The 230686-nt window shown below is 40.2% G+C and carries 243 protein-coding genes, 2 other RNA genes, 10 pseudogenes and 2 riboswitches (2 of these 257 running past the window's edge); of the genes and pseudogenes, 59 read left to right on the forward strand and 196 right to left on the reverse strand.

Annotation, left to right across the window (positions count from 1 at the left end; all coding sequences use genetic code 11):
- Positions 1 to 182: pseudogene (locus tag AAHT65_RS17405) on the forward strand (T7SS effector LXG polymorphic toxin); its annotated part reaches 130 nt to the left of the window's first position; the annotation flags it as partial.
- 104 nt (positions 183 to 286) lie between these two features.
- On the opposite strand, the gene AAHT65_RS17410 reads toward AAHT65_RS17405, so the two are convergent.
- The 9 genes and pseudogenes from AAHT65_RS17410 to AAHT65_RS17450 form a co-directional block, all read right to left on the reverse strand.
- A complete protein-coding gene (locus tag AAHT65_RS17410; protein ID WP_343310589.1) occupies positions 287 to 820 on the reverse strand; it encodes an SMI1/KNR4 family protein in 534 nt (177 codons plus the stop codon).
- 77 nt (positions 821 to 897) lie between these two features.
- Positions 898 to 1157: pseudogene (locus tag AAHT65_RS17415) on the reverse strand (hypothetical protein).
- Between the two features lie 694 nt (positions 1158 to 1851).
- The gene (locus AAHT65_RS17420; protein WP_343310590.1) at positions 1852 to 2331 is read right to left on the reverse strand and encodes a hypothetical protein; all 480 of its coding nucleotides are present in this window, start codon (positions 2329 to 2331) and stop codon (positions 1852 to 1854) included.
- A gap of 173 nt (positions 2332 to 2504) precedes the next feature.
- The gene (locus AAHT65_RS17425) at positions 2505 to 2741 is read right to left on the reverse strand and encodes a hypothetical protein (RefSeq protein WP_311187114.1); all 237 of its coding nucleotides are present in this window, start codon (positions 2739 to 2741) and stop codon (positions 2505 to 2507) included.
- 1741 nt (positions 2742 to 4482) lie between these two features.
- Positions 4483 to 4698 (reverse strand): hypothetical protein, encoded by a 216-nt coding sequence (locus AAHT65_RS17430; RefSeq protein WP_343310591.1) that lies wholly within the window; start codon positions 4696 to 4698, stop codon positions 4483 to 4485.
- Positions 4699 to 5145: 447 nt separating this feature from the next.
- Positions 5146 to 6147 (reverse strand): hypothetical protein, encoded by a 1002-nt coding sequence (locus AAHT65_RS17435; RefSeq protein WP_343310592.1) that lies wholly within the window; start codon positions 6145 to 6147, stop codon positions 5146 to 5148.
- A 37-nt stretch (positions 6148 to 6184) separates the two neighbouring features.
- The gene (locus tag AAHT65_RS17440; protein ID WP_311187117.1) at positions 6185 to 6385 is read right to left on the reverse strand and encodes a hypothetical protein; all 201 of its coding nucleotides are present in this window, start codon (positions 6383 to 6385) and stop codon (positions 6185 to 6187) included.
- 273 nt (positions 6386 to 6658) lie between these two features.
- Positions 6659 to 6895 (reverse strand): hypothetical protein, encoded by a 237-nt coding sequence (locus tag AAHT65_RS17445; RefSeq protein WP_311187118.1) that lies wholly within the window; start codon positions 6893 to 6895, stop codon positions 6659 to 6661.
- Positions 6896 to 7026: 131 nt separating this feature from the next.
- Positions 7027 to 7242 carry a helix-turn-helix domain-containing protein gene (locus tag AAHT65_RS17450; RefSeq protein ID WP_268536900.1) on the reverse strand — a complete coding sequence of 72 codons (216 nt, stop codon included), beginning with the start codon at positions 7240 to 7242 and terminating at the stop codon, positions 7027 to 7029.
- Positions 7243 to 7433: 191 nt separating this feature from the next.
- On the opposite strand from AAHT65_RS17450, the gene AAHT65_RS17455 reads away from it, so the two are divergent.
- Together AAHT65_RS17455 and AAHT65_RS17460 are read left to right on the forward strand one after the other, a co-directional pair.
- The gene (locus AAHT65_RS17455; protein ID WP_088117361.1) at positions 7434 to 8048 is read left to right on the forward strand and encodes a helix-turn-helix domain-containing protein; all 615 of its coding nucleotides are present in this window, start codon (positions 7434 to 7436) and stop codon (positions 8046 to 8048) included.
- Entirely contained in the window at positions 8029 to 9168 is a 1140-nt protein-coding gene (locus AAHT65_RS17460; RefSeq protein WP_088117362.1) for a tyrosine-type recombinase/integrase, read from the forward strand. Before AAHT65_RS17455 ends, AAHT65_RS17460 begins: the two co-directional genes overlap by 20 nt.
- A gap of 202 nt (positions 9169 to 9370) precedes the next feature.
- On the opposite strand, the gene AAHT65_RS17465 is transcribed toward AAHT65_RS17460, so the two are convergent.
- Positions 9371 to 10372 (reverse strand): 2-hydroxyacid dehydrogenase, encoded by a 1002-nt coding sequence (locus tag AAHT65_RS17465; RefSeq protein ID WP_088117363.1) that lies wholly within the window; start codon positions 10370 to 10372, stop codon positions 9371 to 9373.
- Positions 10373 to 10495: 123 nt separating this feature from the next.
- Positions 10496 to 10587: riboswitch (SAM riboswitch) on the reverse strand.
- A gap of 149 nt (positions 10588 to 10736) precedes the next feature.
- Between AAHT65_RS17465 and AAHT65_RS17470 the strand changes: the two genes are divergently transcribed.
- Entirely contained in the window at positions 10737 to 12794 is a 2058-nt protein-coding gene (locus AAHT65_RS17470) for a molybdopterin oxidoreductase family protein (protein ID WP_088117364.1), read from the forward strand.
- A gap of 55 nt (positions 12795 to 12849) precedes the next feature.
- Here the strand turns inward: AAHT65_RS17470 and AAHT65_RS17475 are convergent.
- Both AAHT65_RS17475 and AAHT65_RS17485 read right to left on the reverse strand, forming a co-directional pair.
- Positions 12850 to 12996 (reverse strand): annotated as a pseudogene (locus AAHT65_RS17475) (cyclase family protein); the annotation flags it as partial.
- A 290-nt stretch (positions 12997 to 13286) separates the two neighbouring features.
- Positions 13287 to 13490: a bacteriocin-like WGxF protein gene (locus tag AAHT65_RS17485; RefSeq protein WP_061670209.1), complete on the reverse strand. Its 204-nt coding sequence runs from the start codon at positions 13488 to 13490 to the stop codon at positions 13287 to 13289.
- A gap of 541 nt (positions 13491 to 14031) precedes the next feature.
- Between AAHT65_RS17485 and AAHT65_RS17490 the strand changes: the two genes are divergently transcribed.
- Positions 14032 to 14781, forward strand: coding sequence for an alpha/beta hydrolase (locus tag AAHT65_RS17490; RefSeq protein ID WP_343310593.1), 750 nt, complete (start codon positions 14032 to 14034; stop codon positions 14779 to 14781).
- An 8-nt stretch (positions 14782 to 14789) separates the two neighbouring features.
- A complete protein-coding gene (locus tag AAHT65_RS17495) occupies positions 14790 to 15386 on the forward strand; it encodes a TetR/AcrR family transcriptional regulator (RefSeq protein WP_343310594.1) in 597 nt (198 codons plus the stop codon).
- Between the two features lie 545 nt (positions 15387 to 15931).
- Here AAHT65_RS17495 and csaA read toward each other — a convergent pair.
- The 7 genes from csaA to AAHT65_RS17530 form a co-directional block, all read right to left on the reverse strand.
- Positions 15932 to 16264: a chaperone CsaA gene (gene csaA / locus AAHT65_RS17500; RefSeq protein WP_010788900.1), complete on the reverse strand. Its 333-nt coding sequence runs from the start codon at positions 16262 to 16264 to the stop codon at positions 15932 to 15934.
- A gap of 62 nt (positions 16265 to 16326) precedes the next feature.
- Positions 16327 to 17049: an AraC family transcriptional regulator gene (locus tag AAHT65_RS17505; protein ID WP_088117366.1), complete on the reverse strand. Its 723-nt coding sequence runs from the start codon at positions 17047 to 17049 to the stop codon at positions 16327 to 16329.
- Positions 17050 to 17188: 139 nt separating this feature from the next.
- Positions 17189 to 17356, reverse strand: coding sequence for a hypothetical protein (locus AAHT65_RS17510; protein WP_167375104.1), 168 nt, complete (start codon positions 17354 to 17356; stop codon positions 17189 to 17191).
- A 120-nt stretch (positions 17357 to 17476) separates the two neighbouring features.
- The gene (locus tag AAHT65_RS17515) at positions 17477 to 18037 is read right to left on the reverse strand and encodes a TetR/AcrR family transcriptional regulator (RefSeq protein ID WP_343310595.1); all 561 of its coding nucleotides are present in this window, start codon (positions 18035 to 18037) and stop codon (positions 17477 to 17479) included.
- A gap of 3 nt (positions 18038 to 18040) precedes the next feature.
- A complete protein-coding gene (locus tag AAHT65_RS17520) occupies positions 18041 to 18757 on the reverse strand; it encodes an MBL fold metallo-hydrolase (RefSeq protein WP_106046631.1) in 717 nt (238 codons plus the stop codon).
- Between the two features lie 72 nt (positions 18758 to 18829).
- Positions 18830 to 19315: a GyrI-like domain-containing protein gene (locus tag AAHT65_RS17525; protein ID WP_343310596.1), complete on the reverse strand. Its 486-nt coding sequence runs from the start codon at positions 19313 to 19315 to the stop codon at positions 18830 to 18832.
- 62 nt (positions 19316 to 19377) lie between these two features.
- Positions 19378 to 20316, reverse strand: a complete 939-nt coding sequence (locus AAHT65_RS17530; RefSeq protein WP_343310597.1) for a YafY family protein — start codon at positions 20314 to 20316, stop codon at positions 19378 to 19380.
- A 171-nt stretch (positions 20317 to 20487) separates the two neighbouring features.
- On the opposite strand from AAHT65_RS17530, the gene AAHT65_RS17535 reads away from it, so the two are divergent.
- On the forward strand, positions 20488 to 21018 hold the full coding sequence (locus AAHT65_RS17535; protein WP_063638412.1) for a hypothetical protein: 531 nt from the start codon (positions 20488 to 20490) through the stop codon (positions 21016 to 21018).
- A gap of 45 nt (positions 21019 to 21063) precedes the next feature.
- On the opposite strand, the gene czrA is transcribed toward AAHT65_RS17535, so the two are convergent.
- Positions 21064 to 21396: a Zn(II)-responsive metalloregulatory transcriptional repressor CzrA gene (gene czrA, locus AAHT65_RS17540; RefSeq protein ID WP_010788908.1), complete on the reverse strand. Its 333-nt coding sequence runs from the start codon at positions 21394 to 21396 to the stop codon at positions 21064 to 21066.
- Positions 21397 to 21588: 192 nt separating this feature from the next.
- On the opposite strand from czrA, the gene AAHT65_RS17545 reads away from it, so the two are divergent.
- Entirely contained in the window at positions 21589 to 22251 is a 663-nt protein-coding gene (locus tag AAHT65_RS17545) for a lysozyme family protein (RefSeq protein ID WP_003325818.1), read from the forward strand.
- A gap of 66 nt (positions 22252 to 22317) precedes the next feature.
- Here the strand turns inward: AAHT65_RS17545 and AAHT65_RS17550 are convergent, their stop codons facing one another.
- On the reverse strand, positions 22318 to 22854 hold the full coding sequence (locus AAHT65_RS17550; protein ID WP_003325817.1) for a DUF420 domain-containing protein: 537 nt from the start codon (positions 22852 to 22854) through the stop codon (positions 22318 to 22320).
- 135 nt (positions 22855 to 22989) lie between these two features.
- Entirely contained in the window at positions 22990 to 23778 is a 789-nt protein-coding gene (locus tag AAHT65_RS17555; RefSeq protein ID WP_061670197.1) for a VLRF1 family aeRF1-type release factor, read from the reverse strand.
- A 211-nt stretch (positions 23779 to 23989) separates the two neighbouring features.
- On the opposite strand from AAHT65_RS17555, the gene AAHT65_RS17560 reads away from it, so the two are divergent.
- The 4 genes from AAHT65_RS17560 (at position 23990) to AAHT65_RS17575 (ending at position 27754) form a co-directional block, all read left to right on the forward strand.
- Positions 23990 to 24490, forward strand: coding sequence for an N-acetyltransferase (locus AAHT65_RS17560; protein WP_003325814.1), 501 nt, complete (start codon positions 23990 to 23992; stop codon positions 24488 to 24490).
- A gap of 346 nt (positions 24491 to 24836) precedes the next feature.
- Positions 24837 to 25895, forward strand: a complete 1059-nt coding sequence (desE, locus tag AAHT65_RS17565; RefSeq protein WP_010788911.1) for a fatty acid desaturase DesE — start codon at positions 24837 to 24839, stop codon at positions 25893 to 25895.
- 126 nt (positions 25896 to 26021) lie between these two features.
- Positions 26022 to 27158 (forward strand): sensor histidine kinase, encoded by a 1137-nt coding sequence (locus tag AAHT65_RS17570; protein ID WP_151290591.1) that lies wholly within the window; start codon positions 26022 to 26024, stop codon positions 27156 to 27158.
- Positions 27155 to 27754 carry a response regulator transcription factor gene (locus tag AAHT65_RS17575; RefSeq protein ID WP_003325811.1) on the forward strand — a complete coding sequence of 200 codons (600 nt, stop codon included), beginning with the start codon at positions 27155 to 27157 and terminating at the stop codon, positions 27752 to 27754. The genes AAHT65_RS17570 and AAHT65_RS17575 overlap by 4 nt, the downstream gene beginning before the upstream one ends.
- Before the next feature lie 338 nt (positions 27755 to 28092).
- Here AAHT65_RS17575 and AAHT65_RS17580 read toward each other — a convergent pair whose 3' ends face one another.
- The 9 genes from AAHT65_RS17580 to AAHT65_RS17620 form a co-directional block, all read right to left on the reverse strand.
- Complete coding sequence (locus AAHT65_RS17580; RefSeq protein WP_277713495.1) at positions 28093 to 29682, reverse strand: solute:sodium symporter family transporter; 1590 nt, start codon at positions 29680 to 29682, stop codon at positions 28093 to 28095.
- A gap of 179 nt (positions 29683 to 29861) precedes the next feature.
- Positions 29862 to 30740, reverse strand: a complete 879-nt coding sequence (locus tag AAHT65_RS17585; RefSeq protein WP_094232177.1) for a 3D domain-containing protein — start codon at positions 30738 to 30740, stop codon at positions 29862 to 29864.
- Positions 30741 to 30986: 246 nt separating this feature from the next.
- Positions 30987 to 32765: a DNA helicase RecQ gene (gene recQ / locus AAHT65_RS17590; protein WP_106034991.1), complete on the reverse strand. Its 1779-nt coding sequence runs from the start codon at positions 32763 to 32765 to the stop codon at positions 30987 to 30989.
- A gap of 131 nt (positions 32766 to 32896) precedes the next feature.
- Positions 32897 to 33083: non-coding RNA, 6S RNA (gene ssrS, locus AAHT65_RS17595), on the reverse strand.
- Positions 33084 to 33287: 204 nt separating this feature from the next.
- Positions 33288 to 33914, reverse strand: coding sequence for an FMN-dependent NADH-azoreductase (locus AAHT65_RS17600; RefSeq protein ID WP_003325805.1), 627 nt, complete (start codon positions 33912 to 33914; stop codon positions 33288 to 33290).
- Positions 33915 to 34068: 154 nt separating this feature from the next.
- Entirely contained in the window at positions 34069 to 34560 is a 492-nt protein-coding gene (locus AAHT65_RS17605; protein ID WP_258729325.1) for a TraR/DksA family transcriptional regulator, read from the reverse strand.
- A 143-nt stretch (positions 34561 to 34703) separates the two neighbouring features.
- Entirely contained in the window at positions 34704 to 35048 is a 345-nt protein-coding gene (locus AAHT65_RS17610; RefSeq protein ID WP_088117378.1) for a PH domain-containing protein, read from the reverse strand.
- Positions 35049 to 35380: 332 nt separating this feature from the next.
- On the reverse strand, positions 35381 to 35524 hold the full coding sequence (locus tag AAHT65_RS17615; RefSeq protein ID WP_010788920.1) for a DUF4025 domain-containing protein: 144 nt from the start codon (positions 35522 to 35524) through the stop codon (positions 35381 to 35383).
- Positions 35525 to 35593: 69 nt separating this feature from the next.
- Positions 35594 to 35797, reverse strand: coding sequence for a DUF6501 family protein (locus AAHT65_RS17620; protein WP_003325801.1), 204 nt, complete (start codon positions 35795 to 35797; stop codon positions 35594 to 35596).
- 231 nt (positions 35798 to 36028) lie between these two features.
- Between AAHT65_RS17620 and AAHT65_RS17625 the strand changes: the two genes are divergently transcribed.
- From AAHT65_RS17625 to AAHT65_RS17635, 3 genes are all read left to right on the forward strand, one after another.
- A complete protein-coding gene (locus AAHT65_RS17625) occupies positions 36029 to 37516 on the forward strand; it encodes an aldehyde dehydrogenase family protein (RefSeq protein ID WP_003325800.1) in 1488 nt (495 codons plus the stop codon).
- Positions 37517 to 37625: 109 nt separating this feature from the next.
- Entirely contained in the window at positions 37626 to 39515 is a 1890-nt protein-coding gene (locus AAHT65_RS17630; protein ID WP_343310598.1) for a terpene cyclase/mutase family protein, read from the forward strand.
- On the forward strand, positions 39512 to 40357 hold the full coding sequence (locus AAHT65_RS17635; protein WP_063638419.1) for a superoxide dismutase: 846 nt from the start codon (positions 39512 to 39514) through the stop codon (positions 40355 to 40357). The genes AAHT65_RS17630 and AAHT65_RS17635 overlap by 4 nt, the downstream gene beginning before the upstream one ends.
- Before the next feature lie 34 nt (positions 40358 to 40391).
- Here the strand turns inward: AAHT65_RS17635 and AAHT65_RS17640 are convergent, their stop codons facing one another.
- Positions 40392 to 41729 carry a sodium-dependent transporter gene (locus tag AAHT65_RS17640; RefSeq protein ID WP_258729327.1) on the reverse strand — a complete coding sequence of 446 codons (1338 nt, stop codon included), beginning with the start codon at positions 41727 to 41729 and terminating at the stop codon, positions 40392 to 40394.
- A gap of 260 nt (positions 41730 to 41989) precedes the next feature.
- Between AAHT65_RS17640 and AAHT65_RS17645 the strand changes: the two genes are divergently transcribed.
- Positions 41990 to 42955, forward strand: a complete 966-nt coding sequence (locus AAHT65_RS17645) for a bile acid:sodium symporter family transporter (RefSeq protein WP_010788926.1) — start codon at positions 41990 to 41992, stop codon at positions 42953 to 42955.
- Between the two features lie 42 nt (positions 42956 to 42997).
- Here AAHT65_RS17645 and odhB read toward each other — a convergent pair whose 3' ends face one another.
- The 8 genes from odhB to cdaS all read right to left on the reverse strand — a co-directional run bounded on the left by odhB (position 42998) and on the right by cdaS (position 54668).
- On the reverse strand, positions 42998 to 44251 hold the full coding sequence (gene odhB, locus AAHT65_RS17650; RefSeq protein ID WP_003325794.1) for a 2-oxoglutarate dehydrogenase complex dihydrolipoyllysine-residue succinyltransferase: 1254 nt from the start codon (positions 44249 to 44251) through the stop codon (positions 42998 to 43000).
- Between the two features lie 15 nt (positions 44252 to 44266).
- On the reverse strand, positions 44267 to 47101 hold the full coding sequence (gene sucA / locus AAHT65_RS17655; RefSeq protein ID WP_258729328.1) for a 2-oxoglutarate dehydrogenase E1 component: 2835 nt from the start codon (positions 47099 to 47101) through the stop codon (positions 44267 to 44269).
- A 227-nt stretch (positions 47102 to 47328) separates the two neighbouring features.
- A complete protein-coding gene (locus AAHT65_RS17660; protein WP_343310599.1) occupies positions 47329 to 49245 on the reverse strand; it encodes a vWA domain-containing protein in 1917 nt (638 codons plus the stop codon).
- A 10-nt stretch (positions 49246 to 49255) separates the two neighbouring features.
- Positions 49256 to 50170, reverse strand: coding sequence for an AAA family ATPase (locus AAHT65_RS17665; protein WP_106034987.1), 915 nt, complete (start codon positions 50168 to 50170; stop codon positions 49256 to 49258).
- Positions 50171 to 50231: 61 nt separating this feature from the next.
- On the reverse strand, positions 50232 to 50822 hold the full coding sequence (locus tag AAHT65_RS17670) for a superoxide dismutase family protein (RefSeq protein ID WP_010788931.1): 591 nt from the start codon (positions 50820 to 50822) through the stop codon (positions 50232 to 50234).
- Positions 50823 to 50902: 80 nt separating this feature from the next.
- Positions 50903 to 52165 carry a LysM peptidoglycan-binding domain-containing protein gene (locus AAHT65_RS17675; protein ID WP_277713501.1) on the reverse strand — a complete coding sequence of 421 codons (1263 nt, stop codon included), beginning with the start codon at positions 52163 to 52165 and terminating at the stop codon, positions 50903 to 50905.
- 428 nt (positions 52166 to 52593) lie between these two features.
- Positions 52594 to 53811, reverse strand: a complete 1218-nt coding sequence (locus AAHT65_RS17680; protein WP_343310600.1) for a macrolide family glycosyltransferase — start codon at positions 53809 to 53811, stop codon at positions 52594 to 52596.
- Between the two features lie 245 nt (positions 53812 to 54056).
- Positions 54057 to 54668 carry a sporulation-specific diadenylate cyclase CdaS gene (gene cdaS, locus AAHT65_RS17685; RefSeq protein WP_035175490.1) on the reverse strand — a complete coding sequence of 204 codons (612 nt, stop codon included), beginning with the start codon at positions 54666 to 54668 and terminating at the stop codon, positions 54057 to 54059.
- A 279-nt stretch (positions 54669 to 54947) separates the two neighbouring features.
- Here cdaS and AAHT65_RS17690 point away from each other — a divergent pair, with 279 nt between their 5' ends.
- Positions 54948 to 56306 (forward strand): MATE family efflux transporter, encoded by a 1359-nt coding sequence (locus AAHT65_RS17690; protein ID WP_343310601.1) that lies wholly within the window; start codon positions 54948 to 54950, stop codon positions 56304 to 56306.
- 25 nt (positions 56307 to 56331) lie between these two features.
- Positions 56332 to 57174, forward strand: a complete 843-nt coding sequence (locus AAHT65_RS17695; protein WP_343310602.1) for an STAS domain-containing protein — start codon at positions 56332 to 56334, stop codon at positions 57172 to 57174.
- 29 nt (positions 57175 to 57203) lie between these two features.
- Here the strand turns inward: AAHT65_RS17695 and bshB2 are convergent, their stop codons facing one another.
- The 4 genes from bshB2 to rarD all read right to left on the reverse strand — a co-directional run bounded on the left by bshB2 (position 57204) and on the right by rarD (position 59485).
- On the reverse strand, positions 57204 to 57869 hold the full coding sequence (bshB2, locus tag AAHT65_RS17700) for a bacillithiol biosynthesis deacetylase BshB2 (protein WP_003325781.1): 666 nt from the start codon (positions 57867 to 57869) through the stop codon (positions 57204 to 57206).
- Between the two features lie 19 nt (positions 57870 to 57888).
- On the reverse strand, positions 57889 to 58239 hold the full coding sequence (locus AAHT65_RS17705) for a YojF family protein (protein WP_010788939.1): 351 nt from the start codon (positions 58237 to 58239) through the stop codon (positions 57889 to 57891).
- On the reverse strand, positions 58236 to 58514 hold the full coding sequence (locus tag AAHT65_RS17710) for a hypothetical protein (protein ID WP_061670171.1): 279 nt from the start codon (positions 58512 to 58514) through the stop codon (positions 58236 to 58238). The genes AAHT65_RS17705 and AAHT65_RS17710 overlap by 4 nt, the downstream gene beginning before the upstream one ends.
- 74 nt (positions 58515 to 58588) lie before the next feature.
- Complete coding sequence (gene rarD, locus AAHT65_RS17715) at positions 58589 to 59485, reverse strand: EamA family transporter RarD (protein ID WP_258729353.1); 897 nt, start codon at positions 59483 to 59485, stop codon at positions 58589 to 58591.
- A 98-nt stretch (positions 59486 to 59583) separates the two neighbouring features.
- On the opposite strand from rarD, the gene AAHT65_RS17720 reads away from it, so the two are divergent.
- Entirely contained in the window at positions 59584 to 60039 is a 456-nt protein-coding gene (locus AAHT65_RS17720) for a spore gernimation protein GerT (RefSeq protein WP_326252897.1), read from the forward strand.
- A 33-nt stretch (positions 60040 to 60072) separates the two neighbouring features.
- Here AAHT65_RS17720 and AAHT65_RS17725 read toward each other — a convergent pair whose 3' ends face one another.
- On the reverse strand, positions 60073 to 60318 hold the full coding sequence (locus tag AAHT65_RS17725) for a hypothetical protein (protein WP_343310603.1): 246 nt from the start codon (positions 60316 to 60318) through the stop codon (positions 60073 to 60075).
- Positions 60319 to 60465: 147 nt separating this feature from the next.
- A pseudogene (locus AAHT65_RS17730) lies at positions 60466 to 60872 on the reverse strand (gluconate permease); the annotation flags it as partial.
- Between the two features lie 299 nt (positions 60873 to 61171).
- Here AAHT65_RS17730 and AAHT65_RS17735 point away from each other — a divergent pair.
- Entirely contained in the window at positions 61172 to 61561 is a 390-nt protein-coding gene (locus AAHT65_RS17735) for a tautomerase family protein (protein WP_343310604.1), read from the forward strand.
- Between the two features lie 340 nt (positions 61562 to 61901).
- Here the strand turns inward: AAHT65_RS17735 and AAHT65_RS17740 are convergent, their stop codons facing one another.
- Positions 61902 to 62237, reverse strand: a complete 336-nt coding sequence (locus AAHT65_RS17740) for a winged helix-turn-helix transcriptional regulator (protein ID WP_010788946.1) — start codon at positions 62235 to 62237, stop codon at positions 61902 to 61904.
- Between the two features lie 125 nt (positions 62238 to 62362).
- On the opposite strand from AAHT65_RS17740, the gene AAHT65_RS17745 reads away from it, so the two are divergent.
- Positions 62363 to 62971 (forward strand): nitroreductase family protein, encoded by a 609-nt coding sequence (locus tag AAHT65_RS17745; protein WP_010788947.1) that lies wholly within the window; start codon positions 62363 to 62365, stop codon positions 62969 to 62971.
- Between the two features lie 46 nt (positions 62972 to 63017).
- On the opposite strand, the gene AAHT65_RS17750 is transcribed toward AAHT65_RS17745, so the two are convergent.
- The 31 genes and pseudogenes from AAHT65_RS17750 to AAHT65_RS17900 form a co-directional block, all read right to left on the reverse strand.
- Positions 63018 to 63620, reverse strand: coding sequence for an alpha/beta hydrolase (locus AAHT65_RS17750; RefSeq protein ID WP_343310605.1), 603 nt, complete (start codon positions 63618 to 63620; stop codon positions 63018 to 63020).
- A gap of 510 nt (positions 63621 to 64130) precedes the next feature.
- Positions 64131 to 64880: pseudogene (locus tag AAHT65_RS17755) on the reverse strand (D-serine ammonia-lyase); the annotation flags it as partial.
- A 564-nt stretch (positions 64881 to 65444) separates the two neighbouring features.
- Positions 65445 to 66161, reverse strand: coding sequence for a sugar phosphate nucleotidyltransferase (locus AAHT65_RS17760; RefSeq protein WP_343310606.1), 717 nt, complete (start codon positions 66159 to 66161; stop codon positions 65445 to 65447).
- A 9-nt stretch (positions 66162 to 66170) separates the two neighbouring features.
- Positions 66171 to 67007 carry a hypothetical protein gene (locus tag AAHT65_RS17765; RefSeq protein ID WP_214918978.1) on the reverse strand — a complete coding sequence of 279 codons (837 nt, stop codon included), beginning with the start codon at positions 67005 to 67007 and terminating at the stop codon, positions 66171 to 66173.
- Positions 67008 to 67019: 12 nt separating this feature from the next.
- Positions 67020 to 68315, reverse strand: coding sequence for a glycosyltransferase family 2 protein (locus tag AAHT65_RS17770; RefSeq protein WP_214918976.1), 1296 nt, complete (start codon positions 68313 to 68315; stop codon positions 67020 to 67022).
- A 226-nt stretch (positions 68316 to 68541) separates the two neighbouring features.
- Positions 68542 to 69678 (reverse strand): nucleotidyltransferase family protein, encoded by a 1137-nt coding sequence (locus tag AAHT65_RS17775; protein ID WP_343310607.1) that lies wholly within the window; start codon positions 69676 to 69678, stop codon positions 68542 to 68544.
- An 18-nt stretch (positions 69679 to 69696) separates the two neighbouring features.
- Positions 69697 to 70509, reverse strand: a complete 813-nt coding sequence (locus AAHT65_RS17780; protein WP_187294106.1) for an aminoglycoside phosphotransferase family protein — start codon at positions 70507 to 70509, stop codon at positions 69697 to 69699.
- A 1-nt stretch (position 70510) separates the two neighbouring features.
- Positions 70511 to 71503 carry an ADP-ribosylglycohydrolase family protein gene (locus AAHT65_RS17785; RefSeq protein WP_214918971.1) on the reverse strand — a complete coding sequence of 331 codons (993 nt, stop codon included), beginning with the start codon at positions 71501 to 71503 and terminating at the stop codon, positions 70511 to 70513.
- Positions 71504 to 71522: 19 nt separating this feature from the next.
- Complete coding sequence (locus AAHT65_RS17790; protein ID WP_044796688.1) at positions 71523 to 72314, reverse strand: HAD-IIB family hydrolase; 792 nt, start codon at positions 72312 to 72314, stop codon at positions 71523 to 71525.
- A 45-nt stretch (positions 72315 to 72359) separates the two neighbouring features.
- Positions 72360 to 73097, reverse strand: a complete 738-nt coding sequence (locus AAHT65_RS17795; RefSeq protein ID WP_214918969.1) for an SDR family oxidoreductase — start codon at positions 73095 to 73097, stop codon at positions 72360 to 72362.
- A gap of 2 nt (positions 73098 to 73099) precedes the next feature.
- A complete protein-coding gene (locus AAHT65_RS17800; RefSeq protein WP_214918968.1) occupies positions 73100 to 74149 on the reverse strand; it encodes a Gfo/Idh/MocA family protein in 1050 nt (349 codons plus the stop codon).
- 21 nt (positions 74150 to 74170) lie between these two features.
- On the reverse strand, positions 74171 to 75616 hold the full coding sequence (locus AAHT65_RS17805) for a hypothetical protein (protein ID WP_343310608.1): 1446 nt from the start codon (positions 75614 to 75616) through the stop codon (positions 74171 to 74173).
- 136 nt (positions 75617 to 75752) lie between these two features.
- Positions 75753 to 76952 (reverse strand): hypothetical protein, encoded by a 1200-nt coding sequence (locus AAHT65_RS17810; RefSeq protein ID WP_214918964.1) that lies wholly within the window; start codon positions 76950 to 76952, stop codon positions 75753 to 75755.
- Positions 76949 to 77323 carry an HAD hydrolase family protein gene (locus AAHT65_RS17815; RefSeq protein WP_214918962.1) on the reverse strand — a complete coding sequence of 125 codons (375 nt, stop codon included), beginning with the start codon at positions 77321 to 77323 and terminating at the stop codon, positions 76949 to 76951. The genes AAHT65_RS17810 and AAHT65_RS17815 overlap by 4 nt, the downstream gene beginning before the upstream one ends.
- A 167-nt stretch (positions 77324 to 77490) precedes the next feature.
- Complete coding sequence (locus AAHT65_RS17820; RefSeq protein WP_343310609.1) at positions 77491 to 78357, reverse strand: HAD family hydrolase; 867 nt, start codon at positions 78355 to 78357, stop codon at positions 77491 to 77493.
- A 135-nt stretch (positions 78358 to 78492) separates the two neighbouring features.
- Complete coding sequence (locus AAHT65_RS17825; RefSeq protein WP_214918957.1) at positions 78493 to 79251, reverse strand: hypothetical protein; 759 nt, start codon at positions 79249 to 79251, stop codon at positions 78493 to 78495.
- A gap of 235 nt (positions 79252 to 79486) precedes the next feature.
- Positions 79487 to 80629 carry an acyl-CoA dehydrogenase family protein gene (locus AAHT65_RS17830; protein WP_343310610.1) on the reverse strand — a complete coding sequence of 381 codons (1143 nt, stop codon included), beginning with the start codon at positions 80627 to 80629 and terminating at the stop codon, positions 79487 to 79489.
- Between the two features lie 5 nt (positions 80630 to 80634).
- Positions 80635 to 80871, reverse strand: coding sequence for a phosphopantetheine-binding protein (locus AAHT65_RS17835; RefSeq protein WP_343310611.1), 237 nt, complete (start codon positions 80869 to 80871; stop codon positions 80635 to 80637).
- Between the two features lie 804 nt (positions 80872 to 81675).
- Entirely contained in the window at positions 81676 to 82905 is a 1230-nt protein-coding gene (locus AAHT65_RS17845) for a decarboxylase (RefSeq protein ID WP_343310612.1), read from the reverse strand.
- Positions 82892 to 84388, reverse strand: coding sequence for a class I adenylate-forming enzyme family protein (locus tag AAHT65_RS17850; RefSeq protein WP_343310613.1), 1497 nt, complete (start codon positions 84386 to 84388; stop codon positions 82892 to 82894). The genes AAHT65_RS17845 and AAHT65_RS17850 overlap by 14 nt, the downstream gene beginning before the upstream one ends.
- A 73-nt stretch (positions 84389 to 84461) precedes the next feature.
- Positions 84462 to 84575: an IS3 family transposase gene (locus AAHT65_RS21710; RefSeq protein WP_214919000.1), complete on the reverse strand. Its 114-nt coding sequence runs from the start codon at positions 84573 to 84575 to the stop codon at positions 84462 to 84464.
- Between the two features lie 596 nt (positions 84576 to 85171).
- Positions 85172 to 86167, reverse strand: a complete 996-nt coding sequence (locus AAHT65_RS17855; protein WP_153599093.1) for a hypothetical protein — start codon at positions 86165 to 86167, stop codon at positions 85172 to 85174.
- Positions 86168 to 86171: 4 nt separating this feature from the next.
- On the reverse strand, positions 86172 to 86720 hold the full coding sequence (locus AAHT65_RS17860) for a hypothetical protein (RefSeq protein ID WP_214918944.1): 549 nt from the start codon (positions 86718 to 86720) through the stop codon (positions 86172 to 86174).
- A gap of 184 nt (positions 86721 to 86904) precedes the next feature.
- On the reverse strand, positions 86905 to 87795 hold the full coding sequence (locus AAHT65_RS17865; RefSeq protein WP_214918942.1) for an isochorismatase family protein: 891 nt from the start codon (positions 87793 to 87795) through the stop codon (positions 86905 to 86907).
- Positions 87796 to 87823: 28 nt separating this feature from the next.
- Positions 87824 to 89455, reverse strand: coding sequence for a (2,3-dihydroxybenzoyl)adenylate synthase (locus tag AAHT65_RS17870; RefSeq protein ID WP_214918940.1), 1632 nt, complete (start codon positions 89453 to 89455; stop codon positions 87824 to 87826).
- Complete coding sequence (dhbC, locus tag AAHT65_RS17875; protein WP_343311557.1) at positions 89448 to 90611, reverse strand: isochorismate synthase DhbC; 1164 nt, start codon at positions 90609 to 90611, stop codon at positions 89448 to 89450. Before dhbC ends, AAHT65_RS17870 begins: the two co-directional genes overlap by 8 nt.
- Before the next feature lie 73 nt (positions 90612 to 90684).
- Positions 90685 to 91461, reverse strand: coding sequence for a 2,3-dihydro-2,3-dihydroxybenzoate dehydrogenase (locus AAHT65_RS17880; protein WP_343310615.1), 777 nt, complete (start codon positions 91459 to 91461; stop codon positions 90685 to 90687).
- 55 nt (positions 91462 to 91516) lie between these two features.
- Entirely contained in the window at positions 91517 to 95974 is a 4458-nt protein-coding gene (locus AAHT65_RS17885; RefSeq protein WP_343310616.1) for an amino acid adenylation domain-containing protein, read from the reverse strand.
- A gap of 111 nt (positions 95975 to 96085) precedes the next feature.
- Complete coding sequence (locus AAHT65_RS17890; protein ID WP_343310617.1) at positions 96086 to 96334, reverse strand: hypothetical protein; 249 nt, start codon at positions 96332 to 96334, stop codon at positions 96086 to 96088.
- Between the two features lie 124 nt (positions 96335 to 96458).
- A complete protein-coding gene (locus tag AAHT65_RS17895; protein ID WP_343310618.1) occupies positions 96459 to 98192 on the reverse strand; it encodes an ABC transporter ATP-binding protein in 1734 nt (577 codons plus the stop codon).
- Complete coding sequence (locus AAHT65_RS17900; protein WP_214918927.1) at positions 98189 to 99988, reverse strand: ABC transporter ATP-binding protein; 1800 nt, start codon at positions 99986 to 99988, stop codon at positions 98189 to 98191. Before AAHT65_RS17900 ends, AAHT65_RS17895 begins: the two co-directional genes overlap by 4 nt.
- 545 nt (positions 99989 to 100533) lie before the next feature.
- Here AAHT65_RS17900 and AAHT65_RS17905 point away from each other — a divergent pair.
- The gene (locus AAHT65_RS17905) at positions 100534 to 100770 is read left to right on the forward strand and encodes a hypothetical protein (RefSeq protein WP_343310619.1); all 237 of its coding nucleotides are present in this window, start codon (positions 100534 to 100536) and stop codon (positions 100768 to 100770) included.
- Between the two features lie 953 nt (positions 100771 to 101723).
- Here AAHT65_RS17905 and cspC read toward each other — a convergent pair.
- Both cspC and AAHT65_RS21715 read right to left on the reverse strand, forming a co-directional pair.
- Positions 101724 to 101924 (reverse strand): cold shock protein CspC, encoded by a 201-nt coding sequence (cspC, locus tag AAHT65_RS17910; RefSeq protein WP_148963072.1) that lies wholly within the window; start codon positions 101922 to 101924, stop codon positions 101724 to 101726.
- Positions 101925 to 102500: 576 nt separating this feature from the next.
- On the reverse strand, positions 102501 to 102623 hold the full coding sequence (locus AAHT65_RS21715) for a molecular chaperone TorD family protein (RefSeq protein WP_214918998.1): 123 nt from the start codon (positions 102621 to 102623) through the stop codon (positions 102501 to 102503).
- A gap of 149 nt (positions 102624 to 102772) precedes the next feature.
- On the opposite strand from AAHT65_RS21715, the pseudogene AAHT65_RS17915 reads away from it, so the two are divergent.
- Positions 102773 to 103732 (forward strand): annotated as a pseudogene (locus tag AAHT65_RS17915) (fatty acid desaturase); the annotation flags it as partial.
- On the opposite strand, the gene AAHT65_RS17920 reads toward AAHT65_RS17915, so the two are convergent.
- Positions 103615 to 104532, reverse strand: coding sequence for a VOC family protein (locus tag AAHT65_RS17920; protein ID WP_425524832.1), 918 nt, complete (start codon positions 104530 to 104532; stop codon positions 103615 to 103617). The pseudogene AAHT65_RS17915 and the gene AAHT65_RS17920 overlap by 118 nt on opposite strands.
- Positions 104533 to 104715: 183 nt before the next feature.
- Here AAHT65_RS17920 and AAHT65_RS17925 point away from each other — a divergent pair, with 183 nt between their 5' ends.
- Positions 104716 to 104916, forward strand: a complete 201-nt coding sequence (locus tag AAHT65_RS17925) for a DUF3311 domain-containing protein (RefSeq protein ID WP_088117396.1) — start codon at positions 104716 to 104718, stop codon at positions 104914 to 104916.
- Positions 104916 to 106406, forward strand: coding sequence for a sodium:solute symporter family protein (locus tag AAHT65_RS17930; protein ID WP_010788951.1), 1491 nt, complete (start codon positions 104916 to 104918; stop codon positions 106404 to 106406). Before AAHT65_RS17925 ends, AAHT65_RS17930 begins: the two co-directional genes overlap by 1 nt.
- Before the next feature lie 36 nt (positions 106407 to 106442).
- Here AAHT65_RS17930 and AAHT65_RS17935 read toward each other — a convergent pair whose 3' ends face one another.
- A complete protein-coding gene (locus AAHT65_RS17935; RefSeq protein WP_343310621.1) occupies positions 106443 to 107843 on the reverse strand; it encodes a S41 family peptidase in 1401 nt (466 codons plus the stop codon).
- A 156-nt stretch (positions 107844 to 107999) separates the two neighbouring features.
- On the opposite strand from AAHT65_RS17935, the gene AAHT65_RS17940 reads away from it, so the two are divergent.
- The gene (locus AAHT65_RS17940) at positions 108000 to 108701 is read left to right on the forward strand and encodes a class I SAM-dependent methyltransferase (protein WP_343310623.1); all 702 of its coding nucleotides are present in this window, start codon (positions 108000 to 108002) and stop codon (positions 108699 to 108701) included.
- Positions 108702 to 108787: 86 nt separating this feature from the next.
- A complete protein-coding gene (locus AAHT65_RS17945; protein ID WP_088117399.1) occupies positions 108788 to 109054 on the forward strand; it encodes a hypothetical protein in 267 nt (88 codons plus the stop codon).
- 42 nt (positions 109055 to 109096) lie between these two features.
- Here AAHT65_RS17945 and AAHT65_RS17950 read toward each other — a convergent pair whose 3' ends face one another.
- Together AAHT65_RS17950 and deoD are read right to left on the reverse strand one after the other, a co-directional pair.
- Positions 109097 to 109921, reverse strand: coding sequence for a M15 family metallopeptidase (locus AAHT65_RS17950; protein ID WP_010788955.1), 825 nt, complete (start codon positions 109919 to 109921; stop codon positions 109097 to 109099).
- 83 nt (positions 109922 to 110004) lie between these two features.
- The gene (deoD, locus tag AAHT65_RS17955) at positions 110005 to 110703 is read right to left on the reverse strand and encodes a purine-nucleoside phosphorylase (RefSeq protein WP_094232201.1); all 699 of its coding nucleotides are present in this window, start codon (positions 110701 to 110703) and stop codon (positions 110005 to 110007) included.
- A 191-nt stretch (positions 110704 to 110894) separates the two neighbouring features.
- Between deoD and AAHT65_RS17960 the strand changes: the two genes are divergently transcribed.
- Positions 110895 to 111020 (forward strand): hypothetical protein, encoded by a 126-nt coding sequence (locus AAHT65_RS17960; RefSeq protein ID WP_343310624.1) that lies wholly within the window; start codon positions 110895 to 110897, stop codon positions 111018 to 111020.
- A gap of 38 nt (positions 111021 to 111058) precedes the next feature.
- On the opposite strand, the gene AAHT65_RS17965 is transcribed toward AAHT65_RS17960, so the two are convergent.
- The 3 genes from AAHT65_RS17965 to AAHT65_RS17975 form a co-directional block, all read right to left on the reverse strand.
- Entirely contained in the window at positions 111059 to 111379 is a 321-nt protein-coding gene (locus AAHT65_RS17965; protein WP_003325757.1) for a YodL domain-containing protein, read from the reverse strand.
- 31 nt (positions 111380 to 111410) lie between these two features.
- Positions 111411 to 112049 carry a phosphatase PAP2 family protein gene (locus AAHT65_RS17970; protein ID WP_343310625.1) on the reverse strand — a complete coding sequence of 213 codons (639 nt, stop codon included), beginning with the start codon at positions 112047 to 112049 and terminating at the stop codon, positions 111411 to 111413.
- 66 nt (positions 112050 to 112115) lie between these two features.
- Positions 112116 to 112292: a YozD family protein gene (locus AAHT65_RS17975; RefSeq protein WP_003325755.1), complete on the reverse strand. Its 177-nt coding sequence runs from the start codon at positions 112290 to 112292 to the stop codon at positions 112116 to 112118.
- 119 nt (positions 112293 to 112411) lie between these two features.
- Here AAHT65_RS17975 and AAHT65_RS17980 point away from each other — a divergent pair, with 119 nt between their 5' ends.
- A complete protein-coding gene (locus AAHT65_RS17980) occupies positions 112412 to 112555 on the forward strand; it encodes a hypothetical protein (protein WP_088117402.1) in 144 nt (47 codons plus the stop codon).
- On the opposite strand, the gene AAHT65_RS17985 is transcribed toward AAHT65_RS17980, so the two are convergent.
- The 13 genes from AAHT65_RS17985 to cgeC form a co-directional block, all read right to left on the reverse strand.
- Positions 112552 to 113232 carry a hypothetical protein gene (locus AAHT65_RS17985; protein WP_003325753.1) on the reverse strand — a complete coding sequence of 227 codons (681 nt, stop codon included), beginning with the start codon at positions 113230 to 113232 and terminating at the stop codon, positions 112552 to 112554. The two genes, AAHT65_RS17980 and AAHT65_RS17985, sit on opposite strands and share 4 nt — an antisense overlap.
- Before the next feature lie 163 nt (positions 113233 to 113395).
- Positions 113396 to 113620: a YozE family protein gene (locus tag AAHT65_RS17990; protein ID WP_003325751.1), complete on the reverse strand. Its 225-nt coding sequence runs from the start codon at positions 113618 to 113620 to the stop codon at positions 113396 to 113398.
- A gap of 85 nt (positions 113621 to 113705) precedes the next feature.
- The gene (locus AAHT65_RS17995; RefSeq protein ID WP_094232204.1) at positions 113706 to 113984 is read right to left on the reverse strand and encodes a YokU family protein; all 279 of its coding nucleotides are present in this window, start codon (positions 113982 to 113984) and stop codon (positions 113706 to 113708) included.
- Positions 113981 to 115399 (reverse strand): lysine 2,3-aminomutase, encoded by a 1419-nt coding sequence (gene ablA / locus AAHT65_RS18000; protein WP_343310626.1) that lies wholly within the window; start codon positions 115397 to 115399, stop codon positions 113981 to 113983. The genes AAHT65_RS17995 and ablA overlap by 4 nt, the downstream gene beginning before the upstream one ends.
- A 58-nt stretch (positions 115400 to 115457) precedes the next feature.
- A complete protein-coding gene (ablB, locus tag AAHT65_RS18005; protein ID WP_151290527.1) occupies positions 115458 to 116285 on the reverse strand; it encodes a putative beta-lysine N-acetyltransferase in 828 nt (275 codons plus the stop codon).
- On the reverse strand, positions 116263 to 117573 hold the full coding sequence (locus AAHT65_RS18010; protein ID WP_088117405.1) for a peptidase: 1311 nt from the start codon (positions 117571 to 117573) through the stop codon (positions 116263 to 116265). Before AAHT65_RS18010 ends, ablB begins: the two co-directional genes overlap by 23 nt.
- Positions 117574 to 117580: 7 nt before the next feature.
- The gene (locus AAHT65_RS18015) at positions 117581 to 118234 is read right to left on the reverse strand and encodes a 3-oxoacid CoA-transferase subunit B (RefSeq protein ID WP_094232208.1); all 654 of its coding nucleotides are present in this window, start codon (positions 118232 to 118234) and stop codon (positions 117581 to 117583) included.
- Positions 118219 to 118908 (reverse strand): CoA transferase subunit A, encoded by a 690-nt coding sequence (locus AAHT65_RS18020; protein ID WP_106360667.1) that lies wholly within the window; start codon positions 118906 to 118908, stop codon positions 118219 to 118221. The genes AAHT65_RS18015 and AAHT65_RS18020 overlap by 16 nt, the downstream gene beginning before the upstream one ends.
- Positions 118892 to 120253: an aspartate aminotransferase family protein gene (locus AAHT65_RS18025; RefSeq protein WP_151290525.1), complete on the reverse strand. Its 1362-nt coding sequence runs from the start codon at positions 120251 to 120253 to the stop codon at positions 118892 to 118894. The genes AAHT65_RS18020 and AAHT65_RS18025 overlap by 17 nt, the downstream gene beginning before the upstream one ends.
- Before the next feature lie 143 nt (positions 120254 to 120396).
- Positions 120397 to 120525, reverse strand: coding sequence for a YjcZ family sporulation protein (locus tag AAHT65_RS18030; RefSeq protein WP_003325741.1), 129 nt, complete (start codon positions 120523 to 120525; stop codon positions 120397 to 120399).
- A gap of 78 nt (positions 120526 to 120603) precedes the next feature.
- Positions 120604 to 121383, reverse strand: a complete 780-nt coding sequence (locus tag AAHT65_RS18035) for a GNAT family N-acetyltransferase (protein ID WP_343310627.1) — start codon at positions 121381 to 121383, stop codon at positions 120604 to 120606.
- A gap of 37 nt (positions 121384 to 121420) precedes the next feature.
- Entirely contained in the window at positions 121421 to 122701 is a 1281-nt protein-coding gene (locus AAHT65_RS18040; protein WP_343310628.1) for a glycosyltransferase family 2 protein, read from the reverse strand.
- Between the two features lie 54 nt (positions 122702 to 122755).
- Positions 122756 to 123061, reverse strand: a complete 306-nt coding sequence (gene cgeC / locus AAHT65_RS18045; RefSeq protein WP_148666381.1) for a spore maturation protein CgeC — start codon at positions 123059 to 123061, stop codon at positions 122756 to 122758.
- Positions 123062 to 123270: 209 nt separating this feature from the next.
- On the opposite strand from cgeC, the gene AAHT65_RS18050 reads away from it, so the two are divergent.
- The gene (locus tag AAHT65_RS18050; RefSeq protein ID WP_010788967.1) at positions 123271 to 123690 is read left to right on the forward strand and encodes a hypothetical protein; all 420 of its coding nucleotides are present in this window, start codon (positions 123271 to 123273) and stop codon (positions 123688 to 123690) included.
- 8 nt (positions 123691 to 123698) lie between these two features.
- Positions 123699 to 124649: a CgeB family protein gene (locus tag AAHT65_RS18055; protein WP_343310629.1), complete on the forward strand. Its 951-nt coding sequence runs from the start codon at positions 123699 to 123701 to the stop codon at positions 124647 to 124649.
- Positions 124650 to 124734: 85 nt separating this feature from the next.
- Here the strand turns inward: AAHT65_RS18055 and AAHT65_RS18060 are convergent, their stop codons facing one another.
- Positions 124735 to 125892, reverse strand: a complete 1158-nt coding sequence (locus AAHT65_RS18060) for a phytase (protein ID WP_343310630.1) — start codon at positions 125890 to 125892, stop codon at positions 124735 to 124737.
- Positions 125893 to 126075: 183 nt separating this feature from the next.
- Between AAHT65_RS18060 and AAHT65_RS18065 the strand changes: the two are divergent.
- Together AAHT65_RS18065 and alr are read left to right on the forward strand one after the other, a co-directional pair.
- Positions 126076 to 126373: pseudogene (locus AAHT65_RS18065) on the forward strand (tyrosine-type recombinase/integrase); the annotation flags it as partial.
- 199 nt (positions 126374 to 126572) lie between these two features.
- Positions 126573 to 127754, forward strand: a complete 1182-nt coding sequence (gene alr, locus AAHT65_RS18070; protein ID WP_343311558.1) for an alanine racemase — start codon at positions 126573 to 126575, stop codon at positions 127752 to 127754.
- A gap of 147 nt (positions 127755 to 127901) precedes the next feature.
- On the opposite strand, the pseudogene AAHT65_RS18075 reads toward alr, so the two are convergent.
- Positions 127902 to 128060 (reverse strand): annotated as a pseudogene (locus AAHT65_RS18075) (hypothetical protein); the annotation flags it as partial.
- A gap of 59 nt (positions 128061 to 128119) precedes the next feature.
- Positions 128120 to 128283 (reverse strand): annotated as a pseudogene (locus AAHT65_RS18080) (hypothetical protein).
- Positions 128284 to 128847: 564 nt separating this feature from the next.
- Between AAHT65_RS18080 and AAHT65_RS21720 the strand changes: the two are divergent.
- Both AAHT65_RS21720 and amyE read left to right on the forward strand, forming a co-directional pair.
- Positions 128848 to 129009 (forward strand): phage holin, encoded by a 162-nt coding sequence (locus AAHT65_RS21720; protein ID WP_425524833.1) that lies wholly within the window; start codon positions 128848 to 128850, stop codon positions 129007 to 129009.
- A 221-nt stretch (positions 129010 to 129230) separates the two neighbouring features.
- On the forward strand, positions 129231 to 131231 hold the full coding sequence (gene amyE, locus AAHT65_RS18085) for an alpha-amylase (protein WP_343310631.1): 2001 nt from the start codon (positions 129231 to 129233) through the stop codon (positions 131229 to 131231).
- An 815-nt stretch (positions 131232 to 132046) separates the two neighbouring features.
- Here the strand turns inward: amyE and AAHT65_RS18090 are convergent.
- Complete coding sequence (locus AAHT65_RS18090; RefSeq protein WP_003325728.1) at positions 132047 to 132664, reverse strand: lytic polysaccharide monooxygenase auxiliary activity family 9 protein; 618 nt, start codon at positions 132662 to 132664, stop codon at positions 132047 to 132049.
- Positions 132665 to 133340: 676 nt separating this feature from the next.
- Here AAHT65_RS18090 and AAHT65_RS18095 point away from each other — a divergent pair.
- From AAHT65_RS18095 to AAHT65_RS18105, 3 genes are all read left to right on the forward strand, one after another.
- Positions 133341 to 133823, forward strand: coding sequence for a DUF2975 domain-containing protein (locus AAHT65_RS18095; protein ID WP_343310632.1), 483 nt, complete (start codon positions 133341 to 133343; stop codon positions 133821 to 133823).
- A gap of 10 nt (positions 133824 to 133833) precedes the next feature.
- A complete protein-coding gene (locus tag AAHT65_RS18100) occupies positions 133834 to 134055 on the forward strand; it encodes a helix-turn-helix transcriptional regulator (RefSeq protein ID WP_328190537.1) in 222 nt (73 codons plus the stop codon).
- Between the two features lie 138 nt (positions 134056 to 134193).
- Positions 134194 to 134985: a DUF817 domain-containing protein gene (locus AAHT65_RS18105; RefSeq protein WP_088117415.1), complete on the forward strand. Its 792-nt coding sequence runs from the start codon at positions 134194 to 134196 to the stop codon at positions 134983 to 134985.
- 236 nt (positions 134986 to 135221) lie between these two features.
- Here the strand turns inward: AAHT65_RS18105 and AAHT65_RS21725 are convergent.
- Positions 135222 to 135388 (reverse strand): annotated as a pseudogene (locus tag AAHT65_RS21725) (hypothetical protein); the annotation flags it as partial.
- A gap of 76 nt (positions 135389 to 135464) precedes the next feature.
- Here AAHT65_RS21725 and AAHT65_RS18110 point away from each other — a divergent pair.
- Positions 135465 to 136337, forward strand: coding sequence for an AraC family transcriptional regulator (locus AAHT65_RS18110; protein ID WP_343310633.1), 873 nt, complete (start codon positions 135465 to 135467; stop codon positions 136335 to 136337).
- 796 nt (positions 136338 to 137133) lie between these two features.
- Complete coding sequence (locus tag AAHT65_RS18115) at positions 137134 to 137253, forward strand: YjcZ family sporulation protein (RefSeq protein WP_343310634.1); 120 nt, start codon at positions 137134 to 137136, stop codon at positions 137251 to 137253.
- Between the two features lie 274 nt (positions 137254 to 137527).
- Here AAHT65_RS18115 and AAHT65_RS18120 read toward each other — a convergent pair whose 3' ends face one another.
- From AAHT65_RS18120 to msrA, 3 genes are all read right to left on the reverse strand, one after another.
- The gene (locus tag AAHT65_RS18120) at positions 137528 to 137791 is read right to left on the reverse strand and encodes a hypothetical protein (RefSeq protein ID WP_088117418.1); all 264 of its coding nucleotides are present in this window, start codon (positions 137789 to 137791) and stop codon (positions 137528 to 137530) included.
- Between the two features lie 112 nt (positions 137792 to 137903).
- On the reverse strand, positions 137904 to 138338 hold the full coding sequence (gene msrB / locus AAHT65_RS18125) for a peptide-methionine (R)-S-oxide reductase MsrB (protein ID WP_003325720.1): 435 nt from the start codon (positions 138336 to 138338) through the stop codon (positions 137904 to 137906).
- Positions 138339 to 138872 (reverse strand): peptide-methionine (S)-S-oxide reductase MsrA, encoded by a 534-nt coding sequence (gene msrA, locus AAHT65_RS18130; RefSeq protein WP_106360656.1) that lies wholly within the window; start codon positions 138870 to 138872, stop codon positions 138339 to 138341.
- A gap of 133 nt (positions 138873 to 139005) precedes the next feature.
- Here msrA and AAHT65_RS18135 point away from each other — a divergent pair, with 133 nt between their 5' ends.
- The gene (locus AAHT65_RS18135) at positions 139006 to 139431 is read left to right on the forward strand and encodes a MarR family transcriptional regulator (RefSeq protein ID WP_003325718.1); all 426 of its coding nucleotides are present in this window, start codon (positions 139006 to 139008) and stop codon (positions 139429 to 139431) included.
- Between the two features lie 20 nt (positions 139432 to 139451).
- On the opposite strand, the gene AAHT65_RS18140 is transcribed toward AAHT65_RS18135, so the two are convergent.
- The 7 genes from AAHT65_RS18140 to ilvA form a co-directional block, all read right to left on the reverse strand.
- Positions 139452 to 140804: an MATE family efflux transporter gene (locus AAHT65_RS18140; RefSeq protein WP_343310636.1), complete on the reverse strand. Its 1353-nt coding sequence runs from the start codon at positions 140802 to 140804 to the stop codon at positions 139452 to 139454.
- Between the two features lie 79 nt (positions 140805 to 140883).
- Positions 140884 to 141078 carry a protein YpmT gene (gene ypmT, locus AAHT65_RS18145; RefSeq protein ID WP_010788982.1) on the reverse strand — a complete coding sequence of 65 codons (195 nt, stop codon included), beginning with the start codon at positions 141076 to 141078 and terminating at the stop codon, positions 140884 to 140886.
- 21 nt (positions 141079 to 141099) lie between these two features.
- The gene (locus AAHT65_RS18150; RefSeq protein WP_340639450.1) at positions 141100 to 141663 is read right to left on the reverse strand and encodes a YpmS family protein; all 564 of its coding nucleotides are present in this window, start codon (positions 141661 to 141663) and stop codon (positions 141100 to 141102) included.
- 9 nt (positions 141664 to 141672) lie between these two features.
- On the reverse strand, positions 141673 to 142443 hold the full coding sequence (locus AAHT65_RS18155; protein WP_094232236.1) for an SGNH/GDSL hydrolase family protein: 771 nt from the start codon (positions 142441 to 142443) through the stop codon (positions 141673 to 141675).
- A gap of 78 nt (positions 142444 to 142521) precedes the next feature.
- Entirely contained in the window at positions 142522 to 143103 is a 582-nt protein-coding gene (locus AAHT65_RS18160; protein WP_003325711.1) for an SCO family protein, read from the reverse strand.
- A 190-nt stretch (positions 143104 to 143293) separates the two neighbouring features.
- Positions 143294 to 143545 (reverse strand): DUF2535 family protein, encoded by a 252-nt coding sequence (locus AAHT65_RS18165; RefSeq protein WP_003325710.1) that lies wholly within the window; start codon positions 143543 to 143545, stop codon positions 143294 to 143296.
- A gap of 90 nt (positions 143546 to 143635) precedes the next feature.
- Positions 143636 to 144904: a threonine ammonia-lyase IlvA gene (gene ilvA / locus AAHT65_RS18170; protein WP_010788984.1), complete on the reverse strand. Its 1269-nt coding sequence runs from the start codon at positions 144902 to 144904 to the stop codon at positions 143636 to 143638.
- Between the two features lie 180 nt (positions 144905 to 145084).
- Here ilvA and AAHT65_RS18175 point away from each other — a divergent pair, with 180 nt between their 5' ends.
- Both AAHT65_RS18175 and trhA read left to right on the forward strand, forming a co-directional pair.
- Positions 145085 to 146095, forward strand: a complete 1011-nt coding sequence (locus AAHT65_RS18175) for a sigma 54-interacting transcriptional regulator (RefSeq protein ID WP_343310637.1) — start codon at positions 145085 to 145087, stop codon at positions 146093 to 146095.
- A gap of 16 nt (positions 146096 to 146111) precedes the next feature.
- Positions 146112 to 146750 carry a PAQR family membrane homeostasis protein TrhA gene (trhA, locus tag AAHT65_RS18180; RefSeq protein ID WP_343310638.1) on the forward strand — a complete coding sequence of 213 codons (639 nt, stop codon included), beginning with the start codon at positions 146112 to 146114 and terminating at the stop codon, positions 146748 to 146750.
- 43 nt (positions 146751 to 146793) lie between these two features.
- Here the strand turns inward: trhA and AAHT65_RS18185 are convergent, their stop codons facing one another.
- The 11 genes from AAHT65_RS18185 to AAHT65_RS18235 all read right to left on the reverse strand — a co-directional run bounded on the left by AAHT65_RS18185 (position 146794) and on the right by AAHT65_RS18235 (position 155850).
- Entirely contained in the window at positions 146794 to 147417 is a 624-nt protein-coding gene (locus tag AAHT65_RS18185; protein ID WP_343310639.1) for a lysophospholipid acyltransferase family protein, read from the reverse strand.
- A complete protein-coding gene (locus AAHT65_RS18190) occupies positions 147418 to 147924 on the reverse strand; it encodes a dihydrofolate reductase (RefSeq protein ID WP_094232241.1) in 507 nt (168 codons plus the stop codon).
- Entirely contained in the window at positions 147921 to 148715 is a 795-nt protein-coding gene (locus tag AAHT65_RS18195) for a thymidylate synthase (protein ID WP_088117426.1), read from the reverse strand. The genes AAHT65_RS18190 and AAHT65_RS18195 overlap by 4 nt, the downstream gene beginning before the upstream one ends.
- A gap of 87 nt (positions 148716 to 148802) precedes the next feature.
- Complete coding sequence (locus tag AAHT65_RS18200) at positions 148803 to 149339, reverse strand: phosphatidylglycerophosphatase A family protein (protein ID WP_010788989.1); 537 nt, start codon at positions 149337 to 149339, stop codon at positions 148803 to 148805.
- An 18-nt stretch (positions 149340 to 149357) separates the two neighbouring features.
- Positions 149358 to 149972 (reverse strand): YpjP family protein, encoded by a 615-nt coding sequence (locus AAHT65_RS18205; RefSeq protein ID WP_003325702.1) that lies wholly within the window; start codon positions 149970 to 149972, stop codon positions 149358 to 149360.
- A 255-nt stretch (positions 149973 to 150227) separates the two neighbouring features.
- A complete protein-coding gene (locus AAHT65_RS18210) occupies positions 150228 to 151001 on the reverse strand; it encodes a class I SAM-dependent methyltransferase (protein WP_088117427.1) in 774 nt (257 codons plus the stop codon).
- A gap of 41 nt (positions 151002 to 151042) precedes the next feature.
- A complete protein-coding gene (locus AAHT65_RS18215) occupies positions 151043 to 151477 on the reverse strand; it encodes a BrxA/BrxB family bacilliredoxin (RefSeq protein WP_088117428.1) in 435 nt (144 codons plus the stop codon).
- Between the two features lie 85 nt (positions 151478 to 151562).
- Positions 151563 to 153239 (reverse strand): dihydroxy-acid dehydratase, encoded by a 1677-nt coding sequence (gene ilvD, locus AAHT65_RS18220; RefSeq protein WP_003325699.1) that lies wholly within the window; start codon positions 153237 to 153239, stop codon positions 151563 to 151565.
- Positions 153240 to 153542: 303 nt separating this feature from the next.
- Positions 153543 to 154673, reverse strand: a complete 1131-nt coding sequence (locus AAHT65_RS18225) for a conserved virulence factor C family protein (protein WP_010788994.1) — start codon at positions 154671 to 154673, stop codon at positions 153543 to 153545.
- Positions 154674 to 154732: 59 nt separating this feature from the next.
- Positions 154733 to 155356, reverse strand: coding sequence for an HD domain-containing protein (locus AAHT65_RS18230; RefSeq protein ID WP_106271227.1), 624 nt, complete (start codon positions 155354 to 155356; stop codon positions 154733 to 154735).
- An 11-nt stretch (positions 155357 to 155367) separates the two neighbouring features.
- On the reverse strand, positions 155368 to 155850 hold the full coding sequence (locus tag AAHT65_RS18235; RefSeq protein ID WP_106271225.1) for a glutathione peroxidase: 483 nt from the start codon (positions 155848 to 155850) through the stop codon (positions 155368 to 155370).
- A gap of 343 nt (positions 155851 to 156193) precedes the next feature.
- Here AAHT65_RS18235 and metA point away from each other — a divergent pair, with 343 nt between their 5' ends.
- The 3 genes from metA to cspD all read left to right on the forward strand — a co-directional run bounded on the left by metA (position 156194) and on the right by cspD (position 158965).
- Entirely contained in the window at positions 156194 to 157099 is a 906-nt protein-coding gene (gene metA, locus AAHT65_RS18240; protein WP_003325694.1) for a homoserine O-acetyltransferase MetA, read from the forward strand.
- Positions 157100 to 157329: 230 nt separating this feature from the next.
- Positions 157330 to 158478: a diglucosyl diacylglycerol synthase gene (locus AAHT65_RS18245; RefSeq protein ID WP_010788997.1), complete on the forward strand. Its 1149-nt coding sequence runs from the start codon at positions 157330 to 157332 to the stop codon at positions 158476 to 158478.
- 286 nt (positions 158479 to 158764) lie between these two features.
- Positions 158765 to 158965 (forward strand): cold-shock protein CspD, encoded by a 201-nt coding sequence (gene cspD, locus AAHT65_RS18250; protein ID WP_003153604.1) that lies wholly within the window; start codon positions 158765 to 158767, stop codon positions 158963 to 158965.
- Between the two features lie 51 nt (positions 158966 to 159016).
- On the opposite strand, the gene degR is transcribed toward cspD, so the two are convergent.
- Complete coding sequence (gene degR / locus AAHT65_RS18255; protein WP_003325692.1) at positions 159017 to 159199, reverse strand: transcriptional regulator DegR; 183 nt, start codon at positions 159197 to 159199, stop codon at positions 159017 to 159019.
- 154 nt (positions 159200 to 159353) lie between these two features.
- Between degR and AAHT65_RS18260 the strand changes: the two genes are divergently transcribed.
- Positions 159354 to 159611 (forward strand): DUF2564 family protein, encoded by a 258-nt coding sequence (locus AAHT65_RS18260; protein WP_343310641.1) that lies wholly within the window; start codon positions 159354 to 159356, stop codon positions 159609 to 159611.
- A gap of 28 nt (positions 159612 to 159639) precedes the next feature.
- Here the strand turns inward: AAHT65_RS18260 and AAHT65_RS18265 are convergent, their stop codons facing one another.
- On the reverse strand, positions 159640 to 159822 hold the full coding sequence (locus tag AAHT65_RS18265) for a zinc-finger domain-containing protein (RefSeq protein WP_003325690.1): 183 nt from the start codon (positions 159820 to 159822) through the stop codon (positions 159640 to 159642).
- 2 nt (positions 159823 to 159824) lie between these two features.
- Positions 159825 to 160496 (reverse strand): ribonuclease H family protein, encoded by a 672-nt coding sequence (locus AAHT65_RS18270; protein WP_343310642.1) that lies wholly within the window; start codon positions 160494 to 160496, stop codon positions 159825 to 159827.
- An 89-nt stretch (positions 160497 to 160585) separates the two neighbouring features.
- On the opposite strand from AAHT65_RS18270, the gene AAHT65_RS18275 reads away from it, so the two are divergent.
- Genes AAHT65_RS18275 through sspL form a run of 3 tightly spaced genes read left to right on the forward strand, consistent with a single transcriptional unit; the run spans position 160586 to position 161843 of the window.
- Positions 160586 to 161272: a queuosine precursor transporter gene (locus AAHT65_RS18275; protein WP_003325688.1), complete on the forward strand. Its 687-nt coding sequence runs from the start codon at positions 160586 to 160588 to the stop codon at positions 161270 to 161272.
- Positions 161273 to 161274: 2 nt separating this feature from the next.
- Complete coding sequence (locus AAHT65_RS18280; RefSeq protein WP_003325687.1) at positions 161275 to 161673, forward strand: reverse transcriptase-like protein; 399 nt, start codon at positions 161275 to 161277, stop codon at positions 161671 to 161673.
- A 41-nt stretch (positions 161674 to 161714) separates the two neighbouring features.
- Positions 161715 to 161843 (forward strand): small, acid-soluble spore protein L, encoded by a 129-nt coding sequence (gene sspL / locus AAHT65_RS18285; RefSeq protein WP_003325686.1) that lies wholly within the window; start codon positions 161715 to 161717, stop codon positions 161841 to 161843.
- A gap of 6 nt (positions 161844 to 161849) precedes the next feature.
- Here the strand turns inward: sspL and AAHT65_RS18290 are convergent, their stop codons facing one another.
- From AAHT65_RS18290 to AAHT65_RS18355, 14 genes are all read right to left on the reverse strand, one after another.
- Positions 161850 to 162740 (reverse strand): 5'-3' exonuclease, encoded by an 891-nt coding sequence (locus AAHT65_RS18290; protein WP_003325685.1) that lies wholly within the window; start codon positions 162738 to 162740, stop codon positions 161850 to 161852.
- A gap of 98 nt (positions 162741 to 162838) precedes the next feature.
- Positions 162839 to 162985 carry a hypothetical protein gene (locus AAHT65_RS18295; RefSeq protein ID WP_106271219.1) on the reverse strand — a complete coding sequence of 49 codons (147 nt, stop codon included), beginning with the start codon at positions 162983 to 162985 and terminating at the stop codon, positions 162839 to 162841.
- Between the two features lie 75 nt (positions 162986 to 163060).
- Positions 163061 to 163318 carry a YpbS family protein gene (locus AAHT65_RS18300; protein WP_003325682.1) on the reverse strand — a complete coding sequence of 86 codons (258 nt, stop codon included), beginning with the start codon at positions 163316 to 163318 and terminating at the stop codon, positions 163061 to 163063.
- 64 nt (positions 163319 to 163382) lie between these two features.
- Entirely contained in the window at positions 163383 to 166967 is a 3585-nt protein-coding gene (locus AAHT65_RS18305) for a dynamin family protein (RefSeq protein ID WP_343310643.1), read from the reverse strand.
- A gap of 161 nt (positions 166968 to 167128) precedes the next feature.
- Positions 167129 to 167218 (reverse strand): Fur-regulated basic protein FbpC, encoded by a 90-nt coding sequence (fbpC, locus tag AAHT65_RS18310; RefSeq protein ID WP_100198805.1) that lies wholly within the window; start codon positions 167216 to 167218, stop codon positions 167129 to 167131.
- Positions 167219 to 167287: 69 nt separating this feature from the next.
- Positions 167288 to 167794, reverse strand: coding sequence for an isoprenylcysteine carboxyl methyltransferase family protein (locus AAHT65_RS18315; protein WP_088117432.1), 507 nt, complete (start codon positions 167792 to 167794; stop codon positions 167288 to 167290).
- A 2-nt stretch (positions 167795 to 167796) separates the two neighbouring features.
- Complete coding sequence (locus tag AAHT65_RS18320; protein WP_343310645.1) at positions 167797 to 168894, reverse strand: type III polyketide synthase; 1098 nt, start codon at positions 168892 to 168894, stop codon at positions 167797 to 167799.
- Between the two features lie 72 nt (positions 168895 to 168966).
- On the reverse strand, positions 168967 to 170280 hold the full coding sequence (pbuX, locus tag AAHT65_RS18325) for a xanthine permease PbuX (protein ID WP_327853816.1): 1314 nt from the start codon (positions 170278 to 170280) through the stop codon (positions 168967 to 168969).
- Entirely contained in the window at positions 170277 to 170861 is a 585-nt protein-coding gene (gene xpt, locus AAHT65_RS18330) for a xanthine phosphoribosyltransferase (RefSeq protein WP_106271214.1), read from the reverse strand. The genes pbuX and xpt overlap by 4 nt, the downstream gene beginning before the upstream one ends.
- Before the next feature lie 89 nt (positions 170862 to 170950).
- Positions 170951 to 171050: riboswitch (purine riboswitch) on the reverse strand.
- Between the two features lie 152 nt (positions 171051 to 171202).
- Positions 171203 to 172708 (reverse strand): carboxypeptidase M32, encoded by a 1506-nt coding sequence (locus AAHT65_RS18335; RefSeq protein ID WP_343310646.1) that lies wholly within the window; start codon positions 172706 to 172708, stop codon positions 171203 to 171205.
- A gap of 145 nt (positions 172709 to 172853) precedes the next feature.
- Positions 172854 to 173846 carry a 2-keto-3-deoxygluconate transporter gene (kdgT, locus tag AAHT65_RS18340; protein WP_343311560.1) on the reverse strand — a complete coding sequence of 331 codons (993 nt, stop codon included), beginning with the start codon at positions 173844 to 173846 and terminating at the stop codon, positions 172854 to 172856.
- Positions 173847 to 173897: 51 nt separating this feature from the next.
- Positions 173898 to 174488, reverse strand: a complete 591-nt coding sequence (eda, locus tag AAHT65_RS18345) for a bifunctional 4-hydroxy-2-oxoglutarate aldolase/2-dehydro-3-deoxy-phosphogluconate aldolase (RefSeq protein ID WP_094232256.1) — start codon at positions 174486 to 174488, stop codon at positions 173898 to 173900.
- A 1-nt stretch (position 174489) separates the two neighbouring features.
- The gene (locus tag AAHT65_RS18350; RefSeq protein ID WP_343310647.1) at positions 174490 to 175464 is read right to left on the reverse strand and encodes a sugar kinase; all 975 of its coding nucleotides are present in this window, start codon (positions 175462 to 175464) and stop codon (positions 174490 to 174492) included.
- Between the two features lie 53 nt (positions 175465 to 175517).
- Entirely contained in the window at positions 175518 to 176534 is a 1017-nt protein-coding gene (locus tag AAHT65_RS18355; protein ID WP_343310648.1) for a LacI family DNA-binding transcriptional regulator, read from the reverse strand.
- 220 nt (positions 176535 to 176754) lie between these two features.
- Here AAHT65_RS18355 and kduI point away from each other — a divergent pair, with 220 nt between their 5' ends.
- Together kduI and kduD are read left to right on the forward strand one after the other, a co-directional pair.
- A complete protein-coding gene (gene kduI, locus AAHT65_RS18360) occupies positions 176755 to 177582 on the forward strand; it encodes a 5-dehydro-4-deoxy-D-glucuronate isomerase (RefSeq protein WP_343310649.1) in 828 nt (275 codons plus the stop codon).
- Complete coding sequence (gene kduD / locus AAHT65_RS18365) at positions 177583 to 178347, forward strand: 2-dehydro-3-deoxy-D-gluconate 5-dehydrogenase KduD (protein WP_343310650.1); 765 nt, start codon at positions 177583 to 177585, stop codon at positions 178345 to 178347.
- Between the two features lie 43 nt (positions 178348 to 178390).
- Here the strand turns inward: kduD and AAHT65_RS18370 are convergent, their stop codons facing one another.
- Together AAHT65_RS18370 and AAHT65_RS18375 are read right to left on the reverse strand one after the other, a co-directional pair.
- Complete coding sequence (locus AAHT65_RS18370) at positions 178391 to 180322, reverse strand: ATP-dependent DNA helicase (RefSeq protein ID WP_088117442.1); 1932 nt, start codon at positions 180320 to 180322, stop codon at positions 178391 to 178393.
- 103 nt (positions 180323 to 180425) lie between these two features.
- The gene (locus AAHT65_RS18375) at positions 180426 to 180617 is read right to left on the reverse strand and encodes a hypothetical protein (RefSeq protein ID WP_010789018.1); all 192 of its coding nucleotides are present in this window, start codon (positions 180615 to 180617) and stop codon (positions 180426 to 180428) included.
- Between the two features lie 162 nt (positions 180618 to 180779).
- Between AAHT65_RS18375 and AAHT65_RS18380 the strand changes: the two genes are divergently transcribed.
- Positions 180780 to 180932, forward strand: coding sequence for a YpzG family protein (locus AAHT65_RS18380; protein WP_003153548.1), 153 nt, complete (start codon positions 180780 to 180782; stop codon positions 180930 to 180932).
- Positions 180933 to 180986: 54 nt separating this feature from the next.
- Here the strand turns inward: AAHT65_RS18380 and AAHT65_RS18385 are convergent, their stop codons facing one another.
- From AAHT65_RS18385 to AAHT65_RS18425, 9 genes are all read right to left on the reverse strand, one after another.
- Positions 180987 to 182144: a class I SAM-dependent RNA methyltransferase gene (locus AAHT65_RS18385; protein ID WP_343310651.1), complete on the reverse strand. Its 1158-nt coding sequence runs from the start codon at positions 182142 to 182144 to the stop codon at positions 180987 to 180989.
- A 91-nt stretch (positions 182145 to 182235) separates the two neighbouring features.
- Positions 182236 to 182619: RNase P RNA component class B (rnpB, locus tag AAHT65_RS18390), an RNA gene on the reverse strand.
- 51 nt (positions 182620 to 182670) lie between these two features.
- Positions 182671 to 182967 (reverse strand): cell division regulator GpsB, encoded by a 297-nt coding sequence (gene gpsB / locus AAHT65_RS18395; protein ID WP_003325664.1) that lies wholly within the window; start codon positions 182965 to 182967, stop codon positions 182671 to 182673.
- A 71-nt stretch (positions 182968 to 183038) separates the two neighbouring features.
- On the reverse strand, positions 183039 to 183593 hold the full coding sequence (locus AAHT65_RS18400) for a DUF1273 domain-containing protein (RefSeq protein ID WP_003325662.1): 555 nt from the start codon (positions 183591 to 183593) through the stop codon (positions 183039 to 183041).
- An 86-nt stretch (positions 183594 to 183679) separates the two neighbouring features.
- Positions 183680 to 183904, reverse strand: a complete 225-nt coding sequence (cotD, locus tag AAHT65_RS18405) for a spore coat protein CotD (RefSeq protein WP_003325661.1) — start codon at positions 183902 to 183904, stop codon at positions 183680 to 183682.
- A gap of 84 nt (positions 183905 to 183988) precedes the next feature.
- Positions 183989 to 184117, reverse strand: coding sequence for a hypothetical protein (locus tag AAHT65_RS18410; RefSeq protein WP_003230707.1), 129 nt, complete (start codon positions 184115 to 184117; stop codon positions 183989 to 183991).
- A gap of 101 nt (positions 184118 to 184218) precedes the next feature.
- Positions 184219 to 185460 (reverse strand): ribonuclease H-like domain-containing protein, encoded by a 1242-nt coding sequence (locus tag AAHT65_RS18415; RefSeq protein WP_003325659.1) that lies wholly within the window; start codon positions 185458 to 185460, stop codon positions 184219 to 184221.
- 15 nt (positions 185461 to 185475) lie between these two features.
- Positions 185476 to 187725, reverse strand: a complete 2250-nt coding sequence (locus AAHT65_RS18420; protein ID WP_343310652.1) for a DEAD/DEAH box helicase — start codon at positions 187723 to 187725, stop codon at positions 185476 to 185478.
- Positions 187726 to 187829: 104 nt separating this feature from the next.
- Positions 187830 to 188336 (reverse strand): PTS sugar transporter subunit IIA, encoded by a 507-nt coding sequence (locus AAHT65_RS18425; protein ID WP_003325657.1) that lies wholly within the window; start codon positions 188334 to 188336, stop codon positions 187830 to 187832.
- A gap of 149 nt (positions 188337 to 188485) precedes the next feature.
- On the opposite strand from AAHT65_RS18425, the gene AAHT65_RS18430 reads away from it, so the two are divergent.
- A complete protein-coding gene (locus AAHT65_RS18430) occupies positions 188486 to 188905 on the forward strand; it encodes an Hsp20/alpha crystallin family protein (RefSeq protein WP_343310653.1) in 420 nt (139 codons plus the stop codon).
- 19 nt (positions 188906 to 188924) lie between these two features.
- Here the strand turns inward: AAHT65_RS18430 and AAHT65_RS18435 are convergent, their stop codons facing one another.
- Positions 188925 to 189314: a YppG family protein gene (locus AAHT65_RS18435; protein WP_094232263.1), complete on the reverse strand. Its 390-nt coding sequence runs from the start codon at positions 189312 to 189314 to the stop codon at positions 188925 to 188927.
- A gap of 189 nt (positions 189315 to 189503) precedes the next feature.
- On the opposite strand from AAHT65_RS18435, the gene AAHT65_RS18440 reads away from it, so the two are divergent.
- Positions 189504 to 189692 carry a YppF family protein gene (locus AAHT65_RS18440; RefSeq protein ID WP_035175493.1) on the forward strand — a complete coding sequence of 63 codons (189 nt, stop codon included), beginning with the start codon at positions 189504 to 189506 and terminating at the stop codon, positions 189690 to 189692.
- Between the two features lie 33 nt (positions 189693 to 189725).
- Here the strand turns inward: AAHT65_RS18440 and AAHT65_RS18445 are convergent, their stop codons facing one another.
- Entirely contained in the window at positions 189726 to 190100 is a 375-nt protein-coding gene (locus AAHT65_RS18445; protein ID WP_003325652.1) for a YppE family protein, read from the reverse strand.
- Positions 190101 to 190141: 41 nt separating this feature from the next.
- Positions 190142 to 190387 carry a DUF5446 family protein gene (locus AAHT65_RS18450; protein ID WP_003325651.1) on the reverse strand — a complete coding sequence of 82 codons (246 nt, stop codon included), beginning with the start codon at positions 190385 to 190387 and terminating at the stop codon, positions 190142 to 190144.
- A gap of 200 nt (positions 190388 to 190587) precedes the next feature.
- Here AAHT65_RS18450 and sspM point away from each other — a divergent pair, with 200 nt between their 5' ends.
- Positions 190588 to 190692, forward strand: coding sequence for an acid-soluble spore protein SspM (gene sspM / locus AAHT65_RS18455; protein WP_003325650.1), 105 nt, complete (start codon positions 190588 to 190590; stop codon positions 190690 to 190692).
- 26 nt (positions 190693 to 190718) lie between these two features.
- Here sspM and AAHT65_RS18460 read toward each other — a convergent pair whose 3' ends face one another.
- Positions 190719 to 191681, reverse strand: a complete 963-nt coding sequence (locus AAHT65_RS18460; protein WP_315915067.1) for a DUF2515 domain-containing protein — start codon at positions 191679 to 191681, stop codon at positions 190719 to 190721.
- Positions 191682 to 191723: 42 nt separating this feature from the next.
- Here AAHT65_RS18460 and recU point away from each other — a divergent pair, with 42 nt between their 5' ends.
- Both recU and AAHT65_RS18470 read left to right on the forward strand, forming a co-directional pair.
- A complete protein-coding gene (gene recU, locus AAHT65_RS18465; protein ID WP_010789030.1) occupies positions 191724 to 192332 on the forward strand; it encodes a Holliday junction resolvase RecU in 609 nt (202 codons plus the stop codon).
- Positions 192333 to 192369: 37 nt separating this feature from the next.
- Positions 192370 to 195123, forward strand: coding sequence for a PBP1A family penicillin-binding protein (locus AAHT65_RS18470; protein WP_343310654.1), 2754 nt, complete (start codon positions 192370 to 192372; stop codon positions 195121 to 195123).
- A gap of 91 nt (positions 195124 to 195214) precedes the next feature.
- On the opposite strand, the gene AAHT65_RS18475 is transcribed toward AAHT65_RS18470, so the two are convergent.
- From AAHT65_RS18475 to AAHT65_RS18560, 18 genes are all read right to left on the reverse strand, one after another.
- On the reverse strand, positions 195215 to 195706 hold the full coding sequence (locus AAHT65_RS18475; protein ID WP_343310655.1) for a YpoC family protein: 492 nt from the start codon (positions 195704 to 195706) through the stop codon (positions 195215 to 195217).
- Positions 195703 to 196362, reverse strand: a complete 660-nt coding sequence (gene nth / locus AAHT65_RS18480; RefSeq protein WP_343310656.1) for an endonuclease III — start codon at positions 196360 to 196362, stop codon at positions 195703 to 195705. Before nth ends, AAHT65_RS18475 begins: the two co-directional genes overlap by 4 nt.
- A gap of 18 nt (positions 196363 to 196380) precedes the next feature.
- Positions 196381 to 197079 (reverse strand): DNA replication protein DnaD, encoded by a 699-nt coding sequence (gene dnaD, locus AAHT65_RS18485; protein WP_035175190.1) that lies wholly within the window; start codon positions 197077 to 197079, stop codon positions 196381 to 196383.
- A gap of 94 nt (positions 197080 to 197173) precedes the next feature.
- Positions 197174 to 198466, reverse strand: coding sequence for an asparagine--tRNA ligase (gene asnS / locus AAHT65_RS18490; protein WP_010789033.1), 1293 nt, complete (start codon positions 198464 to 198466; stop codon positions 197174 to 197176).
- Positions 198467 to 198605: 139 nt separating this feature from the next.
- Entirely contained in the window at positions 198606 to 199787 is a 1182-nt protein-coding gene (locus tag AAHT65_RS18495) for a pyridoxal phosphate-dependent aminotransferase (RefSeq protein ID WP_088117455.1), read from the reverse strand.
- 22 nt (positions 199788 to 199809) lie between these two features.
- Entirely contained in the window at positions 199810 to 200295 is a 486-nt protein-coding gene (gene tseB / locus AAHT65_RS18500; RefSeq protein WP_088117456.1) for a cell wall elongation/penicillin-binding protein regulator TseB, read from the reverse strand.
- A gap of 9 nt (positions 200296 to 200304) precedes the next feature.
- Positions 200305 to 200475, reverse strand: coding sequence for a YpmA family protein (locus AAHT65_RS18505; RefSeq protein ID WP_003325639.1), 171 nt, complete (start codon positions 200473 to 200475; stop codon positions 200305 to 200307).
- Between the two features lie 150 nt (positions 200476 to 200625).
- Positions 200626 to 203418, reverse strand: coding sequence for an ATP-dependent DNA helicase DinG (gene dinG, locus AAHT65_RS18510; protein ID WP_343310657.1), 2793 nt, complete (start codon positions 203416 to 203418; stop codon positions 200626 to 200628).
- A 128-nt stretch (positions 203419 to 203546) separates the two neighbouring features.
- Entirely contained in the window at positions 203547 to 203930 is a 384-nt protein-coding gene (gene panD / locus AAHT65_RS18515; RefSeq protein WP_088117458.1) for an aspartate 1-decarboxylase, read from the reverse strand.
- A 2-nt stretch (positions 203931 to 203932) separates the two neighbouring features.
- The gene (gene panC / locus AAHT65_RS18520; protein ID WP_010789037.1) at positions 203933 to 204793 is read right to left on the reverse strand and encodes a pantoate--beta-alanine ligase; all 861 of its coding nucleotides are present in this window, start codon (positions 204791 to 204793) and stop codon (positions 203933 to 203935) included.
- Complete coding sequence (gene panB, locus AAHT65_RS18525) at positions 204794 to 205627, reverse strand: 3-methyl-2-oxobutanoate hydroxymethyltransferase (protein WP_088117459.1); 834 nt, start codon at positions 205625 to 205627, stop codon at positions 204794 to 204796.
- A 240-nt stretch (positions 205628 to 205867) separates the two neighbouring features.
- Complete coding sequence (locus AAHT65_RS18530) at positions 205868 to 206851, reverse strand: bifunctional biotin--[acetyl-CoA-carboxylase] synthetase/biotin operon repressor (RefSeq protein WP_010789039.1); 984 nt, start codon at positions 206849 to 206851, stop codon at positions 205868 to 205870.
- Positions 206836 to 208029, reverse strand: coding sequence for a CCA tRNA nucleotidyltransferase (locus AAHT65_RS18535; RefSeq protein WP_010789040.1), 1194 nt, complete (start codon positions 208027 to 208029; stop codon positions 206836 to 206838). Before AAHT65_RS18535 ends, AAHT65_RS18530 begins: the two co-directional genes overlap by 16 nt.
- Before the next feature lie 4 nt (positions 208030 to 208033).
- Entirely contained in the window at positions 208034 to 209167 is a 1134-nt protein-coding gene (bshA, locus tag AAHT65_RS18540) for an N-acetyl-alpha-D-glucosaminyl L-malate synthase BshA (RefSeq protein ID WP_343310658.1), read from the reverse strand.
- Entirely contained in the window at positions 209164 to 209874 is a 711-nt protein-coding gene (gene bshB1 / locus AAHT65_RS18545) for a bacillithiol biosynthesis deacetylase BshB1 (protein WP_088117464.1), read from the reverse strand. Before bshB1 ends, bshA begins: the two co-directional genes overlap by 4 nt.
- Entirely contained in the window at positions 209867 to 210280 is a 414-nt protein-coding gene (gene mgsA, locus AAHT65_RS18550; RefSeq protein ID WP_003325628.1) for a methylglyoxal synthase, read from the reverse strand. Before mgsA ends, bshB1 begins: the two co-directional genes overlap by 8 nt.
- A 13-nt stretch (positions 210281 to 210293) precedes the next feature.
- Positions 210294 to 211097, reverse strand: a complete 804-nt coding sequence (gene dapB / locus AAHT65_RS18555) for a 4-hydroxy-tetrahydrodipicolinate reductase (protein WP_343310659.1) — start codon at positions 211095 to 211097, stop codon at positions 210294 to 210296.
- Between the two features lie 11 nt (positions 211098 to 211108).
- A complete protein-coding gene (locus AAHT65_RS18560) occupies positions 211109 to 211444 on the reverse strand; it encodes a nucleotide pyrophosphohydrolase (RefSeq protein WP_003325626.1) in 336 nt (111 codons plus the stop codon).
- A gap of 140 nt (positions 211445 to 211584) precedes the next feature.
- On the opposite strand from AAHT65_RS18560, the gene AAHT65_RS18565 reads away from it, so the two are divergent.
- A complete protein-coding gene (locus AAHT65_RS18565) occupies positions 211585 to 212457 on the forward strand; it encodes a YitT family protein (protein WP_003325624.1) in 873 nt (290 codons plus the stop codon).
- A 36-nt stretch (positions 212458 to 212493) separates the two neighbouring features.
- Here the strand turns inward: AAHT65_RS18565 and AAHT65_RS18570 are convergent, their stop codons facing one another.
- From AAHT65_RS18570 to aroB, 20 genes are all read right to left on the reverse strand, one after another.
- Entirely contained in the window at positions 212494 to 213666 is a 1173-nt protein-coding gene (locus AAHT65_RS18570; protein ID WP_343310660.1) for an oxalate decarboxylase family bicupin, read from the reverse strand.
- A gap of 31 nt (positions 213667 to 213697) precedes the next feature.
- The gene (ypjB, locus tag AAHT65_RS18575) at positions 213698 to 214492 is read right to left on the reverse strand and encodes a sporulation protein YpjB (protein ID WP_268478175.1); all 795 of its coding nucleotides are present in this window, start codon (positions 214490 to 214492) and stop codon (positions 213698 to 213700) included.
- Between the two features lie 67 nt (positions 214493 to 214559).
- The gene (locus AAHT65_RS18580; protein WP_343310661.1) at positions 214560 to 215153 is read right to left on the reverse strand and encodes a DUF1405 domain-containing protein; all 594 of its coding nucleotides are present in this window, start codon (positions 215151 to 215153) and stop codon (positions 214560 to 214562) included.
- A gap of 112 nt (positions 215154 to 215265) precedes the next feature.
- The gene (locus AAHT65_RS18585; protein ID WP_004429786.1) at positions 215266 to 216033 is read right to left on the reverse strand and encodes a menaquinol-cytochrome c reductase cytochrome b/c subunit; all 768 of its coding nucleotides are present in this window, start codon (positions 216031 to 216033) and stop codon (positions 215266 to 215268) included.
- 32 nt (positions 216034 to 216065) lie between these two features.
- On the reverse strand, positions 216066 to 216740 hold the full coding sequence (qcrB, locus tag AAHT65_RS18590; RefSeq protein WP_003225560.1) for a menaquinol-cytochrome c reductase cytochrome b subunit: 675 nt from the start codon (positions 216738 to 216740) through the stop codon (positions 216066 to 216068).
- 1 nt (position 216741) lies between these two features.
- Positions 216742 to 217245, reverse strand: coding sequence for a ubiquinol-cytochrome c reductase iron-sulfur subunit (locus AAHT65_RS18595; RefSeq protein ID WP_343310662.1), 504 nt, complete (start codon positions 217243 to 217245; stop codon positions 216742 to 216744).
- Between the two features lie 141 nt (positions 217246 to 217386).
- Complete coding sequence (locus AAHT65_RS18600; protein WP_277713547.1) at positions 217387 to 217833, reverse strand: YpiF family protein; 447 nt, start codon at positions 217831 to 217833, stop codon at positions 217387 to 217389.
- A gap of 55 nt (positions 217834 to 217888) precedes the next feature.
- Complete coding sequence (locus AAHT65_RS18605; RefSeq protein ID WP_004429781.1) at positions 217889 to 218428, reverse strand: ReoY family proteolytic degradation factor; 540 nt, start codon at positions 218426 to 218428, stop codon at positions 217889 to 217891.
- Between the two features lie 75 nt (positions 218429 to 218503).
- Positions 218504 to 219775, reverse strand: coding sequence for a tetratricopeptide repeat protein (locus tag AAHT65_RS18610; RefSeq protein ID WP_106046686.1), 1272 nt, complete (start codon positions 219773 to 219775; stop codon positions 218504 to 218506).
- Positions 219776 to 220125: 350 nt separating this feature from the next.
- Positions 220126 to 221412 carry a 3-phosphoshikimate 1-carboxyvinyltransferase gene (gene aroA / locus AAHT65_RS18615; protein ID WP_343310663.1) on the reverse strand — a complete coding sequence of 429 codons (1287 nt, stop codon included), beginning with the start codon at positions 221410 to 221412 and terminating at the stop codon, positions 220126 to 220128.
- Positions 221413 to 221423: 11 nt separating this feature from the next.
- Positions 221424 to 222539 (reverse strand): prephenate dehydrogenase, encoded by a 1116-nt coding sequence (locus tag AAHT65_RS18620; protein WP_088117469.1) that lies wholly within the window; start codon positions 222537 to 222539, stop codon positions 221424 to 221426.
- A gap of 50 nt (positions 222540 to 222589) precedes the next feature.
- Positions 222590 to 223672 carry a histidinol-phosphate transaminase gene (gene hisC / locus AAHT65_RS18625; RefSeq protein WP_013390581.1) on the reverse strand — a complete coding sequence of 361 codons (1083 nt, stop codon included), beginning with the start codon at positions 223670 to 223672 and terminating at the stop codon, positions 222590 to 222592.
- A gap of 11 nt (positions 223673 to 223683) precedes the next feature.
- On the reverse strand, positions 223684 to 224487 hold the full coding sequence (gene trpA, locus AAHT65_RS18630; RefSeq protein WP_106271182.1) for a tryptophan synthase subunit alpha: 804 nt from the start codon (positions 224485 to 224487) through the stop codon (positions 223684 to 223686).
- The gene (trpB, locus tag AAHT65_RS18635) at positions 224480 to 225682 is read right to left on the reverse strand and encodes a tryptophan synthase subunit beta (RefSeq protein WP_094232279.1); all 1203 of its coding nucleotides are present in this window, start codon (positions 225680 to 225682) and stop codon (positions 224480 to 224482) included. Before trpB ends, trpA begins: the two co-directional genes overlap by 8 nt.
- Positions 225663 to 226319 carry a phosphoribosylanthranilate isomerase gene (locus tag AAHT65_RS18640; protein WP_094232280.1) on the reverse strand — a complete coding sequence of 219 codons (657 nt, stop codon included), beginning with the start codon at positions 226317 to 226319 and terminating at the stop codon, positions 225663 to 225665. The genes trpB and AAHT65_RS18640 overlap by 20 nt, the downstream gene beginning before the upstream one ends.
- 4 nt (positions 226320 to 226323) lie before the next feature.
- A complete protein-coding gene (trpC, locus tag AAHT65_RS18645; protein WP_343310664.1) occupies positions 226324 to 227076 on the reverse strand; it encodes an indole-3-glycerol phosphate synthase TrpC in 753 nt (250 codons plus the stop codon).
- Positions 227069 to 228085: an anthranilate phosphoribosyltransferase gene (gene trpD / locus AAHT65_RS18650; protein ID WP_343310665.1), complete on the reverse strand. Its 1017-nt coding sequence runs from the start codon at positions 228083 to 228085 to the stop codon at positions 227069 to 227071. The genes trpC and trpD overlap by 8 nt, the downstream gene beginning before the upstream one ends.
- On the reverse strand, positions 228057 to 229604 hold the full coding sequence (trpE, locus tag AAHT65_RS18655) for an anthranilate synthase component I (RefSeq protein ID WP_199680778.1): 1548 nt from the start codon (positions 229602 to 229604) through the stop codon (positions 228057 to 228059). Before trpE ends, trpD begins: the two co-directional genes overlap by 29 nt.
- A 218-nt stretch (positions 229605 to 229822) precedes the next feature.
- The gene (gene aroH, locus AAHT65_RS18660) at positions 229823 to 230206 is read right to left on the reverse strand and encodes a chorismate mutase (RefSeq protein ID WP_010789062.1); all 384 of its coding nucleotides are present in this window, start codon (positions 230204 to 230206) and stop codon (positions 229823 to 229825) included.
- Positions 230203 to 230686, reverse strand: the final stretch of a protein-coding gene (aroB, locus tag AAHT65_RS18665; RefSeq protein ID WP_343310666.1) for a 3-dehydroquinate synthase. It continues 605 nt past the right edge of the window; 484 of the gene's 1089 nt are visible here — the last part of the coding sequence; the start codon falls outside the window, past its right edge — the gene reads right to left on this strand; it ends in the stop codon at positions 230203 to 230205. The genes aroH and aroB overlap by 4 nt, the downstream gene beginning before the upstream one ends.

Genomic DNA, 230686 nt, shown 5'->3' on the forward strand with positions numbered 1-230686 from the left:
AATTTTCCGGAAAAGGCGCCAATAACATCAAATCATTTTATGAAGATCAGGCCGGCATTGCTGACCAGTGGATTGATCTAATTGAGATGAAAATATCTTTTTTAACGAGTATTCCTGATATCTTGGAAGACGCCAGCTTATCAGATGCCTTCATATCATTCTCCTTCCTAGCCTACTCTATGTAAATTTTACCACAATCATCTATTTGAATAACAGAAAAAGACAGCCAAATCTGACTGCCCTTCATTGATTAACCTGTGAAACTAAAAAGTCTATGGGTGCATCTTTAATTTATGTTCTTATAGTAAGCTTTAACATCTCTTTCAAGTTCCCAATATTTATTACCGTTTGAGCTTAAGAGCCGATCAAACCAAATTTCAAAATTCGATTTTAAATCTTCTGCTTCATCAAAATGATCAATTGAATCTAAGTAAAATAAGTAATCTAAGTCCCCGTTTTCGTACCTATTTGAGTCTATAACATAGCGTCCATCAAAATGATAGCCAATCAAAAGACACTTTTCTGGAAGGTCTTCTGTTTCATTGTATTTCACCACATCTTCAATACTAAGTATTTCAATTCCATCAAGAAACTCCATTCCATTATGTAGAGCTAGGAACTCCTTATAGTCATTCGGTAAACTTACATTGAAATGAGATTCTAATTTTCTAATTTCTTCTTCTGTTGCGGGTTCATTAAATTGAAATGTGGCATCTTCTAACACGTAACCACCTGGTTGAATCATTGGAAAAGTACCGTATTTAGAAATAGCTTCTTTAATACCAGCAAGCGTCAAGTGAATAAGTTTACCTTCTTCCATGTCCCTATCCCCCTATCAACAATTATCTAGATTTTACCATGTTATGCCGTTACAAGGGAAGCACAACTAATAAGACATCAATGATTATTAAGAAATGATTTTTTCATAATTGATGCAGTATCCGTGATGAACAAAATATAAGTGTTATTTGCTGTTTTATTCACTACTCTATCCGTGGAGCCATAAGGAAACCCTATCCTTACTGCACTTTTTCCTCTCCCCCATAGTTTGGATCAAGGAACTCATCATTGATTTCTTTGATTGGAATTTCAATTTTGGATAGTTGCCAATTGATTATTAAATTTTTATTTGATTTTTCAACTTTGATTCCAAGCATAAACACATTCCCCTTACTCAGTAATTACTGTAGGTTTAGTGGGAGAGAAGTAAGTTAACATTAATTGATATCACTCCGAGGGTTCTGCCCCTAGATGCATATTTTGTAGACATTAGACAATAGTCAAAAAAACATCTCCCTCCTATAGCGGAGTCCGTCCATCCCCTATTTAACAGTACAGATCTTTAGTAAATGCTACTTTTTTATGAAAATTACCCGATTATACATGGACAATTATCTAGCTAGTATACATCCGCATACGATATCAAGAAAAATAAAATTGAAATAAGGAGTGACGTTTATGGATCGTCAACATTTTACTTATGAACAATGTGTGGCGGAATGCGAATGGTCGGGAGGTAATTCCTATGAATGTAGAAGTGATTGCGATGTAAACCCTTATGTGAGGCCACAATCATATTTTTATCCTGGACTTATGAGTGGAAATCAATTTGTCAACCCTAGACCAAGGAATCCTTGGAATGATCCTTGTATGAGAAGATGCTTAGACAGTGGGGGTAGTTTTTTACATTGTTGCTATTATTGTGGATGGTGCTAACAACAATATAAAACTTTACACAATTCAAAAGTGATTGTTTTTGTATAGTATACGCATCCAGTAGCCGTAGTACCTATCGCTTAGTACGATAGCTTCGCATGAACGATAACTGAAAGCCCTTTGTGGCTTTCTTTTTTATTTTTCGTACTGTTTGAGTAAAAAAGTTAACGCTTCTTCAATTTCTTTTTCTAAATCATTGTTATTCAAATCAAATAATGTTCCACAACCGGTTCCTTTATAACCACCGTAGTAATACCATAAATCAATTGTAAAACCGTCCAAATCTTCATCGCAGTCTATCACAGTTCCATAATTAATTGTTATTTGGGAACGGTATTCTTTTTCCAAGCATCTCTCAGCTGTTAAATCGCTCAATATGTCACCATCTATGTCTCTACAAATTTTAATGCTTAGTTTTTGTTTGCCCTGAATTTCAAAAGCATCAGTATACTTATTTTGCAGTTCTTCTGCTATTACTTCCCCTAAACCTTCCAACGTAAATACCTTTTGTTTTAATTCTAGATTAATATCCTTTTCTGGAATCTGTAAATAACTTTCATCGATTTGACTTTGATCTTTCTGTTTTTTGAATAGCTGTCTTAAAGCTTTCCGCACAGTGTTGTCCTCCTAACAATTTAAAGCGAAACAAAAAGCCAGAAAGCTATGTGAGGGAGCTCTCTGGCGTTATAGTGGCTGTTAAACCCCTATGATACTTATATAGGATACTTTATATTTGAGATGTATTCAAGCTGCTTTCAGGTTTAAATAAAATGGGAATTTTATATAGATCAGCTCCTAATAACTATGTATATAAAACTTAATTTCTTTCTAATCACAAAAATAAAAATTTGTTGCCCAGCAATAATGAGCAGTAGAAGGATTATTACCCATACATAAATGTTCAGGCTAAGCAAGAATGTTCCGATTGCTGGGAATAATTTTGGGAACATGGCAATTAGTATCGGTACGATTGCTCCAAAATAGTTAGAGATCAGTAGTGAAATTACGTTTTTTGTTTGACCCATTATTATTTCCTCCTAATAATTTTTTTAGATTTTGTTTAAGGATAATTGCAGGTTTGACAGGTTGAAATTTTCCTCTCAAGCATTATAAATAGTTAGTTGCGATATTTTAACAGAGTTTTGAAAGAACACTGTTTTATCCTAATGTTCCTTCATAGTCAATGATCCCTCCCTCTCTCATATGCTCAATAGATAATATGCACGTCGAATAAATGTCGCGCATTTTTATCCGTCACTATAAGTTGCCTAGGCACTTCGGGAAATGGACAAAAAAATACCCCGTCTATTAAAGACGGGGTCTGATTTAATTTAAGAATTAATACGATTTTTCATAAACGAGTGACTCGACTGTAATTATCCAACATACTTGCTGTTTCAGTAACACCTATTTACTCCTCACCTTTTATGCTGATTTTTAAACGTTAAATGTTGAATTCCCCGATCCTTAAAAACTTGACGAATATATGGTGGTGAATAATTGTAAGCTCGACTAATTTCCTTCAGGCTCATTTTCTTATTGAAATGTAGATCATAAAGAAAAGCAAAGTCTTTAGTTCGTCTACGCTTAGACAACTTCTGAAATGAAAGCTTTTCCACATGTTGAGCCTTAAATCTAACCAATCTGAAATATTTATTTCCTTAGAAATCCCTCCTACAGTTTTAAGCTCTGCAAAGTGCATTTTTTGATCTAATTAAATCGCACTAAATATTGCTGACATACGTATTTAGGCTGACGGTCAGGATGAGGGATATCGAGTTGAGAAGTGAAATAAAAGTTAAAACCTTGTTCTTGTATAGAGTTTGAATCCTCTTCACTGTTTTTTCCGTAAGCTTATCTAATCCCTCATCAGTAATATCAGTTAGTGTCTGCAGCATCTGATAATTGAGCTCACTGTCTTTAAACTCATCCTCTTCTTCATTTAACTTCGCTGCCTCACATCTATACATTTTGAATTTAGAGTGATAATACTTCCAGAGTTTAAATTGACTCTTTGTCAGGATGATTTTAATTCCATCTTAAATAAATGTCCCATTCTTTAATTCTAGACTGACCATTATTAAAGCAGAATTTTCAAAAGGAAAAGGAACTAGCATTCCCTTCATAAAAGGTGCTCTAAACATGAAAGCATTCTCTGACAGCTCAGGAAGAATCATGCCACATCCATCTGTATGATTTATTGGAATGGACTTGTACTCCCTTCTGATTTCGTACGTCTCATCATTTATTTAATCAACCTTAGTGGGTACATCTGTTTCAAAGACATTTACAACTATACATTCATCTATGTTAAAACCTTTCCATGGTGTGCTGGTGCTATTTGGTAAAGCAAGGCATTTGCTAATGCTCATCCCACCATTAGTTGATTATCTCCTCACTAAGCCCACACATTAAAGTATTTTTCTTCTTCAGGTACGTTCTCTCTTTGATGAATACGCCTTTCTTTTGTCGAATTTGTCCGGCTGATTAAGCATAATAAACGTATTTTTCATTATTAAAATAATATCCATTCTGAACCAAGCTTCTAAAAACGTTATGATAAAATGATTCGACTATCATAATCTCTTCTGTAAGCTGATTGTATTCCAATCCAAGTGTTCTAATTAGGAGTGAATCAAATAATAAATAACCTTTTGAGATTTAACTTCACCATCTTTTTTTAGCGAATCACCTTTTAGGGTTCCTGTCCCTTTAAACTTTAATGCTCCTCAAGCAATTTTGTTCTATTTTCTTTAATTACATCAATTAACAATTTTTCAAAAAAATTGATTTTTGCTTTGTTGTATTTGCAGGCCATAAGCTTATCAATATTGTTCGAAGCTTAGGCTCTTTTTCACCTTTCCCCTTGATATATGTAATTAATAATTGTTCCAACTCCTTAAAACCTTTTTCTTCTTCAAGGAGTTTACCAGTTAGATCTAATTGATTGTCAGTGCCTTTTGAGTCATTTAGTTTGACCACCTTTTCGCTAACTTTTTATAGAGGCGAAGTTAAAGCAAACCCTGATTTAATTTTTCTTCTTTATTTTTATAAAAAGCAGATGAATCTAAAGAGTAAACGAACACTGATTTAGTCAAATTTTCATTTTTCAATAAGTAATCCTCCAATTGTTTATTCCGAAGAATGATTAACTTGTTAATCATTATGAGAAGATGTACAAAGTTTACTTTGGACATCTAGGCTCTTCCTAAATTTCAATGATTAAAACATACTTGGGGGATGCTTTAGGTTTAATAATCCTCCGCTACGCTACAAATTATTAAACTTTCAGCCAACCATCCCCCAAACCCCCTTCAGACTGGTGTATTCACACTTTTTCTTCTATGTATGACTTAAACTAAAAAAATTTGACGGTTTAATGTTCCTATTGTATTGGTTTACAATATAGGAAGTTTAAACCGTTATTTTTTATAGCCCACTTGGCAAAGAATGTTCAATATCATAGGTTAGATCATCCTGGGCTTCCATCTGTTCAATTTGATTGCTTATACTCTCAGCATCCTCATTAATTAGGAGGTCAATTAACTTCTTGAAATCATGAATGTAATTTTCACTGATTCTATAATTGTTTTCTCTAAAGATTGAATACGACTTTTTGTGTCTTCCCTCAGCATTTTTCAATAATTTTGAACAAGCTGTTTGATTCAGTTTTTCCTTATAGTTGATGCGTTCAATTTCTTTTAGTAGGAAACCTATGAGCTCCTTACACTCATTTTCAATGTATTTATTATTTGCAGTAATGTCATAAGCCGCAAAGTAATATTGGAGATTGCTACATTCCTTTATTAGCGCTTGCGATCTCCGTTTAAATTCACTCCAATGCTTTGACACTCGCACATGACTTATTTCTTTATAACCCAGCTCATCAAGCACCTGTTTCTCACACGTCATAATCATTTTCTTCTCTGCTGAGGATGCTTTACGTGGTCTGAATTTTCCCTTTTCACAAACCTTTGTAATAACGTAATACATGATTAGTCTCTTCTCAACCAACTTGTTTAACGCCTGTTCAATAGCCTTTTTGAAGCTATTGTTGCTGCTGTCGTAAAAATCTTTAACAATTTCGGCATCAGTGTTTGCGTATTTAGCTAGAGACTTTCTTTTTTCAAAGCAATATTTATAATTGTGATTAACTAGGCTTACTGATTTTATTAACATCCCTTTACTTATAGACATATTGCCGTTTTTCTTCTGAGCAAGCATATCCAGTATAAGGATCTGTATCAGTTCACTATAAACAGTGTTATTCCCTTTACGTTTCGTTTTTTCTAATGGCTGGTCATACACTTTATCTATAATGATGGAATGACCAATCTTACTGTATGTACAATATCGTTCAAGCTCTCTAAACTGCGCTTTACGGCTATCTCCCGAACGTTTTATTTCTAATCCAAGTTCACCGCAAAGCACCTTATAATTTTTGAACGTTTTTCCTGATGTTAAAGCCTCAATTTTTATAAGCGTTCCCTCCTTTTAAAAGCAAGAACTCATCCGTTAAGGACGAGTCATCTTGATTGACATGCGGCTTTGAGTTTAATTCTGTAAGTCTCTTCATTTCAGATTCAGTAATATCGTCATCATAAAGTTTAGACAAAAATTCCTCGTATTCTGCGGACTCTAGCATTTCTAAATAATCAATTGCGCTCATAATCTCTTGCCTCCATTTAAATTAAATTCAAGTATTCTGATGGCTTATTTTTCTCAATAGCTGTAACAATCGCCGCTCTATTTTCATTAACTTCAAACTTACACCAGAGTTGTTCTCCGCATTCCCCATTAATATCTACATAGACTTCAGGACAATATGTGGAAGATAATTTGATTATCCCGTGTCAAAACACTCTGTAATTGTCATTAGATGAAAACCGTTAGATGAGAATTTATCCAGGTTCTTAAGCATAATTCTTATGTTATTTTTTAATTATTCTGATGATTTTCGATATGTGACCTTCTTGCAAACACCATCATGCAATATGTAAGGCATCCCAACAACCACCGAATCATATGGCTGCGGGCGAATAATTTCAGCTGTGTAACCATTTGTACTAAGTATTGCATTGTGCTTTGAGCTGTAATAAGCAAGTCTTTCTTCACTGATTCGCTCAAAGTCATTAGCTGATTTCACTAAATCAATCCGAACACTTCTTCTAGCAGTCAATTAACCCTCCACTAACTTTATTTTTATTCTTAAATTTAATAAGGGAGGGAGCTATGATTATAGCCCTCCTAATGGATATGTAAAGCTTATGTACTGCGGTATTGCTGTTATGTGTTTATGAAGCTATGAAACTATTGAGCAATTTGTTCATCATTAATTCCGTTCATCCATTTTAAAAATGATGATTCTGGTATTCTATAACCACGTTCACCAAACTTGAATACTTTGAAATCCTTTGCTTCCGGATAATTCCGATTGACTAATTTATAAGCTGCATTCCTACCAATCTTAAGTATCTCCTGAATATCTTTAACCTCCAGTACGTTTTTGTTTAGTTGTTCTTGCATCTGCTCAACTCCTTATTAATGTTATTTTGTATTTCTTGATTACATTTTATCATATTTATCATAAACTCACAATAAGTTTTTATAAAAGTATGATAATTTATCATATAGTTATCCGTTGAGCTGAATTTCATAAATGAAATTCCCTTATCATGATAAGTATGATATTATTTTGTAGCAAAGGAGCTGTTATCATGAATTTAGAGGCTATTTTGAATCAGACCAATTCTTTACGAACTTTCATTAAGATAAGAAGAAATGAAGTAGGTGCAAAAGCTATTCATCTTTCTAGAACTTTAAATAAAGGTGATGCTTACATAAGTCAAGTTGAAAACGGTCGTATTAAAAACTTAAAAGACGAAGCAGTTGTTGATATTTTGACTAATCTTGATCTCAGTGAGGAGCAAGCTAAATTCGTTGTTGATTACTATAAACACAGCGCACCTAGCAAAAAAACCAATGAAAAATTAGCCGAAAATCATTCTGAATTAGATCCAATTTTTATTGAAATGCATGAAAATCTATTCCCTGAAGATTATGAAGATATAACACCTGTAAATATTGGACAGAGAATGCGTTTATTAAAAGGACTAGACATGATTTCGGATGCCCTAAAAAAAATAATTTTAAACGACGCTAAACTAGCTGAAGAGACTATTGGAGCTATATCTGAGATCACAGTTGAAGCCACTAATACGCTTATTGAGAAATACACATTGAAAGTGCAACAAACAGATATGTTGATGAATGAAATGAAAAAAGTATTCAAAGATGCTGGGGTAGAATTCGATGGCGAAGAAGAAAACTAATATATTCCCTTACACAACCACAAAAGGTGAACTTCGTTACTATTACATGGCCGACATAGGTAAAGATGCTAATGGAAAACGGAAACAAAAGAAGAAAAGTGGTTTTAAAACGCAGCGTGAAGCTCAAGAAGCTTTAACAGAGCTACTTAGTAAAGTTCAGAAAGGTACTTACGTCTCCCCTTCAAAACAACTTTATAAGGATTATGTTAAAAAATGGTTAAACGAAAAATGGTTGAAGTCTAAAAAGAAAGAAGATCAGACACTTTCCTCTTATGATTCATACTTTAGAAATTATGTTTTACCTGCGTTAGGTGGGTTGAAACTAAATGAGATAGCAAAAACAGATATTGAGAAATTAGTTTTAGACATGTCTTATGATGACTTCTCAGCAAAAACGATTAGAAAAACCATCGTCTTAGTTAAGGCAACTTTAGAGAAAGCAATTGATGATGGACTCATTGATAACAATGCCGCTAAAAAAGTTGAATTACCAAAAGTTGAAGAAAAAGAATTTAGTGTATGGACTCAAGAACAAATTGAAATATTTTTAGATGCCACTAAAAATGATAGGCTATTTACTTTATTTCGTTTAGCTCTTATGACTGGAATGAGACGTGGTGAAATATTAGGGCTGAGGTGGAAAGACATTCGTTTTGATCTAAACACAGTAACAATACATCAAACTCTTTCAAGTGATGGAAAAACAATTATGCAAGGTGCTAAAACACGATCAAGCAGACGAACAATTAATATAGATAAAACAACAATGGAAGCGTTAAGTGTGTTAAAAGAAAGAGTTTTAGAGGAAAAACGCAGATTTGGAGAAGGTTATCCTGATTACGACCTGGTTTTCTGTACAAAGTATGGAACACCATTGGCTCCTCCGAATGTACGAAGAACGTATAAACAAATATCTAATGAAGCAAATCTTCCGCCAATTAGATTTCATGATTTACGACATACACATGCTACACTATTATTTGAAAAGCGAATACCAATTAAAGTTATCTCTGAGCGTTTGGGACATAGCAGCATTAACGTCACCCTCAATGTTTACGCACACGTATTGCCCCATATGCAAGCTGAAGTTGTTGATTTATTAGATAAAACATTCAGCTAAAAAAAGTAACAAAAAATGAGTAAAACCAAAAAATCTAAATAACACTTAAAAGACTTAAAGGTATTAAAAAGGCTTTATATCAGGGTTTCAAGCAAACTTAGCAACACTTAGGAAACCCTGAAAACACCCCATTTAAGAATTTCCTGTTCCGATATCAAATACGAGATAGCCTTTTTCGTATGTCATGTCGCAAGCTCCTCCTTTATACGCCTGTTTCCAGCTCTTTTTTGTTATATAACGTCGGAATCGCGAGCGTCTGCTCCGTTTTCCACTTTTTGAGGGCCCCGTTCATGATAGCGACGTGATGATCTTCCACTTCGTAGGTAGCGCCCGCTAAATGTGGTGTCGCCAATACATTAGGCAAAGAAATCAGCTCATAATCAGAAGATTCCGGCGGTTCATTGTAGAAAACGTCTAAAATGGCTCCCCTGATTTTATTTTGTTTTAATACAGCCAAGAGGTCTTCTCTGTTTACCACTACGGCTCTTGATGTATTCACAAATACCGCGTCCTTTTTCATAAGATCAAAATAGGTTTTGCTGATGAGTCCGGCGGTTTCCTCTGTACGCGGCAAATGCACAGACACAATATCGCTATCTGAAAAGATGTTCTCAAGCGCGACTTTTTCATATTGCGGTTTGTCGTGGGTCACAAACGGGTCATAATATTTCACCTTGCAATCAAATGCAGTTAAAAGCTTGGCGATTCTCTGTCCTACTGCCCCGAAACCGACCATGCCGACCGTTTTTCCGGTGATCTCATTGCCTTTAAATTGAACATAGGCCTGTAAATAATCACGGTTCCATTTTCCATCTTTTAACCACTGATTAGACGGCATTGTGTGGCGGAGAAATGTAATGACATTGCCAATAAACATTTCCGCCACTGCTTGGGCATTGCGGGCCGGGGTATAAAAGACCGGGATGCCTCTTTTGGTGGCTGCTTTGATATCAACATTTGACGGCATTCCTCTGCACACGCCTACAAACGCAAGCTCCGGTGAGGAGTGTAATACATGTTCTGTTACTTGATCGAGCTCAGCAATCAATCCAGTCGCATCCGTGTCCTTGATCAGCTGAATTAATTCGTCTTCCTGGTAAGCCCTTCCCCGGCCTTTCCAAGATTGATATACAACGGCGCCGAAGAGTCCTTCGAGTTCCTTTCGGCCATGTTCGTTGTATGGCGCTGTAATTAATACCGTCATGCTGCAAAACTCCTTTTCATGTTGTAGTATTTTTGAATAAAAAAAAATCTCCTTCCGCAGACGGAAAGAGATTCATGTATATGTATTTTCTGCTAAAGCAAAAAAACATGTATAAACCTTACTTTCCTATCTTTCAAGCTTACGCTTGCTGGAATTGGCACAATAATGTTGCCGAGGTTTCATGGGGCCAGTCCCTCCACCTCTCTTGATAGAAAATTAAAATATGAAATTTTCAGCTTATTAAAAGAATAAATTCATCATAAAGAAGTCACGCATTGATGTCAATCTTTTTTTCTGAATTGACGCTATAATGTGAAATGTTTATAATTCTAACAATATATCTAAAGATAAGGGGAACTGGGCCATGAATTCTTTCGCCACTCAACAAGATGGAATCTTTAAATCTGTATGTTCACTCGACTGTCCGGACCAGTGCGGATTACTTGTCCATAAAAAAAACGGCAAAATTGTAAAAATCCAGGGTGATCCAGATCACCCTGTGACACAAGGAAATATATGCAATAAAGTTCGAAATATGGCTGAGCGCATTTATGATGAAAAACGATTATCTGTTCCGCTGAAACGCGTCGGCAAAAAGGGCGAGGCGGCATTTGAACCGATTTCATGGGAAGAAGCCATCAGCACCATCAGCGCACGCTGGAAACGCCTCATCGCTGAAGAAGGCGCGGAAAGCATTCTCCCCTACAGCTTTTATGGCAATATGGGGAAATTAACCGCGGAAGGCATGGACCGCCGCTTCTTCCATCGTCTCGGCGCAAGCCAGCTGGAGCGCACCATTTGCAGCAAAGCCGGCTCAGAGGGTTATAAATATACAATGGGTGTGAGTGCAGGAATAGATCCCGAAGAAACCATTCATACAAAGCTGTTTATTTTTTGGGGGATAAACGCTGTCAGCACAAATATGCATCAAATTACAATCGCGCAAAAAGCCCGTAAAAATGGTGCGAAAATCGTTGTCATTGATGTTCATAAAAATCAGACAGGCCGGCTTGCCGACTGGTTTATTCCGATTCGGCCCGGAACAGACGGCGCACTCGCCCTTGGCATCATGCATATTTTATTTAAAGAAAATATGCATGATGAAGCATTTCTTTCTGAATATACAGTGGGTTCTGAAGAGCTTCGAGACCATGTCAAACAGTATACGCCTGAAAATGTCTCTTTCATTACAGGCATCAGCACGGAAGATATTTATCAGCTTGCCAGAATGTACGGTGAGACTTCTCCTTCTTTTATCAGAATCGGAAACGGGCTGCAGCATCATGATAATGGCGGCATGATTGTTCGGACGATAGCCTGTCTGCCCGCTGTTACCGGCCAATGGCTGCAACTTGGCGGCGGTGCGATCAAGCATAATAGCGGCATTCTGGAATATAACAGCCGTGCCCTCCAGCGTCCAGACCTGCTGAAAAGCCGCACGCCAAGGTCATTCAATATGAACCAACTGGGCAGAACGCTTTTAGAAACCGATCCGCCCGTCCGTTCACTATATATATATGGGACAAATCCCGCCGTTGTAACGCCGGAAGCCAACAAAGTAAGAGAAGGGCTGATGCGGGAGGATTTATTCGTTGTGGTACATGATTTATTTTTAACGGAAACCGCCAAATACGCGGATATTATACTGCCCGCCACCTCTGCTTTTGAAAATCTTGATTTTTACACCTCTTACTGGCATCACTACATTCAGCTTCAGCAGCCGGTTATTGAGAGATATGGAGAAAGCAAGCCGAACACTGAAGTATTCAGATTATTGGCGGAAGCCATGGGTTTTGAAGATCAAGAGCTGAAAGATTCGGACGATGAATTAATTCGGCAAGCGCTTGATCATCCGGACAATCCTTATTTGGAAGGAATGAATTACGAAGATCTAATTCAACATTCATTTATAAAAGCAAAAAGAGATAAACCGCTGTTTCCGGGCAAACTGCCGACACCGAGCGGTAAGATAGAATTATATTCTGACATAATGAAGAAAGACGGCTTTCCGCCTGTGCCGACTCATATACCGCTTGCCGAGGATGAAGATTACCCTCTTATGTATGTGCCCGGTCCTAATCATAATTTCTTAAATTCGACGTTCTCCAACAATGCTAAGCATATCAAGCTGGAAAAAGAACCTAAGCTTTTTATGAACACGCAGGATGCAAAAGAACGGGGAATTGAAGATGGAGAGCGAGTCCTCATTTGGAACAGCCGGGGCGAATGCGAATTAACCGTCTCAGTCGGAGAACAGGTCCTTCCGGGAGTGACAGTGAGCCAAGGGTTATGGGCTGATGAGCCAAACAAAAAACAACTTGTCAACTCACTTACACCGGACCGCTTGTCAGATATGGGCGGCGGCGCAACCTTTTTCTCAGGAAAAGTCCAAGTGGAAAAAATCACAAACACATCAGTTTAATCGTATACAAAATAACCGCCAGACATCTAGTCCCTCGCGGTTATTTGTTATTGATTTATTCACTGTCAACAAAAATGGCGACGACCCGGTTCCATCCTGCGCTGGCATTAGCGATATTTATAGAAAAAGCGCTTACTGTAAAACCATAAGGCTTCGGAAGCTGATCAAGATTTCAAAGTTTTTCGATCTGGCAGTACTCTCTCCTTTGAAGAAATACAAAAGCAATAAGTAAAAATCGAGATAATGTCGACTATAATTGATGTATTTGGTTTCCCATGGTTCGATCGACCGATGACCGAAGAAAAGGGAATATGAAAAGCCCCTTCTCAATATAAGAGGAGCTTTTATTTCATACTCTCCAAATACTTGTTATGTTCTTTTTCTAAAACTATAATATCCTTTTTAAATATCTCAATTTCATATTTTTCTTTTGCTTCCTTAGACAAATTCTCATCTAAATAATGCCAGAGTTTTTCCTCACTTTTGGCTGGTTTATGTTTCTACTCTGTCAGCGACTTTAAAGATATTGAATAGCAGAGAAGATATTAAAGCAATTACAAAGAAAACCCCTACAAATCCACTCCAGAATGTAAGTCCTTCAAATGGAATATTAAACATTCTAATAATAATTCTGTGAACAATCCCCGCAATAATAAGCAGGACACTAGTTAATAATGAAAATCTAATATGTTTCATTCACCACAAACTCCTTTCATCATGAAAAATTCACAATTCCTTTTTTTGTATTTATTCAACACTTTTAAAGAATCTCCTTTATGATTTAATATTGGTGGTGAAATTTTTTCAGCTTGGCAAATCTTAGTTTATATAATAATAAGTTGCACTAATACATCTCCAATATTATTTAGACACAATGTTGTGTCATATCCATTTATTTCAATGGTCCTCCTTTTCTCTTTAAAACTGCTATTTTATTTAGATTCTTCATCTCTCATAAGAATCCTGAATCTCTTGGACATAAAAAAGCTCAGCTTCCGGCACGCTTTCTCTCTTAATGTAAAGTGCCAATAAAGTTGTTTAATTTGCAAAAAAGTCGTTTATAAAATTGTTTGAATATGGAATATCAGTATCCGCAGGCTTGTTTTAGTTATAAGCGTATTGTGGGTAAGGAGTGTAATGAATGGTGTTCTCAATTAGAACTTCATTTTTCCATTGACTAAACGTTCATTCAATAATAAAGTAGTGTTAAATATTGTAATTGAATGGAGGGTTTGCAATGGATTTGTATTATGAGGTTAATGGAAACGGGCATCCTGTCGTTCTTCTTCACAGTGGTGGTGCTGATTTGCGAGATTGGACATTTGTAACACCTCTTCTAGCCAAGCACTATAAGGTCGTTACTTTTGATGGACGTGGTACCGGAAAATCACCATCCCCTTTAGAGCATACCAACTATGTTGAAGATTTGCTGTCGCTGCTTGACCATCTAGAACTCGATAAGGCTGCACTCATAGGACACTCCATCGGCGGCCAGATTGCCACTGAATTTGCTCTGAATTATCCTGAAAGAGTATCGAAACTTGTTTTGGTTGCTCCTGCTTTGTCAGGGTTTAGCTATTCACAAGAGTTTACTGCGTATTTGAATAAAATTAATGAGGCTGCCCCTGATATAGAAAAGATGCTTGAGCTTTCGCTTAGTGGCTCTTTATATCATGTTGTAATGGCCGGTCCCCACCGGAATCTGATGGTTCAAATGCAGCGGCATTATTTCAAACGGATTTTAAAATGGCCAGCTTTTGAAATGATTTGGCCGCAGCCTCCAGCTATTGATAGGTTAGAGGAATTGAATGCCGATACACTATTCATTATCGGCAAGGAGGACTTCCAAGATAACCATCGTGTTGCAGATTGTTTTCGAAAAGTCCCTAAAGCTCGTTTCGTTGAAATCGCCGATGCAGATCATATGGTAACGCTCACCCATCCTGAAAATCTATATCACCATATTACTTGCTTTATGGAGGAATGAAGTTTACCATGCCAAGATCTCAGAAAGAAAATGAAAGAATTCGTCAGTTAGCCAAAGAGAATATTCGTAGTGCTGCTATGAGGTTATTCATCAAACAGGGATATCATGCTACTTCTATTAGCGATGTAGCTAAAGAAGCAGGCATATCTAAAGGGCTGCTATACAATTATTATAAAGGCAAAGAGGAACTTCTTGCTACAATGGTCGAGGCCAGAATCGGGGAATTGATTGAGGTAATGGAAGGTTCGACCGCTTTTAAGACACCTTCTGAACAACTTAGGTTTATTATGGAAGGTGCGATCGATAACGTCTATCAAAAGCCGGAACTATTCCGTTTCTACCTGCACCTGCAAACACAGCCAGAAGCAGATCAGGAGCTGATCAAATACAGTAATATGCTGATTGAAGAAAGTGCCAGACAGTTCGAGTTACAGTGTGAGATGTTCGAAAAGCTGGGTGTAAAGGAGCCGCGGAAACGGTCGTTATACTTTTCATCCACGCTTCAAGGGATCATGTTAATGATATCTACTTATCCGCAACAGTTTCCCATTGAAGAAGTAAAAACACAGATGATTTGTGAATTTTGCTTCTTGTCTTCCGAATAAAAGAACTCAACACCAGCACCTTCATTTACTTACCAGAAGAGATAAACCGGATCAATAAAGAGTAAATAGCATTTGGAGAACCAAAAAAATTCTTCCGTTCAAAAGTTTGAATGACTGAAAAAATGATGTCCTTTTTAGGGCATTTTTTGGGGATAAAAAAGACCTGGAAGGAATCAATTCCAGGTCATAGGAATTCCTTGTGTCCGCTTTTACTTTTAGTATTTTTACCGTTTCCTTTATTGCACTCTAGGTCACTGTTTGATTTCAATTACATATATCAACTAAATACTGTCATACAAATAAACGATCAAACTGAAATTTTTGCTTATCTTCTTCGATAATATTCGGCCCTACTAGACCATTTCAGACATGGAAATCAATAAAAACTTGCTAAATATCTTCTTCCATGCTATATTCATATAGCGATGAGCTGAATTGTGTAAGCCGATGGACATGCCCTTTGCGGGCGCACACGAATGTGGCGTGTGGTACATCGCCTCAATACGCAAAAGACGTTTGCTTTCGGGCAAACGTCTTTTTTTATGTTATCCTATTTTTGTTCCGTTGGGAACGGGATGTTCGGGCGCAAGCAGGACGACGTCGCCTTGTTCCGGAATGCCGCCGAGGACGAGCACTTCTGATTTGAATCCGGCGATCCTCCTGGGCGGAAAATTGATAATAGCTGTGACTTGCTTGTCGATCAAGTTTTCCGGCTGATAGCGTTTCGTAATTTGCGCGCTTGATTGTTTTAGACCAATTTCTTCGCCGAAATCAATCACAAGCTTAATGGCCGGCACTCGCGCTTCCGGAAATTCCTCTGCTCTCACAATCGTACCTGTCCTGACATCGAGGGCTAAAAAATCTTCAATTGATGCCATCTGAATCACCCCTTTCTCTTCTTATTATAAAAAGAAAAACACATCCTGCGCTTTACCATATATCAGAACATTTTATCCGAATGAAAGATATTTCTGTAGTCTCGCGGAGCCATTCTCGCCGATTTTGCAAACCACCTTGTAAATGAAGAAGGGTTTTGAAAACCGAGCTTCTGACTCACGGCAGTAAGCGGTTCATTTTTCTCTGCCAGCATTCTTTTCGCTTCCGCAAGCCGAAGGTCGGCAATGTATTTTTGCGGTGTTTTTCCTGTGCGGTTTTTAAACCAGCTTGAATAGTACGCCGGATGATAATGTTCGAGTTCCGCCAGTTTTTTAATAGACAAAGTTTCCGATAAATGACTGTGTATGTATGCGATAGACGAGTGGGAATACGTTTGGATTTTTTCCGTTATGTATTGAACAAGCAAGTGCAGGGTATGTGATGACTTACTATTTGCTTCCTCCTTCAGCAAATAGCGGATTGAGGACCAAAAGGGGTCCACTTTGGCTTCTAGCCCAGAAGCCATATCATGATGCTCTATGTTCATGACGTGTAATGGAATATCCAGAACCAAGCATTCGTTTCTGCCGATGGAGCGAAAGCGATGTTCACACTCAGGCGGAATGTACAAAAAATGCTCTGGCGTTAACTTCACCCGCTGTTCTTCTGTTTCAAGATCAATATGGCCCTCAAGCGGGAATAAAAATTGGCTGAATTCGTGTTTATGCGAATGATAGAGGCGTGAATAGGTCCTTTTTTCACAAGTAATATTTTGCAGTGTGTCCATTTCATTCTCCATCCTTTTTTATGCGGTAATGATGTTTGGATATAACCGAAAACAGTTATGATACAGAGAAATGGCAGGTTGATTTTCTTCGTTACATGAAAGTATTATGTGTAGCGCCATTGGCCTTTGACCAATCTGTTTAGACTCTGACAAGCTGGCTTCCCGCTCTCTTTCCCCGATGGCGCTTTGCACCACAATTTGTTACACCGAAATTCGCTGTGAGCACCCATTCACCGAGCTTCTCTTGAATATGCGCAGACCATAAAGCTGCCGCTAATTGTTGTACTTTATGTTTATTGGGCTTCAACTCTGAGTGTCTCTCCTGCAATTGAATATTGTCATTATACAATATTCAGAAATATATGTCTTAAACAAAAAGAGCCTTATTCAAAATAAGACTCTGTTTACATAATAATATTACGATATACTAATATTTCTGCAGGCCTTCTGCAAATGCCCGAATTGAAAATAAGAAGCTCTCCGAAATATCTTGTGAAAGCTCAAACGCCTGCTCTCTCATTAGGACGGCAAATCCATGCAGCATGCTCCTTAGCCCCCTCGCCGCATGAATGGCCGTCTGTTCATTGGCATAGCCAAATTGAATGAGCAGTTGAACGACAAGCTGCACAATTCGGTCCGACAGCTCTTCTATCCTGTCATCGGAAACTTTCAGCAAGGAGGCCTCGTAAAGTCCGGGGCTTGAATGTGCAAATTCAATATAGGCGTTTGCTAAGGCAAGAAGCGCTTTTTCCCCTGTCAGTCCCCGGACAGAGGAAGACATTTGTTCATAAAGCTGTTCTAATCCGCTCACACAAAGCTCAACTTGAATGCCTTGCAGTCCGCTGACATGGTTATAAAGAGACGGAGGACGCACATTTAATTTCTTTGAAAGCGTAGACAGTGTGACTCCCTTCATGCCTTTTTGATTTGCAAGCTCAGCTGCTGCGTCTATGATAATTTCAAGGTTCATCCCAATTCTCGGTGACATCACTCATTCTCCTTTCGTAAGACGGCGCTTCGCATTTTGAAGCGCGTGCTTCATTGATGTTATTGGACTATGCAAAAGCTCTCCGTGTCCTACTGCGAGACAGCTAGGAGCTGTGTCAATTAGAATTTGTGCGCTTTTAATGGCTTTTTCCTTGTTCCAAGTCGCGAACGCCGGAAAAGGAAATGACCATTTCAAATCCCCGGAAACAGCAATTCCTCCTCGCAATTGAAACGCGTCTCCCGCTATCAGAATACCATTTCTTTCGTCAAAAAAAGATATGCTTCCGGGGGTATGCCCTGGTGTTGGAATGACAAGCAGAGAACCGATCCGCTCACCGCCTTTTACCAAAAGATCAGGTGTTGTTTTTATGTTTTTCGGCACGCCTCCTTTTATAGGCGTTTGCGGTTCATCATCCCGCAATGTTACGTCCCCCTGTAATAAGAACGAATCCCGTTCTGATATGATTTTTTGTGCTTGTGGGTATGCTGCGGCTAATGTATCAAGTGAACCGACATGATCACTATGGGCATGAGTCAGCAAAATTTTGTTCAGCGGTTTTCCAATGCGGCTGACCGCTTCTGAAATGCCTTTAAAGCTGTTCGGTATCCCTGTATCGATCAGCGTTAATCCATCCGCTTCTTCGACCAAATAACAATTGACGGGAAAAAGCTTTGGAAAAAAGGTCAGCTGCCAAACCGATTGATGTTGTATGATTCTCATATTATTTTATCCCCTTCGAAAACTAATGTCGTTAGTTTTATTATAACTAATGCCATTAGTTTTACAAGCCTTTTATGATAAATTCACTGCTATATATATTTTTACCTTCGCTTGCCCAAATGCAACAGCACCTTGATCATACACTTCAAAATCGCCTGAGAATGTGCGCAAATGACGCTTCTCCCATGACCAAATCTCTTTCCACGTTTCAAGCACAACCTCATCAATCGGTCCAGTTCTTGACGAAAACACGGCGTACGCTGAAGACGGTAAAGTGTTTTCTTTAAATGGTTCATACACTTTTCTTGCCTGATTTGTAAACGTTCCGATTGAGAACGTGTACATGCCATGCTCTTTTTGTTCATAGTCTGAATATAAGGTGATGATTTTTTTATCCTCAGGGAGTTCAGACAAGATGCCTTGCGGATTTTCCTGCCAAAATGAGTTCCACAGTCGCGGAATTTTCCCCTCCGAAGTCATTTCCAATGCATTGCTTGTCCTTACTGACATTCCGATAAAGTGCTGTTGTTCCATTTGTACATAATGTGAAAAACCCATGTGCATTCTCCTCTTTTTCCAAAGTATCTACAGTATAAAAAAAGAAACCTGACAGCACCGTGTCAGGTTTCATATATTATTTGCATGTGATTGATCGTATCCTTCACTTTTTCTCGGATATGGAGCGGTTTCAGCACTTCAATTTCCTTCCCGAATTGCAGTAAAAAACCGATCAGCCATTGATCTTCGGGCAGTGAAATAACGGCTTTGCAGTTTCCGCTTTCATCAAATTGAAGGGAATCTTCGCCAAACCATTCGCTAAAACGCTGCTGAGCGGGAGGCAATACGAGAAGCAGGAGGTCAGTTAAACGATCTTTTTGATACCAATTGGCATCCCAAGGCAGTGTTTTCAGCTGAATATTTTTTCTATCAAATGATTTCTGAAGAATAGCCAGTTCTTTCATTCGCTGGAGCTTAAAAAAACGAAAATCCTTTTTTGCTAAACAGTAAGCATACAGATACCAATGCCCGCTTTTAAATACCATTGTGTAAGGTTCCGTTTCTCTTGTTCTTGTCTCTCCCTTTGCGTTTGTATATGTAAAAGACACTGTAGATGTACGGTCAATTGCTGCGCTGAGTTCCTCTACGATCTTTTTTTGGTGCTTCGTATCACCCCAGGCGGTCATGTCAATAAACCACTTTTCGGTTTGCCGCTTAAATGTTTCTAAATCCTGCTCTGGAACAAGGTGCTGTATTTTTTCAAAGGCGTCATTGTTAGAAGCCGGTTCATACATAGAAGAAACACTTTGAAGAGCAGAAGCAATCGCGGCTAGCTCCTCCTCCTTAAGCCATTGACGCTCCAGCCGATATGTTTCCATTATGCTGATTCCCCCGCCGTTTCCTTGAGCCGTTACAATCGGAATGCCCGCTCGGCTTATCGTCTCAACATCACGGTAAATGGTTCTGACAGATACTTCAAACAAGTCAGCAAGCTCAGCAGCCTGAACTTGTTTTTTACTGACTAACAGCACAACAATAGCTAAAATACGTTCAAGTTTCATATCGTGCCCCTTTTTCGACAGCCCGGGCACATCTCTTATGCAAATGAAGAAAGGCGCGCATATTGTGATAAAGCCGGGTCCTGCCTCTTTTTTGCTTCAATAGGTCTTTTATGAAGACTACTATTTGCAGACGGATAAGCATACACTACTCAACGGAGGGGATTTCTCATCATGCATCTTACACTTCAAAGCGTCTGCCCTGTCATGATTATTGTCTTTTTTCTGTATAAAAAAATTAAGCGGTCCATCGGATATCAGCCGCTAAGACCTCGCTGGCTTTTTATAAGAGTCATTCTTTTTTCATTATTTGCGGGCGGCCTCGCCGTTTTCAGCTTGACTCATCCATTTTTGTACGCGTATCTCACTCTCGGTATCCTTGGCGGCTTCCTTCTTGTATTCTTCGCTAAACGAAATATCTCGTTTGAAAAACGCAGGGGAAAGATTTATTTTCGCACCCATATTTGGGTTGAACTCATACTCTTATCCTTATTTCTGTCGAGATTTCTGTATCGCGTCTCAGAACTGTACCTTGCCCATCCAGATTTAAAAAACCCTGATTCATACAGCCAGACAATCGGGACGGATCCGCTGACAATCTGTATTTTTTTTCTGATTGCGGTGTATTATATCGGATTTTCCTCATTTGTTTTAAAAATGAGCCGACATGATGACGATGAAAATCAGACCAGCCAATATGGCTGATCACGGCTTCTTGCTTAAAGTTTGTCACTTAAGCAAGAAGTTTTTTTAGTCATGGCGGGTATGATGAATCATTTGCTGAAGTACATCTAATACATGCTCATCCTCGGGAGAATAATAAATTGATGTGCCTTCTCTGCGCGATTTGACGAGACGCAGGTTCTTTAAAAATCTCAACTGGTGAGAAACGGTTGATTGCAGCAAATTCAAATGCTCCGCAATACCGTTTACAGCATGCTCGCCTTGAGAAAGCAGGTGAAGAATCCTGATTCTTGTTGGATCAGAGAGCGCTTTAAAAGTTTGAGCAACAAGAAATAACGTCTCCTCATCCAAATCAATTGCAGGGTCTTCCATTCTGTCCATGTCTTGAAATTCAGTCATGTGCCTCACCTTTCTTTTTTCATTATTTCAATCATATAACAAAAGCGGATTCATGCAAACTGCGGAGAGTTTTTGACCTTTCATTTCTTATTTTAAATTTATGTTTCAAACACAGGATATCACTTGGTCTCATGAGCGTTCTATGTCATAATAAAAAAGTCATAATGCTCCAAAAATTGAGGGTGAAACACAGTGAAGAAAAAGAAAAAAGGCTGTTTCGCTGCTGCGGGTTTTATGATGATTTTTGTCTTTGTCATTGCTTCCTTTTTAATGGTCTTGCTTTTTTCGAATCATGATCTGCTCAAAAAACTGCCGTTTGATACGAAGTCAATTGTTCTGGAAAGATTAACAGATTACAAACCTCTCGTTGAAGATGAGCTGGACGAGCAGGGCCTCTCCAACTATACATCACTTATACTTGGTATGATGTATCAGGAGTCAAAAGGAAAGGGAAATGATCCCATGCAGTCCTCTGAATCTCTTGGTTTAAAGAGAAATGAGATACAAGACCCTCAACTCAGTATTAAACAAGGCATCAAGCAATTTACTCTCATGTACAAAACCGGAAAAGATAAAGGTGTAGATTTGGAAACCATTATTCAAAGCTACAACATGGGAGCGGGTTATATTGATTTTGTAGCTGAACATGGAGGAACGCATACCGAGGAATTGGCAAAACAATACTCCGAGCAGCAGGTCGAAAAAAATCCTGAGCTTTACACTTGCGGAGGAAATAAAAATAATTTCCGTTACCCATACTGCTACGGCGATTACACGTATGCAGAAAAAGTAAAAGAAAAAACAAAGACTGTAGAAGAATCTTTAAATGTGACAACACTTGAAACGTTAGAATAAAGGGCTCCTAAAAGGGGCCTTTTATTATTGGCTGAAACAACAAAAAAAGCCATAAAAATATGGCTTTTAATAATACGGCGATATCATTAAGTACACGATGACGCCCGTCAGACTGACATAAAGCCAAAGCGGCATTGTCCATCTGGCGATTTTTTTATGTCGCTCCACCTGCATGCTGAATCCTCTGATGAGCGTAAACAGTGCGAGAGGTACAATAACTGCTGAAAGAAAGATATGCGAAATTAATACAAAGAAATAAATCGAGCGCATAATCCCTTCTCCGCCGTACAATGTGTTCTCTGCGACAGCATGGTACACCACATAGCAAATTAAGAACAATAATGTCGTCGTAAATGCGGCTAATATGAATCGTTTATGTGCTTTAATATTTTTCTGTTTAATCATAATAAGCGCCGCCAACAAGAAGATAAAGGTAAAGCTGTTGAATATCGCATTTAACATCGGCAAAATGTGAATATTCGCATGGCTGAACTGATCCTGTTTCGGCATAAAAAACAGCAAAGCAATTAATCCGTTGATGACAACTGTCAATGTCAGGACAATTCCGGTATAATTTTTCGGTTTATTTTCTGTCTGATTCATCTGATGACCTCTCCTATTTGTACTGGCTACCCAAATCCTATGCAAATTTAAAGGAGATGTCAACGTTTTCGCGTGCTTCGTCAGAATTTAGACACACTTTAAAGGCCGGACGTTTTGATAAGCCCGGCCCATGGATTATGCTTCCTGTAGTAAATCCTCAATCACTTTATGTTCGTTTTCATTCAGCAGATTCTTCTGAATTTTCGTGTGAATTGGTTTGTTCATATGACGATCAAGAATATCTGCGGTTTCTTTATCCCCGGCTATAATCAGCCGTTCCCACTTTTTCGCGGCTGCCTTTTCGTCAAGTCTTGAGGCAAGACGCTTATACAGCCTTTTTTGATTTTCTTTTATGTGATCTTTTACATCCTCCTGATCCATAGAGGAAGACGGACTTTCATGTTTTGCTTTATGCGGCTCCCACGTCTCATTCACCAGATCATATTCATAATGCTCAATCGCTTCGATTTCACCCAGAACCGTTTCAATAATCTTCACTTCATTTTGCTGCGTTAATACAAAAGCGGTGCTTGGATATTCCTCGTGAAGGGCTTCCAACTGATCGAGAACCGCTGATTCTTCCCAGTAAAATCTAGTTTCAACAGGCATTTTCAGTTCAATCACTTCCCAAATGCGGCTGTGGTGAGAAGCGAAGAATACCAAACTGCGCGGCATGTCTTTTCCCTTTCCATCAATATATTGATAGATTTTTTTTATAAGGGCATCCAGACATTTTTCCTCCTCCGGATCACTGGCAGCCAGATATTCTTTTAATCGGCTAAACCCGGTTTTCAGAGCGATTTTCCACTCTCCCCCCTGTTGTTCAGGATCCCTTACATCCGTATTCACATATAATGAAAGCATTTTATCAGGCGATTCCAATTGGACATATTTCAGCTTCTTTATCAATGTGTTAAACGGCATTCATGTTCCTCCTTTATCATTCGAATTACTGTTCCTTATCCTCTCTATTCACCCGCAAAACCTCATTTAACAAACCGAGGAAGATATTGATACACCTTTTTTATCAAAAATACTGATTTTATCATTTACAAATACCCTGCATATCTACTACAATTGGTTATTGTGTTCCAATTCACATAGACTGTTTTTCATTCTGGAAAGGAGTTTGGTTTTGTTTACTGAAACGATAGAAAAAAACCGGGAAGAGCTGAAGGAAGAGCTCAATCAATTAGAAATTCAAATGTACCGCATGCAGGAAAATATCAAGGATATTTCAAAAGATTCCCGAGTGCTTGGTATTGATCAATCGAAAGATGAAGATTGGCTGATTGTTTCCTCGATTGATGATGGCCAAACATGTAAAATTATGCTCACGGATTGTGAAACGGCATACAGAGGAAGAAGCCGATTTTCCCTTGTGGCTTCGTATCAGAACGATGCCATTCATATTGGCGACATTAAAGGACCTCCGAATCTTGGATACGGTTCCATTTGCATCAAATTTTTAAAGGAAATCGCCAGGGACCATAATATTCCGAAGGTAACCGGCGACATAGCGAAGCGCGATTGGGACCACGTTGAGCGCCTGATCCATTTTTATGAAAAGCACCACTTCGAAGTCAGCGTTGATTACGATTCACAATCTGGCGGGATCAAATGGGTTGATTTGTAAAAATCAAGTTGATTGAACTATCCTTATTCCTTTTATCGCAAATATGGACTTCTGCCAAACCACATCGATTGCAGCGGTCCTGCCGCATTAAGGCTTTAGCCGAATCATGGGCGTATATGGATAGATCAATATTAAGCGGCTGGCTTTTGAATGCCGGCCTTTTATTTTTTCACACATACATTACATCCGTAACCTTCAAGATCCGCACTGTTGCTGGGTGAAAATGAGCTGATCTAACTTTATACATGACAAGTGTCATGTATGCACTATGATGTGTGCTACTACAAAGGACTCCTCTCTGCTCTTATACTTGGTATAGACACACAATGAGAGGATACTTTAAAATATGAATGATCAAACTATTGCTCATAAACAAAAAAAGCTTACGAAGCAAGTGGCTGCATTTGCTCAAGCCGATACTAAAAACAGTATGTTGCAGCTCCTTAATACATTTATTCCTTTCTTCGGCCTATGGTTTCTTGCTTATTTCAGCCTCAACATCTCCTATATTCTCACTTTAGGTTTTACAGTCGCGGCTGCCGGATTTTTGACACGGATATTCATTATCTTTCACGACTGCTGCCACCAATCCTTTTTCAAAAAAAAGCGTTATAACAATGTTCTCGGTTTTATCACCGGCGTTCTGACCTTATTTCCCTTTCTTCAATGGCAGCACAGCCATTCAATCCATCACGCGACAAGCAGCAACTTGGATAAACGAGGTACAGGTGACATTTGGGTGTTAACGGTAAACGAATATAAAGCCGCCTCCAAATGGACAAAAATCGCTTACAGACTTTACAGAAACCCGTTTGTCATGTTTATTCTCGGACCTATTTATGTTTTCTTGATCACAAACCGTTTTAATAAAAAAGGCGCAAAACGTAAAGAACGCATCAACACGTACTTCACAAATATCGCAATCGTTGCTTTGGCTGCTATATCCTGCCTGATCTTCGGATGGCAATCGTTTTTGCTTGTGCAAGGACCGATTTTTCTTATCTCAGGCTCGATCGGCGTATGGCTGTTTTATGTTCAGCATACATTTGAAGATTCATATTTTGAAGCGGATGAAGACTGGAACTATGTTCAGGCCGCTGTTGAAGGAAGCTCTTTTTATAAACTTCCGAAACTGCTTCAATGGCTGACAGGAAATATCGGATACCACCATGTCCACCATTTAAGCCCTAAAGTGCCGAATTACAAGCTTGAAGAGGCGCATGAGAATCATGAACCTTTACAAAACGTACCTACAATTACGTTGAAAACAAGCCTGCAATCTCTTAAATTCCGTCTTTGGGATGAAGAAAAGAAGCAATTTGTTACGTTTCGGGATATTAAAAAAACGTCATCACATAATCCGCCTTCTCCAGTAGAGAAACAGTCGCTGCGGAAAAACGCCTGACCCGCAAGGAGGCTCTTTCCTGAAATCCAGAAAGAGCTTCCTTTTTCTATTGTTCAAGGGATGCAATCAGGCCGTTACAGTGGTAAAGTTACTTTTAAGATGAAATGCTGAAAATGAGGTTATATCATGGTCAAAAAGTATTTAAAATTCCAGAAGCTAAGCGGAATTTCACCTTATATTTGGACAATATTTTTCATATTGCCTTTTTACTTTATATTCAAATCGTCTTCGACACTCGTTATCATTATCGGCATTGTCCTGACGCTCTTATTTTTTTCCGTGTACAGATTTGCGTTTGTCTCAAAGGGCTGGGCCATTTACATGTGGGCATTTATTTTAATCGGCATCTCCACTGCCTCTATTACGCTGTTCAGCTATATTTACTTTGCTTTTTTTATTGCGTATTTTATCGGAAATATACGAGAACGCGTTCCCTTTCATATTCTATATTATGTACATTTAACAAGCGCTGCGGTTGCCGCAAACTTCAGCTTTGTCTTAAAAAGAGAATTGTTTCTCACGCAAATTCCCTTCGTCGTCATCACCCTGATCAGCGCGATTTTGCTGCCGTTCAGCATCCGCATCCGAAAAGATCGTGAACGGCTTGAAGAAAAGCTTGAATTTGCTAACGAACGGATTTCTGAGCTGGTGAAAATGGAGGAGCGTCAGCGTATTGCCCGTGATCTTCATGACACTCTCGGCCAAAAGCTTTCTTTAATCGGTTTAAAAAGCGATTTGGCGAGAAAATTAATTTATAAAGATCCGGAACAGGCGCGTGCTGAACTAAAAAGCGTCCAGCAAACTGCAAGAACCTCTTTAAATGAAGTAAGAAAAATCGTCTCCTCCATGAAAGGAATCCGGCTGAAGGATGAATTGGTCAATATCAAACAAATTCTCGAAGCAGCCGGCATTAAGCTCATCTATGAAGAAAAGCAAACACCTGCCAGCATATCGTTACTAAATGAAAACATTCTGAGCATGTGTTTAAAAGAAGCCGTCACAAATGTCGTTAAACACAGCGGCGCCACAACATGCCGTATTGATATTCACCAGCAATGGAAGGAAGTCATCATTACCGTTACAGATGATGGGTACTTCAAAGGCACAGAACAATATTTCTCAAAAGGACATGGACTGCTCGGCATGAAAGAACGCCTTGAATTCGCAAACGGAAGCCTGCAAATTGACACAGAAAACGGCACACAATTAACGATGAAAATGCCAAATGAATCAAAAATCAAAGAAAAGGAAGGATCAAAATGATTACAATATTTATAGCGGAAGATCAGCAAATGCTGCTAGGCGCTTTAGGATCACTGCTTAATTTAGAAGATGATATGGAGGTTGTAGGAAAAGGAACAAGCGGACAGGATGCTGTGGATTTCGCCAAAAAAAATCAGCCTGATGTTTGTATCATGGATATTGAAATGCCCGGAAAAAACGGCCTTGAAGCTGCTGAAGAACTAAAAGATCTCGGCTGTAAAATTATCATCTTAACAACGTTTGCCCGTTCCGGATATTTTCAGCGGGCAATTAAGGCCGGCGTCAGCGGTTATTTATTAAAGGACAGCCCAAGTGAAGAACTCGCAAGCGCCATTCGCAGCGTGATGGACGGAAAACGCATCTACGCTCCTGAATTAATGGAGGATATCTACAGCGAAGCCAACCCGCTTACAGAAAGAGAAAAAGAGGTGCTCGAGCTTGTGGCTGACGGCAAAAACACAAAGGAAATTGCCAACGAGCTTAGCATTAAAAGCGGCACCGTCCGCAACTATATTTCTATGATACTCGATAAGCTTGAAGTGAAAAACCGGATTGAAGCCATTACCCGATCAAAGGAAAAAGGCTGGTTTAAATAAAAAAAGAGCATCTTGGTCATGTCCGAGATACTCTTTTTTATTGAATCAGCCTTTTCTTTTTATTTAGGCCCCTGCTTCAAGTGTCACCTGCACATCCAAATAAGGGCTGTATTCTGATTCAATAAGGTAAGTCGGCAGAAGTTGTCCGCAAGTAAACATATATCACAGGCGCATGCTCCGATCAAATGACTGCTTCCCCTGCTCTCTTCGCAACAAAACAGCTTGTTTTTCAGCCCTTTAAAGATATAAGCAAAAGCATTCCGTCTTAGAGGGTTAACCCCTTTTCTATTTACTTCGCGGTTCAGCTCCATCCCCTCCTTTCTATTTAGAATTTTGTTTTAACCGGCAATTCCCCACGGAGAAAAGACAATATAAATGACAGACACCATCACGAGAATAATACATGACGCAAGTTTTACATGCTTCCAAGGTTTCAAGTCCACTTGAGGATCATGGTTAAGACGATACTCTTTTTCTCTGGGCCGAAGCCTTCCGACAAACAGCATCACCGCCACCGAGAACGGAAAGAGGACAGCCAGGATATACAGAAAATGAATGTGTCCCATAAAGATTTTAGATAAGCCATACAGGACAATATGAGCCGGTATCGCAATTTTGACGGCTAAGGCGGGTACTCTTTTAGAAAAGAACCCTACCACAACTGCAGCTAAGATCGGCACATTAAAAAAGCCAAACATTTCTTGAAGATAATTATACAAGCCTGATGGCGCATACAAAATAAATGGCGCAATGATAATGGAAACAACGCCAAGAATTGCTACAAATATTCTGCCTGTCTTTACAAGATCAGCATCATTTGCATTCGGTTTAAAAATCGGCTTATAAATATCAAGTGTAAATAATGTAATCGTACTATTCAATGAACCGTTAAACGAACTTAAAATAGCGCCGAATAAAATAGCTGCGAAAATACCGGTAAGCGCTGTCGGCAGTAAATCTACGATCAGGCGCGGATAGACACTGTCGGCGTTATTGATTCCGCCTCCATAAAGATGAAAAGCAATAATACCCGGCAAGACTAAATAAAAAACCCCGACTAATTTAAAAAATCCTGCTAAGAGCGCCCCTTTTTGCCCCTCAGCCAAATTTTTAGCGCCTAATGCGCGCTGAACGATCGCCTGGTTGACAGCCCAGTAAAACAAATTATTTACTAAGAGGCCCGTTAAAATGGTTGGCCATGGCACTTCTGCGGAGTTGCTGATATCGATTGAATTAAGCTTTTCTGTATGTACGGCCGTTAATTTGGCAACACCGCCTCCAAAGCTTCCTTCACCGATAGCTAATATACCAAGCACAACAATCAGCAAGCCGCCGCAGATCAAACCGATTCCATAGATGGCATCTGCTGAAGCCGCAGCTTTCAAACCGCCGAAGAAGATATAACAGCAGCTCGTTATGCCAATGATAAATGAAATGATCAATATGGCTGTAAAAGTGCTGATTCCAAAATTATCCGTAAAACCGAAAACCTGATCTAATACAAGTGCCCCGGAGTATAAAACAGTCGGAAGGAATGAAACCGCATAGCCGATGATCAACAACAAAGAGACAATTTGTCTTGTTTTTTGATCAAAGCGCTTTTCAAGAAAATCGGGTATTGTCGTTATGCCTGTTTTTAAATAGCGCGGAAGAAAAAGTAACGCGAAAAATATCAAAGCAATCGGCGCACTCGCCTCCCAAGACATTGCAGTCATCGAACCGGCGTAGCTTTGACCGTTTAATCCAACCATTTGTTCTGTCGATAGATTGGTAAGCAATAAGGAACTCCCTATATACAAGGCGGTAAGGCTTCTCCCTCCGAGAAAATAGCCGTCAGACGTATGTAAGTTCACATCCTTCGTTCTTAGCCACGAGAACAAAAATATGCCGATATTAATGAGTAAAAAAGATACGATAATCCATATCAAGTTTCTGCATCCCCTTTTTTTCAAAACATAAGACCCTTATTCCCTGTTTACGAACAGAAAAAACATGAGAAGCACATTCGAACTTTTCAGAATATAATGGTTAGGAAAGAGAAAAAAAGGGAAGAAAAAAAGGACACGAGCTTACGCTCAGTGTCCTTGATTTAAAAACCGATATATGACTAGTTAAGAACTTTTACCTTTACAGTTCTGACGCCCCAGTTTTGTGCGTCACTTGTTTTAGGTACAAATACATCTATTTTATTTCCTTTTATTGCGCCGCCAGTATCTGCTGCAGTTGCTTCTCCGTAACCTTCAACGTAGACTTTTGAACCAAGCGGAATCACTTTAGGATCCACCGCAATTACTTTTGCGTTAGGGTTTTTATTCAAGTCTACACCTGTGGCCGTAACGCCGGAAATGCCGCCGTCGTTAGCTGAATAAGCAGTTGCAGTAACTGTTAGTTCTTTTTTAGCATTTTGATTGCTTGTATTTGATTGAACAGGCTGTTCCTCTGTTTTCTCAGAAGTTTCTGCTGCAGCCTTCGATTCTTGTTTAGGTTGTTGTTGGACAGTTTCTTGTTTAGGTTGTTGTTGGACAGTTTCTTGTTTTGGCTGCTCTGTTTGCACCGCTTCTTGTTTTGGCTCAGCTTGAGGCTGGCTCTCTTGAGCTGTGTTTGAAGCTGATACCTGACCTTTAACCGCAAGTGTTGTTCCTGCATAGATCATGTCAGAGTCTAGATTGTTCCAGCTTTTAAGGCTGTTGATTGAAATGCCGTATTTTTGAGCAATCTTCCAGAGGCTGTCCCCCTCTTTAACTGTGTATTGCCCAGCGGTTGTTTCTTCTTCTGAAGAAATGGTCAGTTTCTCTCCTGCAATGATTATATCAGTAGATAGCTGATTCCATTCTTTTAAGTCCTTTAGGTTCACTCCGTTTTTCTGAGAGATTCCCCAGAGCGTGTCACCCTTTTGCACCGTGATTTCTTTCGCAGAAGCGTGAGCTCCGAATGCAGTTGATGAGATTGCTGCAACTGCGACAAAGGACATAATCGTCTTCTTCATAAGTAAATCCTCCCTTGTTAGCTTTTTATTGGCGGCTAACAGGGGATATCGTAACATATGTAAATGTCATTTCAATAACAAAACGATTTGAATTAGATTACAGTTCCTTTACATGAAAGATTTCTCTTGGTTGGAAAGACTTGCTGAACCCTTGGTATAAAGCGGTTTTGCAAGTCTTATTTGCATGGCTTTTTCCGCTCCGGACAAAATGTGTTTTCTCAAAAAAAACTTATCTTTTTTGCTTTTTTATACTGTTTCACTTACGTAAGCTTGAATTTCTTCTAAAAAAAGCTTGCCGTATTTCACCCTTTTTTGTTCTCCCACTCCTTTAATTGAAAGAAGATCCTCTTCATTCGCAGGCTGCTTGCCTGACATTTCTTTTAGCGTTTGATCAGAAAAAACGACAAATGGCGGGACGCCTTGTTCTGCGGCAATTTGCTTTCGAAGCATGCGAAGCCGCTCAAATAAGGCGTCATTTTCAGTAATCGCAGCCGCTTTGAGCGCTTCTTTTCTGACAACGTCCTCTTTTCCAAGCAGCACGTTTCTTCCTTTATTGGTTACAAAAAGAGTCGGAAACGTACCGTCTGACATTTGAATAAAGTCATCAGAAATCAGAAACTCGATAAAATCGCTGATTTCAGATACAGATTGATGCTTTAAAATCCCGTAAGTCGATAGCCGGCTGAACCCGTTATCCAGCACTTTTTTGTTTTTTGAGCCCGCCAGCACCTGAGCGATCATGGTTTTGCCGAATCGTTCATTCATACGTATCATACACGATAATACCATTTGCGCTTCTTTGGTGACGACATGCGCTTGCCTTGTATCTGTACAGTTGCCGCATTGTCCGCAGGCTGCCGGATCAACCTCACCGAAATATTTAAGAATAAATCGCTGCAAGCAATCTTCTGTGTGGCAATAATCAACCATTTGCCTCAGTTTCTTCAGATCCTGCTTTTGCTTTCCTTCATCTGATGCCGATTGTTCGATTAAAAAGCGCTGCACCATAATATCCTGCGGTGAAAACAGAAGGATACACTCACTGTCAAGCCCGTCACGGCCTGCCCTTCCCGCCTCTTGATAGTAGCTTTCCATATCTTTTGGAATTTGATAATGCAAAACAAATCTGATATTGGATTTGTCGATGCCCATACCAAAAGCAGACGTTGCGACCATCACTTGGATTTGGTCATTAAGAAACTGCTCCTGCTGCTCTTTCCTGACTTCATCCGGCAATCCGCCATGATAACGTCCTGCGTTTATATGCTGCCGTTTTAGTTTTTCACAGATCCGGTCTGCTTCTTTTCTTGTCGCAGTATAAATGATGCCTGCTTCAAGCTTATTTCTGTTCAGGTACTCTTCTATAAAGCGATCTTTATTTTCGCCTTTTGCTACTTTAAAGGTTAAATTGTCACGGGAAAACCCGGTATAAACCGTATTTTCCTTTTCAATATGAAGCTGTTTGCAAATATCCTCGTGCACCTCAGGAGTAGCTGTCGCGGTTAATGCCATAATGACAGGCTTCTCTTTTAACTCACGAAATAGAATTTCAATATTTCTGTAGCTCGGCCTAAAATCATGCCCCCATTGCGAAATGCAGTGGGCTTCATCAATAGCTACGAGCGGGACGGTGATGCTTTGTAAAATCCGAATGAATTCCGGTGAGGTTAAACGCTCCGGCGTAATATAAAAGAGATGATAAGAACCGTTTTTCAAAGCAGTTAAGCGGCTCTGAATGTCTTGATTGGATTGTGTGCTGTTAATATACGCCGCTGCAATCCCAGCTTCCTCAAGGGCATCGACCTGATCTTTCATTAAGGAAATCAAAGGCGAAATCACAATCGTCGTTCCTTCAAATAGCAAAGCCGGAATTTGATAACAAATAGATTTTCCGCCGCCCGTCGGCATAATACAGGCCGTGTTCCGTTTGGCTTCTGTCACTGACCGTATCGCCTGCTCCTGACCGGGGCGCAGCTTCTCATACCCAAAATAATGCGCTAATAGCGATCGGGCTTTCTCTAACATAACGTCTAAGACCTCGCTTTTTCTTCGTTTCTCCCATCTTATCATAAAAAGAAGCCTTGCTATTACTGGTCGGCTGAAATTGAATTTTCAAAAGAAAAACGCAAAATAAAAAGCCATCTCCAAAAGGAAATGGCTTCGCTACGTATTGCCGTATGCATGTAAGAAAGTTTTAAACCACCACTCCTCAAAGTGGGTGTTTGCAGAAGCGTTCCTGTCGTCCTCTATCTTGGAGGCATGACATTCCGGCTTCGATGTAAAACTCCCTATTACAGCTTAAAGGTTAAAACTTAATTATCAATACGAACAATGTAGCTTCTATTAAAGAATACACGATTACTGACATTTTTTCAAGTGGTTATGATATTACAATAAAAAAACTTTTTTCAGAGCTCAGAAAAGACACTTTACTGAAACAGCTTTATCACATTCAGTTTTTTCATTATATAAATATAATAAAATAGAGATAAATTTCCATAAAATAAAAACCCCCGGCTATAAAAAGCACGGGAGTTTCCATCAATATTAGAACTTAGCAGCAAGGTCTTTTGCTTCTTGTAAGCCTTTTTCAACGATTGTTTGTGCGTTATCCGGAGCTGCATTATGGCCTTCAATCACCACGGTATGCAAATCTTGTACGCCCCAGAAGCCAAGAACTGTTTTCATGAAGTTCAGCGACATTTCAAGAGCAGCCATCGGTCCTTCAGAATATACGCCTCCGCGTGCGTTAAGAAGTGCTACTTTTTTGTCTCCCATTAAGCCTTTTGGACCTTCTGGCGTATATGTGAAAGTAACACCCGCGCGAGATAGGTAATCAACATAAGTATGAAGCACAGCAGGCACTGTGAAGTTCCAGAGCGGGAATGCAAAAACAACTTTATCAGCTTTTACAAATTGGTTCAGATAAACGTCAGCCGTTGACGCTTGTTTTTTCTCTTCTTCTGACATTTCAATGCCTTTAGCGGCTTTGAATGTTCCATTAATCATATCTCTTCCAAGGTAAGGAAGGTTTTCTTTATGAAGGTCCAGTTCGATCACTTCATCATTTGGGTTATTTTCTTTATAAGCAGCCAAGAAAGCTTCATATAATTTTACTGAAACACCTTCTTCAGCTGTACGATCGCTTGCTTTAACAAATAAGACTTGAGACATTTTTGTTCCTCCCGGTAATCTTTTTATATTTACTTACAAATAGTATGTTACTTTCTTTTTTAAATAATGTCAATCCATTTATTTCGAATTCGAGGTTTTTTACGAAAAAAAAAGGCAAGTACCGCAAAAGCCTGTACTCGCCTTCTTGAAACTTTTATTTTGAGTCCTGCTCCCGATCTAAAACTTCGTACGTAGCGGAGCTTTTTTGATCAATCGTTTCTTTATTCGAAAGGTCTTTCACCTGTGCATGAAATTCCTTTTCAACCGCAGGTGCATCAGGCTCTAGAGCCTCTTCCCTGTCAGTCTGAGCTTCAACAGTCATTCTTGCGTACGGCACAGCATCGAGCCTCTCATAAGGGATTTCTTCTCCAGTCGCTTCACATATTCCATAAGTTCCGTCTTTTATTTTTTGTAAAGCATTGTTTACTTCATCTAATAGTTCCCTGTCTACTTCCTTTACTGTTTGGTCTGTCATTCTGTCCGTATACAGGCTGCCGTGGTCTGCCATATGGTTATCCACTCCGTTAGACAGCTCACCCGCTTCTTCTGTCATAGACTCCGTTGCTTTTTTCGGGCCGGACAATTCTTTTTGCAGATCTAGCAATTTATGATAGAGATGCTGAATTTGTTCTTTAGTTAATGCCATGTGTAACCACTCCTTTCTTCTTGCTTTCCCGTTTTTAAAAAGAACAAACCTTAAAACAAAAAACACCTTCGTTTCCTCTGCTTTTTCACAAAAAAAACCGGCCATCATAAAGACGTCCGGTGTCCGCTAAACTGTGAAACGCTTTAGCTGCATAAATGTTTTGTCAAAATCGCCTGAACTTCACTCAGGTCGGTGTCTTTCGCAAATTCTAAATCGAAGGTCTTGCTTCTTGTCATCAGCAAAAGTCCAGTATCGGGGTCAAACATTCCCGCTTCCTGAATAGCAAAGCTTTCAATCGTTTTATAAGGAAGAAATACACGCACTTTCTTTTTGGAGAACATTTTATTATCAAAAAATATGATGCGTTTATTTGTAAAGCAAATTTGGTCAACCCGGAGCTTGTAGATAGATTCTATTCTTTCCCCTTCAACGAGCAAAGCTTCAAGTTTCTTTGCGTCAGTTGGTCTGCTAACAGAAAAAATACCCAATTAAGAACCCCTCTTCCTGCATTTATCTATTATTTTTATTATCAGTACGTAAAATAAGTTCTATATCCCTATATAAGAATACGACATGGACGTCATTTAAACCATTACGAATAGATTACATTTTCTAAAAATCGATCCGATCATTTTAAAAACCGCACGCTTATTTGCTGTCATAACATAGTACGTGCAGATATAGATGAAAGTTTCATTTTCCAGGGTCATTTTCAGATTATTTTTTAAAAAATTTCGTTTATTTTAGATAATTCGGTTTTATTTTCCATTTATCTGAACGAAAAAAAACCGCAGTTCTTTGCCTGCGGTTTTAAGATCATCTAATCCCGATCCGTATCTTCAATCGTTCCTTCATAATACGTATCTGAAATTTGTTCCCTTGTGACATCCTCGCCTTCTGTAGGATGCTTTTGTTCTGGGAAGTTCTCTGCTTCTTCTTTTCCGTTATTGACTTGTCTTTTCATTATGCATTCACCCTTTTTTCTTTAATCATTCTTTATTATGGATGATGCATGACATATTCATTCAGTCAATCAGACCTCTTCAAAGTACTCTTTATAGAATCCGCCAACTTTATTGGAATTGTCTACGACAAACAGGAATTCTTCTGTTTCGTTTTTCACTTCATATTCTTTCCCCGGCGTTAAAACGCGGTTTACGATGTATTTTTTTGCATTTGTTTGAACACATTTTACTTTTCTCACTGTTTCTTTTTTCAGCCATGTTTTATGAATCATTCTAAAAGCTCCTTTTTCTTGTCGATATGTTCATTGTAGCTTTTTTCTCTTATCAATTGCAATAATGGTTATTCATTGATTTTGCTATACCCTCTATTATAAAATCATTGTATACGCTTACTAATTTCACAAACTTCGCAGTCTAACCATTCCAAACCAACGCACCAACGAATCGACTATCACCAAGAATCTCAGTGCAGACCATTAAAAATTACAGGAGGTTTGTTACAAATGAGTTCTTTAACGATGCAAATCAGTAAGAGGCTGGAGACATTTTTACAAGGGACCAAAAAACTGTACATTGACGGCAAATTTGTTCCGAGTGCTTCAGGAGCAACCTTTGTCACCCCAAATCCGGCAACCGGTGAGACGTTGATGACACTCTTCGAAGCACAAGCCGAGGATGTTGATAAAGCTGTAAAAGCCGCAAGAAAAGCCTTTGATCAAGGTGAGTGGCGCACGATGCCGGCAGCTTCCAGAAGCAGATTGATGTATAAATTGGCTGACCTGATGGAGGAGCATCAAACAGAACTCGCTCAGCTTGAAACACTCGACAATGGAAAACCGATAAGCGAAACAACAAACGGAGATATTCCGCTGGCCATAGAGCATATGCGCTACTATGCCGGCTGGTCTACTAAAATAACCGGACAGACGATACCTGTTGCGGGTTCTTATTTTAATTATACCAAGCATGACCCTGTCGGAGTCGTTGGTCAAATCATCCCGTGGAACTTCCCTCTTCTTATGGCCATGTGGAAAATGGGCGCTGCGCTTGCGACAGGATGCACCATTATCTTAAAGCCCGCTGAGCAAACGCCGCTTACGGCGCTATACTTGGCTGAATTAATTGATGAAGCCGGTTTTCCTGACGGCGTTATTAATATTATTCCCGGATTTGGAGAAACCGCGGGAGAAGCGCTGTCCAACCATGAGGAAGTGGATAAGATCGCCTTTACAGGTTCCACTGAAATCGGCAAAAAAATTATGGAAACAGCCGCAAAGTCAATTAAGCGCGTAACATTAGAGCTTGGCGGAAAGTCTCCTAATATCATCTTGCCTGACGCGAACTTGAAAAAAGCCATTCCGGGAGCCTTAAACGGTGTTATGTTTAACCAAGGCCAAGTGTGCTGCGCTGGTTCACGGGTCTTTATTCAAAAAGACCGCTACGATGAAGTGGTCAGTGAGATGGTTACTTATGCGGAATCCCTTCGTCAAGGTGCAGGCCTGCACAAAGATACACAAATCGGACCGCTTGTAAGCAAAGAACAGCACGAACGTGTCCTTTCCTATATTCAAAAAGGCAAGGATGAAGGAGCGAAAGCCGTGACAGGCGGAAGCTGTCCGTATGAGGAAGGTTATTTTGTATCACCAACTGTATTTACCGACGTAGAAGACGGCATGACAATTGCAAAAGAAGAAATTTTCGGCCCGGTCTTAACTGCCATTCCATACGATACGGTCGATGAAGTGATCGAACGGGCAAACAATACCGAATATGGCCTTGCAGCCGGATTGTGGACCGAAAATCTGAAACATGCTCACTATATCGCTGACCGTCTGCAAGCCGGAACCGTCTGGGTGAATTGCTATAACGTGTTTGATGCAGCATCTCCATTCGGCGGTTACAAGCAATCAGGACTTGGAAGAGAAATGGGTTCATACGCCTTAAATAATTACACGGAAGTAAAAAGCGTGTGGATTAACTTAGAGGATTAAAAAGAAGATTTTGAAAAACTGCTGCCCTGACAGCAGTTTTTTTGTTTTTTCTTTCTGTAATGCCGTCGAAAGAGCATGAATATATATGCTTCTGAAGGAGTTGAACGCGATGAGCACACTTCAGGAACAGGTCGCACGCTGCCAAAAGAAAACCATAACACAGCTGAAAAACATGCAAAATGCTGATGGTTCATGGTCTTTTTGCTTTGAAGGCCCAGTGATGACGAATTCATTTTTCATCCTCCTTCTCACCTCATTTGAAGAAAAGGCTAATAAAGAACTGATTGTAAAATTGGCAAAAGGCATACGGGAAAAACAGCGGCCGGATGGAACGTTTACCAATTATCCCGGTGAAGAAAAAGGGAATGTGACAGCCACTGTCCAAGGATACGTCGGAATGCTTGCGTCCGGATGTTATCTTAGGTCTGACCCTCATATGATACAGGCAGAACGTTTTATTATTTCTCAGGGCGGTCTCAAGGATGTTCATTTTATGACAAAATGGATGCTTGCAGCCAACGGGCTTTATCCTTGGCCGGTGCTTTACCTCCCGCTGTGTCTCTTGGCTATTCCCCCAACGTTTCCGCTTCATTTTTACCAGTTCAGCACGTACGCGCGAATTCATTTTGTGCCCATGGCCGTGACTCTTAATCAAAGATTCTTTCTGAAAAATCCAAATATCCCTTCTCTCAAACATCTCGATCCGCATATGTCTAAAAATCCTTTCACATGGCTCAGAACAGACGCGTATGATCAGAGGGACCTCTCTTCTATTCTGGCCTATTGGAAACAGCTGCTGAACGTGCCATTTTCTTTACATCAGCTTGGCTTTCGTACAGCCAAAACCTATATGCTTGATCGTATAGAAAAAGACGGGACCCTGTACAGCTATGCCAGCGCGACCATTTTTATGATCTACAGCCTTCTGTCCCTTGGCATGTCACGCCATTCTTCCATCATTCAGCAGGCTTTGAACGGGGTTAAAACGTTGGTTACGGAATGTGACGGCATCCCTTATTTAGAGAATTCCACATCTGCTGTTTGGGACACCGCTTTAATCAGCTATTCCCTTCAGCAAAGCGGTGTGCCTGAGAAGGATTTGATGATAACCGGAGCCGCAGACTTTCTGTTGGAAAGACAGCATAAAAAGAAAGCAGATTGGTCTGTCAAAAATCCGCACGCTGCACCCGGCGGCTGGGGCTTTTCAAAAATCAACACCATTAATCCTGATTGTGATGATACCGCAGCCGCATTGCAAGCGATTCCGCGCGCCCTGTCTCCTATGTCTTGGGATCGGGGGCTGAACTGGCTATTGTCTATGCAAAACAAAGACGGAGGATTCTCTGCCTTCGAAAGAAATGTGAACCACCCTCTTATCCGTCTGCTTCCGCTTGAGTCGGCTGAGGACGCAGCGGTTGATCCTTCGACACCCGATTTAACCGGACGCGTGCTCCGCTTCTTAGGTGAAAAAGCAGGTATGACACAGAATAACAGGCAAATAAAAAAAGCCGTCAACTGGCTCATCGATAACCAGGAGGATAACGGATCATGGTACGGCAGATGGGGCGTTTGCTATATTTACGGAACATGGGCCGCTATAACAGGAATGCGTGCCTGCGGTACAGAAGCGTTTCACCCTGCTGTAAAAAAAGCGGTGCATTGGCTGAAAACAATTCAGCATGATGATGGCGGCTGGGGTGAATCCTGCAGAAGCGCCGAAGTCAAAACATACGTACCTTTACGATATGGAACGGTAACCCAAACAGCCTGGGCGTTAGATGCTTTATTGCAGTATGAAGAACCTGATCACCCGTCCATTACAAAAGGACTCGAGTTTCTTATTAACAGCGAAAATCACAACAAGCACAGTTTTGACTATCCAACAGGAATCGGACTGCCGAAACAATTTTATATTCGGTATCACAGCTACCCCTTTGCCTTTTCTTTACTGGCTTATTCAAGCTATATGAAATCAATTGAAAAGAGGGAGATGAAATGAAACGCCATACGTACCAAACCGAGATGATCAATTGGTGTGAGGATTTAAAAGAACAGGTTCAAAAACGAGGGCAATATAATCATTTTGAGGCTCAATTTAAAAAAGTTCTTGATAAGCTTGAGGATGAACAAGCGACAGAAGAAGAATGGTACCGGGAGGCCGCCGCATTATACCGAGATATAACAGAGGCAGACGGAACAAGCGAAAGAAAAACCTACGTGCCGATTGGAAAGCATGTTCTGCCAAAGCTTCCTTACAAGTATTCGGCACTTGAACCCTATATTTCTCGTGAGATTATGACACTTCATCACACAAAGCATCATCAAAGCTATGTGGACGGTTTAAATAAAGCAGAACTGGAGCTAAAGAAAGCAAGACAAACGAAAAACTATGAGTTAGTCGCCCACTGGGAACGAGAGCTTGCTTTTCATGGAGCGGGACATTATTTGCACAGCATTTTTTGGTTCTCGATGCATCCGAACGGAAAAAGGCGCCCTACCGGAGCATTGTTTCAAATGATAGATTTGTCGTTCGGCAGCTATTCTGCCTTCAAAGAGCACTTCACACAAGCAGCTAAAAAAGTGGAAGGTGTCGGCTGGGCCATTCTCGTTTGGTCGCCGCGCTCCGGACGGCTTGAGATCCTAGCTGCGGAAAAGCATCAGCTCTTCAGCCAATGGGACGTCATCCCCTTACTGCCCCTTGATGTATGGGAACACGCCTATTATTTACAATATAAAAATGAGCGGGCAAAATATGTTGATAACTGGTGGAATGTCGTTGATTGGCGTGAGGCGGAAAAACGTTTCGAAAAAGCGCGAAACGTAGTATGGCAGCTTTATTAAAAAAAACCCCCGATGTTTGGGGGCTTTTTACTATTTAAAACAGGCCGATCACATGTAAAAACACAATAATAATAGCTACAGGAGAAAGATAGCGAATCAGTAAAAGCCAGACGGCAAACCATTTTTTCTTTATGCTTGATCCGCTCTTCAGCTCCTCAAAAAGCGCCTGTTTCGGAATTTTCAAAGGTACAAAAACCGAAATCATCAGTGCGCCAAAGGGCATCAAGACATTGCTGACTAGAAAATCGGCAGCGTCAAAAATAGATAAGTGAAAAATAGAAACGTCACTCAGCACACCGTATGATAGTGCGGACGGCACCCCGACAGCAAAAATGGCGATCCCGCCTGCCCATGCGTACCGTTTTCTTTTTTTTGGATCTCCTTTTGAAAGCACCGCCACCAAAATTTCAAGCATTGAAAAAGCAGAAGTAAGGGTTGCAAACAAAAAGAGAATTAAAAAGGCTAATAAAAAGACAATACCAAACGGCATTTGGTTAAAAACAGTCGGCAGCACGTTAAACAAAAGCTGCGGACCCTGATCCGGTTTCAGTCCGAATGAGAATACTGCCGGAAAAATGGCGATCCCCGCCATAATTGCCACAAGTACATTCAGCACCGTTACGGATACAGCGGATTGAATAATATTTTCTTCTTTTGCTAAATAAGCACTGTACGTAACCATAACGGAGACCCCGACGCTTAAAGAGAAAAAGGACTGGCCCATGGCATAGAGAATTGTATTCGCGTCAATGGAATGAAAGTCAGGCGTCAAGAAAAACTTGATCCCCTCCATTGCTCCGTCAAGCGTCACAGACCGTATCATTAAAATAATAAATAACAGAAAAAGAGCGGGCATTAACACTTGGCTTGCTTTTTCAATTCCGCTGCTCACGCCTTTGGCCACTACTAAAATGGTTAACACGATAAACAGGAATTGTCCTCCTACAGCGGCATACGGATTTGATATAGTATCTGCAAATAAAGTATCAAACCCTGAAGTAAGCGACAAACCGCCTGAAAAGCCTTTTATGATGTAGATTAATATCCAGCCGCCCACCACGCTATAAAAGGATAATAAAATAAAACATGTGGTAATCCCAAGATAACCGATCCAATGCCACTTGCTTCCCGGTGCAAGCGCTTTATAGGATTCAACGGCATCTTTTTGGGTTTTCCTGCCGATGATAAATTCCGCCAGCAGTAAAGGCAGTCCGATTAAGATAGTAAATAAGATGAAGATTAATAAAAATGCGCCCCCTCCGCTGGTACCCGCTACATATGGAAACTTCCATATAGCGCCAAGTCCAATTGCTGAACCGGCGGCAGCTAAAATAAATCCCAGCTTTGATGACCATTGATTAGCGTCTTTCACTCCAACACTCCTTTATTCATTCCTACTAAACGTATAAAGCTTCATTGTAAGAATATCGTACTGTATAGTCAAGAAAGAATTTACGAATAATCTATCAGTTTACATAATATAATTATTGTATCCAAAAAAGTTTTCTTATCATAATGACAAATAAGTTTCAATATTGAATTATTCAGAAAAATCACTATAATAAGAGAATGTCAAAAAAACTGTAAGGTTTTCTGCTATCATTATGGATTTTATTTGTGAGGAGAGTGCTTATGGAGAGCATCAAAAAGATCAGTCAATTTGCGGGGCAGACCTTTGGGATTTGGGTTATTGTCTTTGCTGTGTTAGGTTTTGCTTTTCCGCCTTTGTTTATGTGGATCAGCTCTTATATTACGGTTTTTCTGGGTATCATTATGTTCGGCATGGGACTTACGCTTCAAGCGGATGACTTTAAGGAGCTGATCAGAAAACCATTGAATGTGCTCATAGGTGTAATCGCGCAATATACCATAATGCCGCTTGTTGCAGTCGGTCTGGCATATGGTTTGCGCCTTCCTGCAGAAATTGCGGTCGGAGTCATTCTGGTTGGCTGCTGTCCGGGCGGGACATCATCAAATGTGATGACATTTTTGGCTAAAGGGAATACAGCACTGTCGGTGGCTGTTACGACCATTTCAACCTTACTGGCGCCTATCATGACACCGCTTCTGATCATGCTGTTCGCCAAGGAGTGGCTGCCTGTTTCCCCAAGCTCCTTATTTATTTCCATTCTGCAAGCTGTCCTGTTTCCGATTATAGCAGGCCTGATTGTAAAAATGTTTTTCAAAAAACAGGTTACACAAGCAGTCCATGCTCTTCCGCTTGTATCTGTCATCGGAATCGTGGCCATCGTTTCAGCAGTCGTCAGTGCCAATCGGGACAATCTGCTCCAGTCCGGCTTACTGATTTTCTCAGTCGTCATCCTTCATAACGGAATCGGCTATTTGCTCGGATTCCTTGCTGCAAAAGTGCTAAAGATGGATTATCCATCGCAAAAAGCGATTGCCATTGAGGTCGGAATGCAAAATTCAGGGCTCGGTGCAGCGCTTGCAACTGCCCATTTTTCACCTTTATCAGCGATTCCCAGCGCGATATTCAGTGTTTGGCACAATCTTTCCGGATCAGTGCTCGCTTCTTACTGGTCAAAGAAAGTAAAGGCTTCCGCTGCTGAATCGGACAATTCCAAACTGCCTGCATAAAAAAACACCGCTTTGAATTTCACAAAGCGGTGTTTTACATTCTTATCCCTCTAATAAAAGCTGTTCAGGATCTTCGAGCAAGTTTTTCACAGTCACTAAGAATCCGACTGCTTCTTTTCCGTCTACAATCCGGTGGTCATATGACAATGCAATATACATCATCGGACGGTTTTCAAAGCGTTCTTCGTCAATTGCAACAGGACGCAGCTGGATTTTATGCATTCCTAAAATTCCAACTTGAGGGCTGTTTAAGATTGGCGTAGATAGCAATGAACCGAATGTTCCTCCGTTTGTAATCGTGAAGGAACCGCCTTGCAGCTCACCAAGCGTTAATTTGTTGCTTCTCGCTTTTTTCGCAAGTTCACCGATTTCTCTCTCAATTCCGGCGAATGAAAGACGGTCAGCATCACGGACAACAGGTACAACAAGACCTTCGTTCGCCGCTACTGCAATACCTACATCATAGAATTTCTTAATGATCAGTTCGTCACCTTGAATTTCAGCATTCAATAGCGGGAATTTCTTCAGGGCCGCCACAACGGCTTTTGTAAAGAATGACATAAAGCCAAGCTTTACTTCATTTTGCTCCAAAAATTGATCTTTGCGGCGTTTTCTTACATTCATAACCGCTGTCATGTCTACTTCATTAAATGTTGTCAGCATAGCAGATGTCTGCTGCACCTCTACCAGACGTTTGGCGATGGTCTGTCTGCGGCGTGACATTTTTTGCACTTCAACCGGCTTTTCAAAGTCTTGCTGTGATTTTTGTGCCTGCGGCTGCTGTTTTGGCTGAGGCGCAGGTTTTGCTGATGGTTTTTCATAGGCTTCTACATCTTGTTTGCGAACTCTGCCGAGAGGATCCCCTGTTGGAATTTGTGACAAGTCAATTCCTTTTTCTCTGGCTAGCTTGCGTGCTGATGGAGATGCCACTGTTCTCGACTTTGATTCTTCTTGCGCTTCCTGGCTGACTTGCTGTGCAGCCGGTTCAGCTTGCTTCTCTTCTTTTGTATTTTCACTTTTTGGAGCTTTGTCTTCAGACGCGGGGGCAGAACTTTCTCCCGCACCTTCTGTAATCGTGCCGATAATTTCTCCGACTTGGACGGTATCACCCGAATCTTTCAATACCTCTTGAAGTACACCCGATTCTTCAGCTGTCAGTTCCACATTCACTTTATCCGTTTCCAGTTCAAGCAGATATTCACCCTGTTCTACATAATCCCCGGGCTGCTTTAACCATTGGGCTATTGTTCCTTCTGAGATTGATTCTGCTAATTCAGGTACCTTAATTTCCGCCATTTTTCAATTTCCCCCTTAGTTTTTGCGAGTCAAGCTATCAGATACAATGCGTTCTTGTTCTTTTTTATGAACTGTCGGATCGCCCTCTGCCGGACTTGACCGTCTTCTCCGACCAATATATTGAACACTTACTCCCTCTGGTGCAACTTCTGATAAATAAGGACTGATGTAACTCCATGCTCCCATGTTTTGCGGCTCTTCCTGAACCCAGACAATTTCTTCAAGATTCGGCAATTTAGCGAAGAGCTCTTTTATTTCTTTCGCAGGGAATGGATACAGCTCTTCGACTCTCGCAATGTGAAGCCAATCTTTCCCGTCTTCCAACTTATTAAAATGATCACTGATGTCAATGGACACTTTACCGCTCGATAAAACGAGACGCGTTACTTTTTCATAAGCATGAGAGAGTCCTGACTGTTCATAGACTGGCTGGAATTGGCTTTCGCTTAGTTCCTGTACTTCTGACACTGTATTCGGATTACGAAGAAGACTTTTTGGCGTCATGATCACCAATGGACGAATTTCCTCGCGGAGAAGCATTTTCGCCTGTCTTCTTAAAATATGGAAGTATTGGGCAGCGCTTGTCAAGTTGGCAACCGTCCAGTTATTTTCAGCCGCAAGCTGAAGGAAACGCTCAATTCTTCCGCTTGAGTGTTCAGGCCCCTGTCCTTCATAACCATGCGGAAGAAGCATAACTAAGCCGGATTTCTGGCCCCATTTCGCCCGTCCCGCAGAAATGAACTGGTCAAAATACACTTGAGCCGCGTTGGCGAAATCGCCGTATTGGGCTTCCCAAATCACTAAAGTTTCTGGTGAATACACGTTATACCCATATTCAAAACCGATAACGGACCCTTCTGAAAGCGGACTGTTGTGTACGGCGAAGGATGCTTCGCAATCGGATAAATGATGCAGCGGCACAAACTCTTTGCCTGTCTCACTGTCATGAAGCACAAGGTTTCTTTGTGCGAATGTTCCGCGTTCAGAATCCTGCCCCGTCAAGCGGATCGGTGTTCCGTCTTTTAAAATCGACGCAAATGCGAGTGATTCCGCCAATGACCATTCAACTTTGCGATCATCATCAAATGCTTTGGCCCGTCTTTCAAGAATGCGTTTCAATTTGCCGAATACGTTAAATGATTCCGGCCAATTGACCAGCTCTCCGTTCAGCTTGCGCAGCACATCAAAATGAATGGATGTGTCAACATCCGGGAAGCCGTTTGAAACAGGTTCCGGAAGTTCAATTTCACGGACAGCATCTTCTTTTTTCGCAGGAACCTTTTGATAGGCGTCCTCTATTCTTTTCGCCACAGATTGCTCAATGTTTTGAACCGTTTCTTCGCTGATCTGCCCTTCTTTTATCAGCTTTTCTGCGAAGATCTGTTTCACGGAAGGGTGCTTTCTGACGGCGTCGTATAACATCGGCTGAGTCGTTGACGGCTCATCCATTTCGTTGTGGCCGTAACGTCTGTACCCGATTAGATCAATCAAGAAATCTTTATTGAATTTTTTGCGGTATTCAACTGCAAACTTCACTGCTGAAAGACAAGCTTCAGGATCGTCTGCGTTCACGTGAACAATCGGGATTTCATATCCTTTTGCCAAGTCGCTGGCATACTTCGTTGATCTTGATTCATCGCTTTCTGTCGTAAATCCGATCATATTATTGGCAATGATATGAATCGCTCCGCCGACTTGATAGCCGTTAAGCGAACTCAAATTCAACGTTTCTGCCACAATTCCTTCTCCAGGGAACGCTGCGTCACCATGGATAAGAATGGCAAGTGATTTCGTTTCATCCTGCTCAGGATACCCGCTTTGTGTTCTCGTTTCTTGAGCGGCCCGCGTGCTGCCTTCCACTATCGGATCAATGAATTCCAAGTGGCTCGGATTGTTCGCCAGCGTGATCCGTGCAGACTTTGTTTCAGCGTCTTGAAGATGCCTTTTCGCGCCCAGATGGTATTTGACGTCCCCTGTCCATCCGTAGCTGATTCCGACAGATCCCTCAGACGGAACTAGTTCTTTGTTTGGCGCATGCTGGAATTCCGAGAAAATGATTTCATACGGTTTGCCGAGCACATGTGCCAGCACATTCAGGCGGCCCCTGTGCGCCATTCCGATATTAACGCTTGTTGTGCCCGCTTTGACGGACTTCGCAATAATATCATCAAGCACCGGCACGAGAGCATCCAGTCCTTCGATCGAAAAACGCTTTTGGCCGACGAAGGTGCGGTGTAAAAACTGCTCAAGGCCTTCCACTTCCGTAAGCCTTTCTAAAACGGCTGCCAGCTTTTCCGGTGAATTCTTTTGAAACAATTCGCCTGACTCAACCATATTCATGAGCCATTCCCGCTCTTCGAAATGATGCACATGGTCAAATTCAAATGAGATTGTTTTTTTATAGGTGTTTCTTAAATGTTCGATGGCTTCTATGCCGTTCGTAATGTTTTTAGGAGCGTCTTTGCAAATCACGGACGCCGGTATTTCTTTTATTTCCTGTTCTGTCAGCCCGTAATCGGATAACGGAAACAACTCTCGTTTCTCCCGGTCCTTTCTGAGCGGATTAACGGAAGCGTTTAAATGGCCATAGGTTCGTATATCTTCTGCAAGTTTAACTGCTGATGCGATCTTTTGTATCAGATCGGCTGTGATGCGTCCCGGTTCTTTAGTTCCCGATGCCTCTTTTATTTGGCTCGGCGGAGCTCCCAGTTCATCAAACATGTCCTTAAGATCCGGGTCGATACTCTTCGGATCTTTAACATATTGATCGTAAAGCTCCAGCGCGTAGCCGAGGTTCGGACCGTAAAATTCTTCCCAATTCATTCTTTGTTTCATACTATTTTGAAACATTTGAACATTACCCCCAACCTAGATAATCAAGTGATTGATTCACTATCTTGAAATAACTTTCGAACGCTGTGCCCAAATTTATGTAATAAAAACGCTTCCAACGATATTTTACCACTCTTTGCAATTTGATTCTACCTTGATTGTTCACAAAACAGTAAAAAAATCATCGTAAAAACAAAAAATTTAAATCATTCATAAAATAAAACCCAAAAAGCATAGAATAACGGCTATCCTATGCTTTTATGGAGCAATTTTTTCAAGAGCGGATAGAGCACATCCGGAAGCTGGTCTACATCCGGAACGAAAATACTATATTTTCCGTACATATCCTGAATGGTTTTCATTTGGGACTCTTCAATTTCAGTGTTGGACAGAAACACATTAATCACTTCTATCCCTCTTTTTCTTGCTTCAATGACAGCTTCACTCGTATCCACAATTCCGTTTTGTTCATAACCGAACGCAGCCGGTTCTCCGTCAGAAAAGACAAGTAAAAATTTTTGCGCTTCGCGGCGCTGTAAAACCTGTTTGGTCATTTGCCTGATGGCGTAGCCGTCCCTGTTGTCTTCCTCCGGTTCGAGCTGCATAATGGCAGGCCCCGCTCCTTTTTGCAGGGAATCCTGAAAAGGAATTACCGTATTAAAATAGTTCGGCTGGCTGGTTTCGGTCGCATCGTTCGTGTCCTCCCAAAAACCGACAATCTGATGCGGAACGGACACGGATTTCAATGCTTCATGAAACAACACGATTCCCCGTTTCGTTTCCTCCATTTTATCAAACATACTTGCAGAACAATCGACAAGCAATGTAAATACGGCATCAATTTCGGAAGACGGCTCCTGCTTTTTATAGAAAAGACGTGGATTGCGTTCTGTAAAATATCGAAGCAGCTTATTATTCAGACGGCCCGCATGTAAATCTGTCCGGGGGAGCGTCTTTTTATGCTCAAGCGTTTTTTGAATCATTTGCTTCAGCCGCTTTTGATACGATTCAATCGACTTCGTTTGCTGCTTATAATCAAGCTCCTCTTCCCGGGAAACAGGCTTCGGCTCTTTATAAATCGGAAAGGCGAATCTGTTTTCTTTTCCGTCCGTCAGGCTGCCTCCGTTCGGTTCGTCTTTTCTTGATTCCAGCGCCTCCAGCTTGGAGTAGTCTTTTCTTTTTGTCTCTTGGGCTGAACCTTGAACAGAACCAAGGGCCTGATCCCCGTCATCCCCTTCTCTGGCGGCGTCTTTCCCCAAGTCTGATTTCGCCCCGTGTTCAATATCAAATTGCAGAAAACTTTTAGAGGGAGCCTCCGTTTCACGATGCCACGTCGGCATTTCCTCTTCATGAATGTCCTCATCGCCATCCGACTTTTTCGAAAGCTTGAGATCATCGCTCAATTTCGGCGCTGTTTTTATATCTTCAAATAACGGCTGCTCCGCGGCTTGCTCATAATCAAGCTCAGGAAGAAAGAAATAGGTGTTCAGCATGTCCTTATCCAGCACTTCTTCTAATCCGTCCATAATTTCTTTGACAACGTTTAATACCTGGCTTGTGGATTCTGCTTCGTATACACGGATCAGCCGGCTTTCTATAAAAGGTATCATCAGATCAATATCTTCACGCATGGCAGGAATGCCTTCCAGCGGTGACTCTGCTGTCAGCTTGACATATAAGGCACAAAATAATGCATCGGTAAAAATGCTTCGTTCTAAATTTAATGTCAGCTGTGTCGTGAAGTATTTTCTGTACATGTTTCTTCTTTTCGAAAAGATCCGCTTAGTTCCGGGGCGCTCATGTTTAATGAGCTCTTCAATTCTCATATCCTCAAGCAGCATAAACAGCTGTTTCGCAAAGCTCTTATGAGAAATATGATGATGCGCAAACTCCAAAAGGCTCGCAAACTCATGGTACGAACTGTAATTCGTTCCGATTGAGCGCAGGTAGACGTCGCTTTTCAGCCCCGCTTCCATATCCTCAGCTGCTCTGTCTTTCCAAAAATGGCTCATATAAATTTTCTTTTCGAATGGATTGTAATAAGACTGGACTCCGTATTCGACTTCGACTTCTTCGCTTTTGGTAAGTGTTTTGGCCAGGTCGGTCAGCATCATAAACAAGAACGAATCTATTGTGCTGTCATTAAACTTAATAAACTTCATCTCTTTACCCTCATTCAAACAGAGTTTCTGCGATATTCCGAACCGCTGCTTTTTCACGGTCATCGTCAAGCTTTTCCACAATTCCTCTTTCGATAGCCCGAAGAGGCGGAATATAAGCCGCTAAGTCACATGTATCAATCAAAGCTCTGATAGATGCCGCTTCCTCGGATACCTGGCCGTTATGGGCTTGAACGATCAAATCAGAAGAAAGCGTAATAAACCTGTTGATCAGTAGTTCATCTTTTAAAGCTGACTGCGATGTCAGCACTTGCTTCAGCAAATCACCTTTAATATAAGGAACGTCGATGATGACAAAACGGTTTTTCAATGCTTCGTTCAGGGGCACTGTACCGACATAGCCTTCATTGATTGCGGCAATTACGCCGAAACCTTCTTTTGCCCGAACCACTTCTCCCGTGAACGGATTGGTCATCATTTTTCTGTAATCCAACACGCCGTTTAAAATCGGAAGCGTTTCCGGCTTTGCCATATTAATCTCATCTATATAGAGAAAATGCCCTTCGTTCATAGCGGTTGTCACAGGTCCTGAAACAAACTCAATCGTTGCCTGTCCTGATTCGTTTTCGATGGTTTTGTAGCCGACAAGAGCTTCAGCGTCAAGATCAACCGAGCAGTTTACACTGTGCATCGGTTTGTTGAAATAGCTGGACAGTGTTTCAGCAAGCTTTGTTTTACCTGAACCGGTAGGGCCTTTTAATAAGATGTTTTTTCCCAGAGCTAAAGAGATTATCGCATCAAACAAAATCGCTTCATCCTCTGCTGCATAGCCTGATGACCCGATAAGTGTCTGAAATTCTTGCGGAATCGTCTGTTTTTTATATGATAAAAGCTTGTTTTGAATGTCTTCCGGAAATGATAGATGCTGCAATTGTGATGTCATAGATAGGTTTCCTTTCCAATTCATATTCCATTAACGAGTATACTAAAAAAGCCCTTGTATTCTCAATACAAAAGGGCTGTGCCAATTATTGTTTTTTAGTGTTGCCGGAGAGTGCTCCGCAAACGATCCGGTCCCCTGAATTTCCGCTCGGATTGGTTAAATAATCATCCGCCTGTTCATGAATCACAAATGCGCTTCCGTCCTTATCAAGGATATTGAGCTTACTTCCTTCCTTTAAAGAAGTTTCCGGCGCATTCATAATCACATCCACTTTTCCGTTGGCACCCACTTCAAGGTTGGGCAGATCACCGGCATGATGCCCCATTGGGTTGTTAAAGCCGTGTTCTTTATTAAGCGGATTAAACGGTCCTCCCGCCGATTCAAAGTCCGGCTTCACGCAAGTTCCCTTTTCATGAATGTGAAATCCAAGGGAAGCGCCTGGGGGAAGCTGGGTCGCTGAGATATGAAAATCTAAACCTTCTTCGTCCGACTCTTTTATTTCAATAAAGCCGATTTTCTTGCCTTTCGAATTGACCAGCTGTACGTCGTAAAGAAATGCCGACGTTTCAATCGCTTTACTATCAGGCTTAGGGTTTGAGTGATCTGAGGCTCCCCCTTGTCTGCATCCGCCAAGTCCCAGTGCCCCCAGCATGATAAGCAGTAAAAGACGATGCATGCTGTCTCCCCCTTGTTTTTTCATACAGTCTGGTCAAAGGATTCCCGGAATAAACAAGAAAAAAGCCTTGAAGGCTTTTTTTAAAAATAACTTCTGGCTCCCAAGTAGCGCGGCTTCCAATATGAGTTGCTCAAATTTGAAATCTCTACGCCGGATGAGCTTGCATGAATAAAATTACCGCTGCCCAAGTAAACCCCCATATGAGAAGGACCCGATTTATATGTTGTAAAGAAAACAAAGTCTCCGACAGATGGCTGGCTGACTTTCTGCATCGTATTCCAATATCCCGCAGTGCTTAACCTGGAAACAGAGGATACTTTATTAATGAGGTAATAAATATAACCGCTGCAGTCAAAACCCGCTGGCGTGTTGCCGCCCCAGCGGTACGGAACTCCGACATATTTTTTTGCTTCAGTTATCATTCTGTCAATCTTTGAACCTATTTGCACATTTGAGTCCGGTTTATCTGTTGTTGTATGATCTGTAGTTTTATCAGAACCGTTTGATTTTGATGTCCCTGAAACGGTCAGAACCTGTCCGATTTGCAGTACATCTGAGGACAAATTGTTTTTTTCCCTGATGCTTTGAACCGTTATTCCCAGTTGATTGGCAATCTTCCAAAGAGAATCACCTGATTTGACCTTGTATGTAGATGTTTTTACAGTATTATCACCTGAGTTTGGGGGCTTTTTCGACCCGCTGCTCCCGCTGTTTGATGAGCTTGTCCCTTTAACTTTTAACACTTGCTTCGGATAAAGGGTATCCGACTTTAAGCCGTTTAAGGTTTTTAATTCGGCAATCGTCATATGTAACTGATTAGCGATCTTCCACAACGAATCGCCGAGCTTCACTGTATAAGTTCCGTTTTTGGAACTTGAGGAATTTGAACTGTTATTTGTTTTTTCACTCGAATCGCGTGAAGACTCCTTTGAGTTTGAGCTTGTCCCCTTGATTTTCAGCTTTTGTCCGGGACGGATTAAATCACTGCTCAGGCTGTTTAAACTTTTTAGCTCAGAGATACTCATATTGTGGTTTTTGGCAATCATCCACAACGAATCGCCGTATGTAACTGTGTAGCTTGATGTTTTGTTTGTGCTTTTTGGTGATGACGTGCTTTTCTTTCCGCTCTCAGGTATTTTTAAGCTCTGCCCGGCATACAGCATGCTCGTTTTCAACTGGTTTTCGGATTGAAGAGCTGCAATACTCGTATTATACTGGCGCGAAAGCTTCCATAAAGAGTCACCGCTTTTCACCTTGATGGTTTTTGCTTCCACAGGAGCCACGACCATAGATGAGCCGACGACAGCAGTAGCGGCCATTCCGGCTACTATTGTTTTTTTCATATTTCCGATCAACCTCCTACTTTTTCTGTTATAACGCTGGATTCAAAAATAAGAACTGCTAAAAAAGGCCATCTTCTTTTTTATCGGCACTTATTCAGTTTTATCAACAACTTCTCAATAGATTGGCGACGTTTCAGTCTCAGGTGACCGTATCATTCTCACAACAACACCGATTATTTTACAGAAAAGGAACTTCACGCCCAAAAGATTTTGGAACCATTTGGATATTCATGCTGCAATTTGTTACTTTCTATCTAATCAAGGTAATGCTTTTAATGAGAGAAACGGCTTTCCCCCTCTGCTGACTGTTTCACATACAATTCTCCAACAGATTGCAAAATCCTCCTTAAAACAGTTTTTATGACGAAATATATCATTCAGAGGCAATAAAAAAAGCCTGCTTCATTTTCATGAAACAGGCTGTTTCATTACATATCTGCTGTTTGCGTGCTTGTTTTGACTTGCTCTAGAATGCAATCTGCAGCACGCTTAGAGCCTCCGGCTGCTATCAGCGATTCTCCGATTTTGTTTGCTTTTTCTGAATAACGGGTGTTTGCTGTAACTTGTTTAATGGTTTCTTGTAACACTGCAACAGAAACGTTTTCTTTTTTCAAAACCTTTCCCGCGCCTATTTTTTCAACTTGACTACCCACCATAAACTGGTCTGCTCCCATAGGGATCACAATCAGCGGCGTTTTGTAATACAAACCCTCGCTTGTACTGTTCATCCCCCCGTGAGTAATAAACAGATTCGCCCTTTTTAATATTTCAAGCTGAGGAACATAAGGCTTCACAATAAAATTTTCGGGAATTTCGTTCAGATCGCTTTGTTTGAGCTGCTTGCCGATTGCTAACACTACCTTGCCCTCAAAGCCTTTACATGCCTCTAAACATTGATTAAAAAACTCTTTTTGATTGTTGAAAATGGTTCCCATAGAAATAAACAGAACATTTTCATTTTCTATCTCTTCAAATGGGAAATCAAAGTTTCCTGGACGGTCGGCAATTGAAGGACCTACAAATAGATAGTTCTCTCCAAATTCATCAGCATTTGGCTGAAATTCTTTTGAAGTAAAGACAATGGTCAAGTCCCCTTCGCAAAAAAAGATATCAAACGGCTTGTTGATTCCCGCTGCAAAATCGGCATTTAATGTTCGGACAATCTCTTGATAGGATGAATAATAAGGAGATTCCTCCATTGGCGAGTTGTGGTTAAACTGACCGATTTGCTTCATAAATTCCTCGTTCATTGCGAAAGTTGAGCATAATGAAAATTTTGGCACCTTCAGCAAATTAGCCACTATTTTTCCCACTATGAAATGATGGTCATACAACACATAATCATATGATTCATGCTTTACTTCTTCATAAATACGAGACGCTATATCCCGGCATTCTTTTAGAAGATGGTAGAACAGTTCAGTGACATCGCCCCCTTCATCTCCGGTTTTATTCTTTCCAAAAGTATCGTCGCGAAAATCGTTATATTCGCGGTATTCTACACCAAGCCCGGTGATTTTTTCTTCATATTCCTTTACTGCGTAATAGGTAATCGTTTCTCCTCTGGATTTCAGCTCTTTTATAATGCCCAATGACGGATTGATATGGCCTTCACCCGGAAAATTGATCATCAATACCTTTGCCATGTCATCTGCTCCCTTCCTTTTAAATGTATGTAATATTTTACACAGTACTACAATTACTTATATAGGTAAAGTATTTAACTTTATTAACAATTAACATATATAACTTTTTTACTAGGCTTAGATAGCTGTTTTCATGAAAAACAGCATTCAATACAGAAAGAATGCTGTAAAAAGGGTGAAAATCAGGTCCTTTGTTTCATGTGAATGACACGTCCGGGAACATTTCATTATTTTTATGTACTTAGTCATCTCGGTGAGATAAGCGGGTACAGTACGCCGTCCTTGGCGAAAGACATTTTCCCTGTTTCTTCAGACACAACAAGAACAAGCGCGTCGGTAAAACCTGAAAGCCCAATAGCAGCCCTGTGACGTGTTCCGAGGTGGATATCTACTGTTTTAGTTGTTAAAGGAAGAACATTCGCCGCCGAAATAAGCTTGTTTTCTTTCACAAGCAGTGCTCCGTCATGAAGCGGATTGCCGGGGTAAAAAATGCTTTCAATTAAGGATGCACTGATTTCTGCATGAAGTGATGTCCCTTTTTGGATAAAGCCGTCAAGGGCATCCCCTCTTTCGATCACAATTAATGCACCATGCTTTTCGTCAGCAAGATGCTGAATGGCTTTCGCAAGCTCTGTAAAAGAAGGCGTAAAGTGTTCCATATAAGCCTGTAAATAAAAGGACGAAGCAATCGCTTGCATGTCTTGAAATGTATGTCCGAGATCATCCAGTTCACATAAAAGGCATTGATCCTTTTCGTTGAGTGTCCGCAAAATAACAGACGTATCCTCCAGAATCTGTTCCAAATAGGTTTGTATTTGAGTTTTAAACATATGTTCAGTCATCTGTTCATTTCGCATTGCCAAAACCATCTCTCTTTGTCAAATTTTCTCTTTCACGCATGCTTATCAATATGGTGCGCATCCTATTTGTGAAAGGAGGCTGTCTTAAGCATGGAAATCGAAAGAATTGTTCAATATACTTGCACCTTCCTCGGGATCATAGCTCTTTCTTTTATTTATGCCCAAATGTTTAAAAAAACGAAGCCGCCAAAGAAAGATTAGGTCAGAGGCTCATTGCTTTTTATACATAAAATGTTATAATTTCTCTCGTTATGTTAAAGAAACGGGGAACGAATAATGAGAGAAACAACAACGATCAATCAGAAAGTCAAGCAGCTGATTCACATTTTAATTCCGATTTTAATTACTCAAGTCGGCCTTTCTCTTATTACCTTTTTAGACACCGTCATGTCAGGAAAGGTCAGCGCCGCTGATTTAGCAGGTGTTGCGATCGGCTCAAGCCTTTGGACGCCTGTCTATACGGGGCTTGCCGGAATCCTGATGGCCGTCACCCCGATTGTGGCACAGCTTTTTGGCGCCGGTAAACGCAAAGAGGTTCCGTTTACCGTGATACAGGCCATTTATGTTGCGGCGATTCTGAGCATTTCCCTTATTATGATCGGTTATATCGTAGTTGATCCTATTCTCGGCAGCTTAAACCTTGAGCAGCATGTCCAGGAGATTGCAAAACACTTTTTAGGGTTTTTATCTCTTGGGATTTTTCCTTTGTTCGTTTATACGGTGTTGAGATCGTTTATTGATTCTCTCGGAAAAACAAAGGTTACAATGGCGATAACGCTTTGTTCGCTGCCGATTAATTTCATACTGAATTATGTGTTTATTTTCGGGAAATTCGGGATGCCGGCATTAGGCGGAGTCGGTGCGGGGCTTGCTTCTGCCCTGACATATTGGTGCATTTGTGTGATCAGCTTTTTTATTATTCATACATCTTCACCGTTTGCCGAATTCTCAATTTTTCGCAAGGCGTATATGTTCTCATTATCAGAATGCAAAAAACTTCTTACCATTGGTTTGCCTATCGGCTTTGCGATTTTTTTTGAAACCAGCATTTTTGCGGCTGTCACTTTGCTGATGGGTCATTTCAGCACTGTCACCATCGCTTCGCATCAAGCGGCGATGAATTTCGCTTCCCTTTTATATATGCTGCCGCTCAGTGTGTCCATGGCTTTAACGATTGTTGTCGGCTTTGAAGCGGGAGCAAAACGCTATGCCGACGCACGAACGTACAGCCACCTTGGCATTACGATCGCTGTTGGATTTTCTTTATTTACGGCCGCTTGCATCCTGCTGTTCAGACAGCAGATTGCCGGAATGTATACCGGAGATCCGGAAGTCCTGCGTTTAACTCAGCACTTTTTAATATATGCGCTGTTTTTCCAGCTTTCTGATGCAGTGGCCGCGCCTATTCAAGGAGCGCTCAGAGGGTATAAGGATGTAAACTATACGCTGGCGGCTGCTTTTGTTTCTTATTGGATTATCGGCCTCCCAGTCGGTTACGTCATCGGCACGTATACAAGCGCCGGCGCTTACGGATATTGGATCGGTTTGATCGCGGGGCTTGCTGCTGGGGCCGTCGGCTTATTTTTCAGATTACAGCGGCTTCAAAAGCGCAATTCATTGAAACAAACAATATAAGAGATGAAGAACAGGGGGAATAAGAATGCCTGCAAATAAGCGATTATATGATTACCTGTCTCAGCATGCCGAAGAAATCAGTTCAACCTGGTATCAAAACATCGAAGAAAATGATCCAAACTCCATCTACGCATCGACAGATCCTGTTATTATTGAGAATCTTAAAAGACAAAATCTAGCTTTTAACCATCATATCAATCGTATTTTTATAGATGAGGAACATATTTATTTACCTGCTCTGAAAAATTGGGCATTTCAAGTGACACAGGATCAGGAGCATTTGAAAACACCCATCCATTATATTATTCGGGAGTTTGTCAGAGTCAGAGACTTGTATTTAACGTATGTAAAAGCATTTATCCGTCAGGAAGAAGCGAATTGTGAGAGTGCGGAAGATATAAGTCATACGCTTATGAAGGCATTTGACCTTGTTATTCATATTTTCATCGAAGAAATGTATAAAAACACAAATAATCAGCTGCAGGCGCAAAAAGAAATGATTAATGAATTGAGTTCACCTGTCATCGTTTTGTTTCACAATGTCGCCTTGCTTCCTTTAATCGGGACCATTGACACAGCTCGTGCCAAAATGATTATAGAAAATACGCTTGCTCAGTGTGCCGCAAAAAAGGTGACTCATCTGTATATAGACCTGTCAGGCGTGGCCATTATTGATACGATGGTCGCCCAGCAGCTCTTTCATCTAATAGATGCGCTGAAATTGCTGGGCGTTAAATCTACATTATCAGGGATCAGGCCTGAAATTGCCCAAACTGCCGTTCATCTCGGGTTGTCTTTTGAAGACATCTCGATGAGATCGACGCTTGCTTCCGCCATCGCTTCCGATTTGAAACTAAAAAAGGTATAAGGCCTGCGCCTTATACCTTTTTTCTCTGATCAGTCATTCCACTGATACGTCCAGTATACTTCTTCTTCGAACCATGTTGCCAAAACCGGTTCGTTATTTTTCAATTTCGCTTCAAGCTCTCTCAGCATACCTTCCGTTTGGGTGCGGTGGGCTTTTAATGCATTCATTTTGATATCTGCAACTTCTTTAATATCAAGAACGACATCAGGCTCGCCGAGGCTTTCTTCTCTATCCCGGGTAATGGCCATGCAAAGAGTGCGAGGGCGATCTTCTTTCTTTTTCCGGTAAAGCGCGCGGATCACCGCTTCCCCGCATGCGTCATGATCAGGGTGAACCCCGTACTCCGGATAAAATGTAACAATCAGGCTCGGTTTGACATCATCAATAATGGCTTCCATCATATCAGCCAAATACTCATCATTTTCAAACTCAAGCGTTTTATCACGCAGTCCGAGCATTCTCAGATCATTAACATCCATCGCTTTACAAGCATCTATCAGCTCCTGCTTTCTTAGCAAAGGCAGTGTTTCCCGATTTGCAAAGAAAGGATCCCCCATGTTCCGTCCCATTTCACCGAGTGTCGCGCAGGCATAGGTGACGGGAACTCCTTTTTTCCTGTTTAAAGCAATCAGCCCCGCCACTCCGTATGATTCATCGTCAGGGTGCGGCAGGATCACAAGTACATGTTCTTTCATCATTCTTCCACCCTTTTCTTTAGACTGTGAACGGCTTTTCACTGATCTGAAGCGAAATCGCCAGCTTTCCGCCCGGCAAGTGTCCCGCCATTAACAAGCGGTTCTCATCATCTATCGTATATTCTGTCAGGCCTTCAGCATAAATCCAGCCTTCTTCTGTTTTCAAGCCGACTCGAAATGGGCCGTTTCCTTTTATTTTCGCCTCGTGATACGTGACTTTCGCATTGCGGATATAAGCCACAACCGTCATGTTTTTTTCGTTTAAATGAGCTGAATAGGAACCTGTTGTTGTCTCCAAATGGATATAAACAGGGCGATCCGCATATTGTTCTAAAGAAGATTGCACATCTTCTTTTATGATTTCTTTCATAACTGCTCCCCTCTTTCTTCTCTCAAGTGCTGCAAGCGTTCTGTATGCAGCTCAACCAAGCGGTACTTATCAACCGGATTCAGCTGAGAATTCACAATGCGCTGCATGGCGGAAAAATATTTTTCCAGTAAAGGTTTACGAAGCCTCGGATGCGTCATTTTATCCAAAAGCTCAAGATCAATGGCCTGCCGCACCGCATCTATGCCGGTGCCGGCGAGTGAACGGTTGTTCCAGAGTGCGGTGTAAGCTGCCGCTATCTCTTTATCATTGTCCATCGTACAGCTCCTTTATGTCATACATACATGAAATGATTATACTCATCTAAGCTGCCGCTGAAAAGCCAAAGGGCTTAATGGCTTTTCGATATCCGCTTCCATTTCACTTGTGAAAAAGTAAACAAAAGCAGTGCAGCCCATATACAGGCAAACGTAAAGGCTTTTGATCCCGTAAATGCTTCATGGTAAACAAACACCCCAAGCAGCAAGGTAATCGTCGGTGCTATATATTGCAGAATTCCCACTTGATAAAGCGGCAGGCGTTTCGCCCCTTCAGCGAACAACAGAAGCGGCAATGCTGTAAATATGCCGGCAAAAAAGAGAAGCAGCCAGGTTCCTCCGCTGACCCCACCCGATGCAGACTGATGGGCGCCCAGCAACAAATAACAAAGAGCCGCCGGGGTGATCAGTAATGTTTCCAGAGTCAAACCGATTGCGCTCGGAAGACTTGTTCTTTTTTTACATAGTCCGTACAAGCCGAAACTGAATGCTAAGAGAAGCGCAATATAAGGAATTGAACCGTATTGGAACGCAGAAATAATGACAGCCGCCGCTGCAATAGACACGGCCACAATCTGCAGCCGGTTCAGTCTTTCTTTTAGAAATAAAATGCCAAGCAATACAGATACAAGCGGATTAATATAGTACCCCAGACTTGCTTCAAGCAAAAAGCCGTGATTCACAGCCCATATGTATACAAACCAATTGATGGAAATTAAAACAGAGGCAAGCAGAAGCGACAAAAAACCGCCTTTCTTTTTTAAAGAAAGAAGTTCCTTCCAGCCCGTTTTCCACTGGCGCAAAACAGCCAGCACTATGCACATAAACACAAACGACCATATGATGCGGTGGGCTAAAATATCAAGTGCGGGAAGATGCTCCAACAGCTTCCAATAGAGCGGAAATAATCCCCACAGCACAAATGAAACCGCTGTATAAATGATCCCTTTTTTAGTTGAAGAATTGTACAAATCAACCCCCTGCCTTTCTTTAGAGCAGCTTATATTATATCACGTGAAAGATCGAGTGGGCATATACTATTTTGTCCGTTAAGAAAGGCTGTGATGAGATGTTTGAATGGAACAAGTATTTCCCTTTCCAAAATCAATTTTCAAAGGAAGCTTTAAAAAATGCAGATCCAAAAGATGTAGAGGACTATGTAAATCGCGTCATGGAAAGCGTATTCGGTTCTAATCATGCGGCGCAATTTCCATTTCGCGATCCGCTTCCCAAAAAAGAAAAATCAACGGACGCCGCTCCAGAGATAGATATATTCGAAACAGCGGATCATGTTTTTGTAAAAATCCCCGCCGCCAAAGAGCAGATTGATAACATCAAAATCAAGCATACTTCACAGGCGCTGTTCGTAGAGAATTTCCACCAAAAGGATCAGCAAAAAAAGGTGGTTCTCCCAAGCTTGGTGAAGCGCAAAGGCACAAAAGCGGTATATAAAGACGGCCTGCTGGAAGTCATGTTTTTAAAGCACGATGATTACAATCTGTCCGAGGTTGAAATCATGAGGTGAAAAACGGTCTGCATCTTATGCAGACCGTTTTTACTAATAATAAGAGGGATAGCCTCCGCCGCCGTATGGCACGCCTGGCCCCTGGCCGTAGGGGACTCCCCCGTATCCGTATGGAGACGGAGGCGGATAAGGATATGGCCTTGGATAGTTAAACAGAGCACTCCCGAGAAAACCGCCTAACAAACCGCCGACTAAAGGAGCGCCAAACAAAAAAGGATTTCGCGCCGGATAACCTGCAGATTCTGGATTCCCGCGATAATATGCATGATGAGGGTACATCTTCTTTTCCTCCTTTATGTCTGCCTATATTAAAGGTATTCATACAGGAGAAAAAACGATTGGGCGAATCTTGATAAATCATTTTTTTCGTTATGATTGTGAGCTTACTCGCCAATGGTTCAAAACAACCCATGCCCGCTACAGATATTAAAGAAACATCGCCAATAATAAAACACAGCCGAGTCCGGTTACTGAAAGAATTGTTGTCAGCAAATCCACGTTTGAAACGTTTCCTTCACAGTCAGGCCGAAAAACTCTTTAACCATCCAAAAGCCAGCATCGTTTACATGGCAGGCAATCACACTTCCAGCTCCGGTTGCAAGCACCATCAATCCCGGGTTGACTGTATTCGCCGCCATCAATGGCGCTACCATCCCGGCAGTCGTAAGCGCGGCTACCTTTGCAGCCCCTGAGCACAGCCGCAGGACAGCGGCAATTATCCATGCAACCAGCAGAAGAGACATATTTGTTTGGCTGAACAAAGATGCTACATAATCACCGACACCGCCGCCTATGATTAATAGCATCATGGCGATTTGGGAGATTGATTGTGTTAAAGAAGCGATTAGCATATTTAAGTTACTTTTTGATCACATTTTGATTTCGAACTAAAATCCTAACGAGAAGTTGCCAACAACTTTTAAAGGGATCGTTATTTATTCGTATAGATGTTTATTGTCTGCTGAGATATAAATCACCCAAAAAGTGAAATGTTGATTAACTTTTGGTTATATGTTATATTTTACATCAATTTACTGCAAAAATAAGATGATATGTTATGAGATAAGGGCACGCTAAGGACGTTTTTACCCATTCTATTATGGATCTATAACAATCGGGGAGGTTAATAAATATGCCATTATTACGTTTTGATTTGATAGAAGGACGCGATGAAAAGCAATTGAAAAAATTATTGGATGCTGCCCATGATGCTATGACAGAGGCGTTTACCGTACCTGAACGGGACCGTTATCAAATTGTTCACCAGCACCCGGCAAATGAACTCATTATTGAAGACACGGGTCTTGGTTTGAAAAGAAGCAAAGATGTAGTCATCATTAGCATCGTAAGCAAGGCGAGGACTGAAAGCCAAAAAGAGACTTTATACGCTTTGCTGGCACAGAAGCTTGAAGCTGAGTGCGGTATATCACCCGAAGACCTAATGGTTTCCATCACAGAAAATGGTGACGCTGATTGGAGTTTCGGGCTGGGTGAGGCCCAGTTTTTAACTGGAAAACTGTAATAAACAGGACCACTGTGCAGTTAGCGCATTATTCATGGCCAGTTAATTGAAGACTGAAAGTCAATTTTAAAAATCGCCCGCACGATGATTAAGAAGAAATGCTTTGCCTCCTCTTAATCATCGTGTTTATGAGCAAATAAAAAACGTTTCCAACAAAGCGATGGAAACGTCATGAATCAATTTTAGATTGTCTAATGCCCGTCATTCTGAAGGTTTCAAAAACCGCTTTGCCGACTCGCCTTTCAGGTCACGTTCTTTCATTAGAACGGTGTCCCTCTGTTCAGCACGTTACAACTTGTAATCCCCTTTTTAGCTCCCCCGGTTTATTCCTGCTGTATTTTTATTTCTCATGGTGACCAGTTTCTTCCGGCTCACAAAACTTATCCGCCCATGTTTGCATTTCTTGAAAAACAGCTTGCAGAGCTGTTCCCTTTTCGGTTAGATTATAGATCACTTTCACAGGGGTTTCCGGCAGCACCTGCCGCTCAACGATCTTCATTTGTTCAAGCTCTTTCAGCCGTTCAGCCAGCATTTTTTGGCTGATCATCGGAATCGTTTCAGTTATCTCTTTAAATCGTTTTGGGCCGTCCATTAATACATGGATGATAAGGCCATTCCATCGCTTTCCTAATAAAGAAAAAGCAGATTCCATTTTAGGGCACATTGTAAATCCCACATGTCTTCATCCTTTCATTTATTGACAAGAATTAAATGATCAATTAAAATGAGTTCTCGAGTTACATTTAGTAAGTTTCTAACTTTTCTACTATCATACCACGTTTAATTGGAGGAGGAAATACTATGACGAATACACTGGATATTTTACAACAGCGTGCATCAGTAAAAGAATACGATAAGAATGCAACAATTTCGAAAGAAGAAATGACTGAGCTATTGGAGCTTACAACGAAAGCGCCATCCGCTTGGAACCTTCAGCATTGGCATTTCACTGTGTTTCACAGCGATGAAGCAAAAGCAGCCCTATTGCCGGTAGCCTATAACCAAAAGCAAATCATCGAATCATCTGCCGTCGTTGCTGTTTTAGGCGATTTAAAAGCAAATGAAAATGGTGAAGACGTATACGGTGAATTGGCAAAGCAAGGCCTCATCACAGATGAGATTAAACAAACGCTGCTCGGCCAGATTAACGGCGCTTATCAAAATGAACAATTCGCCCGTGATTCTGCTTTCTTAAATGCTTCATTGGCTGCTATGCAGCTTATGATTGCCGCAAAAGCAAAAGGTTATGATACTTGCGCAATCGGCGGATTTAACAAAGAGCAATTTCAAGAACAATTTGACGTAAGCGACCGCTTTGTTCCGGTCATGCTGATTTCAATCGGCAAAGCAGTAAAGCCTGCTCATCAAAGCAACCGTCTGCCTGTATCAGAGGTTTCGACGTGGCTGTAAGCATCTGAAAAAAACCTTAGCCCGGCCATGCCGGACTAAGGTTTTTTTATAGAAAAGCGTCTTGGTACCACATCCGCGCCTGTTCCGCTTCCTGCTGTGTAAGCTGATGTCCTCCTTCTTGCCAATAAACAGCAGTAGAGGCTCCTGCTTCATTCAAATATTGCTGAAGTTCCTCTGTTTCTGCTCTCGTGCATAAAGGGTCATGCTTACCCGCTCCAATAAATACAGGCAATCCTTTCATATCAGGAAGTTCCAATCCGCGAATCGGAACCATCGGATGGTGAAGAATGGCTCCCTTTACTGCTCGTCCAAAGTGAAAGAGCAGGCTTGCGGCGATATTTGCACCATTTGAATATCCAGCCGCAATGACGTTATTCCGATTGAATTCAAGCGTCTCGGCTGCTTCGTCGATAAAATCCTTTAATTCTTTTGTCCGTTCAACCAAATCTTCCTCATCAAACACACCTTCACTCAGCCGTTTGAAAAAGCGAGGCATACCATGTTCAAGCACTGAGCCCCTGACACCGAGCAGATGAGCGTCCGGGTCTATGAAACGTCCGAGCGAGAGAAGGTCATGTTCATTTCCTCCGGTTCCGTGCAGCAGCAGCAGTACGTTGTCAGATGTTCCTTTTTCATAAATATATTTCATTTTAACTTTAATTTCTTCAGTTTTATTTTTGTTTATTTTTTATTTGGCTTTAAGAAATACACCGGAAAGTATCCCTCTAATATCTTATCAGTATTATCTCTCTATTTACTTGTGCATATTACTTGGATATTTAACGATTGGCCTTATCTTATCTTTCATCACAGATAAATTAGGTGAGATGTGGAGATTCAAGAAATACTCTTTAATAATATTCAAACTAATAATTTACTTGCTATTACCATATGCTATATCTCACTCTCTCTTTGTTTTAATAGCTCCTTTGATTTATTTATTATTCGAAAGCTTATTATTTATATTAAGAAAAACTTAACAACTTAATATCAAATGAAGAAATTTATATAAATAAAAAAACATACCAAATTCATTGGTATGTTTTTTCTCTTATGATCATGTTTGAGTTTTCTCACTTACTAAGCACCTACTCTGTCATCAGCAACATGGAAGGGCGCTTTTTTCTTGAAGAAGAACATAAAACCTGTGGGGATTTCTTTAAAGTTCTCCTTTTTTATAGTATTCTTCTTTTATGTTTGAAGGCACCATGTTACCACCGGTAGCCCATATTATATGTGTGCCATTAGTTAATTTTTCTTTTAAATTATGTTTTTGTAAATATTCCATCCCACTCTGATGCAATTTAATAGGTCCTACCATACCCGCCAATGCAGAAGGTTCCAAATAAATATCCTCTGTATCTGCCAGTTGCTTTAGTAATTTATACAAATGTTTATCGCTGACAGTGTAACTGCCACTTAAAAAAGGCTCTATAATCTTCCCAGCAAATTTTGAAGGTCTTCCTACAGCAAGTCCGTCTGCATCAGTTTTATTATCAATACCGATTTCTTGTACAGAAATTTGATCATGCAGTCCAGTCATTAAACCAAGTAACATACTAGGAGAATGCGTTGGCTCAGCGAAGAAACAATGAACATGATCTCTGAACATTAATTTTAAACCAAAAGCTACTCCCCCAGGACCTCCACCTACCCCACATGGAAGATAAACAAATAAGGGATGATTTTCATCAACAGTTATCTTTAATTCTTTTAATTGTTTGTCCAAGCGAGAAGCAGCAACTGAATAACCTAGGAATAAATCTTTTGAATTTTCATCATCTACAAAATAACAACTAGGATCAACCGCTGCTTGTTTTCGACCTTCTTCTACCGCCTTGCTGTAGTCAGCCTCATATTCTATTACATTTACATTTTTACTTCTTAGCAAATCCTTTTTCCACATTTTCGTTATATAATATCCTTGTCAAAGCATTACCCCTGTAGTTTCTACGATGCATCTTTAAGATAGTTTGTTTATCCCGTATATTCACCTTAAACTAAAAAGAACTTGTAGGGATTCCTACAAATTCTTTTTGTTTTTCTAGTCTAATGGAGACATAAACCTCTAAATAATTATTGACTATAAGGCGTCCCACCCCATGCCCATCAACTTAAGCATTTTATAACAACCTCAAAACGAAAAACGGTCTTCTTTCTATTTGTTAATGAGAAAAAAATGGGAAATATTTAGATGAAATACAGACTTTAAAATTAACATTCCCCAAAGAGAGTGTTTTTCTTATTAACTATATAAAGAAAGTGTTTCAACAAAATTCTTTGTTCAACTAACGGAGACTTTAGCATAAGAAGATAAGTAAATAAATCGGTTCCTAAACGTTGTATGGAACCGATTTTTCTATTCTATAATTTGCTTAACGTTGTAAATCCGCAGTTTCCTGACGCTACCCTATCCTACTAAAGGGTTTTATCGATGTTTCAAAAGACTCTTTTGAATAATTTTAATGCGACGCTACTGTACCAACTTCTCAAAAACTTCAACCTCTTCAGGTGTTCCTAAGGGAATTATATTTTCCTTAGGAATCTCGTGAATGCCAATATTTAATTTTTGAATAAATTCATTATATAAAGGTGCTATGTATATTTCTTTATATTGTTGCAATATACTGTTTTTATTTCTTTCATAGCTATTTAGAAAATATTCCCATCTCCTAAAATAATAGAGGCCTATAGAAGCGTAATTAGAAATTTTTTTCTTTTCTGCCACTTCAACTACCCTACCAAAGCTATTTAATTTTACATAACTCCAGTTATCACCACTAAAAGTTTCAAACACAGGAATAATACCATCATTATTTTTAAAATTGGTTTTTTTCAATGAATTCGGATCCACAAAAGTATCTATATTGTATATCATTACTTGTTCATCAACATTAATATAATTTTTGGCATTATAGGCAGTTTCAGCTTGTCCACAAGTAAAAGAATTTAGCTCAATAATTTTGTAATTATCTATTCCTAATAATTCACATTGTCTTTTAATAAACTTCACACAATCATGTTCTTTTACTGCCATAAAAATAAACTCATATTCAAAAAAATTCTTAAGAGAAATTATTGACCAATAAAATAAACTATTATTTTGTACATTTATCATATATTTTGGTATTGTGAATCCCTTGTTAAGGAATCTTTGTCCACGTCCAGCCATAGTAATTAATACTTTCATTGTCCCCTCCTAGTTATATATAACCTTTAGTTTCTCTAATAGCATATCAGCTTTTTTTTCAAAATTTGGATCTCTATTTAACGATGTATAATCGTATATACTAATAACTTCTATAAATACTAGTAAATAATATAAATCTTTAGATATTATCGGTAAGAAAGATACTTTTTCATATGACCATTTAAAAACATTTATTTTCTTCCTATCACATAAATCTAGTTCAAATAATTTGATAAATTCCACCCATACATTATCTAATCTAGACCGTTCAAAATCTATCAATTCAAATTTATTATTATGAAGTTTAATATTTCTAGAACCAAAATCACCGTGAATAAATTTTATACTTTCTTTATTCATAAACTCTTTATCTAAAGAGGCTAATTTATGTTTTATAACATTAAAGTGACTAGATATATGATCTATTTTATAATGGGTCTTCATATTATTTAACAGCTTATAAATTCTTTCTGAAGGAGGAGATAAGTTTATTCTGTCTTTTCTAGAAATAAAATTAGAGTGCTTGTTATGAAAGTTTGCAATTAAAGAGCCAGCCTCCTCTATAACACCTTCCTGATCGAAATCAATTTCAAAATAATTTTTAAAGGGTGTTATTAAAAAGTAAAAGGTTTGATAGTTAAAATGACAAATTAATTCCTTAGCCAAGTATTGGGTGAGGATTTTTTTTTCATTTATAAACAAAGATTGATCCCTAAATACCTTTATAAAAACTATTTTACCTGAACCCACTATACTTCCTTTAAAATGATTATTATGTGATTTATGTGGAAAAACAGTTGCTTCTATTCCATTTTCTTTCAATATTGAAGATAATAGTAAATTCATAAAAACATCCTTTTAAATTTTTTCTTTATTGCTGCTTAGAAAAAATTTTGACTCTAAAGACCCTTTTTTTAGTATAAAATTTAGTAAGGCTAACGTTCTAAATGGGATATTTAGGGTAAACCCTATTAATGTATTTTTTAATATATGTACTATTTTTCTATTCCAATTGTATTTATTAGAGTTTTCGATCCAATCGTATTTAATTTTATTAAATAAAATATTATATACAAGATATTTTAATAATAATAATGTTAAACAAATAATTAAAGCAATGATACTTTTTGTTATATATACACTTAAAAGTAAACTTACTAACAAAATCACTTCCCTCGTCACATCAAAAATTGAATATATAAACTTCATAAAATAATTCGTTTTAGTAACTTTTATTCCATTAAGCGTGAGATACTTATATTGTTCTCTAATAGAAAAAATCCCATAATAAATTCTCGTTATTTGATTAAAATAGTCCTTTAGATTATTCAAGCCAGAAACTATGGCAGGATAAGGAATTATAACCTGTTTTTTATTAAGTAAATAGAATCTATAGCCAAGTGCAATGTCATCTGAATAATCAGGAAATCCTCCTACATTTAAAAGTTCATCTACTCTAATATACATTCCTGATCCCATTAAATAAAAGATGTCTTTTTTTGATTTCTTAGAAAAGAAATTGTAACCCTCAATCCCCAATGATCTCCTGATATGCCATATAGAAAGTAAGTCAATAACCTTCGGAGTTTTAGTATTAACATTTTGAATTACATAAGGTATTTGTTGATAAACCGTAGGCATATCGCCTTTCCTATAACAAATATCATTTGCTATCCAATTTATAGTATTTTTATGGGGACGAGCATCAAAGTCGTATACACCTATATAGGTCTTTTTAGGAATTTTATTTATAGAATTTAGAGCAAAACTAAGTTTAGAAGTTTTAGTACTACTAATTGTTTCGTCAAATATAACTTTTATTGATAAATTGTTATTCTTTATAAAATCCAAACATCTTGTATAAGAATCTTCTTTAACTTTTTTACCATTACTCTCTAATTCAGTAGCTACTATTACAAAAACACTAGTATTATGAGATTTTGTGAAATTGTTAAAGTATAATAAAGTTTCTTCAATTAAATTATATTCCTTATGACATGGCAAGAAAATACTAAAATTTACATCTTCCTCTCCATATCTATAAATTTTAGTATTTTTTATTGTTTTATTAATATTAATATAATTTTTAATAGCTCCACACATTATAAGTACCTCTAAAAACAGCACTATTTTTAGAATAATAACAAATGTCAAATTATCACCTCTTAATTAATCAAGTTACCCTTATAATGATTTTGACATTAACATCGGTTAATATAATTATCTATCCCACTTATTAACAAACTAACTTACACACTTCTTTTCAAAATTTACTAAAAGTTTTTAACCATTTAATAATAAAGCTTTTTTGTTAGTAACATTAATATTACTCTTTGCAGATTTTTGTATAGCGCAAACAAATAACCATAAATTATATTTTTTATTTTGTATAAAATGGTTGACTTATCTTGGAAGGTCTATTCATATCAAAGAACCGTTCATGAATTTCGTTGTTCCATCTTACAGCTATTTCGTTTGAGTCGTAATAATAAACATGATTAAGGTAATTTGTATCTGCTGGTTTAATTGAGTTTAAAACTTCATCAGGTATTACATCTGAGAAGATACTATTAGTATAATAGAATGTAAAATAAACTTCTTTTTCAAAATTTAACTGTTGAACTAATGATAAAAAATATCTCCAATTTATGGATTTACTTTCTATTGTCCAAACTAAATCGTTAATCTTATATAGCAGAAGATCTTTATAAACGTTTAAATCTCTAAAAGAAACGGCTTCTTTATAAAAGTGTATAGATAAAAATAGCAATACATAAGACCAATTCATTGAATAAAATGTACTGTTATCATAAGGTAAACTGATTTTACTTTCTAATATATCTTCAACTAATTTCACATTTCTATTCTTAGACATGAGGTTAATAGAAAAATGCAAATCTATAATATGATGATCTAAAAATGCCTCATCAACTAACTTTACGAGCGGAATAACCTCATGCGATGTCATAGTTCTAATAACTTTTTCTTTCCTACCAACTTCAACAACGGTATTGTTTTCTTTAATAACTCCCTGTGTATATCCTAGATTCTTAAAAATGTTAATAGCCTTATCAATATGTTCTGGATGTACTAAGATGTCATTGTCATTAAAATTTCTTGCCCCTAAATCCTCATATACAAACAAAGAAAGAACTAAACCCTTTAATAATACATAAGGAATATTATTCCTAGTCAGTTCATTGCATATTGTTGCAGTGTAATCGATTTGATTACCTGCTTTTTCCTTTTGAAAAAAATAGTTTTTTTTCAAAAATTTATAGAAGTGCGGATATTTACATGTATATTTTTTTTCTAGTTCTTGCTCAATTACATACTTTTTAATTCTGTTCCATGCAATACCAGTAGTTCTATGTGTCTCCATTAGACCTATTACCTTACTCCAATCTAGATGAGAATTAAGTAGATTTTTTAGTCTATTAATTTCTTCTTCTTTTGGATTTTTTTTTACCGAGAGTATTAATAACTCTTCTTCTTTTTCCCACTTACTATTAAGCATTTTTTACCCCCTAAAAACTTAGAATTCTAAATTTACTATTCTTCTTATATGAGTTTTCGCATTATCTGCGATCTTTTTATATTTTAATGATGGGTTTGAATTATAGTATGCTATTGAACCCATACTATGCAAAACATCATAAAACTCTATTCTCTTCATAATATCTTTATCAGTTGTCTTCCCTAGATATCTTTCTAAAAAGAAAAACCATTCATTTGTTTCCTCTCGATGGAAAGTTCTACTATATAATTTAGCTAAATCAGAAACTGGATCCCCTCCACACGCTCTGTCAAAATCAATTAATGCAATATCATTATTAGGAGTAACAATGATATTTGCTGGTTTTAAGTCATGATGCATCAGTACAGGTTTTAAATCTTCACATATTAAATTATCAAGGTTTGATTTGAAGTAGCTTTCAAACTTATTAATATTTTCAATATTTAATCCTAGATCTAACACGCGCTTGTTAAATCGGTTTGTTAAGTAAATTAACCAATTATCTAATTGACTGGTTACATCAGAGTTTAAATAACCAAAATTCTCCACTTTAATACAGTGTAATTTTTGTAAAATTTCCGCTAAATTTATGAGATGAGTTTTGTTTGTTTGTTGTGCAATGATACTTTCGCCATAAATAAAGCTTAAATTAATTCTTAGATTTTTTTTATCAATATCAAGTACCTTAGGGCATTTAATAACCCCGTCACATAAATTAAGTGCATTTAGCTCACAATAAAACCTATCTGGACTTCTAAACTTCTTTTCTACAAATTGTATTGAAGATTCATAATTTATTATTTTGGTTATGTTTTCATAGTTTCCATCCATTTTAGTTATCATCTTTCAGACCGTGCACCCTTAAATTATTTAAATTTATTGCTAATTCCTTGAAATCTAAATTGTTTTTTTGTCCTACATTTCTTAACCAATCATGAGGTATATCTTCAAAGTTTATAGCTCCTAAAATAGCACATAGCATACTAGTAGTTGAATCTGAGTCCCCACCAAGATTCACAGACTTTATTGCAGATTCTTTGAATGATAGATTTAAAGATAAAAGTGAAAACACACAAGCGACCGATTCTAATGCTATAAACCCCCACTCGCCTTCATCTGTTTTATACTTATTCAATATTAAATGTTCAACATACTTTTCCGGGCCAATATCAATAGCAAATTTAATTTCTTTTAATATTGAACATGAGCATTTACTGGAATATCTTGTTTCAAATTTCCTTAACGTATTTAAAGAAAATTCTATAATTTCATTAATCGTATAACCTTCTATTGCTGCTGATACTGCAGAAGCTATTGCCACTGAACCACCTAAAGCGCCCATAGTATTATGAGTTAAAGTGGATGAATCTACTGCTAATCTCACCAATTTGTCTACTTCATGTACACTACAACATATGCCTATTGGTGCAATCCTCATGGAAGATCCATTCCCTTCTCCTCCCTCAGCAATATTATTGGGATTTGCTTTAACCCTAAATCTTCCGCACCCAGTCCCTGGTTTACAGTATCTTTCTTCTATTTTTAGCAACTCCTTTCCAAATCCCTCCCTTGAAAATCCATTAAACTTTATTAATGAGTTTGCAAGGATTAAAGTTTGTATAGTATCATCTGTCACTTCATACTTTTCCCATTTAGATTTACCTTTACCTGATCTCCTAATAGGAGTAATAAAATTTGTAATCTTTTCACCGTACATTTCAGGAATTTCTCGCGGAGAATAATGAACAGCTGGAGTTCCAAATGCATCACCAATAGCTAATCCATTTAATGTCCCTAAAATACGATAAGTATAATCATTTTTCATAGTAAGACCTCACAATAAACTATTTAGCAATAAAGTATTTCTCTATACATTCCGCTATAGCTCTCTTGTTTTCCTTTTTAATTTTTTTGTCTACATATGGATAAACCTTTTCGAAGCCAATAGAGATTGCTGCTTTTTCAAACATCGGTATATCAAATTCATTATCGCCAATTGCAATAAATTCTTTTATATTCCAATTTCTCAATGTACATAACTCATCTAATGCTATTCCTTTATTTGTTTTATGACTATGTAGCACTATAACTCTAGTTTTTTTTGTAACTTTAGCTTTAACTGAACCTTGTATTAAATTATAAATTCTATCATGATATTTTAAATTCTTATCTAAATTATATATAGTTATTTGTAACACTGAATACAAAAGGTTATTTCTTAAAAAAGTATTGTAATTAATAAAAGGACGGAAGATGTCTTTAACATTTGAGGCACAATTACTGACAAAAAGTGTCCCATTTGTCGTAACTATATAGCCACAAACAAAAGGTGTACTATTTATAATGTCCATTAGAGTTAATACATCCTCCGGTTCCATATTGTATTTTTTGTAGATTAAGTCATTTTTTGAAGTCGAGGATCTTATCATCGCACCATACGAACTAATTATAGGATTATTTAAACCAATTTTTTCAGCGATAATCTGGGCATTAGTATGAGTTCTCCCAGTTGCAAGAATTATTGGAACACCTATTTCATTTAAATACTTTATGCTACTTAAATCTTCATCCGTAATTTTATTTTTTCTCTCTCTTACAATTGTATTATCAATATCCAAAACTAACCCTTTATACATTTTCAACAAACCCTTTGTAAAATTCTGTGAACGATGGTGAATCTCTTACCATGTTGGTATATTCATAGATTGACATTCAATATACTGCCCTGTTATGTGTTTCGACTTTTCAGAAGCCAAAAATAATATTAAATCTGTACTTTCTGAGGGGTGAGGAAGCGAATTTTCTTTCATCCTCTCAACTGTGCGAGTATAACCCAGTTCAGCTTTTTGATAAGCATGCTCTTTATATAAGTCTGTATTAGCAGAAATCCCCACAGTATTTACTCTAATCTGAAAGTCTCTTAACTCACTTGCCAAGCAAAGTGAATAGTGGTGGAGTGCAGCTTTACTCACACAATAAGAACCTAATAAATTGAGCGGTTTTTTTCCACCCATTGAACCTATATTAATTATTGATCCTTTTCTTTGTTCAATAAGTTTTGGTACTAAAAGATTAATTAATTTTATATGGCCTAATAAATTCACTTGCATAACATAGCTCCAATCGCTTGGATCGAGTTCATAAATTCTTCCTACCCCCTGACTTGTAGCTGCATTATTAATTATTACATCTACCTTATGCTTACTTTTAATATTGCTTGCAAATGTATCAATAGAAGTTTCATCATTTAAGTCTATATATTCCATAGTAAGAGATTCAGCAAACTCTTCTTTTAGTGGCATTAATTTATCAAATGTTCTGGCTCCAGCTATTACAGAATAACCTTCTCTTAAAAAAGCTTTTACTAGCTCTAGTCCAAAACCTTTATTTGCACCTGTTATTACTACTGTATTTTTCACTTTTATTTACCTACTTTATCTTTATTCAAAGGGTGGCCAATTTGGTGAAGACACCTTTCAATTACGCCTAAAACTGATGAAGCCATAATTAAATTTGTCGGTGTAGTAGTATTAGATAAAATTGATTCAATAAATGAATCCCATTCCTCTGCATATCCAGCTCTTGCGTACCCCCTATATAGTCTCCCTGGATTCCATTGTAAAGAAGGGTGGTCTCTCAAAGAACCCTCGGTATTAGACCATGGTGTAACCGGTGTTATTTCAAGGTGAGTTAAGTCTTTGAGTATAGCCTGAGTTCCGTCATTTAAGTGAGCTGTAAAATTAACTTGGTATGCTGCCGATCCTCTCACAAGTGAAGCTATAGCAGTTTTACCTTCTGAATTTTTGCAAATTATTACAACCTTCTGTTTATTTTTTTCAACTTTGATTAAATCAGTCTTAATATCAGAGATATTTCCTAACCAAGAAAAAATATAATCAATTGCATGAATATACATATCGTAGAAAGCTGCTTGTACACCGTTTAGCCCCCATACTTCATCAGTCAAACCTTTAGGAAAAGTGACATCTAATAAAATCAAGTCAGGATCTCTTTCTACCGAATCAATATTTATCCAATCTTTTAATACTTTTGTTCCTGGAGTGTAACGCCATTTTGAGCCTACACATGTAGCTAAATTTTTTCTTTCAGCTTCAATTCCAATCTTTCTTAAATCCTCTTCAAAAAAGGCTGCTGGTTTTTCAACAAATACATGCAAATCTTTTTGAATTGCTTTCTCAGCAAATTTAAGATGCCCTGCTGGATCCATTGATATTACAACGGCATCAATACTTAATTCAGTGGCTTGTTCTAATAAATCTTCTGCTGATTTGAATGTCTTTATCCCCTTAATCTTTTTTGATATAGCCTCTAGTCTTTCGGGTATTATGTCTGCCGCAGCGACAATTGATGTTTTTGGATGAGCAAATATATTGGGTAATAAGCTTCTTGTTAAATGTCTTCCACACCCAATTAATGCAATATTTACATTTTCTTTTGTTAACAAATTCAAGTTAGTAACACCTCTTAATTTTTATAATTTGTTTATAATCCCTATTGCTTTTATAAAAAAAGCCAACTGCCTATCAGAATCATCATAATGCAACGGTATCATTGACAAAAATAATAATGCCTCTATTAATTCAATTTCTTTTAAATCCACATTTAATTTTTCTAAAAATTTATCGAAATTCTTATAACCCTTGAAATTTTCATCAAAAATTTCAATAGAAAAATTCCCTTTAGAATATTCTTTGACATTATATAAGCCTGCAATTATGTAATCATATTGACCGTGATATGATTGTCTAAGTTTTGCAATGTCATAACGGTAGTCTCCATAAATACTTCTTCTTCCAAACTCCCCTCTGGGATCAATAAGTTTAAAAGAAAAACTTCTTGTTGATAATAAGATATTAGAAAAACAGAGATCTCCATGAATTACTGAACAGTAATTATTAGAGTTATTCACTAGATTAGAAATTTTCTCCTCTAACTTTGGCCATTGATATTTAAAACCTTTTATCTTTTCACCATTGACAATGTAGTTCTCACTTTCAAGAAGATCTTGTCGATTCCATTTTGTCAACCTTTTAATTGTTTTATTATAATACATAGAATGAGATGTAGAAGTTATATTAAGAGTTTTTTTCTTAACCCATAGCTGATTATTAATTCGATTAATTAATTCCTCGAAAATAAAATCCCAAACATTTTCCTGAATATCCTCAAACACAAAGGTTTCCGATAAGGAAGGGTAGTCAATAAATTCTATGTAATAACTGAGATTATCTTTAGAAGTTTTCAATAATTTCGGTGTAATATTTATGCCGTTTTTTTCGGCTTCTTGGTACCAATAAATTTCATCACTTATTCCTTTATACAGACTCTTTTTTTCTATTATACTATTATCCATCAATTGTAACTTATTGAATTCTCTACTATTAAAATACTCTCTCGATGCTTTTACATAATTGAGATAATTATTAATTACTATTCCATCTTCATCAATAATCTCATTAAGCTCTTCTATCCCATTGTATTTTTCTTCCTTATAACATTTTGCCAACTCTACTAATAAATCATTGGGTTCTCTGTTATTTTTAAAATAATTAGTAATATTAATTTTATATTTTTGCCATTCAGAAATATTTATTGCTGCTATTGACTCTCGACCACTGCTTTTTGTTTCCTGAACCAGCGTTTTAATAATAAAATCAATATTTGAATTTTTTAACAGGTCAAAATTTAACAAGGAGTTCGCCTTATAAAATAGTAAGTTATCACTATTGTTTGCAAATATTTCTTGAAACATTTCATAATTATTTAAATCTTCTTTTATTATGAATCTAAATGCTATTTTAGAAGATTTAAAAAAATCATTATACAATTTTTCAATTACATACTTTTTAGCTCGTGGCAAAACTATTATGAAATTACTGTATCCTTTCTTTATTAGATTAGTAATAGAATGCATCATAATTGGTTTTCCATTGATTCTCTTTAACTCAATTATTTCTTTTTCATTTCTGAGATTTTGTGAAATTAGCAAAATTGCAGTTTTGTTTTTCATTTTACATTTAGTAGTATGAAAATTTTCAATACCACAGTACCTCCTAATTAATAGTAAAACCGTTATTATGTAATTCTTTAATTAAATCAACAAACTCATTTTTTGTTTTTTCATTCTGCACAATTTTCAAAACTAAAATATCATTAGTTAATATTGCTTTTATTTTATTATGAATAGAACTGCTTTCATCTAATTCAAACCATGGATCAAACATTTTATCCAGTTTTATCTGTTCATCGAGATGAGAAATTATATCTTCTTTATAAAGAGTTTCAATCTTTAGTGAAGAAATATTTTTATCATACTTTGGAAAAATAAGAACTTTTATTTTTGTCTTTTCAAATAACCTTTTATTAAATATTTTTGCATATTCATTAGGAGTAAATTTTATTTTCGTTTTATGAGAATCGTTTTTCATATCTAAATAGTCATTGTATTTTCTATGTATATTTTCTTCATTAAAAGGATACAATAACTGGGGATTGTTTAAAAAATATGTTTTTAAGGTCGAATTCAATTTAATAGTCGCAAATCTTACACTTACAGCTTGTGGCCATCCATAAGCATTGAGATGTTCATCTATGGAAATAATGTCGTTGGATACCAAGTTAATATTTTCTATTTCTAATAAATTACTAAGAGTTGTAGTTTTACCGGCAAATTTATTTCCTGAAACTAGAATTCCATTACCATTATAATCTACAGCTGCACTATGCAATGGTAATAATTTATTTCTATCTAACCTATATCGTGAAACATTTTTTATAAATCTATTCAACGCAAATCCCGCTATAGAGTTATTAATATTCTCACTGATAATAAAATATATTTTCTGCTCATATTTATTAACTATATAAATTACTTCACTACTATCTAATGCTTGATAAATAAAATACTCTTTAAAATTAACATGTTTAACTTTGTGTGCTTTATACTTTAAAAATGGTTTTTCGGATCCATGATTTAATAAATATTTTTCAAGTTCATTGTAGATTGAATATTCGTTAATAAATGATTTACAAAGGTATATCTTTACAGCTGTCTTGTCTTCTTTTCCAATTTTTAATAGTTTAAAGAAAGGACTATTATAACTAAAATTTTCGGATACTAATTCTTCTTCAAAACCGAATATATCAAAAACTTCATCAAATTTTTGGGTTTTAGCCAATAGAGGATAATTTGATGCTGTATCAATAACAAACTTTAAAATAGAATTTATTTTTTCCTGTGAAGCAATCTTCATTTTTTTAACTCCTCAAAGTTATCTTTTCCAAAACTATTATCTTTTATGAACTCGGCCCATCCCTTAAATTTATATGCTAAATCATCAATATATACGTCTCCATATGGTTTACCAAAAATTAATTGGTCGTACGGTATCTCGTACCTATTCAACCATTCTCTTGTTATCTTTCCAATTCTTTCTTCAACCAATTCAACATTATTTTCACATGTCTTCATGTGGCGTGCAGTAAAGATAATAATGGTATCTCCTCTATCAACCATCTTCTGTAAAGCTTCCTTAACATTTTTTTTGGGTTTAACCTCCGAATAACTTTGATTTGGTTCTTTCAAGTCACAAATTGTACCATCTAAATCAATTATGTATCTCATATTCAATCCTCCCAATTTAATTATCCTTTCAAATACTCACGTATTCTCAAAATCTCATAATTACCATTTGTATATAACCCATTAATGAGCCCTCCTTGTTTCTAATTGAAGGGACCCTACACTACAGATTCGAACACCTAGATTCATACCTAGAGGCTCCTTTTGCTTCAGTCCTTAAAGTTTTTCATTACAGGATTGCTCCTTTTTTTACTTTTAAGTAAGTATAAACTTTCTTCCAAGAAATCATTTATGGAATTTTGAAGAGTAAAAGTTGCTTTTTCTTTTAAAATTTCTAATGCATTCTCAACAGCAATCGATGTTCCGACACTTTTGAATAACTCAATATCATTTTCATCATTGCCAAAAGCAAGAATATCTTTATCATCTAAAGAAAGGAATTCTCTTAAAGTTTGTACTCCGCAAAATTTGTTTGATTGACAATATTTAATCTCGATATAATTTGTACCATTTTGCAGTTTGACCTCAAAAGGATTAACTATAGAATTTAAATGACCTATTGGTAAATCAAAATCTTTATATTTAGGCATTAAGATCAAAGTGCTAGAATTACTTTCCAACATTTTCTTTAAGTTACATTTTATATAATTGGAGTCTGTTCCAAAAGATATTGAATATAGGATTTTAAATTTACGACTACAAGTGTAAATTTCAGAACCAATATCCGATGCAAAATAAAAATTATTACTGTATTCTTTATAGATTCTATTGACTATTTCAGCACTAAAAGTCTTTTGTTTGATCATTTCTTTATTGACCGGATTATAAACTGTACTTCCATTTGCACAAACTAAAGGATATTTAAAATTAAAGTTCTTTAAGCAGCTTAGGGCTGAAGTAACATACCTTCCACTAGCAAAAGTAATTGGTATAATTTTATTAATCTCATTTAATAAGGAAATTGTGGATGAACCTAATTCTCTTTGACTTTCATTGTTGTGCAAGGTACCATCAATATCGAAAATAATTAATTTTTTATCTAAAATTACTTCTTTAACATTTGTAATTTCACTCATTTCAAATGCACCATCTCCAAATAGAAATTTTATATTTTTATAAAATTAACAACATCTCCCACAACATATCTTTTTTCAACTATGAAAGCGTTTCTTCAAGAAGTTTCAAATAGAAATTTATTAAACAAACATTAATTATTGCTTGTTGTATTCTTTATCGTACCAATCCTTCACACTTGAGAAAATCATATAACCTGAGTGGGTTAAATCATATACATTTATTTTAGTATCCTCATTATTATGATAGTCATATAACATTATAAAGAAGGTTTCTGCTAAATTCGTTATTTGATTAGGTAAATATTTAAACATTTTATTTTTAGGAAGTTTCCAAATGAAATTCCCATCCCCGTTTTCTAAAGTAGCAGTGTGAAATAATATTGGCCAAACTTGAGTGGATAAAAGTCTAATTAATCTTTCTATACGGTCTCCCCCACAATCAAGAAGACTGGAGAAACAACCTGGCACAGTCTCTAAGTTACTTAATTGGTTTTCAGCCTCATTTTTCAATTCTAAATTTGAAGCTTCCTTTATAGGAATATTACCACTTATTAATCTATAACTTCCTTGAACTAAACCAATATCATCTTGCAATTTAGAAATTGGAATTGCATCACATTGAATATAACTAAATGGTTTTATATTTATAAGTGATAGATCTTCATTTATTTTCAAATACATTTCCAGTGGTAATGTGCCGTTATTGTTAAAAATCTCATCATCCAAATATAATCTAAAATCAATGTCACTCGATTTTGCAATAGTACCGCCTTTGTGAGCCGAACCGTGTAATATTAACCCTTTGAAGTATGAGCTGGTGTGTTTAATATAAACATTAGAAATTTGATTTATTAATTCCTCGCTTATTTTAGTATTATTAATCTCTTTAGACATAATATCCTCCTCTGATAACATTGTTAAGTAGTTAAATTAATTTCAATACATCATATATCTAAAAAATATTAGAAAACGTAGACATTAGATATTTAGGTAATGTACAACCCTCCCCAACAGAGTCCCTCTAGAGTAAATTCACTTCTAGTTTTTGTAGTATATATAAGATAAAGTAAAACTGTCTTTAACAAATAGAATTTACTCAGAAGTAATAACAACTCACTTATTTTTCTTATTATATTTCAGAGTTAAATAAAGAAAGTTTTCCATTAACTTCCTTTAACCTGTTGTTATGAAACATAATTGAGGCAGATCTCAAATCTCTCAATGTCCTTTCAAAATTAATTCCTTCAATTTGCTGGTAACCAAAGTACATCCCAACTACTTCAATTATAATGTTAATAGCTTTGTAAAGGTTTTCTGAAGCTAGTATCTTTAAATTATTAATATGTAAGCTAAATTTATTCCAGTCAACGATTTTCACATCATTTTGAAGATATCTTGTATATTTTTCTATAACTGATTTTAAATATATATCAACTGTCTCTATTAACAGACGTATCTCTGATACTTTGCTTAACACTGTTTCTGAGTTTCTTTTTTCTTGGTTTCTTTTAATTATTTTTATAAATTGTTTAAAAGCTGCTTTTATTGATCCTAACCAGCTAGATGCCCACATGATATGACCTAACGGAATTGTGTAAATTTTAGCTATATCGATAAAAGGATTTATATTTAAGATTCTATCTCTGCAGAGTACACCATTAAATTCCATTGGTACACTTTGAGTACCTCGCATGCCTAAAGCTGACCACTCCCCTTTAACACTAGCTTGAATTTCTTCTTTAAAGGCGAAAACCAATACTACATCATCTTTATTTGAATTTGAAGACCTTTTCATAGTAATTAAAAAACCATCAGCAAACTGTCCCCCAGTTACAACGGGAGCTTTTCTGTTAAGGAACATATGTCCTTCATCTATATAATCAATAGCACTATTAGAAGTCAAAAGGTGTCCCCCTTTAACATATTCGGATGTAACTGAAGAAAGATATTCTTGCTTATCGATAAGCCTTTTTATAATCATATTTTTCGCCTTAGAGTCTTCGAGGTTAAATATCGTAAATATTTGCTGACAGTGCATCCCGTATATCATTGAAGTGGATAAACAATGCTTGCCTATTTCTTGAACTAATTGAGAACAATCAATAATTTTCTTAGTAATATTATTATTATTGTTAGATATTAAAGTAGTCATCAGCTTTTCTTTTTTTAATAAATTTATATTCTCAATTGGGAATTCACCACTATCTGTTCTCTGAGAATTATTTGAAATTACTTCTAATAAACCTTTTAATACTTCTGTTGTTTTTTGCATAAAAATTATACCTCGGTTGAAAGTAGTTTTTTTAATGCATCAAGCAATCTTTGACCAGTTTCGAACGTTTCTTCTGTTAACAGCTCATCTGGAAACGAAACATTAAATTGATCTTCTAACTCTAAAAGTAAATCAATAGATGCCATTGAATCCAACCCCAGATCCTTTAAGCTGGTGGTCAAATTAGCTTCTACTCCCTCAGTTATGTGATTATTGAGTATTTCTAAAAATTCACTTTCCATATTTTCTATATCCTCCCTCAATAAAGTTAATTTCCCTTCAAAATACTCACATATTCTCAAAATCTCATTGTTACCATCTAGAAAACACACCAAATTTAATGTATATTTGTTCAATATTCACAAAATATTTGTAGCATGGGATACATTCTATTAAAAATGGTTAAATTCAGGAAATAAATTTATAACTGCGCTAAGGAATCTCCACACTAATCACGTTCGCTACCCTCCTAGGTCTCTCTAGATTATATCCATACTTTCCTTAGTCCTGCGTATCATAAGGTGGAGGTTGGAAACGTTCCTACGCTGTGACTGATACCCCAATGGGAAAAATAAGTTCTAACTCCGCACTAGTTGTGTTTGTTTAAAAATAACAGTAACTTTTAAAGAATATTTGTAAAAGTGTTAAACAGCCTGTAATGTGTGGGTTTGAGGTGATTCTCTTACTAATCTTAATCCATTAAACTCACGTTTTTTTGACCAATGACAAACAACACATGCAGTAACTTACAACATAAGGAAATAGTAACTACTGTTTTCCAGTGACTTCTCATAGCACGTTGTATAGTAATGATACAAGACTTTAAACATTGAATTACGGGCCACAAGTGAACGAATAGCTGAAATATAAAGCTATTCGTAATCCATGCTTGGCCTTTAAACTTACCATAGCTGTGTTCCAATAAAGAGAGACCAGCTAAATTGACCATATATTCTATTTTCAAAGATCAAGTGTTTCCCGAACTTTATGCCTCGGGCATTTTCAGACACCCATATCATATTCAGGGAATCTTTTTGTTTCAATCCTCAAGTTTCTTCATTATTTATAGAAATACTCCTTTGAATTATATTATGATTATAAACCTTCTTTACAAATTCTTTTTCAACCACTACTTCTTTTGGAATTTCTCTACTAAGAAATCCTATTAAACTAGCAGTTAGACCGTATGCTCCAACATTAGGTATATAAACACTATCACCTCTTGTTAACGGAGGAATTTTAGTTTTTTTATTAATATAATCTAATGGTGTACACAAAGGGCCGACAACAGCAGCTTCTGTTAATGGCTGATTTAATTTATTTAAGGGAACTATGTCAAAATTGGATGATGGTAGTCTACGTAAACCACTCATCCCACCTAAATTATTTATTCCAAAATCAACTATACAGAATTTCTTTCCTTTGCTCTCTTTTAAGCTCTGTACAGTTCCAATTAGTACACCAGAAGTAGCTGTTAGATACCTACCAGATTCGAATGCAATTTGAACATCGCTACCTAATTCGCTAATAATAATGTTATTAAGAGCTTCTTTAATATTTTCATAGTCTATTAACTCCCCTAATTTACCATAGGGAGCAGAAAAACCTCCCCCGAGATCAACAAATTTTAAATTAATATTCAATTTTTTACTTACTTCTTTAATCGTAGTTATAATTGACTTAAAGTTATTTAATAACTTATCAATATTCTCAAGGTTTGAACCACTATAAATATGCAGTCCTTCTATAGATACAAATTCGCTTGTAAAAAGATTTAATTTAACATTATCTAAGTGCTCTTCATCAAATCCGAACTGTGATGACACGCCAGTCATGTTAATGCTAGCAGTAGATGCTTGTACTTTTGGGTTTATTCTTAAAGTGACTTTAACGTATGTCTTGTTAATAAGTGATAATTCATTGATAGAAAGTAATTCCTCGATTGATTCCACAGAAAAATGAGTAACCCCTCTGCTAAGGGCGTAGTTAATTTCAGAATTTGTCTTTCCCGGTCCTGTGTATAGACAATTATTAACTTGTATATTAGCCTCTAAAGCTATATCTAATTCTTTTTTAGAAGATACTTCAGCATGGCATCCTAACTCTATTAAATGTTTTACTACACTAGGATTTGGATTAGATTTTAAAGAATAAAGTAAATCGCTTCTATCTGGCAATGCGTTCCTTAATTTATTGTATGCCTCAGTTATTTTAGTTAAATCATAAACATATAGCGGGCTTCCAAAGCTTTTAACTAAATTCTTATGAAATAACATTGTTCTCACCCCTTAAATAAGTATTTATTAACTCTTTTCGGTCAATTTTCCCATTATTTGTTGTTGGAAAATTATCTATCTTTAAGACCAGCTGAGGAATTTTATAAAATTCTAACTTCTCTTTTAGTATCCCATTAATATAGGTTAAATCTTTTTGTGTTCTGACAAATAAGATAGATTTTTCTATTTCTTTAGTTGGTGGTATTAATATTGCAGTCTCAACGGAATCAATATTATTTACAGTATCCTCAATTTCCTTAATAGAAAGTCTAAACCCTTTTTGTTTAAACTGTTCATCTTTTCTACCATGAAAATATAAATAACCATCATAGTCCATATGAAAAATATCTCCCGTAAATAATGCAGTTTCATCTCCTTTTAATGATATCCAATTTTTTCTAAACCTTTGATTTGTTAAATCCACTTGGTTCCAGTACCCATTCATAACATTAGGCCCCACCACTACAAGTTCACCTTTTTCCCCTAAAGGAACTATTTCATTATTTTCATTAACTATATAACAACGGGTTCCTCCTAATGGTCTGCCGACTGAATGTGGTTTTATTTCCCAATCACTAGGACTAAGAATTGAAACCCTTTTACACTCAGTAAGACCATACATTGAATATACTTTGCAATGTGGCATTAAAGTTTTAATATTTTGAATAAGTGTATGAGGTAGATGTTCCCCCGTATTTGTAATCTTCTTTATGTTAAGAGTCTCTTTTTTAACTTCTAGAAGCTTTATTAAACCCTTAGTTAGATGAGGAACTGACGGGAATATTGTGATTTTCCTTTTGTTTAAAAAACTAAGTAAACGTATTCCTGCATCATTAGAGCTTCCTATATATAAATTTGCTCCATTGTATAAAGCTAAAAAAACTTGATAAAGTCCATAATCAAAGGAAAAAGGTAATAGACAACCAATTGTATCTAAATCATTTATCTCTAGTTCTCTTGAGATAGCTTGTACACAGAACATTACTTGGTTATGAGTAGAGACAACCGCCTTTGGTTTACCTGTACTTCCCGAGGTATAGATTAATAACACTTTATCATAATTTGAATATTCATATTTACGAAGTTTTATATCATTTAGATAATACCCGCTTTTTAAATAATATTTATACTCTTCAAGACTAATATGGACTATAGCTTTATTGTTTTCACAATTATCATTTGAAATAATTAGTGTAGGGTTACAATCTTCTATAATATAATTTAAATTATCTTTCAATGTACCTGGATTTATTATAACTGCAATTGCTCTTACAATAGAGGTAGCTAATAAGATTTGAACTAGCTCGATGCTGTTATCAACCATTATTAATACCCTATCTCCGGGTCTTACATTATAAAATTGTAAGAAAGAAGCTGTTTTTCGGGTATTTTTTCTCAAATCTTCTAAATTTACCTCGTTCTTTTCAGTTAAGAATAGGGAATTGCCTTTAGATTTTTCAAGTAGATCATGTATGAACTTCATTTTGTCACCTACTAACCATTAATTAAATATTTAGACTTGACAAAAAACAGGCACAGATTTTGCCACCACACTTTCACTCAAACTCATCTGGTGTACAATAACCCAATGTTGAATGCATCCGTCCTGCATTATAGAAGAACTCGATGTATTCAAATAACAATTTCTTAGCTTCTTCTCTTGGTTTGATACACTAGCTCACGTTAAGAATGCCGTGAAAGAATTCAGAACAAGCGTTGTCATAATAGTTTCCTTTACGACTCATCCCCCCATCCATATCGTATTTTTTAATAATCAGTAATATTCTGTGGAATCGTATTGAACTACCTCTATCTGAATGATGAATAAACACCTTTTTCTAGCTTTTAACGTTTAAACAACATCTTTAAAGCCGAGATTACTAATTCTTTTGTCATTGTTTTGTCCATATTTTACGAGAATAAAAGTCCAAGACGGTCGCTAAATATAACGAAGCATGAAGGATTGGCGTTACCAATAGCTGATTGGGCTTGCTGGCTGTAACTACCGATTTAACACGTTTTCACTGACTGGATACTGAAGCTTCGAATTTGTTGTCGCTTTGTGTTTTTGTCTGTACAAGATTTCTTCAATTTTCACGCTGCCATAACGCTGTTTATATTCTAGATGGATCTAAAGAAATTTTTTTGAGAGTGTTTCTTGTTATTTCTGCCTCTACTTTTTGGACGATGAATTCATTTGCACACCTCCTCCACTCGATATCGGAAGCGATTTTCATGAAAGAATTCATATATTACCGAGAACCTTTTACGAAGTAGTGCCTTGCCCTTCTTTTAAAATAAAATCTTCAACTAATTTAGATGCCTCTCTTTCAATATTCAAGGTTGAAGATAATATATCTTTTAAGTTAGTAAGATATGCTCGTTCTTTTTTTGATGCTCTTAACTTAAGTACTAAATTAGCTGCTATTCTAAAATTTTGATAACTATCTAAGTACAAGTCTTCAATCAATTCAATATTGTTATAATCATCTTTATATTTAGAGATAATTTTCGAATAATAGTACCTTGAATTACTCAAATTAAATAAACTTTTATATATGCCTTTTAATGGCCCTTTTTGATGAAAATGTTCTTCTAAGTATTTATCGAACCTATCAAAAGTTTTTAGACCTACCAACCGTTTGTGATTTGGTATATCTAAAAAATCCACCGTTCCTTCACCCAATATCTGGGAGTTGTTCTTAGACATAACTTTAAATAAATAATTTCTATCTAGTTTAAAGGAATATTCATCCGTACAAAAACTATGGAAAATGTATTCATTATTACCTTCAATGTCCATTCTAGTTTTCATAGCTTTTGCAATAATATCTATATCAACAAATCCAGAATATTTATAAAAATGGTCACACACAAAAAATTGCTCATTCTCCATGTGTGTAATTTCAATGTAATGTGGTCCCTTATGTTTGCAATAATACATATTAAATGGTAAATCAAAGATATCAACACGTACTAGTGTTGAACTACCAGTGTTTAAAATAAATTTTATTTTTTCTAAAAAAAGTTCAAAATTTGGTAAATTATATTCAATACTTCTTATATTAGCCGTGTTATAAAGATGTTCATACTCATTTATGTAGTGAGGAGTAAAGATTAGATTATTCTCATTCTCATAGATCGCTAACCCTGCCTGGTTCCAAATAAATTCTGATATTGGTATAACTCTTGATAAAATAGCGTTTATTGTAAGCGCTTTACAATCGAAGTTCTCCCTATAAATTACTTTTGATTTACTCAAATCGTTATACCTCCTTCATTGTAATAGAAAAAATATGTATAAATGGATTATAACCAAACTTAAGGTGATCTAATTTTAGATAAGAATTAAATGACATATGATAAAACCAAATTTTAGGTTTTATAAACTTGTTAATACCTAAATGTGAATGCATGTATTCAAAAGTTTTGAAACAAATATCACCATTATTAGATATTTCGCTATTTATGTCTGATAAGTGTAATTTTTTAGAGTAAATATTATTGTTATCCATTAGATCCACATTATGGTAATAACTACCTCCGTAACAAGTGCCAACAAAAAAAATGTCTGAGTATAAGTTTGGTCTAATTTTTATGATTTGATTATCCACTTCAAAGTTATCAAAATCATTGTTAATATTAAATACAAAAGGTATATCTTGACTATCATAAATAAAGTTCATATTCTCACGAAGAAAATCTTTTGGTATAGAGAGTCCTGCTAAAGAGTCTAGCTCTCCCTTACTTTTATCTTCATAACTAGTTATACCTTTATTATTGTTGTGTTCCTCAAGGTTTACGCAATAAAACACTATGAAATACCTCCGTATTTTTTAATTAAAAACTAAATTAAATTTGATTGATTTAGTTTTTACTAGGAAATAACGTTTACCTTTTTTATATAATTTGAATGTTATTCTGAGCCGTATAAAACACTGTTATGGAGATTTACCCTCTAACAGTGACTTGTTAAATTAACTATGTATAAAGCAAGTTTTACCATTGAAGTACTTTATCCTTCTTGCTTACTATAAGTTCCCACCAATTATGAATAGTAGGTTCCTTGGCCAGTTCTACAAAGGATAAATTAAGTCCTTTTTTATTTAGATTTCCCATAAAAGTCATAACTCTTATCGAGTCCATCCCTAATAAAAATAAGTTCTCATTATCATTAATTGACTGAAACTCATTATAACCAAGTATTTCAACAACTTGTTCACGGATGTAATCTTTAGTTAAATCATCATTCTCATTAGATAGTGCTTGTTTTACTTGCTCGGTAGTAATCGTTTTAGCGCATCTATTTGATGTATAAATTAGTGATTGTTTATGATCTTCTAAGGTAAAATCAGCAACAGCATCTCCAACGAAAAATGGTTGTATACCCTCCATAAATGCATCTGCTGCAGTTAAAAGACAGCCTATATGAGCGTAAACTCCACAAATTATTATCTGGTCACGTCCTTGTTCCTTAAAAATGTCTAATAGGTCATTTTTTTTAAAAGCACTGTACCTCCATTTAGTTAATAAAATATCATCTTTTTCAGGAGTCAAACTGCTAATAATCCTTTGCTTATTACCTTCTTGGGGAATTCCCATTCCCCAAAAGTCTTCTAACAACGCTCTCTGGTGAGAAGTTTGACCTTCAGGTTGAGCAGAATAAATAATTGGGATTCCAAGCTCCTTACACGTACTTTTTAGTATATTTATATTCTTCACAAGAGTTTTTATTAAAAGTGAGTCTTCTTCATAAGCGTCAATAAAATACTCTTGCATGTCATGAATCAGTAAAATCGCACGTTTTTTATCAACATTCCATTTTACTTTATTAGTTGGTAAATCATTTTTTGTTGGCATTAAATAGTCTTTAATAGTTGGTAAAGTCATTATAAATTCTCCTCAAAATGTAAGTAATTTAATAATTAAGTTTGGTCTTCCTATATTTATCCGATATCATTTTACGTAATTCTTTTTTGCTAACTTTCCCTACTCCAGTCTCAGGGAATTCAGTTATATATTCTACTTGATCCGGAAATTTATATTCAGCTACGCCTCTTAAAGTTAAAAACTCTTTTAAATCTTTTAAAGTAGGACGATTTACTTTTGGTATTATATAGGCACCAATTCGCTCACCTAAATACAAATCTGGGATAGATACTATTGCTACATCTGTGATATCTTTGTGTGCTAGGAGATGATTCTCAACTTCTTCTGCTGAGATTTTTTCTCCTCCCCGATTAATCTGATCCTTTACCCTACCTTCAACAATTAAGTATCCATCTTCAGTCAGCTTTACAAGGTCACCAGTACGATAATACCCTTCAGTTGTAAAAGATTTAAAATTGTGCTCTTCGGCCTTATAGTAACCCCTTATTGTATATGGCCCTCTGGTCAATAAATTACCTACTTCCCCCCTGTTCACCTCATTATCAAAATTATCAACGATCTTAATTTCATCGTATTTAGACATAGGTTTTCCTTGTGTCTTTGTAATAATATCCTCTGGATCTTCTAACCGAGTATAATTGACTAACCCTTCTGCCATTCCAAAAACCTGTTGTAAAGTACATCCAAATATAGGTCGAATTCTCTTAGCAACTTCTTGACTGAATTTCGCACCTCCAACTTGAATAACTTGTAGGCTTGTCAAGTCATTTTTATAATGTTCTCTTGCATTAAGCCAAATTATTGCTAATGGTGGAACTAACGCTGTAATCGTAACCTTTTCTTTTTCTATTAAAGGGAATGCCACATCTGGACTGCCATTGGAAGCTAATACTATTCTTCCCCCTGCATATAGAGTACCCAAAATTCCTGGGGAGCTTAACGGATAATTATGTGCAATAGGAAGAACTGCTAAGTACACACTTTCTTGATCCAAATTTGATATATCAGCACTTAATTTCAAGCTATATATATACTCATTATGAGTTCTTGGAATTAACTTTGGTAGTCCTGTTGTTCCTCCTGATATTTGTAAAAAGGCTGTTTCACCTGCATCTATTTTCTGTTTAAATTTCAAGTTTGATTCGTTAATATATAGGTCTTCTAAACTAATAAATTCTTCCTCATCACCTATAACTATTACAAATTCTAAGGTTTTATTTACTTCTCTAATATCTCGTGCGAGATTCCGATAATCAAACTCTAATTCTTTATCTTTAATAATGTATCCCTTTGCCTCTGTATGTTCACAAAAATAATTTATCTCATTGAACCTATGTTTGGGTAAAGTAAAAACTGGTATGGCTCCAATACGAAAAAGTGCAAAGCTAACCTCAATAAATTCAGATATATTTGGGATTTGTAAAATGATTCGGTCGTTTTTATTTATCCCTAATTTTTCAAACCCTGCAGCTAGTTGAGTTGCCCTTCTATCTAATTGATTATAAGTTATACGTTTATCGCCTTCAGTTATTGCTATTTTATCTCCATATCGATTAGCTCTCTCTTTCAACATTTCACCAAATGTCTGCCCACTCCAACACTTATTTTTAATGTATAAGTCCACTAATTCTTTTGGCCATTCAACAACTCCGTCAAGCATTATTATTTTCAGCACCTTTATTGATAGATTGAATTGCATTTAACATAGTCTGAAATTTCGCATTAGTTTCTGCTAATTCCTCTTCTGGAATCGAATCTTTTACTATACCAGCTCCTGCATATATATTTATAACGTTTTCTTTTAATTCGGCACAACGAATTGTAACGACCCATTCACCATCACCATTCATATCACACCATCCAATCATCCCCGTAAAGAAGTTTCGATCGAACTGTTCAATTTCTTTAATTAATTGTTTAGCATTATCAGTTTTTGTACCACAAACAGCTGGTGTAGGATGTAGAGCAAGTGCTAACTCTAATGAGGTCACATTAGGATTTAATAGCTTTCCTTGTATTTCCGTCGATAAGTGCCACATTGTTTCAGTATTTAATAAAGAAGGTTTTTTTGAATAATTAACCTCACTACAAAAAGGTCTAATTGCATTTACTATGTCTTCGACAACAAAATTATGTTCTTTTAAATCTTTTGGTGATGTTAAAAGTTCTCGAGCCATTTCTTCGTCCTCTAATTTATCTTTCTTTCTTGGTCGAGAACCTGCTAGAGGAGTAGAAATTATATTTATCCCCTTCTTTGATATAAGTAACTCCGGACTTGAACCTATAAGAATTTTTTCTTTATTCTGTACTTCATTCTTATCAGAAATATCCATTGAGTATGTATAACCATCACTATTACCTTCTAGCAATTTCAATAATAGTTGCTTAGAGTCTATTTTTTTTGGGGTATCTATCTTTAACGATCTTGATAGTACTACTTTCTCTAAACCTCCGGTTTTAATTTTTTCAATTCCTTTTCTTACACCTTCTATATATTCTGCAGGAGTAGGTATCGGTTCAATATGAAAATCATTCATAAAATTATTGAAAACAGTACTTTTGGATAATTTATTATCTAATCTATTGTATATTTTATACTCGCTAGGTATAAAAAGATTGGCGTTTTTTGTTTTGTCAAATTGGAATGCACCAACTATAATTGGATTTTCATTTCCTAATTCTTGGGCTCTTTTTAGATATTCCTTAACAATTTTTGTATTATATTGATCGGGTGAACATTTTATTTTAGCAAACTCACCCTCAGCAAAAATCGTTTGCGATGGTGAATCAAAAAAAAGTAACGGAAGTCCTTTGATTCCTTTAAAATTTCACAATTTGATCTTAGTAAATCAGTTTGATTCATAACGCTTCATCCTCTTTCACAAAGTTTTATACCCCTAAAGTTGCTCCACCATCGACACAGATGTTTTGCATAGTAATATGATTTGAAAGATCGGATACTAAGAAATGCACAACATTTGAAATATCTGAAGGTTCAGCTATTTTTTGTAGGGGGATGCCTATTTTATAGTTTTTAAGAGACCCAGCAATAATATCACTATATTTATTTTCATCATTAATTAATAATCCAAGCATCTTTGTATTAGTTGAACCTGGTGAGACAATGTTACACCGAATGTTATACTTTGCCATCTCCAACCCCATAGTCTTAGTAAAAGACATTGTAGCGGCTTTTGAAGCTGCATAGGCAGCTAGGCCAATACGAGGAACTTGCATAGAATTAGAACCAATTGTCACTATACTTCCTTCTTTTCGATCTTTCATATAACTAATTACAGATCTCGAAGTATAAACAACTCCCATAGTATTAATTTTAAATGTTTCGTCCCATTTTTCATCAGTTAGATTTTCTATAGACCCAATGTGTAATATACCAGCTACATTTATTAAACTTTGTATGTTCCCCATATTTTCTTCAATATCTTTAATTGTCTTATCCACTAAAGAACTATCACTAACATCAATGTTATAAGCTCTAACTATATAATTCTTCCTTCTCATCTCTTCTACCATTAGATTTAGCTTACAGGCATCATTATCTATTGCAGCTATATGCGCTCCACTTTGAGCAAGTTTCTCTACTATTGCTTTACCTATACCTTGTGCCGCCCCTGTTACAACAGCCACTTTACCTTCTAATTGCATAACTTAGCACTTCTTTCTCTATTTTAATTTACTTTTATAGACTGTGATTAATTATTCATTTATCTACATTAATAACTGATTTTTCTTTTATTTTTAAAATTGTATCTCCTGGGTTATTGATAATATGTTCAATTATATTTAACATATTATCTCCCAGTCCTTTAATGGTTCTATATTTATATAAAGTAGTTGAGTACGTTAATATACATTTAAGTTCAATATCATTATCAATAATTTCTAATATTAATTTAAAATCTGATACAGGCTGTTCGATCATATTAAAGGAGTTTATTTCTAAATCTCCTTTGAAGTTATTTAATTTAATAACTTTTTGAAAAAGAAACATTGATTCTAAAATCTTATTATTTAGATTAGTATTTTTTTGATAATTATTAAGTACCTTATCAAAGGGGTATTCTTGATTTTCAATAGCTTTTAAAGCGTTTTCTTTTACTTCTTCTAAGAAATCATAAAATAATTTATGATCGAGTGGCTGGTTCCTAACGGCAACATTATTTACAAATAAGCCCATGGTACATTCTAAATCTGAATGCGTGCGTCCCCCGCTCATACTTCCAATAATAATGTCATTATTCTTACTATAAGTAGATAGCATAATAGTATAAATAGTTAACATAACTGTATATAGAGTAGTATTTTTCTCTTTAGCAATTAAATACAATTTCTCTTTTTGTGATCTATTAATCACAAACTCAATATTACTACCCTTAAAGTCTAATTCTTGTTGCGTTTCGTAATCAGTAGGCAGCTTAAGCATTGAGAATTGGCCCTTGAATAAATCTCTCCAATAATCTCCTTGCTTTTCTATACCTTTACTACGAGACAGTTGCCAGTTTGCATAGTCTTTATATTGAACACGTAAGGGTGGCAGGCTCTCTCCATTGTAATATTTGATCAAATCATTCATAAAAATATTTAATGAAATTCCATCTGATATAATATGGTGCATATCTAATAAAAATAAATAGCTATCTTCCCCCACTTTTAATAATTCGCATTTAAAAAGTGGTAACTTATTAAGATTAAAAGGTTGAACAAAGTTATTAATATAATTAGCTATTTCTTTTTGATCATCCATTTCAATGACATTAAGTTTAAAAGAGTAAAATGATGCTATCTTTTGTCTTATTTCAGAGTTAATTTCTAAAAAATATGTTCTTAAAGTCTCATGTCTTTCTATTAAATATGAAATTGCATTTTCTAGACGCTTTACATTTAAAGATCCTTTAAACTCTGTAACAGAAGGCATATTGTAAGCAATTTTTGATGGTGAGATTTTGTGCATTTCAAACATCCTCTTTTGTTGAGGAGATATTACATAACTGTTCTTGGTACTTATTTGAGGTATAATTAAATGTTCTTCTTTTCTTTTCCCTTCTATTTGTTTTGCTAGCTGATTAAATACAGGATTGTCAAAGACATCTTTTATTGATAATTTAACTTGAAATGTATCGTGAATCTTTGTCACTAAGCTTACAGCTTTAAGTGAATGTCCCCCAAAATCAAAGAAATTATCTAACAGTGAAGGTTTGTTAATCCCTAGTACGGCACTCCATACGATTGCTAATTCATTTTCTAATTGAGTTAAAGGCCGTTCTTCGAAATCTTTTTTACTTTTATGAATATACTTAGGTAAAGATTTGTAATCAATTTTTCCGTTAATAGTTAAAGGTATATCTTTTAATTCAAAAAAATAACTAGGTATCATGTAAGACGGAAGAATTTCACTTAATTTTTCTTTTATCTTTTCAGTTGTTACAGATTTATTAGTTACATAATAAGTAATTAATTCTAGACTTTCTTTTTCAGCTTTAGTAGGAATTATTACTGCTTGTTGAATTAACCCGGTTTTATAAAGAGCGTTTTCTATCTCTTCTACCTCAATTCTAAACCCTCGTACCTTTACTTGGTTATCTACTCTACCCATATATTCTACATTACCATCTACTAGCCACCTTGCTAAATCACCCGTATAGTAGATCCTCTCACCTGGAACAATAGGATTCTCAACGAATTTTTCTTTAGTTAAATCAGCTCTATTTAAGTAACCCCTTGCAAGTCCTTCCCCAGCAATATATAAATTCCCTGTAACACCAATAGGCTGCAATTTAAATGAATCACTAAAAATATAAAACTTTGTATTAATATTTGGTTTCCCGATAGGAATTGACGACGTTTCATTTCCTTGAGTCAGGTAACTTGATACTTCAACGGTGGTCTCTGTAGGCCCATAAGTATTATATAATCTAGTATTATTTTTTAATGTAAGTGTATCGTAAAAACATCTTGTCAAATTAGCAGACAAAACTTCTCCGCCTACAGAAACATACTTAACCGTCACTAATTTGTCTTGCATTTTAAACTCATTTACGTAATTTAGAAAAACTTGAAGCATAGACGGTGAGAACTCAAGATGTGTAATTTTATATTTATTAATAGCTTCTATAATAAGTAAAGGGTCTATTTCAGCATGATTTTCTAATAAGCTAAGACGTGCCCCTTTCCACATCCACCAAAATAATTCCCAAACAGACGCATCAAAAGATATAGTGGTTTTTAACAAAAGTGAGTCTGTATCCTTAAGTGGACTTCTTTCCTCAAGGGTTTGCAGAAAATTTATAACCGATTTATGTTCAATCATTACACCATTTGGTTTTCCAGTTGTTCCTGAAGTATATATAATATAGGCTATATCTGTAGTTTTTACATCACTATTTAAATTATCTACTTCACCAAGATATATGTTGTTTAAGGAAATTTTAACTCCTTGAAATGAAATTTTATCTTTAATTGAATGGTCAGTTAACAAAAATGATGCACCAGAATCATTTAATATAAGTGAAATTCTGTCAGAGGTATATTTGGGGTCAATTGGTAAATAAATTGCACCAACCTTTAATATCCCAAGTATAGAAGCTAACATTTCAATTGAACGTTCAAAACCTAATCCTACAATATCACCAGGAAGTACACCCTTTTTTTGGAGTTCCTTTCCAATTTGATTAGCTTTAATATTTAATTCCTTATATGTAATTTTCGTATCTCCAGATTGAATAGCTATATTATTGGGGTTTTTTTCAACCTGATACTCGAACATACCGTGTATCGTTTGAAATTTTAATATATGACTTTCTGATCTATTGAAATTATTTAGAATATCTAGACGTTCTTTTTCTAACAAAATATCTATAGAGCCAACATCAGAATCAATCCCAGTATCCAGTAAATTATCAATTGTATTTATTAGTCTATCAATATGTAGAGAAATATCGTTTTCGGAATATTGTCTTGAATTTGCATCCATTTCAACTTTTATAGTAGATGTTTCTACATCAATGTAAATATTAATTGAAATGTCTTCTACTGGACCTGCTGAAAGATTATGAACTATACCTTTTACACCTCCGAAATTCAAACTGTAATCAAAAGTTTTAAAGTTTACTACAGGCCCAAATAACTTATCATTAGTACCAACGTAACCGAGCTCTCGTCTAATTAATTCACTTCGATATTTTTCATGTTTTTTAATTTCTAATATTTCCTTTGAAACCTGCATAATTAAATTATTAATGCTATTGTTACTTTCCACATTAACAATTAGAGGTAGAACATTCATCACATTTGATGGAATTGTAAGTGATACTGAACCGAGCCTACACATCATTGGTAGTCCAAGTATTATTTTATTTTGTCCAGTAGTTAAACTTAAATATATTGCATTCGCAGATAATAAAATTTCAGACCAATTAACTTTTAGAGAGTGAGCCAAATCTTCAAGTTTTTTAATTGTACAAGTTGATAGATATCTAGTTTCCCTAATAAATTGAATTTTAGATTTATAAGTATCTCGATTCATTTGTTGATGATTATTAAAACTAACTACCTCCGGATGATACTTCATTTTACTTATCCAGTATTTACTGTCCTGTAAATACTTATCTGAATTATAATAGTTATTTTCTTCTTCAATAATAGAACTTATTGACCCAAAACTAACATTATCTATACAAACGTTAGTCAATTTCGAAGTATAAATATCAGAAACCTTTTTTAAAATTAGAGAAACACCATAACCGTCTATAATTGCATGATGAATTTTCTGATACCAAAAATATTTATTATCATCAATACGGAAAATCATCTCTCGATATAACTGATCATTTGAAAGATTTATTTCTAGTTCCATTTCTTCTTTCATCCAATTAATCGCTAAATTGTGTGCATCATTATTACCCGATAAATCGTGATAATCTATTATTATTTCTTTCTTTTCATTAATAGTTTGATATAATTCATCGTCTCTTTCATAAAGATTTGAATTTAGTGCTTCACATTCAAGAATAGTTTGCTTAATTGAATCTTTCAAAAGATTGACATTAACTTTCCCATTAATTTCTACGTATTCTGCCGTATTAAATACATTGTTATTTTTCTGAAGTTTTTGTGCATACCAAATTCCACGCTGGGCAGAAGTTAAAGGTATTTTTCCCATAAAGTATGACCCCTTTTAATACATTGTTATTGAAGTAGTGAGATTTTTAATTAAACTAAATTGTATGTATTGGATAGTAAAATAATTCTCCTGAAGAGCCAATTAATTCAGTTATTTTCCGTTTAAAAAGATGTTTTTTAGTTTGTTAATTGTTACAATTTCAATATTAATATTCTTTATATCTTCATTCTCACTACACACAGCTAGTTTATATAGATTATCAAGGTTTATTAGTTTAAAGTAATACGTGTAAAAGTCATTGTATATGGTTTTGTACAATCCTTTATCTTTTTTTATATGGAAAGAGTCTAATGAGACTTCTAAACCTTTACCTAAAGCTTTTACAAAAGCTTCTTTCATAAATTTTGTACCTTCCTAAAATAATAAAATTTTAATATTCAAATTCGAATTACAAATCTTCTATTACTTAGGTATAAAGTTTAATTCTAAATTATGTTCCCTACGGACTAGAATACAGATATAATCAACTAAAACTAGGTGTATCTTTGGTTACGTCTGTGTCAACTAATTCTCTATAAAACAAATTATTATTAATTAACTCTAAATGGGTTCCACTTTCAACTACCTTACCTTTATCCATAACAAATATAACATCTGAATTTTTTACTGTTGATAAACGATGGGCAATTATTATAGTTGTTTTTTCATGTCTTATTTGATCAATAGCATTCTGGATTAAATATTCAGTTTTATAGTCTAGTGCAGATGTGGCTTCATCTAGAATTAAAATTTCTGGATCTCGAATTAATGTTCTAGCTATAGCTAACCTTTGTCGTTGACCTCCTGATATATTAATTCCTCTATCACCTATTATTGAATTATACTGATTAGGCAAACTCATTATATAATCATCTATCTGTACATCTTTACAAATTTCCCTTACTTTTTCTAAACCTATATTTTTATTCCCTAATGTAAGGTTACTTAGAACAGTATCTGGTAATAAATAAGGTTCTTGAAATACGATACCTACTTTATCTGCCCAATCGTGTCTACTAATATTAAATAAATCTTTGTCATTAACAAGTATTTTTCCTAACGTGGGTTCATAATTTCTTATTAATAATTGTGAGATAGTAGATTTCCCACTGCCACTCATACCAACAATAGCTACTTTACTGCCTTTTGATACAACTAGATTTAAATTATTCAATACATTTTTTTCATTTTCTTGGTATTTAAAGGTAACATCAGAGAATTTAATTTTTGATATAGGTTCACCTAATTCAATTGTACCTTCATTTAACTTATCTCCTTCCATTACATCACGTAATCGTTCTACGCTTGCAATATTAGAGGAAACCTCCATAAAAAAATTGTATATTCCTTGATAAGACTCAACTAATTGCGAACCAAATTGAAAGACTATTACAAACATACCAAGTGTCATTTCGCCTTGCATTACTAGATAACCGCCATACCCTAAGATTAACAATTTCACTCCCCAGTTAAATGGTTCACTAAATATAATCTTTTTGTTATTTAATTTTTCGGCTTTAATTGTTTCACTAAAATATCTATTGAAAAATGTCTTATACAATTTTTCTTCCCAATTTAGACGATTGTAAGCTATTACTTCACGTGTGGAAGATACACCCTCCTCTAATTGAACTAGTAATTCCGATTTAGATGTTTGTACATTTTTGGCTGCTTTTTTTATACGTTTCGAAAAATATACACCTAACATAATATATACTACACTGATAAGCGTGCTAAAAATTAATATAACAGGACTAGCCCACCCAACAATTACCATTAATAAAATTGTTGTGATAATTAATTTTATTCCTGTAGGTATTTGTATGCCCCCTAAAAAACTAACAATTGAGATGTCATGTGATATGTTATGTACGTATGATGCAGTCCGTGTTTTTTGCAACTTTTCAGTTGGTATAGTGTGCATAAAACTGATGAATTCATCTGAAATTTCCCTTTGAATAAGGGTTACTATTTTATGAGTAAAATGAGGCGCCAAAGTAAACAACATTGCATGTGCTAAGAATGCTATAGCAAACAATATAACAACCTCGAATATTAAATCATAGTTCCCTGCCCATAATACATTATCAATTAAACGCTGCTGCAATGCCGTAATTGCCAGTAATGATATTGTTTCAGCTGTCAATATCATTACTGAAAATACTAGCAACCATTTAACACGAGAAAGATATGAAGTTAAAAATTTTATATTTCTCATACAATTCCCTTCCTATTTAACTCATCGTCTATTAAAAATCCCTTATATAATCCATCACTATTAATCAACTCTAAATGCGAACCCATTTCAACAATTCTTCCATCGTTGATTACAGCAATTTTATCGTAGTTTTTAATAGTTGATAAACGGTGTGCAACTGTAATTGTTGTTTTACCTATTAGTAAATTATCTAGTGCAAGCTGTACTTCTTTTTCACTTACATTATCCAACGCAGAAGTAGCTTCATCTAATAAAATTATAGTTGGGTTCTTAATAAACATACGAGCTATTGAAATCCTTTGTTTTTGTCCGCCAGATAGCTTCAATCCTCTTTCTCCCAAAATGGTATCGTATCCATGAGGCAAATTCATAATAAATTCATGTGCATAAGCTGCTTTTGCAGCTAAAATTACTTCCTCTTCTGTAGCTTTAGGATTACCAAATAATATATTATCCCGAACAGATGTTCCGAATAAATAAGTTTCTTGAAATACATATCCAATTTTTTCCCTCAGTTGAGAAATCTTCAGCTTGTTTAAAGGGATGTCATCAAATAATATATTTCCTTCTTGTGGGTCATAAAAACGAACTAAAAGTTTCAAAACGGTAGACTTTCCATTTCCACTTTTACCTATTAAAGCAACTTTTTGCCCTTTCTCAACTTCTAAACTGAAATTATGTAATATATCTTGACCTTTAGGATACTTGAATGTGACGTTTTTTATAGAAATCTTACCTGTTATTGTTTTCGCATCGATAGGATTACTTGATTCTTTTACTAGAGGTTCTTTATTCATAAATCCAAATATTTTTTCAGCCTGTACCATTAGTATTTTCTGTTCTGTAAACATAGTGATAACTGTAGTTAACATGTGCATAACATTAAAATAATATAATAAAAAAGCTGCCATTTCACCAACTGATAATAAATTATGCTCCACTAGATTAATGCCAGCAATTATTACAAGGATACCCCCAATGTAGTAAGAACCACGTCGAACTGTACCTCGCATATAATTGTTCCATAACATTTTCAATCTAGACGTTAAAAAGACTTCTAAACTATCTAAAAATCTTCTCTTATTCCAGTCTTGAGCATTATGAGCTCTTATCTCAGGTAATGAAATAATGTTCTCATAAGCTTTTTGATTAAATAAAACCCTATTATTTCTAGCCTCTTTAGCCCCAATTGTAGCTTTTTTTTCGAAATGTGGACCTATTAAATAATAAAGTAACAGAGAAGGGATCATGATTAATGTTAGGGTAAAGCTTATAGAAACCATAAAAATAATTGATGCAAATGAAAAAATGAGAGCTTGGATAAGTCTAGGGAAAATATTTTTATAAAAATTTTGTAAAGAAACCACCTCTGTGTTCAAAAAAGATAAACTTTTCCCGATTGGCATCCCCTCAAAATATGAAACACCTAGCACCCTATGTTGCTTATAGACATCATATTGAATATCCATAGCCGTTTTTTCTTGTAATGACCGTCCAATAAGGTTTTGTGCTAGCATTATTACAATCATTATAAAAATAGCAATACCTATAACCGCAATAAATATCCAGAAGTTTCTATAATTCTCTGCTGGGAAAATATAATCGATAAAAATTTGAATACTTTTAGGGATGGATACTTGTACAGCAGTTATGATTAAACCACCTAAGATAAATAAAAAGAGAAGCCCGCTGTAAGGTTTATAGTAGGATAACATCCATGAATAAACTGGTGAAACTTTAAAAAGTTTAAATAGGGAATTTTTAAACGGAATTAATGATGAAAGATTTTTAAGCATATGTTTACCAACCTTTTAAGTAATTATTAACTTATCTTTTTAAAATGAATCATTAAACACTTCTTAATTTAGGTATATATAACAATTTTCACATATTGTATTATATATTTAAACACTAAATAATGTCAACAATATTATTTTTTAACTTTATTTCAAAATGACACCATAAATAATGTACTGTATTGGTAAGTTAGTGACAAGATATATTATTTTAAGATGGAAGGAATTAAGTGATGGAACTGACCTAAAATATGGAGATACTAGTGACACAGCGGCTGCTTCTTTTTAAACATATGGAAAAGTGTTCGGTCTATATTCAGGATTATGTCAAATTAAAATGCATAGTTTATCTGCATCATCGTTAATTGGGTACACAATCTATCCTGAATATTTTCTTGAATGAATACTAACTTGTGAAAATAGCAGAATTAATCACATAAAAGATGTTAGCCTTACTCTATTTCAAAATATAAATCCCACTCAAATTAAAACAGGCTTTGTTTACTACTTAAATTCAAAAGAGTATAAAGTAGGTCGTAGGCTAAGTGGCAAAAAATCAACAAAAAAGCGTTAACCAGAAAAACGACTTCCTTCTAGCTTTCTACCCTCAGCTTTCAGAGATCGCTAAAAATTGTAAAGGTGAGCCTTTATTAAAAGAGAATATTATGGTTAATATTCTTTATAAGCAACAATGTTTAGAACCTTTTTATGCCGGTCAACAGATTAAATCCTATATATTACAAGCTGAAGTGTTTAATAAATTGAGAGAATTTATTTACTAGTGATACTCAGAAAAAGATGTAACGAATTATTTAAAAACACAACATTAAGCACTTCTAATCTCTTTGATTTTAATTCCATGATAACGCCTCTATTTTTATTGAAAATTAATTCGGAATAATAATTGAATTAACAAATATTATATATCCTTATATTCTAAAAAACTACTATTTGCATTCTATTCCATTTTTATTATTTACATTTCTTCTGCGAACATTTTAGAAAAAAACGAAATAGTCACTTGATTTTTCAATCCTGATTCACACTGGCACGGACAAGGAGCCGTAGAGATGGAAGAGAGGTAGGGCTTTCATTGTTTTAGGTATATTTAAGTGATGATTTCCAGCAAAAATCAATCCATTTCCCCTTACTCTTTAAGAATTTTTCATATTCATTGTGACAGTGAATCGTAAGTGTTCAGATACACGAGTTTGTACCATCTAAATATATGATCAACAATAAAAATAGCGAAATCTTTAGAAATGAAACACATGCCAACGCAAGAATGAAGTAACGAGTGAAAGAAGCGAAAAAGGGTTACTTCTCTTGTGATAGCAGATGAATCAGCTGTTATTTTAACTAATCCGACTTTTTTGAATTTCGCACATGTTTTTGCCTCTTCGTTAAACAGCCCGAACTATGGCTACTTAGTATTTGGAACAGGAAAAGTGGTTTACTGAACATGGTTTGGAGGACTTGTCTTGTATTTAAATTAAAGGCAGGTTAGTGAAAAAATAAAATACAGGAAAGAAATATAAATATTTTATATACTTTCCGCATATTGTCAATCCAATATGTTATACTGTAAACAAACCTTTGAAGCGTTAAATCTTTTTCTATTACCTTTTACCATCACCCTACTCGAACCTTGAGTAGGGTTTTTTATGTATTTTACAGAGAACATAAAAAAAAACAGACTCTATATAAAGAGCCTGTTTGTATAAACGATTGAAGACTAAGCTTTTTGAACGTTAGCAGCTTGAGCTCCACGAGTACCTTGCTCAACGTCAAACGTTACTTTTTGACCTTCGTCTAGAGATTTGAATCCTTCGCTTTGGATAGCAGAGAAGTGTACGAATACATCGTCGCCATTTTCACGTTCGATAAAGCCAAAACCTTTTTCTGCATTAAACCATTTTACTGTACCTTGTTCCATTTTTGTTGCCTCCTAGTGCGTTACCACACATTGTATTACTATCCTTGCCCAAAGTATCATCAAGACGAAAAGACGATATTCATACTATCCTTTACACGAACAAAAATAATTCTTCTTTATCATAGCACGAAACGGAAATAATTGCAAATTAATATTATTGTTTTGGCCATTTAAACGCGTGGGTACCAGTACAGAAGCGCTAAGCAAACTAGAAAATGTTAATAATCCTGCATCGAATTTATAACATGGTCTAAGAGGCTTGTTGATAACTCTGGTTAAAAACCCCGTGAAATGAATCACGAGTGTCTTCAAACCTTTTTCTTTGCTTAATAGTTCTTCAAAAATAACGGTTATTGATTGTTAAAGATTTCTTTAAAAAGATTAGCTGTTTCTTGTTCAAGTGCAAGATATTCTTTTAAAAGCGGGGCTGTTCACTGGTAAAGCCTTGTTTCTGCAGATGTTTCCAAACGGTCACTAATGGTATACCCCCATTTGCCAGAATGCTCATAAAAAAATATTACTTGTCCACAAATCATCTTCCTTTTCTTCATTACCACTTTCAAAAACCTTTTTAATTTAGAAACAATGTTTTAAATAAACCGATTCCCATAGGGGAGCAGCGAGAGAGTTTGGCCCGATAAAGAGCTGGGTATAATCTTCATACGCATTTGTATTCCAGCTGGCTCTGCTAATAAAGATTTAACTGAGCTGGAAATCAGTACCGAATTTCCAATAATTTTACAGAGAAATGGGAAAGATACTATGGTATATGACAGCTGGGACCTAAAGGCAATAAAACGTTTTCTATACTTAGATTAAGACCATCAGGGAAGGGGAAACTTTAAAAAATGAAGGAACAAAACCTAAGGACTTTGAAGAAATTGGTTACACCTTATGAAAAGTCCGATCTACAAAAAAGCATTTGTCAAATCATTAACACATTGGTGCCATTTTTCCTGTTATGGTGTTTGGCATATAAGAGCTTGTCGATTTCTTACTTCCTCACATTAGCGATTTCTGTCGTTGCGGCAGGTTTTTTAGTAAGAACCTTCATCATCTTTCATGATTGCTGCCACTATTCCTTTTTTAAGAACAGAAAGGCGAATCGAATCCTTGGAACAATTACAGGAATTCTGACTCTGCATCCTTTTGATCATTGGGCACACGACCATTCTGTCCATCATGCGACAAGCAGCAACCTGGACAAACGCGGTACAGGAGATATTTGGGTACTGACCGTTGAGGAATATAAGGAAGCCTCAACTAAGACAAAAATAATGTACCGTTTGTACAGAAATCCGTTTGTTATGTTTATTGTTGGGCCGATTTACGTCTTCGGGATTACCAATCGTTTTAATCGTAAAGGGGCAAAACGCAAAGAACGGATGAATACGTATGTAACGAACCTGGGGATCGTCGCTTTGGCAGCACTTTTATGTTGGGCTATTGGCTGGCAAAACTTCCTGCTGGTTCAGGTTCCAATTTTTATAATATCGGGATCCCTCGGAATTTGGATGTTTTATATTCAGCATACGTTTGAGGATTCTTATTTTGAAGAAAATGAGCATTGGGAATATGTAAAAGCAGCAGTTGAAGGAAGCTCTTTTTATAAGCTTCCAAAAGTCATGCAATGGCTAACAGGCAATATCGGTTTCCATCATGTTCATCATTTAAGCCCGAGAGTCCCAAACTATAAGCTTGAAAAAGTGCATAACAACACTGAACCATTGCAAAACGTTCCGACCATTACACTGGCAACAAGTCTTAAGTCGTTAAAATTCCGCCTATGGGATGAAGAAGGCAAAAAATCATCTGTCGCCATTTCAAATAAAATGCCTCCTCGTTCCCGAAAATAAATAGATGTGAAATATTCTCTGTCAAGGATTTCTGAGGATGAAAGGCGTTCAGCCAGAAGCACGTCCTTCCACTTCGCCTGTTCCTCACTCGTTGTTCGAAATGCCACGTGATGAACGGTGCCATAACCGCCTGATCCTCTTTTTTCAGGACGCAGATGGACGTCGATGATATCGCCTATATCCGCGGAGGACTTGAGTCTTACAATTTGATCCTCTTCCTGGATTTTGTTGTATCCAAACTTTTCAATCAAAAATTGAATGGTTGCTTCTGGGGCGTAAGAATAAAGCAAAACCCCTTTCATCCCTATGATTGCCTCGTTTTTTGTTATACCTTCTGCCGTCCATTCGCTTTTTTTGCTTTGGGCATCTTCCATAATGGCGAGCGGGAGGTCCTCCGTATCATGAAACAAAAGAATTTGTTCAGACAACAATGTCTGTTCCGTTACTTGCAGTCCATTTTTTTCAAGTCTTGTTTTCCAGAAAAAGAGCGACCCTTTCGGCACTGAAAAATAGATTCTTCCCGCCTGGCCTTTGCCTACAGTCCCCCGGCCGCTCCCTTGGAAAGGAAAGAACGTGATGATCGTGCCTGGCTCACCGTTTTGGTTGCCGAAATAAAAATGATATGTTCGTGGATCATCAAAATTGACTGTTTTTTTAACGAGGCGAAGCCCCAGCACCTCTGTATAAAAACGCAGATTCTCTTGAGGATCTTTTGCAAATGCAGTGATATGATGCAACCCTGCTGTTTTCATTTTCCCACTCCTATTTATCTTGATTTCGAGATATTTAATATTGTAATTTTATTTTTTTCGGAATGCAAACAATGTGTTTGAATAAAGTAATTTAAAAAATCACTTTTTTCTAATAATTATCTTGTGATCTTATCTTACAACTGCTATGATAGTGAGCATTATCACGTTTTAGGGGGAAAGTAAATGGTAAAAAAAGCACTGATTATCCTTCTTATTCTCTTACCCTCCGGTCAGCTCGCGCTGCTTCCGCTGGTTAACCGGATTGAACCGATTATGTTCGGGCTTCCTTTTTTCCACCTTTGGCTGCTGCTGTGGATTGTCATCACGCCATTATGCTCATTGTGTATTTATAGGTTGCAGAAAAAAGATGGAGGAATTGAATAATGCAAGGTAATTTAACCGCACTTCTTATCACAGCCGTTATTGTTTTAACTGTTGTCTGTATCGGTTTTGTCGCCGGAAGAGACAAATCCTCCAGAACATCTGTTGAAGAATGGTCTGTCGGAGGCAGGCGCTTCGGCGGGCTTCTCGTCTGGTTTTTAGTTGGGGCAGATCTATACACCGCCTATACATTCTTAGGGCTTACTAGTACCGCTTATACAGGAGGCAGTGTCGCCTTTTTCGCCATCCCTTACTCTGTCTTAGCGTATTTTATCGCTTATTTCTTTTTGCCGAAGCTTTGGAAGGTCGCAAAAATCCACAAATTAACGACACTTGCCGATTATGCGCGGGAACGCTTCGACAGCAAACTTTTGGCAAGCCTTGTCGCCATAGTCGGCGTGTTCATGCTGATTCCGTATATTTGTCTTCAGCTAAGCGGGATACAAGACACGCTTCAGGTTGCAGGAACAGGTTATATTAACGTAAAGTTCGTTGTGATTATTTCATTTATTCTTGTAGCTCTTTACACATTTTTCAGCGGAATTAAAGGACCTACATACACTGCTATTATTAAAGATATTTTAGTATGGGTGATTATGCTGTTTATGGTTGTGTCTCTTCCGATCATTCACTTTAACGGCTGGACGCCGATGATAGATACGCTTGTGAAAGAAGCGCCGCAAATGCTGACGATTCCGACAGAAGGCCCTAAAGGCATCCCGTGGTTTATCACAGCCTCTATTGTGTCCGCTTTGGCCCTGTTTATGTGGGCCCATGCCGCCACTGGCGTTTTTACGGCCAAAAGCGCTGATGCCGTCCGGAAGAACAGCATGTTTTTGCCGCTTTATAATATCGTGCTGATTCTTGTCATTTTTCTTGGCTTTATTGCGTTTCTTGTTTTGCCTGAGGATACAAATCCGAGACTGGCGCTTCTTCATTTAATTCAAATGTCGTATGGCGGCGTCGCACAAGGGTTTGCTTACTCTACCATTGCCCTTGCTTCACTTATTCCGTGTTCCATTATGGCAATCGGGGCGTCTAATTTATTCGCGAACAACTTATATCGCGACTTGCTTCATCCGAATGTTTCTCAAAAGAAACTGACGATGATCACCCGATCAATGGTGTTTGTCGTAATCGGGCTTGCTTTGCTTTTCGGAATGCTCTTCCCGACTGCGCTAGTGACGCTGCAGCTTTTAGGTGTTTCCGGCATGGTTCAGATTTTCCCCGCCATTGCCGTGAGCCTGTTTTGGAAAAAGCAAACGAGAGAAGCGACGATTATCGGTTTATTAGCCGGACTCGCTGTTACTTTTACTGTGTATATCACACAGTCTTCACACGGTATTTACGAGGGATTCTGGGGCTTGGCAGCAAACGTCGCCGCTGTTGTGATCCTCAACCCGTTATTTGTGAAAAAAGCAGGGACTAACCCTGTAATTGAAGGTTTATTTAATAAGCAGCGGCCTTCAAATCCAAATCAAAAAGGCGCATGAAAAACCATACGCGGGTCTCCGCGTATGGTTTTTCCTTTACATCTTTTTCTTCAAGGTTTCGATTGCTTGTTTCATTTGAGTATCATTGTCGGACAGTTTTCCTTGCAATTCCGTCATTAATTTTGTCGTTGTATCTCCAGTAAGAACGCCCGTTTCTTTCAGCTTTTCTTTTGCTTGGAATTGTTTCACAACCGTTTCGAACGCTTTGTCATATGTGCTGTTGACATTCACTTTATAACCAAGCGCCTTCAGCATTTGCTGGGCAACTTTTACGTTATTGCCGGAATCACCGGATTTATATGTTTTATCAGCGTCCAAATACGGCAGCTTCGCATAATCAGGGAGTGCCGCTTTCACCTGAGGCGTAATGCCTTTTTTGTGAATCCATTCTCCGTCCGCTGTCAGCCATTTGGCCATCGTCAGTTTGACTGTTGAACCGTCGTCATATTCTTTAGCCGTTTGCACGGTTCCTTTTCCAAAAGTTGTCTCTCCGATCAGCGGAATCCCTGACGATTCGTGAAGGGCGGCTGCCATAATTTCTGCGGCGCTTGCTGTGCCGTCATTCACGAGGACAACAGTCGGTTTTGTGACTTGGCGGTCTTTTTTTGCTTTCATGACTTCTTTTGTTCCATCTTTATATTCAACCTGCATGATATTTTTACCCTTATCAATAAACAGGTTGCTCATTGTAATGGCCTCATCCATCAAGCCGCCCGGATTTCCTCTTAGGTCCAAGATATAACCTTTGGCGCCTTTTTTCTCCAAGCTGTTGATCGCTTCTGTCAGTTCTTTTGAAGTTGATTCTGAGAATGATGTGATTTGAATTTCTCCGATGTTGTTTTCTTTCATCTCGGAGTATACCGTTTCTACCGGAATAGTATCTCTTTTAATAGATAGATCAATTTCTCCCACACCAGCTCTGTTCAGCACAAGCTTGACTTTTGAGCCTTTTTTGCCGCGGATTAAAGCGACAGCCTCATTCACATTCATGCCTTTGACGCTTTTGCCGTTCACTTTTACGATTTGATCCTTCGGTTTTACTCCCGCTTTTTCGGCAGGCGATCCTTTTATCGGTGATACGATTAAGATCTCACCATCTTTTTCCTCTACTTGAGCGCCGATGCCCTCAAAGGAAGAGGAAATGCTTTCTTCAAATGATTTTCCTTCCTCTTGATTCATATAGGTTGAATATGGATCGTCCAGGGATTCAATCATTCCTTTAATTGCTCCGTCTACTAATTTGTCGTCATCTGTTTTTTTGTAATAATCACTTTTGATCTGCTCATATGCTTTATTCAGCTTATCGAATTTGCTATCTCCGGTACCGGCTGATTTCTCGCCGATAATGGATGAATTGCCGGTAATAAACAAAGTAAGCGCCGAAGCCACGACCGCTGTAATCAGCACGACAAAAAACAGTTTAAGTTGCCGTTTCAATTAAACACCACCTTTTTATTCTTACATTATTATCATAGACGAACCTCTATTCGTCAACTCGAACCCTAAAATGAAGATTCGCGCCTTTCTTTCCCTAATAGGTAAACCTATGTTTTTCTCTCAACATATGCTGACGCAGAAGGGAGGAATCGAACTTTGAGCCGCTATTTAGAAATGCTTTCCTTATTCGGTGTTGCAGGAGCACATCCGGGCGGGCTTGCTTTCACGAAAACCGTATTACGGAAGGCCGCTCTGCCCTCTAACCTGCCGATCCTTGATGCCGGGTGCGGAACCGGGCAGACCGCCGCATATTTGGGACATTTATTGTACCCAGTCACTGTAATCGACAAAGACCCCGTCATGCTGGAAAAGGCCAAAAAAAGATTCGCAAGTGAAGGACTGTCAATTCCCGCTTATCTCGCTAATCTTGAAGAGCTTCCCTTTTCCACTGAAACCTTTTCTGCCGTTCTGTCGGAATCCGTTCTCAGTTTCTCTCATATTCCATCCTCGCTGCCGGACATTTACCGGGTGCTGAAGCCCGGCGGAATGCTGATTGGAATAGAAGCAGCGCTGAAAAAGCCTCTGTCCGGTGCAGAAAAGAAAAAAATGATGGATTTCTATGGGTTTACCGAGTTATTTGATGAGGCTGAATGGAAGCAAACGATGATGCAGCATGGCTTTCGCAAAACAGAAACAATTGAACTTCATCAAGAGAATACCGATCATGAACCGACAACTGAAATGGATTTGTCCCTTTCAATTCCGCCGATTTACTATGACACGCTGCAAGCCCATTATGAGCTCATGCAGACATATAGCGAGTATATGGGGCACTGTGTCTTTTTCGCGTATAAGTAAATCGGCGTTTAACCTCCTGCTTTCGTCCAACCTTTTTAGAAAATCTATCATAAGCTGATAGAAAGGCAGGATAGGAGGGAATCATATTGGAAAAGTATTATCATCTCTGCCGCAAGCACCAAGGAAAAGTTGCTAGAATTACAGAGAAAAACGGCAGGGTTCACGTTGGCAGAATCACCCATGTCACAAACAGCAAAGTCTTCATCACACCTGTTCATCAATCCGGTCTGGGAGGCTTCGGACTCGGATTTTATGGCGGCTATTACGGCGGCTATGGGTATGGATACGGAGCGTACGGCATCGGTCTCGGATTTATTGCCGGTGTGGCACTGGCAGGATTGTTCTTTTTTTAATGCAGAAAAAAGCCCGCTTGACTGTTGCAAGCGGGCTTTCTCTCATACTTTCTTCACTTCATTAAAATATTCTTCCAGTGTTAAGCCGTGATCATGGATGACTTTGGCTGCTTTTTTGCCTACATAACGTAAATGCCATGGTTCGTATTCATATTTTGTGACATTTTCTTTACCTTTAGGATAGCGGATGATAAAACCATATTCATACGCGTGATTCTGTACCCATTTGCCATCGTCTGTACCTCCAAACGCTTCATTGAGTTCAAAACCGTTGCTTCTGCTGGAAATATCCATCGCAAGCCCTGTCTGATGCTCGCTTTGTCCAGGATAGGCAACCGCTTCCTTCGCTTTCTTTTCGCCTTTTTGACTGACTTCATTTTTAAAAATTACTTCTTGTCTGTCATAAGCGCGATATCCTGATACAGCAGCAAGCTCGTAGCCTTTCTCTTTTCCCGCATTAAACAATTCTTCTAATGCTTTAGCCGCTTCTTTTCTGATATATCTTTTTTGGATTTTTTCATCAAAAGAAAATTTTACATTCGGGATGACGAGATCACTAGGTTCATAGGTTCCCGGCAGTGCGTATTCCTTATTCACAAGCGCCAGGATGTTGTCCGGATTTTGGATCGTTTCCAGCCCGTTTACTTCCTTGATATTATTAAAGTATTTGCTTTCGAGCAAAAACTCCTTGTCCGTTGTGTTTGTTGCTGTTTTGCTGTTTGATGAATTCTCATCTGACTGTTTGGTTTCGGCAGAGGATTGCGTATCCTTTTTTTCGTCTCCGTTCGAGATACTGCAGCCCGTTCCGACAATTGCCGTTACACTGAGCGCGGCGGCCAGTGAGAACCATTTACTGGTTTTTTTCATTACACCATTACCTTCCTTTTTTCAAATCATGCTTTACCCATAAAGAAAAGGCCGCTGCTTCCAGCATGCCTCTTTTTATCCAATTAAGATACAGAATGTAAAGCTACTTCTATCATATCATGAAAAGTTGTTTGGCGCTCTTCTGCCGTTGTCTCTTCACCTGTCAATACATGATCGCTCACAGTCAGGATAGAAAGTGCTTTTCTGTTATGCTTTGCCGCTAATGTGTACAAAGCTGTCGTTTCCATTTCTACACCGAGCACGCCGTATTTTGCAAGCTTTGCGATCTGTGAATCTTCATTGTAAAATTGATCGGCTGTAAATACGCTGCCCACTCTTACAGGGACACCATTTTGTTTAGCCGCTTCATATGCTTGATTGAGAAGATCAAAATCTGCGCACGGAGCAAAATCAATGCTGCCGAAAGCGACCCGGTTCATTTGTGAATCCGTTGAGGAGGTCATCGCCAAAATCACGTCGCGAACTTTAACATCTTCACGGATGGCGCCGCAAGACCCTACTCTGATTAAATTCTGCACCTCATAGCTTTGAATCAATTCATTCACATAAATTGAAATAGACGGCACACCCATTCCCGTTCCTTGAACGGATATTTTTTTTCCTTTATACGTGCCCGTAAAGCCGTACATGCCTCTTACTTCATTGTAGCATTCCACATTTTCAAGATACGTTTCAGCGATAAATTTGGCTCTGAGTGGATCTCCCGGCAGCAGCACTGTATCGGCAATCTGCCCTTTTTCCGCACCTATATGTACACTCATGTTTTATTCCTCCTGCACTCCCATTATGTCATCCCTTTCATTTTACAATGAATGGCACGATGAGACAAACTTCAGCATTGATTATAAATGAATGGGTAAAAAAAGAAAATGATTCAAGCTTAAAAGTCGGCGGTTACGGATAATTCAAACGGTTACATGAAAACCTAACAGCAAAAGGAGGGGTGTAGAACATGGGCAAAAAACAGCGAAACCGCATAACCGGACAAAAAAAGAATAACCATGTGCCAGCTGAAGATGTCATTGCGGCTGAAGAAGCGCATGGAAAAGAGCATTCCGCTGCTAAGCGAAAGCCTTAAAGATAAAGAAAAACTGCGGGCGTCCGCAGTTTTTTTCGTTATGTGGCTTGTACGATCAGGCGGTTAATCTTGCTCCAGCCTGTGGAAAGCAGTTTATAATAGGTTTTGCCTCTTTTACCTTCATCAATCAGGATCACATCTCCTGTCGCCATAAACCTTGCCTGATAATCATTTGGGACTGTATCAAAAACATTAAATGTTGAAAATGCCCTTTTCAGCACTTCTTGATGATTGCTGCCGTCAAGTTCCGTCCGATAGACGACTTTATAACCTTTTTTCTCACCATAGCGGGGTGTTTGAAAAATTGTCACATCATAAGCACAAGGTTTCTTTTTAAATACAGACAACGGTAATGGCATCAAGATCCCTCCCTCTTATTTCTTTATAGTATTAGCGTTTTTCCCCTGTTTTCCTCTCTCTATTTTTGTCGAATGGCCTATACTTTTCGTCAAAAAGTTTCAAGAGGAAAAACAGCATAAGTCCTACGCTGAAGCCCCCGAGAACATCTGTAAAGAAATGCGCGCCAAGATAGATTCTGCTTGCGCCGACAAGGACGACAAGAACACAAATAAGAGTGTAAACCGCCTTTTTGCGGGCAGTCAAAAAAGGGATATGCTTCACTAACAGATACGCGATAATAGGATACACGCACGCCGCATTCATGGAGTGTCCGCTCGGAAAGCTATAGGACGTTTCGCGGACGAGCGGTTCAAAGGCGGGCCTCGCCCTTTCAATCCAATCTTTTAAACCGCGGTTCAAGAGACGTTCACAAAGAAACATGACGAGTAACAAAATGCCGTCCCATGTTTTGGTGTACGCCAGCAGCACTGCTCCGACTATGATAATCAGAGGGAATAAAAAAGCTGACGAACCAAGCTGGGTACACCATAACATGACATGGTTCAGCCAGGGCTGCCTCATATGAGCCGCTGCCTGCATCACGGTATCATCAAAGAATTGGACAGCATTGATATGGATCACTGCCGTTAAAAAGATAAACAAAACAAACAGACTGACCGGCTTGTACAATTTTCTTCCCCTCCTGTTTCATAGGCCGTATAAAAAAACCGGAGCTGCCTCACTCCGGTTAGACGTTTAACATTCATCATCCAGCTCTTCATCTATCATACATTTTTCTAATAAATAATCAAAGGTGATATCGGCTATTTCAAATATCTCCTCTTCACATGGTATGTAGCCCCGTTTTGCGAGTTCTTTGTAAAAAAATTCAGCGATTTCTTCTGTATCAATCACAAGATCTATTTCTTTCATGACAGTACCGCCTCCTTTTTTATGTTTTATGAAATGGACGGCCAAATTATACCGGGTTGTTCTAAACAATTCTTTTTCTCATATACATGAATAAAAAAACAAGCATGGGGGCATGAGTAATGATCACAAAAATGATGGCTGCACTGGACGGAGATGGATTTGATCTGATGATGGAAAAGGTGCTGAAAATAATGTCTTATATCATGCTTATAGGCTGCTTTCCTTACTTCTTATATGTCACCGTCCGTTTTTTAGCAAGCTAGCCGAAATGCTCCTTTAAACTATCCAGCACAAAATTCATCATATCTTTATATTCTTCATCCTGAAATATTTCATACAGGATTTTATAGTCGTTATAAATGTCTAAAAGCTCATCCACAATAGATACAGCTAGAACGTGAAGGTTATCTTGGACTTCAGCATCGCCTTCAAACTGAAGAAGAGCGGTCGATATGACATCTTCGCCGATCTCATGAGCTGTTTCTCCGACATAATGGACAAACAAAAGCTGATGCACAAACTGGTCCATTTCATATTTTCTCAGAACCAGCGTGAGATCCTCTTCCTCCGTTTCAAGCCACTCTCCATCCTTTAAGCGAGTCAGCTCATAAATAATATCTTCCCACCCGTCTTCCAAGTATCTCCATATCTCCGTTCTATGGCCGATAATTCGAAACAGTTCCTTTCCATAGTCCTTTACATAGACGACATCACCAATGAGAAATTCATATTCAATATCCAGTTTCTCCATATCTACAATGACGCCTTCATAATCCTTATAAAGCTGAATGGACGTTTCGAAATATAATACTTCATTATGGTTGACTTCATAAAGAAAATGTTTTTCAATCTGATGTACCTTCGTAATCGTTCCGACTGTTCCGTACATCACGACAACCACGATATCTCCTACTTGGAATTTCGGTTTGTTTTGCTTCATGCTGTCTCCCCCTTGCCGCGACTTTCTCATACGCTATCGTATGCCGGCTGACACAAATTCGCATGGGCATGAAAACCAAAGGAAATATCCAATTATATTCAAAAGCTGGACATCAAATCCGCTTACAAAAAAAACCGCATGGGGATGCGGTTTTAAAACATGTTTATATTTGAGGCACCTCAGTCTCGTATTTTTCCCAAGCTTCATCAAAAGTGGCCATCGTTTCCAAGTAGTCAGCATTCAGTTCCAAATAAGAGCTGATCTCATGATAATCGCTGGACATTTTTGGGAAGCTGTGGTCTTCATATGCCTGATTTGCAAACTCACTGATGCTGTCCTTCGGTTTTGGATTTCTGTATTTCATCAAATAGTGGTAAAAGGATTTCATGGGTTTCCCCTCCTGTTGTCTGTCTTTTGTTGTTCTATTATACATTTCAGATATGAAATTACAACAAAAGAATACCAAACACACTTTAGGAGAAATCAAAATAATTGCGCTTCAAAATCCGTTCTGTTTGCATCAGCTGCTGAAATGTTATCGTATGAGGAAGCTTTTTTGTGTCAATTAAAATCAATTGATCTTCAATTTCTTTTATTGTCAGCTCCTCTTGATAGACCATATCGCAGTCAGCGCATGACAAGGCGGGTGTCTCTGTAATTTCTATCGCCTTTGTGCCGTCAGGAAGCTCCCAGTAAACGGCGGTCACGCAAGGGGATGCTTGAAGCCCGCCGCACCATTCACATGTTTTCATGATGAATCTCCCCCGCTTTCCGCCCCCTCTTTTTCTTTCTTTTGCTGGGCCAGAAATTTCTTTTCCTTCAGTTCATCCCTTTTGTCCCTGCGGTTTTTTAATGTTTCGTGCTCCGGGTTCGCCGTGTATGCCTCTCTTCTTTTGATGCGGGATACGTTTTCAGGTGTGAAGGAAACCTCCTTGTCTGCAAAAATAGCGCTCAATCCAATCGGTTCCTTCTTTTCGGAAACTTCAGGATACACAGACGCAAAGTAGGCGTCCGCCTGGTCCGGAATATAATGTTCCGGCTCGGGATAGGACGTGATGACTCCTTCAAAATTCCGCAAAATGACTTTATCAGGGCTTTGCGATAAAACATAATTAGGCTGCAGAGCGATTTTCCCGCCTCCGCCCGGCGCGTCAACGACAAATGTCGGAACTGCATACCCGGATGTATGTCCGCGGAGCCCTTCAATGATTTCAAGTCCTTTTGAAACGGGCGCTCTGAAATGGCCGATGCCTTCTGACAAATCGCATTGATAAATATAATAAGGGCGCACTCTGATTTTCACTAAATCGTGCATAAGCTTTTTCATGATCGGAACTGAATCATTAATACCCGCTAATATAACCGCCTGATTTCCGACGGGAACGCCTGCGTTGACTAATTTTTCACAAGCCTCGACTGATTCCTCCGTCATCTCAATGCTTGTATTAAAATGGGTATTCAGCCAGACAGGATGATATTTTTTTAATATTTTGCACAGGTTATCGGTAATTCGCTGCGGAAAGACGACCGGTGCCCTTGTTCCGATTCTGATGATTTCTAAATGCGGAATGGCACGGAGATTCTTTAAAATATACTCCAATATTTGGTCGTTGATCAGTAAACCGTCTCCTCCTGAAATCAGGCAGTCACGGATTTCGGGTGTCTCACGTATATAAGCAATCGCGGCATCAAGCTGTTTCTTAGGCACTCCCATTCCGATTTGCCCTGAAAACCGTCTGCGTGTGCAATACCGGCAGTACATTGAGCATTGATTTGTCACAAGAAAGAGAACACGGTCCGGATAGCGGTGCGTCAGTCCCGGTACAGGAGAGTCCTCATCTTCATGAAGCGGGTCCTCAAGGTCATACTTGGTTTTGTGCATTTCTTCAGATAACGGAACAGACTGCATCCGAATCGGGCATCTGGGATTATCAGGATCCATTAAGGAAGCGTAATATGGTGTAATATTTAAGGGAATGGTTTTGGTAGAGATTCTGACTCCTTCTTCTTCCTCTTCAGTTAAATGAATGACTTTTTTTAATTCATCAAGTGTCCGGACGGTATGCGTCAGCTGCCACACCCAGTCATTCCACTTTTCTTCGGGTACATCCTTCCATAATTCAATCTCCTTCCAGTGCCTCTTCGGTTTAAACCATTGATTTGCCAAACGGAATTCCTCCTTATCACCATTTTGCCTTACGGCGGAATGGTGAATATTTCTCAACTTATAATGTCTTGCACCATACATTCATATTTTCAAGACTTTCATATATATAGCAATTGTTTATCAATCTTCCCCGATAGCTGTAGCCTGATTGATGAAGCACGGCGTTCATTCCATAAGAGGCTGCGCGCGCGAGTGAAAACACATGAAAAATCTCTCGGTCGGCCATTTCTTTTTCCAATGCGGCGATTAAATGATTCATCAGTGAATGCCCCCTGTATTCCTTGAGCACGGCACAGTCAGTTATTTCCGCATGCCCCAAAGCAGGATTGGCTTCCGCACTGGCGGCCCCTATCAGCCGGCCGTCATCAAACATAGCATAATAGACAGTGTTATCATTCATCGTTTTTTCAATATATACCGGGTCAAAAATCGGGGTTGGATAAGTGCGGAACACTTTTTTGTACAGCATCGACAACTGGTAAATGTCCCTTGGTTCACACCTGCTCATCAAAAAAGGCGGCGTCGCTGTTAGACGTATTGAAGGGGACTTTTTATACAATGTCTCGACAATCTCCAGCTCTGCTAAATAGGAATTTGTCAGTCTTCTGTTCTCAGAGAGGTAACGAACCATCACAGCCGCGCGATGGCCTAAGTAATAGCCATCCAGAAGCCCTTCCGTCACAAATAAATGCTTCGCAAGCTCTGCTTCGTCCTGTTGCTTGGCATATACAATCACTTTTTCAGCGAGCTCCTTTTTTGCTGCAGATAGGATCTCAGGCAAAGCGTTTTCGATTTTACCTTCATATCGGACGACTCTGATTCGCTCATTGAAACGGTCAATGTCTACGTAAGCCGAGACGCCCTCACGCTTTATCACTCTGATCATCCGCTTCACTCCCTGGCTCATGGATGCCGCACCAATCCATTATAAAAAGAGAAATGATTTTAGCAGATTCCAACAGAGCCTCAATTTCAATATATTCGTTCGCCTGATGGGCCGTTTTTGTTTCACCGGGTCCAAAAACAATGACGGGGGTCTGAGCCGCATGATGTAATAAGCCTCCATCCGTTCCCCACGGTGACGCCTCTATTACCGGTTCAGTGTGTCTAATTTTTTCATAGGATGATTGTAGCACCGACACCAAATCATGATCTTTCGGCAAGTCATTCGGCAGCCACTGAGCGCCGTACCATTCGAGCTTGACAGGGTGGCGTTTAAACCATTCATCACGATACTCTAAATCCTTCAGCCAGTTTGTCATTTCTTCTTTCACCGCTTCGGGTTTTTCGTGGGGCGCGATTCCGCATCTCCCTTGGATGACTGCCCGGTCGCATACTGAAGAAGGCCACTCGCCGCCCGCGATAGAGCCTACATTTATAGGGACCGGAATCGGGATGCCTTCATAAAGCGGATCAGAGATTCTGGCATTTCGGACTTTTTCCAGCTCTTGAAGGGCTGAGATGACATGCATGCTTTTTTCGATGGCGCTCACCCCTTCATAGCGTGTGCCGCCATGCGCCGATAAACCTTTAACAGTTATACGGAACCATAGTGAGCCTTGCTGTTTGATGAATAGCTTCATATTAGTGGGTTCCGGAATAAGCGCCCCATCAGCCCGATAGCCTCTCATAATGGCCGACAGCGTTCCTGCGCCGCCGCACTCTTCGTCTACAACACTTTGAAAAAATAAATCTCCCTTCAATTTGACACCGCAGGCGTGCAGCGCTTCTAATGCAAAAAGAAGGGCTGTATTGCCTCCCTTCATATCAGTAGAACCGCGGCCGTAAATTCTCCCGTTTTCCTCCGCGGCCTGAAAAGGCTCAGACTTCCATGCTTTTATGTCTCCTGCGGGCACAACATCGATATGCCCATTCAAAATCAGGGACCTTCCGTTGCTTTCTCCTGCTTTTTTAGCGACAATGTTTGGGCTTTCGCTAAAATCAGTCCGGTCTGATTTGAAATACGGATGCTGTTTTAATTGCTTCAGGCTCGGTTCCCATACATCAATATCCATCTTGAATTGCCGCAGCTTCTCAAGGACAATGGCCTGGGCGTTGAATTCCGCTCCAAATGTACTTTTTTCGCCGACCAGTCTTTTAAGAAGACGGATGGCTTTGGCCAGATGATCATCCAGCCAGTCAACAACCTGTTTTTCAATTTGCTGCATGCGCAGTCCTCCTTTAAGAAAAAGGTACGTCTATCTTGAGTTCGGCAGCGGTCAGCTCAATGACTTCTTCTGCTGTCGCGCCATTCATAAGCTCTTTTAATACAAATTGACGTTGTTCTACAGCAATTACCGCCTTATCGGTAATAATGAGATCGACACAGCCCGCAGCAGTCAGCGGCAATGTGCACTTTTCCACTAATTTCGGTTTCCCTTGATGATCTGTATGGCTCATGACGACCACTACTTTTTTCGCTTTTTGCGCAAGCTCCATGGCACCTCCCATGCCGGGTACTTTTTTCCCCGGAACGAGCCAATTAGCCAGATCACCATGCCGGCTCACTTGCAGAGACCCTAAAATGGTAATATCTATAGCGCCTTTTCTGATCATGGCAAAGGACAGACAAGTATCGAAATAAGACGCTCCTTTTACAGCGCTGACAGGGTAGCCTGCGGCGTTGCAAAGGTTTTTGTCTTCCTGCCCCTTCTCCGGGCTTCCGCCAATGCCGAGGACTCCATTTTCGGCCTGAAGCATCACCTTCGTTTCAGACGGCAAAAAATTCGGCACTAATGACGGAATGCCGATGCCCAGATTCACCGTCATCCCTGATGTGATTTCACAAGCAGCACGCCTTGCTATCAGCTCTCTCTCCTTTATTCCCAAGCCCATCTCCAATTCACCCCTCCGCTTTTCACGACGCCCTCCACGAAAATCCCCGGTGTGATTATCATCTCTTCTGCAAGCTCTCCTGCCGGGACAATGCGGTCCGCTTCGGCAAATGTTCTCTCGGCAGCCATCGCCATAAGCGGATTCATATTGCGGGCTGTTTTGTCATAGGTCAAATTGCCGAATTCGTCTGCGGTATGCGCGCAGATAAAAGCAAAATCAGCCGTTAACGCTTCTTCGATTAAATACGGCTTTCCTTTGAGAGACACGGTTTCTTTTTGCGCACAAATCATTTGATTATCTATTCCGATGTCAGTCAAAATGCCGCCAAGGCCGGAGCCTCCCGCTCGAATCCGTTCTGCCAGCGTGCCTTGCGGAGAAAACTTCACCTCTAATGTTCCGTCAGTCATCTGCTGTCCCGCTATCGGATTTGATCCGATATGTGACGCAATCAAGGTTTTTACTCTTTTGTTTACAATGAGCGGGCCGATTCCTATTTGCGGAAATCCGGCGTCATTACAAATAACCGTTAAATCCTTCACACCTTTTTCTAGTATTCCTTCAATAAGTGACGGCGGTGACCCGACGCCGCCAAATCCGCCGAACATCAGCACGGATTCATCCTGTACGTCTGCAAGTGCCGTTTCAATATCCATCTTTTTATCTAATGAAGCCATTTGTTTTCCAATCCCTTTTAAGTTTTTTTTCTACTTCTGAGACGGCGTCTGAAAAGAGATCCGTAAGCTCTGCCATCTCAGCGGAAGAAATCGTAAATGGCGGAGCGATGATCACGGCGTCTCCTTCACCGCTGTCGATTCCTGGCTTGGCGGGATATATAATCAGCCCGCGTTTTTTTGCCGCGCTGATGATGTGCTGCCCCACTGACAGCTCAGGCGGGAATGTCTGTTTTGTCTTTTTGTTTGCGACAAATTCAACCCCCAATAGCAACCCTTTTCCTCGGACATCGCCGATCATGTCACTTTGGTTCATGAGATCTGTCAGCTTTTTCTTCAGTACTTCGCCTTTTTCCTCTGATTTTTTTAAGAGATCATGTTTTTCCACATACTTTAAAACTTCAAGCGCCGCTCTGGCTGAATAGGGATTGGCGCTATACGTATGCCCGCTCATAATCACGCCGGAGCCTTTTTTAATGGTATCCATAATCGGATCAGAAACAACAGCCGCTGCAATTGGTGCGTAACCGGCACTCATCCCCTTTCCCAAAACCGCAATATCAGGAACGGTATTCCAATGCTCTGCGGCTAGCATTTTGCCTGTTCTGCCAAGCCCCGTCATCACCTCGTCCGCTATAAACAGCAAACCATTTTTCAGGCACACGCTTTGAAGCGCTTCATAATACCCTGCGGGAGGTGTGATGGCGGCTCCCGCGGCACCGATAATGGGCTCCGCCACAAACCCGGCAATAAACCGGCTGCCAATTCGTTTAATGGCTGTGTCCAGTTCTTGAGCGGCAGCCTGGACGAAATTCTCTTCCTTCATATCCGGGCTGGAGCGATACAGATTAGGTGCCGATATCGCCGGGTAACGCTCAATCATTTGAGTAAACCGGTATCTTCTTTCATAAAACCCCGATAATGAAAGCGCTCCCAAAGTTATTCCGTGGTAACTGCTCCATCTCGACAAAAAGATGGATTTTTGCCATTGCTGTTTTTCCTGCCAATACTGAATGGCGATTTTCATTGCTGTTTCGATCGCTTCAGACCCGCTGTTTACAAAAAAAGACCAATTCAAATGACCCGGAAGCTGGTTCGCCAATAACCTCGCCAAGTCTTCAGCAGGCTCACTTGTGAATTGTGATCGGTAAACAAATGAAACGGTATCAAGCTGTTCCTTCAGCAAATCAGTGATATCCTTTACGCCGTGGCCGATATTGCATGTCACCGCGCCGGATGAGCCATCGAGGTATTTTTTTCCGGATTGATCATATAGGTATGAACCTGCTGCACGGCTGACAACCGGATAATCTGCCTCAAGCTCAGGCTTAATCAGATAGCTCTTCATAACTTCTCCCCCTCACCTCGAGCCCCCTTTTACTCCATTGTATGAGTGTAAGAATGAAGGCATTCTTACCGCGTAAAACTTTTTTCGCCAATACAAAAAAGGGCCTTCCCTTGTAGGAAGACCCTTTGTCACGATGTATGCTCCTAGCAAATAAACGCGGCACCAACGATGATTAATAAAATAAATAATACGACAATCAATACAAACGTATTTTTCCCGCAGCCGAACCCGCCATAACTGTAACCATAATCATAACAGCCGTAACTGTGCATCAAGTATCAATCCTTTCTTATCACGATATACGGCATTCTATGCGGGCCAAGTCCCAAATGGTTTGTGCATTTGCCCAGTTATGTAAGAAAATAATGAAATACAGTGTGCATCCGCTGATATTTTTCAAACCGGAGTTTTTCATAAAAATGGCCGGCCCCGTCAAGACTTGATGTAACAAGATAGGCAGAATGCATACCAAAGGCTTTTGCAGCGGAAAGCATCTCCCCAATCAAAATGGTCCCGTACCCTTTTCTTTGAAACTGATCCAAAATGGCGACCTCTTCAATTTTTGCCGTTTTTTCTTTTGGATTGATAAACAGCTCTCCGCAGCCAATCGGTATTTTTTGTGTTGAATCGCTGTAACAAACAACGAGCAAAATCTTCCCTGATTGATAAAAAGGATATTTCCGCTGTAATTTTTTTTCTGCAATTGCTTCGCTTATATAGAGAGAGTCATAAATTTTCATAATAGAAGAGCCGTCCGCAAGGCTTTTTTTCGTCCCCCAGCCTGTCAGCGGATGCCCTGCCCGTTTGCCCCAAAGATCAAGCTGAATGCTGTAGAATAATTCATCTTCAACCACAAATCCGTTTTTTACAAGTGATTGCTTCAAAACAAGCGGAAAGGTATGCTGCGGCGAAGCCTTCAGATGAATATAATTGGTATTTAACAATCCGGATACTGAAGGCAGAAATGAAAGCAAGCTATTTAACGGAAACGAAGCACGCAGCTGTACAAAATTATGCGAAAAAATTTGCGGAAGATCAGGGTCACTATAAACACTGTATTGCTCAAATGGTTTGAATACAGAAGTTAATGATAAATATTGTTTTTCTGTTTTCGAATAATGTTCTGTCATGAATGTCTCCTTCATCCTCAACATACGGCTGTCTGATTTAGTCAATTTTGATACTTAATTTCTTTATAATCTCATCGTACAACGGACGAAACGGCTTTCCAATTGGAAATTGTTTGATTTCACAGAAAGAAATGGCGATTGGCTTCTGATGTAAGAAGAATCGTTTTGCGACTCTAGTATCTATTGGATGGAACTTGCCGTTTAAAAATAAGAACAGTTCGCGGCCGATCAGAAACAGCCTGCGTCCAGGAGGATTAATCATCAGACCTGATCTCCCTTGGCTGATCGGTTGACCGTCAGGCACAGACTCCAGCTCGTCTTGGTGAACAGCCAAAATATCTTTTCTTTTAAATTGGTAGAAGTGAAATGCATACTGGTTCTCTATACGTCTTTTTCTTCCTCCTTCTATATAAAATACATCCGGCTGATCCGGCGCTTTGACGAGCATATAATTCGGAATGTGAACGCTTTTTCCTATTTGGTATTGAAATAAATACGGGTCGGGAATTATGACAGTCCTCCCCGAATAAACGGAGTGCCATCTTTCCCCGACGGGATGCCGGGTATCTTGATCAAGCACGTACACCTTTTGGTCAGTTCCCTTCACAAAAGACCCGTCAATTAAAACATCAGGAAGACACTGGTTCGCATTTTGAAAAGAATCAGGTGTTTTATAGGTTGTGTCCAATACTTCATTTATCGGCATAAAAGGAACAAATGTGTTCAATCTGCTCCAAAAAATTGAATCTCCGTGATTCCAATGCATGACATGATCGTCCCAATAGCTCCCATATTGAAGTTTGACTTTTTCAAGCAATTCTCTCCTGTGCATCACAGAGCAATGGTCCACTTGAAACGCGGCATTATTCAGCACTCCCGGCGCCTGCCTGTAAAAATGAAGAGCTTCCTCTCCACGCTCGTTTATATGAACGACCTTTTGCATTGAATAAACCGCTTGCGCTGCCGGGTCATTCCGGAACACCTGCAGCATCCGGCTGAGCCTTTCATGATGATAGATCGTATCATCGGTCAGATAGGATACATAATCCCCTGTAATAAAAGAAAGCGCATGGTTAATTAATGTGGCATATCTGGCTGTTTTCATCCGCTCGGAGTGCTGAATAAAACTGTTATAATACTGAATGCGCGTATCATGTAAGTACGTTTGAATGACAGCAGAGGTTTCTTCATTTGAATGATCATCCATTATAAAAAGCTCCCAATCAGCGTGAGTTTGATTGACCACACTTTCAATTGCTTTTTGTAAATAAGAGGGTTTGTTATAACTTGTTAAAATGATTGAAACTTTCTCCCCCATCTCCCATCCTCCTATCAAAAACGGCTCCGTAAAAACGGAGCCTTGATCTCAATGTTAAAATGCACCCCAGCTTACAATACTTGAGAGTGCCACGTTTGATCTGGTGTTATTCAGCGGATTTTGAAACACTGCCAAATCGCTCAGCACTTCTTTCACAATAACGTTTTGCAGAGTGTCTCCATTGATAAGATTCACTCTTGAAACCGGGATTCCAAGTTCTTTCGCTAGAACAAGCTGCTTCCGAAGATCTGAAACCGGTTCAGGCGGATCTGTCTGACGTAATAACAAAATCAGTAATAGCAGGACAACATATAATTCCTTTTCAAATTCCTCACCGTTCACAATTGCTTCCGAATCCAAAAAATCCCTCTCCTTCATGCTTGTAATCTTTATCAGCATATGGAAAAAGCGAACATACGCATAGGCTATAACCGCCTCTTTTAAAAATCAGCGATTTGATTAAATATGAAAAATACGCTTGATAACGGCGTTCGTCTCATGCCAATTCACAGGCAGCGGAATATGAATAATCGTGAGTTCTAAAAAGATAAAAGGAGGTGTATGTGTAAATGAGCAATGATTTTCTGCAGTTGAAAAAGGATCTCATTAAAAGTTTATTGATCCCCTTTTTTAATAATGGAACGACAACTGAAAGTGGAGGAGATAACGTGGAAAACAAAATTAAAGAATTATTAGAAGCAGCGGTAGACAATAAAGTAGATGCGGCTGCTGAAGCAGAAGCCGCAAGCGATGTATCAGCCTTGGATACGTCCTTACCGGCCAGATGGATTTTTGCTAGAATTACACCGGGAACTGTAATCAGCATTGTGATGGATTCAGGAGACATGATCGGACCTGTTCAATTTGTTGCATTTGACCAAATCCACGGCATTGTATATGTCACGCAAGAAGCTTCCGTCACTCCGACTGGTTCAGCCACTACATTGCTTGATGTAGATAAAGTAGAAAGCGTTACGTTCACTACGTAATCCCTTTTATGAACGTATTGTATATCCATTCGGGATATAAGGGGATATACAGCTATTTTGACCGCTGGATTGAAGAAGGTTTTCTACATTCTCCCATGAGGCTCCTTTCTTCACTTGATCTTGATGCGCAATCAGCCCGCAGCATCAAATCATTCCAGCCGGATTTTGCTGTCATTATGGTCGGAGATAGAGTCCCTTCTGAATGGCTGACCTGGTTAAAGATTGAGGGTATTCCCGTGTATGTCTGGCTTACAGAAGACCCTTTTTATACAGATATCAGCCTGCAAGTCATACCGCATGCAGATGTGATATTGACCATTGACCAAAATTCAGCCGATGTTTACCGGGAATTAGGCTGCCCCCACGTTTATTATATGCCCATTCCCACAAACCAGCGGCTTTTCAAAAAACTCAATACGGAAACTTCCTGCCATTCTAACCTGCTGCTTATCGGCTATCCTTATCCTAACCGGGTTCAGCTTATCAAGGAGACAGCGAATCTTCCGGTCACCATACGGTTGATCGGCAAGGAGTGGCGAAAATATCTTCATAAAAAAACAATCAAACAGTCAAATGTGGATATTATCGACCAATGGATCAGCCCTGAAAAGGCGGTTCATTATTATAACAGCGCGGACATTGTCATTAATCCGCACAGGCCGTACCATTTTGCGTTCAATAAAAACCAGAAGTCCATTCAAAATATCAGCTTAAATAACCGAAGCTTTGACATTGCAGCTTGTGAAGCGTTTCAGCTCGTAGATCTTCCTGCGGCAAGTCCCTTTTCATCCTTTGTTTCTTATCACGGAATAAACGATTTTAAGCGTAAGGCAGCATATTATCTGGAGCACCCTGAAGAACGAAAAAAAGCCGCGGCACTGAATTATAAAGAGACAATTCCAGCCAATACGTTTGATGAGCTTCCGGCTAAACTCTCACACATTCATTTAAATTGTTAAAAAATCGTTCATTATTCAATGAACGATTTTTTCATTTATGCGTTTTATAGAAAAACAGCTTGGCTTGTCACTGCTTTTTGCTGCCTTATGTTCCGGACCTGTCCTTCAGCCTTCTTGGATCAGCCTGTTTTTTCACATCCAGTGCAGCACCAATCGGTTTAGCAATCCTTTCCCACGGTACAATTTTGAAATTTTGATTCACCGCCTGTCCGTTTTCAATATTTTTTCCGTCCTGAGCGATAAAAATTCCGTTTGGATATTTAGCGCCCAAACCGAAGCCGATAACATCAATCCCATCCGTATCACTTGTACCGTCAATCTTTTCTCCATCCGTAATTTCAAAATTCGCGATATATTTATTGCTGCCCTGACGCTCATAGATCGCATAGCTATTGTTTCCCTGACTTGACGCCATAATATATCCTTTTCCGTCCGGAGCATAATAAATGGTCAGACCCTCAATATCAGACGTTAAGTGCTTTCCATCGGTCCGATCAATTATGCTGCCCTGAGTCCCGCCGTTTGGCTCTGCGCTAAATTTCCAAATGGCAGCGTCTTCCTCCGCTATGTATATATGGCCGTATTCATCATCAGCCGCGACCCCTTCAGTTTGCGAATTCAATTTGAATTGGCGCACTTTTTTGCCTGTCACATACCCCTTTCCATTATCAGCGATTTCATATTGTTCAAATTCTCCCTGCTTTCCCGTTACCAATGCGTAAAATTTCCCTGTTTTTTGACTGTGATACAAACTAAAGCCATATACCTCGGCGATGCCAGTAGAAATGGGATGTTTCGGGTCGGTAATACTTTCCAATTCACCCTTTTCGCCGTCAAATGAATAAATTTCGATTGAATTTTTTCCGTCTGTTCGATTGGAGGCGGCTGCTATGTCTGCTTTTTTACCGTTCAATGGAAAATCATAGCGTAAATCCACATTATTTAGTTTGCCAAATTGATAGGAATTGATTTCTTTGCCATCTAAATCATAGACAACTAAGCCTGCTTTCTTATTTGTCGTGATCAGCTTGCTTTTCTCCGGACGCTTCTCATTAACCCAAATGGCCGGATCATCTGCCGCGTCATCACCGGAAGCAACAGGCTTCGTCTCTGCGCTTGCCTTGACTGTAAAATGGTTGTTATGGGAAGGAACCTGTTTCGCCGCCAAAGGTGCCGAGAATGATAATGACGTGAGTAATAAACCGGCAGCAGCAGTCATAAGGTATGCTTTTGGCTGTTTCAATGTTAACTCCTCCTCTGATGATTTATACCGCTTATTTTACAATACTAGTAACCTGTTTTTTGTGAGATAAATGTAATTTTTCTGTAAAAATATCTTCTGGCCGCCAATCCATAGTGAACGATTTGTTAAAGCTTTGTTCCATCTCATCATCTGATATCTATAGAATGGCTCATCTGGCAGCATGTATACGGGAAAGGAAAAGGCGAAGGAAAGCCTTTAGGATATATGATCAATACGGAGGTTCTTGAAGATCTGAAGCTTTGGCATGAAAAACGCGGTTATGATCATGAGTACCTCTTCACTCTCAACATGGCGGACAACCAAAACAAATGTCAGAATCATGGGCAGACGATTTTTGTTCAGATGTACTAACTGATATCCTCAGCCGCCGTATCAATCCTCACCTCTTTAAAGCCTCATGTATCACATTACTTATTTGCTCGAAGTAAAGAAAATCAAAATTGAACTCATCAGCAAATATACAAAAATGAATTAAAAACGTAAGTACTGTCAACTTCACCGTCGGTTAGCATCTTTTCGTTAGATCAAGAGTTTGTTGTTGAATGATTTCAGTTAAGGTTGAATAAATTAGATTGAAAGTATCCAGCCATTAATGTTACAGAATTTATTTAACGGCTAAATGCGCTTTATACTATTCTATAAGAAGGAAGGAAGCGTTGATGACAAAACTTTGCCGAGAAGTTTGGATCGAAGTAAATCTTGATGCCATAAAAAAAAATTTGCGAGCAATACGCCATCATATACCAAAGAAGAGCAAAATTATGGCTGTCGTAAAAGCGAACGCTTATGGTCATGGCTCTGTAGAAGTGGCGCGCCATGCACTGGAACACGGGGCGAGTGAGCTCGCTGTTGCCAGCGTGGAGGAAGGAATCGTTTTACGAAAAGCGGGGATTACAGCACCTATCCTTGTGCTTGGTTTTACATCCCTTAGTTGTGTTAAAAAATCAGCAGCTTGGAATATAGAGTTATCAGCATTTCAGGTTGATTGGATGAAAGAAGCTAACGAGATTTTGGAAAATGAAGTGAGTGCTAACCGATTGGGTATTCATATTAATGTGGATACTGGTATGGGCCGATTAGGTGTACGCACAAAAGAAGAACTTTTAGCAGTAGTGAAAGCATTAACAGCAAGTAAATTCCTAAGATGGGCAGGTATCTTTACACATTTTTCAACAGCCGATGAACCAAACACCACACTAACTAAGCTACAGCACGATAAATTTATCAGTTTTCTCAGCTTTTTAAAAAATCAAGGCATTGAATTGCCCACCGTGCATATGAGCAACACGGCTGCTGCTATCGCTTTTCCTGAATATAGTGCTGATATGATTCGTTTAGGTATCGGCTTATATGGTTTATATCCTTCAGACTATATCAAACAACTAAACCTCGTTAAGCTTACACCTGCATTAAGTTTAAAGGCGCGCATAGCTTATGTGAAAACCATGCGGACAGAACCCCGAACCATTAGTTATGGTGCTACATACATCGCAGAACCCGATGAAGTAATCGCTACACTCCCAGTCGGGTATGCTGATGGTTATTCTCGTGCACTTTCCAATCGCGGGTTTGTACTTCATCGCGGAAAACGAGTGCCAGTGGCGGGAAGAGTGACAATGGATATGATCATGGTTAGCTTAGGAGAGAGTGAAGGTAAACAGGGAGAGGAGGTCGTGATTTACGGTCAGCAAAAGGGAGCAGAGATTTCCGTTGATGAAGTTGCTGAAATGCTTAATACGATTAACTATGAAGTGGTGTCTACATTAAGCCGCCGCATCCCTCGTTTTTATATAAGAGATGGCGAGATTTTTAAGGTATCAACTCCAGTAATGTACGTGTAGAGTTTTTCTTTCAATTTTTTTGCAAATGTGAGGTTGTACATCTTAAATCCCTCTTTTATGCAGAATCAAGATTCCTCAACTGAGGGATTTTGCTTACGTATAAAACACAAAAATCACTAGCTATTAGGCAAGTCTACGTTTGCAGGTGTGCTCGACGTCAACTAATTTCCCATTTGACGATATCTTTTCACTTTTAACTTTGTAATCTTTTGCTAGTTGCTCGTAAGAAGGTGATTGATTAGTTTCCTCCTTTGCAGAAGCATAACTCGCAGGTAAAAGTGAGCCAACAGTCAATGATGCAGCCATAACACAAGTAAAAACACTTTTTTTCACTTATAAATCCTCCTTGTGTTACACCTTAAGAATTAAGAATTACTAAATACTTGCTTAACTTTATAAGCAATGACGAGGTATAAAATTGCAACAAACACTAGGACTCCAGCGCCATAATCAGTTTTTAATACTAAATAAAGACTTAACACACCGAAAATAATGTCACAATATCAAAAAAATTTTTCTTGCTGTTCATTTAAATTCCCCCGTTTAGCAATTGATTCTAGGTGCTATTTGATTGCAGCCCTAGCTTACAATTCTGTCCAACACCAAACTTTCTAACAAGATTACTTTAATCATATTTTAGGATAATTATTTAAATTTTTTTAGCACACCTCCTCTAACATGTTTATTTTTTAATTTACAGAAAAACGAAACAATTGAGTCAATTTCTCTTATAGAACGATTGATATTAATAGCAATCAGGACTATTAATTTATTTTACATACCTAAACACTTTTAACTCAATCCCATTAAAGCCCTTTCCATATTTGTCGATAATATGGTGAGGTGCATTTGATGAATAAGACAATACTTAAATACAACCTAGTAGTAGAAATGGATATTTTCTCCCCAGTAAATCTGAAGTTCGATTAGAAAATGGAAAAGGATTTGAACAAGGTGATCAAAAAGTTAAAGAAGCTTTATCGAATATTGAAGTTTGGCAAAGGATCATGGAAATAGCAGTACGTAAAGCAAGTAAAGTCGCTCAATAATGAGCGGTTTTTTTTATTTGTTTTAGAATCACCGATATTGTTCCGTGTTTGAAAGTTGTCCATATGGATTTAGATCAAATGGTTGCATCATTAAAAGCGGCTTCGGAATTGTAGGTACTGTTTTGAATCATCTGTCTTTTTCAGGACTAATCACTGATCCAACAACTTCAGAAGTAAATGACAGTGACAAAGCCTTGAACTTATGAATCCCCAAAAAACAGAAATGAAGATAAAAGGAACATGGTTTAAAACACTCTATCAAATTGTTTTGATAGATATAATATGATAACTTGATATGTAAGTGATTAACAAAATTCTCCAGTCTTCACATTCGTTTGAAAGGAGGAAGTGGAAGGATTGAGTAAGAGGGATTTCTGACTCCGCAGTAAGTCTTCAGAAATGAAAAATGAAATAAGGAGTGTCCAGAATGTTTAAAAAACGATTAAATACCTCTTTACTGCCGTTATTCGCTGGATTATTATTGCTGTTCCATTTGATTCTGGCTGGGCCGGCGGCTGTAAATGCAGAAACCGCGAACCAATCAAATGAGCATACAGCGCCATCAATAAAGAGCGGGACCATTCTTCATGCTTGGAATTGGTCGTTCAACACCTTAAAAAATAATATGAAGGATATCCATGATGCAGGATATACTGCCATTCAGACGTCTCCTATTAATCAAGTAAAGGAAGGAAATAATGGAGATAAAAGCATGGGGAACTGGTACTGGCTTTACCAGCCGACCTCTTACCAGATTGGCAACAGGTACTTGGGTTCCGAGGAAGAGTTCAAAGAAATGTGTGCGGCGGCTGAAGAATATGGTGTGAAGGTTATTGTTGATGCCGTCATCAATCACACAACCAGTGACTATGCTGCGATTTCAAATGAAATTAAAAGCATTTCAAATTGGACGCATGGAAACACACAAATTAAAAATTGGTCCGATCGAAGGGATGTCACGCAGAATTCATTACTGGGGCTTTATGATTGGAATACGCAGAATACACAAGTACAGTCATATCTAAAAAATTTCCTGAAAAGAGTATTGGATAACGGTGCCGACGGATTTAGGTTTGATGCGGCCAAACATATAGAGCTTCCGGATGATAGTGATTTTGGCAGTCATTTTTGGCCGAATATCACAGATACATCTGCAGAATTCCAATATGGAGAAATATTACAAGACAGTGCCTCCAGAGATGCTGCATATGCGAATTATATGAATGTCACAGCATCAAACTATGGGCATTCCATAAGGTCCGCTTTAAAGAATCGCAATTTTAGCGCATCGAATATCTCCAATTATAAATCTGATGTGTCTGCGGACGATTTGGTCACATGGGTGGAATCACATGATACGTATGCCAATGATGATGAAGAATCAACTTGGATGAGTGATGATGATATTCGTTTAGGCTGGGCGGTTATTGCTTCTCGTTCAGGGAGTACACCTCTTTTTTTCTCCAGACCTGAGAGCGGCGGAAATGGAGTAAGATTCCCTGGAAAAAGTCAAATAGGTGATCGCGGCAGTGCTTTATTTAAAGATAAAGCCATCGTAGCGGTCAATACATTTCATAATGTAATGACTGGACAGCCTGAGAAACTCTCTAACCCGGATGGAAACAATCAGATATTCATGAATCAGCGCGGCTTTGATGGCGTAGTTTTGGCAAATGCATCTTCATCATCAGTTTCCATACATACTTCAACGGATTTACCTGATGGCATCTATGATAATAAAGCCGGGGATGGTTCGTTTGAAGTAGCGGATGGCAAACTGACAGGTATGATCAGCGGCAGATCTGTGGTTGTTCTTTATCATGACGATACTGCAAATGCATCTAATGTATTCCTCGAGAACTATAAAACAGGTGTAACTCATTCTTTCTATAATGATCAACTGACGGTAACTTTGCGTGCAAATGCTAAAACTACAAATGCTGCTTATCAAATAAATAATAGTCATGAGACAGGGTTTAAGGATGGAGATCAATTAACGATCGGAACAGGAGATCCATTCAACAAAACATACAAGATCACTTTAACAGGAACGAACAGTGAAGGAGTAACCAGGACAAAAGAATACACATTTGTAAAAACTGACCCATCTTCGGCGAACATAATTGGTTATCAAAACCCAAATAATTGGAGTCAAGTTAATGCATATGTATATAAGGAGAATGGTGGCCAGGCAATAGAATTAACCGGATTTTGGCCGGGAAAAGCAATGGCTAAGAATTCAGATGGAATTTACACTCTGACGTTACCCGCTGGTACTGATATCAAAAACGCCAAAGTGATTTTTAATAATGGCAGCGCCCAAGTACCGGGACATAATCAACCTGGCTTTGATTATGTACAAAATGGTTTATATCATGACTCTGGCTTAAATGGTTCTCTGCCTCATTCAGGCCTGATATTCCGTTAACATCAATCAGCCTAAGTGAATGATCGCTTACTTTGTCTGTTGGCGATAATCATCAAGAAAAACATTTATATATTCCGGCCAAGACTACCGGCATTAAAGAGGAAATATGGGTGAGTTAAATAAATCTGTGCTGTCGTAAATGATAAAGGAGTGGTTACCAGAGTTAAAGCGGAGACAGCGACAATTTACAGATGCCGGCAGAGGCGATATGCAGCTATTACCTTTGAAAAGCCTATCAGTTGTGCAGCAACGTATGTTTTGCATTTACAATAAGGTAAAATGGCCTGGAACACAGATGACCAAAACAGGAGGAAATAAATACCTTCACTGATGGATTCAATCAACAACTGTCTAAAATGGCAGACAGCTATGGTTTCGTCAGTGGAGGCATATACAATTGACAGATTAACTCATTTTCTGTTTTAACTGATCCGTATATTAATATATATTTAGCTTTGCTTTAATTTTTTAGAGTTGGGACTCTGTGCTCGAGCAAAACAATGTTAAGACAGCAGCTAAGTTCTCCATCCTCCCTCCTCTCCCCCACAAAGGATGAACTTTCCATAGCTAGTACATTCGAATTCTTAAAAGCAGCATAAAAAAGGCGCCCTCAAAAGGACGTCTTTCTCTGTTTATTTATTCAAGCTTAGTATGTGTGACAAGTTTTCCTATATAAGCTGAGAGAATGTGAATTATATTCTGCATTCCACTATAATTCTTCCTTCACTATCATTTTCAATTTCACTTAATACAATAATTCGATCCAGCTTTTTCATGTCTCTCCCCCCCTTTAATCACCAAATATTACAATATAATCATTTTATGTTTACATCAATTACGTTATAAAAGGCATTAGAAGTATCCGCAACATCCCACACACCTAGAATAACATGATAACCAGTGCGATCAGTTGGTACATAAATCTTATGAGAAAGATTAGTATCAGCCTTTGAACCATCGTGATCTACAGTTCCAATTAATTCAAACTCATCTCTTGTTAAAGGTTTATTTGGATTCCAACCTTTCTTGGTTATATAATAGTGCCACTTTGATGTTGCATGAGGAGCAGTATAGTGCCAAGTAAAGGTGTTTAGGCCCCCATGTATGTTTTGTTTTACCCAATAATCTGCAGTCTGCCTGTCTAACCCAAAGTCAATTTGACCCGAGCCTCCATTTGCTGATGCAATTTTTCCATCTGGTGGACCCGCAGATGGAAACCCTTTTGGTCCTTCTACCGATTGAGGACTATCAATTACGGAACCATATTTTTGTGCAGCTGCCGTCCATCCAATTATTTGTTTTTCTAATGATCCCATGTACGCTCTGCTAGCAGGTTCTTTTATATACCCGTGTGCAGATACATCACCTGCAAATAAAGTACCACCAACACCTAAAACAGCAGTTAGAACAACGCCTCTGATAAAACCCTTCATTGCCAACATTCCTCCCTTTATTGTAAAATATTTCTCTATTCTATTATACAATTCATTACGTGCGGACTGTCAACGTAACTAAAGGTGTGTAATTTTGCATTCCACCTGAACATAAATAATCTCTCTAAGGTCCCGTGAATACCTAGGAGTTGAACCAATGCACATGTTCTGCAAACTCTCTATGCAACAACTCTTCTAAACTATCGAAATACGTTACAAACTCTGTCTTTATGATTTTAAATGTTGCTTCTATTTATAGGCGTTTTCTCATGATTATCCAACAATGATACAGTTCACTGACATATTTTTAGTATTGCTGAATTTGAATCTAGGATTTCCTTTTATTTACCTAATGATTTCATAAATATCTAATTTATGTAAATTGGTTTTATTATAGTAAAAGCATTTATCTATTCCTTTACTTTCAAATTCATCCGCTAATTCTAAACATCTTTCTCCTATCTAATCTTTTTATCCTTAGTAGTTGCACAATTTTTAAATTGAATAACTTAAAGTTATGGAGCATTTCCCTGGGAATGCTTTTTATCTTGTCTAAAATTAAAAGGATAATTCTATAACAATAATAACAAAATGATTTATTTCAATATTTATTTATTGTGAAACGATAAATAATGTGCTAAATTCAAATTGACAACAAATAAGTGAGGTGCTTTTTATGAAACGAGGAACAACACTCTTTTTAAAGATAGCTGTGTTTCTTATTGGAATTCCAGTTCTTGCTTTGTGCATATTTTTGGTGCCTGAGATAGCGAATTTTGCAGCAGAATTGTATCCGGATATTGTCTATATAAAATATCTCGTTTTAATCAATTTGTATGCATCGGCGATTCCTTTTTACTTTGCTCTGTATCAAGCTTTTAAACTTTTAAGCTATATTGACAAGAACAAAGCTTTCTCGGAATTATCTGTAAGAGCTTTAAAAAATATAAAATACTGTGCAATCACAATCAGTATCTTGGTTGTGGTGGGCATGCCACTCTTTTATCTCATGGCGGAGAAGGACGACGCCCCAGGTATCATATTAATCGGATTGGTCGTTATTTTTGCTTCAATGGTGATTGCAGTCTTTGCTGCTGTTCTTCAAAAACTGTTAAAAGAAGCGATTGATATAAAATCAGAAAATGACTTAACGGTCTGAGGTGATTAATATGGCAATTATTATCAATATTGATGTGATGCTGGCTAAAAGGAAAATGAGCGTAACAGAACTTTCGGAGAAGGTTGGAATAACAATGGCTAATCTTTCTATATTGAAAAATGGAAAGGCAAAAGCCATTCGATTATCAACTTTAGAGGCAATTTGTAAGGCTTTAGACTGTCAACCCGGAGATATTTTGGATTACCGAAGTGATGAAGACACCCAGAATTAATACAGCAAGAATATTTAACATTAAAAGGAAAAGAAAGTTATTCGGCGGTGATCCTATGCATATACCCCTACATCTATTTAGCTACTATACTGAGCAGGTCTTACATATATTCAGAACAAACCTTTGGAGGCACAAATCATGAGACCACTAAAACAACTCGTTCGTTTTGGTTGGGAGCAGGCCCTATCATGTTTATTTCCTGTCGTTATTTTTGCCTCTTTGGCCATTACACAAATCATGCCTCTTCCCTTCCTGCCACGGTATGACTGGCTGCTCATCATCTGCCTTCTGATGCAGTGGCGGATGGTGCGTTCTGGCCTTGAAACACGGGATGAACTAAAGGTTATTACATTGTTCCACCTTATTGGACTTGCTCTTGAACTTTTCAAAGTACATATGGGCTCTTGGTCTTATCCAGAAGAAGGATATTCCAAAGTTTTTGGAGTGCCTTTGTATAGCGGATTCATGTACGCAAGTGTAGCCAGTTATCTTTGCCAGGCATGGAGGAGGCTTAAGGTTGAACTGGTTAAGTGGCCGCCGTTTTGGGCCGTTGTACCTCTTGCCGCTGCAATTTATTTAAATTTTTTCATCCACCATTATTGGATTGACGTCCGCTTTTGGTTATCTGGACTTGTCATGATCGTCTTTTGGCGATCATGGGTCACATACGAGGTTGGTGGAACTCGTTACCGTATGCCACTCGCACTTTCTTTTGTGCTCATCGGATTTTTTATATGGATAGCCGAAAATATTGCAACGTTTTTTGGAGCTTGGAAATATCCAAACCAAACCGATGCATGGAGTCTCGTTCACCTGGGAAAGGTGAGTTCATGGCTCTTATTAGTGATTGTTAGCTTTCTTATAGTAGCGACGTTAAAACAGGTTAAGGGGAAAAATTCCACTTGGAAAGATACTAGTCAATTTTTATAACTGTTAAGAACCTTCTTTAAAAAACTCGGATCCTTAGCATAGTAAGGAATTCGAGTTTTTTAGGGTTCTCCTAGCGTAAAAAATTCCGAATAAGATAAATTGGAAAAAGCAACGTTCGAATTGTAGTTGGTTTAGGATTGCAGGTGAGGGAATGCGCTTGAGACCATTTGCTGATTGTACAAATGTTTTATCTGTTCCTGTAATAGCCGTATCTCATCGTTTTTCTTCCATAACTCCTCAGTGAAATATCTTTGTTGCTCTTGTTAGGTTTTCATATCCAATGGTTTTCGTCTGTATCAGCATAGTCGTAATTATTTAGTTCTTTCTTGATTGTCAAATAAGCCTCAGAATGTCTCTCTATATCCCTCTTCTTATGTATATTAATTTTTTTATTAAAATTGATCCTACATAATGGTGCACGAAATGTCGGATGGATACATTCAACTCCTGCTATGCTATTGATAAAGGAGGTCATAAAAATGGATTTACTTAAAAATATGAACGAAGCAATAAAGTATATTGAAGAAAACCTTACTAATGATATTGACTTTAAAGAAGTAGCAAGGGTGGCTTACTGCTCCGAATATCATTTTAAAAGGATGTTTTCCTTCCTTGCAGGTATTACGCTGTCGGAATACATTCGCCGCAGACGACTTACTCTTGCAGCATTTGATATTAAAGAAACCGACGTAAAGGTCATTGACGTTGCGATGAAATACAGTTATAACTCACCAGATTCTTTTGCAAGAGCTTTTCAAAATTTGCATGGCATAACACCGACAGAAGCCAGAAATAATGGCCATTCACTTAAAGCTTATCCACGAATGACCTTCCAGTTATCAATTATAGGAGGAAGTGCAATGAACTATCGAATTAAAGAAAAAGAGGCATTTCGCATTGTTGGTATTAAGAAAAGAGTTTCTATAATTTTCAACGGGGTTAATCCAGAGATTTCCTCTATGTGGGAAAGTTTAAATGGTGAAACGATCAATAAACTTAAAAAACTTTCTAATGTCGAACCTATGGGGCTGCTTAGTGCATCCACGAACTTTTCTGAAAGCAGGATGGAGGAAGACGGAGAGCTTGATCACTATATTGGAGCAGCAACAACTAAGGAGTGTCCAGATAACTTAACACAGCTTGAAGTTCCTACCTCTACATGGGCGGTTTTCGAAGCAATCGGACCATTCCCTGATACGCTGCAAGATGTGTGGGGACGCATTTATTCCGAATGGTTTCCATCCTCAAACTATGAACAAATAGAAGGCCCAGAAATCCTGTGGAATGAGAATAAAGATGTAACCTCGCCAACTTTCAAAAGTGAAATATGGATACCGATTGTGAAAAAATAGTAATCGTTTGAGTTTCAGCAAACTGGTGATTGTGGAACAACATAATTAGAAAATGATCAAACTTTTTTAAAGAAACGAGCGAAGCAAAAGACGAAAGTATCGCCTTCTGGAACGCCTTGTACATCTTGGTACATGCGCGTTTCAGTTGTGAAATTTGGGTAAAATCATCTTCATGCTTTGACCAGTTGACTGTGTCCTGAATTTTTGTCAATTATTGTCCTCATTATGAAATGCACTCATGAAGGATTGGGATCTGAATTTGTAACGGTATGCTTTTTAAAAATTGATTTCATCTGACCGGTTTCACTGTTTACAGATGTTTCATTAATTTATGCCGCCTCTAACAAATCAATCGGTAGGCTGATGACTACATTTTCACCTTTGACTTTGGCATATTCCACATTTCTTATCTCCTCTTTTTATCATCCAGTCTTATTCATTTCTTTTTCATGTAGTTCTAACAGGTACTCAATATTGCCCCAACCTAGCCACAGTCTGGCTTATTAATGTCTCTTAGATCAATGTATTTTAGCTTACGGTCATATTTTTCCGTTACAGTTCTTTTTACTTAATCCGTCTGCTTTTGTTCTAATTTGTCATATACTGCGCTTGCCCGGGAAATCATGAAAATTTCCGTTGTATAATTTCCCTCTAACTCTTTACGTATAGCCCTGAATGGTAAGGAATATTTTACTTAGACTAAGCAATCATTTTAATATCAATTTAAACTAGCAACCCTATCGAACTAGTTTAATCAGCATATCATGTACTATCCTCTTTTAAAGGAGGTGGACATATGGGATACTCAAATGGTTATGGTAGTAGCTCCTTCGCATTAATCGTGGTGCTATTCATCTTATTAATCATTGTTGGAGCATCTTTCTTCGGAGGCTATCCAGAAGGCGTTCCCATTTAACAGATATGTTAGGAGTACCTCCATTGCTCGGTTAGACGCCATAAGATTTCTTATGGCGTTTTTACGTAATTGTGATTGTATAAATGTTTAATTTTCATTTAAAACATAGCCACCTGGTTGAATCATTGGAAAAGGACCCTACTTTGAAATAGCTTCTTTCATACCAGCAAGCATCAAGTGAATAAGTTTGCCTTCTTCCATGTCCCTGTCCCCTATCAACAATTATCCAGATTTTCTATGCTTCATGATTACAAGAGCAACAACTAAGAGGACTTCAATTACTTAAGAGGGCATCAATTTTGTTCATAGTGGAATTCACATTAGTGGTGAACAAGATGTAAGTGTTATTTGTTGTTTTAATCACTACCCTATCTGTAGTGCCATAAGGAGTTCCTATTCTTATTGCATTTTTCTCCTCTCCCCCATAAGTCAGATCAAGAGAGACATCTTTTATTTCTTTGATTGGAATTTCAATTTGGGATAGTTGCCAACTGATTTTAAGACTTTCATTGAATTTATCAACTTTTATGCCAAGCATGATCATATTCCCCTTTTGACAATGACTTCAGTAAAATTTTAGCATAACTAGTCTGACAGAAAAAAGCAAAAAAAACAGGCCTGATCATTTACTGGGCAGGCCTGTTTTTGTTTTACTTGTCAAATAGATGCTGGTAGGCTTCATATCCTTCTTCCTTCAGCTTATCTTTTGGTATAAACCGCAAAGCGGCAGAATTAATGCAATAGCGCAGTCCGCTTGGTCCCGGGCCGTCGTTAAATACATGGCCGAGATGCGAGTCCGCCGTCCGGCTTCTCACTTCCGTACGAATCATTCCGTGGGTCGTGTCTACTTTTTCTTCCACTTCTTTATCTTCAATCGGCTTTGTAAAGCTTGGCCAGCCGCAATGGGAATCGAATTTATCCATTGAAGTGAAAAGGGGCTTCCCTGAGACAATATCTACATAGAGGCCTTCCTCTTTATGATCCCAATATTCATTTTGAAACGGCGGCTCTGTCCCGTTGTTTTGCGTGACTTCATACTGCATTCGGTTTAATGATTTTATTTTTTCTTCTTTATTACCTGCCATTTATTTTGCCCCCCAGTGCTGATTAATAAAACCTTCTCGCCCTGAACCTATCCTGTAACGCTGATAATGGGCCGTATTTTTCTTGTAAAAACCTTGATGATAATCCTCTGCTTCGTAGAAAGGCTCTGCTTTCAAAATATCAGTGACAATTGGAGCTTTGAAAATTCCGCTTTCCTCAAGCTTTTTTTTCGACTCCTCTGCCAGCTCTTTTTGTTTTTCATTATGATAGAAGATGGCCGCGCGATAAGAGCTGCCCCGATCAGCAAACTGCCCGCCGGCATCTGTCGGATCTATTTGCTGCCAAAACAGTTCAAGCAGCTTTTCATAGGGAAACACATCAGGTTGAAAAGTAATTTGAACCGCTTCCCGGTGGCCCGTTGTCTCACTGCACACTTCTTCGTACGTAGGGTTTTCAGTATGGCCCCCTGTATACCCGGATACCACTTTTTCGATTCCCGGCTGTTCATCGAACGGCTTGACCATACACCAAAAACAGCCCCCTGCAAATGTGGCGATTTCTTTTTTTTCAGACATACTGGTGCCTCCTTTGTTAATACGTGGTATTATTATATTATAGCATGTAAAAATAGAATGAAAATGATTCTGCTTTTCGGTAAAAAAGCTTATAAGTTGAAACCACGCTGATTATGTAATGGAGGTTCACAATTTGAAAGTAAGAACTCAAATGATGTACGATATGGAAGCTTTACTCCGTAAAGTATTTAAACAAATACGCAATGAAGTTAATGAAATCTTAGATAAAGAGCTATCCCGAAATGAATTTACGATTCTGCGTCTGCTCAGTGAGCAAGGACCTAAAAAGGTTACAGAATTCGCTCCGATATTAGAAGTGTCGGCAAGCCATATCACCGCTGTTACTGACGCCTTGGTGGAAAAGGAATGGATTACGAGAATCCGTTCAAAAGAAGACAGGCGCATTATCAGAATTCACATCACCGAAGCCGGTGAGAAAATCGTTGAACATTTCAATCAGAAAAAAACAGAATATTTCTTTAAACGTTTCGATTGCTATACTGATGCAGAGCTCGCAACCTTAATCGAGCTGTTCAGCAAGCTCGATAAAAAACGATAAAAACAAAAAGCACATTCCGCTCAGCCGGATTGTGCTTTTTTCTTTTCAAACAGCTTCATCGTTTTCCAGCGGCCGTATCGGTAATATAAAAAAGCGGCACAGCTGCTAAACAATAAGCTCATACCTATACCGAGCCCTATTCCTTTTTCTCCAAGCCAAGCTGAAAAGATGGCAGTAAACGGGTATCTCAGCACCCAAAACGATATAATATTCAGAAGCAGCACCTGCATCATGGCGCCGGATGCCCTGACGATTCCATTCAGCACAAAATTAATTCCGATAAAAGGATAAAAGAATGCGATCCACCGCAAATATTCCTCCCCGAAACGAACCGCCTCTGGTTCCTTAATAAATAAACCAATCGCGTATTTACCGAACAGGCTGATACAGACCGCAATCAGCAGCATACAGACAAACACATACATTACACCGTGCTTAGCAATTTCCCCCGTTCTCTTATAATTTCCAATTCCGATATTTTGGCCAGCCATGCTGTTGACTGCCGTACCCGCCGCCATCGCCGGAAGAGTAATAATACTATCAAGCCGCTGGGCAGCGCCGAATCCTGAAACGACATGCTCACCATACGAATTGACGACGCTCATGATCGCCATCATTCCTCCTGAAATGACCATCATTTGCAATCCCGCAGGAATGCCAAGCCTCAGAATTAATCCAAATTCCTTCCACTTCGGCTTTCTTGGCACAGAAAACGGAACAAGCTTATTTTTTATGACATAAAAAAGACCGTAAAGAAACGCAATACCCTGTGACAAAAGCGTCGCATAGGCAGCTCCTGCAATTCCCCAATGGAAAACAGAAATAAACACCGGGGCCAATAAGGTGTTTAAGATCACCGCAAAAGCGATAAACCGCAATGGCGTTTTACTGTCCCCGATCGCCCTGAGCACTGTGCTGATAAAGTTATAGCCGAATAAAAAAAGTATCCCGATAAAATGAATTTTTAAATAGATGTCAGCAAGCGGAATCATATTTTCCGGTGTATGCAGCAGGCGCAACAAGAAATCAGATAAGAAAAATCCTGCCGCACCGCACACGACGCTTAACATTGTCATCAAAATGACGAATGCATTAATATAAGATGCCATTCCCTTTTCATCATCTTTTCCTTTTTGCTGAGATAAAATCGTCAAAGTGGCATTATTCAGCCCCAAAATAAATGACAGCACCGTAAATACAATTGTGCCGGAAACCGCGGAAGCACCAAGCGCCTTTGCCCCCAATAAGTTGCCGACCCATAAGCTGTCTATAAACTGAAAAGACACCTGCAGCATGTTTCCAAGCAAAATAGGCGTTGAAAACAAGACTAACTGTTTCAGCACATGCCCTTTTGTAAAATCATAAGACTTCATATTTTCTCCTCATCTTCTAATTTATTGCGGTTCAATCGCATAAAAAAAGAGACGATCTGGCATGTCTCTTGTTGTACCTTTATGATTTATCGGTTTTTTTTCGATCTTTTACATCAAATGTAAACACCGTCACACTCAGAAACAAAGCGCAATAAGCGATGTTTAAATACATTTGATCTATATCTTCTCTGGCCAGATGAAGATACGCAAGCCAGCCGAAATAGAAGGAAAACACGCAAGCCAATAAACTGCAATACTGATAAATTCGCTTCAATTCGGTCACTCCTGTTACACGCTATTGTTTAGGATGATAATAAGAGAATTCAATTTCATCTTCTTCTAAATTAATCTTATCCGCTTTTACATACATTCCATTCGATAATGGCATCTCTGACAGACGCACTTCAATACTTTTGTCGCTTGGATGCACATGGACAAAAGAAGGAAGTTCATAAAAGCTGTCCATATAATTTAAAACAAAACTAATCGGAATACTTAATTTCCCTAATGAAAATTTCGTGACTTCCAGCTCAACATCACCGTTTTCTTGAACGATCGGCTGAAAGGCGACAAATGCATCAATCGTTGATGAAAAAGCTTTGATCTTCCCTACCACTTGTACATCGTCATCAATTTCGACTTTATAATCGAGCTGGTTTGATGCCTTATCCTTTAAGTACGAATTGACAAATGCGGCAAGTGATTCTTTTGTGCTTGTCACATTAAAACCATATTCATTCGTTTTCGTTTGCTGCATGTCTGTTTTTTCCCCCGGTAAAATCATCAACACCGCGATTCCGCCGGCAACAATGATATTTAAAGCCAAAAGGATAAAAAACAAACGTTTCCACTTCTTCATACATTCACCCTATTCTGCTGGTAACCCTTCTTTTACAATGGTGTTATAGACCCGTTTTGCTATTAATGAATATCCTGTTCCATTAGGATGGAAATCATCTTCTTCAGAAATACGTTTACTGTCACTTTTTTTGGCAAATAAATCTTCGACATTCGTCATCGCTGCGTTCTTGTCCGCTTTCAGCTCTTTTTTCGCGATTTTGTTCCAATCCGTTACAACCCCGTCTATTTCGTTTAATTCAGACAAAGTAAACGCAAACGGATTATACATGCCGACATATATAAGCTCTGCCTCATCATTCTGCTCTCTTATTTTACTGATGATTTGTTTGAACCGCTTTTCAAAAGGCTTTTCTTCATTTTGAAAGGGTTCGAGCGTTAATTGCAAGAAATTTTGGCGCAGAATTTTCATAAGATCATTGCCGCCAATTGTAAAAAAGATATAATCAGCATCTTTTAAACCATTTTGAACGCTTTTATCGTCAAGCTTTTTCAAAAGGTCATCCGTACGATGCCCTTGGACAGCATAATTTTTCACATCTACTGTTTTTACTTGCCCGTCTGATTTTAATGCTTCCGCCACCTTGCCGACATAACCCTTGCCTTCAGGATCTCCGACTCCTTTTGTCAGCGAATCCCCTATAGCGGCGACCACAATATGCTCTTTGTTTTTCTGTTCCTCGGCTTTTTGCTCTCTCTCTGTTGCAGTTTGCCGAACACTTGTACAGGCTGTAAGAAGCAAAATCATACTGGCAATGAGTACCAAAATGCGCAGTTTCAATCTTGTTGCTCCTTCCCCAATCTACTAGAGGAAAGTGTAACATGTTTTTCAGATTTTGAAAATGGCTGTTCTGCGAGTTTACTTGAGCTTTTCGGCAGCTTTCACATCAGCAATAATATCTTCATAGGGGGTATTTTCAACACCATTATAGTCTTTAAGCACCTTGCCGTCCGGACCGACTAAATAAAAGGAGGTTTGGTGAATCACCTGATCTTCTCCCTCCGGCTTTTTCACAATCGATTTAAAACTATTAAGTGCAAATGCTTCGATTTCACTTTGACTGTATCCCGTAAGGAAGTCCCAATTATCAAATGACATCGGATAATTAGCGGCAAATTTCTTCAGCTCTTTCGGCGTATCGTTCTCCGGGTCTACGCTGAAGGAAACGATCCGGACATCCGCATCTTCTGCCTTCAATTTTTTTTGAAGATCGGTCATATGAGCCGTCATAGGCGGACAAACTGTTTCACAATTTGTGAAAATAAAGTCAGCCAGCCAAACCTCTCCTTTTAAACGATCCAATGATACAGTTTTCCCATCTTGATTTTTAAAAGAAAATGGCTCTATTTCATAATTAAGCGGATCTTTTATTTGCTGCCCGCCGCAAGCGCAGAGCATCAGCAAAAAAACAGCCGCTGCCACACATTTCACATATCGCATCTGCTTCATCCTCCCTATCAGCTAAAAACGCTTTCATAAATAACCGCCATCATGCGCCTGATTTATCTTAAGAGGCCATGGATGTTGAATAAGATGCGGCATAAAAAAATCCCTGCACAGCATCCCCTATGTGCCGCCAGTGGTTTCCGCGGTCATCATAAGGGTGTGTGCTTAGGAATAGAATCCGTTTTTACGCATTATGTTTTAATGACTCTTGGTGAAAAATAGCCTGATAATCCTTCCATTTCATACGGCGTTTCATATACTGTCGGAAAGAATACACTTGTGCCCTGCTGTCTGATGAAAACACTTCCTTCAAATAGAGCTGAAGGTTTTGATTCATCATAAAAAAATGGTTCTCATCTTCCTTCAATACGGGTATTTCTGTCACTTTTACCTGAATCCCGTCCCGGCGTTTGAACTCTAGGCTTTTGAGTAACAAGCTATCAATCCTCTTTTTGATTGTTTTCTTTTATTATATAAAAACGGAGGAATAGTTGTCTGTCATTTTATGCGGTTTTTTTAGAAAAAATTAGATCAGCAAATGGAACAAGTCCTGGTCCTTGTTCACTTCCAAGTAATGGAATGGTTTTTTATCCATTCGCGCAATAAGCGGTTCATAGTCTTCTTTGTACTGAAGCTCGATGCCGACAAGAGCCGGTCCGTTGCTTTTATTGTTCTTTTTCGTATACTCAAAACGAGTAATGTCGTCATTAGGTCCCAGCACTTCATCTAGGAATTCACGAAGCGCGCCCGCTCTCTGCGGAAAATTGACGATAAAATAATGCTGAAGCCCTTCATAAATCATAGACCGCTCCTTCATTTCCTGCATTCTGCCAATATCGTTGTTTCCTCCGCTGATGAGACACACTACATTTTTTCCTTTTATTTCTTCTTTGTATAAATCCAAAGCGGCAACGGAAAGTGCCCCCGCCGGTTCTGCGACAATGGCGCATTGATTGTACAATTCCAGGATTGATGTACACACTTTTCCTTCAGGAACGAGCAGAATATCATCCACTACCGATTCAAGCGTTTTAAACGTTTGATCGCCAATTTTTTTCACAGCGGCCCCGTCAACGAATTTGTCAATTTTATCAAGCGTTACGACATGCCCTGCTTTATTTGATTCAAAATAAGATGCGGCGCCCTTCGGCTCGACTGCAATCACTTTTGTTTCAGGAGAAATGTTTTTCATGTATGTTCCGACGCCGGAAAGCAGGCCGCCTCCTCCGACACTCGCAAATAGAAAATGCGGCTCTACTTCAATATCATTTAAGATTTCGACAGCTGCTGTTCCTTGTCCGGCCATGACATCCGGATCATCGAAAGGATGAATAAATGCGCGGTTTTCTTTATCACAGCACTCGACGGCGCTGTGATAAGCGTCATCAAATGTATCTCCAGTCAGGATAATATCAATAAATCCCTTTCCGAACAGCTCAACCTGAGACACTTTTTGCCTCGGCGTGGTTGACGGCATAAAAATCTTACCGTGAATTCCCAGATGTTTGCACGAAAACGCAACACCTTGGGCGTGGTTTCCGGCGCTTGCGCACACGACTCCGTTTTCAGTCTGCTCTTTAGGGAGCTGCTTCATCTTATTATAAGCTCCACGTAGCTTGAATGACCTGACCACCTGAAGGTCTTCTCTTTTTACGTAAATATTGCACTCGTATCTCTCAGAAAGTCTGTCATTCCTTTGTAAAGGAGTATGAATGACAATATCCTTTACATTTTGGTGGGCCTTTAAAATATCTTTAACTTGGATGAGAGAGTTTTCTTTAAGCAACGGTTTCATGCACAGATTCCTTTCTTATTTTAAATCCTTATTTAATATGCCATTATAGCATGAATATTCGAATAATAAGAGAATTTTTTATATTTACTAAATAAAAAATGAAAGATTGAACAGGAAACTTGTTTTCTCATGAATTGGGGTGTTATACTTTAACCAATTAGAACCAAAAGGAGCCAATAAATGAATACTGCCGCTCACAACCTCTCTTTTCAAAATTTGATAGGAGAACATAAGGCTTTTCTCGAAGCTAAACGGATCGCCATGCAGTTCGCCTCGTCTGGCCTTCCTGTACTGATCACAGGAAAAGTCGGAACGGGAAAAGAACATTTCGCTGCGGCAATTCACCATAAATCGGCCAGAAAGAACGAACCATTTATCAGCATTAATTGCAGTACACAATCAGAAGAACAGCTTGAATACGAGCTGTTCGGTTCAGACGGCGCTATTCAAAAAGCAGCGCGCGGGACTTTATTTCTCGATGAGATATGGAGCCTGCCCCGCGGGATACAGGACCAGCTGCTGAGAGCTGTCGATTCACAGCCTGCAGCAGACGGACATGCACGCTTCATCTGTGCAACCAGTATTCCGCTGACAGACATTATTGAGAAAAAACAGTTCAGGCAAGATTTGTTCTACAGGCTGAATATACTGAGTTTATCACTGCCCGCGCTTTCTGAACGAAAAAGCGATATTCCTCTGCTTATCCAGTATTTTCTTAGTCATACTGGGCATCATTTGCATATCGACCCATCTGTTTATCCATTACTTGAGCAACATCCATTCGAAGGAAATGTCAGAGAATTAAAAAATACGGCGGATTATATGGCTGCCGTCTCGAGCGGAAGCACCATCCATCCGCATGATGTCCCGCCGGATGTACAAAACGGACTTTTAGCAAAATCCTCAAAGAAAAAATCAAAATTGCTGACGCTGATGGAAAAAGAAGAATTTATCTTTATTTTAGAATCGGTCAAAGCATTAAATGAAAAAGGCGAACCTGCTAGCAGAAGGATATTATCCGAACTGAGCAAAGACACAAACACAGCCTTGACGCCCCAGCAGGTAAGAAACCGTCTCGATTATCTGGAAAAAAAGGATTATGTATCAAAAAGCCGCGGCCGGGCGGGTACGAAGATTACAATGGAAGGCTTAGATTTTTTACATTCATTGCAAAAGCAAATGATTCAATAGAAGAGAGGAGTATTTGATGTATACAATAAAAGAAGAAATTGCAAATGCCGTCACACACGGTTTAGGTGTTCTCTTATCAATCCCAGCCATTGTGTATTTAGTGATCTTTTCGGCGAATTACGGCACGGTATGGGATATTGTCAGTTTTTCCGTCTTTGGAGTCTCTATGCTGCTGTTGTATTTGAGCTCCACCCTGCTCCACAGCATTCAGCACAAAAAAACAAAAGATATTTTGGAGATTATTGATCATTCCGCCATTTATGTACTGATTGCCGGAACTTACACGCCGTTTCTGCTCGGTCCGTTAAAAGGCACACTCGGATTCACGATGCTGATTATTGTGTGGTCTTTAGCACTCGGCGGGATTGTATTTAAAATTTTCTTTGTTAAACGATTTATTATTGTATCAACACTTGTTTATTTGTTGATGGGCTGGCTGATGATTATTGCCGTTAAACCGTTGTACGCTTCATTAACAGGTGTCGGTTTCGGCCTTCTCTTACTCGGCGGCATATTATATTCCCTTGGAACGATATTTTATATTTGGAGAAAGATACCTTTCCATCATGCGATTTGGCACAGCTTTGTATTAGGCGGCAGCGCGGCCATGTTTTTCTGCGTATTGTTCTACTGTGTAAAGGTTCCGTTTCTCTGATTGCCAAAAAAGCACAGTCTCTTTTTCAAGAGACTGTGCTTTTTTATGCACGAAGCTGTTTTTGTTCCGCGGGATAATAGACCCGGCTTAATGACATTTCAATTTCCGATGTTTTTAATCGCTTAAACAGCGTCCCTCGAAGCAAATGATCAGTGCCTTCTGTCTCCACCATAACAATCGGCAAGTTCAGCCGGGCGGCGATCTCCTCGGGATCAGCACTTCCCTTTCTCGACAGAAGCATGCTCTGTCCTTTTTGCAAATGCTCCGTGATGTATTCATGCATTACTTCCGGATTGCCTTCTTCCCTTATCACATTCATTCGCTCCAGCCATTTCCCCATAAACGGAATCCGAAAAGCCTTTGGGCTTGCGATAAAACACACGGGACCCGGCACATGTCCTGCGAGTAAAACTAGGTCAGCCGTTCGCAAGTGAGAATGGACATATAAAACAGGACCGTTCGGAATGGATTCAGTCTGATTGATTGTAATGACAGAACCCGACACATCAATACAGCCTCTCATAAACGCTTTTGGCTGTTCATAGACCAGTTTCATTTGCTTTTCGTACGAAAGGCGAGGGTCTATCATCGTTAGATTAAACAATTGTTTAATATTCTTTACAAGCATATACACAATGTAAATCACAAGACAGCAAAAGCGAATCAATTAAAGTCCTCCCGCTTCAGATGAATTCTTTTTTTCGTATACTAGGAACTCATAATTGTACGGGTTTTTTTCATCTTTGATTCCCTGTTCTTCAGAAATGAGCTTCCATTCGTCTTCATTAAACTCAGGGAAAAAACGGTCCCCGTCAAATGTATGGTGAATTTTTGTCATATACAGCCTGTCAGCATAAGGGAACAAAGCCTGATAGAGCTGTGCGCCCCCAATAACAAAGCACTCCTCTGCATCAGAGACGGTTGTCAGAACATCTTCAATTGTTCTGACAACTGTACAGCCCGGAAATTCAGCTTTATCTGCTGATGTCACCACGATGTTTTTCCGATTCGGGAGCGGGCGGCCAATGGACTCAAAAGTTTTCCGGCCCATCACAATGGCATGGCCTGTCGTCACCTTTTTAAAATAAGCGAGATCGTTCGGAAGCCGCCACGGCAAATCATTGTTTTTTCCAATCAGCCTGTTTTCGTCCATCGCGAATATAAAAGAAATCATACACTTACAGCTCCTTTAATATGCGGATGAGGGTCATAGTCCTCTACAATAAAATCATCAAATGTAAAGTCGAAAATAGAATTAACTTCTCTTGCAAAACGAAGCTTCGGCAATGGACGCACATCTCTTGTCAGCTGCATGTTCACCTGCTCTGTATGATTTTGATAGATATGGACATCACCAAAAGTATGAATAAATTCACCAGGCTCCAGCCCTGTTACATGAGCAATCATCATGGTTAAGAGTGCATAGGACGCAATATTAAACGGCACGCCTAGAAATACATCGGCCGAACGCTGGTACAGCTGGCAGGACAGTTTGCCGTCTGCCACGTAAAATTGAAACAGGCAATGACACGGCGGCAGAGCCATTTTGTCAATTTCTCCGACGTTCCAAGCGCTGACAATCAAACGCCTTGAGTTCGGGTTTGTTTTAATATCATGAACCAGACGTGTGATCTGGTCAACCGTTTCCCCGTCAGCCCCGCGCCATGAGCGCCATTGCGAGCCGTACACCGGTCCGAGCTCTCCATTCTCGTCCGCCCACTCATTCCAGATGCGCACCCCGTTATCCTGAAGATATTTTACGTTCGTTTCGCCCTTTAAAAACCAAAGCAATTCATGAGCGATGGATTTAAAGTGAAGTTTTTTTGTCGTAAGCATCGGGAAGCCTTCTTGGAGATTAAAGCGCATTTGATAGCCGAATGTGCTGATTGTTCCAGTTCCGGTACGGTCTCCCTTTATTTCACCATTTTCTAACACGTGACGACATAAGTCTTTATATTGTTTCATTTTTTTCATCCTTTAAAAAGTAGTCTTGTAGTAGTGTAACACAATAAAAAATCATTTCTGCACAATTTCTCAGAAATGATTTTTTTATTAATGAACGACGGGTTTTTCTCCCTGTTGTTCTTTTTCTTCATCTTGAAGATCTTGATGAGTATGAGCGATGCGGCTGGCCGCGGCGGCCGCCAGGGCTGCCACAATGTCATCAAGGAACGTATGAATGCCGTCCGGACTTTCATCAAGTTCCTTAATAATGCCGATCTTTTCTTTATCCAAATAGCCAAAATTCGTTAATCCGATCGAACCGTATACATTAACAATGGAAAGAGGGATGATTTCATCTATTCCGTATAACGGTTCATCCGTTTCAACGAGATGCTGAAGCGGTTCAGGCAAAAGCTTCTGCTCGGCAAGCTGATCAAGCGCCAGCCCTGTCAGCACCGCATGGATAATTTCCCGTTTGTTCAAAACTTTTTCTACATTTTCCACACATACGCTGAGCGGCAGATTCGGATTGTACTTCTCTTGCAGCCTCTGTACAATGCTCGCAATATCCTCAATCATCACGCCCCTTTTATTCAGCATATCTTTTGTAATGTCTACCATTTCGTTCATTGTATATTTTTTCATTTGGAATGGCATCTCCTTTTAAGCGCTCATCCAGTTGGGAGGCGTATTGCGATCCCAATAGATGCTCCCAAGCTCATGATGCGATTGAAATCCGTCTTCAGCTGTATGATAGTGAAAATTAAACCAATACCCTTCATGCGGCGGATGGTCCCGGCGCACATGGAATCTGAGAAGATCTTCTCCGGTTGTCCGATTGTAAACATGGAAGATTTTTTCCGTTTTTCCTGCTGAAGGCTTATCGGAAATCACAACGTCCTGATAAGCTTCATTGTCTTGCAATGTCGCTAAATAAGAAGTTATGACGCTTTCGATTTTCGGCAAGACCTCTTTCCGGTAGTCATCTTCAATCACCGGCGCAATCTTACTTCCAAATTTCAAGAATGATTGATCCTCCGCGCGGTCAAGAAGCTGGTCCTTGTATGACTGGAAAAGCAATTCAGGTTCCAGCCTGCCTTCCCGTCCGTGTTCTTCGTACAGATCATGCTCATCATAAAAAACGGTGTAATCATTCTGCTCAAGGCTGCTCGGCTGTCCGGAAGGCTTGTCTGTCATCAGAGCAGCCGGAGGAGACACGAGCCCGAACGTCACAATGGTAAATAAAACCACAAGGGTCTTTCTCATCCACAATTGCATGACTGCTTATTCCTCTCTATTTTATTGTAATGTTTCTCTTATTCTAGCATATAATGAAGGCTCAGTCATGTATGATACGTAAATATAATATAGGAGAATTGTTACTTTGCTTTCTTCAATAAAACGCTTACAATAGTGGGAAAAGAGAGGGGGAAAACATATGATTAACGCTTTGTTCGCCGCTGCTTCACTGATTACGCTGCTTTACTTTATCATCATGGAAGTAACTGATTAAAACAAGCTCATGACGATTCTTCATGAGCTTGTTTTGATGACGCCAAAGTGGAAAAGCGCCGTTTTTCTTTTAAACACATTGAAACCGTATTGTTCAAACCGAGGGCTTTTCCAATGATCCTTCAGCACGACGCTTTTTCTGGCGGCGCGGACTGCATGCTTTATACAGTCTTCTGCCGGAAACAGCTCTTCTGCTAAGTTCCGCAAAGGAGCAATGCCGTCTGATGCCTCAACAGGCTCGTGAAACATCGGATCGAAATAAATGACATCAACGGAATCGTCGGGAAGCTGCTTCAGGTAGTCGAAACAATCAGCATGCTTGACTTCAATTCTCTTCATTGCAGCTTGAAGCGGTTCCACGCCTGTTTCCCATGTATGGAGGCCTTTTTTTACAAGAACCGATATGAGTTTATGTTTCTCAAGTCCGATAACCGTGCCTGTTTCACCTACGGCCAAGCTTGCCATAATGGAATCAGAGGCTAGACCGAGTGTACAGTCTAAAAAGGAATCGCCAGCCGACAATTCCGCCGCTCTCAGCATGGGCTCTTGTTCGCCGCGCAAAAACCTTTTCGCTCTGAACATTGCTGTATTCGGATGAAAGAAGAATTTTCCGCCATTCTTTGTATAAAGTTCGAATCGTTCTTTACCGATAACCAGCAAATCATTTTCCGATGTTTCCAGTATTTTTTCAACTGGCTGTTTATTTCGGTCACAATAAACGGTGTGCAGCTCTTTGGAAAGCGCTTTGGCTAATTGTACGGTTTGATCAGAAGGTCTATAACTGGTTGTGATCATCATCTTTCTCCTAAAAAGAAAATGCCCGAAATACGGGCATTTTAGCAGTGTTTGTCAAAGGCATCCGTTAAGTTCTTCATAATCTCTTCCATCTCATGCCCCTCAATTTCATGACGCGGGATGAAATGAACGACTTCTTTCCCTTTCAATAGAGCCATGGAGGGCGAGGATGGTTCCTGGCCGGTAAAATACTCACGCATTTTTGCAGTTGCTTCTTTATCTTGGCCTGCAAATACGGTAACAGTCTGATCCGGCGCCTTATCATGCTGTAACACGGCCTGTGTTGCTGCCGGACGCGCAAGGCCCGCTGCACAGCCGCAAACAGAATTGACGACTACTAGTGCAGTGCCCTCCGCTTCTTCCATGAAACCTTCTACTTCTTCGGCCGTCGTTAATTCTTTAAAACCGGCTCCAGTCAGCTCGCGGCGCATTGGCACAACCAGCTGGCGCATATATTCTTCATAAGCCATTGACATAAAAAAAGCCCCCTCTATATTCCTTTATCTGATGTAAAGGATACTATAGAGAGGAGCGGATTTCAAATATGCAAATTTCTGCCGGCTAGATTTTCATGATACCTCCGGTGTTGGCGCTTGTCACAAGTTTCGAGTAACGGGCCAAATAACCTGTTTTTACTTTCGGTTCAAACCCCTTCCAATTCGTTTTCCGTTTTTCCCATTCTTCTTCAGGGACCTGCACATCTAAGATCCGCTTTTCAATGTCAACAATGACATGATCGCCATTTTCAACAAACGCAAGCGGTCCGCCTTCAGCAGCTTCCGGAGAAACGTGGCCGATTGAAAGTCCGCGCGAAGCCCCTGAAAAACGCCCGTCGGTAATTAAAGCCACTTTAGGCCCCAGCCCCATTCCGACGATTTGTGAAGTCGGCGCAAGCATTTCCGGCATTCCCGGCCCGCCTTTAGGTCCTTCATAACGAATGATGACAACATCGCCCGCTTTGACTTTACGATTGATGATTCCCTCAAGCGCAGCATCCTGTGAGTCGAATACAACAGCAGGGCCTTCATGTCTTGTGATTCCGTCCTGCACGCCGCCCGTTTTAATAATGGCGCCGTCTGGTGCCAGGTTTCCAAATAAAACGGCAAGTCCGCCTTTTTCAGTGAAAGGCTGATCAAGAGGATGAATGACATCGTAATCTTTTATTTCATGTCCGGCAATGGTTTCACCCAGTGTTTTTCCCGTAACAGTCAGCGCGTCCAAATGAAGCGCCCCTTCTTTTTTAGAAAGCTCGTTCAATGCAGCTGATACACCGCCCGCTTCATGCAAATCTTCAATATACACATCAGAAGCCGGTGCAAGTTTACTTAGGTGAGGCACTCTCTCAGCCACTTCATTAATGCGTTCCAAAGAATACTCAACTCCCGCTTCGTTTGCGAGGGCAAGCGTATGAAGCACTGTATTGGTTGAACCGCCAAGCGCCATGTCCAATGCAAACGCATTGTCAATGGCTTTTTCAGTCACAATGTCACGCGGTTTGATATCCTTGCGAATGGTTTCCATTAATTGTGTGGCTGATTTCTTGACAAACTCTTTACGCGCAGGTGATGTCGCCAAAATGGTTCCGTTCCCCGGCAAAGCCAAGCCAAGCGCCTCTGATAAGCAGTTCATTGAATTTGCTGTAAACATTCCGGAACAAGATCCGCACGTCGGACAGCCGAACTGTTCTAATTCCTGAAGTTCGCTTTCACCGATTTTCCCGGACTGATATGCCCCGACACCTTCAAATACAGAAGAGAGAGAAATTTTGCGGCCGTCGCTTGTTCTTCCCGCCGCCATCGGGCCTCCGCTGACAAAAATAGTCGGAATGTTGACCCGCATAGCGGCCATTAGCATTCCCGGTGTGATTTTGTCACAGTTCGGGATACAGACCATTCCGTCAAACCAGTGAGCCGAGACTACCGTCTCCACAGAGTCCGCAATGATTTCACGGCTCGGAAGCGAATATCTCATGCCGATATGCCCCATGGCAATACCGTCATCTACACCGATCGTATTAAATTCGAAAGGAACGCCCCCCGCCTCTCTAATTGCTTCTTTTACGATTTTTCCAAATTCCTGCAAGTGAACATGACCGGGAACGATATCAATATATGAATTACAAACCGCGATAAACGGTTTGCCGAAATCCTCTTCCTTTACTCCCGCCGCTCTAAGCAAACTGCGGTGTGGTGCTCTGTCGATTCCTTGTGTGATCATGTTACTGCGTAATTCTGCCATGGTGATCCCCCTAAATACTTTCAATTATTTGATTGGATTTTATTTTAACAATTTTCAGTTTATTTGTGGGCTGTTTTTGCAAATTTGTCGAAGAAACACATTAAGGCCGCACCCCGCCTGGTTCGTTAGACGTGTTTTTTTTATATTTATATAGCTTTTTTCTCGATGCAAACCCTCCAACTGTTTATATTGTTACTTACTATATATATTTTCGAAACATTTTTCAACAATATTCGCAATAATTTTTATAAAAAGTCAATTCAATAAAAAAAGGTGCCAATTCAGCACCTTTTTCATTTATATCTATTGATCTTTTTTTCTGCTCTCTGTCATTTGCTTCCATACAGAGCCCTTTGCCTCTTCGCCGTGTTCAATACGTTCAAGCGCCATTTTCACTTGCAGGCTCACCTCAAATTCCGGATCATCTTCAGCCGCTTTTAATGCTTCAACAGCACTTTCGTCACCGACTTCATATAGAAACATCGCAGCGCGCCAGCGGACAATCTTGCTTGAATCGCTTAATGATTTAATCATTGCCGGAATCGCCTGCGGATCGCCAATATCTGAGAGACAATCACCAGCTGTTCTTCTGACCGTAACCGTCTTATCCTCAAGCCCTTTATATAGAAGCGGAAGTACATCAGATGACTCAATCATGCCTAAGTAAACAACAGCCTGTCTTCTAATAGACGTTTTCGGATCATCAAGCGCCTTCGCTAAAACCGGTATGTCCTCTTCTTTCGGGTCCATCTGTTCAAGATGGGCGTAGCGCTGCTTCCAGTCTTCATCATCAAGCATCTCAAGTGTAACTCGGTATGACTTACGCTGAACGGCCTGCTTTTCTTCGCCCTTTCCTTCGGCCGCTGCTTCTGTTAATCGCTGCAGCCGCTCATCACTGTATGCCGCCTGCAGCTCTTCTGTCACATCATGCCCGATTTCTGTAAAGTCGCCAAATCTGACGCCTTGTTCTTTCCAGGTCCGCTCAAATACGACATTTGAAGCTTCAGACCGGAGTTTTAATATCGCCTGCTGAAACCGCTCGGGCAAGCCGAAGCGTTCTTCCCGTTCTCCATCCGATAATTTCACTTGCATCGGGATTCCGCTGAACATTTGGACGAATACCTTTACTTCTCCGAAGGATTCTTGGTCAGAGCGGCTCTCTGTGCTTTCTGTATTCTCCATACCGAATGCAGAACGAACTTGCGGCAGAATGTCCTTCCAGTCATATCTCGCATTCCGTTCCACGGCAAGAAAGTCAGCAACGTGGTACACGCCTTTTACACCTTCAATTTTTAAAATTTCCGCCACAACAGGCGGTGCGCCCTCTGTTTGATCCGGTTTATAATTATTGCTTTTACCGGCTGGAAGCTCTTCTGTTAAAATCACTTTCATTGTATTCGGACTTGGCGTCGGTTCAATTGATTTTATCTTCATGTTTGTCCTCCTATGAAATATCTGTGACCTATTCTATCACAGTCATTCCAAGCCTTCTATTACGATGTTTCACAGTCGAGCCCTGAAGTCTCTCTTTGAAATTGTCTGATAAATCGAAGCAAAAATTCGTGCCGTTCATCTGCGAGTTTTATGCCTGTTTCTGTATTCATCATGTCTTTGAGCAGCAGTAATTTATCGGAGAAGTGTGCATAAGCGCTGTTTTCAGTCCCATATAGACTGTTCCCTTTTGTACCAGCAAACATAAAAGTTCTGGCAATTCCGACAGCGCCGATCGCATCCAGTCTGTCAGCATCCTGGACTGCTTTCCCTTCTATTAAAAGAGGCTTTTCGGCAAGCCTTTCTCTGTCCCGAAAAGACATTGTTGTAATGATGTCGGCGATTTGCCTGATCTGTTCGTGTGAGACCCCGAAGGACGCCAACTGTTCCTTTACCTCTTGAATCTCCAATCTGTGTTCCAGAGCGATTTTCGCATCAATTAAATCATGGACCAAAGCTGCTGCTTCTATAATAAAAAGATCGGCGTTTTCTGTCTTCCCTATATACAGAGCAAGCTCGGCAACCCTTGTTACGTGCTGCCAATCATGGCCTGTTCTCTCATTCGTTAACGCTTCTTTCACCCATTGTCTGATGTGCTCAAGCTGTATACTCTTTTGTTCTTTCACCAGAACACCCCTTACTCAGCTAACAGCTTTAAAATTGTATCTTCAATCTCTTTCGGATTGGTATTGGGAGAATAACGGCCGACGATATTTCCTTTTTTATCCACGACAAACTTCGTAAAATTCCATTTTATCGCCTTCGTCCCCAGCATTCCCTTTGCTTGTTCGGTCAAATAAGTAAAAAGCGGGTGGGCTTTCGCTCCATTCACATCTATTTTCGCAAACATCGGGAAGGTAACACCGTAATTTTTTTTACAAAATTCTTGTATACTCGTTTCATCCCCAGGTTCCTGATTCATAAATTGATTACAAGGAAATCCTAAAATCTCCAGACCCTCCTGCTGATATGTATCGTACAGCTCCTGAAGCTGTTTCAACTGAGGAGTAAAACCGCATTTACTGGCCGTATTGACAATGATCATGACCTTGCCGACAAATGGCTGAAGCGTCGTTTCTTCTCCGGTAATCGTGCGGACTTCAATATCATAAATTGACATTCACTTGCCCTCCTTCATTCCTGCTGTGTTTATTTTACCCTTTTCGCTATGCAAAACAAACGGTAAACATTCGTATATAACTGCTGCTTCAAACATTGCATTCCTTTGTCTTAAACAATACGATATGATAAATGCTAATGTAAGAGGAACCAACGTCCTCTTCTTCCGTCTTCTATAAAGAAAGCCCGGCATGCGTTGTGCAAAAAGCGGGAGTGTTCTATCACAGCCTTAAAAATGTTGTAATTCGTGCCTTTTTTTATGCCAAACCCTTTGGATGGATTGAAAAATCGCTTGAAAGTTCCTATAATGAAGAAAATTAACGGGGAATGACGGAGGTGGCATGTTGCCTATTAATATACCTATTCATCTGCCGGCAAAGCAGGTGCTAGAAAGTGAACATATATTTGTAATGGATGAAAGCAGGGCTTTTCACCAGGATATCAGGCCGCAGAGAATCGTGATTTTAAACCTGATGCCTAAAAAAATCCAAACAGAAACCCAGCTTCTGAGACTGCTTGGCAATTCGCCTTTACAAGTGCACTTTACTTTTTTGATACCCAGCACACATACACCAAAAAATACGGCAAGGCAGCATTTAGACGAATTTTATACAACTTTCTCCAGCATCCGTGATAAAAAGTTTGACGGTATGATTGTTACCGGAGCGCCGATCGAGCATTTGGCGTTTGAGGATGTCTCATACTGGGAAGAACTCAAAGAGATTTTGGAGTGGAGCAAATCGAATGTGACGTCTACCCTCCATATTTGCTGGGGAGCACAAGCGGGATTGTATTATCATTACGGCATTGAAAAAGTTAATCTTCCAAAAAAAACCTTTGGCGTCTTTGAACACACCGTGCTTGAAAAAAACGAGAGATTGGTAAGAGGTTTTGACGAGCTATACTATGTGCCGCATTCCCGGCATACAGATATAAATATGGAACAGCTTGAAGCCTCAGATGAATTACGCATACTGAGCACGTCTAAGGAAGCGGGAGTTTGTCTGATTGCTTCCAAAGATGAAAAACAAGTCTTTTTAACAGGGCATCCGGAATATGATACAAATACGCTTCTTCAAGAATATGAAAGAGATGTTTCAAGAAATCTTTCGTCTGTAGAAGCCCCGAAACATTATTTCAGAGAAGACAGCAAAGAACCTGTTAACCGCTGGAAAGCTCATGCAACGCTATTGTTTATGAATTGGCTCAATTATTATGTATATCAAGAAACTCCTTATGAATGGGAATAATTTTTTGCCTTTTAGTGATACTGTGAGCAAAAAATATGATAAAATACATCTGATTCGGTATTTGAATAACAAAAAATTTAAATATTGGAATCTAAATCTTTTAAATTTAGTTTAAATTTTTCGAGGCATTTATAAATCAATAATGTATTTGTGTTATGTTTATGTATAGACAATAACTCCTTACGATGCATGAAGCTTGCTTGTTGTTGATTACATTGAGGTGAATTTACTTGAATACCAATAAAAAAATATTAATTTTGACTGCAAATTATGGAAATGGTCATGTGCAGGTCGCCAAAACGCTCTATGAGCAATGTATACGGCTCGGCTTTCAACATGTAACAGTTTCTAATTTGTACCAAGAGTCAAATCCGATTGTTTCCGAGGTCACCCAATACCTCTATCTAAAAAGCTTCTCAATCGGAAAACAGTTTTATCGTTTGTTTTATTACGGAGTTGACAAAATCTATAATAAACGCAAATTCAATATTTATTTTAAAATGGGTAATAAACGTTTGGGCGAGCTTGTAGATGAACATGAGCCTGATATCATTATCAATACATTTCCAATGATCGTTGTACCGGAATACAGACGGAGAACAGGCAGAGTGATACCGACATTTAACGTCATGACTGATTTCTGTCTTCATAAAATTTGGGTTCATGAAAATGTGGATAAATATTATGTGGCAACTGATTACGTCAAGGAAAAGCTTATCGAAATCGGAACACATCCAAATAATGTAAAAATTACAGGCATCCCGATCAGACCGCAATTTGAAGAATCTATGCCTACGGAGCCCATTTATACTAAATACAATATTTCTCCTGATAAAAAAGTGCTTCTTATTATGGCGGGCGCACACGGCGTATTAAAAAACGTAAAAGAGCTATGTGAAAACCTCGTCATGGATGAGAACGTGCAAGTCATTGTAGTATGCGGGAAAAACACGGCATTAAAAGAATCTTTAAGCGCTCTTGCAGCGGCGAACGGTGATAAACTGAAGGTTCTCGGCTATGTCGAGCGGATCGACGAGCTGTTTCGGATTACAGATTGCATGATCACAAAACCGGGCGGCATCACGTTAACTGAAGCGACAGCTATCGGAGTGCCTGTCATTCTGTACAAACCGGTGCCTGGGCAGGAAAAAGAAAATGCAATTTTCTTTGAAGAGCGCGGAGCGGCAATCGTGGTTAACCGCCATGAGGAGATTCTTGAATCTGTGTCCTCCCTCCTTTCAGATGAAGCGGCTCTGAACCGGATGAAACAAAATATTAAAAGCCTTCATTTATCTCATTCATCTGAAGTCATTTTGCAGGATATCATTGAAGAATCTGAAATGATGAACAGCCAAACTAAAACAAGGGCCCTCTCTTAAGCCCGTAAGTATTGATAAACAGGTGCACACGGATTTTTTGTGTGCCCTTTTTTATGATCTGTTCCGGCGTGATATGACTACTTTTTATAAAGCGGTTACAAGTCAGGTTTATAACCGATTGCTTCTTGAAAATTAATGTGCTGAAATAAACAGTGACAGCTTGACGCACGCTGCCAAATGGTGTATAGTTGAACCATCATTTAACAACAGTCCTTGACTGAGGTTGAGTGATGACAAAATTTTTTTTAGCACGAAGGTGCTACAGTACTAGGAGGAATTAAGCAATATGCAAAACGGTAAAGTAAAATGGTTCAACAACGAAAAAGGTTTCGGCTTCATTGAAGTTGAAGGCGGAGACGATGTATTTGTTCACTTCACTGCTATCGAAGGAGAAGGATACAAATCATTAGAAGAAGGACAAGAAGTTTCTTTTGAAATTGTCGAAGGTAATCGTGGACCTCAAGCTTCTAATGTTGTAAAACTCTAAACTCAATACTTGATGACATGATGACAAATAGAGGAGAGGCGAAAGCCTCTCCTATTTGATTTTCATTTGAATTTCTATTGCTAAAATGTTTTGTTTACACCTTTGTTCAATCTCTTCAATGTGCTTTTCCAATGACGGCCTTCCTTTTTTCGCAACGTCTGCTAGTTCTTCCAAATCATTGTATATTTCTATAAATGTTTTATGAAGGATGGTTTTTAAGTCTTTATCGTCCACTGCTGTTTTCCCCTTCTTTACAAGATACCCTAAATAGTAAATACGACCTATTTATTTAGGTTCAATAGTTATATCGGCTTATTTTATGTTTTATTTTCTATTTTTCCACATAAATTTTCAAAAACTCTGCAAAATATTCGCGGAGGTGTTTTTAGTGGAATCAAACTTTCATGAAGAGGGATTTACTGATAAACGGCAGTTAGAATTAGCGGTGGAAACAGCCCAGAAAACGACAGGTATGGCGACACGAGACCAAAGCACAACCTTACTTGAGTCCGCTTATCAATCAATTGCGGATGCCAGAGAGCTGTCTCAATCTGAAGAATTAGCCGCTCTTGACATTGACTTTTTACACAAACAGCATCAGCTGTTAGACCAATGCCAGCATCAGTTGGATGAATTCAAAAAATAAAAACCGCATATTCTGCGGTTTTTATTTTTTATCGGTTTGTTAACACCTCTCCATATGCTTTAAGCCTCTCCCCTACCGTACATTTATTAATGCAGAAGGAATGAGCATATGTTTTTCCGTATTCCTTCCGAAAATGCTGCTTGATAAAACAATCCTTGCAATATTCATCTTGTAATTCAGTCAGTTCCTTAAAAATGCTTTTCTTATCCAATTTCAGTCATCTCCGTTATGATCTAATTTCATATGGCTTTCAACGAATTGATGTGACAGGATTTTTTTGGCGAGATCATCAGCTTCTTGATTTTCTTTTCGATTAATGGTTTCGTATGTCGGGCTGAGCTTCAAGGATTCAAGCAGCGCTTCTATTTTATCCAGCCATTGATTATGGGACGGATCATAGCAGGGCCAGCTGCCATCAAGCTGATTCAAGACGACGAGGGAATCTCCTTTGATCGTAATTGAATTTTTGCTTGCCCCGAGTTCTCTCACTTCCCTGAGAGCTTCATACAGCGCGGCATATTCCGCTTCGTTGTTTGTTTTCAGCCGGAAGCTTTTATTTTTTCGGAGCCGGCGGCGATGACCCGCCAATGTATAATAGACGACGATTCCAAGCCCGGCAAGCTCGCTGTCTTTATCAAAACTGCCGTCAAAATACACAGTAATCTCATCAGGCTCTTGAGAAAGCTCTTCCGTCAGCTTTTCCAGTTCCTTCAGCGTCCAGTTGCTCCCCTTCTCATCCTCAAACCCAAATTCTTTTATAAAAGGAGAACGGCCGAGCTCCCGCCCAAGCATTCGCGCTTCTTGGACGCTGATCCAATTCTCTGCCAGAAACGAGACACCTCCCGTTCCCTTAGCTTCTATTTTCATATACGGTCTAAGATTCATTTAAGATCACCTTACCATTCATTAGTTGCCGGGCATGTGCTATAATCAAACCGTTCTTAATCTACCCCAGAAAGGAAGCTTGCACCGTTTTGTTTAATAACTCATTATGGATCTTTTTTGCGATCATTCATTTTATCATTGTTCTTTTATTTTATAAAGGATTTGGCAAAATGGGCCTGTTTGTGTGGATTGGCTTCGCCACTGTGTGCGCTAACCTGCAAGTGGTCAAAACCGTTGAGCTGTTTGGCCTTACGGCGACGCTCGGGAATATTATGTACGGCACGATCTTTTTCGCGACAGATGTGCTGAATGAAAAATACGGCCCGGCTGAAGCCAGAAAAGCGGTATGGCTTGGTTTTTCTACACTGCTGACATTAACATGCCTCATGCAGGGTGTTCTGCTCTATGAACCAGCCTCATCCGATATCTCACAAACAGCGCTGGAGACGATTTTTGGTTTCCTGCCAAGAGTCGCCCTCGGAAGTCTGCTTGCCTTTATTTTCAGCCAAATGCTAGATGTTTATGTATATTCGGCAATCAGAAGGATATTTCCTTCAGACCGTCTTCTTTGGCTGAGAAACAGTGGCAGTACCGCGATCAGCCAGCTGTTAGATACATTTATATTTACCGGAGTGGCTTTTTTGGGCGTCTATCCGGCAGGTGTTTGGTTCAGTATTTTTATTTCAACGTATTTGATTAAGTTTGCGGTCTCGCTGATTTCTCTTCCCTATGCCTATGCAGCAAAAAAAATGACACCAAATGGCGAAAGGGGTTAATCATGCCAGCAGAAATATATATTGACGGAGCCAGTGCCGGTAATCCCGGGCTGTCCGGCATCGGAATTTTTATAAAATATGAAGGCACAACTGAATCCTTTTCCATCCCAATTGGCACATATACGAATCAAGAAGCAGAATTTCTTGCATTGATTGAGGGAATGAAACTATGTGCTGAGCGCGGGTATCAGTCTGTTTCCTTCCGAACTGATTCGGATATTGTGGAGCGGGCGGCCGATCTCGAGCTTGTGAAAAATAAATCATTTCAGCCTTTTGTTGATGAAATCATCCAATTAAAATCGGCATTTCCCTTGTTTTTTATCAAATGGATTCCAGGCAGGCAAAATCAAAAAGCTGATCACCTGGCAAAAGAGGCGATCCGGCTGAATCAAAAGAATTAAATCCTTACAAATTGTTCATCCTAAAGACGAGGTGAACAATAATGAATAAAAAAGACAAGGGCCGGCTTACCGGCGGCGTTTCCCCGCAAGGCGATTTAGAAGGAAATACTCATAACGACCCTAAATCCGAGCTTGAGGAAAAAGCAAAAAAAAGCAATACAAAACGCTAGAGAAGATCATGAACTGATCTCTCTAGCGTTCAGCTTTTCAAGCATACGCTCAATGCCTTTAATTTGATGCCGGCGAAGCATCATGCCGGCTTGTTCCAATTGAAGAGTAAAAACCGCATCTGTCAGAGCGCAAGTTAACGGAACGGCGCAATTAATTTCGGCAAGCTGTCTTGAAATGCCGAGCTCCTTTAATCCTGCCTGTATTTTCCCCTGCTGGCCTTTTGGCAAAAGAGCGATATTTTCCAATAAACGCTCAATCGTTTCGTATTCGCCTATAAGCTTGTAGGCTGTTTTTTCACCGATCCCTTTCACACCAGGGTAATTATCGCTTGAATCACCCATCAGCGCTTTTACATCAATTAAAGCTTTAGGAAGGACCCCGGTTTCTTCATAAAATAAATCTTTTGTATATATTTTATAATTACCGATGCCTTTTTGCAGCAAAGCCACGTTAATTCCGTCAGATAAAAGCTGGAGTAAGTCTTTATCTCCTGTCACAATCGTGATTTCCGCTTCTTCAGTAAATAAGGCTGCCAGTGTCCCGATGCAATCATCTGCTTCATATCCTTTAAGGCCTATATTCAAAATGCCGAGTTCTGCGGCGGCTTCCTTTGCCAGATCAAATTGAGGCACAAGCTCAATGGGCGGCTGGCTGCGGTTGGCTTTATAGTCTTGAAACAAGTCGTTTCGATACGTTTTGCTCCCCATATCCCAGCAGCATACCACATGGGTCGGCTGAAATCTTTCCATCGCCGTAATTAGGTGTTTTAAAAACCCATTGACGCCGTTTGTCGGCACCCCGCTGTCATTTATCATAAAATTGCGATGCACGGCTGTTGCGAAAAACGAACGGAACAAAAGAGCCATGCCATCGACAAGCAATAATTTTTTCTTCATTCAAATTAACTCCTTTTACACTCAGTCTTCCTATTTTACCATAAGTATTGAAAAAAAAGAAAACAGCATCTCTTTAAAAGAGATGCTGTTGCATATGTTTAGTTGTTATGCTTTTTGTTGCTGGCAATCAGCTTTTCAGCTTCACGCCCGGCATAGGAATCAAAATGTGTCTGAAAGCCATTTTTCTTTTTCACATTATTATTTTGCTGAGCGTTTCTGTTTCCCAGTTTTGTTCTGCCCATCATAAATTCCCCCTTATACCGGTATACGTGTAGTATGCGCTTATAGAACGCCATACACCCGAGGGAGGATCATCCATCTTATTTTCTGTTCGCATATTCTTCAACCATTTCTTTAGTGACAAGCCGCCTAGTGGGCACGATGCCTTGTTTGGCAAGCTGATTCATTTCAGCGGTGATTTCATTAATCGTATCCGTAGTAAAAGGCTCGCCGTTTTGACATTTGGCGACTGTTTCTTCGATCGCCTGTTCCCGCTTTTGTTCAAGCTGTAAAAAATGTTTAATATGCTGATGCTGTTTGTTTGAGTGTGCTGTGATTGCTTCGTGGACGTTTGACATCAATAGTTCATCTCGCTTTTTTTATTTAGTCTATCATGACTTCACATACGAACCAACTTATATTTTATATTTTCATCTCTTCGTCTGACTTCTGCCAGGTAATACATGCTTGATACGCACTTTCCACTTCACTGGCGGCCTCGCCTTCTTTAAGCCCTTGAAGGTACGTCTCTTTCTGGTCCTGAATTTGAGAAAGAGCTTTTTCCGCGCTTTCATTTTGCAGACTTTCGACATGCCCGGCATATCGCGCTATAAGGCTTTCCTCTTCTTTTTTAATCCAATTTTCCGTTACTTTCAAAAGCTTCAGCCGCAAAGCTTCCACAAAGGCCGCTTTTCCATTTTGCTCAAAAAATTGTTTCGGCGATTTGACTTCTTTTTGCTCTTGAGCAAATTCACTTTCGTTAAGCTCCGGTTCCACTTCTTTCAGCTGTAAATTTCTTGAGTGATTTCCGTTCATGTATATGGAAAAATAACCGTCTTCACTCAGTTTTCTCTGGCAGGTTTCCATCCATTCTTCCGTCATATGCTGTTCGATGAAACCGGTCATCCGAATATCCAGCGTTTTAATTTCCTGAATAAATTCAAATTGATATTCCTTTAATGCATCTTGCAGCGCTTTTTTCAAGTTCGCCTTCCAATCACCTTGCTGAAGCCCCGGATAAAACGCCGTTTTAAACAAATCGTTTGCGTAAAATGATAAGCGCTGCTTAATATGATAAAGCTGTTCTTGTGTATCTTTTTTCATTTTGTCAATAATTACACCTGAATGCCGGCGTTGTTTTATATCAGCGGCAGCCGATTCAAACGAGTCATTCAGACGCTCTTTTTCGGCTTCCTTTTCCTCATTCGACCGGTGAAGGGATTCATGGAGCTGATAAACTGTTTCACATAGTTTATCGGCTTCTGCCGCTAGCTGGCCGGCAGATTCCTTCATCAGATCTACCTCAATAAAGCGGTCAAGACCGGCCCTTACATCCGGAAAACGGTTATAAAAAGTTTCCCGTTTGCCCTGCAATTCGTCTTTGCTGGACACAGAATAGAGCTGTGGCTGCTGAATTCCCTCTTTTGCAAGTTCTGAACCGACGTAGTCTGTCACAGTTTCAAGCTCGCGTTCATTTTCCGCTAAATCTGCCGCATTGATCACGAAGAACATCTTATCCATGCTGAGTGATTCTTTCACCAGCCCAAGTTTGCGTAAAAACGATTTGTCTCCTTTTGAGAAAGAATGCTGATAATACGTCATATAAAAGAAAGCATCTGCATCTTTTATATATTGAAACGCAAGCTCGGTATGCCGTTTATTTAAGCTGCTTGCCCCCGGTGTGTCTACAATCGTGATGCCCTTCTCAGTAAGCGGAGAGGTGTAGTAGACCGTCACAGCTTTTACGATGCAGGCTGTTGTTTCTTCCGCCACATAAGGCTTCAATTCATCCAGCGGAATGGTCAGTACAATTTGCTCCCGAATATGCTGTTCATAGTTTTGGTAAGCATTCAGAAAGTTTCCGGCTGTCCGGATTTGATCCTCCTGCAAACGCCCTTTTTTCATCATCGTTTGTAATTTCTCAGAAAGAGATTGCCCTTTCTGCTCTGAAATATTGATTCCGGTCAGTTGAACAAGTTCGGCAATGATATCATCCTCTGTTTTAAACACCACATCCGCCGTCTTATGTTTTTTGCCGTTTATCGGTTTTGTGACTTTATTAATCGTTGCGGTTGTCGGCGTCGGCGATGATGGAAGCACTCGTTCACCTACAAGCGCATTGGCAAACGAAGATTTTCCCGAGCTGAAGCCGCCAAAAAGAGCAAGAGTAAATTGTCTCTCTTCAAGCCTTTTGATTCTGCCCCGGAAGGCTTCTGTTTGTTTGGACAGCATACTGAATCCGCCCAGCAAATCTGACAGCTGATAAAAGCGCTGTATTTGATCCTGCATCTGGAAATCCCTGTCTCCGCTTTTTACAGGCTGAGCCCGGCGTGCGGCGTCCGGTCTTTCCTTCTGTTTCCTTAGAGGCGCAGAGACTGTCTTTTTCATTCCTTTAAACCACTCCGGCTTTTGCGGAATGTCATTCGTCAGTTCTTCGTTCCATAAAGCCCAAATATGATCAGCTTGCGCGCGGTTTTTTTGTTTGGTATCAGCTTTTTTTTGAAGAAGTTCAAGTTTTTCTGTTTCTCTCTGCAGCTGCGCTTGGATTTCTTTTTGTTGTCCGGCACTGCCGTCTCTGATAAAGGCGGCGAGCTTCTCGGCAATTTCCGCCGCTTTTGCTTTGGCTTCTCTGCGAATCAAATCCGCCAGGTCTTTCGTATATGTAAGAACATATTCCGGAGAAAGCTTGGCCCCTGGTTTGACGGCCCGCTCTATCATGTCAATATGCAACGGAGTGCGGTAAGCTTGAATACGTTTTAAACAATCATTTGATTCTATTCGAAAGGCTTTTGCCTGCTTGTTGAGGGTATCAATAATGTGCCAATCCGCCTCAGCCTCTGTTCTCTTTTTCATGTCGGCGAAAAAGTCAGCCCTTCTCCTCTCCTTCTCTTGCGCTGTTTTTGCTTTAGAAAATAGAAATCCGGTTTTAAACCCGGGTTCTTTCGATTCTAAACACGCTGCTGCAAGTTCCCTCATTTCAAATGGTGTTAAGTTCGCGTTGTTGAGAATCCGGTTAACCTCTTCCTTTATCACATGTTCAGCCTGAATCGGTTTTTGGGCGGTTTCCTCCAGTTCGGACTTTAGTGAATTCACCAGCTCTGTTTGTGTCTTCAGCTGTTCCGTGAAGTCCGGGCCGTCCTTTTCATCCTGCTGTGTGAGCATTTCTGTATGATCCCGCAGAAGATTTGTAATTTTTTGCTCTGTTAATAAGAGCATCTGTTCTTTCGACTGCTGTTCAAGCTCCTTTAATGTCCTCCGCAAACTGCCGATTTCGTTTAATGGATGCTCAGGTTCTGTGACTGAGGTGAAAAAAAGCGCGTCTTTGGAGATGCCTTCATTGGCGAGCATGTCTTCCACCTGTGCTTGATAGTCCTTAAAAGGTGTTTCCGCTTCATCATGGCGGTCAATTTGGTTCACGATAAAATAAATATTCGGGATGGAATCTTTTATCGATCTGAGGAATAAAACATTTTCCACTGAATGGACATGGTTATAGTGAACGACGTAAAAAAGCGCATCAGCTTGGTGAAGGGTTGAGGCGGCTGATAAAAAATGCGCTTCATCGGTTGAATCTATTCCCGGCGTGTCTATGTAGGCAACGTGCGGATCTACCCCTTTGTAATCATCAAAGATCTCAACCGTTTCTATTTGTTCGCCGTCTTTGCAGAATTGCTGCACCGCTTCTTTGTCGTAGGCACCTTCCAGCTCAGCGCAGGCTCCTTCTGTAGTATGTAAAACCACCCGCTGGCCGCCTTTTCTGATCACTACGACATTCGCGCTTGTCGGAATCGGGCTTGTCGGCAATATGTTCTCTAATAAAAGGCTGTTTATAAGAGAAGACTTCCCCGCCGAGTAATGCCCGGTAAACGCGATATAAACATCTTCATCGACTGCTTTTTTCATAATCGCTGCCAGTTTATCCGCTCTTTGTTTATCATGATTCTCAATCAATTGTTCGTAGAGCGCCCCTGTTTTGTCTAGAAGGACTTGTGCATTTCGTTCTGTCATGTGTCTGTGCCCCTTTGTGTCTGATCAATTGCGGATCTTTTTAGAAAGATCTGAAAAAACTTCTCTCACCATTTTACACAAGAACAGAAAAAATTTCTTCATATGAAAAGAAATTAAGAAAAAAAGCCGCCGTATCGGCAGCTTTGTGTCAGATTTTATAATTAAACAGATTTATTAGAAATTCCTTTTAAAACAAAGCCGATTAATGCGCTGTATGTACAAACCGACGCGAGCAAAAACAACATGGTCATTTGCCTCACCATCCTATTGAGAATCTTTTTCAACTTCATTTTATCATGATTGAGAATGATATTCAATCTCTATTTTGAAGCATGTTCTCTTAATGCTTTATCCTCAACCCGTATACGGACCGACAGCACGAAGGCATTTAAGATGGTAAACAATATGAGCGTCCAGTAAGCTCCATATAAAAGCGGCAAAAGGATGATTTCTACCATCACGACGGCATAGTTTGGGTGCTTGAGCCATTTATACGGTCCTTTTTTGATAAGCTCGGCATCGGGCACAACGAGAATTTTGGTGTTCCAATGTGCACCTAATGATAATAGCGCCCAGTATCTGACTCCCTGTACGAGAATAATGGCTGTCAGAATGCCAATCCACCAGCTTGACGGCTCTTTATGCAACAAAAGCACTTCACAGATTAACGACACAAAAAACAGCACATGCATCAAGACGATATAAGGGTAATGCCCCTCACCGTATTCAATCGCGCCTTGTTTTTTTACTTTTTGTTCATTTTGCTTTGCCACTATGATTTCTGCTATTCGTTGGACAGCAAGAATGAGAATAAACAGCCAAAACATATTTAGGCCTCCTTTTCCCACGTGAACAACAAGAGCTCTGAGGAAAATCCCGGACCCAGTGTCCCGATCATTCCGTTTTCTGCTTCGTTTTGTTTCCCGAACAGCAGATGGTCTTTGATCACATACATAATCGTTGCTGAAGACATATTCCCATGCTTTCTTAGTATCTTTTGGGAAGATGCAAGCTGTTCTGCAGGTATGCTCAGACTCTTGATATACGCCTCGATGACCTTCTTGCCGCCTGGATGAGCAAGAAAAGCTTTTATATCATAGAATGTAAGCTGATGCTTGGCCAAAAAGGCTTCAACGTTGCCTTTTAACCATCCTTCTATCAATGTCGGAATATCTCTTGAAAAAATAACCTGAAAACCTTGATCCGTGAAATCCCAGCCCATCACATCTTCCGACTGTTTCATCGTGACAGATTGGGAATCAAAAATACGCGGCAAAAGATCAAGCTTCGCTGAGTGCCGAACCGCCTGTTCACCGCATAGTAAAGCTGCCGCAATACCGTCAGCGAATAAGGAAGTGCCGATAAGATTGCTTTTCGTCTTATCGCCGGGCTGGAATGTTAAGCTGCACAGCTCTGCAGCGATGACCAGGACATAAGCGTCAGGATATGCCTTGCAGTATTCAAAAGCGCGGGAAAGACCGCAAGCGCCTCCCGCACATCCAAGTCCCCATATCGGAATGCGTTTCGTATAAGGAGAAAACGGCAGTTCATTCATCACCTTCGCCTCAATGCTTGGGGTTGACAGCCCTGTGCTGGATACGAAAAAAATGGCTTCTACCTTTTCGTACGGGATTTGTTCTTCCAAAAAGTCAGGACTTGTCAGGCATTCAGTCACTGCCTGCGTACAGTGTTTGACGGTTTCATTGATGTAGATGCGGTTTTTTTCTCCAAAGCTGTGATTCTCTTTGTACCATTCAATCGGCCTGACAAATTGTCTGGATTCAATTTCTCCATTTTCGAACGCTTTTAACAGACGCTCAATGTCTTTAAATGAATCTTGAAACATATGCCTTGCAAATTCGATCGCTTTCTTTTGATTTACATTGTATGAAGGGATGCTCGTTCCAACCGATAAAATATATGCCATGTCGCCACCTCTTTGCATATATTTTTCCGCAATTATCCATTTTATATACAAAAAAACTCCGCCGAAGCGGAGTTATACAGCTGTTTTTTGTTTAATGTCCAAATCACTGCTTTTCTTTTTAGTTTTTGGGACCATATTATAAATGATATTTAACAGGATCGCCGTAAAACTTCCGGCCACGATACCGTTTGTTGTCAGCAACGTGATGGAAGCGGGCAGTTGTTTAAAAATATCAGGGACGACCGTGACTCCTAGGCCGAGGCCGACTGAGCAGGCAACAATCAACAGGTTTTCCTGTGTTTCGAAGTCAATGCGGCTGAGCATTTTAATGCCGTAAGCAATGACCATGCCGAACATTGCCACCATTGCTCCTCCCAACACCGCCGACGGAATAATCGTAGTAAACGCGGCGACTTTTGGAAATAGACCAAGCACCATCAGCATGGCTCCCGTTACAACAATCACAGCATTTTTCTTAATACCAGTCAGCTGGACGAGCCCGACGTTTTGCGAATAAGCCGTATAAGGAAACGCGTTAAAGATACCGCCTAAAAAGACGGCTACTCCTTCAGCACGGTAACCTTTTGCCAAATCTTTTTCGGTAAGGCGGCGGTTTGTCAAATCGCCTAAAGCAAAGTAGACGCCTGTTGATTCTACCAGGCTTACAACGGCAACAATGAACATCGTAATAATCGGTGCCACATGAAATGAGGGTGCACCGAAATAAAAGGGCTGAACCATTTGGAACAGGTCTGCTTGTGCCACGTTGTCAAAGTGCACCTTCCCCATAAAAAATGCGATGCCTGTGCCGAAAACAATTCCGATCAGGATGGAAATTGATTTTAAAAATCCTTTTGTGAAGCGATACAGCAGGACAATAATAGCAAGCACGATAAAACCGAGAATGAGATTGGAGGCATCTCCAAAATCAGCGCTGCCTTCTCCGCCGGCGATATTATTCATCGCCACCGGCATAAGCGTGATTCCGATGATCGTCACAACTGAACCCGTCACAACCGGAGGAAAGAAAGCAACGAGTTTCCCGAAGAAAAAAGAAATGAGAATAACTAGCAAGCCTGAAGCGATAATGCTTCCGTAAACCGCGGAAACACCGTATTCGGTCCCGACGGCAATGATTGGCGAAACGGCGGTAAACGTACAGCCCAAGACAACCGGAAGCCCGATCCCGAAAAACTTGTTGCTCCATACTTGAAGAAGCGTAGCGGCACCGCACATAAAAATATCAATGGATACTAAATAAGTCAGCTCCTTTGGCGATAAGCCAAGCGCAGCTCCTACAATCAGGGGGACGACAATCGCACCCGCATACATGGCAAGTACATGCTGTATACCTAGAGAAAGCGTTTTGCCAAAGCCATTTTTCATGAACGGACCTCCTGCACGAAGGATACCTTTCCTTCTTCTAACGATTGAATTCTGGCCAATGATTCCACACGGTAGCCAAGCTGTTCCAGTTCGTCTCTTCCGGGCTGAAACGATTTTTCAATGACAATGCCCAGTCCGGCAACATTGGCGCCAGCCTGTTTAACAATAGAAACAAGTCCGTGTGCAGCTTGTCCGTTTGCTAAAAAGTCATCAATGATTAATACCTTGTCATCGGAAGAAAGGTGGGTTCCCGATACAGCAATTTGGCTTTCTGTTTTCTTCGTAAAAGAATACACAGATGCCGTCAATAGATTGTCTGTAAGAGTGAGAGATTTATGTTTTCTCGCAAAAACAACCGGAACACCCAGCTTCAAACCGGCCATCACGGCAGGAGCGATTCCAGATGATTCAATCGTGACGATCTTTGTAATACCATCTTTTTCGAATCTGGAGGCAAACTCGTTCCCGATTTGCTGCATAAGCAGCGGATCAATCTGGTGATTCAAAAAAGAATCTACTTTTAATACCTGATCTGAGAGAACAATGCCCTCTTGCTCTATTTTTCGTTTCAGTGCTTCCACAGTGCATACCTCCGATTTTAAAATAAAAAAAGCATTACCCGCTCAAGAATTAAAGAGCAAGCAATGCTGAATACACAAAACCCAAAAATACGGTCTCATTGCTCACTCATAGTCGAACATTTACGGTGTCCGGTAGAAACTTGCGTGCCATATCCACGCGTTTATATGAGTGTATATATGATATTGTAACAAATTATAGCAAGTTTATTTGCGCTTGCAAAGAGAAAAATGAAAATTCCCGAACTTTCTTGTGTTTTCTCCACTTCATTATTCGTTTTTAGTGAAAATTGAGATAATTACTAAAAGCAGCGCCTGACGGAACGATGCCGTCAGGCGCAAGATTATGACAAGTATAGGTTTGTATATTTGTTTTTCAAATATTCAATGAGATAGCGAACATTTAGTTCTTCACCTGTAGCTTCTTTAATAATTTCAAGCGGCTTTTTCCGTCTGCCGTGAACATGGACCTTTTCTGTCAGCCATTCTTTAATTTGTTGGAATTCGCCTTTTTCCACCAACGTATCAAACTCAGGCAAGTCCTCGAGCATTTTGTTTTTCAGCTGGGCAGCATACATGTATCCCAGCGCGTAGGATGGAAAATATCCGAAATCACCGCACGCCCAGTGAACATCTTGTAAAATCCCCTGAGCGTCGTTTGGCGGCGTGATGCCTAAATACTCTTCATATTTTTGATTCCAAAGTGCTGGCAGCTCCTCCACAGACACTTCATTGCTGAAAATTGCTTTTTCAATTTCATATCGAATAATAATATGCAGCGGATAGGTAAGTTCATCGGCTTGCACACGAATAAGCGACGGCTTAGATTCATTTACGGCCAGGACAAACTCTTCAAGAGCAACATGTCTGAACTGCTCTGGAGAAGCTTCCTGCATTTTCGGATAATACGTTTTCCAGAAGTTATCGTTCCGCCCGATAAAATTTTCATAAAATAATGATTGAGATTCGTGGATTCCCATGGAGGCACCGTCTGATAAATTGGTGCCGCTAAGCGCTTCATCAATATTTTGCTCATATATGGCGTGGCCGCACTCATGAATCGTCCCAAAGATTGCCGTACGGAAATCGTTCTCATCAAACCTTGTTGTCACCCGTACATCACCGCGATTAATCGTTGTCGCAAATGGATGAACCGTTTCATCCAAACGCCCGCCGTTAAAATCGTAGCCGAGCTCTTTTAAAAAATACAGACTGAGGTCTTTTTGCTTTTTCTTAGAGAAAGATTGATGGATAAAGCTTGTGTCCGGCTTATTGGTTGAAGCTGATACTTTTTTAACAAGAGGGATGATCGCTTTTTTCAGTTCTGAAAACAGTTCATCAAGAACGTCAACGGTTACGCCTGGCTCAAATAAATCAAGCAGGGTATTGTAAGGATGGCCTTCATAGCCCCAATAGGTAATGAATCGTTTATTGTATTCAATCAGCTGTTTAAGGTACGGAGCAAACAAGGAAAAATCTGATTGCTCTTTCGCATCTTCCCATACAGTCTCAGCTTTTGATGAGAGTACGACATACTCTTTGTATTCTTTTTCAGGAATTTTACTATTCTCTTCATAATCTTTTTTAGCCCATTCTGCTGCTTTTTTCGTATCTTCAGGCAATTCCTCGAATTTTTCATAAAGAGCGTCCAGAAGCTCCTTCATCCGCTTTGAGGTTTTCATGTTAAATATATCGGCCGACAGCTGTCCAATGCTCTCAGCCCGATCTTCTGCACCGTTTTTAGGCGCACCCGTTCTAAGATCCCAGTGCATTAATACCACTGCTTCTTCATAATGTGAGATTTTTTTCAAAAGATCAAAAAACTCTTTTTCGTAAGTATGTAATTCCATAAATAATCCCCCCCATTCATATCGTGAGACGTTATCCATTTCAGGCTAATGGAAGGAACGGTGAAAGTCAACTGCGACGTATTCCATCAGAGCAAATAAGGCTGTCCGTTTTTTTCGCCGTCAGCCTTATTCCGCTTTACACCGATCAATGCAATGTGACTTGTTTATCAGGCGGCGGTGTCTTATGTTTGTTTCGTCTTACTTTTTTATCAACCCAAACCGTCGCAAGCGGTGTTAACAGTGACGTCACAATAACACTTGTCGCAATGATGGCAGTTGCTGCCTCCGCTACAGGGACAAAAGCTGCGTTTGCCTCGGCTAATGCATAAGGAACAGCGACCGCCGCTCCCGCAGTAGAAGAAGCTGCCACTCCTGCCACCCCGTCACCCCTTGCGATAAAGCGATCAAGTAAAAACAGAGAGCCTCCGGATAAAATGACGACAGACATCCCGATGAAAATACCCAGCAACCCTGATTGGAGCAGCATTCCAAAATTCAGCGTGTTGCCTAGTGAAAAAGCGAAAAACGGAATGATTGCCGGCACCACTTTGCTAAACAAATCTCTGAGCTCATGATCCAGGTTTCCGAGTATACACCCAAGTAAAAACGGTATGACGGTTGCCGCCAGTGTTTCCCACGGGAAAGCGGCTAGTCCTGTAACGCCGAATGTCACCATTGTCATGAAGGGTCCTGATTCAGTGCTGATAAACGCAAAAGCCCCGGCATCCTCTTTCCTTCCCATGTGGTTCATCAGGGCAAGGTAGAGTCCGCCGTTCGTTTCATTCATCACTGCAACGATAGCCAAAACAGAGAGCCCGGCAAAAAAGCCTGATTGAATCCCGTCTTCCGGAATAAATTGAGCTGCGATTAACCCCAGCAAGGCGGCAAACCCGATTTTTCCAAGGAGTAGGGTCATTCCTTTTCTTACAATATAGCCTGAAGAACGAAAATCAATGGTAGCTCCTACACAAAAGATGAAAACACCTAAGATGGGAAGCGTTCCGGTAATAAGCGCTCCCGTAAATCCGCCAAAAAAATCCGCTGTGTTCGGAGCGAATGTGTTTAAAGCCGCTCCTAAAAACAGCGGAATAATCATCATCCCGCCGGGTATCCGTTCTATGGTCGCTTTGATTTTCATCTTCATTCTCCCATCCTCTTGTTATGGAAAAACTAAAGCCTTGTATGCTGCTTACACTTGAAAAATCAACTCCAGATCAGCTTTCGAGCAGTTTTCAATCTGACTGCCGACACCGACAGCCCCGGCGCCCGCTTTCAGCCATTCAGGGACTTCAGCCGGGTGAATTCCGCCTGTCGGAATAAATGTCACCTGCGGGAAAGGCCCCGCCAGATTCTTCATATAAGAGATGCCAAATGCTCCGCTCGGAAAAAGTTTTAGAGTGTCAAAACCAAATGTCAGCGCTTCCATAATTTCGCTCGGTGTTATCACCCCCGGTATATAAAGGGTATCTAAAAATGAAAGGTGCTCGGCAAGATCAGCCGAAAAGCCCGGACTGACAATAAATTGCGCTCCTGCCTGTACCGCTTCCTGAGCCTGTTCCGCTGAAATGACAGTTCCGGCTCCGATCAGCACATCGTCGCGTTCCTGAAAAGCTTCTATAATATCTGATGCCCCAGGTGTGGTATAGGTCACCTCAATGGCCGTAATGCCTTTTTCTATGATTCTTTCGATTTGCTGCTTCGCCTTTTGTTTATCGGCTGACCGGATAACTGCGATGAGTTTGGCTTCTTGAAGCTGGTTTTGCAAGTGTGGTTTTTCCATGTTAGCACTCCCCCTTTTTCTGGTGAATGATTTTGCTCCGCGATAAAAAAGATGCGAGTTTTTCCCTTGTCGGCAAACCGTCCATATCGCCCGGGGCCTGCACCTGCAAAGCGCCGATTGCATTTCCTCTTTGAACGGCGTCTTGGAATGATAGTCCATCCAGCACTCCGCTGATCACACCGACAGCAAACCCGTCTCCTGCCCCTACAGTGTCTATGACATTTTCAACTTGGTATCCTTCTATATATCCGTCTTCGTGTTTCGTTTTGAAATAAGCGCCGTCTTTTCCAAGCTTAATCGCAATGAAGCTGACGCCTTTTTCAAGATAAAAATCCGCGATACCCTCAGGCGTTTTTTCACCCGTTAACAGCTCTCCTTCTGTAATGCCGGGGAGAAACCAGTCTGCCAATTCGGCCAGTTCATTAATGCTATGCACCATAGTGGCGCGGTCAGGCCACAGCGATAGCCTTAAATTCGGATCAAATGACACCGTTTTTCCCGCCTGTTTCATGTCTTTCATCGCAAGATACCCAAATTCCCTCATATTCTTTGACAAAACAGGTGGGATTCCCGTTACATGCAAATGCTTCGCCATTCTGAAGTAATCTGAGGGATAATCTGCGGGCGCTAAAGTGCTTGCGGCTGAATGCTTCCTATAATAGGTTACCTCAGGATCTCCCTCCTCTACTTTTGATTTCAGCAAAAGGCCGGTGGGGCTGCCGTCTTTTGCACGAATGACACGTGAAATGTCTACCCCTTCTTTTTCAAGCTCTTGTAATATAAACGTTCCGAGCTGATCATCTCCAACCTTGCTCATCCAGCCCGTCAGACAGCCAAGCCGTGATAAACCGCATGCCACATTGCTTTCAGCGCCGGCGAGCGCTTTAGAAAATGTAGAAGCTTTGTGCAGCCCGCCGTACTCATTTGCATAAAGCATCGCCATGGATTCCCCGAATGTCACAACATCCAGCTTCATCTATTGCCCCCCGTTTCCTGAGCTTCTTATTTTTACATCCATGCATCTAATCGTTACAAAGATTGTCTCATGATGACTTCAGCATTCAATTGAATGGTTTGCGGCGCTCCAGTGTCCCCTTCTAGCCGCTTTAAGATCCTTTCCATAGCCGCCACTCCCATATCATGAGATGGCTGTGCAATCGTCGTAATACCTGGTCCGATTAATTTGTACCATTCTGTATCATCAAACCCTGCGATCCCTGCATCTTCGGGAATACTGACGCCAAGCTCAGCCATACAGCTGATGATTTTCAGCAAAATCAGGCCATTTGAGGCCAAGATGGCTTTTTGGCGAGTCGGATTTTCATGTAAAAATGTTGTCACCGCTTGGGTAAGCTGCGCTTTGCTTTTCACATCTATTTCATACATTCGCGGAAGATGGTCCCAATTATGGGACGCAGCTAATTCCTTATAGGCAGACGCCCTTTCTGCACGCGGACTGATCGAGGCAATCGGTTCAGTGAAAAGCGCCACTTCTGTATATCCTTTGCTGTAAATGATCTGAAGAATTTCTGCTGTGATGCTCCTGTTGTCGGTGGTGACTGTATCCAGTTTCATATCAGGCATTTTTCGGTCGATTAAAACAACCGGGACATCCTGAGCAGCAAACGATTGAAGAACATCCGCATTTTGCCCTGTCGCATTTAATATCAGGCCCTCAATAGAGTGGTCAATCAGCTTAAACAGCATTTCCCGTTCCTTTTCCGGACTGTTGTCCGTGTTGCAGACCATAATGCTGTAGCCATATTGATCACAAACTTCTTCTACACCTCTAAGGGCAGTGACTGAAAAGGGATTGGTGATATCCGCCACAACAAACCCGATTAATTTGCTTTTTCTGACTTTCAGTCCTTGCGCCAATTTGCTTGGACGGTAATTCAGTTCTTCAATTGCTTTTTTGATCTTTTTTACTTTTTGAGGAGAAATCGCATCTGCTTTCCCGTTTATGTAACGGGACACGGTAGATTTTGACACCCCTGCATATTCTGCTACCTCGGTAATCGTCACATGACTGGTTTTCTTTTTCATTCAAGCGCTCCTGTATCTCATACTTTAGATTTGAAACCGATTTCAAAATCTTCATAACATAAGGATAACATAATTTCAAAAATTGGGAAGAGTTTTTTATTTAACAAAATATTGTTGACTCTTTTAACTATTTATTCTAAAATTTCCTTTGAAACCGTTACCAAAATCTTTATTTATTTCATTCAAGTGTTATCGAAATGACTTTCAAGGGGGAAATGTAATGGAGAATCGTTATTCTGTACATCCTGAACAAGTTAAACGATTTACGACTGAGGAGCTGCGCAGCCATTTCTTAATGGAGTCTTTGTTTACGGAAAATGAATTGACGATGTTCTACTCACACGAAGATCGTGTTGTGATCGGAGGCGCCGCTCCTGTAAAAGCCAATATAAAGCTTGATGCAGGAGATTTTCTTAAAACAGAATTTTTTCTGGAAAGACGTGAAATCGGAATTATCAATGTTGGCAAACCGGGCGTCGTGAAGGTCGGGGATGAAGAATATGTGCTGCAAACAAAGGATTTCCTTTATATCGGCATGGGCCACCGCGATGTGTCTTTCTCCAACCTGAACGGTGAAGCAGCAAAGTTCTACTTTGTTTCTGCAGGGGCACACCAGCAATATCCAACACAAAAAGCGGCGATTTCAGAACTGACGCCTGCACATCTCGGTGATGATGCCGCCTCAAATGTTCGGGATCTATACAAAGTGATTCATAACGACGGCATTAAAAGCTGCCAGCTTATGATGGGCATCACCGTTCTTGAGAAAAACAACAACTGGAATACGATGCCGTCGCATGTGCATGACCGCCGGATGGAAGCTTATCTTTATCTGGATTTAAATGAGGATGCGAAAGTATTTCATTTCATGGGAGAACCTGACGAAACCCGTCATCTTGTCGTTGGAAATGAACAGGCTGTCCTTTCACCGGCATGGTCCATTCACTCCGGAGCGGGAACGTCAAATTACAGCTTCGTTTGGGCGATGGCGGGAGAAAATTACACATTTACGGACATGGATCTTGTCCCGATGAATGGCTTGAAGTAAATGAACTATTTACAAACAACATTTTCACTAGAAGGCAAGACGGCACTTGTGACAGGACCGGGCACCGGAATCGGACAAGGAATTGCTATAGCTTTAGCGGGTGCCGGAGCTGATATTATCGGCACATCCCATAAAAGCAGTCTTTCAGAAACACAGCGGCTTGTAGAACAAGAAGGCCGCACGTTCACATCTGTCCGGCTTGATATGGGAAAACCGGATGAAATAAAGGACGCGGCCTCTGAGCTTTTTGAAAAGCATCCAATTGATATTTTAGTCAATAACGCCGGCATCATTCGCCGTGAACCGGCAGCTTCATATGCTGAAGAGGATTGGAAAAGCGTTCTGGATGTAAACTTAAACAGCTTGTTTTTACTGACACAGACAGCAGGAACATACATGCTGCGAAAAAAAAGCGGCAAAATTATTCATATTGCCTCCCTTCTCTCATTTCAAGGCGGGATTTTCGTGCCAGCTTATACAGCAAGCAAGCATGCGGTTGCCGGCTTAACAAAATCATTCGCAAATGAATGGGCGCAAAGCGGCGTGCAAGTGAACGCCATCGCACCCGGTTATATTGCAACCGCCAATACAAAACCGATTCGCGAGGACAAAGAGCGCAACGGTGAAATCTTGAAGCGAATTCCTGCGGGAAGATGGGGAGAAGCAAATGATATCGGCGGTGCGGCCGTCTTTTTGGCATCACGTGCCTCTGATTATGTAAACGGACACATTTTAGCAGTAGACGGCGGCTGGCTCGCCCGATAAATACAGCAAAAAGGCTGCCCCAAGCTTGGGCAGCCTTCATTTTTTAATGTGAAATTGGATTAACCGGCAATATGTTTTTCACTTCGTTCAGGACCGTTTCTTTTTCTCCCGACACATAAATGTTTATAGAGCCACTGTCTTGATTAGAACGGATAAGACGTCCAATCCCCTGCCGCAGCCTTAACAGCATGTACGGAAGATCTACTTCCTGGAACGGATCTTTTTTCGCTCCGTTGCGTTTTGCCGTAAACACGGGATCATACGGCGGGTACGGCAACGACCAGATGGTGACATTCTTCAGTGAATCACCCGGTATATCAAGTCCTTCCCATAAATGAACGGAACATAACACGGATTCTTCATCCTGTTGAAATTTTTCCACCAGATTGCTGATCTCTTCATCACCTTCAAAGTAAATCGGATAAGGCAAGTCCCAAGCGGAAGACTGCTCCTTAAACAGATCCAGCTCAGCAAATGACGGAAAGAGCACAAGCGTTCTGCCATTATAGTGTTTAATGGTCTCAATCGTTTGAGCGGTTTTTTGCTCAGCGGTCAATTCATTTCCTTTTTCTCCGTAAAGATTCACTGCCATTTGCTCTTCATAATCATACGGAGAATCAACTGTCAGCGATAAGTAGTCACGAATGCCGAGACTGCCGGCAATATAATCAAACGAACCGCCTTCTGACAGCGTAGCGGATGAAAAGATAAATGGAATTTTTTTAGAAAATACCTTCTCGCCAAGCACTTCTGATACTGTTCTCGGCATTACGACAAAGGTTGAGTCGGCTTCTTTCTGTTCAAGCCAGCTGATTGCATTTTTTTGATACAAGGATAAAGAATGCGCCATTTGTTCAATATATTCTTCAACAACCGATAGTGCATATTGATCAATGGTATACATTTCTGATTCGAAGACAAGAGCTTCTCCGATTTTATCAAGCAAACGGCAAAGCTCGTCCGCTGCCTGTTTAACACGTTTGTCATTCTTGATCTCAAGACGGTGTGAGCCGGCAACTTCCTTTGATTCCTCAGTAAGAACATAGAAAAATTCATCATTAGCCGCAAGCGAATCTTCAATCAGTTCCGCAAACTCTTCCCGTATATCATTTTGCAGCAGGCGTTCTAAAAACATTTCAAGAGTGGACTGCTTCACCCTGTAGGTTAATGCTTTTTGCGCGGCAAACTCTAATAAGTGGCCTTCGTCAAACACAACCGCACTGTGATCAGGCAAAAGCGGCAGCTGCCCCTCGCGTTTGCGGGATTCTTCCGTCCATACATGTTCCATGTAAAAATCGTGTGAACATATGATCAGGTCAGTTGACTTTCTGTAGTGGTCTCTTGATAGCGTTAATCCGCATCTATGTCTCATATCACATGTCAGGCAATCCTGAAAAGAATCATAATTGACCTGTGACCATTCTTCATTAGACAAGTTAGCGTACTGCTTTCGGTCGCCATAAGGATGGAACCGCTGCATCGCTTGGGACTCATGGACAAATGAAGGCAAGGCTTCATAAAGATCAAGCCATTTGTCATCATCTGAACGCTGCATGGTTTTTTCAAGTTTTTTCAAACAAAGGTACTGTTCATGAGATTTTGAAAGTCTTGTATCTATTTTTAAATCTAAATGCTCTGACAGCTTTGAAATATCGCCTTCTTTTTTGACCAGCTGTTCAATTAAGGTTTCATCCGCACATGCGATAACGGCGGGTTTGCCCACATATCTGGCGTAACTGATCGCAAAAAGCAGGTAAACCAATGTTTTCCCTGTTCCAACCCCTGCTTCTGCAAACATGACATTTTTTTCTTTAAACGCACGTTCAAGCTGAAAAGCCATAAATATTTGCTCATCCCGAAGGTCAAACCCTTTCTCGGGAAGAATATCGTAAAACACGTCACCAATCCAATTATTCAGTTCTTCGTAAAAATTCTTTGTTTTTGTTAAAGAAAAAGGCAAACGTGATGTTGTCACCTAGCTCCAACCCCCAACTATTCGACATTCAGACCACCTATATTATCACTTTACACTGCTGAATACAATAAAAAAACTTGGCCTCGCCAAGTTTTTATTGACCTCATTTTCGATTTATCATATGCGATGATAAAAACGGATGGTCTGTTGAATGGATATGATTCACTGCTTTTTCAAAATCATCTTGCGCATGTGTAATGACAGACGCAGACAAATCAGACTCAAGCTCCTTCAGTTCGCTGACTGTCGCGTCCAGTGCTTTTTGGATCAGATTAAAATGTTCACTGTTCATCATGAGATCACCTCTAAAATAGAAATAATCATCATTGTATGCGAACTTTTCATTTTATATACATGCTGTTCTGTATGTTCCGCGCCATATCTACACACACTACAAAAGATATTCTGTCTGAATATCCGTCTTATCAAAAATATTCTATCTGGGAGTGATGTTGAAATGAGTTATAAAGATCGATTAGATCAGCATTCCGAACTTTTTCATCACAATTGGACAAGGCCTAAACGCTCTAAGTCGCAGGTAAACGGCCATACCGAAATGTCCCAAACCAACATTATTTTAAGAAGCAACGCAAAAGCGCACCGTTGGTAACGATAGAATATGGTTGAAAGATGCAAGAAGACGCTTTATTGAGCGTCTTCTTTTTTATTCTTTATCAGCTCTCTTGCGCTGAGGTCTCACCTTGGACCAATATTGATAGTAATCTGTTTTAATAAAGCCGTTGAACAATTTTCGTTTTTTCGTTGCTTTTCTTCCGTACGCTTCTTCAAATTGTTCATTCGACGTTAAGATGTAAACAGACCATGTATCAAGCCCTTCTAACGCCTTACCCATTTCTCTATACATTTGTTCGACCGCTTTTTTCTCACCGAGACGTTCGCCATACGGCGGGTTTCCGACAACAACGCCAAAATCATGCTGTGTGGTAAAGTCTTTCACCTGCATCTGCTTAAATTCAATCAAATCTCCAAGGCCCGCTTCTTCAGCGTTCTCTTTCGCGATTTGAACCATTCGGTGATCCACGTCACTGCCGAAAATACGAAGCGGCTGATCATAATTAGCCTTTTCTTCGACTTCAAGCCTCGCCTGTTCCCATACGGCCTTTCCAATCCATTCCCACCCTTCAGAAGCAAAGTCTCTGTTAAATCCAGGCGCGATGTTTTGCCCGATCATCGCGGCTTCAATCGGGATGGTTCCTGAGCCGCAAAACGGATCGGCGAACGGACGGTCAGGCGTCCAATTTGTCAGCAGAATCAAAGCAGCAGCAAGCGTTTCTTTGATCGGAGCATCGCCTTGGTCGATCCGATAGCCTCTTTTATGAAGGCCTGTCCCGGATGAATCAAGCGTAATAACCGCTTTATCCTTCAAAAGGGAAATCTCTACTTTATACTCGGCGCCTGTTTCTTCAATCCAGTCATTTTGTTTGCCGGATTGCAGTTTCAGCTTTTCCACAATGGCTTTTTTAACGATTCGCTGACAGTCAGGCACACTTGCGAGGGTTGACTTAACGGACTTTCCGATGACAGGGAATTTGCCGTTCTCGGGAATAAACGCACGCCAGTCAATCGCTTTTGTTTTTTCAAACAGCTCATCAAACGTTTTCGCTTGAAATTCGGCAACCTGTACTTTTACACGGTCTGCGGTCCGAAGCCATAGATTCGCGCGGCAAATGGCGAGCGCGTCTCCTTCAAAAATGACTTTTCCGTTATCCACCTTGCATTCATATCCTAACTCACGTACTTCCTTAGCGACAACAGATTCAATTCCCATTGGCGCTGTTGCAATTAGTGTATACTTCTTCATCGTATCACCCTGTCTTTTAAAACTTTTCTTTTCAAGATAAAAGCTCTCCGTTATAGGGAGAGCCTGAATTCACATTATAATGATGTTAACGTTCTGTAAGCCATGTTTTGTTCCATCGTACTGCAAACGGCATATCACCTCGTACTCAGGCGGCAATCATCTATCTACAGAAATCATTCTGTCCTTCTATCTGTTCAATTCCTTCAAGAAGGTTCCCCTACCAAAATTTGGGTTTCTCGCTCGAGGGGTTTACCGCGTTCCACTCTCACCATTTCTAGTGAGACTTCGTCACTGTGGCACTTTTCAAGGATACTCAGCCATATCCAAAGGACGTAGGCTTTTTTCCTGCCGTCAGCCTTTCAAGGGCTGCCCTAGCTTATGACTTCGCTAGGCACGAACACTACGGGCATCTCAGCACCGTGCGAGCATGGACTTTCCTCTACAGATTTTGGATCTGCAGCGATTACCCGAACGTTAAGACACCTGTTCATTATAGAACATCTTCAGTCATTTTTCAAGTTTTTATTCAATCGTACAGCTTACTGCCAAAAACATGCTTTTCTAAGTTTGACAGCCGTTTTAAAATGTCAAAGTTGGTTGTATTCGATTGGACAGGCTGTTTTTTGCTGGCTTCTTCAAGCTGCTTTTTCAGCTGCAGGTTTTCCTGCTGAAGCTCTTCGATTTCTTGATGAAAGGTTTCATAATCTTTAATGACCATATCTAAAAATTTGTCTACATCTTCTTGTTTGTATCCTCTGACACCTGTTTTAAATTCTTTTTCTAAAATTTCTTTAGCAGAAAGCTTTACTTTATCAGCAAGCATCTTTTTCACCTCGTATCGTGAATCATTACCTTATATTTTTTCAGAAAACCGGGCGCTTGTCAAATTTTCTCTTACATGTTATAACGGCTGTCTTCTTCCTCGACTGTCGCCCTCAGATCATCCATTGTAATGAAATAGATAGGATATCCGTCTTTTTCACGCCGTTTTTCTGCTGCATCCAGCATATATTTTGGCGAGCCTTCCGTCTCGGGATCATACAGCAGCATAAGCGCATCAGATTTCTGTATAAAAAATTGATTTTTTTGTTTGAATTGCAGCGGGCTTTCATAGGGCCTATGGGTCAGGCTTGCTTCGTAATCCGCCTGAGCGAGCACAGCTTCATACAGTTCTTGGTTCGGTTCTTTCCACTTCTTTTCCTGATCATAAAATGGAGTAATAACTGCCACCTTTAATTCCGGATACTCTTCCCGGAGCATATAGGCTACTTCGGCCGTCCAAAGCTCCGCGCCAAGCTGCCCCGATATCAAAACCCATTCCAGTCCTTCGTCTATCAGCGAAATCAGGCGTTTTTCTATTGTTTTTTTTATGTAAACCAGAGCCTTGTCATCCTGTTTAAAAATGCCGATTTCAAACGGCTTGTACCCTGTAACTGCTAGTACCTTCATCATATCACCTGCTTAAAAAATGGGGCTCGCAATGGCCCCATTTGATTTGCTGCTATGTTACACCAATAAAGTCACACGGTTCAATACTAGTCGCAGCAAGGTTTTCCTGCTTGGAAATGCTGGTGTGTAGTCGGGTCAGCATTTGAATAAGTGTGCGGAAAGTAATGAACGTGTTGGAAATTGTGGTGATTTACATTTGTCGTATGCTGTGGATGAATGTGCGGCACGACAGTATTAGAAAACGTATGGTGTTGGCAGCAATGAGTAGGATGGACAATCGGCGCCATCATGTGCGGTCTGCAGTGATGCATATTTAAAATCCCCTTTCCATAAACTTTATTACACTACTAAGCTATGAAAAAACCGGGGTGCATGTTCTAATGCAAAGACCTATTTTAGAAATGAGCGATCAAACTGTCTTTAAAGTTTGAAAACACAAACGCGATTAAGAAAACAACGACGAAGAATAAATAAAAAACGCCCTTATACATACCAACTCTCCCTTTAAAAATAACTAATGTTATTTTACAGCAATCGGCACCGTTCTACAACAAAAGCGCGGTGAATCCGGTAAAAAAATTGATATGGCGAAGAACGTCGTCTTTTGCGCTTTCCCGGGGAATATTTACGTTGAATATTTCCTCTTCAGCCGGGAAATACGAATGTGTAATCTTTCAGTCTCTTTTTCTGATAATAACGCCTCGTCAGCGAGTAATTGTTGGGTCACATGTAATGCGCGTCCGTACTCTTTTTTCTTATGCTCTAGATATTTCGCAAGCTCGATCGAAGCGTCGTATCGGCATTTTTGAACATCAGAGCGCATCAGCCGCTCCCAAAGTGAAGCCGCTTCTTGCAGGCGGTCCTGTTTTTTGTAGAGCATAGACAGATCGTAAAGGGCCCTGTCAGTGTGTTCAAATGGCTGGTGCTGAATACTTTCCAGCTGTTTGATTGCCAGGCTTATTTCTTTGTGGGCCATAAACCATTTCGCCATGGCATAAGTTTCATGCTGTTCAGCTTCACTTCCGGAAGGGATTAGTATCTTTTTTGACAGATGAATATAAAGCGAAATTAATGACAGCACATCCTGTTCATTATGATGCAGCACACCTGCCATGAGATCGGGGTCCTGTGTTTTTAAAAAGTGAAAATACAGCATCGGCGCCAAATACCCTGGTGTGTCTTCTTTTCTATATACCGACAGCTCTTCTTTTTCAACCGTGCCGAGCGACACGCGATCCATTCTATGCTTCCACAGCCGTCTTGAGCCGTGCAGAAGATCGAAATGGCCGAACTCCGGCAGCTTGGGAAGCCGGTCGCGAATCAGTGTATGCCTCGTTTTCACTTGCGGCCAGTCAAACGCTTTGCCGTTATATGTGACAAGTGATGTGATATCTACTTCACTCAAAAAACTCTGATACAAAGCGGTTTCATTCCCCGGGTTAGGCAAGAGATGCTGTTTGACGACCACTTTATCAGCATATACTCTTGCGTGTCCGAGTAAAAAAATCGTATTCCCAGCTCCTCCCCCAAGTCCGGTTGTTTCTGTATCAAAAAAGAACAGCTGGCTTTGCTTGTAGCCCTTAGCAGATAAGGTATGGGAAAGATCGCTTTGATTCCATAAAGCCATCACGTCTTCAAGCTCAGAAAAACAATACAGCCCATGACGGCGGGAGAGCGGGTATACAACTTCCCTGATGAGGCAATACTCGTCTTCAAAATAGAAGGGCTTCACCCCGCAAGCTTTCCATTTATCTAAAAACGGAATGTCCGAATGGCCGTTCTTATCGGGAGGCACAGCGGTCTGTTTGTCTGCTTCAGACGTTCCCATATGCTTTTTCATTCGATGTAATTTACCTTTTAAAGACATGCCTGTCCCCCTTTCTTAGTTAAATTGATGCAAAATCCGTAAAATGTTGTGCTTAGCTTTTATTCCTTCTATCTCTGTCCCGATACAAGAAGGGCAGCCGTCTTGACAAGGGCAATTTGTAATCAGCCGCTTCGCTCCCTCATTGATCTCGGCAAACCGTTTATAGACATCCTCTGCCAATCCGATGCCTCCCGGGTAATGATCGTATAAAAAGATCGTCGGCAGACCGGTATGCGCAGCTTTCATTTGGGAAACCACATGAATATCATTTCGGTCGCACATGACATATACCGGCACAATGTGCTGAATCACATTGGCGATACCCAGCAGCAGCTGTTCCAATTTCTTTTCCCCCAAATGCGGATCAATCTCTTTTATTTCCATCCAGGCAGCGCTTGTATGCAGTTCCTCTTCAGGCAGATAAATCGGGCCTGATCCGATATTTTCAAACGTGGTCATTTTAATTTTTTTAAAAATCGTGGGCAGCGCATTTACTGTGACATCGCCATAGTGTAAAGAAGTTTGCTTACGATCAATCGTTTTGTCGATTTCCAATACCTTCAGCTGAACTGCTAAATTGGCGTCAGTGTAATATTCGACATCCACCTTTCGCACATAAGCCTTTTTATGGTCCCAATCGAGCTTTTCCACCTGATATTGAATACCTTCATGCAGATAAATCGCTTCATCATGCAAAAGCGTCATCGCACTGAAGCGATCCATTTCTCCGATAATTCTTACATTTGCAACATCTGATTGATCAACGATTACCACATTCTCCTGAGAAGCGGAACGCAGGCTGATATTCGTGGCAGGGAACGATTCGTTCGCCCAATGATAGCGCCCGCTGTTATGGTGAAGAACGCCTTCTTCTTGAAGATATTCAAGAATGTCGGTGACATCTAAAGGCCCGAATTCTTCATCAGCTTTAAAAGGAAGCTCGTATGCTGCGCACTTTAAGTGGTCGACTAAAATAATCAGATTTTCCGGATTGATTCTCGCCGATTCCGGTGAACGGTCGAAAAAGTAATCAGGGTTGCGCACAATGTATTGGTCTATCGGGGTTGAGTTGGCAACCATGACAATGAGAGCCTCCCCATGTCTTCTCCCGGCTCTTCCGGCTTGCTGCCATGCACTCGCCACACTGCCCGGATAGCCTGTCATAATGCAGACTTGCAGCTGTCCGATATCCACTCCGAGCTCAAGTGCATTCGTGCTCACAACACCTAATATTTCCCCGTCCCTGAGGCCTCTTTCAATCTCTCTCCGTTCCTTAGGCAGGTAGCCGCCTCGGTAACCTCTAATTGACTTTGTGCCGATCTCTTTTTTTACCAGCTCTTGAATATGGCTGAGAATGATCTCGACACGCACTCTGCTTCTGGCAAACACAATGGTTTGCACCTTATTTTTCAAAAACTCTTTCGCAAGCTCATTCACTTCAATGGTGGCGCTTTTTCGGATGTTTAAAGGTTTGTTGACGATCGGAGGATTGTAGAAAACGAAATGTTTCCTTCCGCTCGGCGCCCCATTGTCGTCTATCAGCCTCATAGGACTCCCGGTCAGCTGCTCCGCAAGCTCTTTCGGGTTTGCAATAGTCGCAGAGGTACAAATAAAAATCGGACTGCTTCCGTAAAATTGACATATTCTTTTCAAACGGCGGATGACATTTGCCACATGGCTTCCGAATACGCCGCGGTAGGTATGCAATTCATCAATAACAATATACTTCAGGTTTTCGAACAGGCTCACCCATTTTGTGTGATGAGGAAGAATAGCTGAGTGCAGCATATCCGGATTGGTAATGACAATGTGCCCCGCTTTTCGGACCTTTTGCCTGATCGCCGGAGAAGTATCCCCGTCATATGTAAAACTTTTAATATCTACGCCCATTTCTTCGATAATCTCGTTCAGTTCGCTTTTTTGGTCTTGCGCGAGCGCTTTTGTCGGAAATAAATATAAAGCGCGGTTAGACGGGTCTTCGGCAATAGATTGCAAGACCGGCAGATTGTAGCACAGTGTTTTTCCGGATGCCGTGGGCGTCACGGTTACGATGCTCTCCTCTTTTTGCACGCTTTGAAAAGCTGAAAACTGATGTGTAAATAATTCATCTATCCCCCGTTTGCCAAGGGCTGTTTTTATTCTTGAATCTATACTGTCAGGCATGGGTTTGGTCCTTGCTTTTCGCGGTTCAATTTCATGCCAGTTCACTACATGTTCGCTGCCTTTTAATTCAGAAATTAACTCGGCCAGTGATTTCTTTTTCATCCTTTACACCTCTTTGTAAAGTACAGTTTACCGAATATTTGTTTGCATGGCTAGGTGTAAACTTTATACAATAACACATCAAAAAAGCAAGGCATTCGCCCTGCTCACTTCACCTTGATTTTCAAAAGTTTTGTCGTGCCTTTTTGCGCGTCTTTTTCCCCGGCGGGTTCAAGAGATTCTACCGCTTCGCCGTTCATAATGACAATGGGAATCACCGTGCTGCTTGCTTTTTCTTTTATTAATTCTAAATCACATGTAATCAGCGGATCGCCGATTTTGACTTTGTCGCCTTCTTTCACATGGGCTTCAAAGCCTTCTCCGTTCATATTTACGGTTTCCAAACCGACATGAATTAACAGTTCGATTCCGGAGACCGTGCGGATGCCGACGGCGTGTTTCGTATGAAAAAGCTGTATCACTTCCCCCTCTGCAGGTGAAACAATAGCTCCATTGGCCGGTTCAACTGCAATCCCTTCTCCCATCATTTTCTGCGAAAAAACAGGATCAGGAACATCTGTGAGATCAATGACCGATCCGTCCGCTGGAGAATAGATGACCTCTTCTGTTATCTTTTCCTGGTCTTTTCCAAATCCGAATAATTTTTTCAGCAATGTTTTTTCTCCCTTCCCAAAGCTTATTCATTTGTGCTTGCGTTCCGTCAACTATACATTCCTCATTATTTAATCATACTTTCTTTTCGGCATCAATTCATAACCACATAGAACAAAAATGCATAGTCTGTAAAAAAGGTGGTGATGGTATGAGTTTTTCAGAAGATAAAGAAAACGAACTGCAGAAAAAGGAAGAACATATGAAACATGCGCTTGATCAATTTTTTCACTCTTCCCCTTTCGGAGAGCTTCTGAACAGCTTTCAGCATCTTGTCAATTCAAGCCTTACTGAAGCTCGGGTCACAATGAATGTAAGGGAAGAGCATTCCGGTCTTTTTGTCGATATCGACATTCCGCCTTCATTTAAAGACGGCGATATTTTGGTCGAAGCCAAATCACGTTATCTTCATATTACCCTGCGCCAAAATCACCAGGAAGCCTCCTCAGCCACACATACAAGCATGACGAGAACGGTCCTATTGCCTTATGAAGTTCAGCAGGAGTTAATGAACACGTCATGGAATGAGCAGACAATGACTCTGTTTTTCCCCAAAAATAAGCATGAATGATTTTGCATCATTCATGCTTTTATCCTTTAAAGAAGCTCGTAAATCCTTTTAATAAGGAGCCGACTTGATTCATCGCGCTCATCACTTGGCCTGTGGTATCCAACATTTTATTAAGATCAAACTGCCCGTTTGTTTTTTTGAATTGAGACATAATACTTTGAAATTGTGTAGGCTGCGGCTGATTCGGTCTTGGGATTGGATAAGGATTATGGAATGCAGCCTGCTGTGAAGGTATAGGTGCAGGCGGAGAATATGGCTGCACATAACCTTGATTTCCATAGTATTGGGGCGGATATTGGTTTTGACTTGCAGGTGCAGACGGCGGATAGTATCCTTGCATTTGGTGCGGGTAATAGTAACCCATCTGCTGATTCACATCTTGATAATACTGTGCTGATCTCCTTTGCATCGCGGTTTCCCCCTTATCGCTCTTCATGTTCTCTCCTTTATATGTATGAATATTTCTCTCATTTGTGTCTGTCGGCTGAAGAGGCAGATTTGTCAAACGATGTCGAAAGTTTTAATTTTTGAAAAACAGAAAAAAGTCGAATCGTTATGGTACGATATTTTTAACACAAATGAGAGGGGATGCACCATTATGAACGTATCATACTTGAGAAAGCGTTTCGCAGAAGTAAAAGAATATGAAACAGATTGTGTGAATAAACTGATGGACTTTACGAAGTTCCTCTATATTCAAGGACACCTGACAGCAACTGAATTTCGTAACAGTATGAAAGTTCTGGAAGCAAATGGAGCAGAAAACCCGGCATATGACATTCATTAATTGTCGGACCCCGATTAGAAGAAGGCAGCCTGTCTACAGGCTGCCTTCTTTTGCAATCTCATCTTTTACTGTTTGCAAGGTATAGAGGACCGATTCAGTTAAATCTTTATACCGTTTTTTATGAATATGATGAACATATGACTGAAGCATAATTTCAAGAAAATTTTCTTTTACTGCGTGAATCTGCTCTTCATATATATATTTAGGGCGATGGATTTTAATAAATTCGAGTGCATTTTCCGTCCACTGTGACACGAGTTCCTCATTTTGTTCAACTGCCGGTTTTATCGTTGCAAAGAAATCGTAAGAGCGGTCATTTTCTTTCCCGTCTTCGTAGCGTGCCGCCCCTTTTTCTGCTGCTTCAATCATTTGCTTAGTCTTTTCTAAAAATGCTTGTATGTGCAACATTCTCACCTCAGTATATATCGTACCAGACTCGGCAGACAAATTCAGCTGATGTGATACGCTTTTTCAAATGTAAGCTTTTCCTTCTTCGTTTGTGAAAGCTCTTGCAGACAAGTATGAAGGTCATGCAATTCTTCCTCTATCACACTCAGGCGCTCGCCTTCCGTTTCTTTCATTTCTGTCTCATAAAGGTTTAGAGAATGGTTCAGGCATTGCTCAGCACGCGACAATTCGTTCTCAATATCAGAAAGCATTTGGAGAATATCAGCTTTACTCACGTAACCGGACATTCATGTTCCTCCCTTTTCGTAGCCTGTATAGTGATAGAATTCTCGTTTCCTTCACGCACTCCTCCACACCTGACAAAACTAGAACTAAATCGCCAAACAAACCGCTATTCCACGAAAAGCTGAAGTTTTCGACAAAAAGACCCGCAGAAATTGTATGAAGCGCACTGTTAATGCAAACGCTACAAGTAAGGAGGTGCCGTATGAAAACAAGACCGAAGAAAGCCGGTAAACAACAAAAAACTGAATCAAAAACAACAGATACTTTAGATAAAAAATTAGGCGGGCCTAACCGTCCTTCCACTTAAAAAGCAAGGAGCTCTCCTTGCTTTTTTTACTTCCCCATCCAATGCTGAATGGAAAACAGCGCATAAAGCTGGCGTTTTTTTTGTAAATACCAGTCCGTCACCTCCACTTGCTTCGGTAAGGACTCCGCTGAAAAGGCCCCTTTCTTGATCTTTCCATGAAACCATTCAGCCTTTACCCCGTCTAATGAATGGGCAAATACAGGGTAGCATGTCCGAATCATAGGAGATGTTCTTTTTGTCATTCCGATCATTTTTTCCATGTCAAAGCGCGAACCGGTATGGGGAACCGTGTGTAAAAAATGGTAAAAGGAAGGGAACAGCTCCGGTTTGAATAAAAGCTGTGCCAGTTGTTTCCCTAATTTAATTCTTTCTTCCGTTTTTGAGAAATGCTTTGACGAAATTCCGTACAGACCGCCGTCTGAAGAAGGAAAAATAACGGTATTAAAATGAAACCAGTCACTTAAATAAAAAGGAATCGTGCCAAAAACGTTCTTTTTGAACGCAGGATTTTGTATAATAGGTGTTTGGATAGTGTTTTGTTCATTTATAATGAGAGCATACATGAGCCGCTCAGTGTTCTGATCGCGCCAAAAACGGGCCCACTCTTCTTGCATAAACTGTGACACATGAAACACACGCAGATGCTGAAAAAGCGGTTTGCCTAATCTTTTAGACCAATGATATAAAAGCAGCTGGGGATATGCGTCTGAAAAAATAAGCCAGTTCGCGCGCTCATACGCCAGAAAGAACCACTTCTGCTGCTCATCAGACAACCCCAGCTGAAACAGGCTGCCCTTTAAATCAGTCATCGACCAGCCGGCATTACGGGAAACAAAGGAGGCTAAAAGAGACCATTTGATTTCCGGATGACGATCGTAATATGATTTATAGGCATTTGTTCTGGACACGTTGTCTGCGTTTTTCAGTTTTGTCTGTCGATCAATCCGGCAGAGAACATCATGTAAAATCTGCTTTTCAAGCATGTTCATTCACTTCCGTCATTTATAAGTTTGGTAAGGAGGATGAAGAAAGTGATTCGGTATCCCAACGGAAAAACGTTTCAGCCGAAAAAAACGGTTTCATCCCAAAATAGGCAAAAAAAGCCGCTATCATACAGTAATCGCGGCATGACCCTCGAAGATGACTTAAATGAAACGAATAAGTATTATCTAGCAAAGCAAATTGCCGTGATTCACAAAAAACCGACGCCCGTGCAAATTGTAAATGTCCATTATCCAAAAAGAAGCGCAGCTGTCATCAAAGAAGCCTATTTTAAGCAGTCATCAACAACTGACTATAATGGACTTTACAAAGGCCGGTATATTGATTTTGAAGCAAAGGAAACGAAAAATACAACCTCCTTCCCTTTGCAAAACTTTCATGATCACCAAATTGAGCATATGAAGCAGGTAACGGCTCAAGACGGAATTTGTTTTGTTATTATATCCGCTTTCGGCCAAGTTTATTTTTTAGAGGCTGAAAAGCTGTTTTACTTCTGGGAAAGAAAAGAAAAGAACGGCAGAAAGTCGATTCGGAAAGACGAATTAAATGAAGCCGCTTTTCCAATTTCACTTGGATACTCGCCAAGAATTGATTATATTAGTATTATTGAACAGCTTTATTTTTCGCCAAACCCATAAGCGAGCGAAAGGTTGATTAACGAAAGGTTGAGATGTTATGTCAGATCAATTTAAGAGCCGTGAAGAACGTCGAAAGGCCGCGCAAAACAGAGGCAGCCACTCGAATTCTTCACCTAAAAAAGGAAAGAAACACAAAAAAGGCGGACTGTTAAAGAAAACTCTTTTTACTCTGCTCATTTTGTTCGTCATCGGTGTAGTCGGAGGAGCCGTCACATTTGCTGTACTGGTTTCTGATGCGCCGTCACTTGATGAAGACAAACTAAAGACGCCTTATTCTTCCACCATATATGATAAAAACGGGAAAGAAATAGCGGAAGTCGGTGCGGAAAAACGAACTTACGTCTCGATAAAAGATATTCCGGACGTTGTTAAAGAAGCGTTTATTGCTACTGAAGACGCACGTTTTTACGAGCACCACGGGCTTGACCCTATCCGTATCGGCGGAGCGCTAGTCGCAAACTTCAAAGGCGGTTTTGGCTCTGAAGGCGGAAGCACCATTACGCAGCAGGTAGTCAAAAACTCCCTTCTAACGCATCAAAAAACGCTAAAACGGAAAGCTCAGGAAGCATGGCTCTCCATTCAGCTTGAACGTAATTATTCTAAAGATGAAATATTAGAAATGTATTTAAACCGAATTTATTTTTCTCCTAGAGCGTACGGAATCGGAAAAGCGGCTGAAGAGTTTTTCGGCGTAACCGATTTGAGCAAATTGACGGTTGAGCAGGCCGCTACCCTTGCCGGAATGCCGCAGAGCCCGACTGCTTACAACCCGGTCAAAAACCCTGACAAAGCTGAAAAAAGACGGAATGTCGTACTCAGCTTGATGGAAAAACAAGGATTCATTTCTGACTCACAGTACAATAAAGCGAAAAATGTTGCCATGAAAGACGAAGGAGTCGTTTCCAAGAAGGAATACGAAAAATCTAATTCTAATAAATACAGCGCTTTTGTAGAAGAAGCCATGAACGAAATCAAAGAAAAATCAGATGTGGATGTATCGGCTGACGGTTTAAAAATTTACACGACATTAGATACAGACGCGCAAGATTATTTAGATGAATTAATGAATGGCGATGCTGCCGGATTTACAGAGGGCATGCAAGGCGGGGTCACACTGCTTGACACGCAAAACGGAGAAATCCGGGCGATCGGCGGCGGCCGCAATCAGCCTGTCGGCGGCTTCAACTATGCCACTCAAGCTAAGTCTCAGCCTGGTTCGACGATTAAACCAGTCCTTGACTACGGGCCTGTTATTGAAAACAAGAAATGGTCTACCTACGAGCAAATTGACGACTCGGCATACACTTATTCTAACGGAACAGCAATTCATGACTTCGACCGTAAATATAAAGGCCTAATGTCTATGCGTGAAGCACTTGCACAGTCACGTAATATTCCGGCATTAAAAGCATTCCAGGCTGCCGGAAAAGACGCTGCTGTGGACTTTGCAAATGGGCTTGGACTTGGTTTAAAAAAAGATCAAGTGTATGAGTCATACTCAATCGGAGGATTCGGAGATGCTAATGTCGGTGTTTCCTCTTTGACAATGGCAGGAGCGTACAGTGCGTTCGGAAATAACGGAACGTATAATGACCCGCACTTCGTGACGTCTATTGAATTTAATGATGGAACTAAGCTTGATTTAACACCTAAATCGAAGTCTGCCATGAGTGACTATACAGCCTTTATGATTACAGATATGCTAAAAACAGCCGTCAATACCGGAACAGGACAGCTTGCAAAGGTTCCGAATGTAGAAGTTGCCGGGAAAACCGGTACAACAAACTTTCAAGAAAGTGATATACAAAAATACAATATCGCAACCGGCGGCGTGCCTGATTCTTGGTTTGTCGGCTATACTCCGCAATATACGGCAGCCGTATGGACCGGGGTTGATTCCAGCAATAAGATAGGAAAGAAATCTCTCTCACCTGAGGAACAAAAAGTCGCGAAACGGCTATTCCAAAAGCTCATCGCCAAAGTCGATGACGGCAGCGGATCATTTAAACAGCCTGACAGTGTTGTAAAAGCGACTGTTGAAAAAGGGTCAAACCCTGCCGCATTAGCAGGGCCTAACACGCCAAGCGACAAGAAGCTGACCGAGTACTTTGTAAAAGGCACAACGCCTTCTACCGTATCAAAGACATATGAAAAAGAAGAAAAGAAAAACCCGACAAACTTAAGTGTAAAATATGATAAGGATAATCAATCCTTATCGTTAAGCTGGAAATATGACGGAGACGCATCTTTTGAAGTGAAACAATCGGTGGACGGCGGCAGCTACTCAGAGATTCAAAACAGTTCTGCCAAAGAAGCCGTGGTATCCGGAGTGAAGCCGGGTTCAGTCTATAGCTTCCAAGTCACGGCAGTCGCCGATGATGAAAAAAGCGAAACGGTTTCGACAAGTTATACGGTCCCTAAAGATGAAGAGGATGAAGTCAAAGAAGACCAGCAAAATACTGATGATGAAGAAAAGCAAGATGATGAGCAAAAACAAGATGACACACAAACGGATGATTCTCAGACAGACGACAGTCAGAATGATCAATCAGACCAAACCGATGATCCGGGAACAGATAAAGACAAACAGCAAGATAAAGACCAGTCCGATAACAGCAATCAGGACCAACCCAACAACGGCAACACTGACAGCGGACGTAAAGAGGAAGAAACTACGGACGGCGATTCAAGTTCAGGAACAGACGGATCTGATAAAGATAAAGATACAAGCAACTCATCATCTGATAAAGCAAAAACAAATTCTTCAACAGACACAAAGAAGAACAATTAAAATAAATGAAGCCTTCACCGCAAATGCGGTGAAGGCTTTTTGTTGTATTCAACAAAAAACCTCTTTAAGCGTCTGCTTAAAGAGGCTGGAATCAACGATTCATTGCTTCATATTTAAAAAAGTGTTTTTTCATTTCCGTAAATAGTTCATCAAGCTGAATAAAACAATGGTATTGCGTCGGCTTCGTTAAAATAAATCCGACACGTTCAGCCCAATTGATCGGCTTAGCGGGAAATGATTTTTGCGTCAAACTGGACCATTCTAATGAGGCCACCCGTTCGCCCGCTGTCCAGTGAAGCGCCGCCAGCAAACATGTCATGCCCTTCAGCATTTCATTTTGCTCGCATCTTGATTTTCTCGTTTGAAAAACAGGCAGCAGTGCTTTCTTTATCTCTTCCCAAACTTCAAATAAATAGGGAACATATTCACTGCTGTGCTCCCAAGGCTTAACCAGAGAATCGTCTGCCGAAAAATCCACATATAAAGGGTTAAATCGCAAAGCAGCCTGTACATCATCGCATGAGTAATCAAGGCCTCGCAAATATTGTTCATAGGAAGCTAACAGTTCCTCCCCTGCTGTCATCGTTTCACCAGCCCTTTTTTGTCTCTTTTTTGGCCCTCGCGGCACAATGAAAGTAAAGGACATTCCGCACATCGCGGAGATTGTGCTTTGCAATGGTATCTGCCGAAGAAAATGAGCCTGTGGTGTGTCACAGACCACTCGTCTTCCGGTACTTTCCGCATTAATGCTTTTTCGACTTCAAGCACTGAATCCTTCCAGCGGCAGATGCCCAAACGTTTACTGACCCGCTCGACATGCGTATCCACCGCAATCGCCGGAACGCCGAACGCCACAGACACAACGACGTTCGCTGTTTTCCGTCCCACTCCCGGAAGCTTCACAAGCTCATCTCTGTCTTTCGGAACCTCTCCGCCGTATTCTTCTATAATCATTTTGCTTAGCTTTTGTATATTTTTTGCTTTGTTACGATATAATCCGATTGATCTGATATCCTGCTGAAGCTCTTCCAGCGGAACGGCAAGATAGTCTTCAGGCCGTTTATACTTCTGGAATAGTGTTTTTGTCACTCTGTTTACGAGCGCATCCGTACATTGCGCAGACAAAGCAACAGCAACCACCAGTTCAAAAGGATTTGAATGGACAAGCTCACACTCCGCATTCGGAAACATATCGCCTATTTTTTCTAAACAGAGTTCAATTTGTTTTAAGTTTAACACCTTAGTCACCTATTCACTTTATTGTTCGAGCCAATTGTAAAAAGGAACCTGCCTTGTATACTCTTTTTGCGGCTCATTCTGCCTCGTTTGAACACGTCTGAATTTCTGGCTGTGGGCTTTTGCCTGCTCCACTGTCTTCAGGCCGTTTTTCTTCCATTCAAACAAAATCCGATCAATATATCGGAAACTGAGCTTGCCGGATAAAACAGCCTCTTTTAATGCGTGTTTGATCATCACCGCGTCGTGCTGGTCCTGATCCTGCCAAATCGCCAGTGTTTCACACTCCAAAGGAGATAACGGCCTAGCAAACTCCTCTTCGAAAATGGAATAGAGGCTCTTTTGATCTCCCTCTGTTTTTCTTTCCTGTGTTTGGTTTTGCGCGAGCTGTATAAATTCATACAGCTTGCCCCATAAGGGTTGAAGAGAATATTTTTCATATTTAATTCCATTTGCATCTTCGCATTCTTCGATGAAAAGAAATCCCTTTTGAATAAACATTCTCAATCTGTTCGTGCACTCTTCCACAGAAATAGACATGCCTGCCTGCAGTTCGCTTGGCGTTGGAAAAAAAGAGCCCTTCTCTAAATGCATCTTAATTTTCAACAGCAGAACCAGTTCCGTTTCATTCAATCCGAGCTGCTGATAGTTCGTCAGCAGCAGATTCGGAATACTTGAGGTCCCAAGCTCCTGCATATCAATAAATTGCTGTTTTTTCATCATTACACCTCTTACTGTAAAGGATATGGCTTTTCCCTTTACTATGAAAAAGTCTCCCGTTTACAGGAGACTCTTTTCTTATCACTTACAATTATTAAGGATACAAACGGTTCAATAAACGCGGGAATGGAATGGTTTCACGCACATGAGGCGCTCCGCTGATCCACGCGACTGTCCGCTCTAATCCAAGACCGAAGCCTGAATGCGGCACTGAACCGTATTTTCTAAGCTCAGCATACCACTTATAAGCATCTGATTCCAGCCCGTGTTCTTTAAGGCGCGCTTCAAGAAGTTCCATATCATGAATCCGTTCAGACCCGCCAATGATTTCTCCATAGCCCTCAGGAGCAATCAGATCTGCACACAATACGACATCTTCGCGGTCCTCTGCCGGCTGCATGTAGAACGGCTTTAATGAAGTTGGATAATGAGTGATGAACACAGGCTTGTCATAGCTTTCTGCGATTGCAGTTTCATGAGGAGCTCCGAAATCATCGCCCCACTCAATATCATCAAAGCCTTTTTCTTTTAGAAAGGCGAGCGCTTCATCATAAGTGATTCTTGGGAACGGCGCTTTAATTTGTTCGAGTTTAGAGGTATCTCTTCCCAGAGTGTTTAATTCGATTTTGCAATTTTCAAGCACACTTTGCACAACGAATGAAACATAATTCTCCTGAACCTCAAGGTTTTCATTAAATTCTACAAATGCCATTTCCGGCTCTATCATCCAGAACTCGATGAGATGGCGTTTTGTTTTTGACTTTTCCGCTCTGAATGTCGGACCGAATGAGAAAACTTTTCCTAAAGCCATTGCCGCTGCTTCCATATACAGCTGGCCGCTTTGAGACAGGTAAGCATCCTCGTCAAAGTATTTCGTCGCAAAAAGCTCTGTCGTTCCCTCAGGAGCGCTTCCCGTTAAAATCGGCGGGTCTACCTTTACAAAGCCTTCGTTATTAAAGAACTCATATGTCGCACGGATGATTTCATTACGAATCTTCATGATCGCATGCTGACGTTTAGAACGGAGCCATAGGTGTCTATGATCCATCAAGAATTCTGTACCGTGCTCTTTTGGTGTTATCGGATAATCTGTAGCTTCATGAATGACTTCAATTGATGTCACTGCTAATTCAAAACCGAGAGGAGAACGCTCGTCCTCTTTCACGATACCTTTTACATAGAGTGACGTTTCTTGTGTCACAGACTTAGCCGTTTGGAACATGTTTTCATCAACTTCCGCTTTTACCACGACTCCTTGAATGAAGCCGGTGCCGTCTCTCAGCTGTAAAAATGCTATCTTTCCGCTTGAACGCTTATTCGCAACCCAAGCCCCGATCGTAACTTCCTGGCCTACGTGCTTATACACTTGGTTTATTGTAGTTTTCAAAATATTTCCCTCCAGAACAGAAAAACATTCGGCACTATTTAGCCCCGAATCTTTTTTAACATCACTTTATTATAACCGTTCACATCTTACTGGGTCAATGCAGATAAAAAGCGGCTTGTTTATCAGCCGCTTTTGACCACTAGTTATGTTTTTCTACAAAACGGTTTATTCTCTCTACCGCTTTTTCCAGAAGATCTAATGAAGTTGCATAAGAGAGGCGCACATTGTCTGGCGAACCAAAGCCGGAACCTGGTACAATCGCGACTTTCTCCTCTTCAAGCAGCGCTTTCACAAACTCATCGACATCTTTGAATCCGCAGGAATGAGCCGCCTCTTTCGCGTTAGGGAACAAGTAAAATGCGCCCTCAGGCTTCACGCAAGTAAAACCTGGAATTTCGATCAGCTTCGCATAGATTGTGTTTAATCTGTGCTCAAATGCCACTCGCATTTCTTCCAATGGCTCACTTGGACCGTTATAGGCTGCAATTGCGCCATATTGAGCGATTGAAGTCGGGTTGGACGTGCTGTGGCTCGCAAGGTTCGTCATCGCTTTGATGATGTCTTGGGCTCCGGCCGCATATCCGATTCTCCAGCCTGTCATACTGTGAGATTTCGAAACACCGTTAATAATAATGGTTTGTTCTTTTAATTTGTCAGAAAGCTGTGCGATCGAAACGTGTTTTCTTCCGCCGTATGTAAGCTTTTCATAAATCTCGTCAGAAACAATCAGAATATCGTGTTCAAGACAGACTTTACCAAGCGCTGACAGCTCATCCTCAGTGTACATCACGCCGGTCGGATTGCTTGGTGAATTAATCACAATCGCTTTTGTTTTATCTGTGATTGCACTTTTCAGCTGCTCAGGAGAAATTTTAAATTGATTTTCTTCAAGTCCGTCGACATAAACCGGCCGCCCGCCTGCCAATTTCACCTGCTCTGGATAGCTGACCCAGTATGGCGTCGGAATAATTACTTCGTCTTCTTCATCAAGAATGACTTGGAAAAGGGTGTACAGGGCATGCTTGGCACCCGTGCAAACGATGATTTCAGAAGGTTTATATTCAATCTGCTGGTCACGTTTGAATTTCTCTACAATACTTTCTTTCAGTGACGCCAGCCCGCCGGATGGCGTATATTTTGTATGTCCCTCATTCATTGAACGCACAGCCGCGTCAATAATGTGCTGCGGCGTGTTAAAATCTGGTTCTCCCGCTCCGAGACCGATAACATCATGGCCTGCTTCTTTTAATTCCTTTGCTTTTGCTGTGATTGCAAGTGTGGTAGACGGTGTTAATGCGGATACTCTTTTTGCCAGTTTCAACTTCAATTCCCCCTATTTCGTCTTAAGGCGTGATATTTTTGAGAATCTTTCCACTTGAAAAGTCCACATAGCTCAAACTGTACTGCCCTTCCTTGTCTAAATAGGTCACTTCCCAAAGCAGGACGTTATCTTCTCTTGCCAGGTGAACCTCTTTTTTCTTAGAAACCAATCCTTCATCTTGAATGATTTTTGCCGCTTTCTGTTCGGTTATTCCCTCATTCGCTTTTTTAGAGAGAATTTTCGCTTTTTTATCAGCAGGAACCCATACGTACATGACTGTATCATGTTTGTCAGTTCCCTTTACGATATAATATTTTTCTTTTCCGACAAATGTTTCGACTTGATCAACTTCAGTCAGACCGGTTTCTTTTTTTGCCGAGGCAGCAGCTTCCTCATGCCCTTCTTCCTTTTGCGCCATAGCTGATTTAAAAATGCTTGCCGAAACAAGAAGAACTGCTAAAAAAATAATACCAAAAATCGCAGTAAAGATTAATGTTTTTTTTCTCATCTTCTCCTCCTACGTACGATAAATAGTAAAAACAGCCTGGTTTTGGTCTTCTTCATCCAACGCAAGTCCGAACATTAAATTGTCTCTTTTCAGAGTGCGATTCAGCATATCGACAATTTTATAAAGATCGTCTGAGTGTTCCACATTGATTGTAGATAGAATTTCAATTTTACTTTCCATTTCATTGCCCTCCATTATCAAAACAAATATTGTTAATCATACTCTTTTACCCGTGCGGCATACTATTTACACAGAGCGGCATCAAAGAACCGCTTTTTAAATAAAACACCATCCTTATCCCACACCATTAAAAGCCGCTTTTTGCGGCTTTTATTCTGTTTTGCCCGATACATAAGCTTCAAGCTCCCTGTCGGTCAGCTCAAATACTGAGGATGTCGGAAGGGCCTCTAGAAACAGGCGGCCATAGCCTGCCGTTTTAATCCGTCTGTCTAAAATGACAATCGTTCCTTTGTCCCCGGCTGTGCGAAGCAAGCGGCCGACTCCCTGTCTGAACGTCAAAACAGCTTCCGGCAGCGAGACGGTTTGAAACGGATTTTTGCCATTTTTGCGAGCCTGCTCACATTTTGCAGCATGAAGCGGATTATCCGGGGACCGAAACGGAAGTCTCGCGATAATAACGGTGGATAGTTCATCTCCCGGAAAGTCGACTCCTTCCCAAAAATGATTTGTTCCGAGCAAAATCGCTTGCTTGCTTGCTTTGAACGTTTTCATTAATTTTCCCGGACTGCCTCCTGTTATGCCTTGCGCCAGCAGCTGAACGCCGGAAAAAGCCGGGCTGTGCTTTAACTCATGATGCACTTTTTTCAGCATTTCATGGGAGGTAAAAAGTACAAGGATCTTCGGCTGTGCCTCTTTGCCCATCATCTGAATGTAATGGGCAGTATCTTGGGCAACTTCGGTCTGTCCGGCATCCTGCACGGATCTCATTTCTTTCGGAATAATCACTTTCATGCGGTCATCGTAAGAGAAAGGAGATTCAATTTTGACCGTGCGCGGATAAAAATCCCCAAGCCCGAGACGCTCAATGATATATTGAAAAGAACCTTCCACTGTCAGCGTCGCTGATGTGAGAACGACGCTGTTTTTGCGCGCAAAAAACTGATCCGCCAGCAGCTCTCCCGGGTCTAGAGGCTGAGCGTAAATTGCAACGGCATTTTTTGCGCCTTTTGCATCAATTTCAATCCAAACCGCTTCATTTTCATCAGACTCGAAGAATAGCCTTGTCAGTGTATGGCAATATTCTTTCAGGCTTTGCATGCTTTTGCGGTATTCATCCGCCAAAAAGGCAGCACCGCTTTTCATGTTCGTCAGTTTTTTGTCCATCAGCTCCATTTGGCCTTCAAACTGCTGGTGGACGTGCATAAGCATGGAACACAGCCGTTCCGCTCCTTCGGATAGGGTCGGCCAGCTGTTATCCTGACTTTTTTTGTTCAGGTTAAAGACAAGACGGTTCATGTCGTCTTTAGGTTTTCTGCGTTTCACAAAAGAATGAACCGAACTGAAAAAGCCATCGCTTTCTGCCTGAATGTATTGCAGCCATTCATCCATTTCAAAAAAGGAATCGACCGGCAAGTGATGGGTTTGGAACAAGCGGCGCATTCTCTTTAAAAGTCCGCGCTGGTTTAATGTGCCAAGCTGGCTGAGCTTAGCATGAAGCCCTATGTATGTAACTCTTATCCCTAAATGTTCACTTGCCGCACGTTCGAAATGATGCGCTTCATCAATGATTAAGGCGCCGCTTTCCGGAAGCCTTTTTTTTCGGCTGACTTCATCAGTCAGAAGAAGTGCATGGTTTGTCACAATTAAGTCTGACTGCATCGCTTTATGTTGTGCCCGCTCATAAAAACCGCTGATCCGCTCTTTTCGGTTTCTTTTCACTGATTCTTCATCATGAGCCATTCGCTCCCACAGCGTCCTGCCGCCGGACGGCAAATTCAGTTCGGCCACATCGCCTGTATCGGTTTCTGTTAACCAGACGAGAAGCTGGGACTTCGTGAGTACGGCATCGTAATTATCATCTTCCTCATGCAGGATGTGTTCAAATTTATGCAAACATAAATAATGGGACTGGCCTTTTAAAATGGCAGCCGTCACCGAAAAGGGGAACATGCGCTGTACGATCGGCAGTTCCTTATTTAAAATCTGCTGCTGGAGAAGTGTTGAGTACGTACTGATCACAACCGGTTTTTTTGACTTTTTGGCAAAAAGCGCCGCAGGAACAAGATAGCCGATCGTTTTGCCTATCCCCGGAGCCGCTTCTATTAACGCGTGCTCACGATTGGCAAATGCGGTACGCACCTCGTTCATCATGATGGTCTGCCCTTCCCTTTTTTCATAGCGGGGCAATAGAGCAGAAAGGCTTTTCCCGCTTTCGTTATCCCATATGTCTACATCAGAAGGAGACTGGTCATTATGTGACCCGCCGGTTTCAGCTTCAGGCTCTCTGATTGAGAATGAAGCAAATTTTACATAGCCCGGCGCTTCTGCTTTCTCCCGCTCAAATATAAACGTATCTAACAGAAGTGTCAGATCACTGATAAAATGCTGGGACAGCCTTCTTAATTGCTTTAAGGTCGGCAAAGGAAGCCTTTGCAGTTTGTCAATGATCTTCAAAAAAATGAAACCTGTGACCTCTGCGTCGCTGTCGGCTCGATGCGGATTCTCATGCTTCAACTGAAGCTCTTCGCTGAGTTCAGTCAGCTTATACCCTTCAAACCCAGGATAGACAATGCGGGAAAGCTCCACTGTGTCCAGCACTTCACAATCAGGGAGCCTGAATCCCGCCGCGTTTAATTCGTACTTGACAAATCCGAGGTCAAAATGGATATTATGAGCGACAAAATAGGCGCCGTCCAGCAATTGAAAAACTTCTTCAGCTACCGCTTCAAAAGGCTGTTCATTCTCTACCATGCTGTTCGTTATGCCAGTCAGCTGTTCAATAAAAAACGGAATTGATTTATTTGGATTAATATATTTGGAAAACCGCTCAGTTATTTGTCCATTTTCAATCACAACCGCTGCGATTTGAATGATTTTATCGCCTTTTTTCGGCGAATTTCCTGTTGTTTCCACGTCTATGACAACGAACCGTTGCTTGTTCATTTAAAATGGACACCTCAATTCTTGCATACGAGAAAAGTGTAACACGTTTTTCTTTGGAATGGAGCGGTAAAACAGCTTTTACTCTGAAATCTTAAAAGAAAACCCCCGATAAAGGGGGCTGTTTGCTTTTACAAAACGGTGCGGGCCGGTTCGCTGCCCAACATTTGTTCAATTTCATTTTTTTCATTAAGCACGGCGACCTTTGGCTGGTGGCTTGCAGCGTCTTGTTCTGACATCATCTTGTAGGAAATGATAATGACTATATCCCCCGGCTGGACGAGGCGTGCGGCCGCTCCATTCAGACAAATGACTCCGCTTCCGCGCTCACCGGGAATAATATAGGTTTCCAGACGGGCTCCGTTATTATTATTCACAATTTGAACTTTTTCATTAGCAAGCATTCCGACAGCGTCAATGAGGTCTTCATCAATGGTAATGCTGCCGACATAATTCAGGTTGGCTTCAGTGACAGTTGCCCGGTGGAGTTTTCCGCTCATCATCGTGCGATACATATTTATATTCTCTCCATTTCGTGAATATCAATAATAATATTGTCTATTAAACGCGCCTTTGAAAATTTGACTGCTGCAGCGAGAATGACTTTCCCTTCTAGTTTATCCTGCTTTGTGAGCTCAGGATAAGAGTAGAGTTCCACATAATCAATGGCACCGCTTGTTGTCCCGATGATATCTGCTGCGGCTTTGATCACCGCTTCAGGGTTTCTTTCACCGGCCCTGATCAGCTCAGCGCCTTGCTGAAGAGCTTTATAGAGTCTCGGAGCTTCGTTTCTCTCTTTTTCAGTTAAATATACGTTGCGAGAGCTTTTCGCAAGTCCGTCTTCCTCTCTGACTGTATCCACACCGACCAGCTCAATATCCATAAAGAAATCACTGATTAAACCGTCAACGACAGCAACCTGCTGTGCATCCTTGAGGCCAAAATACGCCCTTTCCGGCTTTATTAGATTGAAAAACTTCGTTAAGACTGTTGCCACTCCGTCGAAGTGCCCTTCTCTTGATCGCCCGCACAAGACGTCGGTCCGTCTTTTCACTTGCACTGCGACATTTGGATCGCCATTATACATGCTGTCGGCAGACGGAGTAAAAAGAAGATCTATTCCCGCATTTTCAGCAAGCTTCATATCCCGCTCAAGATCTCGGGGATACGCTTCAAAATCCTCTCCAGGACCGAATTGTGCAGGATTCACAAAAATGCTCATCACCGCAATGTCGTTTTCCTGACTCGCTTTATCAGCCAACGTCAGGTGTCCTTCATGCAGAAAACCCATCGTCGGCACGAAACCGATTGATTTGCCTACTGATTTATATTGGTTGATTATGGTTTTCAGCTCTGAAATATCTGTGATGTGTTTCATTTATTTCCCTCCGTACAAGCCTTCAAGCACTGTTTGATTCAGCTGAAAGGAATGCTTTTGTTCAGGGAAAGCACGCTTTCTCACATCATGGACATATCCGCTGATCGCCGTTTCAATAGCACCGTCAATTTGTTCATACTGTTTAACGAATTTAGGCGTTCTGGCCACACCGTAGCCGACCACATCATGAAATACAAGAACCTGACCGTCCGCTTGCGCTCCCGCTCCGATGCCGATTACAGGTATTGTCAGTTCCTCAGCAATTTTTGCGGTAAGTTCAGCCGGAACACACTCGAGCACAAGCATCATTGCTCCCGCTTCCTCACATTTTTTGCTGTCTTCAAGCAATTTTTTTGCGCTTTGCTCATCTTTCCCTTGGACTTTATAACCGCCTAACACGCCCACTGATTGCGGCGTCAGCCCTAAATGACTGACAACAGGGATTCCACCGAGCGTCAGAGCGCGGATTGATTCAAAGACGCCGTCTCCGCCCTCAAGCTTTAACGCATCCGCTCCGCTTTCCTGAATGATGGCCGCGGCGTTTTTAAGCGTCTCATCTTTAGAGAGGTGATAAGACATAAAGGGCATATCTGTCACGATAAATGTGTTTGCCGCACCCCGTTTGACCGCTTTTGTATGATGGATCATGTCGGCAACAGTTACACCTACAGTAGATTCCAGGCCGAGCACGACCATTCCCAGTGAATCACCGACTAAAATCATATCAACGCCCGCCTGTTCGGCAAGCTTGGCCGACGGGTAATCATAAGCCGTCAGCATGACAATCGGTTCTTCATTTTTCTTCATTTTTAAGAAATCGAGCTTTGTTTTCATCTTTCTCCTCCTCTTGTAGAGGAGATGAGCTGCCGCTTCTTTTACAAGCCAAAAAACCTTCCGTTTTTCCAGAAGGATTCTTCACTTATCTTGAAGTTTCGGCGAGTTTCATCCCTCTGTCCCAGTCCTTTTGGATCAAGGCAGACTGCTGCTATATCTTTGTCTATTTGGATAAATAGGTGCAGTTCGCAGGCGATACTGCCCATTGGAAGTATACCAAAATCATCTGGCTTGTACCAACTAGAAAGATTCCAGTTCAATATCGGCTGAATAGATTTTTTTAATGCCTTCTTTTGTTTCTAACAGAAGAACCCCTTCATCATCTATTCCTAGCGATTTTCCGTAAAATGTCCCTTTTAAGGTTCTTGCCCTTAATTCTTGGCCGATACCAAGCGCATAGCTTTCCCATAAGAGCTTGATCGGGGTGAAACCGTGTTTTAAATAATCATGGTACCGTTTTTCAAATGACAGCAAAATTTGCTGGATCAATCCTGCCCGGTCTATTTTTTCCCCTGCTTCCTGGCTGAGGCTCGTCGCAATTTGCTGAAGCTCTTGCGGAAAATCGGCTGACTGCTGGTTCACATTAATGCCAATGCCGATGATAATTGACCGGACGCGGTCTTCCTCGGCTTGCATCTCAGTTAAGATGCCGACAGCTTTTTTTCCGTGAATCAGAAGATCATTAGGCCATTTAATGTCCGCTTGGACGCCTGCAGCTTCTTCAATTGCCTGCACAACGGCGACAGCAGACAAAAGGGTCAGCTGCGGCGTTTGTTGAAGCGGGATATCCGGCCTTAAAATAAGGCTCATCCAGATTCCGTTTCCTTCTTGAGAATGCCATACTCTTGACATTCGCCCCCTGCCCGCTGTTTGTTTATCGGCAACAACGAGAGTTCCTTCCGGCGCGCCGTTATTTGCCAGTTCATGAGCGGTTTTTTGGGTAGACGGCAGAACATCGTGATAATAAAGTTGCCGGCCCAACAGTTCAGTCTTCAACCCGAAACGAATCTCACTTTCACTGAGTTTCCCGGGCTTTTTTACCAGCCGATAGCCTTTTCTCCTGACGGCCTCTACTTCATAACCTTCATTCCGAAGCTCTTCTATATGCTTCCACACGGCGGTTCTGGAGCAGCCGAGAGCGTCACTTATTTTTTGGCCGGAAATAAACTCATCTCCGGCCTTTGAAAACAAGTCGATTAACTGTGTTCTTAACTTTGATCCCATGACTTCAGCCACTCCTCTAGGTGTTTCTTTTGATTGGAGAGCTTTCCTGTAACAACAGCCTGCTCAATCCGCTGCAGCTCTTCTGAAACCCATTTTCCCGCAGGGCGGTTTCTTACATTCAGTAAATCTTGTCCTGTTATGTCGAGATCTTTGAGGCTTTTAATCGGCAGGCTGCGGTACTCTTTTCTGACGGCCTCAAGCTTTTCTTTATCCACTTGCTTGGTTTCTGACAGCATCTTAATCTTCACAGCGGAAATTAGCGCCTTTTCTCCTGCTTGATACATGGACAGCGCATCAAGTTCTTGATAAAAGGTGTCGGCGATGCGGGATGCTTCTTTGATCACTTTTCCGGGAAGTTTCCATTTTTTCAGAAACGGCGTTTGCTCTTTTGCACTGATCTTGAGATAAACCAAGATCGCTGCCCAAAGTTCCTCCCGCTCTGTTAATAACGAAAACGGACATTCACTCGCATAGAGCAAATGTTCTTTTTTATCAGAGAAGCCCGGCAGCTCTTCGAAAAGTCCTGTTTTCACCATCATTCGGAGAGCGGAACTGCATGACTTTCCTTGTAAAAGTTTCTCAAACTCCACCGTTTTCCGTTCAACAGAAACATAACGAAGCAAACTGCGGCTGCGTTCGATCGCAGCTGCGGTTTCTTCTGAGAGCGCGAAGCCGAGCTGGCTCATAAACCTGATGGCTCTGAGCATACGCAGTGCATCCTCTTGAAATCGGTCTTCAGGCTTTCCGACAGTCCGGATCAGCTGATGATCAATATCCTGTCTTCCTCCGAAATAATCAATCAGCTCTCCATCTGTCTTCATCGCCATAGCGTTAATCGTCAAATCTCTGCGTTTCAAATCTTCTTCTAATGAAGTGATAAAGTGCACTTCTGACGGTCTTCTGTAATCTTGATAATCCGATTCTGTCCGGAATGTCGTCACTTCATAGGTCTCATCTTCCCACAGCACAATGATGGTTCCGTGCTCTTTGCCGACATCTACCGTACGCTTAAACAAACGTTCCACCTCATTCGGCGCGGCATCTGTGGCGATATCAACATCACCGATTGCCCGTTTCATATAGCTGTCCCGAACGGCGCCGCCGACAAAATAAGCTTGATGGCCAGCCTCTATTAATGTGTTGAGCACAGGAAGCGCTTTGATAAAAACTTGTTCCATGTCATCACTCCGGTTCTGCTAAATCGGCATAGATCTGTTCGTATTCACTGACGATTTTTTGTGATGAAAATTCGTTCTTCAGCATGTGAAGCGCCGCATCTGTAAATTGTTTGCTGAGCTGTTCATCATCTAAAATGCGCAAGGCTTTTGCTGATGCATCCTCAATATCGCCGATATCCACTAAAAAGCCGCTCACATTGTTCTTTATGACTTCAGGTATCCCGCCGACATTTGTTCCGATACACGGTACGCCGCAGGCCATTGCTTCAAGCAGAACGAGGCCAAAGCTTTCTTTTTCAGAAAGAAGCAGCTTAACATCGCTTATTGAATACAGCTCCTCTACCCGGTCTTGATTTCCGAGCAGCATCACTTGATTTTCAAGCCCGTACTTTCTGACAAGCTCACAAGCGACTGATTTTTCGGGACCGTCTCCTACCAGAAGCAATTTTGCTTTTGTTTGATTGACGATGTTCCGGAAAACATGAATGACATCCTGCACCCGCTTGACCTTTCTGAAATTCGAGACATGAACCACTACTTTTTCGTCTGGTGAAATGCCGTATTTTTCTTTTATGCTTCTTGTATTTTTCTTCAGATATACGCGCTCATCGATAAAATTGTATATGGTTTCAATTTTTTTCTCTGGTTTGATTAAGTCATAGGTTTCAGCCGCAAGAGCTGAGGAAACGGCTGTCACTCTGTCTGAGGCTTCAATCGCAAATCGGATTAAGTCTTTTAACGACGGATCATAGCCTAACACGGTAATATCTGTGCCGTGAAGAGTGGTGACGATGCCGATATCCCGTTTAAGCATCTGTTTAGCTAAATACGCGCAAACCGCATGCGGCAGAGCGTAGTGCGCATGGATAATGTCTAAATTCTCCCGCTCCGCTACCTCTGCAATTTTGCTTGCCAGTGACAAATCATATGGAGGGTGTTTGAAAACAGCATATTGATTCACTTCCACTTCATGGAAATGGATATTTGGATGATATGTATTTAATCGAAAAGGAATGCTTGATGTAATAAAATGAATGTCATGGCCCTTTTCTGCAAGCAGCTTCCCGAGCTCGGTGGCAATGATGCCTGAGCCGCCGACGCTAGGATAGCATGTAATGCCAATTTTCAGCTTCTTCATTGTTCGCCTCCGAGCAGATCATGATTGAGGACCAAAAGCCGCTTTGAAAAGAATCCTTCCGCATACCCTACACCTGCTTCTTTTCCGTACAGCCGTTCCCGTGCCTCTACCATCTCAATGTATCCGTTTGTAAGCGGCGTTTCTACTGAATCCTCTGACGGCACGAACTGGCTTTGATAAGCTTGAAGGCTCTGCTTTTTATCCTCTATCGTCTCTGTAATATCAATGACAAAATCAGGCCGATGGAACCCGTTTATCATATAGTATAAAACCTTTTCCACCTTATGAGGCGGGAGATTTTTTTCATCTTTAAATTTACGTATCCCCGCGGAAAAGACTGCTTCTTCCACAAGAGCAGCCGCATTGCCGTGATCAGGATGCCGGTCTTCTTTATAAGGCATAAATACAGCTTTCGGCCGGCAGGCTCTGATTACACTCACAATCGCGCGTATGGCATGGTCGTTCATCACCAGTCCGCGGTCAGGAAGTCCGAGCTGAATTCTTTGTTCCACACCCAGTATGCGGGCTGCTGCGGCCGCTTCTTCTTTTCTCAGGCAGACCGTGCCGTTTGAAGATAACTCCGCCTCAGTCAGATCACATATACCGGCCTTTTTTCCTTGTTTGACAAACTTTGCAATCGTTCCGCCCATACCGATCTCGACATCATCACTATGAGCGCCAAAAGCGAGGAGATCAAGGTTACCCATTTGTATCTTCCCCGCGGATCAGATTGCGGAATTCAAATGCGCCTTCTTCAAGAGAACGGACTAAAATTTCCGCAGTTCCCATATTTGTAGCAAGCGGTATCGCATAAACGTCACACAAACGGATTAATGCCGAAACATCCGGCTCGTGCGGCTGCGCCGTAAGAGGATCACGCAAAAAGATAACGAGATCGAGCGCGTTAGCTGCAATCAAAGCTCCGATTTGCTGATCCCCTCCCAAAGGACCTGATTGAAATCGCTCAACAGAAAGGCCTGTCGCCTCTTGAATTTTCAGTCCGGTTGTACCGGTCGCATATAAGTCATGCCCGCTCAAGATCGTTTTATATGCAGTCGTAAACTGCACCATGTCTTGTTTTTTCTTGTCATGAGCGATTAAAGCGATTTTCATCTGTTATCCCCCTTTAGTCTATAATGTTTTCAAGCCCATAAACGAGCTGGTCAATTTTCATCACTTGTTCGACGGCAAGTTTGACTCCTGACATGAAGGAAGCGCGATTATAGGAATCATGGCGGATCTTAAGCGATTGGCCGTCCATGCCGAACATGACTTCCTGATGTGCGATCAATCCCGGAAGACGTACACTGTGAAGACGGATGCCGTTTTGTTCAGCGCCGCGCGCGCCCGGAAGAATTTCCTTTTCATCGGGATGCCCCTGCTGTTTATCACTGCGGACTGCAGAAATCATCTCCGCCGTTTTTAATGCCGTTCCGCTTGGAGCGTCAAGCTTTTGATCATGGTGAAGCTCGATAATTTCCACATCTTCAAAGTAGTTGGCTGCCATTTGCGAAAATTTCATCATGAGCACCGCGCCTAATGCGAAGTTTGGTGCGATGATAGCGCCGATTCCTTTGTCTTCTGTCAGTGTTTTAAGATCATCTAAATCACTCTCTGTGAAACCGGTCGTACCCACTACCGGCCGAACACCATGCTCTAACGCCACCTTCGTATGAACTTTCCCGATTTCCGGCGTTGTTAAATCAATCAGCACGGCAGGCTGCGTTTCTTGAAAACATTGTGTAATATCTGTATAAATAAGTGCTTCTGAATCAGAAGACATCACTTCTGACAGTTTTTTTTGATTGTATGTATGGTCAACTGCTCCGACCAGCTCAAAATGAGGCGTGCTTTCAGCCAATTTAACAGCTTCTTGTCCCATTCTTCCTCTTGGTCCTGCTATAACTACTTTGATTGTTTCATTCGGCATTCTAATCTCCTCTACTTTCCTTCTTCTTTTCTCGTCCAGCGGTTTTTATCTCTCGTATTAAATTTATGCATAACACGGTCATGGGCTTCCTCTAATGAAATATTCAGAGAGTTGGCTAAGCAAATCAGTACAAACAAGACATCTCCCATTTCCTCTTCCATGCTTTTATCATCTTCGGTCGCCTTCTTCGGCTTTTCTCCATAGTAATGATTCACTTCTCTTGCAAGTTCGCCCAGCTCCTCTGTCAAACGGGCCATCATGGCAAGCGGGCTGAAATAGCCTTCTTTAAATTGGCCGATGTATTGATCCACCTCAGCCTGTAATTCTTTCATCGTTTTATCACTCACTGCGCGAAACCTCCTATCATCTCTTACATGTTAGCTAATTCAGATACGTTTGACAAATGTTTAAGCAGGCGTTTGCTGTTTTCTTTTGTATCCTCTATAATATTAACGCAATCTCATGGAAGGAAAAGGGGTTTTGTGTAATGCTTGGAGAAATCAGATTGAAAAACATTTGTTTCATTTTAATAGGAGCGGCCATTTTTTCGTTCGGACTTGTTCATTTTAATATGCAGAACAACTTAGCCGAAGGCGGGTTTACCGGAATTACGCTTTTGCTTTATGCTCTATTTCACATCAGCCCGTCTATTTCGAACCTTGTGTTAAACATTCCGATATTCTTTATCGGCTGGCGTATGCTCGGCAGAACGATGTTTGTTTATACCATTGTCGGCACCGTCGCTTTGTCTCTTTTTCTCAGTATCTTTCAGCGTTACGAAATCCATATGCCCCTTCAGCACGACTTGGCGCTTGCCGCCTTATTTGCCGGTGTGTTTATCGGCGCCGGTTTAGGAATCATTTTTAAATTCGGAGGCACAACCGGCGGAGTAGATATTATCGCCCGCCTGATCAATAAGTTCTTTGGGATACCTATGGGAAGAACAATGTTCGCCTTTGATGCCTGCGTCATCGTTTTATCGTTACTCACGTATCTCTCATATAAAGAAGCCATGTACACCCTTGTCGCGGTATTTGTGGCAGCAAGATTAATTGATTTCATCCAGGAAGGCGGATACGGTGCAAAAGGCGCTACTATTATATCCATGAAAAATGACATGATCCAGCAAAAAATCATTGAAGAAATGGAAAGAGGCGTCACGGTCTTAAAAGGTCAGGGATCGTATACGAAAGAGGACAGAGATGTGCTTTATTGTGTCGTTCCGAAAAATGAAATCGTCCTGTTAAAAAGTGTGATTACCTCAGTTGACCCGCACGCATTTGTAGCCGTGAGCGATGTTCATGACGTGCTCGGGGAAGGCTTCACTCATGATGAGAATAAAAACCCTATCACACGCTAATCAATGCAAATAGGCGGCATTCGCCGCCTTTCGCTGCTAATCACTTTTCCATTTTACGACCGGAAATTTTTCTTTTTGTAGCACATCGGTAACCGCAGCTCCGACATTCAGCGTCCGCTGCACAAAACCATGCGGCGTCAATGCGAGCCATTGGTTTAACGACACATCCTCAAACCGGTCACTTTTAAATACCTCTAAAAAACGCAGAACCGTACTGCCTGTATTTTGTATATAATGGCCCATCGCAAAGGGAACGTACCCTACGTCACCCGCTTGATAATTAAACGTTCTCGCTTTTCCTTCCGCTGCAAAAACGGTCATCTTTGCTTTGCCTGAAATATAATACTGCCACTCATCAGTATTCGGATGCCAATGCATTTCCCTCATTCCGCCAGGTTCTATTTCCACAACGGCGGCAGCAATTGTTTTTGATGCCTTAAAAAGAGAAGAATCTGCAATACGGACTTTGCCGCCATTGGTGATAATCGGGGCTTGCTTCGTCAGTTTGTAGCTAAAGGGTTCGGGGACCGTGCCATTTGGAGAATCAATTTTCACTTGGTTTATTGAAGGAGGCGTTCCCAACTGGAACATATAGCGTTCTTTCGCCGGAATATGCGCAAGTTCATAACCCGGAATGCCAAAATTAGCAGCCAACACGCTCCGGGGTGTATGGGCAAACCAATCCGTCACAGAAAAAGTGCTGTTTTCGGAAAATGAACCGTCATCAAAAACAAGCAAAAATTCACTGCCTTCCTCCAACCCTTGAATCGAGTGGGGAATACCTGACGGAAAGTACCAGAGATCGCCTTCTCCGACATCATCAATGAAATTTCGTCCCTTTTGATCCACGGCTGTAATACGGACCTTACCGTTTAACACATAGCCCCACTCTGCTTCTTTATGCCAGTGAAGCTCCCGCACTCCGCCCGGCTTCAGCCGCATATTCACAGCCGCAAGCTGGGTCGCCGCCGGCAGTTCCCGCACTGTCACCTCTCTTGACCATCCGCCGTGCTCCAGTCTCATATGTGTGTCTGAAAAGGAAAATTTCAAATTCCCAATTATACCAGCATCTGTAGCCGGCGGCACCAGCATATCCGGATTTTGCAGATCCCTCTCAAGGTTGCGGGGACCGTCATCAGTCGCCCCTTTATCTCCTCTGATAGGCTGCGGGATACGGCTTGAAGGCATTTGCTGAATGATTTTTTTCATTTCGCTTCTTCTCCTTTACGGCTAAGAACATTTATTTAGGATAATCACGTTTTTTCAATTTGTTCTTTTCCGCTCTGTATTTTCGGTACCCGACATAGGTGAGCGCAGTAATAATGATGCCTCCTGTTGTGAGAATAACCCATAACAAAGAGGGGTCCGCATCATCTTTTTCAACCCTGTCGAATACACTTTTCAAATCTTTTTGGAGAAGTGAGAGCCGTTCAAGCTTTGTGCTTACCGTCATATGCTGAAACGCTTCTTGCTCGATCACGTCAATATGTTTTCCCACATCATCAAGCTGATCAATTGAAATATCCATCGTTAAACTCGGATAAATTAAATCATATAAAGATATAAATTCATTCCACTTTTCGTGAAAGTTTGTTTTCTCATTTTCCCGGACTTCTTTTTTTAAAGCGCTGAATGTTTCCATAATTGGCTTCTCAAGCGATCCCCAAAGAGGATCGGACTGATTTTTGACTGCATCCATCAGCATCCTGAATTGTACCGCCGCTCGCATCTTTTCACTATCTGAAGTGTCTGTTTGCTTTAAACTCCGCTCCATATCATTATAGCCCAGTGTGATCTGGCGAATTTGAGCGCCGGACAAAGATTGATTGGCCGGACTTTTTTCAGCCGCTTTTAATTTTTTTTCAAAGTAACCAAGCACTTGAAGCGCCTCGTCATATTGCGACTGCCGGGTCATTTGGAAAACCGTATCGGATAGCTCGTTCAATTCCTCGAGGCTCCCCCGCTCTTCAGCTTTGGCATTTCCGATATAGAAAATAAGAGCAAGTAACAAACAGATTGTCAGCTTTCGTTTCATGCAGGTCCCTCCCACTCTCTCTCCTTACAGAATATGAAGAGAAGGACAAGGTTATACCAACATTATGTTACGGCAGGTCAAGCTTCATCTGTTTTTTTGAAACGACTAAATAGTACGCTAAAGCGATTGAAAACAGGCTGAGCCAGAAGGTCGCATAACCGATATATGTCATATAATTCGAAAGCATAGAATACTGAGGCATCATGCCGAAAAGATAATCAATAACATCATTGTGCAATGTCCAGATCGCCGCAAGGACAAGGTGCCATAATCTAAAGCGGAAATACGGACTATAAAGGGCTCCTTGAACAGCCATCGCAAAATGGGAGCCAATCAGCATATAACCCTGCCACGGCAATTCGCCGGTAACGAAAAGGACGAGCAGATTCATTCCTACCGCCCACAGGCCGTACTTTACGAGTGTGACCAATGCCAGTGCTTCGAATAGCTTCGCGTTTCGTTTCATGAGAAATGACAGCAGCACAAACAGGAAAAAGAACGTCGCCGTCGGGCTGTCTGGAACAAATACGAGAAAGCGGGCCGGTGTTTCGAGCAGCTGGGGCAAATACCAGTAGTACCCATATACCGTACCAAGAAAATTCACCGCTAAAACGAGCAGCAGCATCGGCCGCTGTCCCAATAGAAACTGAAACCATTTCATGTCTTATCAACTCTCAGTCTGTAAAAGTATGTACTGCATACAAAAAAGCTGACGCCAGGTCAGCTTTTTATAAGAAAAGTATAGCCTTCTATCTCGTAATTCACAATACGTTTTATTTCGCTGTGGTTTCAGAAATAAACTTAGCCAGTTCCTCAAGTTCTTTATCATTGCCTTTAAACACACCAGCCGGCATTTGCCCTTTCCCTTCCACGGCGATTTTTTTGATCTCCTCAGGACTTAACCCGCTGTCAACCAATGACGGGCCGGCTGCTCCTCCTTGAAGATTATCTCCATGGCAGGAAATACAGCCTTGATCCTGAAACAGCTTATAGCCTTCTGATTCGGTATCAATTTCCGCCTCTTTTGTAATCTTGCCTTGTTCTTCCGCTTTGGCCCAGTCATGTGTGGCGACAGACTGCCATGTCAGAAATACGGTTGCCGCAAGAGCAAAAAGCATCATACCAACGGCTACCGGGCGCTTCCATGGCCTTCTCTCCGTTCCCCTGTCAAGGAAAGGCGCTAAAAGCAGCGCTCCAAAAGCGAGACCCGGCATGATCATGGCCCCGACAACAGTAAAGCTACCGGCGGCGTATTCGTATTTCAGCAATTGATATAAGAAAAGAAAATACCAATCAGGCAGCGGAATATACCCGGTATCTGTCGGATCAGCCATCCGCTCTAAAGGCGGCTGATGCACGATGGTCAATACAAGAAATCCAACCAGAAAAACAGCGCCGACAAGCCACTCCTTTAATAGGAAATTCGGCCAAAACGCTTCTGTCTTACCTGGATATTCTGAGTAGTCCTTCGGTATATTCGGCTTTTTCTCAGCGGGTATTCTTGAGTCCCCTACAAACTTCATCCCTTTGCCCCGATGCATGTCATCCCCTCCCTTTTATTCACAGATCAAGTTTAAAGCGGTCCTGAAATTCCCTGCTTGCGGATCATGATAAAATGCGCTGCCATCAGTCCGAATAATGCGGCAGGAAGAAAAAACACATGGATCGCAAAAAACCTTGTCAGAGTTTGGGCGCCAACGATATCCGGGTGGCCCGCAAGGAGTGTTTTGACTTGTGTTCCGATAAGCGGTGTCGCTTCCGCAATTTGAAGACCTACCTTTGTCGCAAACAGCGCCTTCATATCCCAAGGCAGCAAATAGCCTGTAAATCCGAGACCAAGCATTACAAAGAAAATAAGTACACCGACAATCCAATTTAATTCCCTCGGCTTCTTATACGCGCCCTGAAAAAAGACCCTCAGCGTATGTAAAAACATCATCACAATGACTAAACTTGCGCCCCAATGGTGCATTCCCCTTACAATTTGGCCGAACGCCACTTCATTTTGCAAGTAATAAACCGATTCCCATGCGTTCTTAATGTCAGGCACATAGTACATGGTTAAAAACATACCCGACAGCACTTGGATAACGGTTACAAAAAACGTCAAACCCCCAAAACAGTAAACAAATGCGGAAAAATGGTGGGCTGGATTCACATGCTCAGGCACCTCGTGGTCGGCTATATCCCTCCACATCGGTGTAATATCAAGCCGTTCATCTACCCAATCATAAATTTTGTTAAGCATGTCACCCTTCCCCCTTAGGCTTTGCTTTTCCAAGATACAGGAAGCCGTCCTTCACTTCTTGCTCATAATGGTCAAGTGGTGCAAGCGGCGGCGTGCCGGGGACATTCGTACCGTCTTTTTCATATAGCCCGTAATGGCATGGACAGAAAAATTTGTTCGGATTCTTAGGATCGTTATTCCAGTTGACTGTACATCCCAAATGCTTGCAAATCGGTGATAATGCCACAATCTCATCCCCGTGTTTGTAAACCCAAGCTGATCTCGATTCCTCTGATTCATACCAGGCATCGACTTGATTAATTTTAAAATCAAAGCGCTGCGGTTCTTTTGTCAGCTCATCGACGCTGACAACCTGAACCATATCCTGATCCCCAGTCGGTTTTAACACTGGATCGAGTGCAAAGCGAACCATAGGCATGAGCATACTAGCCGCCATAAACCCCCCTACGCCCGTGAGCGTATAATTTAAAAATTGACGTCTTGATATATCATGTCTTCTGCCCATCTCTTCTCCCCCCTCTAGGTCGACGCTACAAACTAACTAAAATAGAAAATATTTCATAACACTAGACACCCTCATAATATATGAATCTCTCAGCAAGGTCAATATAGCCAAAATATTAATAAATAGGAAATGTAAGTGTTTTTACAAAGTGCCCCATAACTGTAACAAAACGTTCAAAATTTCGCCTGTCTTATCTTCCAATATTCTTCTTTTTAATGAATCATTCATATGTTCAAATGGCACTGAGGGGATATACACAACCTTCTCTTCTGATACCGCATCTTCCCAATTTGCTTCAGCAGTCAAAAAAACGACATGCCGAAACCGGGAACCAGCCTCTTTTTTCCAATGCCTCAATTCCTGAATGGTTGTTTCATTTATATCTATATATGTATATGCAGGGAACAAATATACCCGTCCCTTTAATTGCCGTTCCAGTTCTTCACAAATCAGCTGTGTAAATTCCCCTTTTTCTACTGAAGCCTTAAATTGATGATCAGTTTTAATGGATATTAAAGGAATGACAGCGGTATCAATGTAATCCGCAGCCTGCAAATAAGCCTCGGCATCAGCTATTCTCCACCTCATTGTTTTCTCCCCCTCTACGACAACAAGCCTTGCATGTTTTGCAAGGCCGGAAATATTATGTGAGCTGATTCAATTGCTGAGATAATTGTTCAAATGCTTCTTTATCGTGACGGTCCAGCGCCTCGTCTATATCTTTCAGCAGTCTTTCTCTTTGAAATGTAGAAATCGCGTGTTCTAAAATCTGTTCAGCCATTCCTTGATCTTTTTTATTCTCAAATAGATCTTTAGGAATATGAGGATTAGACTCAAGCACTGCCGCATACTCCGGCGAATTGTAAGCTGAACGGAAATTCAGCTGGATAAATAAATCCTGCTGTTTATTTAATCTGATATCATGGAAAGATTTTTCTGCATCGGTTGTCATTACGTTCTCTTTATAAAACCGAAACGGAACTTCTTCAACACAGTGTGTTGACATTATAATGCCTCTTGGGCAAAACTCAGCTTGTTCTACGAAATGGACTTTTTCCATTAAAGAGTCGTGGCTCATTAAATAATTCAAAATCCAGACGCACTCTCGGCGCTTAAGCTGATAATGGTTTAAAAACCATCTGATAAAGTCCTTTTTCTCATTGACAGAAACAGGGGTCTGCATGTAATTCCCTCCTCTATCGGTCGTAAGTTTATTCTTATACATCATAAATTCCACATGGAGAATAAGAAATCCTGCTTATCTAGAAAATTCATCCTCAATCCGCAATATCGTTTCTTCAAGCTCTTCATTGGCGCCGTCCAGTTTGAGCACTTCTTTTAGAAGCGGAAGCGCTTCTTGCTGCAGTCCTTCTTCCAGTAAGAAGTTCGCGTATTCGTATAAGAAATCTCTGTCCTCGCGATAATGAAGATAAGCGGCTTCAAAGCATTTTTTAGCCTCTTCATATTTCTCCAATTCAGTATAAGCGCTTGCCAGGTACCAATTGTATTTCGGGTCCTCTTCCCCATAGCCCCGCACTTCTTGAATCAAATCAATGATTAACTCATAATCTTCTTCCTTGAGATAAACAGCAAGCAGAGTGTGGAGTGCTTCCACGTAACCGGGATCAAGCGCAAGCGCTTCTTGAAGCAGCTTTTTGCCCTCTTGGACATTTCCGATTTTCAGCGTCATTTTTGCTGCGTAAAGGAAGAGTTCCTTGTTGTATTCATCATAGCTGATGCCTTCTTTGGCTGTTTTTAAAGCCTCTTCATACATGCCTTCTGCCTCATAGCTTTCAGCAAGCGGCATATAAAGCGATGAATAGGACGGATCAATCTCTTTCAGGTCTGACAGCTGCTTGATGGCGGTTTTGACGAACCCAGCCTGTGATGCAGTAAAACCGTAGCCAAAAATGGTATTAGGCTCAGGAGTTTCCTCGACAGCTTTTTCGTACCAAGGAATCGCTTCCTCAAATTCACCTGAAGCGCTTAAAGATTCTGCTAATCTTTGATGAACATTAACGCCTCCGATTTCACTCTGTTCCTCAGCCGTTCTTTTAAAATATTGGATAGCCTTTGCATACGCGCCCTGGGTATAATAAAGCTCACCTAACGCAAAATCGATGACAGGTTCATCTTCAAGGATTGATTTTGCTTTTAAAAGCTTTTGTTCACTTACTTCAAATAAACCTTGCATCTGATAAAGGTCTGCCATGAGAAGCAGGCTTTCCGGGTACGACGCATCTGTTTCAGGAATGGTCTCCAGCACAGCCAGAGCTTTTTCTTCTTCGTCAATATCTATTAGCAGTTCAGCGTAAAAATTCGTTAACTCTGTTTCCTCAGGATACAAATCATGCAAATCACTGATCAGCGAAATTGCTTTATCCGCATTTCCCCATTCATAATACAGCTGGGCTGCTATCGCTTTATCCTCATCATGGAGCTGTTTCTCAGCCTTCGAGAGCGTATTTAGGCCCTTTTCGGTTTCACCAGCTTCAACTAATTTTATGGCTTCTTGAATTAATGTATTCAAATCGGACCGGTCCTTTCTTTTCCTATACATAAAACTTATTTAAGGGGCTTTTTTGTTCGGGTTAATCCTATCATAATTCAGACGAAGGCCTTCGGCAAATAAGATGCCTGCCCCAATGCGGCCTCGTTTTTGGTCATTTTAGTTTACCAAAAGAACAAGCTCAGGAAAACAGCAAAAAGGAAGAAAGCAACTTGTACACAAAAACAGCCTTTTCAGACTGCCCTCCAAATAAAGCGCATCCTCCTTTCCCTTTTTATTTTTTCCTGTATAAGACAAGCTATGATGCATTCTTACATTTTATGATTGTTTTCCCTTAGCCGTATTGATGAAAAAAGCCTGAAGGAGCACCTTCAGGCTTTTGCAGCTAATTTGTTCAGATGATCGAAAAAAGTTGGATACGATACGTGAATCGCTTCTGTCTGCAAGATTTCAATAGACTCTTGAGTTAAACATGAAGCAATGCCGAGCATCATTCCGATACGGTGATCTCCATGGCTGGAAACAGTTGCACCGCCTTTTAGGGTCTGCTTTCCGAAGATTTTCATCCCGTCATCTGTAGCCTCAATGTTTGCGCCCAGCTTACGAAGTTCTGACACTACTGTATCAATCCGGTTGGTTTCTTTTACTTTCAGCTCAGCCGCATCCTTAATAATGGTCGTTCCCTCAGCTTGAGTCGCAAGCAGCGCGATGATCGGAATTTCATCAATTAAGCGCGGAATAATGTCTCCGCCGATTTCAAGCGCGTTCAGTTCAGAAGTCTCAATCGTCAAATCTCCGTAAGGCTCTGCGCTGTCGCCGCTTGATTCAGTGATGTGAAGTTTAGCCCCCATCTTTTGCAGAACATCAATGATCCCGGTTCTTGTAGGGTTTAAGCCTACATTTTTCAGTACAATTCTACTATTTGGAATAATCGCCCCCGCCGCAAGGAAAAAGGCGGCTGAAGAAATATCCCCAGGCACAAAGATGTCTTGAGCTGTAAGCGATTGGCCTCCTTTGATAGAAACGCTTGTATTGTCTTCTGAAAGCTCAATACCAAAAGCGCTCAGCATCCGCTCTGTATGATCCCGTGATTTATGTGGCTCTGTGACCGTTGTTGTTCCTTCTGCCTGCAGACCTGCAAGCAGCACGGCAGATTTAATTTGGGCACTTGCAACAGGTGAGACATAATCAATACCAGTTAAATCCCCGCCATTCACTGACAAAGGAGTAAACTCTCCGCCCGCTCTGCCGTCAATATGTGCGCCCATTTTTTTCAAAGGGTCTGTCACGCGCTTCATCGGACGCTTTGCGATACTTTCATCACCGGCAACGGCGCTGTAAAACGGTCGTCCCGCCAAGATTCCAAGCATCAGCCGAATCGTCGTACCTGAGTTCCCGACGTCTAAAAGGCTTTCAGGCTCCTGAAGAGCTGAGATGCCCTTTCCGTGTATCGTTACGTCACTGCCGCTGCGCTCAATGTGAACACCCATTTTCTTGAAGCATTCTATCGTACTGAGACAGTCTGCTCCCGGAAGAAAGTTTTTGACTGTTGTTTTTCCTTTTGCGAGCGCGCCAAACATCACAGAACGATGTGAAATTGATTTGTCTCCGGGGATATGGATTTCTCCGTTCAAAGACTGCACTTTTTCTCTTTTCATTGTTTTCCACCTCAATCAGCATAAAAAGTTTCATATTCTGCACGGGATTCTATGCAATTTTCAGCCCGCTTGCGGTCATTGTCGGTTTGAAAACTGATTCTTAAAATCCCGTTTATGTCTTCTCGTGTTTCAATAATCCTTATATTCGTTATACTGATGCGCTCTTCAGCCAGGATTGCTGTTATTTCAGAAATAACTCCGGGATGATCAGGCACATCTACGTAAAGATCATAAAAAGCCGGAATCGCTCCTTTTTGCCGAAGCGGCAGCCCGTCACGATAGTCCTTCGCCATTTTAAAATAGTCGAAAAGCTTTTTTGCATCTTCGTTTTCCACATAGGTTTGAATGGTTTCGATTTCTCGTTTCCATTCATCAAAGCGATCCAGTATTTTTTCTTTATTATGTAACAGAATATCTCTCCACATCGCAGGACTGCTTGAAGCGATGCGGGTAATATCCCGAAATCCTCCCGCCGCAAACCGCTTCACGAGCGGATATAACTCTTCCGAATGATGAGTCTGATGGACAAGACTGGCCGCAACTATATGAGGAAAGTGGCTGATGACGCTTGTTACGCCATCGTGCTCTTCCGGAGTCATTTCAACAAATTGGGCATTTGTCGCTTTCAGCAGCTTTTTGATTTGATCGACCGCTTCTTTCGCCGCGTTACGGCCTGGCGTTAAAATGTAAAAAGCATTTTCAAACAAAAATTCCTTCGCCGCCGCGACTCCGGATTTATGAGAGCCTGCCATCGGATGGCCGCCGATAAAATGATAATGTTCAGGCAGCACTTGATCTGCATAGCGGACGACTTTTTGTTTGGTGCTTCCTACATCCGTAATCAAAAGCTGGTGTTTGATGCCCGATTGAGCCAATTCATCCAGCATAAGCAAGGTTTGTGCAACAGGGGTCGCAATAACAATGGTTGAAGCCTTTTTCGCTCCTTCAATAAACGAATCGGCACTTTCATCTATTACGCCAAGCTTTAATGCTGCCACAAGCTGCTCTTCTGAGATGTCAACGCCGATGATCCGCTTGTCCGGAAATTGCTTTTTGACTGCCAACGCGATGGAGCCGCCGATTAATCCAAGTCCCGCGAGCAATATTGTATTTTTGGTTTGATTCATATCTTAATCACCTGGTTTGATAGACTAAAGAGGTGATGCATGATCACCTCTTATAACATTTCAGCTAAAATTGTGAGGATTTCCTCATTTTGCTCTTTCGTTCCGATTGTTATCCGCAGCGAGGTCGGGAATCCCAACGCATTTCCAGACCGCACAATATAGCCTTTTTGCAGTAAAGCTTGGAAAAGTTCATCCGCCGGACGGTTAAAATCAATTAATACAAAGTTGGTTTGTGAAGGATAGTATCTTAATCCGTGTGTTTTGGCAAAGTCATAATATTGCTTAAGACCGGCAGCATTTTTTTTCACACAGGATGCGATAAAGTCCTGATCGCTAAGCGCGGCGATCGCGGCAGCCTGACCAAGGCGGCTTGTATTAAACGGTTCTCTCGCAGGCTCAATCTGACGGATCAGCGCCTCGCTTGCAATGCCGTAACCGACTCTTAACGCCGCCAGACCATAGGCTTTTGAAAAGGTCCGCAAAATGATCAGATTAGGGTGTTTTTCCAAAAGCGGTATACTTTCCGGATAATCCTCAGCCGTTACATATTCATAATACGCTTCATCCAGCACTACGAGCACATGGCTCGGCACACGGTTTAAAAACGAAAGCAATTCGCTTTCTGCTGTATAGGTTCCCGTCGGATTATTCGGACTGCATACCCACACGATTTGTGTATTTTCATCAATGGCTGCTAACATCGCATCAAGATCATGACCGCCGTCTTGACGAATCGCAATTTCACGAACTTCCGCGCCCTCAATGACCGCATTGTGTTTATATTGAGGAAACGTCGAAGCTGCTGTAATTGTGTTTGTCTTTTCATTTAAAAATGATCGGCAGATGATTTGGACAAGCTCATCAGAACCATTGCCAAAGATGAGGGACTTTTCACTTACATTAAGATGTTCACTGAGCCTTGTACGCAAAGCGGCGCTATAGCCATCCGGATAAAGCGCCAGCTGTTCAATTTCTTGTTGAAGAGCTTCTTTTGCAGCTTCAGAACAGCCGAATGGGTTCTCATTAGAAGCCAGCTTAACGACTTTGTCCAGGCCGTATTCCCTTTTTACTTCTTCAATTGGTTTTCCAGGCTGATAAGGCTTCAGCTGTTTTAATTGTTCTTTGATTCGCAAATCCAGTCACCTCATTTTAAACTGTACAAGCCACTAAACGTCTTCGCATATTTTTCAAATGTTTGCACCGCACGCTCCCTTGTATCCTGACAGACGAGCTGGTCTTGCAATTCTTCTATTTTTCTGACCAGTGCGCTGCCTACAACGACACCGTCACACATCTCATTCATCTTGATTACCTGTTCGCGGCTGGAGATTCCGAAGCCTACAGCCACAGGAGCAGAGCTGAGCTCCTTAACCGTCCGGATAAAGGAGTAGACTGCTGAGTCGAATTCATTGCGAACGCCGGTCACGCCTAATGAAGACACACAATATACGAAGCCCTCGGCCTGTTCTGTAATTTTTTTCAAACGACTTTCGCTTGTCGGTGCCACCAAGGAAATATAGGTCACATTATTTTTTTTGCATTCTTGCTGAAGCTGGGCACTTTCCTCTAATGGCAAATCCGGAACAAGCAAGCCGTCTATATGATTTTCCCGCAGTAAAGCGAAAAAGTGTTCTTTGTTCAATTGTAACACAGGATTATAATACGTAAAGAGAATTATCGGAATATCGACACCACTTTTTTTCATTTTACCGCCTAATTCTATGGCTTTTACGATATTCATCTCATTGGCAAGCGCCCGTTTCGAAGCACGCTGGATAACCGGTCCGTCGGCAAGCGGGTCTGAGTAGGCGACACCCAGCTCCAGCGCGGAAGCTCCCGCTTTTTGAAGGGACTTTGCAAGCTCAATAGAGACCTCTGGCAAAGGGTCTCCGGCCGTAATGAAGGGGATAAACAATTTGTCAGAAGGTTTCTGTTTCAAATTAAACATGCGCATTCACCTCATCTTCCAATACTTGCATCAATGTGTTCACGTCTTTGTCTCCTCTTCCTGACAAACAAACGAGTATACTTTGCTCACGTTCCATTTCTTTAGCCATTTCAAACGCTTTAGCTAATGCATGGGCAGATTCGATTGCCGGCAAAATGCCTTCTTTTTCGGAGAGAAGCCTTAATGCAGCGACCGCTTCATCATCCGTCACACTTTCATACTTCACTCGGCCGCTTTGGTGAAGATAAGCATGCTCCGGCCCGATTCCCGGATAGTCCAATCCTGCCGAAATGGAGTATGGCTCTATGATCTGGCCGAATTGATCCTGAATCAAATAAGTCAGCGATCCGTGGATGACACCTTTTGTTCCTTTTGAGATAGTGGCTGCGTGAAGAGAAGTGTCAATTCCTTTTCCGGCGGCTTCTGCGCCTATCAATTCTACATTTTCCGCTAAAAAAGCCTGAAAGATACCAATAGCATTGCTTCCTCCGCCAACACATGCAACCACTTTGTCCGGAAGATTTCCTTCTATGCCGCGCAGCTGTTCTTTCGCTTCATCGCCGATTATTCTTTGGAATTCACGAACAATGTAAGGGTACGGATGAGGACCTACTACAGAACCGATCATATAAAAATGGTCTTCACAATGCTGGACCCAGTATCTGATCGCTTCATTCGTTGCGTCCTTAAGCGTACCATTTCCGCTTGTGACCGGAACCACTTCTGCTCCCAGAAGTTTCATACGGAACACATTCAGCGACTGACGTGCCACATCTTCTTCTCCCATAAAAACGGTACAGGGAAAACCAAATTTCGCGGCTACTGTCGCCGCTGCGACACCGTGCTGGCCTGCCCCTGTTTCAGCAATGATTTTTGTTTTGCCCATTTTTTTTGCAAGCAGAGCCTGCCCCAAAGCGTTATTGATTTTGTGGGAACCTGTATGGTTTAAATCTTCTCTTTTTAAATAAATTTTAGCCCCGCCTAAATGATTTGTCACCTGATCAGCAAATGTCAGCGCTGTCGGCCTTCCGGAATAGTCGAATAACAGCTTTTTATACTCTGCTTCGAAAACAGGATCATTCTTTATTTCTTTGAATGCTTTTTCAATTTCTTCTAAAGGCTGCATCAGCGTTTCAGGAACAAATTTTCCGCCAAACTCGCCAAACCTGCCGATTTCATTTGGATATTGATACATAGTGGTTCATCCTTTCTTCTAAAAGCTTGATGAGAATTTGATCTTTTTTTCCGTTTCTTTCAATTCCGCTCGCCAGATCAATCCCGCCTGGCCTCCATTTGAGCAGTCCGGCAATCGTTTCCGGATTTACACCGCCTGCAATAAAACACCGTTTTGTTGTCCGCTCAGCTTCCTGCTGATATGCAGGCACACTCTCCCAAGAGAACGAAATACCGCTTCCGCCTCTCATCCCTTTGACAGATGAATCAATTACAAACCCATCGACGGCCGCCGCAAAACGCTTCATTTGCTGAATTGTGCCCTGATTATGATGCAGTGCTTTCCATACTTCACAATCCGCGAGAGAACGCAGGTTTACGGCATCTTTCGGGATTTCGTCGCCGTGCAGCTGAATGACATCAAGCTGAAGGTCATTGGCAATACGAGCTATGTTCGCATTTTTTTCATTAACAAAAACACCCACACGTTTTTTATCGCCTATATGCACTTGGCTGCACCACTGTTTCACTTCAGCCGCCGACACTTTTCGTTTGCTCTCAGCAAAAATGAATCCCAAATAATCGGCTTGTGATGTTGCTGCTGTCTGCAAATCTTGGAGAGAGCGAATGCCGCAGTATTTTAATTCGGGCTTTTTCACAGCCTCACTCCCCAAACAAAGCATGGACTGCTTCTTGCTGTGACGGCTGCCTCATTAGTGACTCTCCTATGAGTACCGCTTTCGCTCCATGTTCTTTTACGAATTGCAGATGCTCCAAGGTCCCAATGCCGCTTTCACTGACGAGCAGGCTGTCTTTCGGAACGAGAGCTGCGATTTTTTCTGTCTGCGTCACCGAGGTTTCAAATGTTTTTAAGTTTCGATTGTTAATGCCGATAATATCCGGCGTAAACACCTTCAAAATCCGTTCAAGCGTCAATTCATCATGGACCTCCACTAAAACATCCATCCCTGATTCTTGTGCTTCTGTGTAAAGTTCGTGCAGTTTCAAAGGATCGAGCGCTTCACCGATCAGAAGGATCGCGTCTGCCCCGATTCTCTTCGATTCTTGTACTTGAATAGAATCTATGATGAAATCTTTTCTCAGGACCGGAATTGAGACAGCCCGCTTAACATCTGTCAAATAGTGATTTTCGCCTAGAAAAAAGGGTGTGTCCGTTAATACAGAAAGCGTATCCGCCTTTGCCGCTTCATAATCTTGAGCAATCATGTCAGGGATGAAATTTTCTTTAATCAGTCCTTTTGAAGGAGACGCTTTTTTCACTTCTGCAATCAACCCGATAAATCGGTTCGGATTTGCAAGCGCCTGTTTAAAAGAACGTTTTATAACAATTTGTTCCTCTGGTAAAATAATCGTTTTTACTTCTTCTTTTTTTTGGGCAATAATTTTATCAAGCATAGATCTCTTCCTCTTTCTGTTTAAGACGTTCAAGCTGTGCGCGGGCATTTCCGTTTTTTATCGTTTCTAAGGCGAGCTGTACGCCTTCTTTCATATTAGCGGCAATCCCAGCCGCATAAATGGCGGCGCCCGCATTTAAAGCCGTAATGTTCAGGGCTGATGAATTACTTTCATTTTCAAAAATTTTCTGAATCAACAACGCGCTTTCTTGGGGAGACTGCACCTGAATATCTTTCAACTCCCCCGCTTTAAAACCGAATTCTTCAGGCGATACGGTATACTCCCGCCGGGCACCGTCCTTTAATTCGATGACATCGGTCGGTGATGTCACGGACAGCTCGTCTAGTCCGTCGCGGCTCGAAACAAACAGAACATGTTTCGGATGGAAGCTTTCCAGAGCGCTTGCCATCAGCTTGGCTTTTTCCGTTGAGTATACCCCGATGACTTGGCGCTTCGTCTGCAAAGGATTGCTGAGAGGGCCAAGCAAGTTAAAAATCGTTCTGAAACCGAGCTCTTTTCTTGCGACTGCGACATGTTTCATAGACGAATGATACAGCGGGGCAAACAGAAAGCCCATATTTTTTGTTTTTATGCTTTGCCTTACCTTCTCCGGAGTTGATTGAATAGAAACTCCCAATCTCTCTAAAACATCTGCGCTTCCGCTTTTTGAAGATACTGAGCGGTTTCCGTGCTTTGCAATTTTGGCTCCGGCTGCAGAGGCCGCAATCGCAGCGGCAGTTGAAATGTTAAACGTGGAGATCCCGTCTCCACCCGTTCCGCATGTATCAACAACGTCAGGCAGGCCGTCTATCTTGAGCGCATGGTCGCGCATCACTTTTACAAACCCTGCCAGTTCTTCTGCGGTTTCTCCCCGATGAGCCAATACTGATAAAATCCCGCCCATCTCAGTCGGTCCCATATTTCCGCTCATCATGAGCTGCATGAGGTCTTCCGCTTCGCGAACAGATAATGTGCTGCCATTAACGCATGATAGCAGAAATTTGTTCATCCGCTTCATCCCCCTTGCTTCGGAACATGTCTTCCGCAATATGAATGGTTTTCAGCAAAGCCCCCGCCTTATTGCAGCTTTCTTCATATTCGGCTTCCGGCACGGAATCAGCCACAATACCCGCTCCGGCTTGTATAGAAGCGACACCTTTTTTTACGCTCATTGTGCGAATCGTAATACATGAATCAATACTTCCGTCAAATCCGATGTAAGCGATGCAGCCGCCATACGTTTCACGCGGCGTCGGTTCTAATTCGTTCAATAGCTGCATGGCACGGATTTTAGGGGCGCCCGTTAAAGTGCCTGCAGGAAATGCTGACATTAATGCGTCTACAGGATGGACGCCGTCTTTCAATCGGCCTGTGACGATAGAGATAATATGCATCACATGTGAGAAGGAAACAATTTTTGTAAACTCCGGAACAGCAACCGAGCCGTACTCCGCCACTCTGCCTATGTCATTTCTCGCAAGGTCAACAAGCATGTAATGTTCCGCCTTCTCCTTTTCATCTTTCATCAGCTCTATTTTCAGCTTTTCATCTTCCTCTATATCAGCTCCTCTTTTTCTCGTTCCCGCTATCGGATGAATTTCCAGATGGCCGTCTTGAACATGAATTAACCGTTCGGGAGAGCTTCCGACAATTTCCCGGTCAGGCAGCTTGATGTAATACATATAGGGTGAGGGGTTGACAATGCGCAGCACTCTGTATAGTTCAAAAGAGTCCACTGTTATCGGAATCTCAAATTTTTGTGACAGCACACCTTGAAAGATATCACCCGATTTAATATATTCTTTTATTCTCTCTACATCCGCCATAAACTCACGCTTTTCATAATTAGAAGAGACTGAGTCAAAGCTTGGTGTCGTATAAGTTTCTGATGATAGGAAAAGCTCTGTTAAGTTTTTATTCTCCGTCATTTGATCCATGATTCTTTGAAGTTCGCCTTGATTCTCGTTAAATATATCAATTTTTTCGGACTCTGCTTCTTGTCCGTTTAGCCTCGCATACTGGATGAAGTGTACTTTTTTTGTTTCATGGTCGTACGCCAGCATCGTTCTGCAAACAAACAGCATGCACTTTTCCAAATCAGTTGCTTGACTGTGGCTCTGAATTGCCGGCTCAATCAGCGGTATCATGTCATAGCTTAAATAACCCACCGCCCCGCCTACAAACGGGATATCAAGTTCTGGTGTTTTAATCCGATATGTTTCGTTCATCCAATCAAGAACGGCTTTTAATTCGTTTCCTGTATAAAGCGTCTGATGTTCTGAGTCAATCGCTAAAAATTGTCCTTTTTGCTCTTTAATGGTGATGAAGGGATTGATGCCGATAAAAGAATATCTTGACCAGCTTGATGTATCGTCCTTGCTTTCAAGCAGATAAGTGATTTTTCGGTCCAGCTTTTCAATCATTTGAATGGGTGTCAGTGTATCCACTGTGAAAGTCTCCACAATGGGAATGGTGTTATGAGACAAGCTGTCCTTTAAAAATGCGGAAATATTTGATTGGAAATTCATCTTCTCACTCCTTATGGCAAGGAGAATGAGGTGAGGTATAAGAGGGAATGAAATGTATACAAAATAAACCCAAAAGAATAAACTTCTTTTGGGTAGGAATTAACAAATTTGTCCTCAGCTCAACTAAACTCATTCTCAGCTACCCTATTCTCTAACTCAACTGTTCTAACTTCTGCTTTATACACACTTTTGTGTATTTCTAAGCTGTTCTTATCGTATTACAATTCAGTATTTTTTGTCAATGATAAATCTGGTCTTAATCCGACCGCTTTTTCTAAATAAATGTGTTTGATTTGATCTTGCGGCACATCGGTCTGAACGGTCATCATGACACGCACACATTTTTTTAAACCGCCATTTACGTCCATTTCCTGCATACAGGTCACCGGAACATATTGCCATCCGGCGATTTCACGCACGGCTTTGGCTGGAAAAACAGAATGCAAATCAGGAGTCGCCGAAAGAAGCATTTGGACAACATCTTCCGGCTTTGTTTTGTTTTCTGTGATCATTTTTTCCAACAGCTGTTTTGTTTTGCTTAAGATCTCTTGTTCTGTATCATTTTCAACGGTTGTTGCTCCGCGAATGCCGCGAATCATCATGCTGTCTCCTCCATTCGCCATTTGTTCAGCCAATTTTCCAGTTCATCTTTTGAAAACGCATGGTCGGCTACCTGGCCGATTTGTTTCAATACGATAAACTGAATAATGCCCCCGCGGGTTTTTTTATCATTCATCATACGGTTTACTAGTACAGATGTAGAAACTTCCTGTTTAATTCTAAGAGGATATCCCAGCTTCTTGAACCATTCCGTAAGAAGCTCTCTGTCCATTTGGCATCCTTCTGCTTGTTCACTTACATACAAAGCGAACTGCATTCCGAGCGCCACTGCGTCACCGTGGGTAATCTGGCCGTAGCCATATTCCGCCTCAACAGCGTGACCGAGTGTATGACCGAAATTTAAGAAGGCTCTGATTCCTTCTTCCTTTTCATCTTGATTGACAACAGATGATTTAATGGAAATGCCTTTATAAATCATCTCATTGAGCTGTTCACTGTTTATGTCATCCAGCGCTTGAATG

The sequence above is a fragment of the Bacillus atrophaeus genome, assembly GCF_039519175.1.
GTDB classification, from domain to species: domain Bacteria; phylum Bacillota; class Bacilli; order Bacillales; family Bacillaceae; genus Bacillus; species Bacillus atrophaeus.

What these genes read in the sequence shown, in the direction of transcription:
- AAHT65_RS17410 (WP_343310589.1), bottom strand. Translation starts at nt 820, where the DNA reads ATGGAAGAAGGTAAACTTATTCACTTGACGCTTGCTGGTATTAAAGAA.
- AAHT65_RS17425 (WP_311187114.1), bottom strand. Translation starts at nt 2,741, where the DNA reads ATGGGTCAAACAAAAAACGTAATTTCACTACTGATCTCTAACTATTTT.
- AAHT65_RS17440 (WP_311187117.1), bottom strand. Translation starts at nt 6,385, where the DNA reads ATGAGCGCAATTGATTATTTAGAAATGCTAGAGTCCGCAGAATACGAG.
- AAHT65_RS17450 (WP_268536900.1), bottom strand. Translation starts at nt 7,242, where the DNA reads ATGCAAGAACAACTAAACAAAAACGTACTGGAGGTTAAAGATATTCAG.
- AAHT65_RS17455 (WP_088117361.1), top strand. Translation starts at nt 7,434, where the DNA reads ATGAATTTAGAGGCTATTTTGAATCAGACCAATTCTTTACGAACTTTC.
- AAHT65_RS17460 (WP_088117362.1), top strand. Translation starts at nt 8,029, where the DNA reads ATGGCGAAGAAGAAAACTAATATATTCCCTTACACAACCACAAAAGGT.
- AAHT65_RS17465 (WP_088117363.1), bottom strand. Translation starts at nt 10,372, where the DNA reads ATGACGGTATTAATTACAGCGCCATACAACGAACATGGCCGAAAGGAA.
- AAHT65_RS17470 (WP_088117364.1), top strand. Translation starts at nt 10,737, where the DNA reads ATGAATTCTTTCGCCACTCAACAAGATGGAATCTTTAAATCTGTATGT.
- AAHT65_RS17485 (WP_061670209.1), bottom strand. Translation starts at nt 13,490, where the DNA reads ATGAAACATATTAGATTTTCATTATTAACTAGTGTCCTGCTTATTATT.
- AAHT65_RS17490 (WP_343310593.1), top strand. Translation starts at nt 14,032, where the DNA reads ATGGATTTGTATTATGAGGTTAATGGAAACGGGCATCCTGTCGTTCTT.
- AAHT65_RS17495 (WP_343310594.1), top strand. Translation starts at nt 14,790, where the DNA reads ATGCCAAGATCTCAGAAAGAAAATGAAAGAATTCGTCAGTTAGCCAAA.
- csaA (WP_010788900.1), bottom strand. Translation starts at nt 16,264, where the DNA reads ATGGCATCAATTGAAGATTTTTTAGCCCTCGATGTCAGGACAGGTACG.
- AAHT65_RS17505 (WP_088117366.1), bottom strand. Translation starts at nt 17,049, where the DNA reads ATGGACACACTGCAAAATATTACTTGTGAAAAAAGGACCTATTCACGC.
- AAHT65_RS17515 (WP_343310595.1), bottom strand. Translation starts at nt 18,037, where the DNA reads ATGTCACCGAGAATTGGGATGAACCTTGAAATTATCATAGACGCAGCA.
- AAHT65_RS17520 (WP_106046631.1), bottom strand. Translation starts at nt 18,757, where the DNA reads ATGAGAATCATACAACATCAATCGGTTTGGCAGCTGACCTTTTTTCCA.
- AAHT65_RS17525 (WP_343310596.1), bottom strand. Translation starts at nt 19,315, where the DNA reads ATGGGTTTTTCACATTATGTACAAATGGAACAACAGCACTTTATCGGA.
- AAHT65_RS17530 (WP_343310597.1), bottom strand. Translation starts at nt 20,316, where the DNA reads ATGAAACTTGAACGTATTTTAGCTATTGTTGTGCTGTTAGTCAGTAAA.
- AAHT65_RS17535 (WP_063638412.1), top strand. Translation starts at nt 20,488, where the DNA reads ATGCATCTTACACTTCAAAGCGTCTGCCCTGTCATGATTATTGTCTTT.
- czrA (WP_010788908.1), bottom strand. Translation starts at nt 21,396, where the DNA reads ATGACTGAATTTCAAGACATGGACAGAATGGAAGACCCTGCAATTGAT.
- AAHT65_RS17550 (WP_003325817.1), bottom strand. Translation starts at nt 22,854, where the DNA reads ATGAATCAGACAGAAAATAAACCGAAAAATTATACCGGAATTGTCCTG.
- AAHT65_RS17555 (WP_061670197.1), bottom strand. Translation starts at nt 23,778, where the DNA reads ATGCCGTTTAACACATTGATAAAGAAGCTGAAATATGTCCAATTGGAA.
- desE (WP_010788911.1), top strand. Translation starts at nt 24,837, where the DNA reads ATGAATGATCAAACTATTGCTCATAAACAAAAAAAGCTTACGAAGCAA.
- AAHT65_RS17570 (WP_151290591.1), top strand. Translation starts at nt 26,022, where the DNA reads ATGGTCAAAAAGTATTTAAAATTCCAGAAGCTAAGCGGAATTTCACCT.
- AAHT65_RS17575 (WP_003325811.1), top strand. Translation starts at nt 27,155, where the DNA reads ATGATTACAATATTTATAGCGGAAGATCAGCAAATGCTGCTAGGCGCT.
- AAHT65_RS17585 (WP_094232177.1), bottom strand. Translation starts at nt 30,740, where the DNA reads ATGAAGAAGACGATTATGTCCTTTGTCGCAGTTGCAGCAATCTCATCA.
- recQ (WP_106034991.1), bottom strand. Translation starts at nt 32,765, where the DNA reads ATGTTAGAGAAAGCCCGATCGCTATTAGCGCATTATTTTGGGTATGAG.
- AAHT65_RS17600 (WP_003325805.1), bottom strand. Translation starts at nt 33,914, where the DNA reads ATGTCTCAAGTCTTATTTGTTAAAGCAAGCGATCGTACAGCTGAAGAA.
- AAHT65_RS17605 (WP_258729325.1), bottom strand. Translation starts at nt 34,560, where the DNA reads ATGGCATTAACTAAAGAACAAATTCAGCATCTCTATCATAAATTGCTA.
- AAHT65_RS17615 (WP_010788920.1), bottom strand. Translation starts at nt 35,524, where the DNA reads ATGAAAAGACAAGTCAATAACGGAAAAGAAGAAGCAGAGAACTTCCCA.
- AAHT65_RS17620 (WP_003325801.1), bottom strand. Translation starts at nt 35,797, where the DNA reads ATGATTCATAAAACATGGCTGAAAAAAGAAACAGTGAGAAAAGTAAAA.
- AAHT65_RS17625 (WP_003325800.1), top strand. Translation starts at nt 36,029, where the DNA reads ATGAGTTCTTTAACGATGCAAATCAGTAAGAGGCTGGAGACATTTTTA.
- AAHT65_RS17630 (WP_343310598.1), top strand. Translation starts at nt 37,626, where the DNA reads ATGAGCACACTTCAGGAACAGGTCGCACGCTGCCAAAAGAAAACCATA.
- AAHT65_RS17635 (WP_063638419.1), top strand. Translation starts at nt 39,512, where the DNA reads ATGAAACGCCATACGTACCAAACCGAGATGATCAATTGGTGTGAGGAT.
- AAHT65_RS17645 (WP_010788926.1), top strand. Translation starts at nt 41,990, where the DNA reads ATGGAGAGCATCAAAAAGATCAGTCAATTTGCGGGGCAGACCTTTGGG.
- odhB (WP_003325794.1), bottom strand. Translation starts at nt 44,251, where the DNA reads ATGGCGGAAATTAAGGTACCTGAATTAGCAGAATCAATCTCAGAAGGA.
- sucA (WP_258729328.1), bottom strand. Translation starts at nt 47,101, where the DNA reads ATGTTTCAAAATAGTATGAAACAAAGAATGAATTGGGAAGAATTTTAC.
- AAHT65_RS17660 (WP_343310599.1), bottom strand. Translation starts at nt 49,245, where the DNA reads ATGAAGTTTATTAAGTTTAATGACAGCACAATAGATTCGTTCTTGTTT.
- AAHT65_RS17665 (WP_106034987.1), bottom strand. Translation starts at nt 50,170, where the DNA reads ATGAATTGGAAAGGAAACCTATCTATGACATCACAATTGCAGCATCTA.
- AAHT65_RS17670 (WP_010788931.1), bottom strand. Translation starts at nt 50,822, where the DNA reads ATGCATCGTCTTTTACTGCTTATCATGCTGGGGGCACTGGGACTTGGC.
- AAHT65_RS17675 (WP_277713501.1), bottom strand. Translation starts at nt 52,165, where the DNA reads ATGAAAAAAACAATAGTAGCCGGAATGGCCGCTACTGCTGTCGTCGGC.
- AAHT65_RS17680 (WP_343310600.1), bottom strand. Translation starts at nt 53,811, where the DNA reads ATGGCAAAGGTATTGATGATCAATTTTCCGGGTGAAGGCCATATCAAT.
- cdaS (WP_035175490.1), bottom strand. Translation starts at nt 54,668, where the DNA reads ATGCGAAATGAACAGATGACTGAACATATGTTTAAAACTCAAATACAA.
- AAHT65_RS17690 (WP_343310601.1), top strand. Translation starts at nt 54,948, where the DNA reads ATGAGAGAAACAACAACGATCAATCAGAAAGTCAAGCAGCTGATTCAC.
- AAHT65_RS17695 (WP_343310602.1), top strand. Translation starts at nt 56,332, where the DNA reads ATGCCTGCAAATAAGCGATTATATGATTACCTGTCTCAGCATGCCGAA.
- bshB2 (WP_003325781.1), bottom strand. Translation starts at nt 57,869, where the DNA reads ATGAAAGAACATGTACTTGTGATCCTGCCGCACCCTGACGATGAATCA.
- AAHT65_RS17705 (WP_010788939.1), bottom strand. Translation starts at nt 58,239, where the DNA reads ATGAAAGAAATCATAAAAGAAGATGTGCAATCTTCTTTAGAACAATAT.
- AAHT65_RS17710 (WP_061670171.1), bottom strand. Translation starts at nt 58,514, where the DNA reads ATGGACAATGATAAAGAGATAGCGGCAGCTTACACCGCACTCTGGAAC.
- AAHT65_RS17720 (WP_326252897.1), top strand. Translation starts at nt 59,584, where the DNA reads ATGTTTGAATGGAACAAGTATTTCCCTTTCCAAAATCAATTTTCAAAG.
- AAHT65_RS17725 (WP_343310603.1), bottom strand. Translation starts at nt 60,318, where the DNA reads ATGTACCCTCATCATGCATATTATCGCGGGAATCCAGAATCTGCAGGT.
- AAHT65_RS17735 (WP_343310604.1), top strand. Translation starts at nt 61,172, where the DNA reads ATGCCATTATTACGTTTTGATTTGATAGAAGGACGCGATGAAAAGCAA.
- AAHT65_RS17745 (WP_010788947.1), top strand. Translation starts at nt 62,363, where the DNA reads ATGACGAATACACTGGATATTTTACAACAGCGTGCATCAGTAAAAGAA.
- AAHT65_RS17750 (WP_343310605.1), bottom strand. Translation starts at nt 63,620, where the DNA reads ATGAAATATATTTATGAAAAAGGAACATCTGACAACGTACTGCTGCTG.
- AAHT65_RS17760 (WP_343310606.1), bottom strand. Translation starts at nt 66,161, where the DNA reads ATGAAAGTATTAATTACTATGGCTGGACGTGGACAAAGATTCCTTAAC.
- AAHT65_RS17765 (WP_214918978.1), bottom strand. Translation starts at nt 67,007, where the DNA reads ATGAATTTACTATTATCTTCAATATTGAAAGAAAATGGAATAGAAGCA.
- AAHT65_RS17775 (WP_343310607.1), bottom strand. Translation starts at nt 69,678, where the DNA reads ATGCTTAATAGTAAGTGGGAAAAAGAAGAAGAGTTATTAATACTCTCG.
- AAHT65_RS17780 (WP_187294106.1), bottom strand. Translation starts at nt 70,509, where the DNA reads ATGGATGGAAACTATGAAAACATAACCAAAATAATAAATTATGAATCT.
- AAHT65_RS17785 (WP_214918971.1), bottom strand. Translation starts at nt 71,503, where the DNA reads ATGAAAAATGATTATACTTATCGTATTTTAGGGACATTAAATGGATTA.
- AAHT65_RS17790 (WP_044796688.1), bottom strand. Translation starts at nt 72,314, where the DNA reads ATGTATAAAGGGTTAGTTTTGGATATTGATAATACAATTGTAAGAGAG.
- AAHT65_RS17805 (WP_343310608.1), bottom strand. Translation starts at nt 75,616, where the DNA reads ATGATGCATTCTATTACTAATCTAATAAAGAAAGGATACAGTAATTTC.
- AAHT65_RS17810 (WP_214918964.1), bottom strand. Translation starts at nt 76,952, where the DNA reads ATGAAGATTGCTTCACAGGAAAAAATAAATTCTATTTTAAAGTTTGTT.
- AAHT65_RS17815 (WP_214918962.1), bottom strand. Translation starts at nt 77,323, where the DNA reads ATGAGATACATAATTGATTTAGATGGTACAATTTGTGACTTGAAAGAA.
- AAHT65_RS17820 (WP_343310609.1), bottom strand. Translation starts at nt 78,357, where the DNA reads ATGAGTGAAATTACAAATGTTAAAGAAGTAATTTTAGATAAAAAATTA.
- AAHT65_RS17825 (WP_214918957.1), bottom strand. Translation starts at nt 79,251, where the DNA reads ATGTCTAAAGAGATTAATAATACTAAAATAAGCGAGGAATTAATAAAT.
- AAHT65_RS17830 (WP_343310610.1), bottom strand. Translation starts at nt 80,629, where the DNA reads ATGCAAAAAACAACAGAAGTATTAAAAGGTTTATTAGAAGTAATTTCA.
- AAHT65_RS17835 (WP_343310611.1), bottom strand. Translation starts at nt 80,871, where the DNA reads ATGGAAAGTGAATTTTTAGAAATACTCAATAATCACATAACTGAGGGA.
- AAHT65_RS17845 (WP_343310612.1), bottom strand. Translation starts at nt 82,905, where the DNA reads ATGTTATTTCATAAGAATTTAGTTAAAAGCTTTGGAAGCCCGCTATAT.
- AAHT65_RS17850 (WP_343310613.1), bottom strand. Translation starts at nt 84,388, where the DNA reads ATGAAGTTCATACATGATCTACTTGAAAAATCTAAAGGCAATTCCCTA.
- AAHT65_RS17865 (WP_214918942.1), bottom strand. Translation starts at nt 87,795, where the DNA reads ATGACTTTACCAACTATTAAAGACTATTTAATGCCAACAAAAAATGAT.
- AAHT65_RS17870 (WP_214918940.1), bottom strand. Translation starts at nt 89,455, where the DNA reads ATGCTTGACGGAGTTGTTGAATGGCCAAAAGAATTAGTGGACTTATAC.
- AAHT65_RS17880 (WP_343310615.1), bottom strand. Translation starts at nt 91,461, where the DNA reads ATGCAATTAGAAGGTAAAGTGGCTGTTGTAACAGGGGCGGCACAAGGT.
- AAHT65_RS17885 (WP_343310616.1), bottom strand. Translation starts at nt 95,974, where the DNA reads ATGGGAAAAATACCTTTAACTTCTGCCCAGCGTGGAATTTGGTATGCA.
- AAHT65_RS17890 (WP_343310617.1), bottom strand. Translation starts at nt 96,334, where the DNA reads ATGAAAGAAGCTTTTGTAAAAGCTTTAGGTAAAGGTTTAGAAGTCTCA.
- AAHT65_RS17895 (WP_343310618.1), bottom strand. Translation starts at nt 98,192, where the DNA reads ATGAGAAATATAAAATTTTTAACTTCATATCTTTCTCGTGTTAAATGG.
- AAHT65_RS17900 (WP_214918927.1), bottom strand. Translation starts at nt 99,988, where the DNA reads ATGCTTAAAAATCTTTCATCATTAATTCCGTTTAAAAATTCCCTATTT.
- cspC (WP_148963072.1), bottom strand. Translation starts at nt 101,924, where the DNA reads ATGGAACAAGGTACAGTAAAATGGTTTAATGCAGAAAAAGGTTTTGGC.
- AAHT65_RS17920 (WP_425524832.1), bottom strand. Translation starts at nt 104,532, where the DNA reads ATGAAAACAGCAGGGTTGCATCATATCACTGCATTTGCAAAAGATCCT.
- AAHT65_RS17925 (WP_088117396.1), top strand. Translation starts at nt 104,716, where the DNA reads ATGGTAAAAAAAGCACTGATTATCCTTCTTATTCTCTTACCCTCCGGT.
- AAHT65_RS17930 (WP_010788951.1), top strand. Translation starts at nt 104,916, where the DNA reads ATGCAAGGTAATTTAACCGCACTTCTTATCACAGCCGTTATTGTTTTA.
- AAHT65_RS17950 (WP_010788955.1), bottom strand. Translation starts at nt 109,921, where the DNA reads ATGAAAAAAACCAGTAAATGGTTCTCACTGGCCGCCGCGCTCAGTGTA.
- deoD (WP_094232201.1), bottom strand. Translation starts at nt 110,703, where the DNA reads ATGAGTGTACATATAGGTGCGGAAAAAGGGCAGATTGCCGATACAGTG.
- AAHT65_RS17960 (WP_343310624.1), top strand. Translation starts at nt 110,895, where the DNA reads ATGGGCAAAAAACAGCGAAACCGCATAACCGGACAAAAAAAGAATAAC.
- AAHT65_RS17965 (WP_003325757.1), bottom strand. Translation starts at nt 111,379, where the DNA reads ATGCCATTACCGTTGTCTGTATTTAAAAAGAAACCTTGTGCTTATGAT.
- AAHT65_RS17975 (WP_003325755.1), bottom strand. Translation starts at nt 112,292, where the DNA reads ATGAAAGAAATAGATCTTGTGATTGATACAGAAGAAATCGCTGAATTT.
- AAHT65_RS17980 (WP_088117402.1), top strand. Translation starts at nt 112,412, where the DNA reads ATGATCACAAAAATGATGGCTGCACTGGACGGAGATGGATTTGATCTG.
- AAHT65_RS17985 (WP_003325753.1), bottom strand. Translation starts at nt 113,232, where the DNA reads ATGAAGCAAAACAAACCGAAATTCCAAGTAGGAGATATCGTGGTTGTC.
- AAHT65_RS17990 (WP_003325751.1), bottom strand. Translation starts at nt 113,620, where the DNA reads ATGAAATCCTTTTACCACTATTTGATGAAATACAGAAATCCAAAACCG.
- AAHT65_RS17995 (WP_094232204.1), bottom strand. Translation starts at nt 113,984, where the DNA reads ATGAAAACATGTGAATGGTGCGGCGGGCTTCAAGCATCCCCTTGCGTG.
- ablB (WP_151290527.1), bottom strand. Translation starts at nt 116,285, where the DNA reads ATGATCAGAGTGATAAAGCGTGAGGGCGTCTCGGCTTACGTAGACATT.
- AAHT65_RS18015 (WP_094232208.1), bottom strand. Translation starts at nt 118,234, where the DNA reads ATGGGCTTGGGAATAAAGGAGAGAGAGCTGATAGCAAGGCGTGCTGCT.
- AAHT65_RS18020 (WP_106360667.1), bottom strand. Translation starts at nt 118,908, where the DNA reads ATGGCTTCATTAGATAAAAAGATGGATATTGAAACGGCACTTGCAGAC.
- AAHT65_RS18025 (WP_151290525.1), bottom strand. Translation starts at nt 120,253, where the DNA reads ATGAAGAGCTATCTGATTAAGCCTGAGCTTGAGGCAGATTATCCGGTT.
- AAHT65_RS18030 (WP_003325741.1), bottom strand. Translation starts at nt 120,525, where the DNA reads ATGCACAGTTACGGCTGTTATGATTATGGTTACAGTTATGGCGGGTTC.
- AAHT65_RS18035 (WP_343310627.1), bottom strand. Translation starts at nt 121,383, where the DNA reads ATGACAGAACATTATTCGAAAACAGAAAAACAATATTTATCATTAACT.
- AAHT65_RS18040 (WP_343310628.1), bottom strand. Translation starts at nt 122,701, where the DNA reads ATGGGGGAGAAAGTTTCAATCATTTTAACAAGTTATAACAAACCCTCT.
- AAHT65_RS18050 (WP_010788967.1), top strand. Translation starts at nt 123,271, where the DNA reads ATGAGCAATGATTTTCTGCAGTTGAAAAAGGATCTCATTAAAAGTTTA.
- AAHT65_RS18055 (WP_343310629.1), top strand. Translation starts at nt 123,699, where the DNA reads ATGAACGTATTGTATATCCATTCGGGATATAAGGGGATATACAGCTAT.
- alr (WP_343311558.1), top strand. Translation starts at nt 126,573, where the DNA reads ATGACAAAACTTTGCCGAGAAGTTTGGATCGAAGTAAATCTTGATGCC.
- amyE (WP_343310631.1), top strand. Translation starts at nt 129,231, where the DNA reads ATGTTTAAAAAACGATTAAATACCTCTTTACTGCCGTTATTCGCTGGA.
- AAHT65_RS18090 (WP_003325728.1), bottom strand. Translation starts at nt 132,664, where the DNA reads ATGAAGGGTTTTATCAGAGGCGTTGTTCTAACTGCTGTTTTAGGTGTT.
- AAHT65_RS18095 (WP_343310632.1), top strand. Translation starts at nt 133,341, where the DNA reads ATGAAACGAGGAACAACACTCTTTTTAAAGATAGCTGTGTTTCTTATT.
- AAHT65_RS18100 (WP_328190537.1), top strand. Translation starts at nt 133,834, where the DNA reads ATGGCAATTATTATCAATATTGATGTGATGCTGGCTAAAAGGAAAATG.
- AAHT65_RS18105 (WP_088117415.1), top strand. Translation starts at nt 134,194, where the DNA reads ATGAGACCACTAAAACAACTCGTTCGTTTTGGTTGGGAGCAGGCCCTA.
- AAHT65_RS18110 (WP_343310633.1), top strand. Translation starts at nt 135,465, where the DNA reads ATGGATTTACTTAAAAATATGAACGAAGCAATAAAGTATATTGAAGAA.
- AAHT65_RS18115 (WP_343310634.1), top strand. Translation starts at nt 137,134, where the DNA reads ATGGGATACTCAAATGGTTATGGTAGTAGCTCCTTCGCATTAATCGTG.
- AAHT65_RS18120 (WP_088117418.1), bottom strand. Translation starts at nt 137,791, where the DNA reads ATGCTTGGCATAAAAGTTGATAAATTCAATGAAAGTCTTAAAATCAGT.
- msrB (WP_003325720.1), bottom strand. Translation starts at nt 138,338, where the DNA reads ATGGCAGGTAATAAAGAAGAAAAAATAAAATCATTAAACCGAATGCAG.
- msrA (WP_106360656.1), bottom strand. Translation starts at nt 138,872, where the DNA reads ATGTCTGAAAAAAAAGAAATCGCCACATTTGCAGGGGGCTGTTTTTGG.
- AAHT65_RS18140 (WP_343310636.1), bottom strand. Translation starts at nt 140,804, where the DNA reads ATGAAGTCTTATGATTTTACAAAAGGGCATGTGCTGAAACAGTTAGTC.
- AAHT65_RS18150 (WP_340639450.1), bottom strand. Translation starts at nt 141,663, where the DNA reads ATGAAGAAGTGGAAACGTTTGTTTTTTATCCTTTTGGCTTTAAATATC.
- AAHT65_RS18160 (WP_003325711.1), bottom strand. Translation starts at nt 143,103, where the DNA reads ATGCGATATGTGAAATGTGTGGCAGCGGCTGTTTTTTTGCTGATGCTC.
- ilvA (WP_010788984.1), bottom strand. Translation starts at nt 144,904, where the DNA reads ATGAAACCGTTGCTTAAAGAAAACTCTCTCATCCAAGTTAAAGATATT.
- AAHT65_RS18175 (WP_343310637.1), top strand. Translation starts at nt 145,085, where the DNA reads ATGAATACTGCCGCTCACAACCTCTCTTTTCAAAATTTGATAGGAGAA.
- trhA (WP_343310638.1), top strand. Translation starts at nt 146,112, where the DNA reads ATGTATACAATAAAAGAAGAAATTGCAAATGCCGTCACACACGGTTTA.
- AAHT65_RS18190 (WP_094232241.1), bottom strand. Translation starts at nt 147,924, where the DNA reads ATGATTTCTTTTATATTCGCGATGGACGAAAACAGGCTGATTGGAAAA.
- AAHT65_RS18195 (WP_088117426.1), bottom strand. Translation starts at nt 148,715, where the DNA reads ATGAAACAATATAAAGACTTATGTCGTCACGTGTTAGAAAATGGTGAA.
- AAHT65_RS18200 (WP_010788989.1), bottom strand. Translation starts at nt 149,339, where the DNA reads ATGAAAAAATATACAATGAACGAAATGGTAGACATTACAAAAGATATG.
- AAHT65_RS18205 (WP_003325702.1), bottom strand. Translation starts at nt 149,972, where the DNA reads ATGCAATTGTGGATGAGAAAGACCCTTGTGGTTTTATTTACCATTGTG.
- AAHT65_RS18210 (WP_088117427.1), bottom strand. Translation starts at nt 151,001, where the DNA reads ATGATCACAACCAGTTATAGACCTTCTGATCAAACCGTACAATTAGCC.
- AAHT65_RS18215 (WP_088117428.1), bottom strand. Translation starts at nt 151,477, where the DNA reads ATGTCAATGGCTTATGAAGAATATATGCGCCAGCTGGTTGTGCCAATG.
- ilvD (WP_003325699.1), bottom strand. Translation starts at nt 153,239, where the DNA reads ATGGCAGAATTACGCAGTAACATGATCACACAAGGAATCGACAGAGCA.
- AAHT65_RS18225 (WP_010788994.1), bottom strand. Translation starts at nt 154,673, where the DNA reads ATGAAGATAAAATCAATTGAACCGACGCCAAGTCCGAATACAATGAAA.
- AAHT65_RS18235 (WP_106271225.1), bottom strand. Translation starts at nt 155,850, where the DNA reads ATGTCAATTTATGATATTGAAGTCCGCACGATTACCGGAGAAGAAACG.
- cspD (WP_003153604.1), top strand. Translation starts at nt 158,765, where the DNA reads ATGCAAAACGGTAAAGTAAAATGGTTCAACAACGAAAAAGGTTTCGGC.
- AAHT65_RS18270 (WP_343310642.1), bottom strand. Translation starts at nt 160,496, where the DNA reads ATGAATCTTAGACCGTATATGAAAATAGAAGCTAAGGGAACGGGAGGT.
- AAHT65_RS18280 (WP_003325687.1), top strand. Translation starts at nt 161,275, where the DNA reads ATGCCAGCAGAAATATATATTGACGGAGCCAGTGCCGGTAATCCCGGG.
- sspL (WP_003325686.1), top strand. Translation starts at nt 161,715, where the DNA reads ATGAATAAAAAAGACAAGGGCCGGCTTACCGGCGGCGTTTCCCCGCAA.
- AAHT65_RS18290 (WP_003325685.1), bottom strand. Translation starts at nt 162,740, where the DNA reads ATGAAGAAAAAATTATTGCTTGTCGATGGCATGGCTCTTTTGTTCCGT.
- AAHT65_RS18295 (WP_106271219.1), bottom strand. Translation starts at nt 162,985, where the DNA reads ATGATGGGCAGAACAAAACTGGGAAACAGAAACGCTCAGCAAAATAAT.
- AAHT65_RS18300 (WP_003325682.1), bottom strand. Translation starts at nt 163,318, where the DNA reads ATGTCAAACGTCCACGAAGCAATCACAGCACACTCAAACAAACAGCAT.
- AAHT65_RS18305 (WP_343310643.1), bottom strand. Translation starts at nt 166,967, where the DNA reads ATGACAGAACGAAATGCACAAGTCCTTCTAGACAAAACAGGGGCGCTC.
- fbpC (WP_100198805.1), bottom strand. Translation starts at nt 167,218, where the DNA reads ATGACCATGTTGTTTTTGCTCGCGTCGGTTTGTACATACAGCGCATTA.
- AAHT65_RS18315 (WP_088117432.1), bottom strand. Translation starts at nt 167,794, where the DNA reads ATGTTTTGGCTGTTTATTCTCATTCTTGCTGTCCAACGAATAGCAGAA.
- AAHT65_RS18320 (WP_343310645.1), bottom strand. Translation starts at nt 168,894, where the DNA reads ATGGCATATATTTTATCGGTTGGAACGAGCATCCCTTCATACAATGTA.
- pbuX (WP_327853816.1), bottom strand. Translation starts at nt 170,280, where the DNA reads ATGAAAAATGGCTTTGGCAAAACGCTTTCTCTAGGTATACAGCATGTA.
- AAHT65_RS18335 (WP_343310646.1), bottom strand. Translation starts at nt 172,708, where the DNA reads ATGGAATTACATACTTACGAAAAAGAGTTTTTTGATCTTTTGAAAAAA.
- kdgT (WP_343311560.1), bottom strand. Translation starts at nt 173,846, where the DNA reads ATGAAAATCAAAGCGACCATAGAACGGATACCCGGCGGGATGATGATT.
- eda (WP_094232256.1), bottom strand. Translation starts at nt 174,488, where the DNA reads ATGGAAAAACCACACTTGCAAAACCAGCTTCAAGAAGCCAAACTCATC.
- AAHT65_RS18350 (WP_343310647.1), bottom strand. Translation starts at nt 175,464, where the DNA reads ATGAAGCTGGATGTTGTGACATTCGGGGAATCCATGGCGATGCTTTAT.
- AAHT65_RS18355 (WP_343310648.1), bottom strand. Translation starts at nt 176,534, where the DNA reads ATGAAAAAGAAAACCAGTCATGTGACGATTACCGAGGTAGCAGAATAT.
- kduI (WP_343310649.1), top strand. Translation starts at nt 176,755, where the DNA reads ATGGAGAATCGTTATTCTGTACATCCTGAACAAGTTAAACGATTTACG.
- kduD (WP_343310650.1), top strand. Translation starts at nt 177,583, where the DNA reads ATGAACTATTTACAAACAACATTTTCACTAGAAGGCAAGACGGCACTT.
- AAHT65_RS18375 (WP_010789018.1), bottom strand. Translation starts at nt 180,617, where the DNA reads ATGATGAACAGTGAACATTTTAATCTGATCCAAAAAGCACTGGACGCG.
- AAHT65_RS18380 (WP_003153548.1), top strand. Translation starts at nt 180,780, where the DNA reads ATGAGTTATAAAGATCGATTAGATCAGCATTCCGAACTTTTTCATCAC.
- AAHT65_RS18385 (WP_343310651.1), bottom strand. Translation starts at nt 182,144, where the DNA reads ATGAAGAAGTATACACTAATTGCAACAGCGCCAATGGGAATTGAATCT.
- gpsB (WP_003325664.1), bottom strand. Translation starts at nt 182,967, where the DNA reads ATGCTTGCTGATAAAGTAAAGCTTTCTGCTAAAGAAATTTTAGAAAAA.
- AAHT65_RS18400 (WP_003325662.1), bottom strand. Translation starts at nt 183,593, where the DNA reads ATGAAGGTACTAGCAGTTACAGGGTACAAGCCGTTTGAAATCGGCATT.
- cotD (WP_003325661.1), bottom strand. Translation starts at nt 183,904, where the DNA reads ATGCATCACTGCAGACCGCACATGATGGCGCCGATTGTCCATCCTACT.
- AAHT65_RS18415 (WP_003325659.1), bottom strand. Translation starts at nt 185,460, where the DNA reads ATGTCTTTAAAAGGTAAATTACATCGAATGAAAAAGCATATGGGAACG.
- AAHT65_RS18420 (WP_343310652.1), bottom strand. Translation starts at nt 187,725, where the DNA reads ATGAAAAAGAAATCACTGGCCGAGTTAATTTCTGAATTAAAAGGCAGC.
- AAHT65_RS18430 (WP_343310653.1), top strand. Translation starts at nt 188,486, where the DNA reads ATGAGTTTTTCAGAAGATAAAGAAAACGAACTGCAGAAAAAGGAAGAA.
- AAHT65_RS18435 (WP_094232263.1), bottom strand. Translation starts at nt 189,314, where the DNA reads ATGCAAAGGAGATCAGCACAGTATTATCAAGATGTGAATCAGCAGATG.
- AAHT65_RS18440 (WP_035175493.1), top strand. Translation starts at nt 189,504, where the DNA reads ATGAACGTATCATACTTGAGAAAGCGTTTCGCAGAAGTAAAAGAATAT.
- AAHT65_RS18445 (WP_003325652.1), bottom strand. Translation starts at nt 190,100, where the DNA reads ATGTTGCACATACAAGCATTTTTAGAAAAGACTAAGCAAATGATTGAA.
- AAHT65_RS18450 (WP_003325651.1), bottom strand. Translation starts at nt 190,387, where the DNA reads ATGTCCGGTTACGTGAGTAAAGCTGATATTCTCCAAATGCTTTCTGAT.
- sspM (WP_003325650.1), top strand. Translation starts at nt 190,588, where the DNA reads ATGAAAACAAGACCGAAGAAAGCCGGTAAACAACAAAAAACTGAATCA.
- AAHT65_RS18460 (WP_315915067.1), bottom strand. Translation starts at nt 191,681, where the DNA reads ATGAACATGCTTGAAAAGCAGATTTTACATGATGTTCTCTGCCGGATT.
- AAHT65_RS18470 (WP_343310654.1), top strand. Translation starts at nt 192,370, where the DNA reads ATGTCAGATCAATTTAAGAGCCGTGAAGAACGTCGAAAGGCCGCGCAA.
- AAHT65_RS18475 (WP_343310655.1), bottom strand. Translation starts at nt 195,706, where the DNA reads ATGACAGCAGGGGAGGAACTGTTAGCTTCCTATGAACAATATTTGCGA.
- dnaD (WP_035175190.1), bottom strand. Translation starts at nt 197,079, where the DNA reads ATGAAAAAACAGCAATTTATTGATATGCAGGAGCTTGGGACCTCAAGT.
- tseB (WP_088117456.1), bottom strand. Translation starts at nt 200,295, where the DNA reads ATGAGAAAAAAAACATTAATCTTTACTGCGATTTTTGGTATTATTTTT.
- AAHT65_RS18505 (WP_003325639.1), bottom strand. Translation starts at nt 200,475, where the DNA reads ATGGAAAGTAAAATTGAAATTCTATCTACAATCAATGTGGAACACTCA.
- dinG (WP_343310657.1), bottom strand. Translation starts at nt 203,418, where the DNA reads ATGAACAAGCAACGGTTCGTTGTCATAGACGTGGAAACAACAGGAAAT.
- panD (WP_088117458.1), bottom strand. Translation starts at nt 203,930, where the DNA reads ATGTATCGCACGATGATGAGCGGAAAACTCCACCGGGCAACTGTCACT.
- panC (WP_010789037.1), bottom strand. Translation starts at nt 204,793, where the DNA reads ATGAAACACATCACAGATATTTCAGAGCTGAAAACCATAATCAACCAA.
- panB (WP_088117459.1), bottom strand. Translation starts at nt 205,627, where the DNA reads ATGAAAACAAAGCTCGATTTCTTAAAAATGAAGAAAAATGAAGAACCG.
- AAHT65_RS18530 (WP_010789039.1), bottom strand. Translation starts at nt 206,851, where the DNA reads ATGGGATCAAAGTTAAGAACACAGTTAATCGACTTGTTTTCAAAGGCC.
- AAHT65_RS18535 (WP_010789040.1), bottom strand. Translation starts at nt 208,029, where the DNA reads ATGGAACAAGTTTTTATCAAAGCGCTTCCTGTGCTCAACACATTAATA.
- bshA (WP_343310658.1), bottom strand. Translation starts at nt 209,167, where the DNA reads ATGAAGAAGCTGAAAATTGGCATTACATGCTATCCTAGCGTCGGCGGC.
- bshB1 (WP_088117464.1), bottom strand. Translation starts at nt 209,874, where the DNA reads ATGGGTAACCTTGATCTCCTCGCTTTTGGCGCTCATAGTGATGATGTC.
- mgsA (WP_003325628.1), bottom strand. Translation starts at nt 210,280, where the DNA reads ATGAAAATCGCTTTAATCGCTCATGACAAGAAAAAACAAGACATGGTG.
- dapB (WP_343310659.1), bottom strand. Translation starts at nt 211,097, where the DNA reads ATGCCGAATGAAACAATCAAAGTAGTTATAGCAGGACCAAGAGGAAGA.
- AAHT65_RS18565 (WP_003325624.1), top strand. Translation starts at nt 211,585, where the DNA reads ATGCTTGGAGAAATCAGATTGAAAAACATTTGTTTCATTTTAATAGGA.
- AAHT65_RS18570 (WP_343310660.1), bottom strand. Translation starts at nt 213,666, where the DNA reads ATGAAAAAAATCATTCAGCAAATGCCTTCAAGCCGTATCCCGCAGCCT.
- ypjB (WP_268478175.1), bottom strand. Translation starts at nt 214,492, where the DNA reads ATGAAACGAAAGCTGACAATCTGTTTGTTACTTGCTCTTATTTTCTAT.
- AAHT65_RS18580 (WP_343310661.1), bottom strand. Translation starts at nt 215,153, where the DNA reads ATGAAATGGTTTCAGTTTCTATTGGGACAGCGGCCGATGCTGCTGCTC.
- AAHT65_RS18585 (WP_004429786.1), bottom strand. Translation starts at nt 216,033, where the DNA reads ATGCATCGGGGCAAAGGGATGAAGTTTGTAGGGGACTCAAGAATACCC.
- qcrB (WP_003225560.1), bottom strand. Translation starts at nt 216,740, where the DNA reads ATGCTTAACAAAATTTATGATTGGGTAGATGAACGGCTTGATATTACA.
- AAHT65_RS18595 (WP_343310662.1), bottom strand. Translation starts at nt 217,245, where the DNA reads ATGGGCAGAAGACATGATATATCAAGACGTCAATTTTTAAATTATACG.
- AAHT65_RS18600 (WP_277713547.1), bottom strand. Translation starts at nt 217,833, where the DNA reads ATGAGGTGGAGAATAGCTGATGCCGAGGCTTATTTGCAGGCTGCGGAT.
- AAHT65_RS18605 (WP_004429781.1), bottom strand. Translation starts at nt 218,428, where the DNA reads ATGCAGACCCCTGTTTCTGTCAATGAGAAAAAGGACTTTATCAGATGG.
- aroA (WP_343310663.1), bottom strand. Translation starts at nt 221,412, where the DNA reads ATGAAAAGAGAAAAAGTGCAGTCTTTGAACGGAGAAATCCATATCCCC.
- AAHT65_RS18620 (WP_088117469.1), bottom strand. Translation starts at nt 222,539, where the DNA reads ATGAATCAAACCAAAAATACAATATTGCTCGCGGGACTTGGATTAATC.
- trpA (WP_106271182.1), bottom strand. Translation starts at nt 224,487, where the DNA reads ATGTTTAATTTGAAACAGAAACCTTCTGACAAATTGTTTATCCCCTTC.
- trpB (WP_094232279.1), bottom strand. Translation starts at nt 225,682, where the DNA reads ATGTATCAATATCCAAATGAAATCGGCAGGTTTGGCGAGTTTGGCGGA.
- trpC (WP_343310664.1), bottom strand. Translation starts at nt 227,076, where the DNA reads ATGCTTGATAAAATTATTGCCCAAAAAAAAGAAGAAGTAAAAACGATT.
- trpD (WP_343310665.1), bottom strand. Translation starts at nt 228,085, where the DNA reads ATGAACAAATTTCTGCTATCATGCGTTAATGGCAGCACATTATCTGTT.
- trpE (WP_199680778.1), bottom strand. Translation starts at nt 229,604, where the DNA reads ATGAATTTCCAATCAAATATTTCCGCATTTTTAAAGGACAGCTTGTCT.
- aroH (WP_010789062.1), bottom strand. Translation starts at nt 230,206, where the DNA reads ATGATGATTCGCGGCATTCGCGGAGCAACAACCGTTGAAAATGATACA.